215 protein-coding genes, 4 tRNA genes and 1 other RNA gene (2 of these 220 cut by a window edge) are annotated in these 224,149 nt (G+C 59.2%); 121 read left to right on the top strand and 99 right to left on the bottom strand.

Annotation, left to right across the window (positions count from 1 at the left end):
- Together ACXAGD_RS12010 and ACXAGD_RS12005 are read left to right on the top strand one after the other, a co-directional pair.
- Positions 1-866, top strand: partial view of a LysR family transcriptional regulator gene (locus ACXAGD_RS12010; protein WP_475212584.1) — the 3' portion only. 40 nt of this gene lie to the left of the window's left edge; only the last 866 of its 906 coding nucleotides appear in the window; its start codon lies off the left edge, out of view; the stop codon is at positions 864-866.
- Between the two features lie 96 nt (positions 867-962).
- The gene (locus ACXAGD_RS12005) at positions 963-1,748 is read left to right on the top strand and encodes an inositol monophosphatase family protein (protein ID WP_475210905.1); all 786 of its coding nucleotides are present in this window, start codon (positions 963-965) and stop codon (positions 1,746-1,748) included.
- A gap of 55 nt (positions 1,749-1,803) precedes the next feature.
- Here ACXAGD_RS12005 and bhcD read toward each other — a convergent pair whose 3' ends face one another.
- Genes bhcD through bhcA form a run of 4 tightly spaced genes read right to left on the bottom strand, consistent with a single transcriptional unit; the run spans position 1,804 to position 6,160 of the window.
- Complete coding sequence (gene bhcD, locus ACXAGD_RS12000; RefSeq protein ID WP_475210904.1) at positions 1,804-2,793, bottom strand: iminosuccinate reductase BhcD; 990 nt, start codon at positions 2,791-2,793, stop codon at positions 1,804-1,806.
- 15 nt (positions 2,794-2,808) lie between these two features.
- On the bottom strand, positions 2,809-3,972 hold the full coding sequence (gene bhcC / locus ACXAGD_RS11995) for a 3-hydroxy-D-aspartate aldolase BhcC (RefSeq protein WP_475210903.1): 1,164 nt from the start codon (positions 3,970-3,972) through the stop codon (positions 2,809-2,811).
- Positions 3,973-3,984: 12 nt separating this feature from the next.
- Positions 3,985-4,959 (bottom strand): beta-hydroxyaspartate dehydratase BhcB, encoded by a 975-nt coding sequence (gene bhcB / locus ACXAGD_RS11990; protein ID WP_475210902.1) that lies wholly within the window; start codon positions 4,957-4,959, stop codon positions 3,985-3,987.
- A 10-nt stretch (positions 4,960-4,969) separates the two neighbouring features.
- Complete coding sequence (gene bhcA / locus ACXAGD_RS11985; protein ID WP_475210901.1) at positions 4,970-6,160, bottom strand: L-aspartate--glyoxylate aminotransferase BhcA; 1,191 nt, start codon at positions 6,158-6,160, stop codon at positions 4,970-4,972.
- Between the two features lie 192 nt (positions 6,161-6,352).
- Here bhcA and ACXAGD_RS11980 point away from each other — a divergent pair, with 192 nt between their 5' ends.
- Positions 6,353-7,183, top strand: a complete 831-nt coding sequence (locus ACXAGD_RS11980) for an IclR family transcriptional regulator (protein WP_475210900.1) — start codon at positions 6,353-6,355, stop codon at positions 7,181-7,183.
- A gap of 3 nt (positions 7,184-7,186) precedes the next feature.
- On the opposite strand, the gene ACXAGD_RS11975 is transcribed toward ACXAGD_RS11980, so the two are convergent.
- Both ACXAGD_RS11975 and putA read right to left on the bottom strand, forming a co-directional pair.
- Positions 7,187-7,930, bottom strand: a complete 744-nt coding sequence (locus ACXAGD_RS11975; RefSeq protein WP_475210899.1) for a rhomboid family intramembrane serine protease — start codon at positions 7,928-7,930, stop codon at positions 7,187-7,189.
- A gap of 42 nt (positions 7,931-7,972) precedes the next feature.
- A complete protein-coding gene (gene putA / locus ACXAGD_RS11970) occupies positions 7,973-11,374 on the bottom strand; it encodes a bifunctional proline dehydrogenase/L-glutamate gamma-semialdehyde dehydrogenase PutA (protein ID WP_475210897.1) in 3,402 nt (1,133 codons plus the stop codon).
- Positions 11,375-11,476: 102 nt separating this feature from the next.
- On the opposite strand from putA, the gene ACXAGD_RS11965 reads away from it, so the two are divergent.
- On the top strand, positions 11,477-11,965 hold the full coding sequence (locus ACXAGD_RS11965) for an Lrp/AsnC family transcriptional regulator (protein WP_475210896.1): 489 nt from the start codon (positions 11,477-11,479) through the stop codon (positions 11,963-11,965).
- A 30-nt stretch (positions 11,966-11,995) separates the two neighbouring features.
- Positions 11,996-12,559, top strand: coding sequence for a tetratricopeptide repeat protein (locus tag ACXAGD_RS11960; protein ID WP_475210894.1), 564 nt, complete (start codon positions 11,996-11,998; stop codon positions 12,557-12,559).
- 46 nt (positions 12,560-12,605) lie between these two features.
- On the opposite strand, the gene ACXAGD_RS11955 is transcribed toward ACXAGD_RS11960, so the two are convergent.
- From ACXAGD_RS11955 to ACXAGD_RS11925, 7 genes are all read right to left on the bottom strand, one after another.
- Positions 12,606-14,495: a PhoX family protein gene (locus ACXAGD_RS11955; protein WP_475210892.1), complete on the bottom strand. Its 1,890-nt coding sequence runs from the start codon at positions 14,493-14,495 to the stop codon at positions 12,606-12,608.
- A 212-nt stretch (positions 14,496-14,707) separates the two neighbouring features.
- The gene (locus tag ACXAGD_RS11950) at positions 14,708-15,700 is read right to left on the bottom strand and encodes an ABC transporter ATP-binding protein (RefSeq protein WP_475210890.1); all 993 of its coding nucleotides are present in this window, start codon (positions 15,698-15,700) and stop codon (positions 14,708-14,710) included.
- A complete protein-coding gene (locus tag ACXAGD_RS11945) occupies positions 15,697-16,731 on the bottom strand; it encodes a Gfo/Idh/MocA family protein (protein ID WP_475210889.1) in 1,035 nt (344 codons plus the stop codon). Before ACXAGD_RS11945 ends, ACXAGD_RS11950 begins: the two co-directional genes overlap by 4 nt.
- Positions 16,728-17,567, bottom strand: a complete 840-nt coding sequence (locus ACXAGD_RS11940) for a carbohydrate ABC transporter permease (protein ID WP_475210887.1) — start codon at positions 17,565-17,567, stop codon at positions 16,728-16,730. Before ACXAGD_RS11940 ends, ACXAGD_RS11945 begins: the two co-directional genes overlap by 4 nt.
- A gap of 10 nt (positions 17,568-17,577) precedes the next feature.
- Entirely contained in the window at positions 17,578-18,492 is a 915-nt protein-coding gene (locus ACXAGD_RS11935; protein WP_475210885.1) for a carbohydrate ABC transporter permease, read from the bottom strand.
- A gap of 65 nt (positions 18,493-18,557) precedes the next feature.
- Positions 18,558-19,811, bottom strand: a complete 1,254-nt coding sequence (locus tag ACXAGD_RS11930; RefSeq protein ID WP_475210884.1) for an ABC transporter substrate-binding protein — start codon at positions 19,809-19,811, stop codon at positions 18,558-18,560.
- 26 nt (positions 19,812-19,837) lie between these two features.
- Positions 19,838-20,722, bottom strand: a complete 885-nt coding sequence (locus ACXAGD_RS11925; RefSeq protein WP_475210881.1) for an N-acetylmuramic acid 6-phosphate etherase — start codon at positions 20,720-20,722, stop codon at positions 19,838-19,840.
- A gap of 169 nt (positions 20,723-20,891) precedes the next feature.
- Here ACXAGD_RS11925 and ACXAGD_RS11920 point away from each other — a divergent pair, with 169 nt between their 5' ends.
- The 8 genes from ACXAGD_RS11920 to ACXAGD_RS11885 all read left to right on the top strand — a co-directional run bounded on the left by ACXAGD_RS11920 (position 20,892) and on the right by ACXAGD_RS11885 (position 29,797).
- Complete coding sequence (locus tag ACXAGD_RS11920; protein ID WP_475210879.1) at positions 20,892-21,767, top strand: glucosamine kinase nucleotide-binding domain-containing protein; 876 nt, start codon at positions 20,892-20,894, stop codon at positions 21,765-21,767.
- Positions 21,754-22,503: a GntR family transcriptional regulator gene (locus tag ACXAGD_RS11915; RefSeq protein ID WP_475210878.1), complete on the top strand. Its 750-nt coding sequence runs from the start codon at positions 21,754-21,756 to the stop codon at positions 22,501-22,503. Before ACXAGD_RS11920 ends, ACXAGD_RS11915 begins: the two co-directional genes overlap by 14 nt.
- Before the next feature lie 18 nt (positions 22,504-22,521).
- Positions 22,522-23,550: an SIS domain-containing protein gene (locus tag ACXAGD_RS11910; RefSeq protein ID WP_475210877.1), complete on the top strand. Its 1,029-nt coding sequence runs from the start codon at positions 22,522-22,524 to the stop codon at positions 23,548-23,550.
- Complete coding sequence (nagA, locus tag ACXAGD_RS11905; RefSeq protein WP_475210875.1) at positions 23,547-24,683, top strand: N-acetylglucosamine-6-phosphate deacetylase; 1,137 nt, start codon at positions 23,547-23,549, stop codon at positions 24,681-24,683. Before ACXAGD_RS11910 ends, nagA begins: the two co-directional genes overlap by 4 nt.
- 106 nt (positions 24,684-24,789) lie before the next feature.
- Positions 24,790-24,864 (top strand) — tRNA-Gly (locus tag ACXAGD_RS11900).
- Positions 24,865-24,992: 128 nt separating this feature from the next.
- Positions 24,993-26,813, top strand: a complete 1,821-nt coding sequence (locus ACXAGD_RS11895) for an ABC transporter transmembrane domain-containing protein (RefSeq protein WP_475210872.1) — start codon at positions 24,993-24,995, stop codon at positions 26,811-26,813.
- 157 nt (positions 26,814-26,970) lie between these two features.
- Positions 26,971-28,860, top strand: coding sequence for an acyl-CoA synthetase (locus ACXAGD_RS11890; protein WP_475210871.1), 1,890 nt, complete (start codon positions 26,971-26,973; stop codon positions 28,858-28,860).
- A gap of 13 nt (positions 28,861-28,873) precedes the next feature.
- Positions 28,874-29,797, top strand: a complete 924-nt coding sequence (locus ACXAGD_RS11885; RefSeq protein ID WP_475210869.1) for an alpha/beta hydrolase — start codon at positions 28,874-28,876, stop codon at positions 29,795-29,797.
- Positions 29,798-29,801: 4 nt separating this feature from the next.
- On the opposite strand, the gene ACXAGD_RS11880 is transcribed toward ACXAGD_RS11885, so the two are convergent.
- The 16 genes from ACXAGD_RS11880 to ACXAGD_RS11805 all read right to left on the bottom strand — a co-directional run bounded on the left by ACXAGD_RS11880 (position 29,802) and on the right by ACXAGD_RS11805 (position 47,172).
- Positions 29,802-30,638 (bottom strand): alkaline phosphatase family protein, encoded by an 837-nt coding sequence (locus ACXAGD_RS11880; RefSeq protein ID WP_475210866.1) that lies wholly within the window; start codon positions 30,636-30,638, stop codon positions 29,802-29,804.
- A gap of 142 nt (positions 30,639-30,780) precedes the next feature.
- Complete coding sequence (locus tag ACXAGD_RS11875; protein WP_475210863.1) at positions 30,781-32,418, bottom strand: ABC transporter ATP-binding protein; 1,638 nt, start codon at positions 32,416-32,418, stop codon at positions 30,781-30,783.
- Positions 32,415-33,230: an ABC transporter permease gene (locus tag ACXAGD_RS11870; protein ID WP_475210860.1), complete on the bottom strand. Its 816-nt coding sequence runs from the start codon at positions 33,228-33,230 to the stop codon at positions 32,415-32,417. The genes ACXAGD_RS11875 and ACXAGD_RS11870 overlap by 4 nt, the downstream gene beginning before the upstream one ends.
- Entirely contained in the window at positions 33,230-34,186 is a 957-nt protein-coding gene (locus ACXAGD_RS11865) for an ABC transporter permease (RefSeq protein WP_475210858.1), read from the bottom strand. The genes ACXAGD_RS11870 and ACXAGD_RS11865 overlap by 1 nt, the downstream gene beginning before the upstream one ends.
- Before the next feature lie 15 nt (positions 34,187-34,201).
- On the bottom strand, positions 34,202-35,788 hold the full coding sequence (locus ACXAGD_RS11860) for an ABC transporter substrate-binding protein (protein ID WP_475210855.1): 1,587 nt from the start codon (positions 35,786-35,788) through the stop codon (positions 34,202-34,204).
- A 121-nt stretch (positions 35,789-35,909) separates the two neighbouring features.
- On the bottom strand, positions 35,910-37,901 hold the full coding sequence (locus ACXAGD_RS11855; RefSeq protein WP_475210852.1) for a CocE/NonD family hydrolase: 1,992 nt from the start codon (positions 37,899-37,901) through the stop codon (positions 35,910-35,912).
- Positions 37,902-37,952: 51 nt separating this feature from the next.
- The gene (locus ACXAGD_RS11850) at positions 37,953-39,056 is read right to left on the bottom strand and encodes a glycerate kinase type-2 family protein (RefSeq protein WP_475210850.1); all 1,104 of its coding nucleotides are present in this window, start codon (positions 39,054-39,056) and stop codon (positions 37,953-37,955) included.
- The gene (dtd, locus tag ACXAGD_RS11845; protein ID WP_475210847.1) at positions 39,056-39,493 is read right to left on the bottom strand and encodes a D-aminoacyl-tRNA deacylase; all 438 of its coding nucleotides are present in this window, start codon (positions 39,491-39,493) and stop codon (positions 39,056-39,058) included. The genes ACXAGD_RS11850 and dtd overlap by 1 nt, the downstream gene beginning before the upstream one ends.
- A gap of 25 nt (positions 39,494-39,518) precedes the next feature.
- On the bottom strand, positions 39,519-40,187 hold the full coding sequence (locus ACXAGD_RS11840; protein ID WP_475210845.1) for a nitroreductase: 669 nt from the start codon (positions 40,185-40,187) through the stop codon (positions 39,519-39,521).
- Positions 40,188-40,278: 91 nt separating this feature from the next.
- Positions 40,279-41,370 (bottom strand): TFIIB-type zinc finger domain-containing protein, encoded by a 1,092-nt coding sequence (locus tag ACXAGD_RS11835; RefSeq protein WP_475210843.1) that lies wholly within the window; start codon positions 41,368-41,370, stop codon positions 40,279-40,281.
- The gene (locus ACXAGD_RS11830; protein WP_475210841.1) at positions 41,367-41,909 is read right to left on the bottom strand and encodes a hypothetical protein; all 543 of its coding nucleotides are present in this window, start codon (positions 41,907-41,909) and stop codon (positions 41,367-41,369) included. Before ACXAGD_RS11830 ends, ACXAGD_RS11835 begins: the two co-directional genes overlap by 4 nt.
- Before the next feature lie 3 nt (positions 41,910-41,912).
- On the bottom strand, positions 41,913-43,061 hold the full coding sequence (locus ACXAGD_RS11825) for an SPFH domain-containing protein (protein WP_475210839.1): 1,149 nt from the start codon (positions 43,059-43,061) through the stop codon (positions 41,913-41,915).
- 21 nt (positions 43,062-43,082) lie between these two features.
- Positions 43,083-44,078: a DUF2927 domain-containing protein gene (locus ACXAGD_RS11820; RefSeq protein WP_475212582.1), complete on the bottom strand. Its 996-nt coding sequence runs from the start codon at positions 44,076-44,078 to the stop codon at positions 43,083-43,085.
- Entirely contained in the window at positions 44,053-45,243 is a 1,191-nt protein-coding gene (locus ACXAGD_RS11815; RefSeq protein WP_475210836.1) for a toxic anion resistance protein, read from the bottom strand. The genes ACXAGD_RS11820 and ACXAGD_RS11815 overlap by 26 nt, the downstream gene beginning before the upstream one ends.
- A gap of 30 nt (positions 45,244-45,273) precedes the next feature.
- A complete protein-coding gene (locus ACXAGD_RS11810; RefSeq protein WP_475210833.1) occupies positions 45,274-46,188 on the bottom strand; it encodes a 5-bromo-4-chloroindolyl phosphate hydrolysis family protein in 915 nt (304 codons plus the stop codon).
- A 174-nt stretch (positions 46,189-46,362) separates the two neighbouring features.
- Positions 46,363-47,172 (bottom strand): pseudouridine synthase, encoded by an 810-nt coding sequence (locus tag ACXAGD_RS11805; protein WP_475210830.1) that lies wholly within the window; start codon positions 47,170-47,172, stop codon positions 46,363-46,365.
- Between the two features lie 62 nt (positions 47,173-47,234).
- On the opposite strand from ACXAGD_RS11805, the gene ACXAGD_RS11800 reads away from it, so the two are divergent.
- Entirely contained in the window at positions 47,235-47,693 is a 459-nt protein-coding gene (locus ACXAGD_RS11800; RefSeq protein WP_475210828.1) for a nucleoside deaminase, read from the top strand.
- On the opposite strand, the gene ACXAGD_RS11795 is transcribed toward ACXAGD_RS11800, so the two are convergent.
- Complete coding sequence (locus tag ACXAGD_RS11795; RefSeq protein WP_475210827.1) at positions 47,683-48,375, bottom strand: metal-dependent hydrolase; 693 nt, start codon at positions 48,373-48,375, stop codon at positions 47,683-47,685. The genes ACXAGD_RS11800 and ACXAGD_RS11795 overlap by 11 nt on opposite strands.
- 60 nt (positions 48,376-48,435) lie before the next feature.
- Between ACXAGD_RS11795 and ACXAGD_RS11790 the strand changes: the two genes are divergently transcribed.
- Positions 48,436-49,092 carry a ceramidase domain-containing protein gene (locus ACXAGD_RS11790; protein WP_475210824.1) on the top strand — a complete coding sequence of 219 codons (657 nt, stop codon included), beginning with the start codon at positions 48,436-48,438 and terminating at the stop codon, positions 49,090-49,092.
- A 3-nt stretch (positions 49,093-49,095) separates the two neighbouring features.
- Here the strand turns inward: ACXAGD_RS11790 and ACXAGD_RS11785 are convergent, their stop codons facing one another.
- Together ACXAGD_RS11785 and ACXAGD_RS11780 are read right to left on the bottom strand one after the other, a co-directional pair.
- Positions 49,096-49,659, bottom strand: a complete 564-nt coding sequence (locus ACXAGD_RS11785; RefSeq protein ID WP_475210821.1) for a DUF4202 domain-containing protein — start codon at positions 49,657-49,659, stop codon at positions 49,096-49,098.
- A 145-nt stretch (positions 49,660-49,804) separates the two neighbouring features.
- On the bottom strand, positions 49,805-49,963 hold the full coding sequence (locus ACXAGD_RS11780; RefSeq protein ID WP_170441001.1) for a hypothetical protein: 159 nt from the start codon (positions 49,961-49,963) through the stop codon (positions 49,805-49,807).
- A gap of 228 nt (positions 49,964-50,191) precedes the next feature.
- Between ACXAGD_RS11780 and gatC the strand changes: the two genes are divergently transcribed.
- The 5 genes from gatC (at position 50,192) to rnpB (ending at position 53,843) form a co-directional block, all read left to right on the top strand.
- Complete coding sequence (gene gatC / locus ACXAGD_RS11775) at positions 50,192-50,479, top strand: Asp-tRNA(Asn)/Glu-tRNA(Gln) amidotransferase subunit GatC (protein WP_475210819.1); 288 nt, start codon at positions 50,192-50,194, stop codon at positions 50,477-50,479.
- Between the two features lie 3 nt (positions 50,480-50,482).
- Positions 50,483-51,970: an Asp-tRNA(Asn)/Glu-tRNA(Gln) amidotransferase subunit GatA gene (gene gatA / locus ACXAGD_RS11770; RefSeq protein WP_475210817.1), complete on the top strand. Its 1,488-nt coding sequence runs from the start codon at positions 50,483-50,485 to the stop codon at positions 51,968-51,970.
- A gap of 40 nt (positions 51,971-52,010) precedes the next feature.
- Positions 52,011-52,724, top strand: a complete 714-nt coding sequence (locus ACXAGD_RS11765; protein ID WP_475210815.1) for a hypothetical protein — start codon at positions 52,011-52,013, stop codon at positions 52,722-52,724.
- Positions 52,717-53,433, top strand: coding sequence for an N-acetylmuramoyl-L-alanine amidase (locus tag ACXAGD_RS11760; RefSeq protein ID WP_475212580.1), 717 nt, complete (start codon positions 52,717-52,719; stop codon positions 53,431-53,433). The genes ACXAGD_RS11765 and ACXAGD_RS11760 overlap by 8 nt, the downstream gene beginning before the upstream one ends.
- A 12-nt stretch (positions 53,434-53,445) precedes the next feature.
- Positions 53,446-53,843, top strand: an RNA gene (gene rnpB, locus ACXAGD_RS11755) — RNase P RNA component class A.
- A gap of 8 nt (positions 53,844-53,851) precedes the next feature.
- On the opposite strand, the gene ACXAGD_RS11750 is transcribed toward rnpB, so the two are convergent.
- Positions 53,852-54,184 carry a GYD domain-containing protein gene (locus ACXAGD_RS11750; RefSeq protein ID WP_475210813.1) on the bottom strand — a complete coding sequence of 111 codons (333 nt, stop codon included), beginning with the start codon at positions 54,182-54,184 and terminating at the stop codon, positions 53,852-53,854.
- A gap of 507 nt (positions 54,185-54,691) precedes the next feature.
- Here ACXAGD_RS11750 and rpmG point away from each other — a divergent pair.
- Complete coding sequence (rpmG, locus tag ACXAGD_RS11745) at positions 54,692-54,859, top strand: 50S ribosomal protein L33 (protein WP_037309480.1); 168 nt, start codon at positions 54,692-54,694, stop codon at positions 54,857-54,859.
- 230 nt (positions 54,860-55,089) lie between these two features.
- Complete coding sequence (locus ACXAGD_RS11740) at positions 55,090-55,572, top strand: hypothetical protein (protein ID WP_475210811.1); 483 nt, start codon at positions 55,090-55,092, stop codon at positions 55,570-55,572.
- Between the two features lie 167 nt (positions 55,573-55,739).
- Here the strand turns inward: ACXAGD_RS11740 and ACXAGD_RS11735 are convergent, their stop codons facing one another.
- The gene (locus ACXAGD_RS11735) at positions 55,740-56,519 is read right to left on the bottom strand and encodes a Bax inhibitor-1/YccA family protein (protein ID WP_475210809.1); all 780 of its coding nucleotides are present in this window, start codon (positions 56,517-56,519) and stop codon (positions 55,740-55,742) included.
- Between the two features lie 182 nt (positions 56,520-56,701).
- On the bottom strand, positions 56,702-56,911 hold the full coding sequence (locus ACXAGD_RS11730; protein ID WP_475210807.1) for a DUF1127 domain-containing protein: 210 nt from the start codon (positions 56,909-56,911) through the stop codon (positions 56,702-56,704).
- Between the two features lie 127 nt (positions 56,912-57,038).
- On the opposite strand from ACXAGD_RS11730, the gene ACXAGD_RS11725 reads away from it, so the two are divergent.
- Positions 57,039-57,920, top strand: coding sequence for a LysR family transcriptional regulator (locus ACXAGD_RS11725; protein ID WP_475210804.1), 882 nt, complete (start codon positions 57,039-57,041; stop codon positions 57,918-57,920).
- Here the strand turns inward: ACXAGD_RS11725 and ACXAGD_RS11720 are convergent.
- Positions 57,917-58,873, bottom strand: a complete 957-nt coding sequence (locus tag ACXAGD_RS11720; RefSeq protein WP_475210802.1) for an NADPH:quinone oxidoreductase family protein — start codon at positions 58,871-58,873, stop codon at positions 57,917-57,919. The genes ACXAGD_RS11725 and ACXAGD_RS11720 overlap by 4 nt on opposite strands.
- Before the next feature lie 326 nt (positions 58,874-59,199).
- Between ACXAGD_RS11720 and ACXAGD_RS11715 the strand changes: the two genes are divergently transcribed.
- The 3 genes from ACXAGD_RS11715 (at position 59,200) to ACXAGD_RS11705 (ending at position 61,859) form a co-directional block, all read left to right on the top strand.
- Positions 59,200-59,571 (top strand): helix-turn-helix domain-containing protein, encoded by a 372-nt coding sequence (locus ACXAGD_RS11715; protein ID WP_058280151.1) that lies wholly within the window; start codon positions 59,200-59,202, stop codon positions 59,569-59,571.
- Between the two features lie 45 nt (positions 59,572-59,616).
- Complete coding sequence (gene hisN, locus ACXAGD_RS11710) at positions 59,617-60,408, top strand: histidinol-phosphatase (protein WP_475210801.1); 792 nt, start codon at positions 59,617-59,619, stop codon at positions 60,406-60,408.
- Between the two features lie 116 nt (positions 60,409-60,524).
- Positions 60,525-61,859 (top strand): 8-oxoguanine deaminase, encoded by a 1,335-nt coding sequence (locus tag ACXAGD_RS11705; RefSeq protein WP_475210799.1) that lies wholly within the window; start codon positions 60,525-60,527, stop codon positions 61,857-61,859.
- Here ACXAGD_RS11705 and guaD read toward each other — a convergent pair.
- Positions 61,856-63,145, bottom strand: coding sequence for a guanine deaminase (gene guaD / locus ACXAGD_RS11700; protein ID WP_475210796.1), 1,290 nt, complete (start codon positions 63,143-63,145; stop codon positions 61,856-61,858). The two genes, ACXAGD_RS11705 and guaD, sit on opposite strands and share 4 nt — an antisense overlap.
- 140 nt (positions 63,146-63,285) lie before the next feature.
- On the opposite strand from guaD, the gene mgtE reads away from it, so the two are divergent.
- On the top strand, positions 63,286-64,680 hold the full coding sequence (mgtE, locus tag ACXAGD_RS11695; protein WP_475210793.1) for a magnesium transporter: 1,395 nt from the start codon (positions 63,286-63,288) through the stop codon (positions 64,678-64,680).
- Positions 64,677-65,240, top strand: a complete 564-nt coding sequence (locus ACXAGD_RS11690; RefSeq protein ID WP_475210791.1) for a 5-formyltetrahydrofolate cyclo-ligase — start codon at positions 64,677-64,679, stop codon at positions 65,238-65,240. Before mgtE ends, ACXAGD_RS11690 begins: the two co-directional genes overlap by 4 nt.
- A 5-nt stretch (positions 65,241-65,245) precedes the next feature.
- Here the strand turns inward: ACXAGD_RS11690 and ACXAGD_RS11685 are convergent, their stop codons facing one another.
- Entirely contained in the window at positions 65,246-65,479 is a 234-nt protein-coding gene (locus tag ACXAGD_RS11685) for a putative hemolysin (protein WP_475210788.1), read from the bottom strand.
- A gap of 89 nt (positions 65,480-65,568) precedes the next feature.
- Between ACXAGD_RS11685 and ACXAGD_RS11680 the strand changes: the two genes are divergently transcribed.
- The 3 genes from ACXAGD_RS11680 (at position 65,569) to ACXAGD_RS11670 (ending at position 69,079) form a co-directional block, all read left to right on the top strand.
- A complete protein-coding gene (locus ACXAGD_RS11680) occupies positions 65,569-66,384 on the top strand; it encodes a TIGR00282 family metallophosphoesterase (protein WP_475210786.1) in 816 nt (271 codons plus the stop codon).
- An 80-nt stretch (positions 66,385-66,464) separates the two neighbouring features.
- The gene (locus tag ACXAGD_RS11675; RefSeq protein ID WP_475210784.1) at positions 66,465-68,243 is read left to right on the top strand and encodes an SLC13 family permease; all 1,779 of its coding nucleotides are present in this window, start codon (positions 66,465-66,467) and stop codon (positions 68,241-68,243) included.
- A gap of 95 nt (positions 68,244-68,338) precedes the next feature.
- Positions 68,339-69,079 carry a YbaY family lipoprotein gene (locus ACXAGD_RS11670; RefSeq protein WP_475210783.1) on the top strand — a complete coding sequence of 247 codons (741 nt, stop codon included), beginning with the start codon at positions 68,339-68,341 and terminating at the stop codon, positions 69,077-69,079.
- A 10-nt stretch (positions 69,080-69,089) separates the two neighbouring features.
- On the opposite strand, the gene ACXAGD_RS11665 is transcribed toward ACXAGD_RS11670, so the two are convergent.
- The 4 genes from ACXAGD_RS11665 to ACXAGD_RS11650 form a co-directional block, all read right to left on the bottom strand.
- On the bottom strand, positions 69,090-70,751 hold the full coding sequence (locus ACXAGD_RS11665) for an FAD-binding dehydrogenase (protein WP_475210781.1): 1,662 nt from the start codon (positions 70,749-70,751) through the stop codon (positions 69,090-69,092).
- An 11-nt stretch (positions 70,752-70,762) separates the two neighbouring features.
- Complete coding sequence (locus tag ACXAGD_RS11660) at positions 70,763-71,620, bottom strand: bile acid:sodium symporter family protein (RefSeq protein WP_475210780.1); 858 nt, start codon at positions 71,618-71,620, stop codon at positions 70,763-70,765.
- Between the two features lie 72 nt (positions 71,621-71,692).
- A complete protein-coding gene (locus tag ACXAGD_RS11655; RefSeq protein ID WP_475210778.1) occupies positions 71,693-72,427 on the bottom strand; it encodes a glutamine amidotransferase in 735 nt (244 codons plus the stop codon).
- 16 nt (positions 72,428-72,443) lie between these two features.
- Positions 72,444-74,216 carry an SLC13 family permease gene (locus ACXAGD_RS11650; RefSeq protein ID WP_475210777.1) on the bottom strand — a complete coding sequence of 591 codons (1,773 nt, stop codon included), beginning with the start codon at positions 74,214-74,216 and terminating at the stop codon, positions 72,444-72,446.
- Between the two features lie 110 nt (positions 74,217-74,326).
- On the opposite strand from ACXAGD_RS11650, the gene ACXAGD_RS11645 reads away from it, so the two are divergent.
- Positions 74,327-75,067, top strand: a complete 741-nt coding sequence (locus tag ACXAGD_RS11645; protein ID WP_170331702.1) for a YebC/PmpR family DNA-binding transcriptional regulator — start codon at positions 74,327-74,329, stop codon at positions 75,065-75,067.
- A gap of 127 nt (positions 75,068-75,194) precedes the next feature.
- Complete coding sequence (locus ACXAGD_RS11640) at positions 75,195-76,469, top strand: permease (RefSeq protein ID WP_475210774.1); 1,275 nt, start codon at positions 75,195-75,197, stop codon at positions 76,467-76,469.
- Between the two features lie 9 nt (positions 76,470-76,478).
- Here the strand turns inward: ACXAGD_RS11640 and ACXAGD_RS11635 are convergent, their stop codons facing one another.
- Positions 76,479-77,369 (bottom strand): LysR family transcriptional regulator ArgP, encoded by an 891-nt coding sequence (locus tag ACXAGD_RS11635; RefSeq protein WP_475210773.1) that lies wholly within the window; start codon positions 77,367-77,369, stop codon positions 76,479-76,481.
- 87 nt (positions 77,370-77,456) lie between these two features.
- Here ACXAGD_RS11635 and lysE point away from each other — a divergent pair, with 87 nt between their 5' ends.
- From lysE to ACXAGD_RS11605, 6 genes are all read left to right on the top strand, one after another.
- Entirely contained in the window at positions 77,457-78,056 is a 600-nt protein-coding gene (gene lysE / locus ACXAGD_RS11630; RefSeq protein ID WP_475210771.1) for an L-lysine exporter, read from the top strand.
- A gap of 40 nt (positions 78,057-78,096) precedes the next feature.
- Positions 78,097-79,005: a DMT family transporter gene (locus ACXAGD_RS11625; RefSeq protein ID WP_475210769.1), complete on the top strand. Its 909-nt coding sequence runs from the start codon at positions 78,097-78,099 to the stop codon at positions 79,003-79,005.
- A gap of 90 nt (positions 79,006-79,095) precedes the next feature.
- Positions 79,096-79,668: a choline-binding transcriptional repressor BetI gene (betI, locus tag ACXAGD_RS11620; protein WP_475210768.1), complete on the top strand. Its 573-nt coding sequence runs from the start codon at positions 79,096-79,098 to the stop codon at positions 79,666-79,668.
- A complete protein-coding gene (gene betC, locus ACXAGD_RS11615) occupies positions 79,665-81,173 on the top strand; it encodes a choline-sulfatase (RefSeq protein WP_475210764.1) in 1,509 nt (502 codons plus the stop codon). The genes betI and betC overlap by 4 nt, the downstream gene beginning before the upstream one ends.
- A gap of 74 nt (positions 81,174-81,247) precedes the next feature.
- A complete protein-coding gene (gene betA / locus ACXAGD_RS11610) occupies positions 81,248-82,906 on the top strand; it encodes a choline dehydrogenase (RefSeq protein ID WP_475210761.1) in 1,659 nt (552 codons plus the stop codon).
- A gap of 78 nt (positions 82,907-82,984) precedes the next feature.
- Positions 82,985-83,224 carry an HP1242/YdcH family protein gene (locus tag ACXAGD_RS11605; RefSeq protein ID WP_170325806.1) on the top strand — a complete coding sequence of 80 codons (240 nt, stop codon included), beginning with the start codon at positions 82,985-82,987 and terminating at the stop codon, positions 83,222-83,224.
- Between the two features lie 55 nt (positions 83,225-83,279).
- Here the strand turns inward: ACXAGD_RS11605 and ACXAGD_RS11600 are convergent, their stop codons facing one another.
- Complete coding sequence (locus tag ACXAGD_RS11600) at positions 83,280-84,677, bottom strand: helix-turn-helix domain-containing protein (RefSeq protein WP_475210758.1); 1,398 nt, start codon at positions 84,675-84,677, stop codon at positions 83,280-83,282.
- A 65-nt stretch (positions 84,678-84,742) separates the two neighbouring features.
- The gene (locus ACXAGD_RS11595) at positions 84,743-85,948 is read right to left on the bottom strand and encodes a multidrug effflux MFS transporter (protein WP_475210756.1); all 1,206 of its coding nucleotides are present in this window, start codon (positions 85,946-85,948) and stop codon (positions 84,743-84,745) included.
- A gap of 183 nt (positions 85,949-86,131) precedes the next feature.
- Here ACXAGD_RS11595 and ACXAGD_RS11590 point away from each other — a divergent pair, with 183 nt between their 5' ends.
- The 3 genes from ACXAGD_RS11590 to ACXAGD_RS11580 all read left to right on the top strand — a co-directional run bounded on the left by ACXAGD_RS11590 (position 86,132) and on the right by ACXAGD_RS11580 (position 88,735).
- Complete coding sequence (locus ACXAGD_RS11590; protein WP_170325803.1) at positions 86,132-87,664, top strand: acyl-CoA carboxylase subunit beta; 1,533 nt, start codon at positions 86,132-86,134, stop codon at positions 87,662-87,664.
- A 98-nt stretch (positions 87,665-87,762) separates the two neighbouring features.
- Entirely contained in the window at positions 87,763-88,248 is a 486-nt protein-coding gene (locus ACXAGD_RS11585) for a DUF6497 family protein (protein ID WP_475210754.1), read from the top strand.
- 133 nt (positions 88,249-88,381) lie between these two features.
- A complete protein-coding gene (locus ACXAGD_RS11580) occupies positions 88,382-88,735 on the top strand; it encodes a hypothetical protein (protein ID WP_475210751.1) in 354 nt (117 codons plus the stop codon).
- A gap of 87 nt (positions 88,736-88,822) precedes the next feature.
- Here ACXAGD_RS11580 and ACXAGD_RS11575 read toward each other — a convergent pair whose 3' ends face one another.
- The gene (locus tag ACXAGD_RS11575) at positions 88,823-89,974 is read right to left on the bottom strand and encodes a DcaP family trimeric outer membrane transporter (RefSeq protein ID WP_475210749.1); all 1,152 of its coding nucleotides are present in this window, start codon (positions 89,972-89,974) and stop codon (positions 88,823-88,825) included.
- A gap of 650 nt (positions 89,975-90,624) precedes the next feature.
- On the opposite strand from ACXAGD_RS11575, the gene ACXAGD_RS11570 reads away from it, so the two are divergent.
- A complete protein-coding gene (locus ACXAGD_RS11570; protein ID WP_475210747.1) occupies positions 90,625-90,828 on the top strand; it encodes a hypothetical protein in 204 nt (67 codons plus the stop codon).
- Positions 90,829-90,942: 114 nt separating this feature from the next.
- The gene (locus ACXAGD_RS11565; RefSeq protein WP_475210744.1) at positions 90,943-92,988 is read left to right on the top strand and encodes an acetyl-CoA carboxylase biotin carboxylase subunit; all 2,046 of its coding nucleotides are present in this window, start codon (positions 90,943-90,945) and stop codon (positions 92,986-92,988) included.
- 76 nt (positions 92,989-93,064) lie between these two features.
- Here the strand turns inward: ACXAGD_RS11565 and ACXAGD_RS11560 are convergent, their stop codons facing one another.
- Positions 93,065-93,511: a DUF4174 domain-containing protein gene (locus ACXAGD_RS11560; protein ID WP_475210742.1), complete on the bottom strand. Its 447-nt coding sequence runs from the start codon at positions 93,509-93,511 to the stop codon at positions 93,065-93,067.
- Positions 93,512-93,679: 168 nt separating this feature from the next.
- Between ACXAGD_RS11560 and scpA the strand changes: the two genes are divergently transcribed.
- The 6 genes from scpA to ACXAGD_RS11530 all read left to right on the top strand — a co-directional run bounded on the left by scpA (position 93,680) and on the right by ACXAGD_RS11530 (position 99,117).
- Positions 93,680-95,806, top strand: a complete 2,127-nt coding sequence (scpA, locus tag ACXAGD_RS11555; RefSeq protein ID WP_475210739.1) for a methylmalonyl-CoA mutase — start codon at positions 93,680-93,682, stop codon at positions 95,804-95,806.
- Positions 95,807-95,907: 101 nt separating this feature from the next.
- On the top strand, positions 95,908-96,510 hold the full coding sequence (locus tag ACXAGD_RS11550; RefSeq protein WP_475210737.1) for a VOC family protein: 603 nt from the start codon (positions 95,908-95,910) through the stop codon (positions 96,508-96,510).
- Positions 96,507-96,998, top strand: coding sequence for an N-acetyltransferase family protein (locus ACXAGD_RS11545; RefSeq protein ID WP_475210734.1), 492 nt, complete (start codon positions 96,507-96,509; stop codon positions 96,996-96,998). Before ACXAGD_RS11550 ends, ACXAGD_RS11545 begins: the two co-directional genes overlap by 4 nt.
- Positions 96,999-97,040: 42 nt before the next feature.
- The gene (locus ACXAGD_RS11540) at positions 97,041-97,721 is read left to right on the top strand and encodes a TerB family tellurite resistance protein (RefSeq protein ID WP_475210731.1); all 681 of its coding nucleotides are present in this window, start codon (positions 97,041-97,043) and stop codon (positions 97,719-97,721) included.
- A 5-nt stretch (positions 97,722-97,726) separates the two neighbouring features.
- Positions 97,727-98,704 (top strand): endonuclease/exonuclease/phosphatase family protein, encoded by a 978-nt coding sequence (locus ACXAGD_RS11535; RefSeq protein WP_475210729.1) that lies wholly within the window; start codon positions 97,727-97,729, stop codon positions 98,702-98,704.
- A gap of 38 nt (positions 98,705-98,742) precedes the next feature.
- Positions 98,743-99,117, top strand: coding sequence for a hypothetical protein (locus tag ACXAGD_RS11530; RefSeq protein WP_475210727.1), 375 nt, complete (start codon positions 98,743-98,745; stop codon positions 99,115-99,117).
- A 3-nt stretch (positions 99,118-99,120) separates the two neighbouring features.
- Here ACXAGD_RS11530 and ACXAGD_RS11525 read toward each other — a convergent pair whose 3' ends face one another.
- The 5 genes from ACXAGD_RS11525 to ACXAGD_RS11505 form a co-directional block, all read right to left on the bottom strand.
- On the bottom strand, positions 99,121-100,665 hold the full coding sequence (locus ACXAGD_RS11525; protein ID WP_475212578.1) for a Ppx/GppA family phosphatase: 1,545 nt from the start codon (positions 100,663-100,665) through the stop codon (positions 99,121-99,123).
- A gap of 49 nt (positions 100,666-100,714) precedes the next feature.
- Positions 100,715-101,404: an HdaA/DnaA family protein gene (locus tag ACXAGD_RS11520; RefSeq protein ID WP_475210725.1), complete on the bottom strand. Its 690-nt coding sequence runs from the start codon at positions 101,402-101,404 to the stop codon at positions 100,715-100,717.
- Positions 101,405-102,478, bottom strand: coding sequence for an AI-2E family transporter (locus tag ACXAGD_RS11515; protein WP_475210724.1), 1,074 nt, complete (start codon positions 102,476-102,478; stop codon positions 101,405-101,407).
- 90 nt (positions 102,479-102,568) lie between these two features.
- Positions 102,569-103,543, bottom strand: a complete 975-nt coding sequence (locus ACXAGD_RS11510) for an isopenicillin N synthase family dioxygenase (protein ID WP_475210721.1) — start codon at positions 103,541-103,543, stop codon at positions 102,569-102,571.
- Entirely contained in the window at positions 103,543-104,907 is a 1,365-nt protein-coding gene (locus tag ACXAGD_RS11505; RefSeq protein ID WP_475210719.1) for an FAD-dependent oxidoreductase, read from the bottom strand. The genes ACXAGD_RS11510 and ACXAGD_RS11505 overlap by 1 nt, the downstream gene beginning before the upstream one ends.
- A 167-nt stretch (positions 104,908-105,074) precedes the next feature.
- Here ACXAGD_RS11505 and proS point away from each other — a divergent pair, with 167 nt between their 5' ends.
- Together proS and ACXAGD_RS11495 are read left to right on the top strand one after the other, a co-directional pair.
- Positions 105,075-106,415 carry a proline--tRNA ligase gene (gene proS / locus ACXAGD_RS11500; RefSeq protein ID WP_475210717.1) on the top strand — a complete coding sequence of 447 codons (1,341 nt, stop codon included), beginning with the start codon at positions 105,075-105,077 and terminating at the stop codon, positions 106,413-106,415.
- On the top strand, positions 106,399-107,310 hold the full coding sequence (locus ACXAGD_RS11495; RefSeq protein WP_475210713.1) for a glycosyltransferase family 2 protein: 912 nt from the start codon (positions 106,399-106,401) through the stop codon (positions 107,308-107,310). Before proS ends, ACXAGD_RS11495 begins: the two co-directional genes overlap by 17 nt.
- Here the strand turns inward: ACXAGD_RS11495 and ACXAGD_RS11490 are convergent.
- Positions 107,307-107,666 (bottom strand): hypothetical protein, encoded by a 360-nt coding sequence (locus tag ACXAGD_RS11490; protein ID WP_475210712.1) that lies wholly within the window; start codon positions 107,664-107,666, stop codon positions 107,307-107,309. The genes ACXAGD_RS11495 and ACXAGD_RS11490 overlap by 4 nt on opposite strands.
- Positions 107,667-108,045: 379 nt before the next feature.
- Here ACXAGD_RS11490 and ACXAGD_RS11485 point away from each other — a divergent pair, with 379 nt between their 5' ends.
- Positions 108,046-109,341, top strand: coding sequence for a lipoprotein-releasing ABC transporter permease subunit (locus ACXAGD_RS11485; protein WP_475210710.1), 1,296 nt, complete (start codon positions 108,046-108,048; stop codon positions 109,339-109,341).
- On the top strand, positions 109,334-110,020 hold the full coding sequence (locus ACXAGD_RS11480) for an ABC transporter ATP-binding protein (protein ID WP_475210707.1): 687 nt from the start codon (positions 109,334-109,336) through the stop codon (positions 110,018-110,020). The genes ACXAGD_RS11485 and ACXAGD_RS11480 overlap by 8 nt, the downstream gene beginning before the upstream one ends.
- On the opposite strand, the gene ACXAGD_RS11475 is transcribed toward ACXAGD_RS11480, so the two are convergent.
- A complete protein-coding gene (locus ACXAGD_RS11475; RefSeq protein ID WP_475210704.1) occupies positions 110,004-110,441 on the bottom strand; it encodes a DMT family transporter in 438 nt (145 codons plus the stop codon). The genes ACXAGD_RS11480 and ACXAGD_RS11475 overlap by 17 nt on opposite strands.
- Positions 110,442-110,533: 92 nt before the next feature.
- On the opposite strand from ACXAGD_RS11475, the gene ACXAGD_RS11470 reads away from it, so the two are divergent.
- Positions 110,534-110,938: a c-type cytochrome gene (locus ACXAGD_RS11470; protein ID WP_475210701.1), complete on the top strand. Its 405-nt coding sequence runs from the start codon at positions 110,534-110,536 to the stop codon at positions 110,936-110,938.
- A 3-nt stretch (positions 110,939-110,941) separates the two neighbouring features.
- Here the strand turns inward: ACXAGD_RS11470 and ACXAGD_RS11465 are convergent, their stop codons facing one another.
- Entirely contained in the window at positions 110,942-111,628 is a 687-nt protein-coding gene (locus ACXAGD_RS11465; RefSeq protein ID WP_475210698.1) for a hypothetical protein, read from the bottom strand.
- Positions 111,629-111,669: 41 nt separating this feature from the next.
- Positions 111,670-112,332: a DNA-3-methyladenine glycosylase I gene (locus ACXAGD_RS11460; RefSeq protein WP_475210696.1), complete on the bottom strand. Its 663-nt coding sequence runs from the start codon at positions 112,330-112,332 to the stop codon at positions 111,670-111,672.
- A 149-nt stretch (positions 112,333-112,481) separates the two neighbouring features.
- On the opposite strand from ACXAGD_RS11460, the gene ACXAGD_RS11455 reads away from it, so the two are divergent.
- The 4 genes from ACXAGD_RS11455 (at position 112,482) to ACXAGD_RS11440 (ending at position 116,191) form a co-directional block, all read left to right on the top strand.
- Positions 112,482-113,147: an NnrU family protein gene (locus tag ACXAGD_RS11455; protein WP_475210695.1), complete on the top strand. Its 666-nt coding sequence runs from the start codon at positions 112,482-112,484 to the stop codon at positions 113,145-113,147.
- Positions 113,148-113,219: 72 nt separating this feature from the next.
- A complete protein-coding gene (locus ACXAGD_RS11450) occupies positions 113,220-113,741 on the top strand; it encodes a DUF2478 domain-containing protein (protein ID WP_475210693.1) in 522 nt (173 codons plus the stop codon).
- Between the two features lie 87 nt (positions 113,742-113,828).
- A complete protein-coding gene (locus ACXAGD_RS11445) occupies positions 113,829-115,076 on the top strand; it encodes a D-arabinono-1,4-lactone oxidase (RefSeq protein WP_475210692.1) in 1,248 nt (415 codons plus the stop codon).
- Complete coding sequence (locus ACXAGD_RS11440) at positions 115,073-116,191, top strand: alanine racemase (RefSeq protein WP_475210690.1); 1,119 nt, start codon at positions 115,073-115,075, stop codon at positions 116,189-116,191. Before ACXAGD_RS11445 ends, ACXAGD_RS11440 begins: the two co-directional genes overlap by 4 nt.
- A gap of 34 nt (positions 116,192-116,225) precedes the next feature.
- On the opposite strand, the gene ACXAGD_RS11435 is transcribed toward ACXAGD_RS11440, so the two are convergent.
- Positions 116,226-116,309: transfer RNA gene (locus ACXAGD_RS11435), tRNA-Tyr, on the bottom strand.
- A 116-nt stretch (positions 116,310-116,425) separates the two neighbouring features.
- Between ACXAGD_RS11435 and rlmB the strand changes: the two genes are divergently transcribed.
- The 4 genes from rlmB to ACXAGD_RS11415 all read left to right on the top strand — a co-directional run bounded on the left by rlmB (position 116,426) and on the right by ACXAGD_RS11415 (position 118,716).
- Positions 116,426-117,199, top strand: coding sequence for a 23S rRNA (guanosine(2251)-2'-O)-methyltransferase RlmB (gene rlmB / locus ACXAGD_RS11430; protein ID WP_475210688.1), 774 nt, complete (start codon positions 116,426-116,428; stop codon positions 117,197-117,199).
- Positions 117,180-117,488, top strand: a complete 309-nt coding sequence (locus tag ACXAGD_RS11425; RefSeq protein WP_475212576.1) for a hypothetical protein — start codon at positions 117,180-117,182, stop codon at positions 117,486-117,488. Before rlmB ends, ACXAGD_RS11425 begins: the two co-directional genes overlap by 20 nt.
- 106 nt (positions 117,489-117,594) lie before the next feature.
- The gene (locus ACXAGD_RS11420) at positions 117,595-118,047 is read left to right on the top strand and encodes a YHS domain-containing (seleno)protein (RefSeq protein WP_475210687.1); all 453 of its coding nucleotides are present in this window, start codon (positions 117,595-117,597) and stop codon (positions 118,045-118,047) included.
- 198 nt (positions 118,048-118,245) lie between these two features.
- Positions 118,246-118,716 carry a CoA-binding protein gene (locus ACXAGD_RS11415; RefSeq protein WP_475210685.1) on the top strand — a complete coding sequence of 157 codons (471 nt, stop codon included), beginning with the start codon at positions 118,246-118,248 and terminating at the stop codon, positions 118,714-118,716.
- On the opposite strand, the gene ACXAGD_RS11410 is transcribed toward ACXAGD_RS11415, so the two are convergent.
- From ACXAGD_RS11410 to ACXAGD_RS11395, 4 genes are all read right to left on the bottom strand, one after another.
- Complete coding sequence (locus tag ACXAGD_RS11410; RefSeq protein WP_475212574.1) at positions 118,713-119,279, bottom strand: hypothetical protein; 567 nt, start codon at positions 119,277-119,279, stop codon at positions 118,713-118,715. The two genes, ACXAGD_RS11415 and ACXAGD_RS11410, sit on opposite strands and share 4 nt — an antisense overlap.
- Positions 119,280-119,351: 72 nt before the next feature.
- Entirely contained in the window at positions 119,352-119,669 is a 318-nt protein-coding gene (locus tag ACXAGD_RS11405; RefSeq protein WP_475210683.1) for a phosphoribosyl-ATP diphosphatase, read from the bottom strand.
- Positions 119,666-120,427, bottom strand: coding sequence for an imidazole glycerol phosphate synthase subunit HisF (hisF, locus tag ACXAGD_RS11400; protein WP_117872606.1), 762 nt, complete (start codon positions 120,425-120,427; stop codon positions 119,666-119,668). Before hisF ends, ACXAGD_RS11405 begins: the two co-directional genes overlap by 4 nt.
- Positions 120,428-120,534: 107 nt before the next feature.
- Positions 120,535-122,748, bottom strand: coding sequence for a transporter (locus tag ACXAGD_RS11395; RefSeq protein ID WP_475210680.1), 2,214 nt, complete (start codon positions 122,746-122,748; stop codon positions 120,535-120,537).
- Between the two features lie 303 nt (positions 122,749-123,051).
- Between ACXAGD_RS11395 and ACXAGD_RS11390 the strand changes: the two genes are divergently transcribed.
- Positions 123,052-123,444 carry a DUF302 domain-containing protein gene (locus ACXAGD_RS11390; protein WP_170331973.1) on the top strand — a complete coding sequence of 131 codons (393 nt, stop codon included), beginning with the start codon at positions 123,052-123,054 and terminating at the stop codon, positions 123,442-123,444.
- A gap of 1 nt (position 123,445) precedes the next feature.
- Here ACXAGD_RS11390 and hisA read toward each other — a convergent pair whose 3' ends face one another.
- Positions 123,446-124,165 carry a 1-(5-phosphoribosyl)-5-[(5-phosphoribosylamino)methylideneamino]imidazole-4-carboxamide isomerase gene (gene hisA, locus ACXAGD_RS11385; protein WP_475210678.1) on the bottom strand — a complete coding sequence of 240 codons (720 nt, stop codon included), beginning with the start codon at positions 124,163-124,165 and terminating at the stop codon, positions 123,446-123,448.
- 134 nt (positions 124,166-124,299) lie between these two features.
- On the opposite strand from hisA, the gene ACXAGD_RS11380 reads away from it, so the two are divergent.
- Entirely contained in the window at positions 124,300-124,698 is a 399-nt protein-coding gene (locus tag ACXAGD_RS11380; RefSeq protein ID WP_475210675.1) for a DUF2147 domain-containing protein, read from the top strand.
- A gap of 3 nt (positions 124,699-124,701) precedes the next feature.
- Here ACXAGD_RS11380 and hisH read toward each other — a convergent pair whose 3' ends face one another.
- A complete protein-coding gene (gene hisH / locus ACXAGD_RS11375) occupies positions 124,702-125,340 on the bottom strand; it encodes an imidazole glycerol phosphate synthase subunit HisH (RefSeq protein ID WP_475210673.1) in 639 nt (212 codons plus the stop codon).
- Positions 125,341-125,928, bottom strand: coding sequence for an imidazoleglycerol-phosphate dehydratase HisB (gene hisB / locus ACXAGD_RS11370; RefSeq protein ID WP_475210670.1), 588 nt, complete (start codon positions 125,926-125,928; stop codon positions 125,341-125,343). It lies immediately after the preceding gene.
- 155 nt (positions 125,929-126,083) lie between these two features.
- On the opposite strand from hisB, the gene ACXAGD_RS11365 reads away from it, so the two are divergent.
- Positions 126,084-126,323, top strand: a complete 240-nt coding sequence (locus tag ACXAGD_RS11365; RefSeq protein ID WP_170331970.1) for an Lrp/AsnC family transcriptional regulator — start codon at positions 126,084-126,086, stop codon at positions 126,321-126,323.
- A 1-nt stretch (position 126,324) separates the two neighbouring features.
- Here the strand turns inward: ACXAGD_RS11365 and ACXAGD_RS11360 are convergent, their stop codons facing one another.
- The 4 genes from ACXAGD_RS11360 to ACXAGD_RS11345 form a co-directional block, all read right to left on the bottom strand.
- The gene (locus ACXAGD_RS11360) at positions 126,325-126,897 is read right to left on the bottom strand and encodes a hypothetical protein (protein ID WP_475210666.1); all 573 of its coding nucleotides are present in this window, start codon (positions 126,895-126,897) and stop codon (positions 126,325-126,327) included.
- Positions 126,898-126,986: 89 nt separating this feature from the next.
- Positions 126,987-127,853 carry a GNAT family N-acetyltransferase gene (locus ACXAGD_RS11355; RefSeq protein WP_475210663.1) on the bottom strand — a complete coding sequence of 289 codons (867 nt, stop codon included), beginning with the start codon at positions 127,851-127,853 and terminating at the stop codon, positions 126,987-126,989.
- Positions 127,854-127,938: 85 nt separating this feature from the next.
- Positions 127,939-128,013 (bottom strand) — tRNA-Gly (locus ACXAGD_RS11350).
- Between the two features lie 34 nt (positions 128,014-128,047).
- Positions 128,048-128,122, bottom strand: a tRNA-Gly gene (locus ACXAGD_RS11345).
- Between the two features lie 148 nt (positions 128,123-128,270).
- Here ACXAGD_RS11345 and ACXAGD_RS11340 point away from each other — a divergent pair.
- On the top strand, positions 128,271-128,423 hold the full coding sequence (locus ACXAGD_RS11340; RefSeq protein WP_475210661.1) for a hypothetical protein: 153 nt from the start codon (positions 128,271-128,273) through the stop codon (positions 128,421-128,423).
- Between the two features lie 15 nt (positions 128,424-128,438).
- Here ACXAGD_RS11340 and ACXAGD_RS11335 read toward each other — a convergent pair whose 3' ends face one another.
- The 4 genes from ACXAGD_RS11335 to ACXAGD_RS11320 form a co-directional block, all read right to left on the bottom strand.
- The gene (locus ACXAGD_RS11335; RefSeq protein WP_475210660.1) at positions 128,439-128,828 is read right to left on the bottom strand and encodes an MAPEG family protein; all 390 of its coding nucleotides are present in this window, start codon (positions 128,826-128,828) and stop codon (positions 128,439-128,441) included.
- 68 nt (positions 128,829-128,896) lie between these two features.
- Entirely contained in the window at positions 128,897-132,334 is a 3,438-nt protein-coding gene (locus ACXAGD_RS11330; RefSeq protein ID WP_475210657.1) for a pyruvate carboxylase, read from the bottom strand.
- Between the two features lie 125 nt (positions 132,335-132,459).
- The gene (locus ACXAGD_RS11325; RefSeq protein WP_475210654.1) at positions 132,460-133,617 is read right to left on the bottom strand and encodes an alpha-hydroxy acid oxidase; all 1,158 of its coding nucleotides are present in this window, start codon (positions 133,615-133,617) and stop codon (positions 132,460-132,462) included.
- Between the two features lie 39 nt (positions 133,618-133,656).
- Entirely contained in the window at positions 133,657-134,514 is an 858-nt protein-coding gene (locus ACXAGD_RS11320; RefSeq protein WP_475210653.1) for a GGDEF domain-containing protein, read from the bottom strand.
- Positions 134,515-134,694: 180 nt separating this feature from the next.
- Here ACXAGD_RS11320 and ACXAGD_RS11315 point away from each other — a divergent pair, with 180 nt between their 5' ends.
- The gene (locus ACXAGD_RS11315; RefSeq protein WP_475210652.1) at positions 134,695-137,088 is read left to right on the top strand and encodes an ATP-dependent helicase; all 2,394 of its coding nucleotides are present in this window, start codon (positions 134,695-134,697) and stop codon (positions 137,086-137,088) included.
- Between the two features lie 411 nt (positions 137,089-137,499).
- On the opposite strand, the gene ACXAGD_RS11310 is transcribed toward ACXAGD_RS11315, so the two are convergent.
- Entirely contained in the window at positions 137,500-137,724 is a 225-nt protein-coding gene (locus ACXAGD_RS11310) for a DUF1127 domain-containing protein (RefSeq protein WP_475210651.1), read from the bottom strand.
- A 912-nt stretch (positions 137,725-138,636) separates the two neighbouring features.
- Here ACXAGD_RS11310 and mraZ point away from each other — a divergent pair.
- From mraZ to ACXAGD_RS11265, 9 genes are all read left to right on the top strand, one after another.
- Positions 138,637-139,140 carry a division/cell wall cluster transcriptional repressor MraZ gene (gene mraZ / locus ACXAGD_RS11305; RefSeq protein ID WP_475210650.1) on the top strand — a complete coding sequence of 168 codons (504 nt, stop codon included), beginning with the start codon at positions 138,637-138,639 and terminating at the stop codon, positions 139,138-139,140.
- A gap of 4 nt (positions 139,141-139,144) precedes the next feature.
- Positions 139,145-140,137: a 16S rRNA (cytosine(1402)-N(4))-methyltransferase RsmH gene (gene rsmH, locus ACXAGD_RS11300; RefSeq protein WP_475212572.1), complete on the top strand. Its 993-nt coding sequence runs from the start codon at positions 139,145-139,147 to the stop codon at positions 140,135-140,137.
- Positions 140,134-140,502 (top strand): cell division protein FtsL, encoded by a 369-nt coding sequence (ftsL, locus tag ACXAGD_RS11295; protein ID WP_475210648.1) that lies wholly within the window; start codon positions 140,134-140,136, stop codon positions 140,500-140,502. Before rsmH ends, ftsL begins: the two co-directional genes overlap by 4 nt.
- Positions 140,499-142,286 (top strand): peptidoglycan D,D-transpeptidase FtsI family protein, encoded by a 1,788-nt coding sequence (locus tag ACXAGD_RS11290; RefSeq protein ID WP_475210646.1) that lies wholly within the window; start codon positions 140,499-140,501, stop codon positions 142,284-142,286. The genes ftsL and ACXAGD_RS11290 overlap by 4 nt, the downstream gene beginning before the upstream one ends.
- A 22-nt stretch (positions 142,287-142,308) precedes the next feature.
- The gene (locus ACXAGD_RS11285) at positions 142,309-143,790 is read left to right on the top strand and encodes a UDP-N-acetylmuramoyl-L-alanyl-D-glutamate--2,6-diaminopimelate ligase (protein WP_475210644.1); all 1,482 of its coding nucleotides are present in this window, start codon (positions 142,309-142,311) and stop codon (positions 143,788-143,790) included.
- Positions 143,787-145,181 (top strand): UDP-N-acetylmuramoyl-tripeptide--D-alanyl-D-alanine ligase, encoded by a 1,395-nt coding sequence (locus ACXAGD_RS11280; protein ID WP_475210642.1) that lies wholly within the window; start codon positions 143,787-143,789, stop codon positions 145,179-145,181. The genes ACXAGD_RS11285 and ACXAGD_RS11280 overlap by 4 nt, the downstream gene beginning before the upstream one ends.
- A 24-nt stretch (positions 145,182-145,205) precedes the next feature.
- The gene (gene mraY, locus ACXAGD_RS11275; RefSeq protein WP_475210640.1) at positions 145,206-146,288 is read left to right on the top strand and encodes a phospho-N-acetylmuramoyl-pentapeptide-transferase; all 1,083 of its coding nucleotides are present in this window, start codon (positions 145,206-145,208) and stop codon (positions 146,286-146,288) included.
- Between the two features lie 150 nt (positions 146,289-146,438).
- The gene (gene murD, locus ACXAGD_RS11270; protein WP_475210639.1) at positions 146,439-147,839 is read left to right on the top strand and encodes a UDP-N-acetylmuramoyl-L-alanine--D-glutamate ligase; all 1,401 of its coding nucleotides are present in this window, start codon (positions 146,439-146,441) and stop codon (positions 147,837-147,839) included.
- Between the two features lie 99 nt (positions 147,840-147,938).
- Positions 147,939-148,319, top strand: coding sequence for a glycine zipper family protein (locus ACXAGD_RS11265; RefSeq protein ID WP_475210637.1), 381 nt, complete (start codon positions 147,939-147,941; stop codon positions 148,317-148,319).
- Here ACXAGD_RS11265 and ACXAGD_RS11260 read toward each other — a convergent pair.
- Entirely contained in the window at positions 148,316-149,494 is a 1,179-nt protein-coding gene (locus tag ACXAGD_RS11260; RefSeq protein ID WP_475212570.1) for a BaiN/RdsA family NAD(P)/FAD-dependent oxidoreductase, read from the bottom strand. The two genes, ACXAGD_RS11265 and ACXAGD_RS11260, sit on opposite strands and share 4 nt — an antisense overlap.
- 126 nt (positions 149,495-149,620) lie before the next feature.
- Between ACXAGD_RS11260 and ACXAGD_RS11255 the strand changes: the two genes are divergently transcribed.
- From ACXAGD_RS11255 to ACXAGD_RS11175, 17 genes are all read left to right on the top strand, one after another.
- On the top strand, positions 149,621-149,914 hold the full coding sequence (locus tag ACXAGD_RS11255; RefSeq protein WP_475210636.1) for an antibiotic biosynthesis monooxygenase family protein: 294 nt from the start codon (positions 149,621-149,623) through the stop codon (positions 149,912-149,914).
- A 168-nt stretch (positions 149,915-150,082) separates the two neighbouring features.
- On the top strand, positions 150,083-151,246 hold the full coding sequence (ftsW, locus tag ACXAGD_RS11250) for a putative lipid II flippase FtsW (RefSeq protein ID WP_170325742.1): 1,164 nt from the start codon (positions 150,083-150,085) through the stop codon (positions 151,244-151,246).
- Positions 151,246-152,343: a UDP-N-acetylglucosamine--N-acetylmuramyl-(pentapeptide) pyrophosphoryl-undecaprenol N-acetylglucosamine transferase gene (locus tag ACXAGD_RS11245; protein ID WP_475210634.1), complete on the top strand. Its 1,098-nt coding sequence runs from the start codon at positions 151,246-151,248 to the stop codon at positions 152,341-152,343. The genes ftsW and ACXAGD_RS11245 overlap by 1 nt, the downstream gene beginning before the upstream one ends.
- Positions 152,340-153,749 (top strand): UDP-N-acetylmuramate--L-alanine ligase, encoded by a 1,410-nt coding sequence (gene murC / locus ACXAGD_RS11240; RefSeq protein ID WP_475210632.1) that lies wholly within the window; start codon positions 152,340-152,342, stop codon positions 153,747-153,749. The genes ACXAGD_RS11245 and murC overlap by 4 nt, the downstream gene beginning before the upstream one ends.
- A gap of 67 nt (positions 153,750-153,816) precedes the next feature.
- On the top strand, positions 153,817-154,062 hold the full coding sequence (locus ACXAGD_RS11235; protein WP_475210629.1) for a DUF2484 family protein: 246 nt from the start codon (positions 153,817-153,819) through the stop codon (positions 154,060-154,062).
- Entirely contained in the window at positions 154,059-154,325 is a 267-nt protein-coding gene (locus ACXAGD_RS11230) for a DUF2484 family protein (RefSeq protein ID WP_475210628.1), read from the top strand. The genes ACXAGD_RS11235 and ACXAGD_RS11230 overlap by 4 nt, the downstream gene beginning before the upstream one ends.
- A 24-nt stretch (positions 154,326-154,349) precedes the next feature.
- On the top strand, positions 154,350-154,643 hold the full coding sequence (locus ACXAGD_RS11225; protein ID WP_475210626.1) for a hypothetical protein: 294 nt from the start codon (positions 154,350-154,352) through the stop codon (positions 154,641-154,643).
- Positions 154,640-155,566 carry a UDP-N-acetylmuramate dehydrogenase gene (gene murB / locus ACXAGD_RS11220; protein ID WP_475210624.1) on the top strand — a complete coding sequence of 309 codons (927 nt, stop codon included), beginning with the start codon at positions 154,640-154,642 and terminating at the stop codon, positions 155,564-155,566. The genes ACXAGD_RS11225 and murB overlap by 4 nt, the downstream gene beginning before the upstream one ends.
- Positions 155,567-155,674: 108 nt before the next feature.
- Positions 155,675-156,592, top strand: coding sequence for a D-alanine--D-alanine ligase (locus ACXAGD_RS11215; protein WP_475210623.1), 918 nt, complete (start codon positions 155,675-155,677; stop codon positions 156,590-156,592).
- Positions 156,580-157,581, top strand: coding sequence for a cell division protein FtsQ/DivIB (locus ACXAGD_RS11210; protein ID WP_475210621.1), 1,002 nt, complete (start codon positions 156,580-156,582; stop codon positions 157,579-157,581). The genes ACXAGD_RS11215 and ACXAGD_RS11210 overlap by 13 nt, the downstream gene beginning before the upstream one ends.
- A gap of 8 nt (positions 157,582-157,589) precedes the next feature.
- The gene (gene ftsA, locus ACXAGD_RS11205) at positions 157,590-158,924 is read left to right on the top strand and encodes a cell division protein FtsA (RefSeq protein ID WP_170331558.1); all 1,335 of its coding nucleotides are present in this window, start codon (positions 157,590-157,592) and stop codon (positions 158,922-158,924) included.
- Positions 158,911-159,327, top strand: a complete 417-nt coding sequence (locus tag ACXAGD_RS11200) for a hypothetical protein (RefSeq protein WP_475210618.1) — start codon at positions 158,911-158,913, stop codon at positions 159,325-159,327. Before ftsA ends, ACXAGD_RS11200 begins: the two co-directional genes overlap by 14 nt.
- 350 nt (positions 159,328-159,677) lie before the next feature.
- Complete coding sequence (gene ftsZ, locus ACXAGD_RS11195) at positions 159,678-161,300, top strand: cell division protein FtsZ (protein WP_475210616.1); 1,623 nt, start codon at positions 159,678-159,680, stop codon at positions 161,298-161,300.
- A gap of 213 nt (positions 161,301-161,513) precedes the next feature.
- Positions 161,514-162,434 carry a UDP-3-O-acyl-N-acetylglucosamine deacetylase gene (gene lpxC / locus ACXAGD_RS11190; RefSeq protein ID WP_475210614.1) on the top strand — a complete coding sequence of 307 codons (921 nt, stop codon included), beginning with the start codon at positions 161,514-161,516 and terminating at the stop codon, positions 162,432-162,434.
- A gap of 127 nt (positions 162,435-162,561) precedes the next feature.
- Positions 162,562-163,404, top strand: a complete 843-nt coding sequence (locus tag ACXAGD_RS11185; RefSeq protein ID WP_475210612.1) for an outer membrane protein assembly factor BamD — start codon at positions 162,562-162,564, stop codon at positions 163,402-163,404.
- A gap of 35 nt (positions 163,405-163,439) precedes the next feature.
- Positions 163,440-165,089, top strand: a complete 1,650-nt coding sequence (gene recN / locus ACXAGD_RS11180; protein WP_475210611.1) for a DNA repair protein RecN — start codon at positions 163,440-163,442, stop codon at positions 165,087-165,089.
- Between the two features lie 89 nt (positions 165,090-165,178).
- On the top strand, positions 165,179-166,864 hold the full coding sequence (locus ACXAGD_RS11175) for a chloride channel protein (RefSeq protein ID WP_475210610.1): 1,686 nt from the start codon (positions 165,179-165,181) through the stop codon (positions 166,862-166,864).
- Here the strand turns inward: ACXAGD_RS11175 and ACXAGD_RS11170 are convergent.
- Positions 166,861-168,225: a DUF3179 domain-containing protein gene (locus ACXAGD_RS11170; RefSeq protein ID WP_475210608.1), complete on the bottom strand. Its 1,365-nt coding sequence runs from the start codon at positions 168,223-168,225 to the stop codon at positions 166,861-166,863. The two genes, ACXAGD_RS11175 and ACXAGD_RS11170, sit on opposite strands and share 4 nt — an antisense overlap.
- A 246-nt stretch (positions 168,226-168,471) precedes the next feature.
- Between ACXAGD_RS11170 and ACXAGD_RS11165 the strand changes: the two genes are divergently transcribed.
- Positions 168,472-170,097, top strand: a complete 1,626-nt coding sequence (locus ACXAGD_RS11165; RefSeq protein WP_475210607.1) for a PQQ-dependent sugar dehydrogenase — start codon at positions 168,472-168,474, stop codon at positions 170,095-170,097.
- Between the two features lie 103 nt (positions 170,098-170,200).
- On the opposite strand, the gene ACXAGD_RS11160 is transcribed toward ACXAGD_RS11165, so the two are convergent.
- The 7 genes from ACXAGD_RS11160 to ACXAGD_RS11130 form a co-directional block, all read right to left on the bottom strand.
- Positions 170,201-170,542, bottom strand: a complete 342-nt coding sequence (locus ACXAGD_RS11160) for a DUF427 domain-containing protein (RefSeq protein ID WP_475210605.1) — start codon at positions 170,540-170,542, stop codon at positions 170,201-170,203.
- A 59-nt stretch (positions 170,543-170,601) separates the two neighbouring features.
- A complete protein-coding gene (locus ACXAGD_RS11155; RefSeq protein ID WP_475210603.1) occupies positions 170,602-172,383 on the bottom strand; it encodes an aminopeptidase P family protein in 1,782 nt (593 codons plus the stop codon).
- A 73-nt stretch (positions 172,384-172,456) separates the two neighbouring features.
- Positions 172,457-174,334, bottom strand: a complete 1,878-nt coding sequence (cobT, locus tag ACXAGD_RS11150; RefSeq protein ID WP_475210602.1) for a cobaltochelatase subunit CobT — start codon at positions 174,332-174,334, stop codon at positions 172,457-172,459.
- 100 nt (positions 174,335-174,434) lie between these two features.
- A complete protein-coding gene (locus tag ACXAGD_RS11145) occupies positions 174,435-174,839 on the bottom strand; it encodes a hypothetical protein (RefSeq protein WP_475210600.1) in 405 nt (134 codons plus the stop codon).
- Positions 174,840-174,959: 120 nt separating this feature from the next.
- Positions 174,960-175,688 (bottom strand): sulfotransferase family 2 domain-containing protein, encoded by a 729-nt coding sequence (locus tag ACXAGD_RS11140; protein ID WP_475210598.1) that lies wholly within the window; start codon positions 175,686-175,688, stop codon positions 174,960-174,962.
- Between the two features lie 3 nt (positions 175,689-175,691).
- Positions 175,692-176,678: a cobaltochelatase subunit CobS gene (gene cobS, locus ACXAGD_RS11135; protein ID WP_475210595.1), complete on the bottom strand. Its 987-nt coding sequence runs from the start codon at positions 176,676-176,678 to the stop codon at positions 175,692-175,694.
- A 146-nt stretch (positions 176,679-176,824) separates the two neighbouring features.
- Complete coding sequence (locus ACXAGD_RS11130) at positions 176,825-177,430, bottom strand: methyltransferase family protein (protein WP_475210593.1); 606 nt, start codon at positions 177,428-177,430, stop codon at positions 176,825-176,827.
- Positions 177,431-177,661: 231 nt separating this feature from the next.
- Between ACXAGD_RS11130 and ACXAGD_RS11125 the strand changes: the two genes are divergently transcribed.
- The gene (locus ACXAGD_RS11125; RefSeq protein ID WP_475210590.1) at positions 177,662-178,759 is read left to right on the top strand and encodes a hypothetical protein; all 1,098 of its coding nucleotides are present in this window, start codon (positions 177,662-177,664) and stop codon (positions 178,757-178,759) included.
- A gap of 18 nt (positions 178,760-178,777) precedes the next feature.
- Here the strand turns inward: ACXAGD_RS11125 and ACXAGD_RS11120 are convergent, their stop codons facing one another.
- On the bottom strand, positions 178,778-179,404 hold the full coding sequence (locus tag ACXAGD_RS11120; RefSeq protein ID WP_475210588.1) for a J domain-containing protein: 627 nt from the start codon (positions 179,402-179,404) through the stop codon (positions 178,778-178,780).
- Between the two features lie 107 nt (positions 179,405-179,511).
- Between ACXAGD_RS11120 and ACXAGD_RS11115 the strand changes: the two genes are divergently transcribed.
- The gene (locus tag ACXAGD_RS11115; protein WP_475210586.1) at positions 179,512-179,766 is read left to right on the top strand and encodes a BolA family protein; all 255 of its coding nucleotides are present in this window, start codon (positions 179,512-179,514) and stop codon (positions 179,764-179,766) included.
- A gap of 6 nt (positions 179,767-179,772) precedes the next feature.
- Here the strand turns inward: ACXAGD_RS11115 and ACXAGD_RS11110 are convergent, their stop codons facing one another.
- From ACXAGD_RS11110 to pepN, 6 genes are all read right to left on the bottom strand, one after another.
- Positions 179,773-181,113: a hypothetical protein gene (locus ACXAGD_RS11110; RefSeq protein ID WP_475210584.1), complete on the bottom strand. Its 1,341-nt coding sequence runs from the start codon at positions 181,111-181,113 to the stop codon at positions 179,773-179,775.
- A 40-nt stretch (positions 181,114-181,153) separates the two neighbouring features.
- A complete protein-coding gene (locus ACXAGD_RS11105; protein WP_475210582.1) occupies positions 181,154-181,561 on the bottom strand; it encodes a DUF4177 domain-containing protein in 408 nt (135 codons plus the stop codon).
- 142 nt (positions 181,562-181,703) lie between these two features.
- Positions 181,704-183,215 (bottom strand): Asp-tRNA(Asn)/Glu-tRNA(Gln) amidotransferase subunit GatB, encoded by a 1,512-nt coding sequence (gene gatB / locus ACXAGD_RS11100; protein ID WP_475210580.1) that lies wholly within the window; start codon positions 183,213-183,215, stop codon positions 181,704-181,706.
- A gap of 70 nt (positions 183,216-183,285) precedes the next feature.
- Complete coding sequence (locus tag ACXAGD_RS11095; protein ID WP_475210577.1) at positions 183,286-184,545, bottom strand: hypothetical protein; 1,260 nt, start codon at positions 184,543-184,545, stop codon at positions 183,286-183,288.
- Between the two features lie 131 nt (positions 184,546-184,676).
- On the bottom strand, positions 184,677-185,105 hold the full coding sequence (locus ACXAGD_RS11090; RefSeq protein WP_475210575.1) for a hypothetical protein: 429 nt from the start codon (positions 185,103-185,105) through the stop codon (positions 184,677-184,679).
- Positions 185,102-187,654, bottom strand: coding sequence for an aminopeptidase N (pepN, locus tag ACXAGD_RS11085; RefSeq protein WP_475210573.1), 2,553 nt, complete (start codon positions 187,652-187,654; stop codon positions 185,102-185,104). The genes ACXAGD_RS11090 and pepN overlap by 4 nt, the downstream gene beginning before the upstream one ends.
- Positions 187,655-187,860: 206 nt before the next feature.
- Between pepN and ACXAGD_RS11080 the strand changes: the two genes are divergently transcribed.
- From ACXAGD_RS11080 to ACXAGD_RS11070, 3 genes are all read left to right on the top strand, one after another.
- Positions 187,861-189,993 carry a malate synthase G gene (locus tag ACXAGD_RS11080; RefSeq protein ID WP_475210572.1) on the top strand — a complete coding sequence of 711 codons (2,133 nt, stop codon included), beginning with the start codon at positions 187,861-187,863 and terminating at the stop codon, positions 189,991-189,993.
- A 24-nt stretch (positions 189,994-190,017) separates the two neighbouring features.
- A complete protein-coding gene (locus ACXAGD_RS11075; protein WP_475210570.1) occupies positions 190,018-190,443 on the top strand; it encodes a GlcG/HbpS family heme-binding protein in 426 nt (141 codons plus the stop codon).
- Between the two features lie 221 nt (positions 190,444-190,664).
- The gene (locus ACXAGD_RS11070) at positions 190,665-191,444 is read left to right on the top strand and encodes a gamma-glutamyl-gamma-aminobutyrate hydrolase family protein (protein ID WP_475210568.1); all 780 of its coding nucleotides are present in this window, start codon (positions 190,665-190,667) and stop codon (positions 191,442-191,444) included.
- A 46-nt stretch (positions 191,445-191,490) separates the two neighbouring features.
- Here ACXAGD_RS11070 and ACXAGD_RS11065 read toward each other — a convergent pair whose 3' ends face one another.
- Both ACXAGD_RS11065 and ACXAGD_RS11060 read right to left on the bottom strand, forming a co-directional pair.
- Positions 191,491-193,731, bottom strand: a complete 2,241-nt coding sequence (locus ACXAGD_RS11065) for a xanthine dehydrogenase family protein molybdopterin-binding subunit (RefSeq protein WP_475210565.1) — start codon at positions 193,729-193,731, stop codon at positions 191,491-191,493.
- A gap of 3 nt (positions 193,732-193,734) precedes the next feature.
- A complete protein-coding gene (locus ACXAGD_RS11060; protein WP_475210563.1) occupies positions 193,735-194,199 on the bottom strand; it encodes a (2Fe-2S)-binding protein in 465 nt (154 codons plus the stop codon).
- 99 nt (positions 194,200-194,298) lie between these two features.
- On the opposite strand from ACXAGD_RS11060, the gene ACXAGD_RS11055 reads away from it, so the two are divergent.
- Positions 194,299-194,877 carry a TetR/AcrR family transcriptional regulator gene (locus tag ACXAGD_RS11055; protein ID WP_475210561.1) on the top strand — a complete coding sequence of 193 codons (579 nt, stop codon included), beginning with the start codon at positions 194,299-194,301 and terminating at the stop codon, positions 194,875-194,877.
- Here the strand turns inward: ACXAGD_RS11055 and kynU are convergent.
- The gene (gene kynU, locus ACXAGD_RS11050; RefSeq protein ID WP_475210559.1) at positions 194,870-196,063 is read right to left on the bottom strand and encodes a kynureninase; all 1,194 of its coding nucleotides are present in this window, start codon (positions 196,061-196,063) and stop codon (positions 194,870-194,872) included. The genes ACXAGD_RS11055 and kynU overlap by 8 nt on opposite strands.
- A 172-nt stretch (positions 196,064-196,235) precedes the next feature.
- Here kynU and ACXAGD_RS11045 point away from each other — a divergent pair, with 172 nt between their 5' ends.
- The 7 genes from ACXAGD_RS11045 to ACXAGD_RS11015 all read left to right on the top strand — a co-directional run bounded on the left by ACXAGD_RS11045 (position 196,236) and on the right by ACXAGD_RS11015 (position 204,179).
- The gene (locus ACXAGD_RS11045) at positions 196,236-196,685 is read left to right on the top strand and encodes a methyltransferase family protein (protein WP_475210557.1); all 450 of its coding nucleotides are present in this window, start codon (positions 196,236-196,238) and stop codon (positions 196,683-196,685) included.
- 129 nt (positions 196,686-196,814) lie between these two features.
- Positions 196,815-198,386 carry a Re/Si-specific NAD(P)(+) transhydrogenase subunit alpha gene (locus ACXAGD_RS11040; RefSeq protein WP_475210555.1) on the top strand — a complete coding sequence of 524 codons (1,572 nt, stop codon included), beginning with the start codon at positions 196,815-196,817 and terminating at the stop codon, positions 198,384-198,386.
- A gap of 13 nt (positions 198,387-198,399) precedes the next feature.
- Complete coding sequence (locus ACXAGD_RS11035; protein WP_475210553.1) at positions 198,400-199,851, top strand: NAD(P)(+) transhydrogenase (Re/Si-specific) subunit beta; 1,452 nt, start codon at positions 198,400-198,402, stop codon at positions 199,849-199,851.
- Between the two features lie 153 nt (positions 199,852-200,004).
- A complete protein-coding gene (locus tag ACXAGD_RS11030; RefSeq protein ID WP_475210552.1) occupies positions 200,005-200,361 on the top strand; it encodes a VOC family protein in 357 nt (118 codons plus the stop codon).
- Between the two features lie 107 nt (positions 200,362-200,468).
- Positions 200,469-201,746: a DUF3422 family protein gene (locus ACXAGD_RS11025; RefSeq protein ID WP_475210550.1), complete on the top strand. Its 1,278-nt coding sequence runs from the start codon at positions 200,469-200,471 to the stop codon at positions 201,744-201,746.
- Positions 201,747-201,815: 69 nt separating this feature from the next.
- A complete protein-coding gene (locus ACXAGD_RS11020; protein WP_475210546.1) occupies positions 201,816-202,958 on the top strand; it encodes an MFS transporter in 1,143 nt (380 codons plus the stop codon).
- A gap of 57 nt (positions 202,959-203,015) precedes the next feature.
- Positions 203,016-204,179: a M20 aminoacylase family protein gene (locus tag ACXAGD_RS11015; RefSeq protein WP_475210543.1), complete on the top strand. Its 1,164-nt coding sequence runs from the start codon at positions 203,016-203,018 to the stop codon at positions 204,177-204,179.
- A 43-nt stretch (positions 204,180-204,222) separates the two neighbouring features.
- On the opposite strand, the gene ACXAGD_RS11010 is transcribed toward ACXAGD_RS11015, so the two are convergent.
- On the bottom strand, positions 204,223-205,545 hold the full coding sequence (locus ACXAGD_RS11010) for a 3-deoxy-D-manno-octulosonic acid transferase (RefSeq protein WP_475210541.1): 1,323 nt from the start codon (positions 205,543-205,545) through the stop codon (positions 204,223-204,225).
- A gap of 1 nt (position 205,546) precedes the next feature.
- Positions 205,547-206,554, bottom strand: a complete 1,008-nt coding sequence (gene moaA / locus ACXAGD_RS11005; protein ID WP_475210538.1) for a GTP 3',8-cyclase MoaA — start codon at positions 206,552-206,554, stop codon at positions 205,547-205,549.
- Positions 206,555-206,644: 90 nt separating this feature from the next.
- On the opposite strand from moaA, the gene ACXAGD_RS11000 reads away from it, so the two are divergent.
- Complete coding sequence (locus ACXAGD_RS11000; RefSeq protein ID WP_475210536.1) at positions 206,645-207,061, top strand: hypothetical protein; 417 nt, start codon at positions 206,645-206,647, stop codon at positions 207,059-207,061.
- Here the strand turns inward: ACXAGD_RS11000 and ACXAGD_RS10995 are convergent.
- From ACXAGD_RS10995 to glmU, 4 genes are read right to left on the bottom strand one after another with little or no spacing between them, the layout of a single operon-like run.
- The gene (locus ACXAGD_RS10995) at positions 207,049-207,735 is read right to left on the bottom strand and encodes a DNA alkylation repair protein (RefSeq protein WP_475210534.1); all 687 of its coding nucleotides are present in this window, start codon (positions 207,733-207,735) and stop codon (positions 207,049-207,051) included. The two genes, ACXAGD_RS11000 and ACXAGD_RS10995, sit on opposite strands and share 13 nt — an antisense overlap.
- A 4-nt stretch (positions 207,736-207,739) precedes the next feature.
- Positions 207,740-208,279 (bottom strand): pyridoxamine 5'-phosphate oxidase family protein, encoded by a 540-nt coding sequence (locus tag ACXAGD_RS10990; RefSeq protein ID WP_475210532.1) that lies wholly within the window; start codon positions 208,277-208,279, stop codon positions 207,740-207,742.
- A gap of 3 nt (positions 208,280-208,282) precedes the next feature.
- A complete protein-coding gene (gene glmS, locus ACXAGD_RS10985) occupies positions 208,283-210,103 on the bottom strand; it encodes a glutamine--fructose-6-phosphate transaminase (isomerizing) (RefSeq protein WP_475210531.1) in 1,821 nt (606 codons plus the stop codon).
- A gap of 3 nt (positions 210,104-210,106) precedes the next feature.
- On the bottom strand, positions 210,107-211,459 hold the full coding sequence (gene glmU / locus ACXAGD_RS10980; RefSeq protein ID WP_475210529.1) for a bifunctional UDP-N-acetylglucosamine diphosphorylase/glucosamine-1-phosphate N-acetyltransferase GlmU: 1,353 nt from the start codon (positions 211,457-211,459) through the stop codon (positions 210,107-210,109).
- Positions 211,460-211,593: 134 nt separating this feature from the next.
- Here glmU and ACXAGD_RS10975 point away from each other — a divergent pair, with 134 nt between their 5' ends.
- From ACXAGD_RS10975 to ACXAGD_RS10965, 3 genes are all read left to right on the top strand, one after another.
- Positions 211,594-212,265, top strand: coding sequence for an HAD-IA family hydrolase (locus ACXAGD_RS10975; protein WP_475210527.1), 672 nt, complete (start codon positions 211,594-211,596; stop codon positions 212,263-212,265).
- Between the two features lie 39 nt (positions 212,266-212,304).
- Complete coding sequence (locus tag ACXAGD_RS10970; protein ID WP_475210524.1) at positions 212,305-213,495, top strand: DegT/DnrJ/EryC1/StrS family aminotransferase; 1,191 nt, start codon at positions 212,305-212,307, stop codon at positions 213,493-213,495.
- A 149-nt stretch (positions 213,496-213,644) separates the two neighbouring features.
- Positions 213,645-214,808 (top strand): isovaleryl-CoA dehydrogenase, encoded by a 1,164-nt coding sequence (locus ACXAGD_RS10965; RefSeq protein ID WP_475210522.1) that lies wholly within the window; start codon positions 213,645-213,647, stop codon positions 214,806-214,808.
- A gap of 50 nt (positions 214,809-214,858) precedes the next feature.
- Here the strand turns inward: ACXAGD_RS10965 and ACXAGD_RS10960 are convergent, their stop codons facing one another.
- Positions 214,859-215,464: an OmpW/AlkL family protein gene (locus ACXAGD_RS10960; protein ID WP_475210521.1), complete on the bottom strand. Its 606-nt coding sequence runs from the start codon at positions 215,462-215,464 to the stop codon at positions 214,859-214,861.
- 136 nt (positions 215,465-215,600) lie between these two features.
- Between ACXAGD_RS10960 and ACXAGD_RS10955 the strand changes: the two genes are divergently transcribed.
- The 9 genes from ACXAGD_RS10955 to ACXAGD_RS10915 all read left to right on the top strand — a co-directional run.
- Positions 215,601-217,133, top strand: coding sequence for an AMP-binding protein (locus ACXAGD_RS10955; protein ID WP_475210519.1), 1,533 nt, complete (start codon positions 215,601-215,603; stop codon positions 217,131-217,133).
- 23 nt (positions 217,134-217,156) lie between these two features.
- Positions 217,157-217,588, top strand: a complete 432-nt coding sequence (locus ACXAGD_RS10950) for a hypothetical protein (protein ID WP_475210518.1) — start codon at positions 217,157-217,159, stop codon at positions 217,586-217,588.
- Complete coding sequence (locus ACXAGD_RS10945) at positions 217,585-219,189, top strand: carboxyl transferase domain-containing protein (protein ID WP_475210516.1); 1,605 nt, start codon at positions 217,585-217,587, stop codon at positions 219,187-219,189. Before ACXAGD_RS10950 ends, ACXAGD_RS10945 begins: the two co-directional genes overlap by 4 nt.
- Positions 219,189-219,614, top strand: a complete 426-nt coding sequence (locus ACXAGD_RS10940) for an ASCH domain-containing protein (protein ID WP_475210515.1) — start codon at positions 219,189-219,191, stop codon at positions 219,612-219,614. The genes ACXAGD_RS10945 and ACXAGD_RS10940 overlap by 1 nt, the downstream gene beginning before the upstream one ends.
- Before the next feature lies 1 nt (position 219,615).
- Positions 219,616-221,544 carry an acetyl/propionyl/methylcrotonyl-CoA carboxylase subunit alpha gene (locus tag ACXAGD_RS10935; RefSeq protein ID WP_475210513.1) on the top strand — a complete coding sequence of 643 codons (1,929 nt, stop codon included), beginning with the start codon at positions 219,616-219,618 and terminating at the stop codon, positions 221,542-221,544.
- Positions 221,545-221,616: 72 nt separating this feature from the next.
- Positions 221,617-222,471: a hydroxymethylglutaryl-CoA lyase gene (locus ACXAGD_RS10930; protein WP_475210510.1), complete on the top strand. Its 855-nt coding sequence runs from the start codon at positions 221,617-221,619 to the stop codon at positions 222,469-222,471.
- 6 nt (positions 222,472-222,477) lie between these two features.
- The gene (locus ACXAGD_RS10925; RefSeq protein WP_475210508.1) at positions 222,478-223,266 is read left to right on the top strand and encodes a crotonase/enoyl-CoA hydratase family protein; all 789 of its coding nucleotides are present in this window, start codon (positions 222,478-222,480) and stop codon (positions 223,264-223,266) included.
- A gap of 188 nt (positions 223,267-223,454) precedes the next feature.
- A complete protein-coding gene (locus ACXAGD_RS10920; protein ID WP_050602775.1) occupies positions 223,455-223,820 on the top strand; it encodes an NADH-quinone oxidoreductase subunit A in 366 nt (121 codons plus the stop codon).
- A protein-coding gene (locus ACXAGD_RS10915) for a NuoB/complex I 20 kDa subunit family protein (protein WP_010442777.1) crosses the window boundary here: on the top strand, positions 223,811-224,149 show its 5' portion. 195 nt of this gene lie beyond the right edge of the window; only the first 339 of its 534 coding nucleotides appear in the window; the start codon lies at positions 223,811-223,813; its stop codon lies beyond the right edge, outside the window. Before ACXAGD_RS10920 ends, ACXAGD_RS10915 begins: the two co-directional genes overlap by 10 nt.

Below are 224,149 nucleotides of genomic sequence, written 5' to 3'. Positions count from 1 at the left end.
TACACGAATGCGGTGGATTGGCCCGTGCGGCGGATCAGTTGAACATCACGCAATCGGCGTTGAGCCATCAAATCAAGGGGTTGGAGGACCAGGCTGGGGTCGAGCTGTTCCTGCGCCGATCCAAGCCAATGAAGCTGTCGGCTGCGGGGCTGCGCCTGTTGCGGCTGGCGGAACAGATCCTGCCGCAGGTTGAGGCGACGCAACAGGAGTTTTCATCCCTGCGCGACGGGCGCACCGGCCGGATGCATATCGCAATCGAATGCCACGCCTGTTTCGAATGGTTATTCCCGGTTCTGGAAGCCTTCCGTAAATCCTGGGGCGATGTGGATGTCGATATCCGTCCGGGTTTGGCGTTCGACGCCTTGCCCGCCCTGCAGAAGGAAGAGGTCGATCTGGTCGTCTCGTCCGACCCCGAAGATCTGCCGGGCGTCGAATTCATAAAACTATTCGACTATGACGCGGTCTTCGTTGCGGCCTCGTCCCATCCGTTGGCGCAGAAGGAATACATCGAGGCTGAAGATTTCCGGGGCCAGACCCTGATCACCTATCCCGTCGAACGGACCCGTCTGGATATATTCAGCCAGTTGCTCATCCCTGCACGTGTCGAACCCGCTGCGATCCGGCAGGTTGAACTGACCGCTGTGATCTTGTTGCTGGTCGCCTCGAACCGCGGTGTGTCGGTGCTGCCCGACTGGGTCGTGCGTGAGGTGAAGTACAATTCTGACTATGTTACCCGCCCGCTGACCAAGGACGGGATCACCCGCAGCCTGTATGCAGCCGTGCGGTCTGAGGACCTTGAAAAACCCTATGTTCAGGAGCTGATCGAACTGGCCGGAACCGAGGCGCGCAAGCTGCAGGCCCAGTAAGCGCGAAACGCTGGTCTGCTATGCGCATCATTCCTCTTGGCAAGGGCGCATTGCCCCAGTATACGCGCGGTTTGACCGGACAGGAGCCTTTGGACAATGGTTGGCAGTGCAAACCTCAACATCATGATCAAAGCCGCGCGCAAAGCGGGGCGTTCTTTGGTCAAGGATTTTCGTGAAGTCGAGAACCTTCAGGTGTCGATGAAAGGCGCGGGCGACTTTGTCTCCAAGGCGGATATCGCGGCCGAGGAAATCCTGAAAGAGGAACTGCTGGGCGCGCGTCCGACCTATGGCTGGCTGGCCGAAGAGGGCGGTTCCATACCCGGAGAAGATCCAACCCGCCGCTGGATCGTCGATCCGCTGGACGGCACCACCAACTTCCTGCACGGCCTGCCGCACTGGGCAATCTCGATCGCGCTGGAGCACAAGGGCAAGATCGTCGCTGGCGTAATCTACGACGCCGCCAAGGATGAGATGTTCTTTGCCGAAAAAGGCGAGGGCGCGTGGATGAACGATACCCGCATCCGTGTCTCGAGTCGTCACCGCATGATCGAGTCGATCTTCTCGACCGGACTGCCCTTTGGTGGTCGCTCCGATCTGCCTGCAACGCTGCAGGATCTGGCCCGTCTGATGCCTGCCTGCGCCGGCGTTCGCCGCTGGGGCGCGGCGGCGCTGGACATGGCTTATGTGGCTGCCGGTCGTTACGAAGGGTTCTGGGAACGTCGTCTGAACGCTTGGGATGTGGCCGCTGGAATCATCATCGTGAAAGAGGCCGGTGGCTTCGTACAGGCCCTGAACCCCGAAGGCAGCGTGTTGGACGATGGTGAAGTGATCTGTTCGAACGAGCCGATCTTTGATCAATTCGCCAAGGTGATCCGGGGCTAATCACCCGACATACCAGTTGAGCAAGCGCGCCCCGATTGAGGCGCGCTTTTTCGTTTCAAAGGACGGCGCGCTGGGCCAAACCAGCCTCCTCCGCCAAACATGCGGCGACCGATGCAACTGCGAGGTCTTGCAGGCCAACTCCTGTTCCATCGAATAGAGTGACTTCTTCGTCTGACTTGCGCCCCGGATGGCTGCCGTTGATGACGGCACCGATGGGGGTGATCTGATCCTCGGTCAGCGTTCCATCTGCAATTGCATGCTGCGCCTCGCCGAGCGTTATAGACTGCGCGACCTCGTCGGTGAAAACAGTCGCACTGGCCACCAGTGAGACATCGACCTCTTGCTTGCCTTTGGTATCGGTGCCCATACACGCCAGATGGGTGCCGGGTTTGATCCAGTCGTTCATCAGCAGCGGTTCGAAGGCCGAGGTTATGGTGATGATGACATCCGCCTGCGCGCCCAGTTCTTCTTGGCTGACTGACTCAAATTCCAGACCGATCTCACGCGCAACCGCTTCCAGGCGCGGCAACATGTCGGGGTGGGGGTTCCAAGCGACCACCTTCTCAAAGTCGCGCTGGTCGGCGGCGGCGCGCAGTTGGAAGGTGGATTGGTGGCCTGCACCGACCATTCCCAGAACCTTTGCATCCTTCCGAGCCAGATGGGCGATGGACACCGCCGAGGATGCAGCCGTGCGCACGGCGGTCAGGTAGTTGCCGCCGACTAGCGCTGACAGTCGCCCGGTATCGGGGTCAAACAGGAAGACGGTGGACTGGTGATTAGTCAGGCCCTTGTCCATATTGCCGGGCCAGTAGCCGCCGGATTTGACACCCAGCACCTGGCCTGCGCGGTCAAAGCCTGACTTGAATCCGTAAAGCGCGTCGGCATAGCCGATGGCTTCACGGATGACCGGAAAATTGTACGCATCACCGCGCGCCATAGCGGCAAAGACGTCCTGTACCGCGTCGAACGCCTCGGCGCGGCCAACGAGTTTCTGGCAGAGGTCCTCGCCAACGATTAGCAGGGGTTTATCCGTCATATCTTTCATGATCCTTCCCTCGCCTCAGAACGCCTTGCCACGTGCGGAGACAGGCCAGAGGGTTTCGACCTTGCCGTCACGCACACCCACATACCAGTCATGCACATTGGCGGTGGGGTCGCAGTGGCCGGGCACGAGATGCAGCTTGTCATTGACCTTCAGAACGCCTTCAGGGTCGGACACAACACCGTGCTCGTCCGAGCATTTGACGTATTCCACATCCGAACGCCCGAAGATCACCGGCAACCCACTGTCCACTGACTGCGCCTTAAGGCCCGCATCAACGATGGCCTTGTCCGCCTTGGCATGGCTCATGACGCTGGTGAGGATGAAGAAAGCGTTCTCCCATTCACCACGATCGATGCGGTTGCCGTTTTCGTCGAGGATGCGGCCATAGTCAGCATCCATGAAGGCATAGGAACCGCATTGTAGTTCGTTATAAACGCCTGAGGTGCTTTCAAAGTAGTAGGACCCAGTCCCACCACCTCCGACGATGTCGCATTCCAAACCTTCAGCCTTCAACCCGTCCACGGCGTCCTTCACCTGCGCCACGGCGATATCAATCTTGGCCTTGCGGTCTTCGTACAGATCCATGTGCTGCATCGCGCCCTGATAAGCCTGGATACCGGTGAACTTCAGCCCCGGAGCCGCATCAATGGCCTTGGCGATGGCGATGACTTCGGGCGTGGTAGTCACGCCGCAGCGACCCGCGCCGCAGTCGATCTCGACCAGACATTCGATCTGGGTGCCATGGCGCCGCGCAGCCTCGGACAGATCGGCCACATTGTCGATATCGTCGACGCAGCAGATCGTTCGCGCACCCAGTTTGGGCATCCGCGCCAGACGATCGATCTTGGCCGGGTCGCGCACCTGATTGGACACAAGCACATCCTTGATGCCACCACGAGCAAAGACCTCGGCCTCAGACACCTTTTGGCAGCAGATACCGCAGGCGCCCCCCAATTCGACCTGCAGCTTGGCCACGTCGACGGATTTGTGCATCTTGCCATGCACCCGGTGGCGCATGCCGTGGGCCTTGGCGTAATCGCCCATCTTCTGGATGTTGCGCTCCAGCGCGTCCAGATCCAGCACCAGTGCGGGCGTCTGAATTTCGGATGCGTCCATGCCGATGGCGGCGGGGATGTCGTATCCGACCTCAAGCTGCTCGATATTTGTAGGCATATTCATCTCTCTTCCTCCTCAGCCCTGAATCCAAGGCAGTTTGTCCAGATCCACATTGCCGCCGGTGATGATCACGCCGATGCGTTTGCCCATGAAGGTCTCAGGGTGCTTTAGGATGGTCGCCAGCGGCACGGCGCTGCTAGGTTCCATCACGATGCGCAGGTGCTTCCAGATGGTCTTCATGGCGACGACGATTTCGTCTTCGCTGGCAGTGTGGATGTCGCTCACGAAGTTCGACACGAAGTGCCACGTGTTTTCCTTCAACGGTACTTTCAGCCCGTCCGCGACGGTAACCGGTGCGTCATCGGCAATGATGTGACCGGCTCTAAAGCTGCGACAGGCGTCGTCGGCTTGCTCCGGTTCGGCGGCATAGATCTTAACCTCGGGCGCAAGGTTCGACAGAGTCAGGCAGGTGCCTGAGATCATGCCGCCGCCGCCTATGGGTGCGACCACCGCGTCTAGACCCTCGGTCTGTTCCAGTAGTTCCGCCGAACAGGTCGCTTGCCCCGCAATCACGCGCGGGTCGTTGTAGGGGTGTACGAACTCGCCACCCGTACGGGCCTGCACCTGGGCAAACACTGCCTCGCGCGAGGTGGTCGAGGGCTCGCATTCGGTTATGATCCCACCATAGCGGCGCACCGCATCCTTCTTGGCCTGCGGTGCCGTGCGCGGCATCACCACGTTGCAGGGAATGCCCCGGCGACCGGCTGCGTAAGACAGGCTTAGCGCATGATTGCCGCTGGAATGGGTGCAGACCCCGCGCTTCGCGGCCTCGTCATTCAGGCCGAACACCGCGTTGCAGGCCCCGCGCACCTTGAAGGCTCCAGCTTCCTGAAAGTTCTCGCATTTGAAGAACAACTGCGCGCCGGTCAGGTCATCAAGGTAATCAGACCGCAGCACCGGGGTGCGGTTGATATGGGGCTTGATCCGCTCATGCGCTTCGCGCATGTCGGTGAGCGTCAGGCAATCGGCTGTAGTCATGTTATCCAACATAAAGGGCTCCTTACGCGGCGGATTGCATGGGGTTGGCGTGGCCTGCGCGGAAATACTCTTGCGCTGCCGCCACGCCGCTGCCCAGTTCGATAGGATAGTTCAGATCTGCCATCGCCATCTCAATCGTGGCGAGGCCAGACAGAACCATGACATCCGTCAGACTGCCCAGATGACCGATGCGGAACGCCTTGCCGTTCATCTCGCCCAGACCGATGCCAAAGCTTACGCCATATGCGCTGAAGGCGTGGTCGGTCAGCGCATTGCTGTCGAATCCTTCAGGCACATAGATCGCGCTGACCGTATCCGAGTAGAGATCAGGCGACTGCGCCACCAGCTCCAGCCCCCAGGCGGCGGTAGCTTTGCGCACGCCTTCGGCCAAGCGGAAGTGGCGGGCGTAAACGTTGTCCAAGCCTTCCTCGAACAGCATCTTCAAGCTTTCGCGCATGCCGTAGATCAATTGCAGCGGCGGGGTAAAGGGAAAGCCGCCAGAGGCGTTGGCGCCCATCATGTCACGGAAATCAAAAAAGGTTCGCGGCAGTTTAGCCGTCTCCATCGCGGCCAGCGCCTTAGGGCTGACACACAGGATCGCCATGCCGGTCGCCAGCATGAAGCCCTTCTGCGAGCCCGACACCGCGATATCGACACCCCAGTCGTCGAACTCAAACGGCATCGAGGCCAGAGAACTGACGCAATCCACGAACAACATTGCCGGGTGGGCGCTGGCATTCATCGCCTTACGCACCGCCGAAATGTCCGAACGTACCCCGGTGGCTGTTTCATTATGGGTGACCAAAACCGCCTTGATCTCATGGGCTTTGTCCGCGGCCAGAGCTTCGGCGAACTTATCCGCTGGTGCACCACTGCCCCATGGGCATTCGATAATCCGTACGTCCAGACCGTGGCGCTGACACAGATCGATCCAGCGATGGCTGAACATGCCGTACCGCGCCACCAAAACCGCGTCACCTGGGCTGAGTGTATTCGTTACTGCAGCCTCCCATCCGCCCGTACCGCTGGCGGGGAAGGTGACGACCCGGCCTGCTGTTGTTCCGAACACTTTTTTACTGTCCTCAAGAACGGGCGAGAAAGTCTCAACAAAATCCGGCGCGCGGTGGTCTTGTGTCTGGACTTGCATCGCCAATCGCAGACGATCCGGGATGTTCGTCGGGCCGGGTATGAAAACGGGGTTCTGAGTGGACATCACTAAATTCCTCCAAGATGGGATTCAGTGTCGGGGAAACGGTCTTCACGTGCAATTTTCTTGAAAAATATTTTCATTATTGCGATTAAATAATTAAGGTGCTGAAAAAGATCATTTTTTCGTTTTTCATTTTCGAATACTGAAAATGATGATTTCGAAAAAATCGCAGTGAACCAAAGGGGAGAGCCAGAAATGGAGACTCAGAAGAGGCCACGCGGCAGGCCGAAATCGCTGTTCAAAGAAAGCTCGGCCGGGACCATGCAGTCACTAGATCGGGCGCTGGGCGTTCTGACCACGGTTGCGCGGATGGAGCGTGCCGCGCTCAGCGATTTGGCCCGTGAAGTTGACGTGCCCACGGCGACCACGCACCGCATTCTGGCCACTCTGCAAAAGCATGGGTTCGCTACCTTCGACGAGGAACGGCAGGAATGGATGATCGGGATCGAGGCTTATCGGACCGGAGCGTCGTTCCTGCGGCGCAACAGCGTGATTGAGATCGGTCGTCCGATCCTGCGGCGCCTGATGCAGGACAGCGGCGAGACCGCCAATCTGGCCGTGCCGGATGGGGCAGAAGTTGTTTTTGTCGGGCAGGTTGAGACACTGAATCCGATCCGGGCGTTCTTTCCCCCGGGTGCTCGGACACCGATGTATGCGTCCGGCACGGGCAAGGCGATACTGGCCGCGATGAATCCGGATACGGCGGGCAAAGCCCTCGGTTCTGTCGATCCAGAACGTTTTACGGAACACACGCTGATACCCGGTTCGGACCTGTCGGCGGATTTGGAAGAAACCCGTGCGCGGGGTTGGTCTTATGACCACGAGGAACGGTACGAGGGCATGTCCTGTATCGGGGCCGCCATCTACAATGATCGCGCAGAGCCCTGTGCGGGGGTTTCCGTCTCGGGTCCGTCTGTCCGTTTTCACGCGGACAGGGCGCCGGAACTTGGCGCCTTGGTCAAAGACGCCGCGCAGGAGATCACCCATCTCAGCGGTGGCCGGATGCCGGATCAGACAGAAAGCTGACGTTTACTTGCGCGGGATCCGTGGAATGCGGGACTGCGACAGCTTGTATTTGTGTTCGGGGTGGGGTGGGTGACCGTGGGTGCGGCTCCAGAACGCAGGTCCGCCGCGTTTCATCCATAACGGGATGCACAGGATCAGGCCGACAACAAATCCGCCCGTATGCGCCCAATAGGCGACGCCGCCTTCGTCTGGGTTGCTGGCAAGGCTGCCCACGAACTGAATACCCAGCCAGATACCCAGCATAATAAAGGCAGGAATCGTGAAGACCCGAAAATAGACAATCAGGATTAGCAAGACATCCACTCGGGCCTTGGGGAACAGCAGAAGATAGCCCCCCATAACTCCGGCGATTGCACCCGAAGCACCGATGGTCGGCACAACCGAGTCCGGTGCGGTCACGACGTGGATCAGGCCTGCTCCAACGCCAGCGACCAGATAGAATAGCAGGAAAGGCAGATGGCCCATCTCGTCTTCGAGGTTGTCGCCGAAGATCCATAGAAACAGCATGTTCCCGGCAAGGTGCATCCAGCCACCGTGCAGGAACATCGAAGTCAAAAGCGTTTCCAGCGCAAATCCGTCGGTGATCCGCACCGGGATGACCGCGTAGTCGAAATAGAACCGGTTCATGAACTGATCGTTACCCATGAACCCCACATAGCTGAGGAAAATCAATATATTGGCCGCCATCAGAAGATAGACGATATACGGTGTGCGCCCCGAGGGGTTATGGTCGCGGATCGGAAACATGTGGCGACGCTGGGCTTTTCCCGGCCCAGCGTCAAGGTACGGTTACGCCGCACCTCCCAGCAGGGCGGCGTTGCCGCCTGCAGCGGTGGTGTCAACGCAGACGTGGCGCTCTCCCAACACGCGTGCGCGGTCCGGATGACCGGGGATCAGCGGCACGATAGGGCCTTTGCGGCGGGCCAGATGACGTTCAATTTCACGCGCGGCGACGTCGTCTCCCCACCAGAGCACACCAGAGAAACCGGTGGCATTCTCAAGCCGGTGCAGGTCCATCATGCCGGTTGCCTGAATGGCCGTCCCACCCAGAGCTTTCACTGCCTCGGCCTGCGCCTTCGCGGTCTCGGTCCCCGGTCCCATGCACAGCAGCGGGGCACGAGGGGTCTCACTCAACCGGTTGGATTCACCGGTCGGGCCGGGCAGGGATTGAGTGCGAGTTGCAGCGGGCTGACCCTGGGGCGCGGGCAGGTCGCCCATTGTAGTTTCCCATTCGGTATCGCTGGTCTGACGATCCGGCGCGCAGAACCGCGCCATGTAGTTGGGGCCGCCCGCCTTGGGGCCGGTGCCCGACAGACCTTCACCACCGAAGGGCTGAGAGCCGACGATGGCCCCGATCTGGTTGCGGTTGACATAGATGTTGCCCGCGTGGATGGCCTCGGTCACATGTTGCACGCGGTCGTCGATGCGGGTGTGCAGGCCAAAGGTCAGCCCATAACCGGTTGCGTTGATATCTGCGATGACCTGATCAATCTCGGATGCCTTGAACCGCGCCACGTGCAACACTGGGCCAAAGATCTCGCGTTCCAGCGCCGCAATGCCCGGCAGTTCGATAAGGGTAGGAGCGATAAAGGTGCCCTCGGGCGGTGTGGCCAGTTCCTTTAGAACCCGCCCTTCGCCGCGGGCCTGCGCGACGTGATCCGCAATGCCTTGCCGTGCGTCCTGATCAATCACCGGGCCGCAATCGGTGGCCAGCCGCCACGGGTCCCCAACTTGCAACGCCTCCATCGCGCCTGTCAGCATGGTCAGCAGATCGTCGGCGATATCCTCTTGCACATAGAGGCAACGCAGGGCCGAGCATCTTTGTCCCGCAGACTGAAACGCGCTTTCAATGATGGATTGTACAGCCTGTTCGGGCAGAGCGGTACTGTCCACGATCATCGCATTCAACCCGCCGGTTTCCGCGATCAGAGGCGTTCCGGGCCGCAGGTTCTCTGCCATGGCCGCGCGGATTTTCAATGCCGTCGCAGTCGAGCCGGTGAACGCCACCCCAGATACACGTGGGTCCGACGTCAACGCCGCCCCAACGGATGGACCGCCAGGCAGCAATTGAAGCACGTCACGCGGTACGCCGGCCTCGTGCAGCAATTGCACGGCGCGGTGCGCGATCAGCGGTGTCTGTGGCGCAGGTTTGGCCAAAACAGCGTTGCCCGTGGCCAGTGCGGCGGAAATCTGGCCAGTGAAGATGGCAAGCGGGAAGTTCCACGGGCTGATGCAGGTGAACGTGCCTGCCGGTTCTTCCTGCGAGATGTTGGCGGCATAGTAGCGCAGGAAATCTACTGCCTCGCGCAGTTCGGCCACTGCGTCGGGAACGGATTTTCCTGCCTCTCGGGCCAGCAGTGCGAATAGCTCGCCGAAATGCGCCTCGTACAAGTCGGCTGCGGCGTTCAGGATGTTCGCGCGATCCGCAGCAGGGGCATGCCAAGAGCTTGCAGAAGCCAGAGCCAGTTCAACATCTCCTGCGCTGGCAGGGGCCACGGCACCGGGGCGGTCCTGCGGGTTTGCCGGGTTGGTCACGGGCTGGTCGTCTTCGGGCCGTGCGTCCACCGACAGCAACGGCTGTGCATACCAGTGATGCGCGCGGAACTCGTCCCGGGCCGCATCGACCCCGTCAAGCGTCGGTGTGTGGTGCAGGTCGAATCCCTTGGAGTTTGGCCGTTCTGGTTCAAACAACTCAGGGCCGGTTGGCAGTGGGGACTTCGGCTCCTGTATAGTGACGAACGGGTCAGCGGCCACTTCTTCCGGTGGTACTGTTTCATCCACGATCTGGTTAACGAAGGACGAGTTTGCGCCGTTTTCCAGCAAGCGTCGCACAAGATAGGCCAGAAGGTCCCGGTGCGCCCCTACCGGAGCATAGATCCTGCAGCGTGTTTTGTTTTGATCTTTGACAAGCTGGTGCAGGGTTTCGCCCATGCCGTGCAGGCGCTGGAATTCGAAGGGCTGATCGTCGGCCATATGCAGGATTGCGCTGACAGTATGGGCGTTATGGGTGGCGAATTGCGGGTAGATCCGGTCGGTCATGCCCAGCAGTTTGCGGGCATTGGCGACGTATGAGATATCGGTTGCCGCCTTGTAGGTGAAGACAGGGAAACCATCGACGCCCTCAACCTGCGCGCGCTTGATCTCGGTATCCCAGTAGGCGCCTTTGACCAGCCGCACCATCAGCTTGCGGTCATGACGTTCGGCCATGTCATAGAGTGTATCCAGAACGATCCCGGCGCGCGGGCCATAGGCCTGCACCACGATCCCAAAGCCGTCCCATCCGGCCAGAGCGGGTTCGGCCATTACCTCTTCGATCACCTGCAGAGACAGCGAAAGTCGGTCGGCTTCCTCGGCGTCGACGTTCAGGCCCATTCCCGCTGCCTTGGCAAGCAGGCACAAAGCGCGCAAGCGGGGCGTAAGCTCCTCCATCACGCGCTGTTCCTGTGCGATTTCATAACGCGGGTGCAGCGCCGAAAGCTTTACGGAAATCCCGGGATTGGCGCGGATATCGTCATGGGTGCAAGCATCGGCAATGGCGGCAATCGCGCGCGAATAAGAAAGGTGATAGCGCGCGGCGTCGGCCTCTGTGCGCGCGGCCTCGCCCAGCATGTCGTAGGAATAGGTGTAACCCTTGGCCTCCATCCCGCTGGCGCGATCCATGGCGGATTGGATGGTTTCGCCCAAAACGAACTGGCGTCCCATCTCTTTCATCGCACGGCCCACGGCGGTTCGGATCACCGGCTCTCCCAATCGCTTTATCGCGCCACGCAGCGCGCTGACTGGGGATGTCTTGCCTTCGTCCAGAACCTTGCCCGTCAGCATCAGCGCCCAAGTCGAAGCGTTTACCAGCGAAGACGAGGACTGACCCAGATGCTTGCCCCAATCGGATGGCGCGATCTTGTCTTCTATCAGCGCGTCGATCGTTTCGGCGTCTGGGACCCGCAGCAGCGCTTCGGCCAGACACATCAGCGCGACGCCTTCATCGGTAGACAGCCCGTATTCTGCGAGGAAAACTTCCATCATGCCCGGAGAGGTGCTGGAGCGGATGTCGCGCACCAATTGCGCCGCAGCCGCGCAGATCGCGGCGCGGTCGGGTTCGCTCAGCTTTGCCTGTGCGATCAGGGTGTCCAGAGTTTCGGATTGATCGGCATAGGTCTGGCCGTCGATGTGGGTGCGCAGGCTGTGTGTCATGTATCCTCCGGGCTTTTGTTAAATATAGGATCGATTTTGCGGGACGATTGCCTTAATTTTGGGTCATGCTAGGTGAATGGACTGAAATTAGGTAAAGATACGATGCAAATGAACCGCCCTGATCTGGATCGGTTTGACCGTTCAATCCTGACGATTCTGGCCGAGGACGGGCGTATCTCGGTTGCTGACCTTGCGCGACGCATCGGGCTGTCGAAATCACCAACTCAAGCACGTGTGAAAAGGCTTGAGGCCGAAGGGATCATCACCGGATACCGTGCCTTGCTGGACCCAATCCGCCTTGGATTGGACCATGTTGCATTTGTCGAAGTGCGCCTGACCGATACGCGTGAGAAGGCGTTGGCAGAGTTCAACGCAGCGGTGCGCAAGGTGGCTGAAATCGAACAAGCCCATATGATTGCGTCGAATTTCGACTATCTTCTGAAAATCCGCACGGGTTCTATGTCGGAATACCGTGCGGTTCTGGCTGAGAAGATCTCATCCCTGCCGCATGTAGCCAATACCTCTACTTTTGTCGCGATGGAGGCCGTGAAGGAAACGGGCGTGTCCGGAGCTGTCGAAGGGATGGGTTGACGAACGACCTGGTGGCGTCACCATAGGTACATGAGACAGATCGCTTTTGCTTCCGCTTTTCTTCTTGCCTCCACTGCAGTTCAGGCTGCGGACTGCCCGGTTGCACCTGATCACAGTGCCGATGTAAACGGCGTGATCGCGCAAATCCAGCAGGCCGAAAACGAACAGGCCGCTCGTGCTTTGTCCAACCAACTGTGGGAATACTGGACCGACGCTCCGGATGAAAGCGCGCAGGCAGTGTTGGACCGGGGCATGACACGTCGCAATGCCTGGGATTTGTTGGGCGCGATTGAGGATTTCGACAAGCTGATTGCCTACTGCCCGTTCTATGCTGAAGGATACAACCAACGGGCCTTTGCCCATTATTTGCGACAGGATTTTGCAGCTGCCTTGCCCGATCTGGACAGGGCCATTGAGCTTTCACCAAACCACGTAGCGGCGATCAGCGGGCGTGCGCTTACCTTGTTGGGGCTGCAAAGAATCGACGAAGCGCGAGAGACTTTGAACCAAGCGCTGGAACTGAACCCGTGGCTCTCGGAACGCCATCTTCTGGGACCGGGCGGGCCGCTTGAACCGCCGGGACAGGATATCTGACGAAAACGCCCCCGAAACCGAATGGTCGGAGGCGTTTCCCTATGATTCAACCAACCAGACCGTTATCGGCGCGCTTGATCGCGATCACCGATGACCGCGGCGTGCCGCCATCGGGCCAGTTGCTGCCTGGATGCTGGATGCCAACGAACATAGTGCGCAGGTCGGTGGACCACGCCAGCCCAGTAACCTCACAACCGTTGGGGCCGGTCATGAAGCGCGCGATTTCGCCGGTGACCGGATCACCAACCAGCATCTGGTTGTTGCCGTGGCCTGCGAAATCTTCCTCGTTGTCATCATTCCCGTCAGTTTGAATCCAGACCTGGCCGGTGGAGTCGATGGCCATGCCGTCAGGCGAGTTGAACAGGTTGCCCTCGTTCACATTCGCCGAGCCGGCGCGGTCATCGGAATGCACGGTCGGGTTACCGGCCATGACATAAAGATCCCAGTCGAAGGCTTCGGCGGCGTGGTCTTCTTTGGCCGGACGCCAGCGTACAATCTGTCCGTACTTGTTGGCCTCGCGCGGGTTGGGGCCGTTAACTGCGGTGTCATCACCACCAGCATTCGGCTCGACGCCGCGGTTCTTGTTGTTTGTCAGGCAGCAATAGGCCTCGACCGCGACCGGGCTGGAGGCAACCCATTCCGGGCGATCCATTGTGGTGCCACCCGCAGCGGACGCTGCCATACGGGTGAAGATCAGAATTTCGGCCGCATCCATGCCGGTTGTTTCCGGTGTCAGCGGCAGCCATTCACCCGTTGCGTCGTCATTGAACTTGGCGACATACAGCGTGCCGTCATTCAATAGGTTCTCGGTCTCTCCACCTGGCTGGTAGGTGCCGTTCGAGACGAACTTGTAAAGGTATTCTCCCCGCTCATCGTCGCCCATATAAACGACAACACGACCGTCGACGGCCAGCGTTACTTCAGCGTTTTCGTGTTTGAAGCGGCCCAGACCGGTGTGCTTGACAGGCTTGCTGTCCGGCTTGGTCGGGTCGATTTCAACGATCCAACCCGCGCGGTGCGGCTCGTTCGGGTTTTTCGAAGTGTCAAAGCGTGGATCGAACAGTTCATACCCGTTCCAGCTTGTGGCTTTGATGCCATAACGCGCCATGCCATCCGCGACCTTCTGGTCATAGGCCGCATTCTCGTCGGACGAACCGAAATAGCCGTTAAAGTTCTCTTCGCAGGTCAGATAAGTGCCCCACGGCGTCTTGCCCGAACCACAATTGTTCATGGTGCCCAGCGAGGTGGTCCCAGTCGGATCGGCCTCGGTCTTCAGTAGTTCATGACCGGCTGCAGGGCCGGTGATCTTCATGGGCGTATTGTGGTGGATGCGGCGGTTGAAGGGGCTGTCTTTGACAACCGACCAGCCATCCGAGCCTTCGGTGATTTCCATCACGGTAACGCCCTGCAGGTTCTGCAGCTTCAGGACGTCGTCAGCGCTAGCGGGAACGCCTTCGTTTGCGGCGGGCAGGTTGATCTTGCGGTTCGGAAACTCGTGGTTGATCGCGATCAGCTCGTGGCCCTGAAACGAGAACGTCTCCATCCCGTCGGTGTTCTCGCCGAAGATGCGGTCCGATTTTTCGACTGCGCCACCATCGGTAAGGTCGTAACCGTCTGCGTCGGAAAACAGCGGGTCGCCCCAGCGCATCAGCATTTTCCATTCGTACCCTTCTGGCACGTGCACAGTGCCGTCGGTCTGCGTGGCAATCGGAGTGAACGCAAAGCGCGAAGCGCCAGCAGCCTGGACCGCAGTTGACCCCATCAGGCCAGCGCCCATGGCTGCAGCACCCGAGCCAAAGGCCAGCACACCGCCCAGAAATCCGCGACGTGAAATGGCGCGTTCGACAACACGGTCAAAGTCGTTTTCTTCGGGGCGGGGGAAGTGCAACTCGTCCCAGTCGTCAGCAGACAAGTTGGTAGGGTCTACGTTGGTCATCGATGGCTCCTAGCTGTCGTATGGATTGCGATGAAATGGACTTAGGGTGTCTTTGTGACAGGTTGTTAACAGCAATCTTAAGGGCGGCATCCGAGGCAACAAAAAAACGGCTTTGACTGAGCGTATAAACGCGCCAAGTGCCAAAAAATGCACGTAAGCTTTCCCGCGGAATTGGGCAGCGGGCAATGATCACCTTTGCGTGAAGCGTATTCTCAACGCAGGCGTTGGCCCGCCGCATCAAAGCGATAGGCCTTGTCGGCAGAAAAGGCGAATCTCAGTTCCTCACCCTCTGCGATCGCGTGCTGACCGAACAGCCGTGCGGTCAATGCATGGTCCTGCACCCTGGCGATGACGTTGGTGTCGCCACCCAGTTTTTCCACGTGGCTGACCTGCGCGGCCAGCGGGCCGTCATCGGAGAGGAACAGATCTTCGGGGCGGATACCGATGGTGTTCTGGCCATCCCCCAGCAAACCCTCGGGCAGAAAGTTCATCGACGGAGATCCCAGGAAACCGGCGACAAACTGGTTGGCGGGGTTGTTATACAGTTCCATGGGGCTGCCGATCTGTTCCACCCGCCCGTCACGCAGCACAACGATCTTGTCGGCCAGCGTCATCGCCTCGGTCTGGTCATGGGTCACATAGATCATCGAAGCATCCAGCGCCCGGTGCAGGTTGGCGATCTCGATCCGCGTGTTCATCCGCAGTGCTGCATCGAGGTTCGAGAGCGGCTCATCAAACAAGAACAATTTCGGTTCGCGCACAATAGCGCGCCCGATGGCGACGCGCTGGCGTTGACCGCCGGACAGCTCAGACGGGTAGCGGTCCAGATAGTCCTCAAGATTCAGCATTTGGCTGGCCTTGGCGACGCGTTCTTCGATCACTGCTTTGGACTGCTTTTCTTGCTTTAGCGCCAGCGTCATGTTCCCGCGCACGTTTAGATGGGGGTAAAGTGCATAGCTTTGGAACACCATCGCGATCCCGCGCTTGGAAGGCGGCACCAGATTGACCTGTTGACCGCCGATATTGATCTCGCCCGAGGACGCGTCTTCGAGCCCTGCGATCACCCGCAAAAGGGTGGACTTGCCACAACCCGAAGGGCCGACGAAGACGACGAACTCACCTTCCTCGACCTCAAGCGTGATGTCTTTTAGGACATGCACATTGCCAAAGGACTTGTTCACATTGGTTAGGGTCAGAGCGGTCATGATGTGGGCTCCTTCAGCGAAACGGGTCGGCCTGTTCGAATGCTTTCATCGGCGGCCAGACAAATTGCAAGGGATTGGACGGCGTCAGCCATGTGGCGCGTCAGGTCGATGTTTTTCGCGATGGCGCGCAGCATATAGGCTTGTTCCGCATCGCAGAGTTCCTGGTGGCCAGGCTCATCGGGCATTTCGATGGTTCGGTCTCCGTTTGGCGTATGGACCAACAGACCACCGACCTTGGTGTGGCCGTCGATATCGGCAGATGCGCCTTTGTTGCCGTCGGTGATCGAAACCGAACCGTTGGGGGAGACGATGTCTTTCACAAAGAACGCCGTCTCGGACATCATCGGCCCCCATCCGGCCTCGTACCAGCCGACCGAGCCGTCGTCGAAGATCACCTGAAACTGGCCGTAGTTATACATGTCTTCAGCGATCTCATCGGACAGGCGCAGGCCCATGCCGTGCACGCGAACGGGCTGCGCATCGGTGATCTGGCACATCACATCCACATAGTGCACGCCGCAATCGACGATGGGTGAGGTTGTCTGCATCAGTTTCTTATGCGTCTCCCACTCCGCCCCCGAGGATTGTTGGTTCAAGTTCAGACGGAACACAAAAGGCCCGCCCAGATCGCGCGCCTCAGCGATCAGGCGTATCCATGACGGGTGGTGGCGCAAGATATATCCCACGACCAGTTTGCGGTTTAGTCTGGTGGCGGTTTCCACAACGCGCCGCGCGTCGGCGACATTGGTGGCCAACGGTTTTTCTACGAACACATGCGCACCAGCCTCCATCGCAGCACAGGCATAATCGGCATGGCTGTCGGAATAGGTGGCGATCACGACCAGATCAGGGCTTGTCTCGGTCAGGGCAGTCTGAAAATCGGCATAGGCCGGATAACCTGTCAACTCGGGGTGATTTACGCGGCCGGACCGGTTCACGAGGCCAACGATCTGCGCATCCGGGTGGTTGTGATGAGCCAGCGCATGGCTCAACCCCATATTGCCAAGGCCTGCAATCAGAACACGGGTCATTTGACAGCTCCTGAAGTGATGCCGCGGATCAGCTGGCGCGAGAAGATGACATAAAGCACCAGCACCGGCAGGATCGCCATCGACAGCGCCGACAACACCGCGTTCCAGTCGGTGACGAATTGGCCGATGAAGACCTGACTGCCCAGCGTGAGCGTTTTGGTTTCTTCCGCCGGGGCAAGGATCAGCGGGAACCACAGGTCATTCCAGATCGGGATCATGTTGAAAACGGCCACGGTCGCCATCGCTGGTCGCACCAAAGGCAGAACCAGCCGGAAGAAGATCGTATATTCCGAAAGCCCGTCGATACGGCCGGCATTTTTTAAGTCATCACTTACCTGCCGCATGAACTCTGACAGGATGAACACCGCCAACGGTAACCCTTGCGCTGTGTAAACAAGTATTAGGGCCCAAAGCGTGTTCACCAACCCGGTGGCCACCATCATCTCAAGGATCGCAACGGTGCCGATGCGGATGGGGATCATGATCCCTAGCGCCAGATAGAGCCCCATCAGCAGGTTGCCCTTAAACTGATATTCCGACAGCGCGTAGGCCGCCATGGCACCGAACAGCAGGACAAAGAACAATGACGCCACGGTGACGATCATCGAATTCTGGAAATAGAGGAAGAAGTCCCCCTGCTTCATGACCGTCTCATAGCCGATCATTGAAAAGCTATCGGCATTCGGCAGGGCCAGTGGTTCGCGAAAGATCGCGCGACGTGTCTTGAAGCTGTTGATCAGGATCACGAACACCGGGAACAGGGCGATCAGCGTATAGAGGATCAGCGCCCCATGCATTGCGGCAGTGTTCAACGGGTTTTGGCGTGCTTTGTTCATCGCGCGGCCCTCACAGCTGATACCGGCGCATCCGGGTTTGGATGCCGAACAGGTAGATGCAGACACCCACGAGAATGATCGCGAACATGGCGCCAGCGATGGCCGATCCCATATGCGGATCGCCCAGTTGCAGCTGGAAACCAAAGAAGGTGCGGTACATAAATGTGCCCAGAATATCGGTTGAGAAATCCGGTCCGGCCAACGCGCCTTGGGAAGCGTATATCAGGTCGAACGCGTTGAAATTGCCAACAAAGGTCAGGATTGAGATGATCCCGATCGACGGCAGGATCAGCGGCAGCTTGATCTTCCAAAAGGCCGAAGCCCCGGTGATGCCGTCAATCTCTCCGGCTTCCAGAATTTCCTCAGGGATGGTCAACAGGGCGGCATAGATCAGCATCATCGGTATGCCGACAAACTGCCAAACCGAGATCAGCGCAAGTGTAGTCAGGGCGTATTCCTCTTTGCCCAACCAGGGAGCGAACAGGGACTTGAGGCCGATAGCGTCCAGCATCGAGGGCGCAATGCCCCAGATCGGTGACAGGATCAGCTTCCATGCGAAGCCGACGATCACAAAGCTGAGGATCGTGGGGATGAAGATTGCCGACCGGTACAGCGCGGCAAACCGCAGTCGCGGATGGCTCAGCAGCGCCGCCAGCGCGATTCCGATGGGGTTCTGCACCAGCATGTGGATCAGGAAGAACCAGAAGTTGTTCCCTAATGCATTCCAGAATTGCTCGGACCAGACCGGATCAAAAAACAGCGTTTGAAAGTTCTGCAACCCTACGAATACACGGGTCTGGTCGACCTCGGTAAACAGAGCCAGCCGCAACGTGTTGAACAGCGGAAAGATCATCACCGCCGTATAGACCAGCACGGCGGGTGCCAGAAATACGACGATATGCCAGCGGATGCGGGGGCGGTTCATGGGTCAGCTTTCAATGAAGTGTCGGGTGTACCCGGGCGTGCATTTCCGCCCGGGTAGATGTCAGCTTACTGGTGCGGGGCGTACCAGCTGGACAGGCCTTCCTGCAGCTCGGCGCCCAGTTCTTCGGGCGACTTGGCGCCCTTGATGGCAGCGACCGAAGCGCCCCAGGTCTCATTTTCAAGGTTCGGCGTGCCGCGCGACAGGATCTGATAGGTCGAGCGGATGGTCGATTCACATTCCTCGCGCCAGCCGACGATTTCCTTGGCCAGCGGGTCCTGCAACTCCACCGGAGTGCTGGACAACGGGAAGAAACCGGGCAGCGCATTACCAAAGATTTCGGCAAACTCGGGGCTTGCGACCCAGGCCAGGAAGGTCTCAGCGGCCTCGGGGTGCTCGGTGGCGGCGTTCATGCCGATGCCGATATCGGTGTGGTCCGAGATATAGCAGGTGTCGCCTGCATTGCGGACTGGCGGCTTGAATGCGCCCATCTCAAAATCGGCCTGCGTATTGAAGCCCGAGATTTCCCACGATCCGGCGGGATAAATTGCGGCACGACCAAGGGTGAAGATGTTTTGGCTGTCGGGATAGGTCTGCGCCTCATACCCGTCGCCCATATATTCAGCCCAGCGGGCGAGGGTCGCGTAAGGGGCTGTCCATGCCTCGTCGGTCAGTTTCTGCTCGCCCGAGATCAGCGCCTGACGGCCTTCCTCGCCCTTCCAATAGTTCGGGCCGATGTTGTTGTAACCCATCGTGGCGGCTTCCCACTGGTCGTTGGTGCCCATGGCCAGTGGGATATAGGTGCCGTCTTCCCGGATCTTGTCGAGCGCGGCAAAGAACTCATCCTCGGTGGTGGGAACCTCGATGCCGAGTTCGTTGAACGCGTCCTTGTTGTAGATAAAGCCATGGATCACCGAGGCCATCGGAACGCAGAAGCCGACCGCACCGTCGTCCGTCTGCCACGCTGATTTCGCAACGTCCGAGAAGTTGCCCATCGCATCGACACCAGACAGGTCGGTCAGGTGGCCGGCTTCATACAGCGCCAGAGAGGCGTCGAATGGGCGGCAGGTGATCAGGTCACCAGCCGAGCCCGCGTCGAGTTTCGAGTTCAGGACGGCGTTATACTCTGCCGGGGCTGATGGGGTGAACTGAATCTTGATGCCGGGATGTGCAGCTTCAAAGGCCGGGATGATCTGATCCTGCCACAGGGTCAGGTCATCGTTGCGCCAGCTTTCGATGGTAAGCGTCACGTCCTCGGCGAGGGCGCTTGTGGCCATCAGGGTCGTACCCAGCAAGGCCAGCTTCAGGCTTTTATGTGTCATTGTTCTCTCCCATTTGTTGGTCGTTGTTAGTTTTGCGCCAGTGCGGCAGTCAGAATCCCGTTGTTTGCTTGTAGACGCGCCGAGGCATCTTTGGCCGACAGGCCCTGTGCGGCGATCAGGATGGCGGGTTTTACCTCACCGTTTGCCGCGTCTAGCGCTTGCTGCGCGGTTTCGGCATCCACGTCGGCGATCCGGGCAACGATCCCGGTTGCCCGCGCCCGTAGCTTGTGGTTGTCAGCATGCAGGTTGACCATCATCCCACCGTGTACATGGCCCAACTCAACCGCCATTAGCGACGACAGCATGTTCAACGCGATCTTCTGTGCCGTTCCTGCGCCCATGCGGGTCGAGCCGGAGATCAACTCTGGCGGTGTGGCCAAAAGGATTGGTATGTCTGCATCTTGCAGCAGCGGGCTGCCTGCATTGTTGGCAATGCCGATCACAGTTGCATTGCGGGCGAGGGCGATTTTCATGGCGGCTAGGGTGTAGGGCGTTGATCCACTGGCCGACACCGCGATCACCGTGTCTCGTGGTGTCAATGCGCTTAGTACGTCTTCGAGTCCGTCGGTCGCGTCTTCGGCTCCGCCCGGCATTTGGACGCCGGATGGCAGACCGCCAGCCATGTGGATACGCAGGCGGTCAGGGGGGATTGAGAATGTGCCCCCCAACTCCTGCGCGTCGGCTGCCGCCATCAGGCCAGATGATCCGGCTGCTGCGAAATGCAGCACACCATCGGCGCGGATGGTCTCTGCCATGGCAGCGGCGCCGCGGGCAACGTTGTCCAGCGCGCCGCGGACGGCGGTGGCCGCAGCGATCTGGCCCTCGGCCAGCGCGCGCGCCGCACTGACCAGGTTGCCTTGGGTCAGCTGTGCAGCGTCAGGGTGCAATTGTTCGGTCGGCGGCAGCGTCAAGAGAATCCCCCCGTAAGTTCGTTATACGATACCTATCTAATACCACTTGTCTATATTTTTCTTTTGTCGCGAACTTTTGTCCGTATTTTCAATATATAAGCGGTGATGCTCCAGGATTTTGTGGAAAATTGGCTTTCCTGAAGTAAAAAGGTATTATAATGGTATTGTCATGGTTGAGTCTCGAAATAGCGCCGTATTGGCGGTGGATGGTGGCGGAACGCGCTGCCGAGTAGCCTGTGAAATCAATGGGGTAACCCGTTGCGTTGAAACGGGCGCCGCCAATGTTTCGAGCGATTTTGACGGAGCGCTTGCGCAGATTCGGGCTGGGTTTGATGCTTTGTCCCGACAAGTCGGGGTTGATATCGCTGACTTGCGCGGCTGGCCTGCCTTTGTCGGCCTTGCAGGTGTTACCGATGATGTCATAGCCGAGCGGTTGCGCGACGCTCTGGGGCTGACCTGCTCGCGAGTCGAGGATGACCGCCCTGCTGCCGTTCGCGGTGCGTTGGGGGCGCAGGACGGACTGATCGCGCATTGCGGCACTGGTTCGTTCCTTGCGATTCAGTTGGATGGCAAGATGCGATTTGCTGGGGGCTGGGGTTCGGTTCTTGGGGATGAAGCCTCGGCCCAGTGGGTCGGGCGTCGGGCCTTGTCCGAAACGCTGTGCGCCCATGATGGTACGCAGATTCAGACCGGTTTGACGCAAAAGCTGCTGGCCGATTTGCGTGGTACGGCTGGAATCGTGTCTTTTGCCGGGTCTGCAACGCCGGCGCAGTTCGGCGTGCTTGCACCCGCTGTCACCGCCGCCGCACAGGCAGGGGATACTGTTGCCGTGGAAATCGTGCAGGCCGGAGCTGACTATATCACTGAAACAGCGAACCAGCTGGGTTGGCAAGCGGGCAGGGCGATCTGTCTGACCGGCGGGATCGCCGGGCACTATGCGCCTTACCTGCCGAACGAGATGCAGTCTGCCATTCGTCCTCCGAAAGGAGAGCCCCTAACCGGCGCGTTGGCCATGGCCAAGGAGGTCCGCCATGAGCATCACTGACTTCCTGCGCGCCGATCAATGGTTAAGCCCTGATAAGGGCCCGCGCTATGTCCAGTTACGGCGCAGGCTGCAAGAGGGGATCGATACCGGCGTGCTGGCTCCGAACGCCTCACTACCCTCGGAACGGGAACTGGTAGAGATCACCGATCTGTCGCGGGTTACTGTCCGCAAAGCGATACAGGAACTGGTTCAAGAGGGTGTGATCGAACAGCGGCAGGGGTCGGGTTCCTTTATTCGTGAACGCGTGCCGCGGGTCGAGCAATCGCTGACACATCTGACGTCTTTCACCGAGGACATGTCGAGTAGGGGTATGCGCACAACCTCGAAATGGCTTGAGCGTGGAGTCTTTGCGCCGACCTCGGAAGAGGTCGAAGCGCTGAGCTTGAAGGAAGGCGAACAGATTTCCCGTATCTACCGCCTGCGTGAAGCGGATGGCCGTCCGCTAGCTTTGGAACGCGCCGCGTTGCCGCTGGATATCCTGCCGAACCCGATCGAGGTGACGACCTCACTGTATGAGGTGTTGGAGGGTTTGGGGCGGCGGCCGGTACGCGCGGTGCAGAAAATCTCGGCCCTCAATCTGGCTGCGCGCGAAGCGGATCTGCTGGACGTGCCTGAAGGGGCCGCCGGTTTGAATATCGAACGGATTTCATTCCTCAAAAACGGTCGGGTCGCTGAGCTGACTAGATCACTTTATCGCGGTGACGCCTACGACTTTGTCGCCGAATTGCGTTTATAGCCGGAAAGGCCGGAAAACATGACTGAATACAGTTCGAAAATGCGTCAGGAGATACTGGAAATCCCTGACGCCGTTGATCGGCTGCTGAGCCAGGGCGTGCCGCACATTCAGGGCGCGGCTCAGTTGGTCAAAGATGCCGATCCCGGATTTCTGATAACTGTGGCACGGGGATCGTCGGACCATGCCTGTGTGTATCTGAAATATGCGGCGGAATTGCTGCTGAACCTGCCTGCGGCGTCGGTCGGACCGTCGGTCAGTTCGATTTATGGGGTTGAGTTGCGAGCTAGTGGCGCGCTGTGCCTGTCGGTGTCGCAGTCGGGCCAAAGCCCCGATATCGTTGGTATGACACGGTCGCTGAAAACTGGCGGCGGAGTGACTGTCGCCATCACCAATGACGAAGCCTCACGGCTGGCAGGGGTGACGGATGCGGTGCTGCCTTTGCACGCGGGGCCTGAGCTGAGCGTGGCTGCGACCAAGACATTCGTCACCTCGCTGGTGGCGGGACTTTGGTTGTTGGCCGAGATCAAGGGCGACAGTGAATTGACCGCCGCGATCCGGTCCCTGCCGGATCACTTGGCGGAGGCCGCGCATTGCGATTGGTCGGCGGCGGGTAAGGCAATCACAGGCCGGTCGCTGTTCACGCTAGGCCGCGGACCGTCCTATGCGATGTCCAATGAGGCCGCGCTGAAGATAAAGGAAACCTGTCAGATTCACGCCGAAAGCTATTCAGCGGCCGAAGTTCTGCATGGGCCAGTCTCAATCATCGAAGAGGGGTTCCCTACCATTGTGTTTGCCGCAGCGGACGCGGCGGAACAGGCAACAGCCGAGGCTGCGGATGCTTTTGCCGTCAAAGGGGCTGCGGTTTTCGCAGCCACTAACAAGGTAACCCGCGCAAAAAGCTTGCCGGTGGTACGAACCGATCACTGGCTGACCGACCCTATTGCCACCATCACTTCGTTTTACAGTATGGTCGAGGCCGTGGCCCGCGCTCGGGGAATCGACCCGGATGCGCCGCGCCATCTGAGAAAGGTGACAGAGACGGTATGACCTCAGTTTCAGTGACATTTCGCAACGGGGCTCTGTTCGATGGCGGGCGCCTGCATTTCGGTCAGGCGATTGTATTCCGTGACGGGGCGCTGGCCGCGCTTGTACCTGAAGAACAAGCGAAAAACGAAGGGCAAGTCATTGACCTGAACGGAGACATTCTGAGCCCCGGATATGTTGATCTGCAGGTCAATGGCGGCGACGGGGTAATGTTCAACGATGACCCCTCGGTCGAGACGATCCGACGAATTGCCGAGGCGCATCGCCGGTTAGGTGTGGCGTCATTGCTGCCGACCCTGATCACCGACACGCCCGAGAAAACGCAGGCGGCCATCAGGGCCGCGATACAGGCGGTGCGAACTGGTGTTCCGGGCGTGGCCGGGCTGCACCTTGAGGGGCCGCACCTGTCGGTCGCACGCAAAGGGGCGCATGACGGCGCACTGGTTCGCCCGATGGGGGACACGGATCTGGCGGCTCTGATCGCGGCTGCAGGGGAGCTGCCGTGCCTCAAGGTGACCCTCGCGCCCGAATCCGTGTCAGAGCAGCAAGTAAAGGCTTTGTTTGATGCGGGCGTTCTGGTGTCGCTGGGCCATACTGACGCGGATTTCGCGACCTGCCAGCGCTATGCCACGGCGGGCGCGCGCTGTGTGACGCATCTTTTCAACGCCATGAGTCAGTTGGGCAGCCGTGAACCTGGTCTGGTCGGGGCGGCCCTGGCCAATGGCGGCTTGTCGGCGGGGCTAATCGCCGATGGCATCCATGTTCACCCCGAGGTTATGCGCGCCGCATGGGCCGCCAAAACCGCGCCCGGTCAGGTGTTTCTGGTCAGCGATGCCATGGCGGTTGCAGGTACAGATCAGACAGAGTTCGAGCTTGAGGGCCGCCGGATCGCGCGGACCGACGGTCGCCTTACGCTTTCGGATGGAACACTTGCTGGGGCCGATCTTGATCTGACAAAAGCCATCCACAACCTTGTCACGCAGGTGGGTGTACCGCTGCAAGAGGCACTAGCGGCCGCGACCACCTATCCGGCGTCACTGATTGGGCAATCGACGGCGCAGCCGTTGCAATATACGTCGACGATCCGGATTTCGTCGGATCTTAGTGCATGTGATTGGCTTCCGATACAGGGCTAACACAGCGGCCAATTGCGGTTTGCTGAAGCTGTGCGCAGAAATTGGATTCCACCGTCGAACGGCGCTTGACGGCGTCAGGCGCATCCCTTAAACCGACCTGCGCTGAGCGGGCGTCGTATACTGGCTATTACCTCAGCCTTCCAAGCTGATGAAGCGGGTTCGATTCCCGCCGCCCGCTCCAAGTCAGCCCCTAAATTCTGCGTCAAATGGCCCTGCGAAGGGATCAATTCGCATTGCGCAGCTTGACCCGGCGGTGCACTGCCGCCAAGAAGCGGGCAAATGAATGCGAACTTGAGTTAAAGGCCAAGCATGGCAAGAAGAGCCTCAGCCAGTCCGGCACAGCAATCTGCACCCGGTGCCAGCGAAGAGCGTGCCGGGTCCAAGAAGATTGGCGTTCTGGCGTCACTCTGGCCGTTCATGCGGCCTTATCGGTTGCTGATGATCGGCGCGACGCTGGCATTGGTTCTTACCGCCAGCATGACTTTGACCTTGCCGCTGGCTGTGCGCCGTGTGGTCGACAACTTCCGTATCGAAGATGGCGAGTTGCTGGATTGGTATTTTCTGGCCGCGCTGGGCATTGCCGCCATTTTAGCCTTGGGTACAGGCTTGCGCTATGCGCTGGTGACGCGTCTGGGTGAACGTGTAGTGGCCGATATCCGCATGGCAGTGTTTGACCGCGTTATCGGCATGAGCCCCGAGTTCTACGAACGTATCATGACCGGTGAGGTCCTGAGCCGGATCACCACAGACACGACGCTGATCCAATCGGTGCTGGGATCGTCCGTCTCTATCGCCTTGCGCAATATGCTGTTGTTCCTTGGCGGTCTGGTGCTGATGTTGCTGACCTCGGCCAAATTGACCGGGATGGTGATGCTGTTGATCCCGATCGTGGTAGTACCGATCCTTCTGTTGGGTCGCCGTCTGCGCGTGATCAGCCGCGAAAATCAGGACTGGATCGCGGCGTCGTCCGGTAACGCGGGCGAGGCGCTGAGCGCGGTGCAAACGGTGCAGGCCTTTACCCACGAACATGCCAGCCGCAAGCAATTTGATGACATGACCGAGACCTCTTATGTCGTCTCGCTACGTCGGATTCAGACCCGCGCGGTTCTGACGGTCATCGTGATTTTCCTGGTATTCACCGGCATTGTCGGCGTGCTGTGGATGGGTGCCAATGACGTGCGCAACGGCGTTATGACCGAAGGGGTGCTGATCCAGTTCGTCATCTACTCGATCATCATGGCGGGGTCGGTCGCGGCCCTGTCCGAAATCTGGAGCGAGCTGCAACGCGCCGCTGGCGCGACCGAGCGACTGGTCGAGCTGCTGAACGCGCAGGACACCGTCAACGACCCGGCCAAACCGGCCGCGCTGCCGTCGCCGGTTCGGGGTGAGATTCGCTTTGACGACGTCACTTTCCGTTACCCCTCGCGCCCGGACGTCGTGGCGCTGGAACACCTGTCGCTGCAGGTCAATCCGGGTGAGACGGTGGCCTTTGTCGGCCCCTCGGGCGCAGGCAAGACAACCGTCATCCAGATGATCCAGCGGTTTTACGACCCAGCCTCGGGGCAGGTCATGCTGGACGGCGTCGATCTGCGTGACATCGACCGTGCCGATTTCCGCAAACACATGGCGCTGGTGCCGCAGGACCCGATCATCTTTGCCACCTCTGCCCGTGAGAACATCCGCTTTGGCCGTCTGGATGCCTCGGATGCCGAGGTTGAGACCGCCGCCCGCGCCGCTGCTGCACATGATTTCATCTCGGCACTGCCCGAGGGCTATGACAGCTTCGTCGGGGAGCGTGGCGTGATGCTGTCAGGTGGCCAGAAACAACGCATCGCCATTGCTCGCGCGATCCTGCGCGACGCGCCGGTGCTGCTGCTGGACGAGGCAACCTCGGCGCTGGATGCGGAAAGCGAACGTGCCGTGCAGGGGGCTGTCGACCAAATGCGCGCTGGCCGAACCACACTGATCGTTGCGCACCGGCTGGCGACGGTAAAAAAGGCAGATCGGATCGTTGTGATGGAGGCCGGGCGCATTGTGGCGCAGGGCACTCATGACGATCTGGTGGCGCAGGATGGCCTGTATGCCCGTCTGGCGCGTCTGCAGTTCACAGACGGTATAGCCGCCGAATAAAGTGACGCTGGGGCAATGCGGCTAAGTCCGCAGCGTCATTCTACCTCTTTGCGGCCTTCACAGCTAAGGCCTTCCTTGCACCTGTGCGGTTTTGCTTCCATCTTGGCGGTGGATGCGAAACCCGTGCCGGACACGGGAGAGAAAAGGGAGGAACCACATGGCCTTTGTGGGTTTGGAAGACAAGGCAAGGATGGAGCAGGAAATGTCGTGGGAGGACCGCGATGTTCCGGTCACCTTCCATCAGTTGCTGTCGCGTACAGCAGAGAAATTTCCCAACAGAAATGCGATCAGTTTTCAGATTTTTTCAGGCCCGACCGACAAGGCCGAGACGCTGAGTTGGTCCGACCTGCTTGGCAAGGTCAATCAGGCCGCCAACCTGTTCCGGTCGCTGGGCGTGGGCGAAAAGGACGTGGTTGCCTATGTGCTGCCCAACTGTAACGAGACGCTGATCACCATGATGGGCGGCGCGGTGGCCGGTATCGTCAACCCGATTAACCCGTTGCTGGAGCCCGAACAGATCGCCGCGATCCTGCGCGAAACGGGGGCCAAGGTGGTGGTGACGCTGAAATCCTTCCCCAAAACTGACGTTGCGCAAAAGGTCGAAGAGGCGGTGCGCCATGCGCCCAAGGTCAACACCATTCTGGAGATCGACCTCAACCGCTATCTGACGCCGCCGAAATCCTGGCTGGTGCCTTTGTTGCGCCCCAAAATGGGCGACAAGGAACATCTGGCCCATGCAGATTACAAGAACTTCCATCAGGAACTGGCCAAACAACCCACAACACTGACCTTCGAGGACAGCAAGGAAGACCGTGTTGCGTGTTATTTCCACACGGGCGGCACAACGGGCATGCCCAAGGTGGCGCAGCACAAATATTCGGGCCTGATTTATAATGGATGGTTGGGCGGGACGCTGTTGTTCTCGGAAGAGGATGTGGTGATGTGCCCGCTACCGATGTTTCACGTGTTTGCCGTGCATGTGATCGTGATGGCGGCAGTGTCTTCCGGTGCGCACGTCGTCTTCCCGACACCTCAGGGGTATCGTGGCGACGGGGTTTTTGACAACTTCTGGAAGCTCATAGAACGCTGGAAGGTGACGTTCATCATAACCGTGCCCACCGCAATCGCCGCCAAGATGCAACGCCCGGTGGATGCCGATATCTCAACAGTGAAAACAGCATTTTCCGGCTCGGCCCCTCTGCCGGTTGAACTGTTCCGCCGGTTCGAGGAAGCAACCGGCGTGACCATCGTCGAAGGCTACGGCCTGACCGAGGCGACCTGTCTGGTCTCGTGCAACCCGGTGGATGGTGAAAAGAAGATCGGCTCGATCGGGATTCCGTTCCCCTATACGGATGTCAAAATCCTTCAGGACGGGCCGGATGGACCCAAGGAATGCGGCGCGGATGAGATCGGAGAAATCTGTATCTCTAACCCCGGCGTCTACGCGGGCAACACCTATACCGAGACCGACAAGAACGTGGGTCTCTACCACTTTGACAAGTACCTGCGCACAGGCGACCTGGGGCGGTTTGACGAGGACGGTTATCTGTGGATCACAGGCCGCGCCAAAGACTTGATCATCCGCGGCGGTCACAACATCGACCCGGCCGAGATTGAAGAGGCTCTGCTTGGGCACGATGCCGTTGCCTTTGCTGGTGCCATCGGTCAACCCGACGCCTATTCGGGTGAGGTGCCCTGTGCCTTTGTCGAACTGGTCGATGGGGCCAGCGTGACCGAGAAAGAGCTGATGGAGTATTGCAGCGTGCACGTCCATGAGCGCGCGGCGCAGCCCAAGCACATGACCATTCTGGACGAGCTGCCGAAAACTGCAGTCGGCAAGGTGTTCAAGCCAGAGCTGCGCAAACAGGCGATCACCCGGATCTATAACGGCGCGCTTGAAAAGGCAGGGGTGGATGCGCGCGTTGTCTCGGTGATCGACGACAAGAAACGCGGGCTTGTCGCGCAGCTTGACGCCAACGGTTCCTCGGACGACGATGTCGGTAAGGTGCTGGGATCGTTCACCCGGCCATGGGAATGGGCAGCCTGACTGCGGAGGGACAATGGATTATGAACGTCTGATCGATGAAGAAACCTGGGCGTTCATAAGACGAACGGCAGAAAGCTATCCTGACGACGCGGTCGATCTGACGATTGAGGATCAACGCCGCGTCTACAACGAGATGTGTCAGGACTTTCGCCAACCCCGACCTCCGGGTCTGGAGGTGCAGGACAGGTCCGCCGATGGCGTGCCTGTCCGGGTTTACACCGCTGGAGATCCGACAAGAACCGTCATCTATAATCATGGCGGCGGTTTTGTTGTCGGCGGGCTGGACAGCCACGACGATGTCTGCGCCGAGATTTGCGCTCAGACCGGGTATCGGGTAGTTGCCATCGATTACCGCCTATGCCCCGAACATGTGCATCCCGCCCAGTTCGAAGACAGCTGGACTGCCACCAACTGGGCAGATACAGAATTCGGTGATCCCATAGTTCTGGCCGGGGACAGTGCCGGGGGGAATCTAGCGGCTGCGGTTGCACACTTTAGCCGCGGGCGCCTTGAGGGCGTGCTAGGACAGGTTCTGATCTATCCGGGTCTGGGCGGTGATACATCAACCGGGTCTTACATCGAACACGCACAAGCACCGCTTTTGACGCTGGATGAAATCAAGTTCTACGAGAAAGTCCGCTGTGGCGGCGTAGTTCCACAAAACGACCCGAGTTTTGCGCCCTTGCATGATACCGATTTCTCGGGCCTGCCGTCGACCGTGGTTGTGACGGCAGACTGCGATCCGCTGCGCGATGACGGTGCGATTTATTGCGAGCAGATCGCTGCCGCCGGTGGTCAAGCGCATTGTATCAACGAGCCCGGCCTCGTGCATGGTTATCTGCGGGCGCGAACCTCGGTAAAGCGCGCCGCAGACAGTTTCGAGCGGATATCGATCGCCATCGAGGCACTGGGCCAAGAGGTTTGGCCCTACGACTGATCTCTTATTTCAGGAATGGCTTGGCCTTCATCGTTTCGGCAATTGGTGCGCCCATGCGGTCCAGGATCGTGGGGGCCAGCTGTAGCTGGTCGATGACCGTGTCGACCTCGGGGCCTTCTGCGTCACCGAAGTAGTATAGTGCGGTTTCCTGTTGCAGCGGGCTGCGTCCACCATGGTGACCGCGCTCATCCTGACCGTGATCGGCGGTGACGATCACCTCGTACCCCAACTGCCGCCAGCGCGGGATGAACGGGGCCAGCATCTCATCCATCACGAAACAGGCATGGTCCATTTCCTCGCAATCGTGAAAGAAGCGGTGCCCCATACTGTCCAGCGTGCAGGTATGCAGAATGCCGTAATCCAGCCCGAAGCGGAGGCACAGGTTTGTCAGAGACGCGAACAGGTCTACATCGCAGGGCGTCATTTGATTGGCTTTGCCATAGCCGGTCATCGTGTGAAACCGGCCATGATTGATGGTCTTGCTGTCAGGTTCGTCATATTCGACATCGCGGACGTAATCGAACGGATGACGGTTGAAGAATTGCGACCAATAGCTGTGGGTCACGGCCCCGGTTACACCGCCCACCTCACGCACCTGACTGAACACGTCCTTATGGCTCAGGCGGAAGACATTGCCATTGCCGGTACAACCATGTTCCTGCGGTGTGACACCGGTATGGATCGAGGCATAGCAACTGGCTGAGGTCGATGGCAGCACCGCGCGCAGTTTCCACACGCGGGCCTCGCCACTGTCGACCCAGCCTTCGAGGTTGCCGAACAACCGACGGAAGTTGCGCCACGGGACGCCGTCCAGAATGATGAGGAGGAGTTTGCGGTCCATAGTCTGACCCTTTTCTTAAACACTTCAGGCGAACCTAGGGGATTCGCTGCGCTTGGGCTGCCAATTCGCGCCCCGAATAGCAAAATCCCGACACCTGTTTGTAACAGATGCCGGGATTTCGAAGCTTTTATGAGGGCGGGGATCAGTTCCCCGCGCTCTCCATCTTGCGGTGGGCGACAACCTCTTCCAGCCAACCCAGATGCATCTCGGGCACCGAGCTGAGCAGCAGGTCTGTATAGTCATCGAACGGCGGTGTTAGCACCTCACTCTTGGACCCATAGCGCGCCACACGGCCCTGATACATCACCGCGATGCTGTCGCTGATCGCGCGGACCGTCGCCAGATCGTGGGTAATGAACAGATAGGCCACATCCTCGATCTGCTGCAGATCCAGCAACAGCTTGAGGATACCGTCCGCCACCAGCGGGTCGAGGGCCGAAGTGACCTCATCACAGATGATCATCTTGGGTTTGGCCGCCAGCGATCGGGCGATACAGACACGCTGTTTCTGACCACCGGACAGCTCTGCCGGATAGCGGTCGATGAACTTTTCGCCCAGCTCGATCTCATCCAGCAGCTCGATGACCCGCTTACGCTTTTCTGCACCGCGCATGTTGAAGTAGAACTCCAACGGGCGGCCGATGATCGTGCCAACGGTCTGACGCGGGTTCATTGCCGTGTCAGCCATCTGATAGATCATCTGCAGCTCACGCAAGTCTTCCAGCGAACGGCCCTTCAAATCGGGGCTCAGCTTGCGCCCGTTAAAGGTGATCTCACCATCACGCGGAGGCAGCAGGCCGGTGATCACACGGGCCAGCGTCGACTTGCCCGAGCCGGACTCACCCACAACCGCCAGCGTCTGTCCCGGATGAAGCTCGACATTGACGTTGTGCAGCACGTCGAAATTCAGACCCTTGTAGCGCGCGGTGATACCGTCAACGCTCAGCACCGGTTCCGGTGTGGGCTTTTTCTCTTCGTGCTCAATCGACCGTACCGAGACCAGTGCCTTGGTATAGTCTTCCTGCGGGTTGTTGATGATCTGATCGGTGTTACCGTATTCGACCGTGTTCCCCATTCGCAGAACCATGATGTCGTCGCTTACCTGAGCCACAACCGCCAGATCGTGGGTGATGTAGAGTGCGGCAACGCCGGTATCTGCGATGGCTTCCTTGATGGCCATCAGAACGTCGATCTGCGTGGTCACGTCCAAAGCTGTCGTGGGTTCGTCGAACACCACCAGATCAGGCTCGGGGCACAGTGCAAGCGCTGTCATGCAGCGCTGCAGCTGACCGCCCGAAACCTGGTGCGGGTAGCGACTGCCAATATTGTCCGGATCGGGCAAACCCAGCTTGGCGAACAGTTCACGCGCGCGGCCTTCGGCCTCTTTGCGGGTGAATTTCTTCTGTTCGACTGCCGCTTCAACCACCTGATCCATGATCTTCTTGGCAGGGTTGAACGACGCAGCGGCGGATTGGGACACATAAGTGACCTCCCCCCCGCGCAGCTTGCGGATATCCCCATGAGACGTCTTGAGGATATCGCGTCCGTTTACCCAAACCTCGCCACCGGTGATTTTCACACCACCCCGGCCATAGGCCATCGAGGCCAGACCGATGGTGGATTTACCAGCACCGGACTCTCCGATCAGACCCAGCACCTTACCGCGCTCAAGGTCAAAACTGACCCCGTGCACGATTTCGATGTCGTGGGGCTTTTCTCCCGGTGGATAGACGGTCGCGCCGATCTTGAGGTCGCGGACCTTGAGAAGGATATCACTCATCCCCGGCCTCCTTTCAGCGATGTGGTACGGTTCAGAACCCAGTCGGCAACGAGGTTGACCGAGATGGCCAGCGTCGCGATGGCCACGGCGGGGTAAAGCGCCGCGCCGATGCCATAGACGATGCCGTCCTTGTTTTCCTTCACGATGCCGCCCCAGTCCGCCAGCGGCGGCTGAACGCCAAGACCCAGGAACGACAGGGTCGAGATGAACAGAACCATGAAGATGAACCGCAGCCCGAACTCAGCTACCAGAGGTGATAGAGCGTTGGGTAGGATCTCACGGAAGATGATCCAGCGCCGACCCTCACCGCGCAGCTTCGCGGCCTCGACATAGTCCATCACGTTGATGTCCACGGCGACAGACCGTGACAGGCGGTAAGGGCGTGTGGCGTCCAGAAGGCCCATCACAAGGATCAGGATTGGAACGGTCACCGGAACAATTGCCAGAATAACCAGCGCCAGGATCAGTGTCGGGATCGACATAATCAGGTCAACCGTACGGCTGAGAACCTGATCGGCCCAACCACCCAACACGGCCGCTAGCAGGCCCAGCGAGGTGCCGGTGAGAAAGCTGAGGATCGTGGCCGCTGCGGCGATGAAGATCGTTGTACGACCACCATAGATCATACGGGTCAACAGATCGCGCCCGATGTTGTCGGTTCCCAGAAGGTGTTCGGCGCTCGAAGGCTCCCAAACATCACCGACCACTTCGGCCATGCCATAGGGCGCAATCAGCGGCGCCGCGAAGGCGATGAAAAAGTACAGCCCAGTGAAAAACAGACCGATCATCGCCGAAATAGGAATATTCTTCATCATTTCGGATGCCTCAGTCTTGGGTTGGCAAGGATCGATACAATATCGGCCACCATGTTCAGCCCGATATAGACAGCGGCAAAGACAACGCCGCAGGCCAGAACCACCGGCACGTCACGTTTGGTAACCGAGTCCACCAGGTATTGCCCCATGCCGGGATAGACGAACACCACCTCAACAACGACGACACCAACGACCAGATAGGCCAGATTGAGCATTACGACGTTGACGATAGGAGAAATCGCGTTCGGAAACGCGTGGCGTGCAATGACCTGAAAGTTCGACAGGCCCTTCAGTTCGGCCGTCTCAATATAGGCTGATTGCATCAGGTTCAGGATCGCGGCGCGGGTCATCCGCATCATCTGTGCCAGAACCACCAACGTCAGCACGAAGGCGGGCAGTGCGATTGCGTTGAGTTTTTGCCCGAAGGACATCGAGTCGTTGATCATCGCGAGTGATGAAAACCAGCCCAGTTTTACTGAGATGAAGTAGATCACGACGTAACCAATCAGGAATTCCGGTATCGAAACTGTTGTCAGGGTGATCGCCGAGATCAGCTTGTCCGGCCAGCGATTGCGGAACCGGACGGCCAGCAGGCCCAGAAAGATGGCAAGCGGGACAGAGACGATGGCGGCGACACAAGCCAGGAAAAGGGTATTCCCCAGTCGCTTGCCGATGCTGTCCGCGATGTCGAGCTTATTGGTAAGAGACTGACCCAGATCGCCCTGTAAAATACCAGCCAGCCATTCGAAATAGCGGGTCAGGGCGGGTCGGTTGAGGCCCATTTCCTCGCGCAGGTTTTCCAGCGCCTCGGGGGTTGCAGATTGGCCAAGGACGGCTTGCGCCGCATCCCCTGGAAGGGCTTCGGTGAGGCCGAAAATCAGAGCCGATGCACCGAAGAGAAGCAAGATTCCCAGCGCAAGGCGCTGGGAAACCAGTTTGATGATAGGATGCATGATCCGTGGTTCCTATCAGGCGAACCACATCTTGCGGGACATGTTGCCGTTCATCATCTCTTGGGTCGGATCGCTTTCCCAACCTTCCAGCTGATTGCTGACACCTTCGACAAAGTCGTTGAACATCGGGCAGATCAGGCCGCCCTCGTCGCGGACCATCATGCCCATCTGGCTGTAGATGTCCTTGCGCTTGTCGTTGTCCAGTTCGGCACGCGCCTGGAACAGCATCTCGTCGAATGCCGGAACCTTGAAACGGGTGTCGTTCCAGTCTGCGCTCGACAGATAAGCGGTCGAGTACATCTGATCCTGCACCGGACGGCCGCCCCAGTAGGACGCGCAGAAGGGTTGAACGTTCCAGACCTCGGACCAGTAGCCATCGTTGGGCTCGCGCTTGATTTCCAGCGGGATACCAGCCTGAGCAGCGGTTTGCTGGAACAGGGCTGCGGCATCTACCGCACCGGGGAAGGCGCCATCGGCGACACGCAGGATGATCGGCGAACCATCATGGCCCGACTTCTTGTAGTGCTCGGCTGCTTTTTCGATGCTGAACTCGCGCTGCGGGATCGAGCCGTCGAACAGCGGATAGGCCGCGTTTACGGGCATGTCATTGCCCACGGTGCCATAGCCACGCAGAACCTTGTCGACCAGTTCCTGACGGTTGATTGCATATTTCAGCGCCAGACGCAGTTCGTTCTGGTCGAACGGCGCGGTGTCGCAATGCATGATGAACACGTAGTGGCCACGGCCAGCGGTCGAATGCACTGTCAGGTTGGGTGCGCGGCCCAGCAGGTCAGCCACCTTCGGCTCCACCCGGTTGATCGCATGAACCTGACCGGATTGCAGCGCAGCAGTACGGGCGGTTGCATCGTTGATGACAACTACTTCGACGCTGTCGAAGTTCCCGAAGTCCGGATTCCAATGGTTGGCAAACTTCTTGTACACGTGGCGGACGCCGGGTTCGTTGACTTCCACCTGATAAGGACCGGTGCCGATACCCGCGCCAGGATCTTCCATGCCGCCATCCGGCTGAATGATTAGGTGGTAGTCAGCCATCAGATAGGGCAGGTCGGCGTTCGGTTCGGACAGGGTGACCTGGAAGTTGTCTCCATCGGCTTTCATCGATTCGATGCCCTTCATGATGCCCAGGGCACCGGACTTCGAATCCTCGTTCGAGTGACGCTGCATGGTTTTCAGCACGTCTTCGCTTGTCATCGTCTTGCCGTTGTGGAATTCCACACCCTGGCGCAGCTTGAAAGTCCAGACCTTGGCATCCGCGCTGCCTTCGACACTTTCGGCCAGACGAGGTTCGATTGTACCGTCAGGCGCAACCTCGACCAGTTGGTCGCCAAACTGCTTGCCGTTCTGGAACGGGACCGAGCTGGCATAGGTTGCCGGGTCCAGTGAGTTCGTGGATTCGCCGCCCTGCAGGCCGAACTTCAGATCGCCGCCCTTTTTCGGGCCAGCCGCGCGTGCGGCATCTGCAAACATTGTGCTGGCCATTGCTGCAGAAACACCCAGAGCCGCTGCTTTCCCCATGAATTCACGACGGGTCAGCTTGCCGGCGGTGACCTGCTTGGCCATGTGAGTGATTTGTTCGTTCATTATGGTCTCCCAGTTGATTGGATTGTTGCCCTTTTGGGCTTTTTATTGACGCATGAGTCAAAGTAGGCGGAATTCGGGCAGGCGGGCAAGAACAAATGTCTGACAGTTGACCCCACGAATTTCACATTTGATCACGTGGTATGGCATCCTCCAGTTGTTTGGTTGATACCAATTGGTCGCCTTCATAGGCGCTCAAGTGGGCTTTGAGGTAAAAGAATTCCTCATCAGCCCACATCTCGCAAGAGGTTTCGGTGCGCAGGTCGATACCGTTCCGCCTATTTTCCTGTGTCCATCGACACACTCCGTGGGCAGAAAGCGGATCGTCTGGATGGATTGTCCAGCGTTCATAGGCTGTTCCGCCGTGGGTCAGACCATGGTCGTTGTTTGTGACCAGGCCAAAGTCGTCCTCGATGATTAGGTGGGTTTCGCCCGAGTTCATGTCGGTTTCCAACCGCCGCGAATTCTGTGGTGCGCGCAGGGATGTCTGACCCAGGGCAGGGGCCGAGTCGGGCGGTTGAAACGCATACTCGTCATCGGTCGCGGGGCGCTGAGGTATGGCAACGTCGCCCTGCGTCAGGTGTAGTTCGGTACGTTCTGGTGAGGGCCAGATCAGCGGCCAGTAGGCGCTTGAGATTGCAACCCGCAGCCTGTGCCCTTTGGGTACGCGATAGGCGATGTGGTCCAGGTCCAGAGTAACATCGTAAGCGGTGTCGGGTTTCAGCGGTGTTGGCTCCGCGTGGCTGTCGCGATGCGACAGGTTCAGCACGCCATAGGTTATGCGCGTCGAGGCCCCATCCGGATGCACATGGTTCAACCGCACCGCAATCTGAGCCTGCGGTTTGTCTGCGCTCAGGCGCAGGCGAACGCGCGGTGCACCCACAATATCCATGTCCTCCGCCAGCGGTGCGCCATCGAAACAGGCCGAGAGCGCGTCGTCCGCGCGCTGATCACCGGGCATGTCGGGACCTAGCCAGATCGCACAGTATTCTCCACCCTCCAATCCGCAGGTCTGTGGCGACCGTAGACGAGTGTCCAGCGGACCGTCCTGTCCAAGGCCCTCATCCGACAGGCTTAGCGTCAGGCCGCGCAGATGGGATGTGGCTCCATCGGTTTCGGCGATCCAGCGCCCGGGGCGTTCGCTGTACCAGCGTTGCGGCCGTACGCCATCCATCAGATAAGCCCGATAGTCTGGGTCGCTTTCAACGCCGGTGTCGAGGCCTTTCAGCCAGTGATCCCACCAACGCAGGGCTTCCTGCAAGAAACCGATTCGCGGTTCGGGCACCGCGAAATGAGGGTATTTATGCACCCAAGGTCCGACAATGCCTTTGACCGGGGCCTTAAGCTGCTCGACCAACAATGGCACGGTGTTCTTATAGGCATCCCCCCAACCGCCGATGGCCAGAGTCGCCGCCTGAATCGCGTTGAAGTCTTCGCAGACAGAGCCGTGCTGCCAATACGCGTCCCGCCGTTGGTGGCGCAGCCAGACAGAGGGAAGAAACGGCTCTTGTTCCAGCCGCTCCAACCACAATTCACGCCAGTTCGAGCGCAAATCGGGATCGGGTGGACGGGACGAGTACGACCACATTGTTGCTCCCCAGCCCAGGTTCTCATTCAGCAGGCAGCCACCTTTATAGTGGATGTCATCCGCGTAACGGTCGGCGGTGGAGCACAGGGTGATGATCGCCTTTAGCGGTTCGGGGTGCAGCGCAGCGACCTGTAGCGCATTGAACCCGCCCCAGCTGATCCCCATCATGCCAACCGAACCCGTGCACCAGGGTTGCTGCGCCAGCCAATGGATCGTCGCGACGGCATCATCCAACTCTTGCTGGGTGTATTCATCCTCCATCAACCCTTCGCTGTCGCCATTGCCGCGCATGTCGACGCGGATGCAGGCATAGCCTCGTTCGGCAAACCACGGGTGAGTGAGTGCATCACGCACAGTCGTTCCATCGCGTTTGCGATAGGGCAGGAATTCCAGAATGGCAGGGACGGGGCTTTCCGTCGCATCCGCCGGACGCCAGACGCGCGCAGACAAGCGACAGCCATCTGGCATCTCGATGCCAACGTCGGGAAGGTCTTCGATATCGCGTAGCGCGTTGGCAGGCGGCGTCATTCCCATACTGTCCGGGGGATTTGCAAAACAAGTTGGGTCAAAATCGTCAGATCAGCCGCGGATTGCGACAAGCAGATCCATTACATTCGTTCCTGTAGGACCTGTCACAAGCAATGCGCCCGCGCGATCCAGATAACTGCCGCTGTCCGCGTACAGCAGGGCTTGTTCCGCGCCTTCGCCCCATGTGGTTCCGTCGATGATCGCACCTGCGGCGTCTGTTGGGCCATCCGTTCCATCCGTGCCACCCACGACAACAGTAAGCCCTTCAGCCCCTGCAATCTCACGGGCCAGAGCGAGTGCCAATCCTTGATTGCGCCCGCCGCGCCCCGGGTTTTCGGGCAGGACAACCGTAGGCTCTCCGCCAAAGACCATGACGCCGCTGGGCATCTCGCGGATTCGCTTACCCAGCGCTTCGGCAACTTTCAGAAAGTCATCATGCAGGCATTCTTCGTTGGTGAGCACATTCAAACCTTCGTTCTGTGCCAAGTCCACAGCGGCTGCGCGGGCATGTGCATTCGAGGCCACGATCTGTGTGCTCGCTTGAAAGTCATAGCTGTCAGGCAGTGCTCCGATCCCCGATCCGATTACGTTCAGGTCGTCTCCGGGCACATCCGAGATCGCCAGTACCGTCGCCTTTTCCCCACGGAAATGAGACAGAAGTCCGCCACCTTTGATCCGGGACAACTTGCGGCGCTCGGCATTCATGGCCGTGATATCCAGCCCCTGGGCCAGCAGCTGTTTGTTCAGTTGCTCAAGATCGGACAGCGTCTTGCCCGGCAGCAAATCCTCGGCCAGCGAGGATGCCCCGCCAGACACCAACAACAGCAGATGCGAGCCTGGCTGCATGGCTTCGACAGCCTCGCGCAGGGCATGACCGCCCTGAAGGCTGCGGTTGTCCGGAACGGGATGAGACGCCTCGATCACCTTCACATGATCCGGCAGGTCGCGTCCGTGGTCGTCCTTGGTGACAACCAACGTCGGGCGCGGGCCAAAATGTTCCAACGCGGCGCGCGCCATGGCAGCCGCAGGTTTGCCAACGGCCAAAATCTGATCGGGTTCTGGGACATCGTGTAGCACTTTGTTGGTCGCAGCGTGGCCGCCCACGGCACCAACACCGGCCTGCCAAATGCGAATTGCCTGTTCTTTTCTGTCCATCAGCTTTCCACCCAAATCGTGACCGGCCCGTCATTGACCAGTTCTACTGTCATATCCGCCCCGAATTCACCGGTTTCGACGGGCACGCCATGTGCCGCAAGCCGCTGGGCGAATACCTCATAAAGATGCTTTCCAACATCCGGCACCGCGGCTTCGGAAAAGCCCGGTCGGTTACCGCGAGACGTATCAGCGGCCAGTGTAAACTGACTGACCACCAGCGCCGACCCTTCAATGTCCTTCACCGAGCGGTTCATTTTTCCTGCATCATCCTTAAAGATCCGCAGTTTCGAGACCTTGGCGGCCAGTTGGTCTGCCTTCGCCTCATCATCTTCTTGCATTGCGCAGACCAGGATCATCAACCCCGGTCCGGTTTGACCGATGACCTGACCGCTCACCGAAACGCTGGCGCGTGAGACGCGTTGTAGGACTGCGCGCAAGTTTACTCTCCGCTTGATGCGTGTGTTAGCCGACCCATTCGACGATCTCACTCAGATCGGCGCGGTCGGTGCGAAAGCTGTTGGCTGGGTGATCATTATCCGCATAGCCAAAGGAAATCGCGCATAAAATCACCCGATCTTCGGGGATTTCGAAATAGCGGCGTAGAAATGGGCTATATGTGGCGACGGCCGCTTGTGGGATCGTGGCGACGCCAAGCGCCTGTGCGGCCAATGAGAACGCTGTGACGAACCCGCCGCAATCCAACGCACCATAAGCGCCAAGCTCGGCCGGACTGGTGATGATCGCGCAATGCGGTGCGCCGAACAGTGAGAAGTTCTCCATCATCTGCCGGGCCGAGGCAGCGCGGTCGCCGCGCTCCACGCCCACCGCCTCATACAAGGCCCAGCCGCACGTCCGGCGGCGATCCTGGTAGACGCCAGTGTAAGAGGTCGGAAAAGGCAAGTCCGGTGCAGGGGCGCCAGTTATGGCCTCTTTTTGCAGCGCCATGCGAAAGCGGTCGGTTTCTTCTCCACTGGTAAGGATTACCTGCCAAGGCTGGGCATTGCACCAACTGGGAACACGCGTGGCGCTGGTGAGGATTTGTTTGATCTGATCTTTCGGTACCGGTTCAGGAAGAAAGGCCCGGCAGGAATGTCGCGCTGTCAGCAGTTGGGTAAGATCGGATAGTGTCACACAGGCCTCCCCGCTCGGCGTTGACGCGGCGCAGAATGGCGTCTGATCGAGCGGAGTTCAAGCGCTAACAGTTTTGGGTATCACTGCGATTTCAACCTTGTTGGCCGGTTGCCATCAGATACCCGACGCCAGCGGCCACGAGCAGACCCAGAATGACGGCGATTGTGATCTTGATGGCAGACCACGGACGCTCGCCCTGAACCCGGCCGGTACGTCCGTTCACGACAAAGCGATATGTCTGACCGCGATACTTGTAGGCCGCCATCCAAACCGGCAGCAGGATATGCTTGAACGTTACATTCCGCACATCCGTATCGATCGCGTGTATCCGCTGGCGGTCGCCACCGATGTCGAAACGCACATCCCGTTCGATAACCCTCGCCATATATCCGCGGGCCTCGGTATAGCCTTCCTGCAATTCAACCGTGTAGGCCTCGGCCCGAAACCCCGCGAGGTATTCCGGCTGATAAGGCTCCAGAGCCGGAAGGTCCCAAGGCTCCAGCGCGTCGGTGTAGCTTTTGGGCAAAGACTGCGAAGCCAGCACAAGCACATCGTCAAAGAACCGCTTCACCCGCCCGGATTTCGGAGACCACCTCACCTTGGGCACCTGCTGCTGCACACGCTTGCCATCGCGCATGACGGTTCGGGTCTCATAGTAGACGGTTCCGCGTTCACCGCGATAGCTGGACTGGGTGTCTGCATCAAATGTCCAGTAGGGCACATAGATACCCTGCATCTTGCGACCCTTGCGGGCATAATCTTTCAACCCGTTTGGTGCAAACCACAACCGACCCAGCCAATCCCCCATCGCCTTGTGCGCCGCACGTTCATCCAATGCAAAAGGCAGAACGCCCCTGGGTTTGATGTGCCGATTTACCCCGGTATCTGTGACCACAGGCGTGGCACAGAACGGGCATTCAGCGGCATGCGTGGCGGGGTCGAACTCGACCTGAGCCGCGCAGTTGGGGCAGGACAGAACACGTGTTTCTTCGATTTCGCTGTCCGGCAGACGGTCCGTGATGGCCGCATCAAAATCCAGCTCTTTCAGACTGGCACCGCCCCATGGGCCAGAACCGATAGCTTCGGAATGCCCGCAGTGATCGCAGGTCAGACTGCCATCGCCGGGGTTGAACCGGTAATCCGCGCCGCATTGCTCGCAGGGAAATCTGTGTTCTTCGGTCATTGCTGAACCTCGGCAGGCAGAACGGGCTTTCCGGGGCCGATGATTGCGCGGATCACGACAGCCACAAAGATGCAAGCGGCAATAAACAAGAGGGAGTTATGGGCCAGAACCTGCCATCCATAAGGCGTCAGTATGCCATCAACAGATCGCACGAAATCGCCACCCCCGATTTGAGAATCGAAATTATCGTTGTGCGATTGATGCCATCCTCTTAGCCGACCGATTGCAATACTCAGCAGAACAAGACCTGTGCTGATCGCTCCCCCCCAATAAGCTGCCCGGAAAAAAGTAACCTGCTTGCGCATCATCTTGCGCAGGGAGGGCGCGACGAAAATCCATGCAATCCGAAAAGCCGAGGGTACACCAAATAAGGTCAATAACTGAAATAGAGACCACAGAGTGGCGTCCCATCCGCTTTGGAAAAGATCAAAAAGCATCGGCGCGCCAATCACGCAAAACCACCCGAGAATTGCACTCAAATTGACGGCGCGCCTGATCTCTCTTTGCGAATAGGCAGATATGTCGGCGTTTGCCGTCACCGACTAGGCCCCCGGCGGAGGCGGTGGCAGAATGGTGAACAACTGCGCCAGTTCCTGCACGTCACCTGCCTTTTTCCAGCCGTCCTGACCTGCGGTCCAGACATGGGTGTCGCGGGTGATCTCTCCGTCCGTCGCCATACGGCCCATTTTGGCCTTCGAGAACGGCCCACTGGTCTGCCCATCAACTGCAATGTGCCACACATGCTCTACCGGCGGAGGAGGCGGCGGTGCCGCGTGCGCTGTCGGTTGCGGCGCAGCGGGGGCGGAACCGCCCCACGGGCCGCTCGGTTGACCCGCTGCCATGTTTGCCATCTGGTTGGCCATCGCCATGCCCATGCCCATACCAAGACCCGCGCCCATGCCGCCACCCTGACCGGGGTTGTTGGCGGCAGCCGTCATCGCCTCGGCTGCGGAATACTGGGTGAACTTGCCCAGATCACCTGCCAGCCCCATCGAGGTGCGTTTGTCCAGCGCTGCTTCGACGGCAGGCGGCAGCGAGATGTTCTCGATATAGAATTCGGGCATCTCAAGCCCGTAGCTGTCCAATACCGGAGACACTTCAGCCGCGATCAGTTTGCCCAGATCGGCAGTGTTGGCGGCCATATCCAGAACCGGAATGCCGGACCCGGCGATCACACGGCTGAATTCCTGAACGATGATGTTACGGATCTGAAAGCTGATCTCGTCCATGGTGAATTCACCATCGGTACCCACGATTTCAGTCATAAATTTGGCGGGGTCTTTGACTCGGGTCGTATACGTGCCAAAGGCCCGAATACGAGTCGGCCCGAATTCAGGATCGCGCAGCATGATCGGGTTCTTGGTGCCCCATTTCAGATCATTAAACCGCGTCGTGTTGACGAAATAGATCTCGGACTTGAATGGAGACTGAAAGCCGTGATCCCAGTGCTGTAGGGTCGTCAGGATCGGCATGTTGTTGGTCTCAAGCATATAGAGACCCGGCGTGAACACATCCGCCAGTTGCCCCTCATGCACGAACACGGCTGCCTGACCTTCGCGAACAGTAAGTTTGGCGCCGTATTTGATCGCGTGCCCTTCACGCTCGAACCGCCAGACCATGGTATCGCGGGTGTCATCGACCCAGTGAATGACGTCGATAAATTCTCCGGTCAGAAAATCGAAAATACCCATTGGGGTCTCCTTTCCTTGGGCTCAGAGTTGCTGGCCCATCAATTCGCGCGCAATGATCCGCACAACGGGGCGGGCTTCGTCTGCTGAAATTCCGGGCTTCATTCGTTCATCGTAAAGAATTGTCAGCAGTTTCTCGTCATGGCTGGTCAGTAGTGCAAACTCGTCGTCGTCGTTGAAAATCGAGGGGCGCGCAACCGGGCTGTCGTTTGGCAGGCCGATCCCCTGAGCGATCTCTTCATGGATGCAGCTCAGTCGCAGCAAATCAGGGTTCTCTGCGCGGATGTACGCCACTGCTTTTGTGATTGTATTGGGATCGCCGCTGTTGGCGAAGGTGAAGACAAAGCAATAGTAGGGAGTCTCCAGCGTATTTAGCAAATCCAACCTGTCCTGCGGAATGTTGGGTACAAGTGCCCTGAGGCGACTTTGCGCATATGACGTGTCATCAAGACCAGCGACAAAGACTATGAAGTTGCCGTCCCGATCCACTGAGCGAATGTTGTGTCCGGTCGTTCTCCGCAGGCGTTCAGAGTAGTTTTCGATTTTCTGACTGTCGGCAACACGGTTTTGCGGCGCGACACTCGGCCCGAATTCGGTCATGATGCGGATCGGGCTTTTCCAACGACTGAGTTTGATCTCGGAGGAGCCGCTCGTGAAAGCGGCGTTGCTGCCGGAATGTTCGTTCACAAAGGCGATAACGTCGAAGTTTTTAGCCAGATCGTCCGCGTCATAGGGCGTGTCTGGCCCACCGCCATCCGTTCTCAGCAACCCGCGCGTAACCAAATCGCGCTCGACCCGCTGATAAAACCGGGCCAGATCCTGACTTTCCGCGGACGGCGGTACATAGGCATTGGGTGCAGGTGCTGGGGTCTCCGGGCGCGGCTGTGGGACAACCGAAGACGTCAGAGTTTCATCGCAGTTGGCCAATGCCAAAAGCGCGACAAAACCCAACAGAGGTTTCAGATATCCCGATATCCGCACGCGCAGCCCGCCGTCAGCCCGGAACCGCCGTTCCGGCATTGTCACCGATGCCGTCCTGACGTGCCTTGGCCGATGCCAGCGTGTCGCGCAGTTCAGCCTCCATCTTCTGCAGTTCCTGTTCCGCAGCGGCGCGTTTGGCTTTGCCTTCGTCCGCGATGGCAAGGCTTTCATTGATGGTACCGATCAGGTCGGCATTGGCTTGTTTGACCGCTTCGATATCGAACACGCCGCGCTCCATTTCCTCGCGGATCATCTTGTTCGAATCGCGCAGGTTGGCGGCGTTCGAGGTCAGCAGTTCGTTGGTCAGATCGTTTGCGTCGCGCACGGCGGCAGCGGCCTCGGCGCTGCGTTGGATGGTGACGGCCTGCGCCAGCTGGGTTTCCCACAGCGGCACAGTGTTCACCAGCGTCGAGTTGATCTTGGTGACCAGCGATTTGTCATTTTCCTGAACCAGCCGGATCGACGGTAGCGATTGCATTGTGACCTGACGGGTCAGTTTCAGGTCATGGACCCGACGCTCCAGATCATCGCGCGCGGCACGCATGTCGCGCAGCTCCTGCGCTTTCATGACCTGCTGGTCTTCGGGGGCGGCCTGAACCTCGGCCTCTTTTTCTGGGATGTCGTGGCTGTCCAGCTCGGTCAGCTTTTCCTCACCCGCCGCGATGTAAAGCGCCAGTTCGTCGTAGAAACCCAGCGTCTTTTCATAGAGCAGGTCCAGCGATTTGATGTCTTTCAACAGCGTATGTTCATGGCTCAGCAGGTCATCCGTGATGCGGTCGATCTGGCCCTGAACCTCTTCGTATTGCGCGGTGAACTTGGCGAAGGGCGCGGCGCGGCCCAGCAGTTTTTCCCACCAGCTCCGCTCGCGGCGCACATCCAATTCGCTGACCGAAAAGCCGCGGATCGTGGTAACGATGTTGCGCAGGCTGTCCCCGGCGGGGCCTACGTCTTTGTTGCGCACATCGGCAAGCATGGCCTGGCTGATTTCCTGCAGCTCGGCCTGAGCGGACGACCCGAAGGACACGATCGAATTGGTGTTCTCCATGTCGATCTCATCCATCCGCTTGCGGATTTCGGCGCTGACCGGTTCGTCGGCCTCCTCCAGAGAGACAACTTCGGCCACAGGTTCGGGCAGGGCGACAGCAGTTACTTCCTGCACCAGTGTTTCGGCCTCAACCGCCTTGTTCTTGATCGCATCGGACATGGGGTAATCCTTTCTCAAATAACTGTCCGGTCAGTCCAACCGGACGCCTTCGCGTTGCAGGCGTTCGCGCAACACGTCAATTTCAACCGTCAGATCACTGCGGTCATCCAAAAGCATCTTGCGGGTGCGAGCCGCGAAATTCTGTTCCAGATCGTCCAGCAAGGCTGTGTAGTCGGCCAGCGCCTGCGCATCCCGGGTGCGGGCATAGACATCGGCGAACTTCACCGTCGCATCGCGCGCGCCCTGCAGATAGACGGTCAGGTACTTGCGGGCACCCGCCAGATCGCGCGGGTCTTCCTCGACCGTGCGGAACAGATCGCGGGCTGTGTCTTGAAAACGTTCGACGCGTGCCTCGACCCGGCGATCGCCAGCGCGTTTGATGGCGTCGGTCATCTCGGACAGATGGGTTTCTGCGTCTTCAACCACACGGGCGACGCGGTCCTGTTGAAAGGTATCGACCCCTTCCATGCCCTTGTCCTTCATCGGGTCGAGCCCGAAGGACACCGAATGCAACACCGTGGCAACCACGCCAAACAGGATCGGAGCCAGCAGGCTGGCCTGCGCGGCGGTCTCGGCGTCCAGATACTCGGAACGATACGCGGCCAGCGCGGTGCCCAGTCCGGTCAGAGCGCTTGCGAAAATCTTGCGGGGAAAGGCCGGGCGGCGGGCCGAGCGGCGTGCGTTAAAGGCGGCCTCGGCGCGCAGGCCCTCGCGCAGCAGAAAGGCGGCACCGGTCAGCAGGCCCGCAGCAACCAGCCCGATGGTCATCCCGATCGCACCGTCGTTCAGCGACAGAAACACCAGCGGAATGGCGGGCAGGAACAGAATATTCACCCGCGCGCCCGCCGGTTCGACCCGTGCGCCGTGGAATTGCCCGCGTGCGGGTTGGTCGTCGTCAGAGCCGCCGCCTTGAGGGCTGAATTTTCCGCCATACCGCTGTGACATGCGCTACAGCCCCCCCAGCACGCCGGTGCAGACGCCGAACAACAGCACCAGAAGGGCCGCGTAGGCCAGTTTTTGCACTCCGGTCCCTGACATGACGCCCCCCAAAAGCAACGCTCTGGGAAAATTTAGGCGATACGAGGGCTTGGCGCTAGGGGGAAGGTTGCCAAACCCGCGTCACTTGCGAGTTTTCTTGCCGATGGGTGCCCGTTTTCGTTGCGGTCGTGCGGGACGTTTCGGCTTGGTTTCAGGTTCCGCGTCCAGTCCCAGTTGATCCCGCATCACGCGGCGACGGATTTCCTCGACTTCGCCGGACTTCAGGCTGCCCAGTTGAAAAGGGCCGTAGGATACACGCAGCAGGCGGTTCACGGCATAGCCGATATCCTCCATCGCGCGGCGAATTTCGCGGTTCTTGCCTTCGCGCAGGCCGATGGTCAGCCAGGCGTTTGCGCCTTGCTGGCGATCCAACGAGACTTCCATCGGTAAGAAACGCTCGCCGTCGATCACCAGGCCCTTGCGCAGGGGGGCGAAGTCCTCGTCCTTGGGGCGCCCGTTCACCCGTACGCGGTATTTGCGCAGCCACCCGGTCGAGGGCAATTCGAGCTTGCGCTTGATGCCGCCATCATTGGTCAGCAGCAGCAACCCTTCCGAGTTCAGGTCGAGCCGACCTACGCTCATGACGCGGGGCATGCCCTCGGGCAGATTGTCAAAGATGGTCGCGCGGCCTTTTTCGTCGCGCGTCGTCGTCACCAGTCCGGGCGGCTTGTGGTACAGCCACAGGCGCGAGGGTTCGGGTTCAGACACCGGTTTGCCATCAACGGTGATCCTGTCTTTGCCGGTGACGTTCAACGCTGGGCTGTCGATGGTCTTGCCGTTCACAGTCACACGACCGGCTTCGATCATGCGCTCCGCTTCACGCCGCGAGGCAACGCCCGCGCGGGCAAGCACTTTGGCGATCCGGTCGCCGGGAGGAGGGGTTTTGGTCATCCGCAGCCCATAGCGCATCCCGCCCGCTTGCGAAAGACAGGTTTCTGATGCAGTCAGGGGCCATGGTGTTCAGATCGCATATGGACAAGGCGTTGGTTGAAGCGCGCGCTGCCGCAGAACGCGGAGAGGTGCCGGTGGGTGCCGTTATCGTGCATGGCGACCGGGTGGTGGCCGCGGCAGGCAACCGTACGCGCGAGTTGAACGATCCCACCGCCCATGCCGAGATCCTGGCCCTGCGAGCCGCCTGCGCCGAGGCTGGGTCCGAGCGACTGCCGGACCATGACCTCTATGTCACGCTGGAACCCTGCGCGATGTGCGCCGCGGCATTGGCCGCGGCGCGAATCCGGCGCATTTATTACGGGGCGGCCGATCCGAAATCCGGCGGGGTGGCCCATGGTGCACGGGTATTCACCCACAAACAGGCGCACCATGTCCCCGAGATCTACGACGGTATCGCGGGGCAGGAAGCCGCCGAACTGTTGAAAGACTTCTTCGCGGCGCGCCGCGATCCTAAAGAGTGATCGGCTGCATCAGTTCCGGTTCGATCACATCCACCCCCGGCAACCCATCTATCAGCGCCTGAGCAGATTGTTCCAGAATCGGGAAGGTCTTGTAATGGCAGGGAATCACCGTTTTGAAGTTAAAATACCGCTTTGCTGCATAGGCCGTTGCCTGCATGTCCATGGTGAAATGCCCACCTGCCGACAGGATGCCGATATCGGGTTTATAGTAATCCCCCATCCACTCCATATCCGCCATGATATCAGTGTCACCCGAGACGTAGAGCATATGGCCCTCTGACGCGATCATGAAGCCAACCTCACTGCCCCCGGTGCGCAACCCGTCGGGTGTTGAGAAGGTCGAGCTGTGAGAGGCCGGAACCATCGTCACCTTAACGCCGTTCAGGTTCACGGTGCCGCCTTTGTTGAAGCCGATGGTCTCAAGCCCTTCTGCCTCGCTCCAATAACCCATCAGGTCGTATTGGCCGACGACGGGTATATTAAGGTGCTTGGCCAGTGACACCACATCTGCCACGTGATCGAAATGCGTGTGTGTCAGAAGGATATGCGTAGCCCCGTCCAGAGCGTTGTCGTGATGATCTTCAGACAGGACCGGGTTGCCCGTTAGCCAGGGGTCGATCAGCAAAACTTGCCCATCGGTTTCGATGCGGAAACTGCCGTGGCCCAGCCAAATGATATTCATGAAAACGTCCTCCCAAAACAAGCTCTTGGCATCAGCCTAGCATCGGTTATGTAAAAGTTCATGGACTGGTTTCAGGAAATTGACGGATATTGCGAGCGCCTGTCGCCCGCCTATTGGGCCGAGCCGATCAACGCGGTGACAAACGCGGCGTTTTTGATTGCCGCGTTCATCATGTGGCGGCGCGTAAGGGGGCAGGGGTTGCAGTTGGCGATGGCGCTTGTGGTTATATTGGCCGCCATCGGAACCGGCAGCTATTTGTTCCACACCCACGCACAGGTTTGGGCGGCAATGGCGGATGTGGCGCCAATCTTGCTGTATATTCTGGTCTATATCTTCGCGATTAATCGCGATGTCTGGCACATGCAGCCGGTCTACGCTCTGATCATCACCGTCCTGTTCATCCCCTATGCTGCAGCTACGATCCCTCTGTTCCAGTTAATTCCCGGGCTTGGCGGGTCATCGGCATATGCGCCGGTACCGCTGCTGATTCTGATCTATGCCTTTCTGCTGCGCAATCGCGTACCCGACACAGCGCGCGGCCTTGCGATCGGTGCGGTAATCCTGATCGCCTCGATCACCTTTCGCGCGCTGGACGAGCCCCTTTGCGGCCAACTTCCGCTGGGCACGCATTTCATGTGGCACATCCTTAACGCCACCATGCTGGGATGGATGATCGAGGTCTATCGCAGGCACATGGTCCGTGTGTCTAAGGCCTGACATTCAGACCTGGAACGCCGCGGCCAGATGCTCGGGAAGGTTAAATTCAGAAAGAACCCGTGCGCGGCCCTCGGCCGACATCTTGCGGGCTGTCTTTTCGACGATGCTCTGGATTTTCTCGGCGGAGTGTTTACCGGCGAAGGGCGCGAAGTACCATTTGAGGAAAACGAAACAGATTACATCTTCCAGCGCCTGCACTTCGTCGTCCCGCTTGATACCCTGTTTGCGCAGCATCCGCCCGGCGGCTTCGACCTCATCCGCGCTATAACCGGCCTGTTCCATCATCTTCATGACAACTTCTGCGTGGTGGACGCCCTGCGCCTTGCGCCAGGCCAGATACCCAGCGCGGCCCTCGGGATATTCACTCCGTGCCAGTTTCCAGCGCTCAACATGCTGGCCCCGGGCGGCGATCTGCAGCACGTCCGAGGCGTCTGGGAAAAGCCGGTCTAACTCGGCGCTCATGCGCTGGCCGTACAGCAGCTCGACCGGCTGGCCGTCATCAAGGTTGGGGTCTTGGGTGTTGGCCGCATCAATTGCGTCCAGAACTGCTTGTTTGCGCGCGCTCATCTTCCGCTCCGTTGGCTTGCCGAACCCGATGTTTGGTCCGGCGGATCACTTTGATCACCCTAGCGATTGGACGCAGCAAGCGCAGCAGTCAATTGCAGTTTTTCCGGGCCGGACGTCGAATGCCCGACCCGGACAGGGGGTCATGTCATTTACCCAGTTTAGTCTGGTCCTGCGTGACGGGCTGCGAGACGGTTTCGGGGAATGTCAGATCGCGCGTCAGGGTGTTCATGGTGGGGCCAAAGGCCTGAGCCTGGGCGGCAAGAACTGTGGTGGCCAGTACAAATGCAGTCATGAACGTTTTCATTGTCTTTCTCCGGTTAGTGGCTGTGCCGTACAATTTGAAATGAACAGTTCGGTTCACTTTTTCAATGATGAAAATGAACTAATCGGTTTACTTTTGCGTATAGGGGATATGCAAAATTGAATGGCAGTTGACGTGCGCAGATCGAAACGGGGCGGATCGGCCCCTTGGCGGTCTTGCGACCCGGACCTCAGACGGGTAAACGCCCCCTAACGCATATGAGGTTTTCCGATGTCGATTGACCAAAGCACTGCCGCCAAGGTGGCCAAACTGGCCCGGATCAAGATCGAGGATGACGCGCTGCCTGCGCTGGCGTCTGAGTTCAACACCATCCTTGGTTTCATTGAGCAACTGAACGAAGTGGATGTCGAAGGCGTCGAGCCTATGGTCTCGGTCGAGCCTATGCGCTTGAAACGTCGTGAGGACGTGGTCACCGACGGAAACCAGCAGGACAAGGTTCTGGCCAATGCCCCCGACGCGCGCGAAGGCTTTTTCGCAGTCCCCAAAGTGGTGGAGTAAGACATGAGCGATCTGAACAAACTGGGCCTGGCCGAGGCCCGCGATGCGCTGCGTAAGGGTGAAGTAACTTCGGTTGAACTGACCGAATCCTGCCTGAAGGCAATTGATGAGGCCGACGCGCTGAACGCATTCGTGCACAAGACGCCCGAGATCGCGCTGGAGCGCGCCAAGGCAGCGGATGAGCGGATCAAGGGTGGCGACGCGCCGTCGATGTGTGGCCTGCCGATTGGTATCAAGGATCTGTTCTGCACCAAGGGCGTGCCCTCGCAGGCGGCCTCAAAAATTCTGGAAGGGTTCAAGCCTGAATACGAATCCACTGTTTCTCAGCAACTGGCTGATGCCGGTGCCGTGATGCTGGGTAAGTTGAACATGGACGAATTCGCGATGGGCTCGTCCAACGAGACATCCGTCTATGGCAACGCGGTCAGCCCGTGGCGTCGTGGCAATGATGACGCGCAACTGACACCGGGTGGTTCGTCTGGTGGTTCGGCTTCGGCTGTGGCTGCCGACCTGTGTCTGGCCGCGACCGGTACCGATACCGGTGGTTCGATCCGCCAGCCTGCCGCCTTCACTGGCATTACCGGCATCAAGCCGACCTATGGCCGTTGCTCGCGCTGGGGCATCGTGGCCTTTGCATCCTCGCTGGATCAGGCCGGTCCGATGACCAAGAACGTGCGCGACGCGGCGATCATGCTGGAAACCATGTGCGGCCACGACCCCAAGGATTCCACCAGTGCCGAACTGGCCGTCCCGAACTTCGAGGCGATGCTGACTGGCGACATCAAAGGCAAAAAGATTGGTATTCCAAAAGAATACCGCATGGACGGTATGCCCGCCGAGATCGAAAAGCTCTGGGCAGACGGTGCTGAGATGCTGAAAGCCGCGGGGGCTGAGATCGTCGATATCTCGCTTCCGCACACCAAATACGCGCTGCCCGCGTATTACGTAATTGCTCCGGCCGAGGCGTCTTCGAACCTCGCCCGTTACGACGGTGTCCGCTATGGTCGCCGCGCGACCTTGGCGCAGGGCGACGGCATCACCGAAATGTACGAAAAAACCCGCGCCGAGGGCTTTGGCCATGAAGTGCAGCGCCGCGTCATGGTTGGCACCTATGTGCTGTCCGCAGGTTTCTACGATGCCTATTACAACCGCGCGCGTCGCGTCCGGACCCTCATCAAGAAAGACTTCGAAGATGTCTTCGCAGCAGGCGTTGATGCGATCCTGACCCCGGCCACGCCATCGGCGTCGTTTGGCTTGGGCGAGATGACCGAAGCCGACCCGGTTCAGATGTACCTAAACGACGTCTTTACCGTGACGGTTAACCTGGCTGGCTTGCCCGGCGTATCGGTGCCTGCTGGTCTTGATAAGCAGGGTCTGCCGCTGGGTTTGCAACTGATCGGACGTCCGTGGGAAGAGGGTGACCTGCTGAACACAGCCTATGCGCTGGAAAGCGCCGCCGGGTTTGTGGCCAAGCCAGGCAAATGGTGGTAATCCTCAGATCAGGCAAGACAACGCAAGACGGAGCAGCTGTATGCGCTTTATGCTTCTGATCCCCGCAATCGGATTGGTGGCCGCCTGTAACACGGTGGCCCCTGTAGGTGGCACGGATTTCAACACGCCTTCATATCAGGCGCAGCGTGAGGCGCAATTGGCGGGGCAGGGCTACACCGGGAACCCGCTGCTTGGCCCGGTTGAGGTGTCGGAACAGCAGCTTGGCGCACCAGGGACTGGCGCTCCGCTGCCAACTGGCGAGAATGCTGACTTGGCCTCGGCAACAGCTGCAGCTTTGGCCAATACATCCGGCCAACCCACATATGTTCCGCCTGCGTCAACGGTTGAAGATCCGATCAACAACGGAATCTCTGATGAACAGGATTTTGACGCGGTTTCGGATCGCCGAACCATCGAATCCGACGCAGCGCGGATTGAACAGAACCGTCAGACCTACGAGGTCGTTGCACCGACCGCCGTTCCGGCGCGTGGGTCGGACGGCCAGCCCAATATCGTGCAATACGCACTGAACACCTCGAACCCGGTGGGAACCCAGCTCTACAGCCGCGCCGGGTTGAACCTGCAAGCCAAGGCGCAACGCAATTGCGCGCGCTTCCCGTCTCCGGATCAGGCCCAGATCGAGTTCCTCTCCAATGGCGGACCCCAGCGGGACCGCAAGGGGCTGGATCCGGATGGTGACGGCTACGCCTGCGGCTGGGACCCGAGCCCGTTCCGCAGTGCTGTCAATAACTGAGCCACCAACACTCATCTGGCACCCATCGCCTAACTTCGGTGAACGAAGGGATGGGCTGAAGCCATCTTTGGTGGTCATCCACTACACTGCGATGGACAGCGCGCAGGCGGCACTGGATCGCCTGTGCGATCCCGAGGCTGAAGTTTCTGCGCATTATCTTATCGGTCGTGACGGAACCGTGTGGCAGATGGTGCGGGACGAAGACCGTGCGTGGCACGCAGGGGCTGGAAGCTGGCGGGGCTGGAGTGATATCAATTCACGTTCGATCGGGATCGAACTTGATAACTCTGGTTCAGTTCCGTTTTCCGAGCCGCAGATGGCAGCTCTTGAAAGGCTTCTTTCAGGATTGCTTGAGCGTCACGGAATCAAACCTTGGCGCGTGATCGGACATTCAGACATGGCGCCTGATCGGAAACAGGATCCTGGCCCTAGATTCGATTGGGATCGCCTCGCGCGTCATAAGCTTGCGATGGGGCCAACGGTCCTGAAAGGAATTTGCCTTGATGAAATGCCGCCACATGACGGTCATTTTACGTTTGTTGCAAAAAGAGCCGGCTATCCGGACGCACCCATAGCTGACTTGCTTAGGGCATTCAGAATCCGATTTGCGCCGACCAGACACGGGCCATTGTCCAGAAAAGATATGGGCGATATCGAAAGGCTGGCCGGTTTGATGGAACGTCTTGACGGTATCCGAGCAGAAGTTTAACCGACATTCTGCGCGGAGGGCCGGATGGCCGCTGGGGTGCAAGCCCGAGAGGAAAGTCCGGACTCCACAAGACAACGGTGCCGGGTAACGCCCGGGCGGGGCAACCCGACGGAAAGCGCCACAGAAATCAGACCGCCCGCGACTTCGGTCCAGGGTAAGGGTGAAACGGTGGGGTAAGAGCCCACCGCGCCGCTGGCAACAGGGGCGGCACGGCAAGCCCCACCGGGAGCAATGCCAAATAGGGTCCCCGCGCGGGAAGGTCGGCGTCAGCCGATACCACCGCTAAGCGCGTCTTGGCCGAGAGGGACCGGGTTGGCAGCTTGAGCCGCGCAGCAATGCACGGCCTAGAGGAATGGTCATCGAAGGGGGTAACCCCGGAACAAGATCCGGCTTACAGGCCCTCCGCGCGTATTTCCCATCACTTGCCCGGTGGCGCATAGGCTCCGGTCAATTTTGCGGCTTTCTTGGTAACGGCGACAAAGTCTTTCGCCTTCCAAGCACGTACCGTTTCAACTTTCGACACCGCGCCCGATGCGGCGACTGCCATGCCAACCGCTACGGCGTCCGTACCGTCCGGGGCTTCGCTAATGACAACCACGTCGTTGCTGCCTGTCGTCATATAGAAACCCAAAAGCTTACCGCCGACCTTTTTTAGCAAAGCCCTGACAGGCGCTGTGCGGTCCGCAGGTTTCTTCAGCATTCCCTTTACTCCATCCTGCGAATAGGACGCGTAGGTAATGAAAATGGGCATGACTACCTCCTGTTGAAAGTTGATGCGGGACCTATAATCAGGCCGATCCCTTAGCCTTCTTGCGTGTATCGGCTCATTGCGAGGGACGTCACGCTGAGAGCCGGGCATAGCCCGTGGACAGGTGTTGGCTGCAATTCCAGCCCATCGAGTATGCGAAGAATGTTTGCAGTAACCCAGCGACCGCGGCGAAGGCGCGCCCGCCGCCAGATCATTGGCGTCTTTGACTGTGATGATCCCCCCCAAGTGATCAAAACCTCTGCTGGCAGAGCATCTCACCTGATTGTGGCGCCTCGGGGTCCGAGCCTGATGTTGGCTTCTTTTCTTGGGTATAATCGCGCGACCATATCACAGAACCGTGAGCCTACCAAATCAGCGCGGGGCTTACATGTAGGAATTGTGCGCTTTACGGGCGGAATCCGGTTGACTCAGCCGCGCGACCGGGTAAAAGCGCACGCTCATAGGAATTCAACCGAAAGGCCCCTGCCTTTTCGGACGCAGGAGATAACCATGGCGAAGCCGACGACAATCAAGATCCGTCTGAACTCGACCGCGGGCACGGGCCACTTCTACGTGACCAAAAAAAACGCGCGCACCATGACCGAGAAAATGACCATTCGTAAATACGATCCGGTCGTTCGGAAGCATGTCGAGTACAAGGAAGGCAAGATTAAGTAATCTGCCATCCAACTTGGACAGTTTCAATGGGTTCTGCCACGGCAGAACCCTTTTTTGTTGTGGGTGCTTCCGGGTGAGGAGCTTCAAGGCGTATCACGCCGTTGCAACGAAGCATCAGCGGGCAGGGCAATCGGGTCCGCAGTGGGTTGCTTTTTGCAGGGGGTTGCCCCTACGCTTCAACAAACCGTTCCAAAATGTTGGCCGTCATGAAAAAAATCTTGTTATCCACAATGACCGTCTTGGCCCTTGCAGCCTGCGAAGACCCCTATAACCGCGAAGGAGTCGGGTTCACGGGAATCGATGGTGAACCCCGTTCAATCTCGGACGTGCCGGGTGCAGCCGCTTTCCTGCCGCCGGCAACGAATGTACCGGCTGAACTGGCCGTCCTGCCTGCGGTGCCCGTGGTCCGCGATCAGACCGACCCTGAGAAAGTGGCGCGTGTTGCAATCGACAATGGCGGACGCAGCGACACTGACGCGGTGGTTCTGACCGGCTCCGACACCAACCTGTTCCTAAGCACGGTTCGAGTGAACGGCACGCTGTACGGTGTTCTGCGTACCGCGAACAACAGCACCCGCGTGGACAACGCAGTCGGCGCAACCTTTGGCCGCGATGCGGAGCAATTCACCGGCTGCTTGCCAGCGGGGGACGTGTACCGCAAAGGCTCTTCCGAGCGCAGTTCGGGGTTTGCAGTGGCACTGAACTGCAGCTGACCGAACCTGTCACAAAGTATAGCAAAGGCCCCGCCGATTGGACGGGGCCTTTTTCGTGCGGGCGTTGGGGCTGCAGTTCTAGGAGCGCCTCGGCCGGATAATGGGCAAAAAGAAAGGGGCGGACCATTGCAGGCCCGCCCCAATTGATTTCGTTAAAGCAGCAGGTGCTATTCTTGCTGCCCCATGAACATCAGCAGGAACTGGAACATGTTCAGGAACGAGATGTACAGGCTCAGCGCGCCGTCGATAGCCGCTTTGTCCAGCCACTCCTGATCACCGTGGGTTGCGTGGGCAACGTAGGTGTTCTTGATGTCCTGCGTGTAGAACGCCGTCAGGCCAGCAAAGATCAGCACGCCAATCGCCGAGATCGCGAACATCATCGCGGGCGATTGCAGGAACAGGTTGATGACCATCGCCACCAACAGGCCGATCACACCCATCATCAGGAACGTACCCATGCCGCTCAGGTTGCGCTTGGTGGTGTAGCCAAACAGGCTCAGGCCAGCAAAGGCGATCGAGGTCACGATGAACGTCTGCGCGATCGAGTAGGGGGTGTAGATCATGAACACCGAACTCATCGACACGCCCATCACGGCAGCGAAGACGAAAAAGCCCAGTTGCACGGTCGCAGCCGATCCCCGGCGCATCAGCGCGCCCCAGCCAAAGATCAGGAACGCCAGCGGCGAGAAGATCACAAGCCATTTCAGCGGCGACAGGAACAGAGTCTGCCCCAGGCCGGTCAGGTAACGATCAGCGCCAATCTGAATGCCTGTCGCGGTCGGATCCGCGGTCACAGCAAGACCGGCAATCGCCCAAGCGGCGAGCGCCGTAATCAGCATGCCCACGGACATTGTGCCGTAGACTTTGTTCATGTGGGCGCGCAGGCCCTCGTCAATCTGGGCAGCGCGCGCGCCGGTCGCCGTCCGGATCGTGTCAAATTGTGCCATTAAGGGTCTCCCTTCACATCATTCTTATCGTGGTCCGAAAAGCGGACCCCGTTCCTCGCAAATATCGGCAACTGCGGGTCACGTTTCAAGGGTTTAGCGCCGGAATCCGGCTAAAACACGAAACAAAAATGGCGACCAGCGTGTGCAGGTCGCCATTCATTGAGAAAAGATGAATGCCAGAGTCATTTTTGCCAGAATTCCGGCGCATCCCAGATTGGGCGGGCGGCCTCGGCTTCAGCTTGCTCGTGGGTGATTCCGATGTCTTCCAATGCCCGCGCGTCCAGTCTTGCCAAGCTACGGCGTTGACGGTGCAGTGAAAGCGCATCCCACAGAAGAGACAGGCCAAAACGGCGGCGGGGCGGACAAGGGCGATTAATGGCAATTTGGGTCATAATATATGTCCTTTCTTGGTTTTTCGATGAATTTTCACCGTCTCATCAAGTTCCTTGATTTATATGGCGTAATGAGGCACATTTTGAAAATGAATGTTTATGAAGTAACACATAAGGATTCGTGAACATGCGAAATCTGGACATTACAACACTGCGGTCGTTCGTGGCGGTGGCGGATCAGGGTGGGGTAACGCGCGCCGCCGGTTTCCTGCACCTGACGCAATCCGCCGTTTCAATGCAGTTGAAGCGGCTAGAAGAATTGCTGGGCCTCGAACTGCTGGATCGTAGCGGCCGAACCATCGCGCTGACTGCGTCGGGTGAGCAACTGCTGGCTTATGCCCGCCGCATGATCGCGTTGAATGATGAGGTGATCTCGAAACTCACCGATCAGGCGTTTGAGGGTGAGGTGGTGCTGGGCGTGCCGCATGACATTGTCTATCCAGCGATTCCCCGAGTGTTGCAGCGCTTCAATGCGGACTTCCCGCGGGTGAGGGTGCAGTTGGTGTCTTCCTACTCGATTCAACTGAAAGACATGCTTAAGCGCGGCGAGTGCGACTTGATTTTGACGACCGAAGCGAACAGAGGCGATGGCTCCGAAACCGTCGCGGAACTACCGCTGCGCTGGATCGGCGCACCCGGAGGATCGGCTTGGCGCAAACGGCCGATTCCCATTGCTGTGGGACGTCGTTGCATGTTCCGGCCACAGATGATCGCGGCGCTGGATGAAGCAGGCCTGCCATGGGAGCTGTCGGTTGAGACCGAAAACGATCGTACTATCGAGGCGACCGTCTCTGCCGATCTGGCGATTCACGCCATGCTGGATGGCACCGAGGCGGCGCATCTGGTGCAGATCGATGACGGCGGCGTGCTGCCCGATCTGCCTGCGCATATGATCAATCTGTACGGAGGGGAGCCCGGGCGCGGCCCAGTGGTCGAGGCACTGGCTGACCTCGTCCGGCAGAATTTCCGTATGCTCGGTAGTGCACCCCTGAAGGCGGTTGTCGGCTAGGGCGTGATCACGACCTTGCCGGTCGCTGCGCGGTCGCGCAGCAGCCGCAGGCCCTTTTCGGCCTCGGATAGAGGCAGAGTGTTGCTGATATGGGGCTTGATTTTCCCTTCGGCGTGCCAACGAAACAGGGTTTCAAAGCTGTTCTGCACAATCTGTGGGCGGAAGGTTAGGTAGCCTCCGATATAGAACCCGATCACCGTGAGGTTCTTGACCAGCAGGTGGTTGGCGGGAATCTGCGGAACCTCTCCGCCTGCAAAGCCGATGGGCAGCAGGCGCCCTTCGGGATTGGTGGCGCGGAAGGCGGCTTTGAACACATCGCCACCGATTGCGTCATACACCACGTCTGCGCCGCCAAGTTCTTTGACGCGCGTGCGCAGATCCTCGGACGCGTCTATCAGGTGATCCGCCCCGGCGGCCTGTGCTACCGCCAGCTTGTCTGCGCCTCGGGCCTGAGCGATCACGGTCGCACCCATCAGCTTGCCGATTTCGACCGCCGTCAGGCCGACACCACCCGCCGCGCCAGTGACCAGCAGGGTTTCGCCGGGCTGTAGGCGCGCGCGGTGGTCTAGCGCGATGTGACTGGTGCCATAGGCGATCTGGATGGCAGCGGCATCTTCGAAGCTCATCGAATCGGGCATAGGAATCGCACGGTCTGCGTCGAACACACCGAATTCAGCCAAACCACCCTGGCCGGAGTAGACCGCGATCCGGTCACCGGGTTTCAGATGCGATACACCGGGGCCTGTCGCATCGACCACACCGGCGATTTCCAATCCCTGCGTAAATGGGGCCGGCGGCGTGTCCTGGTACGTCCCCTTCTGCATCAGCAGATCGGCGAAGTTCAGGCCGCAGGCCTTAATTGCGACACGAACCTGTCCTTCCCGGGGTTTGGGGATGTCTATATCGCAAAGCTGTGCGGCCGCGCCTTGGGATGGAATTCTGTAGGCCAGCATGAGTGCGCTCCTGTAGTTTGGAGCATAGGTTCTTGCCGCTCGGGGTTTGTCAATCTCTTACCCCGCATGAGGTGTTGCGACCATGCCAAGCTTACCCTGCGGTAGGAACGTGTGCCGGGCTGATATGACACAACTTTAAATCTCTGCCCCGGGAAACAGATTCAACCTTCTTGAAAAAATGCCCAAAAAGGGCAATATTGTCTGAGGTGCTGATTTGGGGGCATGTTCCTGATTAGGAAGTAGTTAAGGGCGGCTCGCTAGTGTTGCGTAAAAAGGCTTGTCGCGCACTCAGATCGGTTGTGTGTGTAGTTTAGAGGAGAATACCAATGACCCATCACGTCGATGTCCATGTGGGCAAGCGCGTCCGGCATCGCCGCTGGCTGATTGGCATGACCCAGCAGCAGTTGGCGCAGCAAGTTGGTATTAAGTTTCAACAGATTCAGAAATATGAAACCGGTGCCAACCGTATCAGCGCTTCCCGTCTGTGGGACATCGCCGAGGCATTGGATGTGCCTGTCAGCTTTTTCTTTGAAGGTCTGGAAGAGGCTGAAAAGGAAGCAACCGGCAAAAAATCGGTTCCGGCTGATCTGATGGGGGACAAGGAAGCGCTGGATCTGGTGCGTTCCTACTATGCCATCCCCGAAAACCAGCGCCGCCGTTTGTTCGAACTGGCCCGCGTGCTCAGCGACGTCGCCTGAGCCAACGGGGTTGACTTTGGCATGCGCGGGCCGCACGGGTAGCGCATGCAAGAGACAACGTTAAGCGATCTGGATGTTGCCGAAGAAATGGCCGACGCTGCGCGCGAGGCCATTCTTCCGTTTTTCAGACAATCCAATCTTCAGACCGACAATAAACTGGCCGAGGGCTTCGATCCGGTAACGGTTGCTGACCGAAATGCCGAACAGGCCATGCGTGCGGTGCTGGCCAAACGCCGGCCCAATGACGGTATTTTTGGCGAAGAGTTCGGTCAGGATGAGGGCACCAGTGGCCGGACATGGGTGTTGGACCCGATCGACGGCACGCGCGGTTTCATCAGCGGCACGCCGACTTGGGGTGTATTGATCGCGCTGAGTACACAAGACGGCCCAATCATGGGTGTCATCGACCAGCCCTATATCGGTGAGCGTTTTGTGGGGGCCGCCGACATAGCGCATATGTCCGGGCCGACAGGCTCGGCGCAGCTGAGAACCCGCCCGACATCCAGCCTGGATCAGGCGATACTGTTCACGACTTTCCCTGAGGTTGGCACACCCAAGGACCGCGCGGGTTTCGAGTCCGTGGCGCAGCATGTGCGCCTGACGCGCTATGGCATGGATTGTTATGCCTATGCCCTGCTGGCTGCGGGGCAGGTTGATTTGGTGATCGAGGCTGGTCTGAACGCCTATGACATTCAGGCGCCGATTGCGGTGATCGAAGCGGCTGGCGGTGTTGTCACCGACTGGCAGGGCGGCCCGGCGCATGAAGGCGGGCGCGTGTTGGCGGCTGCGAACGCTGAACTACACGCAGCGGCGCTGGAGCTTTTGCGCCAACACTGAAAGTGATTGCCGGCTCTGAACCGGTCGGGTAGGGTATGGCCGGCTGGTTCTTGTGCCCGTTTTCCGCCAGCCAAAGCTCTTCTTGCACGAAACGGGTGTAAAGCAAGGGGGGCGGAATGACCGAAATCCTAATTAAAAATGCAGACACCATCCTGACGATGGACGACACGCGCCGTGAACTCTCTGGCGCGGATATCCTGATCCGTTGTGGGCAGATCGAACAGATCGGCCACGGCCTGCCGACTTCTGGCGAAATTCACGATGCGGCGGGCTGTGTCGTGACGCCGGGCCTGGTTAACACCCATCACCACCTGTACCAAACACTGACCCGCGCGGTACCCGGCGGGCAGGACGCGCTTTTGTTTGGCTGGCTGAAGACGCTCTATCCTATCTGGTCCCGGTTTGGGCCGGAAGAGATGTTCGTGTCGGCTCAGATCGGATTGGCCGAACTGGCCCTGTCCGGGTGCACGCTCAGTTCCGACCACCTGTATCTGTACCCGAACGGTGCACGGTTGGATGACACGATAGCAGCGGCCACCGAGATCGGCCTGCGCTTTCACCCCACGCGCGGTGCCATGAGTATTGGTGAAAGTGACGGAGGCCTGCCGCCGGATTCGCTGGTCGAAAAAGAAAAGGCCATCCTCGACGACATGATCCGCGTGGTTGATGCGTTCCACGACCCGTCAGAGGGGTCGATGGTCCGCGTTGGGTTGGCCCCGTGTTCGCCGTTTTCCGTTAGCCGCGATCTGATGCGGGATTCTGCGGTTCTGGCGCGCGACAAGGGCGTGATGCTGCACACCCATCTGGCGGAGAATGACGAAGATATCGCCTATTCACAGGCACAATTCGGCTGTCGTCCGGGGCAGTATGCCGAAGATCTGGGCTGGACCGGTTCGGATGTCTGGCACGCCCATTGCGTCAAGTTGGACGGGGCCGAGATAGACCTGTTCGCCAAGACTCAGACCGGTGTCGCACATTGCCCTTGTTCCAATTGTCGTTTGGGGTCAGGCATTGCGCCGGTGCGCGCCATGCGCGACCACGGCGTTCCGGTCGGTTTGGGCGCAGACGGGTCCGCAAGCAATGACAATGGCAATCTCATGCTCGAGGCGCGGCAGGCGATGTTGCTGCAACGGGTTGCGAACGGTGCGGATGCCATGTCCTCGCGCGAAGTGCTGGAGATCGCAACGCGCGGCGGTGCCGATGTTCTGAACCGCCCCGACTGCGGGCGGCTGGAACCCGGCAAGCGAGCAGACATTGCCATCTGGGACACGCGTGGCATCGAAAGCGCCGGCAGTTGGGACCCGGCGGCGTTGCTGCTGGCTGGGCCGATGAAGGCGAAGCATCTGTTTGTCGAGGGGCGTCAGATTGTGCGCGACGGGCATGTCACTACGTTAGACATGCCGCGTGTGATCGAGCGACAGAACCAGTTGGCCCGCGCCCTGCAGCCTTAGTGGCTGACGCGTTCACCAGCGATCCAAACCTCGGAGATCGCCCGGTCGTCGCCCATCATGATGGTAGGGAAGATGGCCTCCCACAGATCGTCTGCGCAGGCCTCGCGCTGGGCGATGGCAGGGGTCGAGGCGAGGTCAAGGACGATCAGATCGGCCTCCATCCCCGGCGCAACGTTGCCGACGCAATCGTCCATCCGCAGCGTGCGCGCCGATCCGACGGTACCCAACCAAAGCAGCTGAGCGGCATGCAAAGGCGCGCCCCGCAGCTGCCCGATTTCGTAGGCGGCGGCCATGGTGCGTAGCATCGAAAAGCTGGACCCGCCGCCGGTATCCGTTGCCAGACCAACCCGGTGGCCGTCCCGCATCAGTCCGGTCATGTCGAACAGACCCGACCCGATGAACGTGTTCGAAGTCGGGCAATGGATCAGCGCCGCGTCCACCTCGCGAAGCCGGTCGCGTTCACGGGCTTCCAGATGGATGACGTGGCCGTAGACACCATGCGCACCGAGCAGGCCGAATTTCTCATAGGTATCCAGATAGTCGCGCGCCTCGGGGAAAAGCTCGCGGACCCATGCGATCTCGTCGGTTTGCTCGCTCAGATGGGTTTGCATCAGGCAATGCGGATGTTCGGCCCAGAGCGCGCCCATCGCCTCAAGCTGCTCGGGCGTGGAGGTGGGGGAAAAGCGCGGAGTGATGGCGTAAGACAGCCGGTCGACACCGTGCCATTTCGCGAGCAATGCATCAGACTGGTCATAAGCCGTCTGCGCGGTGTCCCGCAGCCCCTTGGGTGCGTTGCGGTCCATGCAGGTTTTACCGGCGACGACACGCTGATTGCGCTGTTGCGCGACGGTGAAAAATGCATCTACGCTTTCAGGGTGGATGGTGCAGAAACTGCACATTGTCGTGGTGCCATGGGCAGTCGTTAGATCGAGATATCGGTTGGCGATCTCGGACGCATAGGCGGGATCGCTAAACTTCATCTCTTCGGGGAAGGTATAGGTGTTCAACCAGTCGATCAGGCGCTTGCCCCAACTGGCGATCATAGCGGTCTGGGGGTAGTGAACGTGGGCATCCACAAACCCGGCCATGATCACATGCTGGCCATGATCCACCACGGTGGCGTCCGGATGGGCAGAGCGCAGGCTGTCGGCATCCGCCACGGCGGCAACGCGGCCGTCTTCGACCAGTACCGCCTCGCTGATTTTGACGGCCTCGGTCGGCTCGCCCTTGAACGGGGAACCGGTGAAACTCAGAACACGCCCTTTCAGCAGCGTTTTTTGCGCCATTTTTCTTCATCTCCGCCTGTATGGGACCGTGAAACAGCATAGGCGGGCGAAACTTGTCGGTAAATCGCCGCATTGTCATTGTTTTCCGGTAGCAGCTTCTTCTAATTAGGGGCCAATGACCGAATGATACGGGGGCAGACATGACGACAGGCTTTGATGAACCCGTAAATGACGCGCACAGCGATGAAGATGTCTATGCGTTGGATCGCAAGACCGTAGCGGCCATTTTGTACGCGGTCGATGTAGACGACCGGGACAAGCTGGTTGAGCTGATGGAGCCGTTGCACCCGGCCGACATCGCCGACCTTTTGGAACAGATCAATCCCTATGACCGTGCACGTCTGATCCGTCTATATGACAAAGAGTTCGACGGCGACATCCTCTCGGAACTCGATGAGGCGGTGCGCGAAGAGGTCATCAACGTGCTGCGCCCGGATGTTCTGGCCGACGCTGTGCGCGACATGGAAAGCGACGATGTTGTCGACCTGCTGGAAGACCTTGAAGAGCCGCAACAGGAGGCGATCCTTGACGCGCTGGAGGATTCTGAGCGGATCGCGGCCGAACAGGCGCTATCCTACCCCGAGAACTCGGCCGGTCGTCTCATGCAGCGCGAGGTGGTCATGGCGCCCGAGCATTGGTCGGTGGGGCAGGCCATCGATTTCATGCGGGCCAACGACGATCTACCTGAACAGTTCTATCATGTGGTGCTGGTCGATCCTCGGCTGAAGCCCGTGGCGCAGGTCACGCTGGGCAAGTTGATGGCCACACGGCGCGAGGTGCCACTGCATGACATCGCCGAAGAGGAGTTCCACTCCATCCCCGTCGATCAAGACGAGGAAGACGTGGCCTATGCCTTCAACCAATACCACCTGATCTCGGCCCCTGTTGTGGACTCAGATGGACGGCTGGTTGGCGTAATCACCATCGACGACGCCATGGTCGTTTTGGATGAAGAACACGAAGAAGATATCCTGCGTCTTGCAGGCGTTAGCGACGAAAGCTCGATCTCGGACAGTGTGGCGGCGACCAGTCGGCGGCGTTTGCCGTGGCTGGCAGTTAACCTGTGCACAGCGATCTGTGCTTCGCTGGTGATTTCACAGTTTGAGGCTGCGATTGATCAACTGGTGGCGCTGGCGATTCTGATGCCGATCGTGGCGTCGATGGGCGGCAACGCGGGGACGCAGTCGCTGACGGTTGCGGTGCGGGCGCTGGCGACGCGCGACCTAACCAACGCCAACGTCATGCGCGTGATCCGGCGGGAACTGCTGGTGGGGATGCTGAACGGGCTGTGTTTTGCCATCGTACTGGGGACGGTCGGTATGATGTGGTTTGATTCTCCGATGCTGGGTGTCGTGATCGGGTCGGCCTTGGTCGTGAACATGATCATCGCAGGCTTTGCAGGTACGGTAGTACCGGTTGTGCTGGACCGCATGGGTGTTGACCCTGCGCTGGCATCGGGAACCTTTGTGACGACGACTACGGATGTCATGGGGTTCTTCATCTTTCTTGGGCTTGCCAGCGTGGTGCTACTGTGACCGATCTGACCGAAATCAAAGCTGCCGCGCGCAAAGCGGCTTTTGCGCGCCGCAAGGCTGCGTTTGACACGCGCTTGCCCGGAGCAGCAGGACGGCTGTCCGAGGTTCTGGCCGGGCACAGGGGCGTTCCGATTTCTGGCTATATGCCGATCCGCACTGAGATTGATCCGCTGGCCGCAATGGCCGAGGCCTCGGCCTATGGCCCGGTCGGTGTGCCGGTGATTCAGGCCGCCGGGCAACCGCTGAAGTTTTCGCGCTGGACGCCCGAAGGGGTGCTGATAGATGGCCCGTTCGGCGCCAAGGTGCCCGAGGTCGATGACTATTTCGACCCCGAGATCCTGATCGTACCGCTGGTCGCGTTTGACGCGCAAGGCGGACGGCTAGGCTATGGCGGTGGGTTCTATGATCGCACATTGGAAGGCCTGCGAGCTAAACGCCCGACGCTGGCCATCGGTTTCGCCTTTGACGCGCAAGAGGCCGAAGGGTTGCCTTTGGAGCCCACCGATCAGCCGCTGGATATGGTGATCACCGAAAGCCGGGTGCTGACGTTTTCGGCCTGATCGCTTCAGGTCGGGCTGTTTTCGCGGAAGTATTCCCAGGCATCGACTTCGCGTCCGTCCGGCAGAATGCAGACGCCCGATTGCCCGTTGTCACCGTCGCGAATTTCGTACTTCGCACCGCTTTCCACACAGAACGTAGCCGCGGGGTTAGCCAGTTCGGCTGAGGAGTCTGGTGGGGGCACGTCGTCGCAAGCGGCGAGTGCGATCAGGCCAACAGTGGCGGTAAGGGCGCGAGTCATAAAGATTCTCCTGTTTAAAGGGTTTCGGCACTTTATGCAGGCACCATAACCGCTTGTGCTTGGCCATTACCACACTTAGGACAGGTTGGATGAGGATACTTTTTCTGGGTGACGTCATGGGCCGTGCGGGACGCACGGCCATTCAGCTACACCTGCCACGTCTGCGCGACGAGTGGCGGCTGGATTTTGTTGTGGTCAATGGCGAAAACGCCTCGAACGGGATGGGTCTGACCGGCGATCACGCCAAGCTGCTGCTGGATGCGGGTGCAGATTGTGTGACGTTGGGCGATCATGCCTTCGACCAGAAAGACATGCTGCAGTTCATCGAGAAAGAGCCGCGCATCGTCCGGCCGGTGAATTTTGCCAAAGGCGCGCCTGGACGGGGGCATCGTTTGTTTAATGCACCCGGAGGCCGAAAGGTATTAGTCGTTCAGGTGCTAGGGCAGGTCTTTATGAAACGGCCCTTTGACGATCCGTTCTCGGCCATTGAACCGATCCTGAAATCCCACCCGCGCGGGGGGCAGGCGAACGCCATCCTCGTTGACATGCATTGCGAGGCTACGTCCGAGAAAATGGCAATGGGCCACTATTGCGATAAACGCGCCAGCCTTGTCGTGGGGACGCATACCCATGTGCCTACAGCAGACGCGCAAATCCTGCCGGGCGGCACGGCCTATCTGACCGATGCCGGGATGTGCGGGGACTATGACTCGGTGATCGGCATGGACAAGGTTGAACCGATGCGCCGGTTTATCACTGGAATGCCCAAGGCACGGTTCACTCCGGCCAATGGCGAGGCAACGCTGAGCGGCGTGTTTGTTGAAACCGATGACCGTGACGGGCAGGCAAAATCTGTGCAGATGGTTCGGGTTGGCGGGCGTCTGCAACAGGCCGGGCCTCAGTAAGGCTTGCTCTGCCGCACGCAATGCGGGAAACTGCCCGACGGGCGCGCAAGCCAGGCCAAGGTTCGGACACAAAACCAAGAATGCATTTCCTTCAACTGACAGAAACGGGCAGTGCGATCGTGGCGCTGATGGTCGTTGCGGGCATGTTCGTCATGTTCCTGCGCGAGGTTTACCCGACCGAGGTTGTCGCCATTGGTGGTGTGGCCGTGATGCTGGTGACGGGCATCTTGCCGTATCAGAGCGCGCTGGCTGTGCTCTCCAATCCGGCGCCATGGACCATTGCCGCGATGTTCATCATCATGGGCGCATTGGTGCGGACCGGGGCACTGGATGCATTTACCTCAACAGCGCAAAAGCAGGCACAGGTCAATCCGCGTTTTGCCATTGGTCTGTTGATGGCATTTGTTGTGCTGGCCTCGGCCGTGGTGTCGAACACGCCGGTCGTGGTGGTGATGATCCCGGTCTTTGTGCAGATCGCGCGCACGCTGAATGTACCGGCCTCAAAATTGCTGATCCCGTTGAGTTACGCGGCGATTCTTGGCGGCACACTGACTCTTATCGGAACCTCGACTAACCTGCTGGTGGACGGTGTGGCGCGGGCGCAGGGGATGAAGGCGTTCTCGATCCTTGAGGTCACTCCACTGGGCATCGCGCTGGTGATCTACGGCATGGTTTACCTGCGTTTCATCGCGCCGCGCCTGTTGCCGGATCGCGACAGCATGGCCTCGTTACTGTCCGACCGGTCCAAGATGAAGTTCTTCACCGAGGCTGTCATTCCGCCCGAAAGCAACCTGATTGGGCGTGAGGTAACCGGTGTTCAGCTGTTCAAACGCCCCGGTGTGCGTCTGATCGACGTGATCCGGGGTGATGAGTCTCTGCGGCGCAACCTAAAAGGGGTTGAGCTGAAACTCGGTGACCGCGTGGTTCTGCGGACAGAAATGACCGAATTGCTTAGTCTGCAAAGCAACAAAGAACTCAAGCGTGTCGATCAGGTTTCGGCGGTTGAGACCAAAACGGTCGAGGTTCTGATCACCCCCGGTTGCCGTATGGTCGGTCGGACGCTTGGCGCGCTGCGCCTGCGTCGTCGCTACGGTGTCTATGTGCTGGCGGTGCATCGGCGGAACCAGAATATCGGACGTCAGCTGGATGATCTGGTGGTCCGCGTTGGCGATACGCTGCTGCTGGAAGGTTCGCCTGCAGATATCCAGAAGCTTGCGTCTGACATGGATATGGTTGACGTCACCCAACCCTCTGCCCGTGCGTTCCGGCGAAGCCACGCGCCGATTGCCATTGGTTCTTTGGTGGGGATTGTTGTGCTGGCTGCGCTAGGCGTAGCGCCGATCCTGCTGCTGTCGGTTCTGGCTGTTGCGGTGGTGCTGATGACGCGCTGCATCGACGCGGATGAGGCGTTTTCCTTTGTCGAAGGCCGCTTGCTGGCACTGATCTTTTCCATGCTGGCCATCGGAGCAGCATTGGACAAATCCGGGGCCGTTTCGCTGATTGTCGAGGCGATAGCGCCGGGCCTCAGCGTGCTACCGCCCTTCCTGATCATCTGGGCCGTCTACCTGCTGACCTCGGTGCTGACCGAGCTGGTGTCGAACAACGCGGTAGCCGTGGTGGTGACGCCGATTGCCATCGGTCTGGCGCAGGCAGTCGGGATTGATCCGCGCCCGCTGGTGGTAGCGGTGATGGTGGCGGCCTCGGCCTCGTTCGCGACGCCGATCGGGTATCAGACCAACATGATGGTTTACGGACCCGGAGGCTATAGATTTACCGATTTCCTTAAGGTTGGTGTGCCGTTGAACCTGACGGTCGGCTTGCTGGCATCCTTACTGATCCCCTTTATCTGGCCGTTGTAAGCCCGGCGCGGTTTCGCCGATCCTCGACTAAAGGTCTTGTAAATGCCGATCCAGGCACGATCTTTTCATCAAAGCGGATGTGAAAGGATTGGACCATGCCATTTCCAAAACTCGGTAAAGCCATCGTCGTCGGTGCAATCGCACTGACTGTTTTGGGCAGCCAGAGCCATGCAGGGATGGTAACGGGAACAGCCACCTACCGCGAGCGCATCGCGGTGCCGCCGGATGCGACACTTTACGTCGAGCTTCAGGACGTCTCGCTGGCTGATTCGCCTGCGATTTCCCTTGCTGCGAAACGTTATGCAATGAGCGGTGTGCCTGCGCAATTTGAGTTGGCCTTTGACGATGCCCTGATCAAGGACGGCCACCGTTACGTGGTGCGAGCCTCAATCAATCAGGGGCAAGATCTGCTGTTTACCACCGATACAGCCTATCCGGTATTGACCGATGGGGCGGGGAATTCCACCGATCTGATACTGGTTCAGGTTCAGGGGGGCGCAATGCTGGACAACACACAGTGGACGGCCGCCGTTTTGAACGGTGCGGCGATTGAGGTTGAGCGTCGTCCTGAAATTGCCTTTGCACAGGACGGAGCTTTTTCGGGAAGCGGTGGATGTAACCGCTTCAACGGTCAGGTCGAGATTTCCGGAGCAAACATCTCGTTCCCGGACAACATGGCCGCGACCTTGATGGCTTGTCCTCCGGCGCTGGAAGAGGTTGAACGACAGTTTTTCAAAGCGCTGCAAGGCACCACCACCTATGCGATGGAAGGGGATGCCTTGGCCTTTCTGGATGCTGCAGGTCAACCGATAATCAAATTCGTGCGCAGCCAGTAAACCGGGGCCGTCAGGCCACGGCCCGCGACCGCCCCGCATTGCGGCCCGAAAAGATGCAGCCGCCCAAGAATGAGCCTTCCAGCGCGTTGTAGCCGTGATAGCCTCCGCCGCCGAACCCGGCGACCTCTCCGGCTGCGAACAGGCCGGGGACAACTTGGCCATCCGCGCCGATCATCTGGCTGTCGAGATTAGTCTGTAACCCACCCAATGTCTTGCGCGTCAGCACATGCAGCTTCACCGCAATTAGCGGACCATTGGCCGGATCAAGGAATTTGTGCGGCTTGGCTGTTCGGATCAGTTTATCCCCGCGGTAATTGCGCGCGGCCAGAATGGCTGCCATCTGCGCGTCTTTAGTAAACGGGTTGTCGACCTGACTGTCCCGCGCCTCGATCTGGGCGCGCAGATGTGCTTCGTCGATCAGACCGCCGCCCAGTTGGTTCATGCCGCTGACCAGTTCGGTCAGCGTATTGGCGACGATGAAATCCTCCCCGTGTTCCTTGAACGCCTCAACCGGCGCGGTGGCTTTTGATCCGGTCAGGACCCGCTGGAACAGTACCTCGCGCCAGCCGCCATCGGTCATGTCAGGGTTCTGCTCGGAACCCGACAGGGCGAATTCCTTCTTAATTACCTTCTGGGTGAGCACGAACCAACTGTATTCATGGCCGGTTTTCAGGATTTCCTTCAGCGTGCCCAGCGTGTCGAACCCCGGCAGGCAGGGCGGTTTCAACCGATTGCCCCGCGCGTCGAACCACATTGAGCTTGGACCGGGCAGGATACGAATGCCATGCGACGGCCAGATCGGGTTCCAGTTGCGAACGCCTTCGGTGTAGTGCCACATTCGATCGCCATTGATCACGTGGCCCCCAGCCTTTTCGCTGATCCCGATCATGCGTCCATCCACGTGAAAGGGCACACCCGCAACCATGTCCTTTGGCGGCTCGCCCAACCGGTCGCGCGGCCAGTTCTTTCGCACCATCTCAAAATTGCCACCGATCCCGCCCGAGGTGACGATGACCGAAGGCGCATAGACCTCGAACTCACCCACCTCATCGCGGTTTGTCTTGGCACCATGAGGGGCCGTGTCATCGGCCAGAACTTCGCCTGAAACGCCTTTGGTACCGCCGTTCTGCATGATGATGTGGCTGACCTGATGACGAAATTTCAGCTCGATCAGCCCGGCGCTCACATGGTCCTGTACGCGGCGGATGAAGTGTTTCAGAACGCCCGGGCCAGTGCCCCAAGTTATGTGAAACCGCGGTACCGAGTTGCCGTGACCATCCGCATATGACCCGCCACGCTCGGCCCATCCAACGATGGGGAACCAGCGCAGGCCCATTTCGTATAGCCAGGGGCGCATCTCTCCCGCGGCGAATTCAACATAGGCCTCAGCCCATTTGCGCGGCCAGGTGTCTTCGTCGCGGTCGAACTGCGCGCTGCCCATCCAATCGCGCAGGGCCAGTTCGTGGCTGTCCTTGATGCCCATGCGCCGTTGTTCCGGAGTATCGACCATGAACAGCCCGCCCAGGCTCCAGAACGCTTGCCCACCCAGAAAATGCCCGGGCTCCTGATCCAGCACGATCACCTTTTTACCGCGGTCCCCCAGCTCGGCCGCCGCGGCCAACCCCGCTAGTCCGGCACCTACGACGATGGCATCGGCAGTATTGTTGGTCATGTCTTGTCCTTTCAGCGGCTGCGGAGCCAGGCGATATAAGGCAGGGCCACGACATACATCATGATGCCGTAAACGGCGGAGGGCAGGGCCAGCGGGCTGAACCCAGTCTCGGTCCCCGTGATCAACGCTGCCAACGTAATCCCAAGTGTCGAGTTTTGGATACCGGTTTCGATTGAGACCGTCTTACTTTCATCCCACGACAGTTTCGCGGCTCGGGCGATCCCTAGCCCGATGGCCAGCAGTGCAATGTTCAAAGTGACCAGACCGGTCCCCATGATCCCAAGGTTTTCAATGAACAGCTGCCAGTTGCCGGCCAGTGCTGCGAGGACGATCAGGACAAATAGGGCAGTCGCAACTTTGGACAGAGGCGCGTCGATCCGTTCTGCAAAGCCGGGTGCGAAATGGCGAATACTGACACCAATGGTCACGGGCAGGGTGGTGATCAGAAACAAGGCAATTGCCAACCCGGTGATCGAGACTTCGGGTGCGTCCTCGCCCATGAAGTGAGCGATCGACCATGCAGCCAGAATAGGAACTGTCAGCATTGAAAGCAGGCTGATCACCGCAGTCAGGCTGACCGACAGCGCGACATCTCCTTTGGCCAGTTTTGACAAGATGTTGCTGGTCACGCCGCCAGGACAAAAGCTGAGCAGCATGAAGCCCACCGCGATTTCGGGCGGCAGGGCGAACAGCTTGACGGTGATAAAGGCGGCAATCGGCAGCAGCACCACCTGGCTCAAAGCGCCAATGGCGAAAGGGTAGCCCCGGGTTAAAACGCGTCGGAAATCAGCGACGTGCAGTCCGATGCCCAGAGACAGCATGATAATGGCCAGCGACAACGGCAAGCCGACATTGATAAGCAGATCCAAGAACAACTCCTCCCAAAGCCGTTCTGGGCAGCCTATGCGAGGGTTGAAGCCGCAGGCAACCGCGCCGTTGGGTCACAAATAGCGCTGGGCAAATCGGCGCAGGATTTCGCCGGGTTGGGTGACGTCGGCGGAGTGGCAGATATCGATCAGGCGTTGAGCATCTTCCGGCGGGAAATAGCCGTGGTGTTTGTAGATGTTTATACGCTCTTCGAAGTCGCGCGCGTTGGCTTCGGGGTGGAACTGCGTTGCATAGACGTTCCGGCCCCAGCGGATCATCTGAAACGGGCAGGGTTCCGAGGCTACAAGGTGCACGCACCCTTCCGGCAGGGTCTGCACGGCTTCTTTATGGCCGACGAAAGCGTCGAAGGTTTGTTCTAGCCCGGCTGTCAGAGGATCGCGTGCACCGTCAACGGTCAGGTGGCAGGTTGAAGGGCCGACGGGCTCTCCGAACTGGGCCTTGCTTACATCGCCGTCCAGATGCGCGGCCAGAATGCCAAGGCCATAGCAGCAGCCCATGAACGGATGGTCATAAGCAGTGATCTGCGGCATCAGGCCCATGATGGCGGCCTCAATCCGCGCATCCATTGGGGATTTCGTGGCCGGATCGTCACTGACGCAACCGGGACCGCCACCGACGATTACCCCAGCATAGTCAGTGACGTTCAGGCCTTCGGGTAAGTCCTCGCAATCCAGACGGATGCGGTGGGTCTGGTCCGACGACAGGCCGGTCTTGTCGAGGATCGAGGCGTATTCGGCGTCCGACGCCTCGGTCTCTGGGCGCAGTTGCAGGATCAGAAATCGTTTCATGCGCTGCCTTTACCCGTCAAAGCGGCCAGAAGACAAGAATAGCAGGAATGGAAACCGCTACGATGAGGATTTCCAGCGGTAGCCCCATACGCCAATAGTCGCCAAAGCGATACCCGCCGGGGCCAAGAACCAGCGTATTGTTCTTGTGGCCGATGGGGGTGAGAAACGCGGCCGAGGCCGCAACGGCGACCGTCATCAGGAACGGATCGGGCGAAACCTCAAGCGTGCGAGCCATCTGGATACCGACGGGGGCGGCTACGATGGCGGTGGCGGTGTTGTTCAGCACATCCGACAGAGTCATCGTGACGATCATCAGCACCGTCAGAATGGCCCATGCGGGCAGGCCGTCGGTCAGTTGGACAAGCGCGTTGGCGATCAGTTCGGTGCCGCCCGAGGTTTCCAGCGCGCTACCCAGCGGGATCATCGACCCCAGCAGCACGACCACGGGCCATTCGATGTGGTTGTAGAGATCGGCAATCGGCATGATCTTAGTCAGTACATAAGCGACCACGACCAGCCCCAGTGCAATCGGCAGATAGATCAGCCCGACACTGGCTGCCAATACGGCGGCGGCGAACAGGCCAATGGCCAGCCACGCCTTGTCGTTTGCGGTGACGTTCAGGCCTCGCTCGGCGAGTGGCAGACAGCGCAGCCATTCGGTCACGTCAGCGCTGCGGTCGCGGGGGCAAAGCAGCAACAGGATATCGCCCGCCTCGACCTCGGTCTTGCGGACTTGTTCGGTGATGCGGCGACCTTGGCGCGAGATTCCCATCAGCACGGTGCTTTGCCGCCAAGCCAGTCCCAACCCCTGCGCGGTACGTCCGGTGATGCGGGAACTTTCGGGGGCGACGACTTCGATTACCTCCAGCCCGTCGCCCTCGGCGGTCAGCAATTCCTGCCGCCGTGTGTCTGAGAAATCGAGGTTCAGCGCTGCGCGGAATTCATCCAGCGCCTCAGGTCGAGCCTCAAGCACCAGAGCGTCGCCTTCTTTCAGCGTGGCATGGGCAGAGCGGCCATAGCGGCGCTTGCCGTCCCGGATCAGGCCGATGATGGCAACATCGGATTTCTCGGCAGCCTCATAAAGCTCGCTAACCCGTTTGCCGATATGCGTGGATTCCGGCGGCACGGTCAGTTCAGCGATGTACTCAGCCAGCGCTTCGGAGGACTCCTCTTGCGGTCCACGGTTTGGAATAAGCCGCCATCCGATCAGCGAGACAAAGGCCAGACCGGCAATCGCCGCCACCCCGCCAACCGGAGCGAAATCGAACATCTTGAACGGCTCGCCCAGTGTTTCTTGCCGGATTGAGGCGATGATAATGTTGGGCGGTGTACCGATCAGCGTCGCCATGCCGCCCAGAATGGTGGCAAAGCTCAACGGCATCAGGGTCAGGCCCACCGAGCGACCTGCCTTACGCGCGGTCTGGATATCGACCGGCATTAGCAGCGCCAGCGCGGCGACATTGTTCATGAAAGCCGACAGAACAGCGCCGATCCCGCCCATCAGTGCAATATGCGCACCCAGCCCCCGTGAGGCGTCGACCAGAGTGCGCGTGATCAGGAACACAGCCCCCGAACGGACCAAACCGGCTGACACGACTAAAACCAAAGCCACGATGATCGTCGCAGGATGCCCGAACCCGGCAAATGCGTCATCCACTGGGACAACGCCAAGCACGACCCCAATTAACAGCGCGGAAAAGGCCACAAGATCGTAACGAAACCGCCCCCAAAGAAGCATTCCGAATACAGTGGCGAAAAGGGCAAAAAGAATAATCTGGTCTGTCGTCATGCCGTCACCATACCCGCAAGACGGCCTTGGACAAGCCGCTCTCTTGATCCCATGCCCTGCAAACGTCTATATGAGCGCCGAACACGCAATCACTATCACGAGGACGCACCATGGCAGGCCATTCCAAATGGGCCAACATCCAGCACCGCAAGGGACGTCAGGACGCCGCGCGGTCCAAACTGTTTTCCAAGCTGTCGAAAGAGATCACCGTCGCCGCCAAGATGGGCGACCCCGATCCCGACAAGAACCCGCGCCTGCGTCTGGCTGTAAAAGAGGCCAAGTCGAACTCGGTCCCCAAGGACGTGATCGACCGCGCAATCAAGAAATCGGTTGCAGGCGAAGGCGACGAATACGAAGAAATCCGGTACGAGGGCTATGGCCCGAACGGCGTCGCTGTGATCGTCGAGACGATGACCGACAACCGCAACCGGACCGCCTCGACCGTGCGCTCGACCTTCTCGAAGAACGGCGGCAATCTGGGCGAGACCGGCTCGGTCGGGTTCATGTTCGAACGCAAGGGTGAGGTTGTTTATTCTGCCTCTGTTGGCGATGCCGACACCGTGTTCGAAGCTGCCATCGAGGCAGGTGCCGAAGACGTCGAAAGCTCGGACGAGGGCCACATCATTTGGTGTGCGGATACCGATCTGAACGATGTGTCGAACGCGCTGGAAGCCGCGCTGGGCGAAACCGAGTCGACCAAGCTGGTCTGGAAACCCACCACCACGACCGAACTGGGTTTGGACGATATGCAAAAGCTGATGAAGCTGGTCGATGCGCTGGAAGATGACGATGACGTGCAGCGCGTCACCACCAATTTCGAGGCCACGGACGAGGTCATGGCGCAGCTCTGATCCGCGCCAAACAGCAGCCTTTGAAAACCCGGCCTTAGGTCGGGTTTTTCTTTTTCAGTTGACCGGAACCTTATAGGCTGGAGGCTAAGCAATTGTGTCCGTGGGGCATTTTACATCAATTGAGAGAATGACGGACAGTTCGGCGCCTACACCCAAACGGAATATTCCGGTTCTTGCCGGGCAGAGCATTCTGTCTCAGGTCGCGTGGACGCTTGGCAGCCCGTCCGTGGTGCTGCCATTTCTGGCCGTTTCGCTGGAACTTCCGATGTTCATCGCCGGGGCGCTTGTTTCGATCCGGATGGTGGGCAGTATGATTTCAGACGTGTTTCTTGCGCAGCCGATTGCGGCGCGGAATCGGAAGAAACGCGGGATTGCCCTGACCGAAATCGCCATCGGCGCCTGCCTTGTCATGGCGGTGGTCGTTGCGTCGACCGGAGTGGTTCCGGCCACCGGTGTAGCCTTCGTCGCGGCGTTTTTCCTGATTGGTCTGATCGAGGAAATTCAGTCATTGATGTATACCGACCTGATCGGCGACCACGTACAATCCAAGTCGCGAATGGTCTTGCATTACTTGCAGCTTGGAATCGGCGGGTTAGGAGCCATCGGTTTGGCGTTGCTGGTCCATGAGATCACCAAGGAAAATCCACCATTTTCGCGCCATTCCGCAGTTATTGCCGTTTCTGTCACGTTTTTTGTGCTGTCGGCTCTGTGCATTCTGGCCATGTCCGAAATCGGCAAAGAGGCTGAGCCCAAGACCGACGCGCAGCCTGCGCGGAAACGAAAGTTCTCGGAAAATTTCACCGACATCATTGCCATGTTCGATCAGGCCTGGTTCCGCCACTACATGATCATGCGGCTGCCTTTGGTCGTGGTGTCCCTTTCGGTGCCGTTCTTTGCCCTGATCGCGGCTGAGGCGCATCACGCGTCGGCCAAGGGCCTGACCGCCATGATCATCTCATCCGCGTCGGGATATCTGGTCTCGGCCCCGTTGTGGCAACTGGTGAACATGAAATCGCACCGCGCCGTGATGGTGGTCGGCAACCTTATGGTTGCCTTCACCGGTGGCGCGCTATTGGCAGTACACTTTTTAAGGATCGATCATGCGGTGCATCTACATGCGGTGGCCCTGTTCATTGTGACAGTCGCCGTGACGGGCATAGGCAGCGCCCGCAAGCTGTATTTCCTAGACGTGGCGCCCAAGGATCAGCGTGTCAAAGGGGCCGCTGCAATCAAAAGCATCTGCCGGATAACGGCGGTCATACTGTCAGCCGCTTTGGCAGCCGTCGCGCATATGCACGAGGTCGCTTGGGCGGTTTTCTTCATCTCTCTCGTCAGCCTGATTGCCGCCATCACCTGCTATCGGGTGGTTTTGCCAAACACGAAAATACCCGAAACGTCCTGACCCGGAGGGCTACGCTTTCGCAGGAAGAAGTGCCTGTGCCGCAATCCGTTTGACCGCGGCGGTCAGGGGCGCCAGCGCAGGGGACAAAACGCGGCCTACTTGCCATGTCAGTGGTACGTCCAAGGGCGCATCGGGCAGCAGAGGAACCAACCTTCCGTCATCCAATGCCCGCTGCGCAAGCCCCAATGGATTCATACCCCAACCCATCCCGGCAATTGCCGCGTCCACGAACCCTTGAGGGGAGGGGAGGAAATGCGAGGGCGGCGCGACTCTCTGACCAATCCTTTCGGTGATCCACGATTTCTGCAGGCCGTCCTTGCGATTGAAGGTCAGGCAGGGCGCTCGGGCCAGCGTGACTGTATTCACCCCGTTGGCAAACCACTGGCGCATATAGCTTGGACTTGCGGTTGCGATGTAACGCAGCGCGCCCAAATCTGAGGCATCACAGCCCGCCACCAGTTGATTGCCCACAGTGATGGCGGCGCTGACCTCTCCGCGTCGCAACCATTCCGCCGAGTGGTCCTGATCATCAACCAACAGATCGAACAGCAAGCCATCGACCTGTGCCATCGCGTCAATGAACCACGTCGCCAGAACGTCGGCGGGAACGGCCACCCGAACGCGTGCCGGGCCGCTGGCTTGATCCAGGGTCAGTTCCCGGGCCAGCTTCGCCTCAAGCAACCCGATATCCTCGGCATGTTGCGCAATCCGCAAGCCGGCAGGGGTACCCGTGCAGGGTGTGCCGCGTTGGATCAGGGCCGCGCCGACGCGATCCTCCAACGCTTTGATCCGCTGCGATATGGCCGAGGGCGTCACAGACAACTCGGCAGCGGCAGCCTCAAAGCTGCCATGGCGCAGAATGGAAGACAGCGCCGACAGGTGATTGGGATCAAGCAGCATTAGCCAAACTTAACTAAGGTCAACATCTTTAATTTGATAGAGGACCCCAATACCCGTAGTCAATGCCTCGGAACCACAGGAGGTCACATGTCTACATCCCTGATTGCAGGCTTCGCTTTGGGCTTCAGCCTTATCCTTGCCATCGGAGCGCAGAACGCTTTTGTGTTGCGTCAGGGCTTGCGGCGCGAGCATGTGCTGCCCTTGTGTCTGACTTGCGCAGTGTCTGATGCCATCCTGATTGCCGCGGGCGTTGCGGGCTTCGGTGCGCTGGCCTCGGCTGCGCCGTGGTTCGAAACGGTGATGCGCTACGGTGGGGCGATCTTCCTGACATGGTACGGCCTGCGAAGCCTACAATCGGCTTGGCGCGGCGGTGCGGTGATGGACGTGGCCGAGGGACAGCGCGCCAGCTTGAGGTCGGTGTTGCTGACCGTTCTGGCCTTCACTTGGCTGAACCCGCATGTCTATCTGGATACCGTTGTGCTGATCGGATCGATCTCTGCCCAATATGACGACCGTATGGCCTTTGCGCTGGGCGCGATGTCGTCCAGTTTCGTGTTCTTCTTTTCCTTGGGGTACGGTGCGCGAGTTTTGTCCCCCGTCTTTACCAGACCGCGGGCCTGGCAGGTTCTTGACGTGGTGATTGGGGTGGTAATGCTGGGGATCGCTTACAAGCTGGTGGCCATGTGACGGGTTGCCCCGGCCGGGGTTTCAGTGTTCAACCGTTAACATGACAACTCTTGCGCCCACATACCGCCCGCTGGTGGGCATGTTCTGGATGTTCGCCGCCGGGGTGTCCTTTGTTGTCATGACCGCGCTGGTAAAGTCGCTGGGCTCGACGATGGACCCGATTCAGGCAGCGTTTCTTCGGTTCGTCTTTGGACTGGTCTTTCTGTTGCCCGCCTTGAAGCTGGTCCTGACGACGCACCTGACACGTCGGCACCTGACCCTGTTCGGAGTACGTGGGATCGTGCACGCCGTGGCCGTGATGCTGTGGTTTTTCTCGATGACGCAGATCCCCTTGGCCGAGGTCACCGCGATGAACTACATGACACCCGTCTATGTCACCCTAGGTGCGGCGTTGTTTCTTGGAGAGAAGCTGGCCTTTCGCCGGATCGCCGCGATTTGCGTGGCGATAATCGGCGTCGTAATCATTCTGCGCCCCGGATTTCGCGAAATTTCAGCTGGCCACCTGACCATGCTGGGCACGTCTCTGGCGCTTGGGGCTTCTTATTTAATCGCAAAGGCGCTTGTACGAGATCTGCCGCCGTCGGTTGTCGTGGCACATATGTCGATATGGGTGACGATTGCCCTGATTCCTTTTGCGGTGGCCGTCTGGACACCGCCCAGCCTGCGCGATCTGGGCGTTCTGTTTCTGGTCGCTAGTTTTGCCACAGCGGGTCACTATTTCATGACGATTGCGCTGAAAGCCGCGCCCGTAGCGGTGACGCAACCGGTGACTTTCCTGCAGCTTATCTGGGCCACACTGGTAGGTGCGCTGGTCTTTCACGAAAGCGTCGATATCTGGGTAGTTGCTGGCGGCACGCTGATCCTGTCGGCGGTCAGCTTTATTGCCTGGCGCGAGGCCGTTCTGAACCGCAGTAGTCTGACAACCCCGAGCATCGCGCCCAAGATTTAGCCATATTCGGCACCCGAAAACGGTTATTAATTGACGAGTCAATAAAAACACCGTAGCGTTTTCTCCACTTAACGTTGGGAGAGGATAGCTATGCCGAAACTCGGAATGGAGCCAATCCGTCGCGACGCGATCGTGCGCGCGACGATTGCCGAGCTTGGGTCGAAAAAGTCCCTCGACGTAACTGTCAGTCAGATCGCCAAGCGGGCCGGAATGTCCAGTGCGTTGGCGCATCACTATTTCGGCGGCAAAGATCAGATTTTTCTGGCCGCAATGCGACGCATCCTGTCAGATTTTGGCACAGAGGCGCGCGAGGAACTGAAAACCGCTCCTCCGAAAGAGAGGGCGCAGGCCATCATCCGAGCCTGCTTTGCGCCATCCTGTTTTACGCCTGATGTCATCGCCGCTTGGATGACTTTCTACGTGCTGGCTCAGACAAACGAGGACGCATTGCGTTTGTGGCGGGTTTATCAGGCGCGCGTTCGGTCCAATCTGGTTGATGCCCTACGCCCGTTGATGAGCGATCCGGTCGAAGCGGCCGAAAACATGATTGCCCTGATCGACGGTCTGTATATTCGCGCTGCACTCAGCGCCCCGGAAGAACCCCAACTGGCCGTAGACCACGCGATGCGTGTTCTCAATACTCTGCTCGAGGCTGAAAAATGACAAAACCCAACATTCTGATCCTGATGGTGGATCAGCTCAACGGTACCCTCTTTCCCGACGGTCCCGCAGACTGGCTGCATGCTCCGAACCTGAAAAAGCTGGCGGAACGGTCGACGCGGTTTGCAAACGCCTACACGGCGTCACCGCTGTGCGCACCGGGGCGGGCCAGTTTCATGTCTGGCCAGTTGCCCTCGCGTACCGGGGTTTATGACAACGCGGCCGAGTTCAACAGCGATATCCCCACCTATGCGCACCATCTGCGCCGCGCAGGCTATTACACCTGTCTGTCGGGCAAGATGCACTTTGTCGGCCCAGATCAACTGCATGGGTTCGAAGACCGTTTGACCACCGACATCTACCCGGCCGATTTCGGTTGGACGCCCGATTACCGCAAGCCGGGTGAGCGGATTGACTGGTGGTATCACAACATGGGCTCGGTGACCGGCGCGGGTGTGGCCGAAATCTCGAACCAGATGGAGTACGACGACGAGGTTGCCTACAACGCCAAGGCCAAGCTCTATGATCTGGCCCGTGGCAATGATGACCGTCCGTGGTGCGTGACCGTTAGCTTTACCCACCCGCATGATCCTTACGTGGCACGTCGGAAATACTGGGACCTATACGAGGATTGCGAACACCTGCTGCCCGAGGTCTCGGACCTGGGCTACGAAAACCAGGACCCGCATTCCAAGCGTATCTTCGACGCGAACGACTGGCGCAGCTTTGACATCACCGAGGAAGATATCCGCAGGTCCCGCCGCGCTTATTTCGCCAATATCTCATATCTGGACGACAAGATTGGCGAGATTCTCGAAGTGCTGGAGACCACGCGGCAAGAGGCGATCATCCTCTTCGTCTCGGATCACGGTGACATGCTGGGCGAGCGTGGTTTGTGGTTCAAGATGACCTTCTTTGAAGGCTCGTCGCGCGTGCCGCTGATGATCTCGGCGCCGGACCTACCAGCGGGACGGATTGACACGCCGGTCTCGACGATCGACGTAACGCCCACGTTGGGCACGTTGGCAGGCGTCGACATGGCCGAGATCGCGCCTTGGACTGACGGCGAAGACCTAGTGCCTTTGGCGCAAGGTGTTGAGAGGACCGCGCCGGTGGCGATAGAATACGCGGCCGAAGCATCCTATGCCCCGCTGGTCTCGCTGCGCTATGGCAAGTGGAAATACAACCGCTGTGCACTGGACCCGGATCAGTTGTTCGACGTTGAGTCTGACCCACACGAACAAACCAACCTTGCCGAAGATCCCGCACATGCCGGAACGCTTGAGTCCTTGCGTGCGAAATCCGAGGCCCGCTGGGATCTGGATCAGTTCGACGCCGATGTGCGCGCCAGTCAGGCCCGTCGCTGGGTCGTCTATGAGGCGTTGCGGCAGGGGGGCTATTACCCGTGGGATTATCAGCCGCTGCAAAAGGCGTCCGAACGCTACATGCGGAACCACATGGATCTGAACACAGTTGAGGAAAGCCAGCGTTACCCGCGCGGCGAATAACCTCTTCACCTTTTGACAAAGACTCCTGCCGAACAATTCCAAAAGGGGTTCGGCGGGCTATGGAGACCTGAATAATGGAAGCAGATTTCGTCATCGTTGGCGCAGGGTCCGCAGGCTGCGCGATGGCATACCGCCTGAGCGAGGCCGGGGCCTCGGTTCTGGTGATCGAACATGGCGGCACCGATGCCGGGCCGTTCATCCAGATGCCGGCGGCGCTGAGCTATCCGATGAATATGGCGCGTTACGATTGGGGCTATCAGTCGGAACCCGAGAAGCATCTGAACAACCGCCGTCTGGCCTGTCCGCGCGGCAAGGTGATTGGCGGATCGTCCTCGATAAACGGGATGGTCTATGTGCGCGGCCACGCGCGCGATTTTGACACGTGGTCCGATATGGGCGCGGATGGCTGGTCTTATGCGGATGTGCTGCCCTACTACAAACGTATGGAAACGTGGCACGATGGCGGGCACGGCGGTGATCCCGAATGGCGGGGCAAAGATGGCCCGCTGCATGTTTCCCGCGGCCCGCGTGAAAACCCTCTTTTTCAGGCCTTTGTCGATGCCGGACAGCAGGCGGGGTACGAGGTTACCGGCGATTATAACGGTGAAAAGCAGGAAGGCTTCGGCCCGATGGAGCAGACCGTCTGGAAAGGACGGCGCTGGTCGGCGGCGAATGCCTATCTGAAGCCTGCGCTCAAGCGCGACAACTGCGATATCGTGCGCGGCTTGGCGTCGCGCGTGGTCCTGGAAAATGGCCGCGCGACCGGCGTGGAGCTGATCCGTGGCGGCAAGAAAGAAATCATCCGCGCCCGCCGCGAGGTGGTACTGGCGGCGTCCTCGATCAACTCACCCAAGCTGCTGATGCTATCGGGGATCGGTCCTGCGGCGCATCTGGCCGAGCACGGGATCGAGGTTGTTGCGGATCGTCCCGGCGTGGGCGCGAACCTGCAGGACCATCTGGAGCTGTATATTCAGCAGGCCTCGTTGCAGCCTATCACGCTGTATAAGCACTGGAACCTTGTCAGCAAAGGCTTGATCGGGGCGCAGTGGTTGTTCACGAAAACCGGCCTCGGGGCGTCGAACCAGTTCGAAAGCGCGGCCTTCATCCGCTCGAACCCCGGCGTCGAGTATCCGGATATCCAGTATCACTTCCTGCCCATTGCTGTCCGCTATGATGGTCAGGCCGCAGCGGAGGGGCATGGGTTCCAGGCGCATGTGGGGCCAATGCGCTCGCCGTCGCGTGGAGCGGTCACGCTGCGCTCGGACGGGCCCGAGGACGCACCGGTGATCCGGTTCAACTACATGAGCCACGAGCAGGATTGGGAAGATTTCCGCAAGTGTATCCGACTGACCCGTGAGATATTCGGGCAGGACGCATTCAAACCGTTTGCAGGTAAGGAGATCCAACCGGGTGCGGACGTGCAGACCGACGAAGAGCTGAATGGCTTCATCGCCGAACATGCCGAAAGCGCTTATCACCCCTGCGGTACCTGCCGTATGGGCCGGGCTGACGACAAGAACGCGGTCGTTGACCCCGAAGGGCGTGTGATCGGGGTGGACGGGCTGCGTGTCGCCGACAGCTCGATCTTCCCGCAGATCACCAACGGCAACCTCAACGCGCCGTCGATCATGGTGGGTGAGAAGATGTCGGATCATCTGCTGGGCAAAGAGGCCTTGCCAAAAGCCAATGATCGGCCGTGGATTCACCCGGCATGGGCGACCGCGCAGCGGTGATTTGATCCGCGTCAAAGCGGGGTGTGACAAAGGCGTTTAGACCTGACTCGTAACGACATATTTTAGGAGCGAACAGGAATGTCCCACACCCCGCATGAACTGGCCGAAGAGTTTCCGGACAAAGTCGAACTGATGAGCCAGCTCAAGCAATCGGATGCGCATTTCGCCCGGCTGGCGGATGAGTATCACGAGGTCAACCGCGTCGTTCACCGCGCGGAAACCAATATCGAACCAATGGAAGATCTGGCTGAAGGCGAGTTGCGCAAGAAGCGCGCTGCGCTGAAAGATGAGATCTGGTCGATCCTGTCAAAGGCTTAAGATCCAAGGGCGGGGGCTCTGCCCCCGTCGTGTCAGTCGGCGCTACCTCTGAAGTTCAGGTGACCTCATAGGGCAGGGTGCCGCGGGTGTGGGCGTCGATGGACAGGCGGCGTTCCAGAGGCGGGACCGAGCGTTGGTGGCAGTTTTGCCGCTCGCAGATGCGGCAGGAAATGCCGATGGGTTCGTAGGCGCTTGCGTTGTTGATATCGAGGTTGTCGGCATAGACCAGAGCCTCGGCGTGACGGACATCACACCCTAGGGCGATAGCATAGCGACGCACAGGCGCGCCGAATGAGCCGCCCGATTTAGACACATCTCTTGCCAGTGAGATATAGCGGACGCCATCCGGGGTTTCCGCCAGTTGTCGTAGGAAATGGCCCGGAGTTTCAAACGCGCGGTGGACGTTCCATAGGGGGCAGGCACCACCGAAACGGGCAAATTGCAGGCGTGTCGCTGAGTGACGTTTGGTGATCGTGCCTGCCTGATCGACGCGCACAAAGAAGAACGGGATTCCCTTGGCGCCTGGGCGTTGGAGTGTCGAGAGACGATGCGCCACTTGTTCAATGGATGCTCCGAACCGGTTGCTGAGCCGTTCAAGATCGTGGCGATATTCCTGCGCCGCAGCCAAAAACGCGTCATAGGGCATCAGCGACGCCCCGGCGAAATAGTTGGCCAAACCGATCTTGGCGATGGCGCGGGCTTCCTCGCTTTGAAATTTGGCAAAATCCAATGTTGCGTCGAGCAGCTTGTCCTGACTGATCAGCGCCACTTGTAGCAGCAGTTGAAACACTTGCGTCTGCGGTGCTGTGCGCGACCCGAGTTGCAGTGTCTTGCTGTCGGCGTCATATTTTCGCGTTTCGGGGATATCTACGAATTGCACCCGAATGCCGCGCTCGCCGAGGCTGTTGATGGCCGCGGCGCGGATGCCGCCGACTTCTTCGGCGCGTTGGGAAAATCGTTCAGCCGCGCGGTCAACCGCGTCGATGTAGTTGTCGCAATAGTGGAAGAAATCGCGTACTTCCTCCCATGGGCTGGCCTGAATCTGAGCGTCTTCACGGCCCAGGGCTTCGTCCAGCGAAGCCAGCCGCTCGTGCGTTTGCCGGTACGTTCGGTGCAGCGCGATAAACGCGCGGGCCAGTGCAGGGGCGTTCGAGGCTGTCAGTCGAAGGTCGGCCAGCGGTGGCATGTCGTCGAAGACCGGATCGGCCAGGGCCTCACGCATGTCCGAGACTAGGCGTTCGCTGTCACCGGTGCTCAGCTCGGTGACATCCATGCCGAATTCCTGCGCCAGCGCCAGAACAACCGTGGTCGAGATCGGCCGGTTGTTGTTCTCCATCTGGTTCAGGTAGGGCAGCGAAACCCCTAGTTTCGTGGCGAATTCCTTTTGCGTTAGAGTCAGGCGCGTGCGCATTTCGCGCAGTTTTGCACCGGCATAAAGCTTTTGGGTGGCCATGGCGTGCCTTTGCAACTTTTCTATTGCTGCAAGCTAACTTTGCAAACCAACCGGCGCAAGCCGTGTTACAAGCCCAGTCGCCGTTCGCGTCGGATAACCGAAGCGATGGCGCAGATTGCCAGAACGGAAGTCACAAGCATCAGCCACAGCAGGGGCATCGCGCCGGTTTCATGGGTCAGTAAGGCCCCGGCCAACGCGCTGAGACCAGCGCCGCCGCCCAGCATGATCGCACCGCTTAACCCTGAGGCGGTGGCGGCAAGGTGGGGGCGTACGGATAGGGCGCCTGAGGTGGCATTGGGGATCGTCATGCCGTTTCCAATCCCCACAAAGGTCATGAAGCCAAAGAAGCTGAGTGCAGTGCCAAAGCCTGCCAGAAACAGGATGGCCGACAGGGCAACGCCGAGAGCATTCAGCCAGCATCCCCAGAACACCATCCGGTTTACACCAAAGCGGACTGAATAGCGGCCGCTGACGAAGTTGCCGAAGAAATACCCAACCGCTGGTGCGCCGAAATAGATACCGACCTGAGCGGCACTGAGGCCAAAGAGTTCGGTGCCGATAAACGGCGCCCCGCCCAAGTAGGCGAAGAAGGCGCCCGATGACAAAGCCGAGGACAGCGAATAGCCCCAGAACCGGGGTGAGCGCAGCAGTTCAGGGTATTCACGAAACTGCTGTATAAGCGTTTTGCCACTTTTGGCTGAGGTTTCGCCAAAGTCTGCGTAGGTCAGCCCCAGCGTCATCACGCCCAGTGCGAAGGGCAACCAGAAGTTGGCCTTCCATCCAAAGTTCTCTTCCAAGATGCCCCCGATGGCGGGGCCGATCATGGGTACAACCGCCATACCCATAGTCACGTATCCGATCATTGAGGCGGCGTTATCCTGATCGTAAAGGTCGCGCACCGCCGCCCGGCTGAGCACCATACCAACGACCACGATGGCCTGACACATCCGGAAGGCCAGAAAAATCTCGATGTTCGGGGCGTAGATGCAGCCAAGTGTTGCGATGAGGAACAGAGACAGTCCCCATAGCATGACGGGGCGACGCCCGGCTTTGTCCGCGATCGGGCCGATCAGTATCTGCAATGCCGCATTGACCAGAAGGTACAGAGCAATCGACAGCTGCATGACTTTGTAGTCAGTCTGAAAATGCAGCGCCATGTTCGGCAGGCTGGGTAGGAACAGGTTCAGGCTGAGCGCGGACAGCCCCGAAAGTAAAACCAGCGTTGAAATCGTGGGTGGCGAACGGTGCGCCCGGGATGAACTGAACTGCATGGTTCACATGTATAGTGGCCGTTTCAGGGAATGCTATCCAAGACTGCGTTTCATTGTGATACTTAGCAAATTTACAGTTTTCCAGAAGTTTGTTGCGGGAAGTTTGCAAATTTGCCGAAAGATGCTTTGGACATGATGCGTATGCGTATAGTGTCGCCCGAAATCTCACAGGGAATGAGCGCCATGAAAGACATCCTTACCGAGCTTGAAGACCGCCGCAACGATGCCCGGATGGGCGGTGGGCAAAAGCGTATCGACGCGCAGCACGGGCGTGGCAAGCTGACCGCGCGCGAGCGGATCGAACTGCTGCTGGACGAAGGCAGCTTTGAAGAGTTTGACATGTTCGTCAGCCACCGCTGCACCGATTTCGGGATGGAAAATCAAAAGACTGCGGGCGATGGCGTGGTCACCGGTTGGGGCACGATCAACGGCCGGATGGTTTATGTGTTCAGCCAGGATTTCACCGTGTTTGGCGGCTCGCTGTCGGAAACCCATGCGCAGAAGATCTGCAAGATCATGGATATGGCGATCCAGAACGGTGCGCCGGTCATTGGAATCAACGACTCGGGCGGTGCGCGAATCCAGGAAGGCGTGGCCTCGCTGGCGGGGTATGCCGAGGTGTTCCAGCGCAACATCATGGCCTCGGGCGTGGTGCCGCAGATCAGCGTGATCATGGGCCCCTGTGCCGGTGGCGCTGTTTACAGCCCGGCGATGACCGACTTTATCTTCATGGTCAAAGACACGTCCTACATGTTCGTGACCGGCCCCGACGTTGTGAAAACCGTCACCAACGAGGTTGTGACCGCCGAGGAGCTGGGCGGTGCATCGACCCACACCAAGAAATCCTCGGTCGCCGATGGTGCGTTCGAAAACGATGTCGAGGCGCTGGCCGAAGTGCGCCGTCTGGTCGACTTCCTGCCACTGAACAACCGCGAGAAACCACCGGTGCGCCCGTTCTTTGACGAACCGGACCGGGTCGAGACCTCGCTGGATACACTGATCCCGGACAACCCGAACACGCCTTACGACATGAAGGAACTCATCACTAAAGTGGCGGATGAGGGTGATTTCTACGAAATTCAGGAGGATTTCGCCAAGAACATCATCACCGGTTTCATCCGTCTGGAAGGGCAGACCGTGGGCGTTGTGGCCAACCAGCCGATGGTTCTGGCTGGGTGTTTGGACATCGACAGCTCGCGCAAGGCCGCGCGGTTCGTGCGCTTCTGCGACTGTTTCGAGATCCCGATCCTGACGCTGGTGGACGTGCCGGGCTTCCTGCCGGGTACGTCTCAGGAATATGGCGGTGTGATCAAGCACGGCGCCAAGCTGCTGTTCGCCTATGGTGAAGCCACCGTTCCAAAGGTCACCGTGATCACCCGCAAGGCCTATGGTGGTGCGTATGACGTTATGGCCTCCAAGCACCTGCGCGGTGATTTCAACTATGCCTGGCCGACTGCCGAGATTGCGGTGATGGGCGCCAAGGGTGCGACCGAGATCATCCACCGTGCCGATCTGGGCGATGCGGAAAAGATCGCGCAGCACACGCAGGATTATGAGGACCGGTTTGCTAACCCCTTTGTAGCCGCCGAGCGCGGTTTCATCGACGAGGTAATCATGCCGCAGTCCACCCGCCGCCGCGTGTCCCGCGCGTTTGCCAGCCTGCGCAACAAGCAACTGAAAAACCCGTGGAAAAAGCACGACAATATACCGCTGTAAGGGACATGCCGAACGGTCCGCCGGACAGAGGCCAATCTGTCGGCGGAACTTGGCGCAACTGTCGCGCGGAAGTTTGACTTTGAGACTAAAGTTGATAGATGACCGACCGTATCAGACATAGAAAAGCGCGGGCCACAAGCCATGCGCGCGCGACCCCGGAGAGAGGAGCCCGCGTCAACCGGGGCTGGGGTCGCGCCTTTATTCTGATGCTTCTGGGATGGTCATCTGCAGCAGTTGCGCAAACCGACAATCTGTTGCCGGTCCCTTCAGGACAGCCGGTGCATCTGAGTGATGTGCTGCTGGACAACAACCCGGGTGAGCTGTGGGTCAGGTTTCGATTTGTAGCACCCAAGATCGGCTATACCGCCGGGCGAATTGGCTATGACGTCGCCTCGAACGACATGGAACACCTGTGCCAGACCCTGGCAGTTGCTTATGTGGAGCATCACCAACTTGATCCCGCGCGTGTTGTGATCTCTCTGTCTGATCGGCCAGTCGAATTCGGGCGATCCGCGCCCGATGCCACGCAGTTTTTTGAAGCCTACCGGCTGGAGCAATCCCAATGTATCTGGGAGGGGCTCTGACCATGAAACCCCGTTTTCACCACCTCAGAGCGTTTCTGAATACCATTGCGGCTTTGGAGGTGCGCGACATGATCCCGTCTGGTTTGAGGGGCGAACCTGTTTCCCTGATATCTTTGAACAGCGAGGTGCCGATATGCTGAAGCACCGCGGATTTCCCGGACGTTTTCCGGGGACAGATTTCCAATTCACCATTCGCCGTGCCAACCCCAAAGGGGTCACGCCGATTACGCGGCGCGAGCGATTTCGCGATCGCAAACCGGCCGATCGTCGCGCCGATGCCGCGTTCATGGAAGCGCTGTGGCAGAATTTCGGCGATCAGCCGTTCGAGCGGGGCAATCTGGACGCCGGCCGTTTGAGTTGGCTGTTCGAGCGTGAAGTGATTGCGGCCGAAGATCCGTTTGATCCGGCCAGCTATGACGCGTTGTTGGTAATCGACGTGGACGCGGCGCGGTTGTCGTTTCCTGATATCTTCGACGGGGTGCGCTGAGCCGTGCAGACCGCTGTCGCACATATCAGTTCGAAGGGATCTTCGACCAAAACCCTGCCCGGTTGCGGGCAGGGCGGTTCTGTGCGTTCAGAAGTTCAGCTGTGCAGCGACTTGCACACGGTTGCCGTCAAATGTTCGGCCCGTGGGTTCGTCGTTCCGCTCACCATAGATGTACTCGGCGCTCAGTGTCAGGTTTTCGGTGGCCTGATAGAAGGCGTTGACGTGGATCGTCTCCAACTCGGTAAAGGACAACGTGCCGGTCGACGTGGGCAGGTCGTAATCTTCCTTGCCGTAAGCGATGCCGACATTCCACTTTTCGCCCAAGTCCTGCCGGAGTTCGATGGTGTAGCCGTTCACATCGTTGGCCGCGCCGCCGACGACGGGGTCACCAAGACCGATAAGATAGGGACCCAGCGCCTCGCCAGTGACGTAGTTGACCTGAAACAGGCCGCCCGCCCACGGACGGATCGAGCCGGACAGGGTAAAACCGGTCTGGTCCACCTCGACCCCGCCGCCTTCGGCTTTGCCATAAAGGGCCGCTGCGCGGGCGACGTAGGTGCCGTCATTGTATTCGGCCGAAGCCGTCAGCACAGGGTCATCCGAATTCGATCCGCTGACGTTTTCTTCGACCGATACGGCGAAGGACGTATTGGTTCCGAAACCATTGGTGTAGCGGACCTGTGGCTGACGCGCGAAGGCGATACCAACGGGTCCGTTGAATTCGACCGAGGTCGGATAGGTGTCCAGCGGCTGGAAGTTGGTCCAGTACTGGCCGATCAGCCAATTGTCCCCGATTCGGATATTGGCATGGCGCAGTCGAAATTCGGCGGTGCCGTTGGACGCAAAGAGATCAACCTCAAGTTGACCGTCGATGTCACCAAGCGCGCTGGGTGTGGTGGTCAGCAAACCGATCCGCGACTGGCGCAACGTCGCGCCAAAGGTACCGTCGGTGGCGGCCGAAGGCTCACCAATAACGTTCACGAACGCGGTGTCGCCCTGATCGAACTCGAAATCGTAGAAGAAGTCGGCTTTGACGTAACCGTAGACGTCCAAAGTGGTGTTACCGATCCTAAATTCTCCGGGTGTGGAGCCTGGTCCGGTGGATTCCAGCGCTTCGATCCGGGCGCGCAACGCATCCAGTTCGGCCTGGGTTTCGGCATCTTGGGCAAAGGCCAGCGTACCGGACACGCTAAGAGCAGAGGCAGCAAGCAGGAATGCCTTTTTTCTCTTTATAATCATGTGGGTGTTCCCTTGTGTGCAGAAGTGCATGGGCAAGGTTTCACGCAAATGTCAGTGTGGGAAATCACGAGAACGGGACGGAAAGCGCCCGAATTCTCAAGCAAATTTGTGCAAGGCGCCAGCGATTTTCACGGCTGGGTGAACAGATCGGTTAACCATACGGTTGCGAACAGAATTCTACAGCTGCAAACTGTGACGGCCCGTGATGATGCATGCGCAGAAACAGGCCCCGATGCGGAGTTTTGTAACACCAATGTGACTGTTCAGGCGGGCGGAAACGCGGACTTGATGGCGCAAGGTTTCGGCGCAAATTTGCGCGGGAATTCACCGTATGGGCGAATTCCAGCCGGAATCATACATGGAAACAATACTTTGTTTGCGGCCTTGATTGTGCCGTGCAAAGTGATCGGGCCGTGCGGCTCTACTTTGCCTGCGCCGCACAAGCACCTACTATTCCGTACCCCTTCCTTCCGCGGGCAGGTTTGTGACATTCACAAAACCTTGCCCGCGTTTTTCTTTGAGCGTGTATCGCGCTTAAGGCGGCATAAATCTGCGCAAAATGCAGATTTGCGGGGGCTGTTATTGAATAACGTCCCCCGCTTACGCCATCTGCGCCCCAACGCATCAAGAAACCAAAAGGGGCAGAGCGTATGCGAATCTCAAAATTCTTCCTTGCCGTGGCAACCTGCGCAGGGCTTACAGCCTGTGGCGACTCGTTCGGCGAACAGGCCTTGCTTGGCGGCGGCGCTGGGGCGCTGGGGTCAGCGGTCCTGGGCGCCGACCCGTTCGTTGGCGCCGCGGTCGGTGCCGCAAGCAACGTGCTCTACTGCAAGACGCAGAAGAACTGTTACTAACGTAAATTTCGGGGCGCCCGTTGCCCCGACCGTCATCGCGCAACACGCCGTCGCGGGGTTCATGCCCTGCGGCGGCGTTTTGCGTTTCCAGAACACCAAGACAAAGGACGTTCCATGTTCAACAAGATCCTGATCGCCAACAGGGGTGAAATCGCCTGCCGGGTCATCAAGACCGCCCGAAAGATGGGTATTGGCACTGTCGCCATATACTCGGACGCGGACAGAAACGCGTTGCATGTGTCGATGGCGGACGAGGCCGTTCACATCGGTCCCCCGCCCGCGAACCAATCCTATATCGTGATCGACAAGGTGATGGATGCTATCCGCGAAAGCGGCGCTCAGGCGGTTCACCCCGGTTATGGTTTTCTGTCCGAAAACGCCAAATTCGCCGAGGCGCTTGAGGCCGAGGGCGTGGCTTTTGTCGGCCCCCCGGTTGGCGCGATTGAAAGTATGGGTGACAAGATCACCTCGAAAAAGATTGCTCAGGAAGCAGGCGTTTCGACCGTTCCAGGCTACATGGGCCTGATCGAAGACGCGGATGAGGCGGTGAAGATCAGCCAGGAAATCGGCTACCCCGTCATGATCAAAGCCAGCGCCGGTGGCGGCGGTAAGGGCATGCGCATCGCGTGGAACGACGAAGAGGCGCGCGAGGGTTTCCAGTCATCCAAGAACGAAGCCGCGAACTCGTTCGGCGATGACCGGATTTTCATCGAGAAATTCGTGACGCAGCCCCGCCACATCGAAATTCAGGTTCTGTGCGACAGTCACGGCAATGGCATTTTTCTGGGCGAGCGCGAATGCTCGATCCAGCGCCGGAACCAAAAGGTGGTGGAAGAGGCGCCGTCGCCGTTCCTGGACCCCGAAACCCGCAAGGCGATGGGCGAACAAGCGGTGGCTTTGGCCAAGGCCGTGGACTATGCCAGCGCCGGTACGGTGGAATTCATCGTCGATGGCAACAAGAACTTCTACTTCCTCGAAATGAACACCCGACTGCAGGTGGAACACCCGGTGACTGAACTGATCACCGGCGTCGATCTGGTGGAACAGATGATCCGCGTGGCAGCGGGTGAAAAGCTGACCATCACTCAGGATGACGTGACCTTGACCGGCTGGGCCATCGAAAACCGACTGTATGCCGAGGACCCGTATCGCAACTTCCTGCCCTCGATTGGCCGACTGACCCGTTATCGTCCGCCAATGGAAATCGCTGCAGGCCCGATGCTGGTGAACGGAAAATGGCAGGGTGACGCGCCCGAAGGCGACGCGGCCGTGCGTAACGATACCGGCGTCTATGAGGGCGGCGAGATCAGCATGTATTACGACCCGATGATCGCCAAGTTGTGTACTTGGGCCCTGACCCGCGAACAGGCGATCGAGGCGATGCGCGTGGCATTGGATAGCTTTGAGGTCGAGGGCATCGGTCACAACCTGCCGTTCCTGTCCGCAGTGATGGACCATCCTAAGTTCGTCAGCGGCGACATGACCACCGCATTCATCGCCGAGGAATACCCGGACGGGTTCGACGGTGTTGAGCTGTCTGCAGTTGATCTGCGCCGGATCGCGGCGTCTTGCGCGGCGATGTATCGCGTGGCCGAGATTCGTCGTACCCGTGTTTCGGGCCGTATGGACAACCACGAACGCAAGGTCGGCAAGCGCTGGAATGTGTCGCTGCAGGGGCAGGAGTTCGACGTCAAGGTCAAGGCCGACAAAGAGGGCGCTACCGTCAAGTTCGCCGATGGAGAGACCCTGCGCGTGGCCTCGGACTGGACGCCAGGTGATCAGCTCGCCGTTGTCGATGTAGACGGAAGCCCTCTGGTCATGAAGGTCGGTAAGATCTCGGGCGGGTTCCGCATTCGTAACCGGGGTGCGGACCTGAAAGTGCATGTGCGCCGTCCGCATCAGGCCGCACTGGCCAAGCTGATGCCCGAGAAACTGCCGCCGGATACCTCGAAAATGTTGCTATGCCCGATGCCCGGCCTGATAGTGAAGATCGACGTCGAAGTAGGGCAAGAGGTGCAGGAAGGTCAGGCGCTGTGCACCGTCGAGGCGATGAAGATGGAGAACATCCTGCGCGCCGAGAAGAAAGGCACCGTCGCAAAGATCAACGCAGCCCCAGGCGACAGCCTCGCCGTGGACGATGTGATCATCGAGTTCGAATGATCATGACCGCGCTTTTGCCATATCGCACTGGGTCCCCGGCATTTCGCGCCGGGGGCTTGGGGCGTGGCGAAGGCGCTCAGCCGCCCTCGCGCCGTTCGCGAATCTCGCGTTCGCGCAGGGGGGTTTTGTCGATGGACCGGCCGATTTCACGCACGCTCCAAGGGGAGGGTTTGCGCAGTTTGACGACACCGTCCTTGTCGACGAACACCATTTGGAACCCACGTGGCCTCAACTGCGACCGGATCGGAGATCGCGCCGAAGGGTCAGTGTCGGTCAGCACAACCACGTCGCGGTCGCGCATGGCGGCTTCGCCCTCGATCAGCATGTCGATCTGTTGCTGGAACCGCGGGTCAGCGGGCGTGTCGGCAAAGACGACGATGGGCCGATTGACCCACAAAAATTCGCTGAGTTCGCTGTCACCCACAGGGCGTACAAATTCGTCCTCAGCCGGTGCAGACCCGTCGGCGGCCATCGCGGCCAGCGGGATTAGTGCCGTTAAAACAAGGGCAAGCGTTCGTGTCATGGGGCCTCCTGTTGAATTGAATATAGCCCCTGTGCCCACGAATGCGACCGGTGAAATGCGCAGGGCGTTCAAATTCCTGCGTTTGAGCACGGCCGGATTGACCGCCCAGAACATCACATCGCGGAGGGGACACCCTGCTGCGACCCGAATTGAGAAAAGGATATCGCTATGACCGATACGAAAAACTGGCAGGCACTGGCTGAAAAAGAGCTGCGCGGCCGTCCGGTGGAAGACCTGACCAGGGAAACGCTGGAAGGCATCGACGTCAAGCCGCTCTACACGCAGGACGACACCGCTGAGCTGCCGCATATGGGGTCGCTGCCCGGGTTTGGTCCGTTCACGCGTGGTGTGAAGGCGACGATGTACGCCGGGCGCCCGTGGACCATCCGCCAGTATGCGGGTTTCTCGACCGCTGAAGAATCGAACGCTTTTTACCGCCGCAATCTGGCCGCTGGTCAGCAGGGTGTTTCGGTGGCATTCGACCTAGCGACGCACCGTGGCTATGACAGCGACCACCCGCGTGTGGTAGGCGATGTTGGTAAGGCCGGTGTGGCTATCGATAGCGTCGAGGACATGAAGATCCTGTTCGACGGCATCCCGCTGGACAAGGTCTCGGTCTCAATGACCATGAACGGCGCGGTGATCCCGATCCTGGCGAGTTTCATCGTAGCAGGTGAAGAACAGGGTCATGACAAATCCGTGCTGTCCGGCACCATTCAGAATGACATTCTGAAAGAGTTCATGGTGCGCAACACCTATATCTATCCGCCTGAACCCTCGATGAAGATCATCTCGGACATTATCGAGTTCACCTCGAACGAGATGCCGAAATTCAACTCGATCTCGATCTCGGGTTATCACATGCAAGAGGCCGGGGCGAACCTCGTGCAGGAGCTGGCTTATACGCTGGCCGACGGGCGTGAATACGTCCGGGCCGCGACCGAGGCCGGGATGGACGTGGACAAATTCGCAGGCCGTCTGTCGTTCTTCTTTGCCATCGGTATGAACTTCTTCATGGAGATCGCCAAGCTGCGTGCCGCGCGCACGCTATGGCACCGCGTGATGACGGAATTCGGTGCGAAATCCGAACGGTCCAAGATGCTGCGGACACACTGCCAGACCTCGGGCGTGTCGCTGCAGGAACAGGACCCCTATAACAACGTAATCCGCACCGCCTATGAAGCGATGAGCGCGGTTCTGGGCGGGACCCAGTCGCTGCACACCAACGCTCTGGACGAGGCGATCGCGCTGCCCACCGATTTTTCGGCCCGCATTGCACGAAACACGCAGCTGGTATTGCAGGAAGAAACCGGCGTGACTGATGTGGTCGATCCGCTGGCGGGTTCCTACTATGTCGAAAGCCTGACTAATGAGCTGATCGAAAAAGCCTGGGCTCTGATGGAAGAGGTCGAGGAGATGGGCGGCATGACCAAGGCCGTTGCCTCGGGCATGCCCAAGCTTCGGATCGAGGAAAGTGCAGCCCGCCGTCAGGCCATGATCGATCGTGGCGACGAGGTGATCGTCGGCGTCAACAAGTACCGCAAGGATCAAGAAGACCCGATTGACATTCTGGATGTCGACAACGTCGCCGTGCGCGAGGCGCAAGTTGCGCGCCTGGAACGCATCCGCGCCACCCGCGATGAGGCCGCGTGCCAACAAGCGCTGGACGCTTTGACCAAGACCGCCCAAGAGGGCGGAAACCTGCTGGCTGCCGCGGTCGAGGCCGCCCGTGCCCGCGCATCCGTAGGAGAGATCAGCATGGCAATGGAAAAGGAATTTGGACGTCACCGCGCCGAGGTTAAGACACTGGCCGGTGTTTATGGTGCTGCCTACGAAGGCGACGAAGGCTTTGCCGCGATCCAGAAATCCATCGAGGACTTCGCCGAGGCAGAGGGTCGCCGCCCGCGTCTGCTGGTCGTCAAGATGGGACAGGACGGGCATGACCGGGGCGCCAAAGTGATCGCTACGGCCTTTGCCGATATCGGGTTTGACGTGGACGTTGGCCCTCTGTTCCAGACACCCGCCGAAGCTGCGCAGGATGCGGTGGACAATGACGTACACGTGGTTGGTATTTCCTCGCAGGCAGCGGGGCACAAGACGCTGGCCCCGCAACTGGTTGAAGAGCTCAAAAAAGCTGGAGCCGAGGACATCATTGTCATTTGCGGTGGCGTGATCCCGCAGCAGGATTATCAGTTCCTTTATGATCATGGCGTGAAGGCGATCTTTGGTCCGGGCACCAACATCCCCGAGGCCGCGCAGGATATCCTGCGCCTGATTGGCGAAGCCAAGGGCTAAGCTGAAAGGGTTTTCGACAAAAAACCTTGTGAATCTGCCCATTTGGCGAAAACATGCGGCCAGATCCTGCGGGGTCTGGTCGCTGTGTTTGGAGGGCGCAAATGTTACTGGATCATCTGGCTGTCGCGGGCGAAACGCTTGAGGAAGCGTCGGCCCATATAGAACAGGCCTTGGGTGTGCCGCTGCAGGATGGCGGCAAGCACGAGGCATTCGGCACCCATAACCGATTGCTGGGCTTGCGGGATGGTCTGTATCTGGAAGCGATCGCCATCGACCCCCAGGCGCCGCAGCTCGAGCGCACGCGGTGGTTCGACCTTGACCGGTTTTCCGGGTCACCCCGCCTGACCAACTGGATTTGCCGGGTTGAGGATATCGAGGCGTCTCTGTCCGTTTTCCCCGATGGCGTGGGGCAACCGATAGATCTGGCCCGAGGCGCGCTGCGCTGGCAGATGGCCGTCCCTCTCAACGGACGGTTGCCCTTCGACAACCTGTTCCCTGCGCTGATCCAATGGCACGGCGATTTACACCCGGCGCGAATGCTGCAGAACAGTGGCTGTCGCCTGAAGCGTCTGATTGTCTTTCACCCCGATGCCTTGGACTTGGCGCGGTTGCTGGGAGTGTTGGAGGGGATCGAGTTCGACACCGGCCCCGCAGCGTTGCGGGCCGAGTTTGAAACACCACATGGTTCGCGCGTGTTGGAATGACCATAAGACCGGCGCAGGCTTCAGACGCCGCCTCAATCGCTGCAATCACCAACGCTATCATTCGCGACACGCTGGTGACCTTCACAATCAACGAGCGCAGTGTGGAAGCCATTGCTTCGGACATCAAAACGCGCGGCTCTGCTTATCTGGTGGCCGAGAAGGGCGGGCAAGTTCTGGGCTTTGCCACTTACGGCCTGTTTCGCAGCGGTCCGGGCTATGCGCAGTGCCGCGAGCATACGATCCAACTGGCCTCAGAGGCGCGTGGCAAAGGCGCTGGGCGGGCTCTGATGACCGCGCTTGAGAGCGCGGCTCGGGCTGAGGGCGTGCATGTGCTGATCGCCGGTATTTCCTCGGCCAATCCGGGTGCGGTCGCTTTTCACGCCGCGCTTGGATACATACAGGTCGGTCTGATGCGCGAGGTCGGGTTCAAATGGGGCAAGCGGCTGGATCTTGTTCTGATGCAGAAAATTCTTGCGTCTGACGAATAGGTTGCACCTGACAGTTGCGATTTGGGGCGCTAGGGTGCGCTCATGTCGATCTGGACCCGTATATCCGATGCGCTAAGTGCGCTTGCCCAAGGCGAAAGCCTGACTGCCGTTTTTGAGAAACTGCGTACCCCACCCGAACGTTCGGTCGCGTTTGCGATTGCCGTGATTGCGCTGGGCGCGAAGATGGCCAAGGCCGACGGGCAGGTGACGCGGGACGAGGTCACCGCCTTTCGCGATGTCTTCCAGATCGCGCGCCAAGACGAGGCTGGCGCGGCACGCGTGTTCGACATGGCTCGAACGGATGTTGCCGGTTATCAGGATTATGCCCGTAAAATCGCCCGCATGTTTGCCGATGACAGCACGACTCTTTGCGACCTGATGGAGGGGCTGTTTCACATCGCCATGGCGGACGGGTTCTATCACCCCAATGAAAACGAGTTTCTGGAAGAGGTCAGCCGCATTTTCGGCCAGTCCGAGGCTCAGTTCCTGGCCCTGCGCGCGCGGTTTGTGCCCGACGCGCCCACGGATCCTTACACTGTTCTGGGTGTGCCCCATGACATGCCGCTGCCTGATATCCGCAAGGTCTGGCGGCAATTGGTGCGCGAAACGCATCCCGATGCGATGATGGCCCGCGGCGTACCCGAGGAAGCCATTCGTCTGGCTGAAAAGAAGATGATCGACATTAACCGCGCCTGGGATGAGATCAACGGCGCGCGGGCTTAACCGCGATGCGGCTGGCGACCTATAACATCGAATGGTTCGCCAACCTGTTTGATCGCAACGATCACTTGATCGTCGATGACAGTTGGTCCGGCCGCCACAACGTCACCAAAGCGCAGCAGGTCGAGGCCATTGCCAAGGTTTTGACGGCGATTGATGCGGATGCGGTCCTTATTGTCGAGGCGCCGAACTCGGGCAAATCACAGGACACGATCCGCGCGTTGCAGAGTTTTGCCGAGGCCTTCGACCTGCGCACCACGCATGCGGTGATGGGGTTTGCCAACGATACTCATCAAGAACTTGCTCTGCTGTACGATCCCAATGTGCTGACCGTGCAGCACGATCCGGTTCCGGGCGACAGGGCAGCACCGCGCTTTGATGGGGTGTTTCATATCGACTTGGATATCGATGCGACCGAAGATCATGTGCGTTTCTCCAAGCCGCCAATGGAACTGGCGATGCAAACCGAAGCCGGGGTGCAGGTGCGTCTGATCGGAGCGCACCTGAAATCCAAAGCTCCACACGGGGCGGGGTCGCGGGACGAAGCAATCCGCATCTCGATTGCGAACCGCCGAAAACAGTTGGCACAGGCGGTGTGGCTGTCGCGCCGGGTTGGGGCGCATATTGAGAACGAAGAGCCCGTCATTCTGCTGGGCGACCTGAATGACGGGCCAGGTTTGGATGAGTTTGAGCATCTGTTTGGACGCTCTTCGGTCGAAATTCTGCTGCAGGCCGGGTTGTTCGACCCACATGCAAAAGGGGCCGACCCAGCACCGTCCACAGCCCGATTTGCCCGTCAGGGCGGGCACCACCTTGAGGCGCTGTTGGACTATATCATGGTCAGCGAAAACCTGCGCGCCCGGCGTCCGGCCTGGCGAATCTGGCATCCGTTGAAGGATGCCGATCTGCAGGCTCTGCCTGACTTGCAACAGGCATTGTTGACGGCGTCCGATCATTTCCCAGTTACGTTGGATATCGACCTCTGACCTTCCATCATGGGGCGTCAGGGCCTATATTTTGAGGTATGAAACATCTTTTTCCTATCTGTGCGGTAGTGGCATCTTTGGCCTTGCCCGCCCAAGCCGAGGAAGAAACCGGTAAATCCCTGATGGAGCAGGGGGCCGAGCTTTTCTTTGAAGGCCTGCGGCAGGAAATGGAGCCTGCGCTTGAGGACCTGCAAGGCCTGGTCACCCAGTTCGGCCCGGCGATGCAGTCGTTCTTCGAACAAATGGGTCCTGCCCTGGCAGAACTGGCGGGCGAGATTGAGGATTGGAGCGCTTATGAAGCGCCCGAGATTCTGCCCAACGGGGATATCATCATCCGTAAGAAACCACAGCGGGACCAACCGGACACTCCTGAGCAGACCGAAGAAGAATCGGACGAGGGAACGGAGATCTGACCTTCAGTCCCTGATGATGACGCGGGTGTCCGACTTCAGGGCGTTTGCCAGCGAATTCAGCCGCGCTTCGGCCACCTCGTTGAACAACGGGTCCGCCGATTTCGGCAACAACAGATCAAGCTGACGTTTCTTGGGATAAAAACGTAGAGTGCCCATAGGAGCGTCATTCTGCATCCAGAGCATGGCGCCAAATCGCATGGCCTTGCCCAGAATCTCAGCCTGACGCTGGTCTTTCTCGTCCAGCAGCTTGTAAAGCGGTTCGAACCTGTTGCCCTCGCGTTTGTTACGATACCGATGCTGCAAAGCGAGGCCGATGAAAATCCGTTCTGAGTGCTTCAATCCGCCTAGGTTGGCCCGGGTGACATAGTCAAAGCAGACCTCGGCCCGGTAATCGGGATGGGCCCGCCAACTGACGTCATGCAGCAGGCAGGCGGCCTTGATCAGGCGCACACGCGCCTCAGGAGCTGATTTGAACAGCGGCATTACAAAATCATACAGATGCTTTCCGAATCCCGGCAGTCGGGCGTCCTTGGCTTCGGAAAACCGGCTGGCTTCGATCAAAGGGTCGCAGTCGCGCAGGGCTTGGGGCATCTGCTCGTACAGCAATCCTTCGCGGATGCCGTAGCTTGAGATCGCAATGTCCTTGGGCTTGAACGTCCGGATCAGGCGCGCCAGCACATCCATCGCATATGGGATCAGCGCCATACGGGAACTGGACACGCCAGCCAAGCTGCGCAGTTCATCCGGGTCGCCCTTTTCGATGAACTTGATGGTCTCGTGAACCTGCTTGGTAGTCATGCGGTATTCATGCAGCACGTTCAGCGGGTACCCCCGGCGCAGCATGTCCAGCCGCGCAAAGGCGCGCCAACTGCCGCCGACAAGGAACAGACGGTCGCGTTGCTTGCCCATCTGGTCGCGCAGCTCTTCCATGGTTGCCTTGATGTGGGCCTTGCGCGCGCGCCGTCCGCCTTTGATGTCACGAAGTTTCAGCGGACCCAGAGCCGAGGTTACACGGCGGCCGACATCCCCGTCACCGATCTCGGCCAGCTCCATGGAGGAACCGCCAATGTCGCAGATCAGACCATAGGCACCGGGCCAGCCCAACAGCACGCCCTGAGCGGATAACCGGGCCTCTTCCCCACCATCAATGACCGAGACATGCAGCCCGGTTTCCGCTTTGACCTCATCGCAGAAATCCGGCCCATCCTTGGCCTCACGCACGGCGGCGGTGGCGACGACATGCAAACCGGGCAGGCCCAAATCATCGGCCAGACGCCGGAACCGGCGCAGCGCGGCCAGCGCACGGACCCGTCCGCGGGGGTTCAGACGACCGGTCTCGGACAGGCCTGCGCCCAATTCGCACATGACTTTTTCGTTGTAGAAGTAGGCCGGAGACCGCGCGGCCCCATCAAAAATCACCATCCGGACCGAGTTCGACCCGACATCGACAACGCCAACTCGCGAAAGGGCGCGGGCTTCGGGGTTGTCAAACAATGGCTTTCCGAAAGGCCCCCAGTCCGGAATGTCGGTTTCGACGGTCTGATCCATGTCTTTCCCAGATGTTCCGGCTACAGTTTGCGAAATCACCGGGGTTGGGTCAATTGTCTGGTTCGACATCGTTTCCGTCCGAATTCAATACTCTGACTGCCAAGGTGCGCGTTATTTCGCGCTTTTCCGAGAGTGCAATTTGATCCAGCCGCTCCACAACTTCGGCTGCTGTTTCAAAGCGACGGTCCATGTGTTTGACCAGATAGGCAATGACCTCCGGGCCGGGATTTAGTTGGCGGTCGATAAACAGTTTTGCCAGAACTGCCCCCAGCAGCGGGTCGTCAGGCGGGTCAAGTGCGACGTGATGGGCGCCTTCGATGCGGCTTTGCAGATCGGGCAGGGGCAATTGCCACAGCTTCGGGACCAGACGCCCAGTCATCAGCAGCGCGTGTCCCTCGGCCAGAACCAGATTGTGAAGGTGGAACAAGGTTTTTTGCTGGTCGGGGTCATCCGCAATCATCGGAACGTCTTCGACCGCTATTGCAGTTTGGGCTAGCGTGGGCACGTCGTCATAGCGCAGGTCGCGGGCCTGAATGATCCGGCCTCCGGTTTCGGCCGCCCAGACATGGGCCAGATGCGTTTTGCCCGCCCCGGCGGGGCCGCTCAGCACCAGCTTGTTCCCGGGCCACGAGGTTGCCGAAATCATCGCGACGGCCAGCGCGTTGGAGGGAGAGACAAAGAAATCCTCGCGGCCCAAGGCAGTTTTGGCCGGCAGATCAAAACTTAGTTGTCGGGGCATTTATTCGTCTTCCTGATTCAGCCCTTCGAGGCCGGTGTACAAGCGGCTTTCCAGATAAAGCGAGGTCAGGAACCGGGCCACGACACCCAGTGCTGCGGCAACAGGGACCGCGACCAACATGCCCACGAAGCCGAACAATGCACCGAACACTGACAAGGCCAACAGCAACCAGACGGGGTGCAGACCCACAGAACTGCCGACCAGTTTGGGGGTCAGGAAGTTGCCTTCGGTTACCTGACCCAGGGCAAAAATACCGGCGACCAAGCCGATATGAAACCAATCTCCCCAGAATTGGAACAGTGCGAGGCCGATGGCCAGCGTGCCGCCAATCAGAGCGCCCAGATATGGGATGAAAGTAACCAGCCCGGCAATGAACCCAACAATCAGGCCGAATTGCAGGCCAACGACCATCAATGCAACTGCGTAGTAAGTCCCAAGTATTAGACAGACCGTCCCCATGCCGCGCACGAAAGAGGCCAGAACGGCATCAATCTCACCCGCCAAATGTTTGATCGTAGGGGCGTGGTCGCGTGGCAGAAGCTCTCCGATCCGGGCGATCATGCGGTCCCAGTCCATCAGCAGGTAGACTGCAACAACGGGCGCTATCACCAGCAGAACGGCGACGTTGATGGCTGACCCCAGCGACGAGACGACCGACTGCAGCAAATCACCGGTTTTCGATTGCAGTGTTTCACCGATAGAGACCAACGCCTGATGCGAGCTGGATTCACGGTCTAGCAGAGAGGGGAAACGTTGTTCGATAAAACCGCGCAGCTCTTTGAACAGGCTGGGCAGGACTTCGACCAGATCGATCAGCTGAGTGATCAACGCTGGGACGACCATCAGGATCATCAGTACAAAGCCCAGAACGCCGACAATAGTAATGATCCCGGTCGCTGCCATTCGCGACAGACCCAGATTTTCCAGACGGTCCGCGATGGGATCAAGGAAATAAGCTATCGCTCCGCCGATGACGAAGGGCAGCAAAACGTCGCCAAGTGCCCACATCAGCAGCACAAAAACCGCGGCCGCAATACCCCAGTACCTGAGCTGATCCTTCACCGGCAAAGCCATGGCTGTCCTCTTGTCGTGGGCTCTTACAGGTGTTCTTCGCTTATGCAGCGTCGTGATGCAAGCGCTTCATGACCCGGGGATTCCGGCGATTCAGTCGCTGAGTGTGCCCAGTTCGGGGGTTGCGTCGTGTGCTTCTTCGTCGGGCCAGTTGGTGCGCCAGATCTCAGCCGACCAGTGGCCGCAATGCACGGGCGGGCGGTCAAAACCGGGCAGGGGGTCTAGCAACGGCGCGACAACCACATCGTGACGGGGCACGGCGAAATATGGAAAGGAATAGCGTTCCCGGCCCGAACGGTTGACCACCCGGTGCGGTGTGGATTTCAGACGACCACCTGACCACAGTTCCAGCATATCGCCGATGTTGACGATGAATCCGTCTGGCGGGCAGTCGGGGGTGATCCAGCCGCCATCGCGGGTTTGCACCTCAAGCCCGCCCACAGGATCGGGGGCAATGATGGTCAGCGCGTCTGTGTCCTTGTGCGGGTGGATGCCATAGCCGCCCTCATCCGGGGCCTGAGGAGGATAGTGCAACAACGTCATGTTGGTCATCGGCTGGTGGAACGCATCGCGCAACTGACGGTCAGGCAAACCCAAACCTGCCTCCAGTGCGCCAAGCAACAGGTCCGCCACACGATCCAGCTGTGCCCAATAGTCAAGGATAACCTCGCCCGCATCGGGCACCTCGCGCGGCCAGATATTCGGACCATAGAGCGCGCAGTCCTTGCGAATGGGGGCATCCGCAGCCGTCTCAAAATGCAGCTTGTAGCCCTCGTACTTGTCGGCCTTACCCGAGCCGTCATTGGGTGTAAAAAAACCCATCGGTATGAACCCGCGATAGTTCTCGCGAGTGATGGCCTGATCCCATTTGGAGCTTTCATCGATATCAAAGATGGCCTGCACGCAAGTGCGGACATCAGAGACCGTATCCTGGGCAATGCCCGTCCCCGTGATCGACAGAAATCCGATATTGGTGCAGGCGTCCATTACTTGCCGGACGGTGCGATCATAGTTGACATGATTCGGATCATGCAGCGGGGCGATGTCTATCGTGGGGATGTGGTCCATCAGTGAATCCTCACACCTTGGCGATCCAATTCGGCGTGGACCGGGGCAAGGTTCAACTCGTGCACATCCTGATTGCTTTTCAGCGACAGCGCAGCCGCGATTCCTGCGCCCTGACCCATGACGGCGCAGCACGCCATGTTGCGAGTGGCGGCATGCGCCACCTTGTCCGCCCCGTGTGAGCGTCCCGCAACCAGAAGCCCTTTGATCCCTTTAGGCAGCATTGAACGATAAGGTACCTGCATATACCGCCCGGTCGTGGGCAGGATCAGGATGCCGTAACCGTCGATGAATTCTGGATAGATGCCGATCGTATCTTCGAACCGGCCCTGATGGCGGGCGTCGTTCTCTGTCATGTTATACACTGCGTCGATCTTGCGGGTGTCACGGATACCGATGGTCATGCCAAAGTTCCGAAGGCGCGCGTTTTCACAGCCGGGCATGAACCGGCGCAACGCGTCGATGGCCAACATGGATTGACGACGGCCCTCGATCTCACCCTTTGTCAGGCTGTCGGGGTCGGTGCCGTCGACCTCAGCCAAATGGATGAGGTTCATATACGTCAACTCACCCGTGTCATGCATCGCACCCCACGTACCTGCGATGGTGTTCAGATGCGGCGGGATCAGACCTTCTTCGATGGCTTGCTGGAATGGTTTCTTGACGAATGGAGAGAACATGTCGTCCTCTTTGCCGCTGGTCTCGATGTTCCATTCACCGCCGCCGCCCCAATCCTTGTAGGTCTGCGGGTCAGCCTTCACGCCCTCCATGAAGGCGCGCTTATCAACGCCCGCCAGATGGAACATGACCGAGGCGGCCATCATGTCCTCACGCGCGGTTTTGTGGGTCGGGGCGCCAGCACGGTAGGCCACATCCGCGTCGCCGGTCGCGTCAATAACAACCTTGGCCAGGATCGCCTCACGCCCAGCTTTGGATTCGGTGATGATTCCGGTGACCCGGTCGCCCTCCATGATCGGTGCGACGAACTGACGGTGCAGCATCGGATGCACCCCCGCCTCATCGACCAGTTTGTCGGCGACCAGTTTGAACCCTTCGCTATCCAGCTCATAGCTGAGCGATTGGCTTTCCGGCACTGCCGCGCCCATGTCTTTTGCGCGGGTTTCGAACTCCATGCCGATACCGCCGGCCTCGACCGTCTGTTCGTGGCGGTACCAGGCGAATCCTTCAACGCCCACGGCAGTGATATTGCCGCCCATACAGCCGAAGCGATCGACCAGAGACACCTCAGCCCCTGCACGCGCAGCGGCCAGTGCCGCAGCCAACCCGGCCGGGCCAGAGCCAACAACCAGTACATCGGTTTTGTGAACGACAGGGATCTGTCGGGCGGGTTCCTGAATGGTCTGCATAGCGGCCCCTCGAATTTACATTCCCGCCACAATTGAAAACCCTGACTGGCGGGTCAATCAAAAAACCGACTGACGCGAGGTCGCAAAATATCCATTGGCCGATTGCCCCCGGCGGGGCTTTGGAATAATCACCTTCTAATGCTCTAATTCACCTTTAAAGGTTCAAAATGCGCCTCAGCCGTTACTTTCTGCCCGTTCTCAAGGAAAACCCCTCGGAGGCTCAGATCGTCAGCCACCGGCTGATGCTGCGTGCCGGGATGATCAAGCAGGCGTCTGCCGGGATTTATTCATGGCTGCCACTGGGCTTCAAAGTCTTGCGCAAGCTGGAAAACATCATCCACGAAGAACAGGCGCGTGCAGGTCACATCGCGATCCAGATGCCAATTATCCAATCCGCGGACCTGTGGCGTGAATCTGGGCGGTATGACGACTACGGTCAGGAAATGCTGCGGATGCAGGACAGGCATGAGCGGGATATGCTATTCACCCCCACCGCCGAGGAACTGGTAACCGATATCTTCCGCGGCCATGTCAGCAGCTACAAGGACCTGCCGCTGACGTTGTATCAAATCCAGTGGAAGTTCCGCGATGAAATCCGCCCGCGTTTCGGTGTGATGCGGGGCCGCGAGTTCTATATGAAAGACGGCTACAATTTCGACCTGACCAAAGAAGACGCGCTGCACGCTTACAACCGCCATCTGGTCAGCTATTTGCGCACCTATGAGCGGATGGGCCTGCAGGCCATCCCGATGCGCGCCGACTCCGGACCTATCGGTGGCGATGACACGCATGAATTCCTGGTTCTGGCCGATACTGGCGAGTCCGAGGTTTTCTATGACAGCGCTGTCACCGACCTGACCTTTGGTGACCGTCAGATCGATTATGACAGCCGTGAGCAGTGCCAGGCCATTCTGGAAGAGTTCACTTCGAAATACGCCCGCACGGACGAAACCCACGATGAGGCGCTGTTCAACGAAGTCCCCGAGGAACGCCGCCGTGTGGCGCGCGGTATCGAGGTCGGGCAAATCTTCTATTTCGGCACCAAGTATTCCGAAGCGATGGGTGCAACCGTGCAAGGCCCTGACGGCAAGCCGACACCTGTTCACATGGGCAGCCACGGCATTGGCGTCAGCCGCCTGATCGGCGCGATCATCGAAGCTAGCCATGACGACAAGGGCATCATCTGGCCCGAAGGCGTGACGCCGTTCCATTGCGGTATCGTTAACCTCAAGCAAGGTGACGATGAAGCTGACGCTGCGTGCGACAAGCTCTATGGCGCTTTGACTGCTTTGGGGCTGGAGCCGCTGTATGACGACCGGAACGAACGGGCAGGGGGCAAGTTTGCGACTATGGACCTGATCGGTCTGCCGTGGCGCATCACTGTCGGTCCGCGCGGTCTGAAAAACGGTGTCGTCGAGCTGACCTGCCGCCGTACTGGCGAAAGCGAAGAGCTGAGCCCTGAGGCCGCCGTCACAAAAGTCGCCGAAATCTATGAGCAAACCGTCTGAACAGACTGACAGGCCGCTGATCTCGGTCGTCACCGTTACGCGGAACCTGATCGAAGCCGGGCGCGAGGAGCAAGTCCTCGCCGCCCTCGACAGCGTTCAGGCCCAGCGTTTTCGGGACATCGAGCATGTAATCTGGGACGGGCAGTCTGACGACGGCACGCAGGAATTGTTGAAGGGGGCGATCCAGAAGATCGCAGCCTCCGACACCCGGATACCGATCCGGTATTTCTGCGAAGCCGATAAGAGCCTTTACGACGCAATGAACCAGGCGGTTGCGCGCTGTGAGGGAGAGTACATTCTCTTTCTCAACTCGGACGATCTGATTGCGGATGAGGACAGCTTGCTCAATGTTCAAAAGGCGATTGTTCCCAGCAGGCCGGACTTTGTATATGGCGAAACGGTCTTTTTCGACGATGAGGGCAATCAACGCCACGCCCGTCGTCTGACCCCGAAGTCTATTCTGCAGCGGTTGCCGTTCGGTCATAATGCAATGGTGTTGCGCAAGGAATTGTTCGACGCGTTGGGCGGCCATGACCTGCAGTTCCGCATCGTCGCAGATTACGACATGGTCCTGCGGATGGCCCTTGCCGGCCATACCGGCCAGCGATTGCAGATGCCGGTATCATTGTTCCGTGAAGGCGGCGTGTCAGCAGACAGGGATGCTACGGGTGCTGAGATGGCTGCGTGCTGGCTGAAAAACTACAGCCGCTTCTGCGATTTGTCAGGATATAGCGAAGACCAGCGCATCCAGTGGTACAAGCAAGGCCACCTGCCGGTTCGGGTTACAGGCACAATATTGTTGAAGTCCCTGTCGCAACCGGTCACCGCCCGTGCAGCGATGTACAGCCTGTCAAAAACGCTGCGCAGAAAGATCCAGTTCTGGCGGAGCTTCTAGCTACGTGGCGGTTCCGGCCGCTCGGCCAGAACGTCTCCGTCCGCGCTGTTGCCGCGTGGCACAACGATCGGACGACCTAAGCGCCTTACCAGATCCCTGAAATCAAAGCCCAGAAAGTTCAGACCGCAGACCTTTTCGTCGGTAGTGCTATCCGTGACGCACAAGCGCCCCTGACGAAACACCAGGCGATAGCCTTTGTTTTTCAGGATATCTGTCAGACTTGCCCAACTTGGTGCAGTATCGAAAAGTGGGCGCATCGTGGCGCGCAACAGCGCCGCTGTCTCGCAATCCAGTTCTGTAGATGCGTTTCGGACCAAAATAGGATCCAACAATTCCGTATTACTCTTTACAAACATGAGCGACCCCCGCTCTTTAAAATGGTATCCCCCTTAATCCTAGGGTGACAAAGTTTCTGAAAATAAGCAAAAGGCGAAATAATATTGCTTAACGAATGTTGCAAATTGAGTTCAGTACCTCACGCAACGACCGTATTGACTTCATAGCTGAAACAATCGGAGTTTGTCTGTGAACGGTATCACAACTAAGGGTGTAACCGCAGGTTCCGCCATCACCTTTTGCCAGAGCGCACAATCCGATTTCAAAAGTGATTCGCCCTGCAACGCGCCCCAAACTGGACGCCAGTCCGCTCAGCCCGGGGCGGGGCCCGCATAACCAGCTTGACCATCCGGTGAAATGCCGAAAGGGTCGCGCCGAACAAAAAAGCCCGGAGCAGACATGGCCAAGACGCCCCCGCCCTTTGCCCCATTCGAATGGAAAATCGCCTGGCGATACCTGCGCGCCCGCAAGGCCGAAGGCGGCGTGAGCGTGATGACGTGGATTTCGCTGATTGGGATTACACTGGCCGTTTTTGCTTTGATTGCCACGTTGGCCGTGCGGTCGGGGTTCCGGTCGGAATTCGTGGGCACCATTCTGGGGGCCAACGCGCATGTTACGATCTATTCGGCGGGCAGTCTCGATGCGCAGGGGAGGCTGGATCGCACGATCGAGGATTTTGACGGCGTGGCCGAACGCATCGCGCAGGTGCCCGGCGTGGTCCGTGCGGCGCCCTTGGTCAAAGGTCAGGTGCTGATCACCAATCGCGAGCGCAGCAGCGGAGTTGAGGTGTTCGGCATACAGCCCGACGATCTGTTGGACCTGCCGGGCATTGCTGAAAGTGAACAGGCGGCAGGCGATTTGTCCGAATTTCAGAATGACGAGTTCGTCATCGCTATCGGCTCGGGCGTGGCGCGCAGCATCGGTGCCACAGTCGGGGACACGGTCAAGCTGACCTCGCCCAACGGAGTGAAGACCGCTTTTGGCACCTCGCCGCGCGTCAGCGCATACAAGGTCGTCTATGTGTTCTCGGCCGGGCGCTATGACATTGACCGCACGCGGGTCTATATGCCGTTCGAGCAGGCGCAGGTCTTTTTCAACCGCGAAGGCGTGGCCGATGAGATCGAGGTGATGGTCGAACGTCCCGAGGAACTAAGCCCGACCCTGATCCCTATCCTTGAGGCCGCAGGCGAGCGTAGTCAGATCTGGACATGGCAGGACGCCTCGGGTGGGTTTTTGCGGGCGTTGGAAGTCGAAGACAACGTGATGTTCATCATCTTGTCGATCCTCGTACTTATCGCGGCGATGAACATCGTCTCGGGCCTGATTATGCTGGTGAAAAACAAGGGCCGCGATATCGGCATCCTGCGCACCATCGGTTTAAGCGAAGGCTCGGTCCTGCGGGTATTCTTCATCTGCGGCGCGTTCACCGGCATCATCGGCACGGTGATGGGCGTGATCCTGGGGTGCCTCTTCGCGATTTATATCGACCCGATTTTCAGCTTTGTGAACTTCGTCATGGGCGGAGGTGTCTGGGACCCGTCTATTCGCGGCATCTACGCTTTGCCCGCCGAATTGCACCTGTCGGATGTACTCAAGGCCATCGGGTTGTCGTTGGGCCTGTCCTTCTTTGTCACCTATTTCCCCGCCCGCCGCGCGGCGCGGCTGAACCCGGTTGAGGCGCTGCGCTATGAATGATGTGACGATGCGGCTGAACGGTCTGACCAAAACCTATCTGAAAGGCACACCCGGCGAGGTTCAGGTGCTGCGCGGCGCCGATCTTGACTTGCGCGCGGGTGAGGCGGTAGCGCTGGTTGCGCCCTCGGGCGCGGGCAAATCCACCCTGCTGCACATTGCTGGCCTGCTGGACACACCCGATGAGGGGTCGGTTGAAATTGCCGGGCAGAATGTGACGGGCAAGGGTGACAGGACCCGCACTGCTCGGCGTCGGCAGGACGTGGGGTTTGTCTATCAGTTCCACCATCTGCTTCCCGAATTCACCGCGTTGGAGAATATCACCCTGCCGCAACTGGCCAACGGTGTGTCCGAAAAGGCGGCGCAGGACAGGGCGATGGCTCTACTGGATCGCGTTGGCGTGGCTCCGCGTGCAGATCACCGGCCTGCGGCCCTGTCCGGGGGTGAGCAGCAGCGAGTGGCATTCTGCCGGGCGTTGGCCAACAAACCGCGGGTCCTACTGGCGGATGAGCCGACGGGTAATCTGGATCCCGAGACCTCGGATCAGGTGTTCGACGCGCTGATGGCACTGGTTCGGGACGAGGGGCTTTCGGCATTGATCGCCACGCACAACATGGATCTGGCGGCCCGGATGGATCGCAAACTGCGGTTGGACGGGGGCGCGCTTAAGCCAGTTGAGTGATGGCGACCCCTGCGGCCATCACGGCGATCCCGCCCGCGCGCACCCATGTCAGTGGAGTGACTTGTGCTCCGAACAGGCCGAAATGATCGATGGCGGCGGTGCTGATCAACTGCCCAAGCAGAACAAAGAACACCGCGTTGCCGACGCCGAAATGCGGGGCGACATGGGTGATTGACAACACGTAGAACGCGATCAGGACGCCGGCCAGCAGCAGATGTTTCGGTGCCTGCGCGACTTTGGACAGGGCCCCGAACCCCGGAAACAGGATCATCACCAGGGCTGACGCGCCGAAGGCTATGGCAAACAGCACGACAGCGGCGGTGGTTGGCGATCCGATCAAACGGCCCAAAGCTGCATTCAGCGCCGCAAGGATCGGCACGCCAATCCCGGCGGCCAGCATGATCGCTGCGTATTGTGTCATCGCCGGTATCCTCCTACTGCGTTGATCTGGATCATTGCGGCAAGCTGGCCCTCGGGCAAGCCTGTAAATGTTAATCAGGGCAGGAGGATGCGATGAACGGACCGATACGGAATGCAGTTTCAATTGGCTTGTTGGCGCTTGCTTCACAAGCTGGTGCTCAGGATGTCGAGACGGGAGCAGAACTGTATCAGCACTACTGCGCGACGTGCCACGGAATAGACGCAACCGGGCATGGCCCGATGGCTGGTGTGCTGGTCATTCAACCGGTTGACCTGACCAAACTGGCCGGAGAAGACGGCGTGTTCCCAACAGCACGCGTCGTGGCGCGGATTGATGGGCGCGACCCGCTGGTCAGCCACGGTAGTCCGATGCCGGTCTATGGGCCTTATTTCGATGGTCAGGACACCTCAATGAAAACACCCGAGGGGCAGCCGATTCTGACCAGCCAACCGATTGTGGATCTGGTCGCCTATCTGGAGACATTGCAAGGGCAGTAGAGCCTAGCGGCAAATCCCTTCGATTTCAGCCCCAGCCCACGGGATTACGATATCGCGTTCGCGCGGTTGATCCGGCAAGGCTGACAGATCGAAATGTACATCAAGCATGTCATGCAGGCGTTGGGTGCGGGGGGCTTTGGGATCCAGCGCCCGGCAGCATACATATTCTTCGACAATCGCGCCCTGTTGTTCAAACCCGTACGACAGGAAATCGGACGAGGTTTCGATGTCGAACAGATACGGGTCCTTGTTGCCCCCATGTTCGGCCGCTGCCCGCAGCGGGTGGTAACCGGTGGTTTCCCGGTTCTGCCATTGCCAAACATGGGTCAATTCATGCGCCAGCAGCATGGCCGCAATCAGGTTCATTTGCTCGGGGAAGTCGGACATATAGTCCTCAAGATACCAGTCGCGTGTGAAATAAACCTTGTTGAACAGGGCGACGGCGGCGGGTTTTGCAGTAACGACGCCCTCGGTTGGGGGCGGTAGGATACGTTCACGGCAGGCGAGGCGAGGACGTTCTTTGCGGTAGAAGGTGATCGGCGCGACCGGGGCGCCTTCGACCAGACGCACGCGGTCCAAATTCAGTGTTTCACCCTGAACCGCTCCTGCAAAGGCGCGCTCCTGATCCGTCAACGGACGACCGCAGGAGGCGAGCAGTAAAAGAAACGTCATCAAAATGCGCCAAGCCATGTTCAAAGCCTAGTCTGAAGCGCTTGCTCTGCAACCGATTTTCACAGGCTCATCGCCAATACGCGGCTAATTTCCGTCAGCGACCGTCCGGATTGGTCCATCCATCCGTTAAAGGCGTCCTGCACAGCTGCCATTGCCTTTTTCGAACTTGGGGCCTTGTCGACCACACCCTCTGCAATCAGCCGAGCGGTGACATCCTGCGACAGGATGAAACTGTCGCGACCGGCAAAGCGCATGGCGTATTGGGCCGAGGCCCCGCCCAGCCGCGACCCGCGTTTACTTAGCATTGCCAGAAGGCCAATGTAGTCGGTAGAAGGCCAGCCACCCAGAATCTGACCGACACCGCCCTCTTGTCGCAGTTCCAGCAGGAAGGCTGCATTATCCCGGACGGTGGCAATCTTGGTTCCATTACGCACGATGCGGGTGTCCTGCAGCAGGGCGTCAAACTTCTCATCATCCATAAAGGCGCAGCGGCCAACGTCGAAGCCTTCAAAGGCGGTCTCGAACCCGTCCCATTTACTTTCGATGACCTTCCAGTTGAACCCAGCCTGAAAGATGCACTTGGTAATGATCGATAGCCAACGATCATCCGGCATGGCGGCAAGTTCGGCCTCGCTTTTGGGTTTGCTCAGCTTTGACTCCAAGGCGGTTGCCCCACCGTGGCGGTCTGCGGCCATGTTGTAGATGTCATCGAAATGGTGCATCGGGATCCTCCGACAGCAGGGTCGCGTGTTCGCTGCCGGGTTGCAAGCACTGGTTCGGGGCGGAATAGCTTTGATCGTCCGACTTGATTTCGGACAAAGACCGCTTTGCCACCAGGGCTTAAACCGGGGCACCACTTACGGAGACTACCATGTTGGGTTGGGGCCTTTTCCTTGCTGCACTTGTCACATTTTTGCTGACGCACATGATTCCGGCGCGGCCTGCGATGCGCGGCCGATTGATCGAGGTGATGGGGCGCAGGGGCTATTTCGCTGCCTATTCCGTTTTGTCGCTGATTGTGCTCGGCTGGCTGATCGTCGCCGCTGCACAGGCGCCATATGTCGAGGTAATCCCACCGCTTGCCGTTCTGCGCTGGGTGCCGCTGCTGGTGATGCCGGTCGTATGCTGGCTGGCCCTGGCAGGGATGACGATCCAGAACCCGTTTTCATTCGGCGGGTTGGGGCATCGCCCGTTCGATCCCGAAAGCCCCGGTATCTTGCGCACGACCCGTCATCCTTTGCTGGCGGCACTCATGCTGTGGGCGCTGGCGCATCTGTTGGCCAATGGCAGCCTGTCACACGTCATCCTGTTCGGTCTGTTCGCGGGTTTTGCAGCGCTGGGCATGGCCCTGATCGATCGACGCAAGGCGCGCGATATGGGGATCGAATGGACACGACTGTCTCGCAATACCGCACGGTTTTCACTGCGGGCTCCGCGCCCCTGGCCCGGTCTTTGGATCGGGCTGGTTTCACTTGCCGCCTTTGCGGCTCTGCTTCACCTGCACGCACCTGTGATTGGCCTATCCCCTTTACCTTAACGCTGGGAGTGGCCGCGCAGGGTCTTGCGTGCTATCTGGAACGTCACACTTTTGGACTAAGAGGGTCTTTCAATGTATCTGGCCTATGTCACGACCACCGAACGCGGCGCAACCGACCTCCTGCTGAGCGCGGTTGCCGAGCGTTTACAAACCAACGGTGCCCGTCTGGCTGGTGTGGTTCAGACCAACACCGAATGCGCCGACAACAGCAAATGCGACATGGACGTGCGGGTTTTGCCAGACGGAGAGACCATTCGTATCTCGCAGTCCCTTGGCGAGCACGCGCGCGGTTGTCGCCTGGACCCGGCGGCGTTGGAGCAGGCGGTGGGGTACGTCACCAACTCGCTGGAAGACGCACCGCAGCTGCTGATTATCAACAAGTTCGGCAAGCACGAGGCTGACGGACGCGGGTTCCGCCCCGTGATTGCCGAGGCGCTGGCGCAGGATATCCCGGTATTGGTCGGCGTGAACGGCCTGAACACCGAAAAGTTTCAGGAATTTACCGGCGGTGCGGCTGAACAGATTGCCCCAAGCGTCGAGGCCGTGACCGAATGGTTTGACCGTGTCACGGCGCAGCGCGCAGCCGCTGCCTGACGCAAGTTTCGTTGGGTAACTCTCTGTAAACCTGACTTGTTTCAAAAAGTGTCTGCTGCAATCCTCTGACCCCGGAGGAGGCAGCATATGTGGATCAACTGGGCCGGCAACCAGCGTGCCGAAACGGCGATCACCCATCCCAACTCTATTGCCGAGTTGCAGCGGGTGATGGCAGAATCACCAAGTCTTCGCGTTGTGGGCGCTGGGCATTCGTTTACTCCCATCGTTGCAGGTGGGGACCGGATTCTGGGCCTTTCCAAACTGAACATGCCAACGCTGGGCGACAGGGACGGTGACCGGATTTGGGTCAATGCAAATGCGCGGCTGCGGGATCTGTCTCCGGCACTGGCCGAACAGGGGCTGGCCTTTCGCAATCTTGGCGACATCAACGCGCAATCGCTGGCCGGGGCGGCATCCACCGCGACGCACGGAACCGGGAGCACGCTACCCTGTCTCTCGGCCGAGATTACCGCCGCGAAGCTGATCACTGCGGCCGGGGATGTACTGTCCACCGACGACATCCCGCTTGAGATGGCACAGGTCACATTGGGGATGCTGGGCATTCTGACCGAGACGCAAATCTCGGTCGTGCCAAAATACAACCTGCGCCGTCGGGTGTGTCTGGCTGATCTACAGGACAGTCTGGCCAACATGCACCAAAACTGGGCCGAGAATCGGAATTTCGAATTTTTTTATATCCCCTTCACCGGTAAAGCCGTTGAAATTCGCCACGAGCTGTCTGACGCACCCGAGGGAACGGCACCGCGCGATCTGGATATGATCGCCGTCAAGGTGCTGAAACTCGCGCGCAATGCAGGCAAGCTCAGCGCTGGTTTGCGCAGCGCGCTGTTGAAGCTGTTGACCCTTGCGCAATCGGACGAGGATTATGTTGGTGAGAGCTGGCGGGTATTGTGCAGCGACCGTCACATTCGTTTCAAAGAGATGGAATACCACCTGCCGCCCGGCGTAGCCGGAGATGTGTTGCAAGAGGTCATCACCCGATTGCACCGCGATCATAAGGATATCTATTTCCCGATCGAGGTGCGCCAGACGGCTGGCGACACGGCTTGTCTGTCTCCGTTTCAAGGTGGGTCACGCATTTCGATAGCCGTGCATACAGACGCGGCCGAAGACCACAGCCGGTATTTCGAAGCGTTGGAGCCTTTGTTTGTCGAGGCGGGAGGGCGTCCGCACTGGGGTAAGATGCACAGTCTGACTTATAAGGAACTGTCGGGCATATACCCGGACTTCGATCGCTTCTGTGCGCTGCGGGAGCAGTTTGATCCCGGCGGCAAGTTCCTGACCCCCGCTTTGGCCAAATTGTTTCGACCATGACTGAATACTTGCAAACCCTGTCCGAAACGCTGCGGACCTATGGTGTGGATAAACCTGTCATCGTGGTCGATCTTGATCGTCTGGAGGCGAACTGTGCCCTTGCCATCAGTGGGGCCGATGTCGGGTTGGATCTACGTCTTGTCGCCAAATCTCTGCCCTGTCTGCCGCTGTTGGATCACATCCGGGCGCGGATTTCGACCTCGGGTCTGATGACCTTTTCCGAGCCGATGTTGCTGGCACTTTTGCAGGCCGAGCCTAAGACTGATCACTTGATCGGTAAGCCGCTGCCTGTCCGTTCGGCCGCTCGGGTTCTGGCTGGGTGCCCGGATGCTGCGGCGCGCGTTCAGTGGCTGATCGACACGCCGGAACGGTTGCGGGACTATCTGGCGCTTGCGGCAGATAGGCAGTCCGCCCTTCGTTTGTCGCTTGAAGTTGATATCGGTCTGCATCGCGGTGGATTTCAGCCGGAACAGGTCGCAGATATCGCGCGGGAGATTGCCGGCAACCCCAACGCGCGCCTGTCGGGCACCATGGGGTACGAAGCCCATCTGGCCAAGCTGCCGGGTTTCTTGAAAAAGCGCGCTACCCAGATAAGCGCGGACGCCTATCGGCTAGCGATTTCCGGTTTGCCCAATGGTGGGGAAGGGCTGTGCCTGAATACCGGCGGCAGCCTGACCTTTCAGTCCTATGGGGCGGGGAGTGGTGCGACTGAGATCGCCTTCGGATCCGTTCTGGTCAAGCCGAGTGATTTCGACCACGACTCGGCGCAGGGGTTCCAGCCTGCAGCTTTCATCGCCACACCGATTCTCAAGGTAATGCCCGCTAATCCTCTGCCCGGGTTGGAGTTTTTGCCGCGAAACAAGACAGACCTCGCAGTGTTTGGTGGGCATTTTCTGGCGGGGCCGGTTTTCCCGAAGGGATTTGGATATTCGTCGATCTTTGGCCGGTCCAGCAATCAAGAGGTCTGGACGGGGCCGCGTTCAGCCACAGTCGTACCCGGCGACATCGCCCTGCTGCGTCCAACCCAAAGCGAGGCGGTGCTGAACCAGTTCGGAAACATGCTGGCCGTGCGGGGCAATCAGGTGGTTGAAGAATGGGAATGCCTGCCGATTTAACGGCCTGTTGCACTTTGTCACCATCTGAGGAAGATGGTGGGCGACCCTGGAATCGAACCAGGCGTGCGTCTCCGCGAGGGAGTTACAGTCCCCTGCCACACCTTGCGGCCTGTCGCCCACAGTCAGACGTTGCACCTGACGTGGAGGCGTGATTACTAGCGCTCTAAAGGAGCGTCAACAGGAAAATACCGCTTTGACGCAGGAAACCGAATTCCCGGCCCGGAGGCCCAAGAAATGAAGAAACCCAAGTGGGTCGTTGAAAAGGAACAGGCGCGCAAAGCAGCTGCTGCCGAAACCGTCTGGCTGTTTGGTCTGCACGCCGTGCGCGATGCGTTGATGAACCCCAAACGGCAGAAATTGCGCCTTATCGTAACACGAAACGCGCAAGACAAACTGTCCGAAGCGATTGATTTTTCAGGGGTTGAGGCAGAGATGGTCGATCCGCGCAAATTCACCGCGCCGATTGATCCGGGTTCTGTCCATCAGGGTGCAGCGCTTGAAGTTAAACCGTTGGATTGGGGCGGGTTGGCCGAGAATTGCATCGGGCGCGAACATCCCCGCGTGATTCTTCTGGATCGCGTGACCGACCCTCACAACGTCGGGGCGATTCTGCGATCGGCCGAGGTTCTGGGGGCGAGCGCGGTGATTGGCACGCGGCATCACTCGGCCCCGGAAACGGGTGCGCTGGCAAAGACGGCAAGCGGTGCATTGGAGCGTCAGCCTTATCTGCGGGTCCGCAATCTGGCGGACGCGATCGCGGAATTGCAGAACATGGGCTTTCTGGTGCTGGGTTTGGATGGTGAGGCCGAAGACACCATCGAAACGACTTTGGGTGGAAAACTGGATCAGCCTGTCGCGCTGGTGCTGGGTGCCGAGGGGCCGGGGTTGCGACAAAAAACCAAGGAAACTGTTGATCGGTTGGTGAAAATCGACGCATCCGGCGGCTTTGGCTCGCTCAACGTCTCAAATGCTGCCGCAATTGCCCTATATGCCTCAAGGCATAGATAGACAGGAGAGCCCCATTCCCAGCCCGTCGAAAATCGCCACCTGCTGTTATTGCGGGACCCGTGCTGCCCTGGTTCTGAAGGGGCAGCAACGCCACGAACTCAGTTGCTCAAGCTGCGGTGCACCGTTGCATGACCTAAAGATGGTGCCGAAACGCAAACTGACCGAAGGCAAGGCAAGACGGAACGCTGCAAACGTCGTCGGTAAGAAAAAGAAACAGAAAAAGAAGAAGAGCATGTTCTCACGCGTGTTCGATGAAGCATGGGACGTCATAGAAGATATCTTCGACTGACGTGACGTTCGGGCGACACAGGTGATCACAACCCCGTTAAATGGGGTTCCACTGGACCGCAAAAATTGCATCTTGAGACCCTGATGTTTGCAACCCGAAAACCGCTATGCTGACCCGACGTTTCCTTTTTGGCACTGTAGCCGCAGCACTACTTTCCCCTGCTGTGCTGGCACAGGAGATGCCGTTGTACTATGAGGCCAACGGTGCAGCTATGGCCGGGTATGATCCGGTGTCCTATTTCGCGGGCGGTACCCCGGTGCGAGGTCAGCCGGAATACGCGGTGGTGTGGAAAGGGGCCGAATGGCACTTTGCCACAGATGAAAACCGTGAGGCTTTCGAGCGTGATCCACGCGCCTTTGCGCCCCAGTTCGGCGGGTATTGCGCTTATGCCATGGCAAAGGGCGCTCTGGTCGGTACTGACCCGATGGCGTGGCAAGTCGTGGATGGCCGCTTGTACCTGACCCACTCGCAGGCAATCGAAGAGATGTGGCGCGAGGCGACGGCGGAATACATCCGCATGGCCGAGGCGCACTGGCCCGTCGTTCTGTACGAGCAATAGGCGGAGTTCCGCTTTTTGTGACATGTCATCACAAAAATGCGCATGACCTCTTTTTTTCTCTCAACTTATGCCTAAATGTCACAGTGACCGCGGAACGGAACTGCCGCGGGTCATTTCACTGTCCCTCGTTCCAACAACTGGCGCTCAGGTTCGACCTGGGCGCTTTTTTCTTTGTGGCACCCGGATTAGGGTGCCTGCATGAGCGACTATTCTGACGATTTTCTGAAAGACATCCTGCAGCGCACCAAAGTGATCGCTGTGGTTGGCGTATCGATGAATCCGGTGCGGCCCAGTTATTACGTTGCGCGGTATCTATCATTGAAAGGGTACACGGTCATTCCGGTCAATCCGGGCCATGCAGGGACCGAGCTTTTTGGTCAGACCGTCCGAGCCTCACTGTCCGAGATTTCCGAGCCGGTGGACATGGTCGATATCTTTCGCCGCTCTGAAGCGGTGCCGCCGATTGTCGATGAGGCATTGGACGCGTTCCCGAAGCTGCGCACGGTCTGGATGCAAATCGGTGTAGAGCACCCGGATGCCGCCGCCAAAGCACAGGCGCGCGGCGTGGACGTGATTATGAATCGCTGTCCCAAGATCGAATATCAACGTCTGTTTGGAGAGCTGCGTATGGGCGGGTTCGCCACCGGCGTTATCTCGTCCAAAATCTAGCCGCCAGCATAGGGCAAGAGCTCGCCGTATTGTTCTGCCTGACGCTTTTGCAGCACGACCTCGCGCGGCACCCATTCGTATTTCGTGTCTTCAACCAAGGGTGACCAGAACAACACTCCACCATAGCGCCACGGGTCCAGCACCACGCCGTCATACATCGTCTCGCCCTTGCGGCTGATGATGGCGGTGCTGTGGTCGATTCTGAACGGATTGTCCGCGTTCGCGATGGCGCGGTGGAGGTCCAGCGTCTGGAAATTCTCTTGCTTCAGCCGTCGTTCGATATCCTCGGCCCAATGCCAGCACAGCCCACGCGGACGCAGGCCCTTGTTGACCTTGGCGTTATGGATCAGCGGAGGATCGGTGATCTCATATTCCTGCACCAATTGCGCGGTATAGGAATAGGCGATGCGGGCGGCGCGGTCGGCCTCCTCCGGGTCGATATCGGGACCAAGGCTGCGGATTTCGGTTGCCAGTCGTTGCACCTCATCCCCGGTGGAGGGCGGAGGCGCTGAACACGCGCCTAGCGTCACAAGAGCCAGAACAATGGCCAAAGCTCGGATCATCATTTGCCCTTCGATCTGTGCACCGTGAAGACCGATCATAGTGGGTCGGGCAAGGGGACGGAACCCCGTGGTTTAACCCTTGGGGCGCGCGGCTTTTTCAGCGATTCCACTGATACCTTGACGGCGTGCCAGTTCGGCCAGAACATCATCCAGTGCCACGTCCCGTGCAGCCAACATGACCAGCAGGTGATAAAGCACATCCGCGGCCTCAGCCGTCAGCCCGGCCTTGTCGTTCTTGACGGCTTCGATGATGGCTTCCACGGCCTCTTCCCCGAATTTCTCAGCACATTTCTCGGGGCCTTTGGCCAAAAGTTTGGCGGTCCAACTGGACTCGGGGTCAGTGCCTTTACGGACCTCGATGGTGGCGGCCAGATCGTGAAGAATGCTCATGTCAGCCTCATAGGAATGCCGGCGGCGGCCATGTGTTCCTTGGCCTCGCGGATCGTGTATTCGCCGAAATGGAAGATCGAGGCGGCAAGCACGGCGCTGGCCCCGCCTTCGGTCACGCCTTCGACCAGATGGTCTAGGTTGCCAACGCCGCCCGAGGCGATCACCGGCACGTCCACCGCATCCGAAATCGCGCGGGTCAGGGGCAGATTGAACCCCGCCTTCGTGCCGTCGCGATCCATCGAGGTCAGCAGAATCTCACCCGCGCCCTTGGCTACTACGGTTTTGGCGAACTCCACCGCGTCGATGCCAGTCGGTTTGCGGCCGCCATGAGTGAAAATCTCCCACTTACCGGGGCTGACGGTTTTGGCGTCGATGGCACAGACGATGCACTGGCTGCCGAACTGATCCGCCGATTCCGCGATCACATCCGGGTTGGCCACGGCGGCCGAGTTGAAACTGACCTTGTCCGCGCCCGCCAGAAGAAGGGCGCGCACGTCGTCCTTGGTGCGCACGCCGCCACCGACGGTTAAAGGTACAAAACACTGTTCTGCCGTGCGCTGAACCACGTCGAACATGGTACCGCGGTTTTCATGGGTGGCGTGGATGTCCAGAAAGCAGATCTCATCCGCGCCGGCGGCGTCATAGGCCTTGGCCGATTCCACCGGGTCGCCCGCATCGCGCAGGCCAACGAAGTTCACGCCCTTGACCACGCGGCCATCGGCAACATCAAGACAGGGAATGATGCGGGTTTTCAGCATGTCGGCATCCTTTGTTGCCGCACCTCTAGCGGCAATGGCCCGCTGATGCCAGAGCTGAGAGATTTCAATTCGCCCAACCGTAGCGAATGTGGCTTAGCGCTTGGTTTCTATTGCGCAAACATCCTGAGCGCGGAAAGCAGGTTAGCCTTGTCGTCGGTCCAGGCGTTTTGGTCATCGGCGGTCATGGGCCTCCACGCACCTGTATCGACGAATGCACCAATGCGACTTTCGTCACGGCTCAGGATTGCGACAAGTGAGTTTGCAGCGCCCTGACGCTGGGCTTCTTCGTCGACTGTGCCCCACTTAATCGCGGCGTGCAGACCAAGCGTTTCCGCAGCTCGGGCCAGTTGCGGGGCCAGATCATAGTATTTGTTAGAGATGTGGAAGACCAAGATACCATGCTTGTTCAATTGGCTCATGTAAGTCTGGATCGCTTCCAGAGTGATTAGGTGAAGTGGAATGGCATCCGAGCTATAGGCGTCCAACACCATAATATCGAAAGCGAACTTTTCATGCGCCAATACGATCCGCGCATCGCCCAAATGGGTGACCGACTCGGGGGTGCATTCTGACATGTAAGTGAACAGAGCCGGGTCGCGGGCGATCCGGTCGACGGTCTCATCAATCTCGAAGAATTCCCAGGTTTGGTGAGGTTGCCGATAGCAAGCCAACGCTCCGGTCCCCAAACCGACGATGCCGATCTTGTCAGCGTTCTGCCCGTACTCCGAGGTCAGAACCTCGGCCATCGGACCCTCCGGATGATAGTAAGATGACCCAACGGGGCGAACACCGGGCGCGGTCAGCCGTTGCCCGCCATGGATCGTGGTGCCGTTCTTGTAGACACGAAAACCGTCGCGATCATAAACTGCGTGTGTTCCAAAAAAACTGCGATCGCGGAAGTGCACATCGGTCGTTGGAATCAAGGTTGGCACCAACAACACCAGAAGGGCCGCTGCCATCCGTGTCGGTCTGCTTCTGAAGCATAGCAGCACAGCGGCGACCAGAATGGTGGATGCGATCGTCGGCAGCGTATTTGTATCCGTCGCGGTTCCTTCGTTCAGTTTGCTAAGCGCGAAAGCGAGCGGAGTGGCCACAGCAACGCCCAGAAGAGCCTGGCGAAGTTTGAAAGTGCCAGACTGGATCAGGAACAGCCCGCCAGCCGCCAGCAGCGTCAGGGCGAACTCAATCTCTCGGTCAAACACGGCAGGCGCGATGATCGAGTTGAACAATCCGCCGCAGGCCCCGCCGACCGAGAGGGCAAGATAGAAGGTCGTCAGATGCTCGGCAGGGGGGCGCATCTCATAGAGCAGCCGGTGCGCAAACATGGCGACCAGATAAAGCAGCGGGATATAGACCAGCATCGCCGCCAATGGCAGTTGTGCGGTCCCAAGTCTGAACAGCAGAGCCACACCAATTGCCATGGCGAACAAAACCGGGATTTTCAGGCTTTCCAGAGTGTTCGGTTGCCGTTTCGCGAAGGCCAGAATGAAGGTCAGGATATAAGTGGCCAGCGGTACAACCCAGATCAGGGGGATGGACCCGAGATCGATGCTGAGTTTGGTTGTCGTTGCCAGCATCAGCGACGAGGGCACAAAAGCAATGAACACCCAGGTGGCAATTGTTTTGGTGCTCAGGGGGCGGCTGGTCGCACTGTGTTCTTGCGAAAGGGCGGCGCCTGACGGTCCGCGCAACGCAATCACGCCGCTAATGGCCAGCAATACACCGAAGATGACAAATCCGATGGACCAGAACAGGCTGATTTCCCGTGCGCCGTAGAAAGGATCGGCTATCAGCGGAAACGCCAGCAGCGCCAGCAGTGAACCGACATTGCTGGCCGCATACAAAAAATAGGGATCATTGGCCGAAGGCCCGCCGGATCGGGAATACCAGGCCTGCAGCAGCGGCGCATTTGCGGACAGGACCGCGAAAGGAACACCTACGCCCGCTGCAAACAACAACAGCGTTTGGAGTGCGATGGATTGCGAGGAATCAAACCTCCAACCTTCCTGCGTGGCCAGAGGTAGAAATCCGAGCGCCAGCAGCCATAAGGCCAGATGCGTTACAAGTTGCCAGCGTAAAGTGAACCAGCGGGTCAGCATATGGGCATACAGATACCCGAGGATCAGCATCAGCTGGAAAAACAGCATCGCGGTGGTCCAAACCGCAGGCGTCCCGCCGATTTTAGGCAGAACGAGCTTGGCAAAAAGCGGCTGAACAAAGAACAGCAGACTTGCGCTGACGAAAATGGATGCACAAAAACTGATGACCGGAGCGTAAAGGCGCCAAGCTGCTGTTGGCTGCGATGCGTTCGAATAGGACACGGTGGAACTCCGGCATAGGATTGCGGTTTAGCCGTATTGGTGAATCTTGACCTTTTTGCGGCTGATAGGTGCAAACTCATCGTGATTGTGCGGAATTGTTTACGATCTGAGATCGATTGTCGGGTGCTCGGACAGGCGTTGGGCCTGCGTGCGGCAGAACAGGCAAAGCCCCGCCGATGCCGGACTTGTGATTGCCACATCTCTCAAACCTGTGAAAACTGTCCCCAAATTCATCAGGAGATCAATGAGATGCACAAACTCTTTTTGACAACGGCTTTTGTAATTGGAGGAGCTGTCACAGCAATGGCAGACGATATCATCAAGGTAAACACCGACAAATCGGTGTCCGAGGCGTTGGATGCACTTGAGGCGGCAGTTGGCAACGCGGGCGCGACCGTATTCGCGCGTATCGATCACGCTGCGGGTGCTGAAAAGGTCGGGCTGACCATTCCGGCCAATCAGGTTCTGATTTTCGGCAACCCGGCGCTGGGTACACCGGCCATGCAGATTGACCCGCGCGCCGGTCTGTTCTTGCCGCTGAAAGTGCAGGCCTACGAGGATGAAAATGGCCAAGTCTGGCTGGCCTATGAAGATCCGAAAGAAACTATGGATGAGCTGGATGACGTCGAGAAATCCCCCGTCATCGAAAAGATGCGCGGCGCGTTGGCCAAGCTGACCTCAGTCGCCGCTCAGTAACTTAGCTCAGGGCGCGAATGGCTTCGTTCAGGTCAATCGCGCCATCATAGAGCGCCCGGCCGGAAATCGCGCCATTCAGTTCCACACCGCAATCGCGAAGTGCGATCAGATCCTTCAGTGAGCTGACGCCGCCTGATGCAATCACCGGGATCGATACGGCGCGTGCCAGGTCGGCTGTGGCTTCAATATTCGGGCCCTGCATCGCACCATCGCGGTTGATGTCGGTATAGATGATGGCGGCCACGCCCGCATCCTCGAAGCTGCGGGCCAAGTCGGTGACCTGAACATCAGTTTCCTCGGCCCAGCCCTTGGTGGCGACCATGCCGTTGCGGGCGTCGATGCCTACGGCGACCTTGCCCGGGAACGCCCGCGCGGCTTCTCGCACCAAATCGGGATTTTCTACCGCAACAGTACCCAGAATCACGCGGGCCAGTCCTTTGTCGATCCAGGTTTCGATTGTGGCCATATCGCGGATACCGCCGCCCAACTGCGCGGGCACGTCACAGGCTTTCAGAATGGCCTCGACTGGGGCTGCGTTGACCGGTTCACCTGCGAAGGCTCCGTTCAGGTCTACAAGGTGCAACCATTCGCAGCCAGCATCGACAAAGGCGCGGGCTTGTGCCGCCGGGTCTTCGTTGAACACGGTGGCCTTGTCCATCTCTCCGCGCAGCAGGCGCACGGCCTGGCCGTCTTTGAGGTCGATGGCGGGGTAAAGGATCATGATCGGCGGCCCTATATCAGTGTTACACGCGCGGGATATCGCACAAGCGGGGCAGGGTATGCAACGCGACGCTAAGTCATTCTTGCCCGCAGCGGTTCCGCCCGTCAGACTGACGGCAAAACAGGGAGGATATCATGAAGAAAATTACCCTTGCGGCAGGCTTTGCAGTTCTGGCAACCGCGTCTTTGGCCGATCCCGCCGATGGTCTGTGGAAAACGCAGCCGGGCGACGAAGGTGGTTACTTGCACGTCACGATCGCTCCGTGCGGAAGCGCCATTTGCGGCACGATTGACAGCGCCTTTGACAAGTCGGGCAATCAGCAGCTGGCGTATGAAAACCTTGGCAAACAGATCATCTGGGACATGGAGCCCGAGGGCGACGGCACCTATGCCAACGGCAAGATCTGGGCGCCGGATCGGGACAAGACCTATAACTCGAAAATGACTCTCGACAGCCAAAACCAGCTGACCGTCAAAGGTTGCGTTGCGGGTGGTCTGGTCTGCCGCGGACAAACCTGGACGCGGATTCAATAAGCTCTACGGAGCCCAGGTCAGGAAGTTCCCGATCATACGCAGGCCGACATCCTGGCTTTTTTCGGGGTGGAACTGCATCCCAACCATCGTATCACGGCCGATCACGGCCGTGACTTCTTGCCCATAGTCCACATAGGCCAGCCGCTGTGCCGGTTCACTGACGCGGAAATGGTAGGAGTGGACGAAATAGGCGTGGTCGCCCGAATTCACCCCATCAAATACGGGGTGTTCGCACTCCAGAACCAGATCGTTCCAGCCCATATGCGGGACTTTTAGCGCCCGGTCCGAAGGTTCGATCCGCACGACGTCGCCCGCGACCCAGCCTAGACCATCCGTGTCGGTGTATTCGTGACCCTTTGCGGCCATCAGCTGCATCCCGACGCAGATGCCCAGAAACGGGCGGCCTTTCTGTTCGACCGCCTCAACCATCGCGTCATATATGCCCTTGTGGCCGCGCAGCTCAGCCGCGCAGGCGGGAAAAGCTCCGTCACCGGGCAGTACCAATCGATCAGCCCGCGAGACTACATCCGCGTCCGAGGTCACGACGACTTCGCCAGCATCCATCTCGCGCGCCATGCGTTGAAACGCCTTTTCGGCCGAGTGCAGGTTGCCGCTCTCGTAATCAATAATGGCGGTCAGCATTTACAGCGCGCCTTTAGTGGACGGAATCGCATCCGCTTTGCGCGGGTCGGTCTCAACCGCATCCCGCAGGGCGCGGGCGACGGCCTTGAAAGCAGCCTCGGCGATGTGGTGGCTGTTGAACCCGTGCAACTGGTCGAGATGCAACGTGATACCGCCATGGGTGCTCAGCGCCTGAAAGAACTCGCGTACCAGCTCGGTGTCGAATGTGCCGATCTTCTGGGTTGGCAGCTCCACATTCCAGATTAGGAACGGGCGTGCCGACAGATCCAGCGCACAACGCACCTGCGCGTCGTCCATGGGCAGGTGGCACTCGCCGTAGCGACGGATGCCCTTTTTGTCACCCAAAGCCTGCGTCAAAGCCTGACCCAGCGCGATGCCGGTGTCCTCGACTGTGTGGTGGTCGTCGATGTGGTAATCGCCCTGGGCGCGGATCGTCATGTCGATCAATGAATGGCGCGCAAGCTGGTCCAGCATATGGTCAAAGAAGCCAACGCCGGTCTGGTTGTCATACTGGCCGGTGCCGTCCAGATTGACCTCGACCGAGATCTCGGTTTCGGCAGTCTTACGGCTGATCTTTGCGCTGCGCATGGGCGAATTCCTTTTGCTACAGGCGCGCTTATAGACGGGGAAGGGCGGGCTTTTCCAGACCACCTGTCGCATTCCATGCAAACTGTTGCAGGGGATTGCGCCTGCCAGCCCGCCATGCCAGCCTGCAGGCAACACGAACCAACAAGGCCCGGCCCATGTCCACCTGCGTTTTCATCCAAATCCGCTGCAAACCCGGTACCACCTACAAGGTGGCCGAAGAAATCGCCCTTCGCGAAATCCATTCCGAATTGTATTCGACCAGCGGAGAATTTGACCTGCTGCTGAAACTCTACATCCCCGAAACCGAGGATGTGGGGCATTTCATCAACGAAAACCTGCTGGTGATTCCGAACATCGAGCGATCCTTGACCACGATGACCTTTAAGGCGTTCTGAATCACATCACTGTATCCGAAGTTGGGGATTGCGGCGCGACAACCAAGACCGTGCCGCTGTTGGATTGCCTGTCCATCGCACCCGCGCGAAGCAGTTGCAGCAAGCCGAACAACACCATCAGCGGAACCGCAAGCGTCAACAGGTGATTTCCTCCTGCAAGCAGTGACCATGCAAAGCCGGCTGCGCTGACGGTTAGCAAAACCGCAGAGTGCTTTCGCATCTGTGGCACAGTTTCGGGTTCGTAGCTCAGAAACCCGCGAGGAGAAAACAAGGTCAGGTATAGGCCAGTCGCAAACACGCTGCCCAGAACAAGAGAATCGATGTTGCCGATCATTGTGTCAGCGATATTGCCGTGGCCAACCAGAAACAGCCCTTCAATCAACGGCGTGATCGCAACCATGAACAGATTGATGCCAAGCAAGATCGGATGAGGGCGCATCAGCTTTCTCAGATAGGCAAGGCACACAAGCGCTGCCAAAAGGGTTCCGATCCATCCCGTCATTCGCAAGTCATCAGTTGCGCGGGACAGCACAAGAAAGCTCAAACCCGGCAGGTTTTCAAGAATATCGAGCAAAAGCTGCTTCTGTTGAGTTCCTATCATTCGAAAAACGCCCTGAACTTTGAAATGGGTTGTATGCGTATCCTGAGCTTGAAATCGATATTCTACCCAAGTTCAAACGTCGTGACGCCAAAAATTCGGTTCAGGTCGATATCGGGTTCGTGATCGGAATACATCCGCGCCGTTTCAAACACCTTGTCCAGCCCAAGCGCATCGGCCAGCGCAAAGGCTGCGGCGTTGGGCTGGGGCATGTCCACGAAAATCTCATGTTCGTTGTGGTCATCGGGGATCGCGGTCAAAAGCGACGCCAGCAGGGCCTGTGCGATGTCGGAGTTATCCGCGAACAAGGGGCCAACTTTATATCCGGTCAGGCAGGGGCGCAGCGTGGCGTATCCTCTGATCCTGCCGTTTTCGGTATAGAGCTTTGAGACATGGCTGTAGGCGCTGAGCCAGCTTTCCAGAAACAAGTCGCGCGGCGCGGGAAACAGGTGGCGATCATAGGCTTTCAGCTCGTCTGACGCGCGGGTCACATCGGTGATGCGATCGCTGGGTTCAGTATCCAGCTTCGCCAGCATTCGGGTTTTCGTGCCCGCAAAGCGATAGTTGTTGTAGGCAAAGGTGAAGCCGGACTTGCGGTAATTGTCCTGCTGCTCGACCACACCATCCAGCCCCATGTTGCGGCCAGTGCAATGGGCCAGCGCGTGGTGAGAGATTTCAAGACCGTGACCGTGGTGCCGAAACTCGGGCTTCACGATGTAGAAGCCAAGGAACGAGAACGCGTCGTCGTAGTTCACCGCCGAGACGGAGGCGATCATCTCGCCGTCTAGAAACCCGCCCAGAAATCCGTCGGGGTCTGTTGGGCGAAAACACGCGGCATCATGCACGCCCGGATTCCACCCCTCGCGGCCCGCCCAATCCACGGCGTGCTCTACTTCGTCAGAGGTAAGGGGGCGAATGACATAGTCCGACATGGGCCAATTCCGTGCATGATTGAAATCACGGCCAGAATGGCGCAATGCCTGCCAAAGAACCAGAGTGTTGAGGGAGCTTTGTATCTGGAGCGGGCGAGGCGATTCGAACGCCCGACCCTAACCTTGGCAAGGTTATGCTCTACCCCTGAGCTACGCCCGCATCAGATACATATGTTGGTCCAAAGACCTCTCAATGGAGCGGGCGAGGCGATTCGAACGCCCGACCCTAACCTTGGCAAGGTTATGCTCTACCCCTGAGCTACGCCCGCGCCGTTGAGTGAGGAGGGATGTATAAATTCCCACGCGAGGCTGCAAGCGGAAAAACACAAAAAGATGGAAAAATCTTTCGACGGAATCCTGCGCGTCCCCCGTTCAAGACTAAGAGCATTAAAAAACAAGAGGGATCGAAGAGAGGAAATGACACGGATTGCAGATATGAAGATGGCCCTGTTGGCGGCACTAATCGTGCTGACATCATTGCTTTGTGCACCGGATGAAGACAGGTTGGGTGAGGTTGATCCCGTCCTCAGAGACGCGCCGCAGGTCGAAACGCGGGTGTTGGCGGGGTAAGCCCCGCCGATCAGATCACAGCGCCAGAACGATATTCGCGATGGCTGCTACCAGAATCGCGGCGAATGTCATCAGCATCCCGATCTGGCGCAGAATGACGATCTGCGGACTGCGCCCGAATCCATAGGCGTGCAACAACCGCCCGCCCAACAATGTCAGGCCCAGAAGGTTCAGCAACAGCCCACTTGCCCCCTGCAATTCGACCATCGTGATCAACAGCACGGCAAAAGGGGTGTATTCGACAAAGTTGGAATGCGTCCGCATCACCTTGAGCATCGTCGTGTTACCGCCGTCGCCGTAGGAAATCTTGTCGCTGCGCCGCTGGCTGATGACCCGGACGCTGAGCGCGACAAACAGGATTGCCAACAGGGCGGCATAGACAGGTGTGATGGACAGCATGGGCATTTATCCTCCTAAGAAAAAAGGCCGCCCGGTCACCCGAGCGGCCCTGTTAGCCCAGAAAGCTAAACCGGTTATTCCAGTTCGACCAGCAGGTCCTTTGCGTCAATCTGTCCACCAGGTTGAATGTGAACAGCTTTGACCGTGGCGTCGCGTTCCGCGTGGATGCCGGTTTCCATCTTCATTGCTTCGATGGTCAGCAGCAGATCGCCCTCTTTGACCTCTTGGCCCGCCGCGACGGCGACTGTGGCCACAACGCCGGGCATGGGTGCGCCGACGTGGTTGGGGTTGCCTGCCTCGGCCTTGGGGCGGGCTTGCGTGGACGACGTCACCAAGCGGTTCGGTACCCGGATCACGCGGGGTTGACCGTTGAGTTCAAAGAACACTTTGACCTCGCCGTTCTCATCCGTCTCACCGATGGCCTGACAACGGATTTCCAACGTCTTGCCCGGGTCGATCTCGGCGGCGATTTCTTCGCCTGGTTCCATGCCGTAGAAGAAGGTGCGCGTGGGAAGAGTACGAACCGGACCATAGGTGCGATGACGGCCCATGTAGTCCAGGAACACCTTCGGATACATAAGGTAGCCGTTCAGATCCTCGTCATCGACTTCTTTGCCTTCCAATTGCTTGGACAGCTCGGCGCGAGTGGCTTCCAGGTCGACTGCAGGAACATCCTTGCCGGGGCGTTCGGTGTTCGGCGCCTCGTCCTTCAACACTTTCTTGATGATCGTGTCCGGGAACCCGCCCGGAGGCTGACCCAAATTGCCGCGCATCATATCGACCACCGAGTCGGGGAAGGCCACATCGGTCGAGGGGCTTTCCACGTCGTCACGGGTCAGGCCCTGGCTGACCATCATCAACGCCATGTCACCGACCACCTTGGACGACGGTGTCACCTTCACGATGTCACCGAACATCTGGTTCACGTCGGCATACATCTGAGCAACCTCATGCCAACGTTCCTCCAGACCCAAGGAGCGCGCCTGCGCCTTGAGGTTGGTGAACTGACCGCCGGGCATCTCGTGCAGATAGACTTCGGACGCCGGGGCCTGCAGGCTGGATTCGAAGGCCGCGTACTGGCCGCGAACCGCTTCGAAGTAGTCACTGATCTCGCGGATCGCCTTGATGTCCAGACCCGTGTCACGCTCGGTATGGCGAAGGGCTTCAACCACGGTGCCCAGAGTGGCCTGCGATGTGTTGCCCGAGAAGCTGTCCATCGCGCAATCCACCGCGTCCACGCCCGCCTCGGACGCGGCCAGAATGGTGGCGCTGGCGATGCCTGCGGTGTCGTGGGTGTGGAAGTGGATCGGCAAGCCGACCTCTTCTTTCAGAGCGCGGATCAAGATCTTGGCCGAGGCCGGTTTCAGCAGACCCGCCATGTCCTTAAGACCCAGAACATGGGCGCCTGCATCGCGCAGCTCTTTGGCCATGCCGACGTAATACTTCAGGTCATATTTCGAGCGATCCGGGTCCAGAATGTCACCGGTATAACAAACGGTGCCTTCACAGATTTTGCCGTTCTCGATTACCGCGTCCATGGCCACGCGCATGTTCTCGACCCAGTTCAGCGAGTCGAAGACACGGAACACGTCGATGCCTTTGGAAGCCTGTCGAACAAACTCCTGCACCACGTTGTCGGGGTAGTTGGTGTAACCCACACCGTTTGCACCACGCAGCAGCATCTGGGTCATCAGGTTCGGCATCGCTTCGCGCAAGTCACGCAAACGTTGCCACGGGCATTCCTGCAGGAAGCGGTATGCGACGTCGAAAGTCGCGCCGCCCCAGCATTCAACCGAGAACAGCTGCGGCAAGTTCGAAGCGTAAGTTGGGGCTACCTTGATCATGTCGATCGAGCGCATCCGCGTTGCCAAAAGCGACTGGTGGCCATCACGCATGGTGGTGTCGGTGATCAGCAGCTGGCGCTGGGCCTTCATCCAATCCGCGACAGCCTGCGGACCTTTCTGCTCCAGCAGGTTGCGGGTGCCCATTTTGGGCTCGCCCTTCAACGCAGGGGGCTTGGCTTCTTTCAGGTCGGCGCGCGGTTCTGGGCGGTCCTTGGTTTCAGGGTGACCGTTCACAGAGATATCCGCGATATAGGTCAGAACCTTGGTTCCGCGGTCACGACGCCGCTTGAAGGCAAACAGGTCCGGCGTCGTGTCGATGAATTTGGTAGTGTATTCATTCGACAGGAAGGTCGGGTGCTTCAGCAGGTTGATGACAAAGTCGATATTGGTGCTGACACCGCGAATACGGAATTCGCGCAGGGCACGGTCCATGCGGGCAATCGCAGCCTCGGGCGTCGGCGCCTTGGCGGTGACCTTGGTCAGCAACGAGTCATAATACCGCGTGATCACCCCGCCGGCATAAGCGGTGCCGCCATCCAGACGGATGCCCATACCAGTGGCTGACCGATACGCGGTTATGCGGCCATAGTCGGGGATGAAGTTGTTCTGCGGATCCTCAGTGGTGATCCGGGTTTGCAGCGCGTGGCCGTTCAGGTGCACATCGGCCTGGCTGGCAGCGCCGGTGGCCTCGGCCAGGGTCTTGCCCTCGGCGATCAGGATCTGAGCCTGAACGATGTCGATGCCGGTGACCTCTTCGGTGACGGTGTGCTCGACCTGCACGCGCGGGTTCACTTCGATGAAGTAGAACTTGCCGGTTTCCATATCCATCAGGAACTCGACAGTACCTGCGCATTCATAGTTCACATGGGCACAGATTTTGCGGCCCAGCTCACAAATCTCGGCGCGCTGTTCCTCGCTCAGATACGGGGCAGGGGCACGCTCGACGACCTTCTGGTTCCGGCGCTGGACCGAGCAGTCGCGCTCATAGAGGTGATAGATCTCGCCGTGCTTGTCGCCCAGGATCTGAACCTCGACATGGCGCGCCCGGATGATCATCTTTTCCAGATAACCCTCGCCGTTGCCGAATGCGGCCTCGGCCTCGCGGCGGCCTTCCAGAACCTTTTCTTCCAACTCGTTCTCGGAATGGATCGGGCGCATACCGCGCCCGCCGCCGCCCCAGCTGGCTTTCAGCATCAGCGGATAGCCGATTTCTTTGGCCTCGGCCCGGATCGCGTCCATGTCGTCGCCCAGAACTTCGGTCGCCGGAATGACCGGCACATCAGCGGCAATAGCAACGCGTCGCGCGCTGGCCTTGTCACCCAGGGCACGCATAGTTTCGGCCTTGGGGCCGATGAAGGTAATGCCATTCTGTACACAAGCATCGACGAAATCCGGGTTCTCGGACAGCAGACCATAACCGGGGTGGATCGCGTCGGCGCCGCATTCCTTGGCTACGCGGATGATCTCGTCGATGCTCAGATAAGCAGCAACCGGTCCCATGCCTTCGCCGATGCGGTACGCTTCGTCCGCTTTGAAACGATGCAAGCCCAGCTTATCTTCTTCGGCGAAGACTGCGACGGTGCGTTTGCCCATCTCGTTCGCTGCGCGCATCACGCGAATGGCAATCTCGCCGCGATTGGCGATCAGGATCTTTTTGAAGTCGGTCATATTCGGTCCCGGTCTTTATGGTTTGGCCGTGTTCATAGGCGGACAATACGCGCTCGTATATCAGTCCTTCTGGGTAGAACCGGCATGTTATCGCTCGCAAACGCCGCCTTTTTGACGTGATTGTCTTACACACGCTGCATTGCAGCATCAATGTTTACGATTGCCGAGGAAACTTCTTGCAGGTTTGAAAGGCCCATTTGACCCATATTGGCGGTCATGTCCTGACGCAGGATATCAATGACATGCGCAGGGCCTTGAGCCCCCAAGGCACTGAGACCATAGAGGAAACCGCGCCCGAGCATGACAAAATCCGCGCCTAATGCCAGAGCGCGCAGAACGTCGAGGCCGCCTTCGATGCCACTGTCGAAGATTAAGGGCAGGTCTGTCGCCTCGCGGATCAATGGTAGCATATTGATACTTGCAGGTGCCCCATCAAACTGCCGTCCGCCGTGATTCGAGACCCAAATGGCATCAATTCCCGCCTGTTGCAGCCGATCGGCATCTTCGGGGCGCATCACGCCCTTTATGATGAACGGCCCGTCCCAAGCGTCCCGCAACCATTTGACATAGTCCATGTCGGGTGAGGTACGCAGTAAATAGCCAACATGGGCGGTCGGCGGCAGGGCACTGTCCCCGTCTATATACTTATCCAATGTACGCATCCGGGGCATCCCGTTTTGCGCCATACCCAAAGCCCAGGCCGGGCGTTGCGCGATCTGGGCCAGCAGGCGTGGGGTCAATCTGGGCGGGTTGGTCAAACCCGACCGCGTTTGCCGTTCACGGCGCGATGCGACCGGGACGTCAACAGTCAGCACAAGGGTTGAGAACCCCGCCGATCTGGCGCGATTCAGCATATCGGTACGAATACCCGGATCCTTCGGCGGGTACAGCTGAAACCAGGCGTTCTGTCCCAAATGAGGGGCCAGATCCTCGGGGCTTTGGCTGGCAACCGTAGACAGGGTGTAGGGCAGGCCCGCCTCGGCGGCCGCGCGCGCCAGTAATCTTTCCGCGTCCGGCCACACCAGACCGGACATCCCGATTGGGGCGATGCCAAACGGGAGGGGAAAGTCCTGTCCCAGAAAGCGCGTGCCAGTGTCGCATTCGATGGGGCCGTGCAAGATCGAAGGCAGAAATTGCACCTGATCCAGCGCGGCCCGGTTGCGTTGTAGAGTGGTCTCGATGCCTGTGCCGCTTGCCAGATATTCCCAGACAAAGAACGGAATCCTGCGCTTTGCGCGGCGTTTCAGGTCGGCCATGCCGGGGAATGAGCTGTGCAGGTCCATATGAATTGATCCAACCTGCCGGGCGATTCTGCAAGGTTTTCAGGCGGCTGAGGCCGGTGGCGTGGGTTTGGGCGGCCGTTCGTGCCTGGTATCTGTCACCGTCAACGTGACCGAGGCTGCGCCTGTGGCCACCTGCACCTGATTCCGGCCCTTGTCTTTGACCATGTACAGTGCGTCATCCGCCGCGCGCATCAGGTCCTGTGGCATGGTGCCATGTGACGGATAGTGGGCAACGCCAACAGAGATCGTAGTGCGCGGCAGGGATTTCTCTCCATACCGGACCGAGACAGCTTCGACCGTTTGCCGCAACTGCTCGGCCCTCGTCATGGCGTCGTCCGGCGTGTTGTCCGAATAAAACTCGATCGCGCCGACGAAACGCCCTTCGCGGATATCTGGAGTGTAGATTTCGGCCACGTGGCGGGTCTTCGGTCCGCTGACCCCCAGCAGGTTGCGGTCGAAGTCGTCGACCTCGGTCAGGGGATTATCTTCATGTTTGTGAACGATGTTGCCCAGGCCCAGCACGTTGCTGAAATAGGTGTCGGTGTTGACTGAACCCACGTTCGTGGCGCGGGTTGACCAGATTACAGGCCCCGCATCTTTAAACAGTTTGAATCGGTAGATATCCGAGGTCGCGGGCAGCAGTTCCAGAAACTCTTCATCGTGGGTGTCCAGCGTGCCGGTCCGAAAGGTGGCGTCAACGTCCTCAAGATGCGAGACCACCTTCCGGTTCATCTGTGTCGCGGCGTGGCGCAAGTCGGATTCGAGTATCCGGTCAACCACCGGGGCGGGAATCGTATAGACGCCCCAGCCTGACAGGGCAGTGAGGGCTCCCACGGTCAGAACGATGCCGGCAAGTTTCAGGCGGGACATCATGCCCGCTCCGCCAAGTTTTTTCATGATCCGCGCTCCCACGACTTTAGCCTCAGCATCGAATGCAAGCTTTGACAGTGGGTTAACGCGGGCGCGGCCCGGCGATGCATTATGGTTAGAATTGGCGGTAAACATGCTGAAAAAACTGTGCGAACAAGGGGTGAACAAACCCTTTCCCTCGGCGCGCATCCCGCGTAGTTTGGGAAAATGAGCAGTTACGACGAAATGGACGCCTTTGAGGGCGCATCGCTGTCCGCACGAGCCATGGCCGCGCGGCCCACGCCCTATTTGGACGAACTGAACCCGGCGCAACGCGAGGCGGTGGAACGGTTGGACGGTCCGGTTCTGATGCTGGCCGGGGCGGGGACGGGCAAGACCAAAGCTCTAACCGCTCGCATCGCGCATCTGCTCAGCACCGGGCGCGCGCGCCCGAATGAGATTCTGTCAGTAACATTTACCAACAAGGCCGCGCGCGAGATGAAACAGCGTGTGGGTCGTCTGCTTGGGCAACCGGCTGAGGGGATGCCTTGGCTGGGAACGTTCCATTCGATCTGTGTCAAGCTGCTGCGCCGCCACGCGGAACTGGTCGATCTGAAATCGAACTTCACCATTCTGGATACGGACGATCAGTTACGCCTGCTCAAGCAGTTGATCCAGGCCGCCAATATCGACGACAAACGCTGGCCCGCGCGGATGTTGTCCGGGATTATCGATGATTGGAAGAACCGCGCGCTGACGCCCGACAAAGTGCCTGCGGCGGATGCCGGGGCCTACAACAACAAGGGTATTGAGCTTTATGCCCAGTACCAAACCCGTCTGCGCGAACTGAACGCGGTGGATTTCGGTGACCTGCTGCTGCACATGGTCACGATTTTCCAGACCCATCAGGACGTGTTGGAGCAATATCAGCGCTGGTTCCGCTATATTCTGGTGGACGAGTATCAGGACACCAACGTGGCCCAGTACCTCTGGCTGCGATTGCTGGCCGGGGCGCATAAGAACATCTGCTGCGTGGGCGATGACGACCAATCGATCTACGGCTGGCGCGGGGCCGAAGTGGGCAACATCCTGCGGTTCGAAAAGGACTTTCCCGGCGCCTATGTGGTGCGGTTGGAGCAGAACTACCGCTCGACCCCGCATATTCTGGCTGCCGCGTCGAATGTGATCCGTGGTAATGAAAACCGTCTGGGTAAAGAACTGTGGACTGACGCGGAAGAGGGCGAAAAGGTCCGTCTGATAGGCCATTGGGATGGCGAGGAAGAGGCCCGCTGGATCGGTGAGGAAATCGACGCGATGCAGGGCGGCACGCGCGGTGTGCGGCCGATTGGTTTGGACGAGATCGCGATTCTGGTCCGCGCCTCGCATCAGATGCGCGCGTTCGAGGATCGGTTTCTGACCATTGGTCTGCCTTACAAGGTGATCGGCGGCCCTCGGTTCTATGAGCGGATGGAAATCCGCGATGCCATGGCCTATTTCCGGCTGGTGGTCAGTCCCGGCGACGATCTGGCGTTTGAGCGGATCGTAAACACGCCGAAACGCGGTTTGGGCGACAAGGCGCAGCAGACGATTCAGATGACCGCGCGAGAGAATGGCGTGTCGCTGATCGATGGCGCGCGGATCGCAGTTGATAGCGGGCTGATCAAGGGTAAAGGCGGCAAGGCCCTGCGCGAGTTGATCGATGGGCTGGCCCGGTGGAACGCGATGACGCGCGGACCTCGTATTGAGGTCGAGGATGACTCGGTGATCGATGATGGCGCGCCGATGCGGTTCGGAGAGCCCGAAGTTTCGCATATCGAGTTGGCGCAGATCATTCTGGATGAATCCGGCTATACCGCCCACTGGCAGAACGAAAAGACGCCCGAGGCGCCGGGGCGGTTGGAGAACCTTAAGGAACTGGTCAACCAACTGGATAACTTTGAAAACCTGCAAGGGTTTTTGGAGCATGTCAGCCTGGTCATGGACAATGAGCAGGACGGCGATGGGGCCAAAGTCTCGATCATGACCCTGCACGCGGCCAAGGGGCTGGAGTTTCCCGCTGTTTTCCTGCCCGGCTGGGAGGACGGTCTGTTCCCCTCGCAAAGATCAATGGACGAGTCGGGGCTCAAAGGCCTCGAGGAAGAGCGGCGGTTGGCTTATGTCGGCATCACTCGCGCTGAAGAAGTCTGTACGATTTCGTTTGCCGCCAACCGGCGGGTGTTCGGGCAGTGGCAGAACGCGATGCCGTCGCGGTTCATCGACGAATTGCCCGAGGATCATGTGGAGGTACTGACGCCACCGGGGCTCTATGGCGGCGGGCAACCTGCGGCGGGCATTGAAACCCGCGCGGCGGAGGCGAACGTCTATAACTCACCCGGATGGAAACGGTTGCAGGCGCGGCAGGGGCAGTACGGCACGTCGCAACCGCGCGAAAGCCGCAATACGGTGATCGATGCCACAGCACTGGCCAGTTTCACGTTAGGTGAGCGCGTATTTCATCAAAAATTCGGTTACGGCGCGGTGATCGGCATCGAGGGCGACAAGGTCGAGGTCGATTTCGACAAGGCTGGCACGAAAAAGGTGGTCTCGCGGTTTTTGTCGGCCAAGGACGACGTGCCGTTTTAACTAAATGGAATAAGCCTGACGGCACATGCTTTATTCTTCTAATAGGCGCCCGGTTCACACTGCGGCGCCTTTTTCGATGTCTGAGAAATTAAAAACGGCGGTTCCCAGGGAGGAGGAGAGGGAACCGCCGTTCTTTTCAACATCAGAGCAGGGAGGAGGAGAGCCCTGATGTATCCGAACCCGGGTATGATCCCGGTATGAGGAAGACGCGGCGACGTCAGGGAGGAGGAGAGACGTCGCCGCGCGCTTTCAACACCGAGAAAGGGAGGAGGAGTTCCCGGTGTGTCAGGTTCCGGCGTTCAGGGCCGGTATAAGGTGCGGCGACATCAGGGAGGAGGAGAGATGTCGCCGCTGATTTACAGGTCCTAAAGGGAGGAGGAAGGACCTGATCTCGGTTATGTCGTTGCGCGCTTAATGCGCGACGTATTCTTCGGCCGCTTGCATCGCCAGACGCCGGATCATCGAGCGGTGTAGGCCCAGATCGGCCAGTTCGCGATTTGTCAGGCTGGACAATTCGTTAACTGTCTGACGGTAGACACGGTGGCGAACGAAACGGGTCCGTACGGCCTCAATCATTGAGGTAAGGCCAGTCGCAGGTGCGCTTTTAAGCGCATTTTGTTGTGTTGCTACAGCCATGTAAGTAACCTGATCGTTATTGTTTTTGCCAGTAGTGCCCAGCGTTTGCTTGAGGATTAAAATAGGTAAATGCTGCAATTGCACAATAGCTCGCGTCGTCAATGCCGCTATGCAGCAAATGCATAGATATCAATGCATTGGGGATCGGGCGGCCTAAAGGCCTTTAAAACAAGGATTTTACTATTGTGTTTGCAGTTTCGGTGCTTAGCCGCGCGTCACATGAGGTGTGGGGCCGCTTCTTCTTTGTGCGCATTCTCTTGAAAATTGTGCAATTTGAAATCGACGGTCGCTGATCGTCGACGGGCCTTAGTGCCGGTGCCGCCAAATCCATGGGAATTCATGGGTTATGGTTCTCCTGGCGCGGAGAGGCGGTTTATCGGTGGGCCAATCCAGGTGATTCGAAGGTGGTTTTCGACGCGGATCGGTGGAGAAGCGCTAGAATCTCCCTCAGATACAAAAAAATTGGGAATACATGGGACGGCGTGGGCATCGCAATAGTATGCTATATATAGTGGTGAGTTTTTGGCAAAGCAGAATTTGTGGTGCCTAGGGAGTGGTTTTCTTTTGTTGATAGCTTGTTTATATTCGGATTTTTTGGGTGAAGTGGAAAAATTTCCTGTTGATTTCCATGAATTCCCATGTCATCCCTTGTACATCCGATGAGGACGAGGCACATGGGGCGCCAAACGACCCCGAAACAATAAAAACAGGTTTCATACAGGCATCTCGCTTTCATCAATCAAGAGATCCGGCGCGCGGGCGAGCAGACATCCCCCCAGGTGGCGCGCGCAGCTGGACATCCCGCAAAGCGGGTCAATGCGGCGGGTTGATCAGTGGCAGCAGATCAACCCGCCGTTTTTCATCCGGGGGGCGTGAGATTTAGGTGGGGCGCAAGCGAAAGGGACAGTCGTCTTGGCGCGCAGGTTTAGAGGTGAAAGCCACCACAAGGTGGATACGAAGGGCAGGGTGTCAATCCCGGCCTCGTTTCGCCGTGTGCTTGAAGCCTCTGACCCCAACTGGCAACCCGGTGACACGCCTGAACTGGTAATTGTCTACGGTGACCACCGTCGCAAATTCCTTGAATGCTATACCATGCAGGCGATCGACGAGGTCGACGACAAGATTGATGCGCTGCCGCGCGGTTCAATGCAGCGGAAGATGTTGCAGCGCATGTTCCATGGTCAGTCTTTCCCGACCACTGTGGATGAGACTGGTCGCCTGGTGTTGCCGGCCAAATTGCGCACAAAGATCGGACTTGAGGGCGAGGCGTTCTTCATCGCCGCGGGTGATACGTTCCAGATCTGGAAGCCGGAGACTTACGAATCCGAAGAACTGGCCGCAGCCGAAGAGTGGCTGGACGAACAGCCCGAGGACTTTGATCCTTTGGAGTTCCTTGATGGCGTCGGGGACGCGTAACGGCATGGCCGGCGCTGAGACCCCTTCCGAGAAACCTCATATCCCTGTTCTGCTGCGCCCGTTGCTGGCCGCCGTTGCGCCGGTCTCTGGTGTCTGGCTGGACGGCACATTTGGGGCGGGCGGCTATACGCGCGGCTTGTTGGACGCTGGGGCGGACAGAGTCATCGGCGTGGATCGCGACCCGCTGGCCTTTGAAATGGCCGCTGACTGGGCGAGTGACTATGGCGATCGGCTAGTGATGCAGCCGGGTGTATTCTCGCGCATGGATGAATACGCGCAGGATCTGGACGGCGTGGTGCTGGACCTGGGTGTATCTTCGATGCAGTTGGATCAGGCCGAGCGTGGGTTTTCCTTTATGAAAGATGGCCCACTGGACATGCGGATGAGCCAGGAGGGCGAGAGCGCCGCCGATCTGGTCAATACGGCGACCGAGGCGCAATTAGCGGACATCCTGTTCCACTTCGGTGAGGAACGCGCCAGCCGCCGTATCGCTAAAGCTATTGTAAAGGCACGGGCAGAAGAGCCGATCACCAAGACCCTGCGTCTGGTTGAGATCATCGAATCCTGCCTGCCGCGCCCGAAACCGGGGCAATCGCACCCTGCGACTCGCAGCTTTCAGGGACTGCGGATTGCAGTGAATGCGGAATATGAAGAGCTGTTTCAAGGCCTGATGGCTGCTGAACGGGCGTTGAAGCCGGGCGGGCAACTTGCTGTCGTGACCTTTCATTCCATCGAAGACCGCATGGTCAAACGGTTTTTTCAGTCCCGTGCGGGCAAGACCGGGCGCGCCAACCGCTATGCGCCCGAGGTGGAGCGGGAACTGCCGCAATTCACGCTCAAGACCCGCAAAGCCGTGGGACCGGATGACCAGGAATTGCAGGAAAACCCGCGCTCGCGCTCGGCCAAGCTGCGCGTAGCGGTGCGAACTGAGGCTCCGGCGGGGGAAATTGAGGCCCGCGCCATTGGAATGCCGCAACTTGGGGGAAGGGCGAAATGAAGAGTGTTTTGTATGTGTTGACCGCTCTGTCCGTTTTCGGACTGGCGCTTTGGGCGTACCAAGAGAATTACCGCACCCAACAGGTTGTGAAGGAAACACAGAAGCTGCAACGCGAGATCGGCATGGCGCAGGTGCGGTTGGCCGTTCTGAACGCGGAGTGGGCCTATCTGAACCGGCCAGACCGGCTGCGCGAACTGGCCGACCTGAACTTTGAACGTTTGGGTCTGCTGCCGCTGCGGGCCGAACAATTCGGTCGCGCCGACCAGATTTCCTATGCCGAGGACCCGGACCTGCCTATCGTTGACCCGATTGAGCTGCAGGCCATCACCAACATTCAGGCACTGGGCGAGGTGCAGATCCCATGACCCGCACGCCCCTGCGCCCTCTGGCCCGTATCCTCGACGCCCGCGCCCGGGGCGAGAACCCCAAGGCGATTGAGCGCGAGAATATCCGCCAGCGTCACGAAGACATGAAGGACCGCGCCCGCGCCCGCGCCGAAGGGCGCCTTTTGGTGTTGGGGCTGTTCTTTTTCTGCGCCTTTTCGGTGGTGGGTTTCCGTATGGGTATGTTGGCCACATCCGAGGCGCAAGAGCCGCTGGCCAGTGCCCCCGGCGCTGCAATTGCCATGCAGCGGGCCAATATCGTCGACCGGGAAGGGCGCATTTTGGCGACCAATTTGGATACATATTCGGTCTACGCTCAGCCGCCTTTGATGATTGACCCCGTCGCCGCCGCCGATCAACTGGTTGCGATTTTCCCCGATCTGGAAAAAGAACGTCTGGTCAAGGACTTCACCGGCAACCGCAAGTTCCTGTGGATCAAGAAACGTATCTCGCCCGAACAAAAGCAGGCGGTGCATGATATCGGCGATCCGGGCATCCTGTTTGGCCCGCGTGAGATGCGCCTGTACCCGAACGGCCGTTTGGCCGCGCATATCCTGGGTGGCTCCGGCTTTGGTCGTGAGGGCGTCAGCGCCGCCGAGGTGATCGGTGTAGCGGGTGTTGAAAAGCAGTTCGATGACTACCTGCGTGACCCGGCCAACGGCAACAAACCGCTGCAACTGTCGCTGGACCTGACCGTTCAGGCGGCGGTCGAGCAAGTGCTTTACGGCGGTATGAAGATCATGAATGCCAAGGGCGCCTCGGCGGTTCTGATGAACGCACATACGGGTGAGGTCGTCTCGGCCGCGTCGCTTCCGTCGTTTGACCCCAACGATCGCCCTCGCCCACCGACCTCGGGCTTTGATCCCTCAGACAGCCCTCTGTTCAATCGTTATGTACAGGGTGTGTATGAGCTGGGCTCGGTATTCAAAATCTTTACCGCCGCGCAGGCCGTTCAACTGGGGTTGGTGAACTCTGAAACCATCATCGACACCTCCGGCCCGATGCGGATCGGACGGTTTCCGATTGGCGAGTTTAACGGCAAGAACTACGGCAAGATCAGCGTGGCGGACGTGATCGTCCACAGCTCGAACCGAGGTACCGGGCGGCTGGCTCTGCAGATCGGTGCGAAACGGCAGCAGAACTTTCTGAAATCGCTGGGCATGTTCGATCCTACTCCGTTCGAAATTGTCGAAGCCGCAGGCGGTGAACCGCTCAAACCCAAGAAATGGGGTGAGTTGAGCACGGTGACAATTTCTTACGGCCACGGGCTGTCGACCAGCCCGATGCATTTGGCCGCGGGTTATGCGGCTATTGCCAATGGCGGGCATTATGTCAGCCCAACCATTCTGCGTAAGAACGGCCCCCAGTATGGCCCGCGGGTGTTGTCGGAAAACGCGGCCAAGCAGGCACAGAAAATGTTGCGCAAGGTTGTGACGGATGGCACGGCCAGCTTTGGTGATGTGGCCGGTTATGACGTGGCGGGTAAAACTGGTACAGCGGACAAGCCCAAACCACGCGGTGGCTATTATGATGACAAGGTGATCGCGACCTTTGCGACGTTCTTCCCGGCCTATGATCCTAAATATGTGCTGATCGTCACGCTGGATGAACCCTCCATCGTCGCCTATGGCGAAAAGCGCCGCACGGCGGGGTGGACTGCGGTTCCTGTAGCTTCGGAGCTGATCGGTCGCATTGCGCCTTTGCTGGGCCTGCGTCCCCGGCTTGAGCCTGAGGCGCGCGCTGCTATAACCCTGACCTCAAATTAGGCTGTACAACAAAAGGTGGGTCATGGGCACAAGGAAGAAAACACTCAGCCAACTGGCCCTGACCGCGCGGGGCGGCGCTAACCCAGAGATTACCGGCCTGGCCGTTGACAGCCGCGAAGTCAAAGACGGTTACTTGTTTGCGGCCCTTCCTGGTACCCGCGTTCATGGCGGAGAGTTCATCCAGTTCGCCCTGCGCATGGGCGCTGCGGCGATTCTGACCGATGCCGAGGGGGCCGAGATCGCGGCCGAAGAACTGGCGGCATCCAATGCCGCGCTGATCGTGGTCGAAGACCCACGTCAGGCACTGGCCGGATGCGCCGCGTTGTGGTTCGGCGCGCAGCCGCAGACGATTGTGGCGGTAACTGGGACGAACGGAAAGACCTCAGTCTCGACTTTTGTGCGCCAAATATGGATGGAGCTTGGTCACGCGGCGGTCAACCTCGGCACCACGGGTGTTGAGGGCGCATGGACCGCACCGCTGGCGCATACCACGCCCGAGCCGATCACCTTGCATCGTTGTCTGGCTGAGGCCGCCGAAAACGGCGTGACCCATGCCGCGATGGAGGCATCCTCGCACGGGTTGGAACAGCGCCGTCTTGATGGTGTGCACTTGGCTGCCGCCGGGTTTTCGAACTTCACGCAGGATCATCTGGACTATCACGAAACCTTCGAAGCCTATTTCGCCGCTAAAGCGGGTCTGTTCGACCGAGTTCTACCGCAGGACGGAACCGTGGTCATCAACATGGACGACCCCAAAGGTGCCGAGGTCCGCAAAATCGCCGAAGCGCGCGGTCAGTCGGTTTTGACTGTCGGATCGGGCGACGTCGATCTGTGCCTGATGAACCAGCGTTTCGACTCGACCGGGCAGGACCTGCGTTTTTCTTGGCAGGGTAAGGTGTTTCAAACCCGGCTGAATTTGATCGGAGGGTTTCAGGCCGAGAACATCCTGTTGGCCTGTGGTTTGGTCATTGCCGCCGGGGAAGACCCTGAACGCGTTTTCGAGACCCTGCCTCATCTGACAACCGTGCGAGGGCGTATGCAATTGGCAGCCACTCGCGAAAACGGTGCCGCGGTATTTGTCGATTACGCCCATACGCCGGATGCTGTCGCTACTGCGCTTAAGGCAATGCGCCCGCATGTGATGGGGCGTCTGGTTGCCATTGTCGGTGCGGGTGGGGATCGCGACGCGACCAAGCGCCCGTTGATGGGTCAGGCTGCTGCCGAAAACGCTGACGTTGTTTTCGTTACAGATGACAACCCGCGCAGCGAAGACCCGGCAACTATCCGCGCGGCTGTTTTGCTGGGCGCGCCCGAGGCCACCGAGGTCGGTGACCGGGCCGAGGCTATCTTGCGCGGCATTGATGCCTTGCAGCCCGGCGACGCCTTGTTGATCGCTGGGAAAGGGCACGAAACCGGCCAGATCGTTGGAGATCAGGTTCTGCCCTTCGATGATGTAGAACAGGCCAGCATCAGCGTAGCCGCGCTGGACGGGAGGGTGGCATGACGCTATGGACTGCGGCTGAGGCCGCCGAGGCCACCGGTGGGCGCGCCACCACAGATTGGGTGGTGAACGGCGTGTCGATCGACACTAGAACCCTTCAGCCCGGAGACTTGTTTGTGGCGCTCAAGGCCGCGCGGGATGGACATGATTTCGTGGCGCAGGCGTTGGAAAAAGGCGCAGGAGCGGCGTTGGTATCCCATATCCCCGAGGGCGTGTCTAAAGACGCGCCTTTGCTGATCGTAGACGACGTGCAGGCCGGGCTTGAGGCGTTGGGGCAGGCGGGCCGTGCCCGAACTAACGCGCGCGTTATCGGTGTGACGGGCAGTGTCGGCAAAACCTCGACCAAGGAAATGCTGGCCACCATTCTGGAAACGCAGGGAAAAACTCATGCCAGCGTGGCCAGTTACAACAACCATTGGGGTGTACCCCTGACGCTAGCGCGGATGCCACGCGATACCGAGTTCGCGGTGATTGAGATCGGTATGAACCACCCGGGCGAGATTGCTCCGCTGGCGCGGCAGACGCGCCCGCATGTGGCCCTGGTGACGACTGTAGCTGCGGTGCATCTTGAGGCGTTCGAGTCGGTTGAGGGCATCGCCCATGAAAAGGCCGCAATCTTTGAAGGGCTCGAGGCTGGTGGCGCGGCCATCGTGAATGCCGATATCGATCACGCAGACATCTTGCGCCAGACCGCAAAGGAATATGGGGCCGGGATCGTGGATTTTGGCCGCAAGGCTGTGGACTATAATCTGACGGAAGTGGCGCAAAGCATCGACACGGTTCATGCGGGGGCTGCCGTTGGCGACACGGCCATCACGTATGACGTGCAGTCCGCTGGTACGCATTTCGCGATGAATGCACTGGGCGCGCTGGCGGCCTGCGTTGAGATGGGCATTGATCTGGATGATGCAATCGCCGGGTTGCGCCAGTGGTCTCCGGTCAAAGGACGGGGCGTGCGGGAAACGCTGCCTTTGGCGACGGGTGGTCAGATCGAACTGCTGGATGACAGTTATAACGCCAACCCCACCTCAATGGAGGCCGCGCTGGATGTGCTGGCGGCATCGCAAGGCGCGCGTCGGATCGCATTCCTGGGCGATATGAAAGAGTTGGGCGATCAGGAAATTGCGATGCATGCCGAAATGGGCGGCATCGCAGCGATGGCGCGCGTTGAACAGGTTCACTGCATCGGCCCGCTGATGAATGCACTGCATCAGGCTTTGCCCGAAGAAAAACGCGGGCTCTGGTTCGAGACTAGCGCTGAGATGGCTGAACGCCTGCCGGATTTGATCCGCGCGGGGGATACGGTGCTGGCCAAGGGCTCTCTCAGCATGGCGCTGGCCCAGATTGTTGACGGTTTGCGGAAAATGGGGCAAGGGAGCGCGCTTGAACCATGATTGCCGCCTAGGAAAGGTATTGGAATGCTATATTGGTTGACCGCCCTGTCGGATGGAGGGGACTTCTTTAACCTCTTCCGCTATATCACGTTCCGTGCGGGCGGAGCCTTTCTGACGGCGCTGATCTTCGGGTTCATCTTCGGCAAGCCGCTGATCAACGTGCTGCGTCGCAAGCAGGGTAAGGGGCAGCCGATCCGGGATGACGGTCCCGAGGGGCATTTTTCCAAGGCTGGAACGCCGACTATGGGCGGTTTGCTGATCGTGGGCGCGCTGGTGACGTCGACGCTGGTTTGGGCGCGGTGGGATAACCCCTATGTCTGGATGGTGCTGTTTGTGACGTTGGCCTATGCAGCGATTGGCTTCGCGGACGATTATGCCAAGGTGTCGAAACAGAATACCAAGGGCGTTTCCGGAAGGATGCGGCTGGCGTTGGGTGTGATTATTGCGGTTCTCGCCTCAGCCTGGGCGACGTTGCATCACCCGGAAGCGTTGCAAAACCAACTGGCTGTGCCGATCTTCAAGGATACGCTGGTAAATCTGGGAATTTTCTACATTCCGTTCTCGATTGTCGTGATCGTTGGGGCCGCCAACGCAGTTAACCTGACAGATGGTTTGGACGGGCTGGCGATCATGCCCGCCATGATTGCGGCGACGACACTTGGGATCATTGCTTATGCTGTAGGTCGGGTCGACTTTACCGAGTATCTGGACGTGCATTACGTGCCGGGTACCGGTGAAATCCTCATCTTTACGGCGGCGCTGTTCGGCGGCGGGTTGGGTTTCCTTTGGTACAACGCCCCGCCTGCGGCTGTGTTCATGGGCGACACCGGGTCGCTGGCTTTGGGCGGCGCGCTAGGGGCGATTGCGGTGGCCACCAAGCACGAGCTGGTGCTGGCTGTTGTAGGTGGGCTGTTCGTGGTTGAGGCGCTGAGCGTGATCATTCAGGTGCTTTACTTCAAACGCACCGGGCGCCGGGTGTTCCTGATGGCGCCGATCCATCACCATTATGAGAAAAAGGGCTGGGCCGAGCCGACCATCGTGATCCGGTTCTGGATCATCTCGCTGATCCTGGCGATGATCGGTCTGGCGACTTTGAAGGTCCGGTAACGCTCCCGTCAGGTTCGGCGGACCTGCGGTTCACCTGGCACCTGTTGAGCCCGGCTTGCGCTGACGCGCGAGCCTTTTGCTGCTCTTGCCATCGGTGATTTCTTCTGTGCAGTGTTGCGGCCAATTGGACGTCAGAAGAAGGTGGGCGGCATGATCCCGGTCAAAGGGTTTTCAGGGCAAAAGGTTGCAGTTCTGGGGCTTGGTCGCTCGGGTCTGGCTACGGCCCGCGCATTGCGGGCGGGCAAGGCTGAACCGGTCTGCTGGGATGACAACCCGGCCGCGCGTGAAAAGGCCGAGGTCGAAGGGTTCATCTGCCTTGATCTGCACCGTCATGGGGCGTTTGACGATATCTCTTCGTTGATCGTTTCACCGGGTATCCCACATCTTTATCCCGAACCGAACCCTGTGGTGGTTGCCGCGCTGGAAGCGGGTGTGCCCGTGGACAACGACATTGGGCTGTTCTTCCGTTCTTTTGCGGGGCCAGAGTGGAACAACTATGACACCCCGCCGCGTGTGATCGCTGTCACGGGTTCGAATGGCAAGTCGACCACTGCTGCATTGATCCACCACATCCTGACGAAAGCCGGGCGCGAGGCGCAATTGGCGGGGAATATAGGGCGAGGCGTGTTGGATATTGACCCGGGCGGCGATGGCTCGGTCGTGGTGCTGGAACTGAGCAGCTATCAGACCGAACTGGCTCGGTCGTTGACGCCCGATGTGGCGGTGTTCACCAACCTGTCGCCGGATCATCTGGACCGCCATGGCGGGATGGGTGGCTATTTCGCCGCCAAACGCCGCCTATTTGCCGAAGGCGGCCCGGATCGAGCGGTGATCGGGATTGACGAAAACGAAGGCGCTTTTCTGGCGGGACAACTGGCCGAAGGTCCAGCGGATGACCGGGTGATCCGCGTATCGGTGGCGCGCAAGCTGACCGGGCCGGGCTGGCAGGTTTTTGCGCGCAAGGGGTTCTTGTCGGAATACCGTAAGGGCCGGCAGGCCGGGTCGATCGACCTGCGGCAGATCAAGGGTTTGCCCGGCGCACATAACCATCAGAATGCCTGTGCTGCCTATGCCGCCTGCCGTGCGTTGGGACTGGCACCGCGTGTCATCGAAGACGCGCTGCACAGTTATCCCGGGCTTCCGCATCGTAGCCAGATCATCGCTGAATCTGATGGTGTGACCTTTGTGAACGATTCCAAGGCCACTAACGTGGACAGCGCGCTGAAGGCCCTGACGGCGTTCAAGAAGATCCGTTGGATTTGCGGCGGGCTTGAGAAAGAGGGCGGTCTGGCCGCGCTGAACGGCGCGGCGGGTCAGGTTCTCAAGGCCTATGTGATCGGGCGCGAGGCGGCCGGTTTCGCCATGCAGCTAGAAGCCGAAGCGCAGGTCTGCACCACTATGGAAGAGGCCGTCAAGCAAGCCATGGCGGACGCTCAGCCGGGTGAGACCGTGCTGCTGGCCCCGGCGGCGGCCAGTTTCGATCAATACGACAACTTTGAACAACGTGGCGACGACTTTGCAGAGCAGGTTCTGAAGCGGCTGTCGGTCTAGTCATTTGCAATAGACCGCCGGTTGGGCCAAGCTGCGGTGCTATCAGCTTGACGCGCCATGACAATTAAGTTTGGCTCCGGGCAAATTCAACACGAGGTCATGACTATGCAATTTCGTAAGTTTTCTCTGATCCTGCCTGCTTTTCTGGTTGCGGGCGCTTGCACCAATACCGGCGCCAATTATCAGCCCATTGTAGATGGCCCGATTGGTCCGAACTACAACGTAGACCTGCAGCAATGTCAGCAGCTAGCCGCATCTCAGGCCAGCGTTGATGGATCCACCGCAGGGAATGCGGCAATTGGCGCTGCGGGTGCTGCGGCAGTTACCGGGATTGTTCAGGACAGCAGCGACAACCTGGGTCGCGCTGCCGTTGCTGGTGCGTTGGTTGGCGCCGGAGCGGACGTCATCAACAAGAACCAGAACAAAGAAGTCATCGTTCGCAACTGCATGCGCGGTCGCGGCTATAACGTCGTAGGCTAACGCCCCGCGATTGTAATTCCGGCGGCGTGGCCTGAGGACCACGCCCACTGGAAATTGTAGCCGCCCAGCCAGCCGGTGACGTCTACCGCTTCACCAATCGCATAGAGGCCGGGGACATCCCTGGCCTCCATCGTTTTTGACGACAGATAGTCCGTGTCGATCCCGCCCAGCGTCACCTCGGCGGTGCGATAGCCTTCGGTGCCCGAAGGGGTTAGTTGCCAGTTGGAGAGCTTAGTCACCAGCTCGGTCAAGGCGGAATCGGATTGGTCGGCCAAGTTACCTGACATGGGAAAGTGTTGGCTCAGGTACTCCACCAGTCGTGCGGGCAGATGGCGGGCCAGTTCGGTTGTCAGGGCTTTGCGTCCACTGCTTTGCCTCTGACCGCGCAGCAGATGGAACAGCGGCAGATCAGGGAGCAGGTTGATCCGGATCGCCTCACCTTCATTCCAGTAAGACGAAAGCTGCAGCACCGATGGCCCGCTGAGGCCGCGATGGGTGAACAGCAGCGCTTCGTCAAAGCTGGTGCGGTTGTTTGACAGGCGCGCGGGCAGAGAGACCCCCGAGAGGTCTTTGAACTTTCCATCCGAAAAGGTAAACGGCACCAGCGCCGCGCGCGTCTCAGTGATCTGCAGCCCGAATTGGCGGGCGATATCATAGGCCAGCCCGGTCGCGCCCATCTTGGGGATCGACTTGCCCCCTGTGGCCAGCACCAGATTGAGGCAGGTCAGGCTAAGGCGCTGGCCTTCGCGGTCAACCTTCAGCGCGAACCCGGCCTCGGTCTTTCGTAGATCCTTCACCTCGGTCCGCACCCAAAGGTCGGCCCCGGCGCGGTCCATCTCATCCAGCAGCATCTGGATGATCTGTTTCGAAGATCCGTCGCAGAACAACTGCCCCAGCGTTTTCTCATGCCACGCGATACCGTGACGTCCGACCAGATCGACGAAATCCCATTGCGTATAGCGCGCCAACGCGGATTTGCAGAAATGCGGGTTCTGCGACAGGAAGTTGCCCGGCCCGGCATACATGTTGGTAAAGTTGCAGCGCCCACCGCCCGAGATGCGGATTTTCTCCCCCGGAGCCTTGGCGTGATCAATCACCAAAACGCGCCCGCCGCAATGGGCGGCGCACATCATTCCGGCTGCACCGGCCCCAAGGATGATCGTGTCATAGGTCATACGCAGCGCATGGCGTGAAATGCGGGGGATGGCAAGTGGAAGCCGGCTCAATGGCAGCATAGGTATTGTGGTAAACTCCTACAGCAATGGAAGTGAATACAGTTTAGTGCAGAGGAGGGTGTCCCGATGATCATGCGAATTTTCCAAGTCACAGTTCGATCAGGCAAAGAGGCTGAATTTGCGAAGTTTTTCCACGAAACTGCGATCCCCATGATGCAAAACACTGACGGCATCGTTCAGGTTTTGCCGGGGGCCGCGCGGCCCGACTCTCCGCGCGACTTTAGCTTTGTTATGATTTGGAGCAGCTTGGACGCGCTGAAAGCTTTTGTCGGTGACGACTATCAAAGCCCGCACATTGATCCGGCCGAGGCGGAATTGGTCGAATCCAGAACGATCAAACACTATGATCTTGTTGCCTAGGCGGTCCGAAAGCTCTTGAGTGGAGCGTTGGATTCAGGCCGTTGCTTACAGGGCGCTAATTTCCGCAACCGGCCCTTCATTCTGCTAGCCCAAACGCCAAAATGCCTGTAGAGTCTCAATCAGACCCCGAAAACGGGGCGTTAACGAGGCAGAGAGTGGCGGTATCTCATGACTGAGATGGTGTATGGCGCGGTCCAGGACCAGCGCGGCGAACCGATTCTTCCAAAGTGGTGGCGAACAATTGATCGCTGGACGATGTCCTGCGTTCTGATCCTGTTTGTCATCGGGTTGTTGCTGGGGCTGGCTTCATCGCCTCCTCTGGCTGGTCGCAATGGGTTCGACCCGTTCCACTATGTCGAGCGTCAGGCACTGTTCGGTGGACTGGCGCTGATTGCGATGCTGCTGACCTCGATGATGTCGCCGACACTGGTACGGCGTCTTGCAGTACTGGGCTTTCTGGGCGCGTTCGTGGCGCTGGCCTTTCTGCCCGTATTCGGCACCGATTTCGGCAAGGGTGCGGTGCGGTGGTACTCGCTGGGCTTTGCTTCGCTGCAGCCTTCCGAGTTTCTGAAGCCCGGTTTTGTTGTTGTGGCCGCATGGTTGCTGGCCGCGTCACAGGAGATTAATGGCCCTCCGGGGCGGTTGTGGTCTTTTGCGCTATGTATGGCCATTGTCGGAATGCTGGTGCTGCAACCCGATTTCGGTCAGGCCTGTTTGATCCTGTTTGGTTGGGGCGTTATGTATTTTGTGGCCGGCGCGCCAATGCTTCTGCTGGTGGGTATGGCTGGTGCGGTGGTGCTGGGCGGTATGTTTGCCTATTCAAATTCGGAACACTTCGCCCGCCGGATCGATGGGTTCTTGAATCAAGAGGTCGATCCGACCACTCAGATCGGTTACGCCACCAACGCTATCCGCGAGGGTGGCCTGTTCGGTGTGGGCGTGGGTGAGGGGCAGGTGAAGTGGTCTCTGCCCGATGCGCATACAGATTTCATCATCGCCGTCGCAGCCGAGGAATTCGGCCTGATCCTCGTGCTGATCATCATCGCGCTGTATTCTATCATCGTTGTGCGCTCGTTGCTGCGGCTGATGAAGGAACGCGACATGTTTATCCGTCTGGCAGGCACCGGCCTGGCCTGCATGTTCGGCGTGCAGGCGATGATCAACATGGGTGTCGCGGTGCGCCTGTTGCCCGCCAAGGGCATGACGCTGCCGTTTGTCAGCTATGGTGGGTCGTCGCTGATTGCGGGCGGCATTGCGGTTGGCATGCTGCTGGCGTTCACACGGACCCGCCCACAGGGCGAGCTTGGCGATATTCTGCGCGGACGAGGTTGATGACCAAACCCTATCTACTGATTGCGGCGGGCGGCACCGGGGGCCACATGTTCCCGGCGCAGGCTCTGACCGAGGCGATGCTGCAAAAGGGCTGGCGCGTGCGCCTGTCCACTGACGCGCGCGGCGCGCGCTATACCAGCGGCTTTCCTCATTCGACCGAGATTGTCGAGGCCTCGTCGGCTACATTCGCCCGTGGTGGTCTGGCGGCGAAAGCTCTGGTGGGGCCGAAGATTGCCGCTGGTGTGACTGGCATGGCGTTTCAGATGATGCGCGACCGGCCGGACGTTGTGGTGGGCTTTGGCGGCTATCCGTCGATACCGGCGCTGGGCGCGGCGACGATGCTGAAAATCCCGCGCATGATCCATGAACAAAACGGCATTCTGGGCCGTGTGAACCAGCTGTTTGCAACCCGCGTGTCACAGGTGGCCTGCGGTATCTGGCCCACCGATCTGCCCGAGGGCGCCAAGGGCGTGCATACTGGCAATCCCGTTCGCGCTGCGGTGTTGGAGCGGGCAGCGGCTGGCTATATCCCGCCCGGTGACTATCCGATGTCGATCCTTGTGATGGGCGGCTCGCAGGGCGCGCGAATCCTCAGTGATGTGGTGCCGGGCGCGATTGCTGCCTTGCCCGAAGTGCTGCGCGATCATATCCGCGTCGCCCATCAGGCCCGCGATGAGGACGGAGAGCGGGTCAAAGCCTTCTACGCCGACCACGGCATCCGGGCAGAGGTCAAACCGTTCTTCCAAGACGTTCCCAGCCGCATGTCCGATGCGCAGCTGGTCATTTCGCGTTCCGGCGCGTCCAGCGTGGCCGATATCTCGGTGATTGGGCGGCCTTCGATCCTGATCCCGTTTGCCGCTGCCGCTGGAGACCATCAAACCGCCAACGCGCGTGGCCTGGTGCAGGCGGGCGGTGCGATCATGATCCCGGAAAACCTGCTTGACGTTTCCGCGCTGACCGAGCAAATCACCGCAGTTCTGACAAACCCCGAAGCCGCACAAAAGATGGCCCATGCTGCCCTCTCGACCGGCGCGCCGGATGCGACCGAGCGTCTGGTGCATCTCGTCGAAGAGCTGGCGCAGAAGGAGACCGTATGAATCCCGCAACCAAACTGCCGCAAGACGTAGGGCCGATCCATTTCGTAGGAATCGGTGGGATCGGGATGTCTGGGATTGCCGAGGTGCTGCTGAACCTTGGTTACCGGGTGCAAGGGTCAGACCTGAAGGCCTCTAAGATCACCGACCGTCTGGCTGGTTTGGGCGCCGAGATTTTTGTCGGCCAACGCGCCGAAAACCTGGAAAATGCTGCCGTTGTTGTAGTTTCGACCGCGATTAAACCGGGCAACCCGGAACTGGACGGCGCCCGCGCGCAAGGCCTTCCGGTGGTGCGCCGAGCCGACATGCTGGCCGAGCTGATGCGGCTGAAATCCAACATCGCCATCGCCGGAACGCATGGTAAAACCACGACGACAACGATGATGGCCGAACTGATGGTGGCGGGCGATTTCGACCCGACTGTGATCAACGGCGGGATCATCCACGCCTATGGTTCGAACGCGCGGATGGGGCAGGGCGAATGGATGGTGGTCGAGGCCGACGAATCCGACGGCTCGTTCAACCGTTTGCCCGCGACCATCGCCATCGTCACCAACATCGACCCCGAGCATATGGAGCATTGGGGCGATTTCGACAAACTGCGCGACGGGTTTTATGAATTCGTCTCGAATCTGCCCTTCTACGGTCTGGCTGTGTGCTGCACTGATCATGCCGAAGTGCAGACGCTGGTAGGCCGCATCACCGACCGTCGTGTGTGTACCTATGGCTTCAACGCGCAGGCCGATGTGCGGGCGGTGAACCTGACCTACAAGGGTGGCGTGGCAAATTTCGACATTCATCTGCAATACGAAGACACGGTGATCGAGGGCTGTACCCTGCCGATGCCGGGCGATCACAATGTCTCAAACGCGCTGTCCGCAGCTGCAGTTGCGCGCCATCTGGGTATGAAAGCTTCGGAAATTCGCGATGCGCTGGCCAATTTCGGCGGCGTCAATCGCCGCTTCACCAAGGTGGGCGAGGTTGATGGCGTTACCATCATCGACGATTACGGCCACCACCCGGTTGAAATCAACGCCGTGCTGAAAGCCGCGCGTCAGGCGACTGAGGGTCGGGTGATCGCCGTTCATCAGCCGCACCGCTATTCTCGGCTGTCCAACCTGTTTGATGACTTCTGCACTTGTTTCAATGATGCTGATGTGGTGGCCATCGCCGATATCTTCGCTGCCGGAGAAGACCCGATCGAGGGTGCATCCCGCGACGATCTGGTGCAGGGCCTGATCCGCCACGGTCACCGCCATGCACGTGCGCTGCTGGATGAAAACGATCTTGAACGTCTGGTCCGCGAACAAGCACGCCCCGGTGACATGGTCGTATGTCTGGGTGCGGGTACGATCAGCGCCTGGGCCAATGGTTTGCCCGCGCGGTTGCAACAAAAACAGGCCGTGTGACGTAGTGGACTTTCGGGCGACGCAACTTTAAGATGTAGCGTCGCAACGTCCTTGGAAGGGGCAGCAGGTGTATTCAGTTGTGTTCGCATCCCTATGGGTCGTGGCTGCGACAGCCGTGGCCATGCTGCCGATGCGGCTGCAGTTCCCTCCGGGCATTGTGTTGCTGATCTCTGCTCCTGTTTTGATCGTCTGGCTGGGCTATGACTTCGGCTGGTTCCTTTCGGTGCTGGCATTTGCGGGTTTTGCGTCGATGTTCCGCAAACCGATTCAATACTACTGGCGTCTCTGGACGGGCAGGGAGGTCAAGGAATGAACTGGTCTATCGCCCTAGCCGCGCTGTGGGGGATTGCCGCAAACGTGCTGGCGATGCTGCCCAGTAAAGACAATCACTGGACGCGCGCCTATATCCTGATCGCGATTGGCATCCCAATCTTGGGCTATGTCACGTTGCAAAACGGTCCGTGGATCGGGCTGTTGGTTTTGGCGATGGGCATGTCGGTGCTGCGCTGGCCGGTAATTTACCTGACCCGTTGGACAAAGGTTAAAATGCAGGGCATGAAGGCGACCAACAAGTAACGGCCGCATTCAGGAGTCTCTGCCATGGTCGACGTCGCCACCTTCGCGTATTTGCCACTTATCACACTGATCCTCGGGGCTCTGGCAGGCTTTGTTGCAGGGCGCTGGATTGGCGTCAAAGGTCTGTTGTGGCTGATTGGTCTGACCGCCGCCGTCTCGCTGGTGCTTATTGTTGTTCTTGCAGGTGTTGGTACCGGCGAGGAGGAAAAGGCATTTGGCCCCTTCATCTGGCTGACCGGGGCGGTCCTGCCCTTCCTATTGGCGGTTATCGTTGGCGGTGTCGGTGGACGTAGCCTGGCTGCAAGGGCAGACACATGATCGATCTGCCCGATGTCCGCGGTCGCCTGACTGAGGCCCGGCCGCTAAACGACCTGACCTGGCTGCGCGTTGGCGGCCCGGCGGATTACCTGTTTCAACCGGCAGATACCGAAGACCTGCAGCAGTTTTTACGAGACCTGCCCGCAGATGTACCGGTTTTCCCAATGGGTGTCGGATCGAACCTGATCATTCGGGATGGCGGCTTGCGCGCCGTCGTGATCCGACTGGGGCGGGGGTTCAATGGCATTTCGGTTGAGGGCAACACCGTCACCGCAGGCGCCGCCGCGCTGGACGCCCATGTGGCGCGCAAGGCGGCGGATGCGGGGGTTGACCTGACCTTCCTGCGCACAATCCCCGGCTCGATTGGCGGTGCGGTGCGGATGAATGCGGGTTGCTACGGAAGTTATACCGCTGACGTATTGCGCAAGGCCACCATCGTCACCCGGCAGGGAGAGGTTATCGATCTGACCCCTGCAGACCTCAATTTCCGCTATCGTCAATCCGATCTGCCTGAAGGTGCAGTGCTGATATCAGCCACGCTCGAAGGCCCCTCGGGTGATCCGCAGGACCTGCACGACCGCATGACGGCGCAACTGCAGAAGCGCGACGAGACCCAACCCACCAAGGATCGCAGCGCTGGGTCGACATTCCGCAACCCGGCTGGGTTCTCCTCGACTGGGCGGGCGGATGACGTGCATGACCTCAAGGCGTGGAAGGTGATCGACGATGCCGGGATGCGTGGCGCGACGCTGGGCGGCGCACAGATGAGCCCGAAGCACTCGAACTTCCTGATCAATACTGGTGCAGCCACTGCCGCTGACCTCGAAGGGCTGGGCGAAGAGGTGCGAAAAAAGGTTTACGAAACAAGCGGCATCACGCTAGAGTGGGAAATCATGCGGGTCGGTGATCCGCTGAAAGAATAAAGCCCCAACCGTCAGACCATAACAGGCAAATTCAGGCGACGGATCAAAGGCATAAGCACTATACGGACCACTACATAAGGTCCGGGGACATTGAGGCGCACGTTGGGTATGTCGAGCAGGACAAACCCCAAAGTGGCGGTATTGATGGGTGGCCCCTCGGCGGAACGCGAGGTGTCTCTCAGCTCTGGGCGCGAATGCGCAGCCGCCCTAAGGGGAGAAGGCTTTGAAGTGGTTGAGCTGGACGCAGGTCCCGACCTCTACGCGCGCCTATTGGAGATCAAGCCGGACGTGGTTTTCAACGCCCTGCATGGCCGCTGGGGTGAGGATGGCTGCGTACAGGGTCTGCTGGAGTGGATGCGCATTCCTTATACGCATTCCGGTGTACTGGCATCCGCGTTGGCGATGGACAAGCAGCGTAGCAAAGAGGTGTTTCAGGTCGAAGGCCTGCCGGTTGTTCCAAGCGTGATTGTGCCCAAGGTCGAGGTGATTGAAGTCCACGTGATGAAGCCGCCTTACGTGGCCAAACCGAACAACGAAGGGTCCAGCGTCGGCATCTATATCGTCCACGAAGGCTCGAACGGTCCGCCGCAGCTGTCGGATGAGATGCCCGAGCATGTTATGGTCGAGAAATACATTGCCGGGCGCGAGTTGACCGTGACGGTGATGGGTGACCGCGCCCTGACCGTGACCGAGATCATGACCGATGGCGGCTGGTACGACTATGACGCCAAGTACAAGCCCGGCGGCTCGTGGCATGTTCTGCCAGCCGATGTGCCGCAGGACGTCTTTGATCGCTGCATGGATTATGCCCTACGCGCCCATGGCGCGCTTGGGTGCAAGGGCGTTTCCCGCACCGATTTCCGCTGGGATGACAGCATGGGTGTCGACGGGTTGTTCCTGCTGGAAACCAACACACAGCCCGGCATGACGCCGACCTCGCTTGTGCCGGAACAGGCCGAGCATCGTGGTATGACGTTCGGCCAGCTCTGCGCCTGGATGGTGGAGGACGCCTCATGCAACCGCTGAGAGCCACCCGCGCGCCGGTGATCCACCGCTCGAAACCATTGGCCGGACCGGATGCCGATTTTGCGTCGGGCGATCATCACGAGGTTGAACCGAAACTGCGCCTGCGGGGCGCAAAACTGTTTGGGCGCAAGTCACAGAGGTTCGACCCGGCGCCGTCCCGGATGAGCTATCGCCTGCAACGTTGGATGCTGACGCCCGGTGTTCGGCGTGGGCTGAAAGTCGGGCTGCCGATTGCGGTGGTCTGTGCTGCCGTTGGGCTGTACTTCGGTGCGGAAGACCGGCGCGAGGCCGTGGTGGCCTATGTCAACGACATCAAGACCTCGATCCAGCAGCGCCCCGAATTCATGGTCAATCTGATGGCCATCGACGGGGCGGGCACCAATCTGTCCGAGGATATCCGCGAGGTTGTGCCGTTGGATTTCCCGATGAGCTCCTGGGATTTGGATGTAGAACAAATCCGCGACACGATCACCGGGCTGGATCCGGTGAAGTCCGCCTCGGTCCGCGTCCGCCCCGGCGGCATCCTGCAGGTCGATGTAGTCGAACGAAAGCCGGTCATTGTGTGGCGCACGCGCAGCGGGATTGAATTGTTGGATGAAACCGGCGCGCATGTTAAGCGGATTACGTCGCGCAAAGATCACTCTCACCTGCCGCTGATTGCGGGTAAGGGGGCGGATGCGCATGTGGGTGAAGCACTGCAACTGATGACAACCGCGCGCAGTCTAGGAACCCGGGTGCGTGGCTTGGTTCGGATTGGTGAGCGCCGCTGGGATCTGGTCCTGGATCGCGGTCAACGCATTATGTTGCCGACCGAACGCCCCGTGCGTGCGTTGGAACGCGTGTTGGCGGTGAACGAGGTACAGGACCTTTTGGAACGCGACGTGGCGGTGGTGGATATGCGCTTGGGCCAGCGTCCAACAATCAGAATGACTAAAGCTGCCAGCGAAGACTGGTGGAATACAAAAGTGACAGTGGGTAACGGGCAGTAACGACCATGATGACCGATCTTTATCAGTCCCAACGGGCCATGCGGCAGATGCGCAGACAGGCGATGCAACGCGGTGTTGTCGCCATTCTGGATGTGGGCAGTTCTAAGATTGCCTGCCTTGTGCTGCGGTTCGATGGCACGGGTCGGCTGAGCGAGGACAACAGCATCGGGTCACTGGCTGGCCAGACCGGGTTCCGGGTGATTGGTGCGGCGACCACGCGGTCGCGCGGCGTCCAGTTTGGTGAAGTCACCGCCATGCAAGAAACTGAGCGCGCGATCCGGACAGCTCTGCAGGCCGCGCAGAAGATGGCCGATATTAGGGTGGATCACGTGATCGCCAGCTTCTCAGGCGCGAATCCGCGTTCCTATGGTCTCGACGCGCAGGTCGATCTGGAAGGGCAGGTAGTCAGTGAGGCCGAAGTTGGCCGTGTACTGAACGCCTGCGACGTGCCGGATTACGGGGCAGGGCGCGAAGTGCTGCATGCCCAGCCTGTGAACTTTGCGCTGGATAACCGCTCGGGTCTGATCGACCCGCGGGGCCAGATGGGACAATCGCTGGCTGTCGATATGCACATGCTGACCGTCGATGCGGTCGCGATTCAAAACATCGTGCGCTGCATCAAGCGCTGCGATCTGGAGCTGGCTGGGATTGCGAACTCGGCCTACGTGTCGGGGATTTCTGCGCTGGTCGAGGATGAGCAAGAGCTGGGCGCGGCCTGTATTGATATGGGAGGCGGCACGACCAGCGTGTCGATCTTCATGAAGAAACACATGATCTACGCCGATTGCGTCCGCATGGGCGGCGACCACGTGACCGCCGATATCTCGATGGGGCTGGGTGTTCCGGCGGCGGTTGCTGAGCGGATCAAGACCTTCAACGGCGGTGTGCACGCAACCGGAGCCGATGACCGCGACCTGATCGACATTGGTGGCGACACCGGCGATTGGGAGCATGACCGCCGCACCGTCAGCCGGGCCGAGCTGATCGGCATCATGCGTCCCCGCGTCGAAGAAATCCTCGAAGAGGTTCGCGTGCGTCTGGATGCTGCCGGGTTCGAGCATATGCCAAGCCAGCAGATCGTGCTGACCGGTGGCGGCAGTCAGATCATGGGGCTTGATGGCCTTGCGACCCGTATTTTGGGGCAGCGCGTGCGTCTTGGGCGCCCGCTGCGCGTTCATGGTTTACCGCAATCGGCGACCGGGCCGGGGTTCTCATCGGCCGTGGGGCTCAGCCTGTTTGCCGCGCATCCGCAGGACGAATGGTGGGATTTCGAAATCCCGGTTGATACCTATGCTGCGCGCCCCTTCAAACGCGCGATGCGCTGGTTCCGTGACAATTGGTAAACGGGCAGGGGTCGCGGCGCTGATCGCCCTGGCCCCGTTCGCCACGCAGGCCCAGACCCGCATCACACCCGAGGCCTTTCTGGCCGCGGTCCAAGGCAAGACGGTCACGTTCCATGACTACCCCAGCGGTTTTTTGGTGGGCACCGAAGAGTTCCTCAGCCCCACTCTGTCTGTCTGGCGGATGGAGGGGCGGGGTTGCGTCTATGGGCAAATCACCACGCCGAACGGTCAGATCTGCTTTTTGTACGATGACGATCCGGATGACGTGCCGGTCTGCTGGTGGCCCTTCTTGCACGAAGACCGTTTGATGGTGCGATTGGCCAGCTTTAGTCGTCGCGAAATACAAGAGGTGCGCAGTATCACCGAAGACGGTTTGAATTGTCCAAGTACCCCAATTAGCTAAAGAAATGGGTTGCGGCCCGCCGTTTTATCCCGCAAGATATCCACAAGGCCCGTCAGAGGCCCCGCGGCAGGACCTGAGCAGTTTTCCGCATCTGAAAAATCGGTAAAAAACCCCAAGTGGCGTGCATGTTGGCTGCGGCGCATGAGTCGCTTGATTTGTGGTGGATTGAGTTCTTTCCGCAACATCTGGCAATCAATGCGAAATACTGCTCATGCTTGCCTTATTTCCTCCATATTTTGTGGAATTTGGCGATTTTTGGCGTGACGTTTGCGGTTTGGATCGATAGGATTGTAAGCGGATAGGTAAGAAAAACACCGCTTTGGCGGGTCAAAAAAACAGGCGGACAGAGCATGACATTGAATCTTTCGATGCCCGGGCACGACGAACTGAAGCCTCGGATTACAGTATTTGGCGTTGGTGGTGCAGGCGGCAACGCTGTCAACAACATGATTGAAAAACAGCTGGACGGCGTCGATTTCGTTGTCGCCAACACCGACGCGCAGGCGCTGCAACAAAGCCAGTCGTCAGCACGGGTGCAGTTGGGTGTGAAGGTCACCGAAGGTCTGGGCGCCGGTGCGCGGCCCGCCGTGGGTGCCGCAGCCGCCGAAGAAAGCATCGAGCAGATCGTCGATCATCTGGCTGGCGCACATATGTGCTTTATCACTGCCGGTATGGGCGGTGGCACCGGTACTGGTGCGGCTCCGATCATCGCACAAGCCGCGCGGGAACTCGGCGTGCTGACTGTGGGCGTTGTCACCAAGCCGTTCCAGTTCGAGGGCGCCAAGCGGATGCGTCAGGCCGAAGATGGCGTTGAATCGCTGCAAAAGGTCGTCGACACGCTGATTATCATTCCGAACCAGAACCTGTTCCGTCTGGCCAATGAGAAAACTACCTTTACCGAGGCGTTTTCGATGGCAGATGACGTCCTGTATCAGGGCGTTAAAGGTGTGACCGACCTGATGGTCCGTCCGGGTCTGATCAACCTCGACTTTGCTGATGTTCGCGCCGTTATGGACGAAATGGGCAAGGCGATGATGGGTACCGGTGAGGCCACTGGTGAGGATCGCGCGGTTCAGGCGGCCGAGAAGGCTATTGCCAACCCGCTGCTGGACGAAATCAGCCTCAAGGGTGCTAAGGGCGTGCTGATCAACATCACCGGTTCGCATGACCTGACCCTGTTCGAACTGGATGAAGCCGCCAATCGTATCCGCGAAGAAGTGGACCCCGAGGCCAACATCATCGTCGGTTCGACATTGGATACCGCGATGGAAGGTGGCATGCGCGTTTCGGTTGTGGCCACTGGCATCGACGCCAGCGAGAAAACCGAGGACGTACCGGTTGCACGCCGCAGCATGTCGGCTCCGCTGACCCGCACCGTTTCGGCAGAAGAGCCGCTGCAGGAAGAGACCCCCGCTGCAGTCGCGGAAGTGGCCGAGCCAGCGCCGCAGCCCGAAGCACCCCGTGAACCTTCGCTGTTCGAAACCGCCGAGGAACCAGCACAGCCGCAGTTCCAACCTCGCGCAGAGCAGGAAGATGACGGTTTGCCGCCCCCGGCTTATCAGCCGCGCGTCGCCGAATTCGAGCCGACCCCGGAACCGGTAGAGCCGGCACCGGAAAGCTTTGTCGCTCCGCAGCCTCAGGCCGCGGCGGGCACGCCATCGCCCGAGGCGCTGCAGCGTCTGCAGGCCGCTGTTCAGAATGTACCGCCGGCAGAGCGCGGCCATCCCGCGCCCCGTCCACAGGCTCATCAACCGGCCCCGACACCGCACGGAGATGCGCAGGATCGTCCCCGTTTCGGCTTTAACCGTCTGATCGACCGGATGACCGGCCACGCCGCCGATACCCCGGCCCAGCCGGTGCGCCAGCAGCCTCCGATGCGCCAAGCTGACGCTACGGCACCTGCGCATGACGAAGCCGATCCCGAGCAGGACCGGATCGAAATTCCGGCCTTCCTGCGCCGTCAGGCCAACTGAAGCCGGTAACAAAATAGTTAAAAAGGGCTGCCATCTGGCGGCCCTTTTCTTTTTAAATACAAAGGTTTGACCGTTTGTAAGCAGGCTTTTGCCGATCTGTTACATTCATGTTTCATTCAGTTACAAAGAGTGAGTTGAGCCTTGACCCGACCTTCCTTAGTTGAATTCCCAACACGGACCGAAAAGGCCGGAAACCACTCACCGAGGTTCACCTTGCAACATACGCTCAAATCTCCGATCACGTTTACAGGCGTCGGGCTGCACAGCGGCAAGCCTGCGACGATGGTCCTGAAACCGGCAGCCGCCGGTCACGGCATCTGGTTCAAACGGACGGATATCGAGCTGGGTAATGCGTTGATCCCTGCGATCTACGACGTGGTTGAGCGCACGCCGCTTTGCACCCGTCTGGTGAACGAAGCAAACGCCTCGGTGTCGACTGTCGAGCATATCATGGCCGCGCTGGCCGGATGTGGCGTGCACAACGCGCTGATCGAGATCGATGGCCCCGAAGTTCCGATCATGGACGGTTCGTCGATTGATTTCGTGCGTGGCATCATGGCCAAAGGCGTGCGCCGTCAGGCTAGCCCGGTTCTGGCCTTTGAGGTTCTCAAGCCGGTAACCGCGTCGCGCGAAGGCGCTAGCGCATCGATTGCTCCGGCGGACGGTTTGATTATCGATTTCCACATTGATTTCGAAGACGGCGCGATTGGCAGCCAAACCAAGCGGCTGGACATGCGCAACGGCTCGTTTGCGCGTGAACTCAGCGATTGCCGCACCTTCTGCCGCCGTACCGACGTCGAAGCGATGCGTGAAAACGGCCTGGCCTTGGGCGGCACACTGGAAAACGCTGTTGTCGTACAGGGTGACGAAGTCCTGACCCCAGGTGGTTTCCGCCACGCAGATGAGGCGGTGCGCCACAAGATGCTCGATGCTTTGGGTGATCTGTATCTGGCAGGTGGTCCGATTCTTGGCCACTTCACCGGTGACAAATCCGGCCATGCCATGACCAACACGCTGCTGCGCAAGCTGTTTGAAACACCTGGCGCGGTGCGTCCGGTTTTGTGCAGCCCCGAACAGGCCGCGCGCCTGCCCGGGCAAGGGCTTGTCTGGGACGAAATCCCTGAAGTTGCCTGATTAGATCAACTCGAACGACAATTCCGCCAGCTGGCGTACTAAGGCGTTTTGCCCCGGAACTATATGTGCTAAACCCAAGCCCAATCCGGGGATTACCCCAACAAGCAATACGACAAGGATAGGCGGAATGGTTGGCACCAAAGCGGCAGTCAGAATCGCGGGCGCGATAATTCTGACAGCAGTTTTGACGGCGTGCAGCGACAAAGGCGCAGACCGCAATCAGAACCTGGAAGGCTTTACGCCGGAACAGATTTTCACACGTGGTGAGTTTGAGCTGTCGCAGAATCGCTCGGATGATGCGGCGTGGTATTTCTCGGAAGTGGAACGTCTGTATCCTTATTCCGATTGGGCAAAACGCGCGCTGATCATGCAGGCGTTTTCGTTCCACACGGATAAGAACTACGAAGAAAGCCGGGCGGCTGCGCAGCGCTACATCGACTTCTATCCGACGGACGAAGATGCGGCTTATGCGCAGTACCTTCTGGCGCTCAGCTACTATGACCAGATCGATGAGGTTGGGCGCGACCAAGGCCTAACCTTTCAGGCGCTGCAATCACTGCGGACGGTGATTGAGGTCTATCCTGACAGTGAATATGCTACTTCGGCCGTTCTGAAATTCGATCTGGCCTTTGACCATCTGGCAGGCAAAGAGATGGAGATCGGGCGCTATTACCTGCGTCAGGATCACTATACCGCTGCCATCAACCGATTCCGCGTGGTGGTTGAAGACTTCCAGACAACGACCCATACGGCTGAGGCGCTTTATCGTCTGATTGAGGCGTATCTGTCGCTGGGTCTGGTGGATGAGGCGCAGTCGGCCGGTGCGATTCTGGGTTATAACTACCAGTCGTCGGAATGGTACGACGCAGGCTACAAGCTGCTGACCTCGCGCGGGTTGGAGCTCAAGAGCCGCGGCAACAACTGGCTGAGCCAGATTTACCGCCAGACGATCAAAGGTGAGTGGTTGTAATCGCCATGGCTACAGGCGTGGGACGCTAAGACCCGATGCTGCGCGCCCTTGATATCCGCGACATGCTGATCATTGACCGGCTGGAACTGACGTTTCAGCCGGGTTTGAACGCGTTGACCGGGGAAACCGGCGCGGGCAAGTCGATCCTGCTGGATTCGTTGGGCTTTGTGCTGGGCTGGCGTGGACGGGCAGAACTGGTCCGTCAGGGCGCAGCACAGGGTGAGGTTGTGGCCGAGTTTGAACTTGCCCCCGATCACGCCGCCCATGCGATTCTGGCCGAGGCCGGTTTGCCCGGTGGCGAAGAACTGATCCTGCGCCGGGTTAACACTGCCGAGGGTCGTAAGACCGCTTGGGTCAATGACCGGCGTTGTTCCGGCGAGGTGCTGAGGTCGCTGTCTGAAACTTTGATCGAACTGCACGGCCAGCACGATGATCGCGGGCTGCTGAACCCGCGCGGGCATCGGACTATGCTGGATGACTATGCCGGTGTAGCGAAGCATCTGATGGCGGTTCGTGCTGCGTGGACCGAGATGTCGCGCGTGCGTAAAGCTCTGGCCGAAACCGAGGCGACGCTTGCCGTCATGCGTGCCGAAGAGGAGTTCCTGCGCCACGCTGTTGCTGAACTGGATAAGTTGGACCCGCAACCGGGCGAGGATGCCGATCTGGATGCGCGCCGCCGGATGATGCAGGGAGCCGAACGTATTCGCGACGACGTGGCCCGCGCCTTTGATCTGCTGGGCGGGGACGGCGCCGAAGGGGCCATGTCCGACGCCGTCCGCTGGCTGGAGGGCGTGTCTGACAACGCAGGCGGGCAGCTTGAGGAGCCGATCGCGGCACTTGGTCGTGCCCTGATCGAATTGGGTGAGGCGCAAGACGGCGTGAATGCTTGCCTTCAGGCGCTGGATTTCAACCCGGCAGAACTTGAAGCCGCTGAGGAGCGCCTGTTTGCCATCCGCGCGCTTGCACGCAAACATGACGTAGCCCCGGATGATCTGGGAGCGTTTGCCGAGACTCTGCGCGACCGCCTAAACCGATTGGACGCGGGCGATGCGGATTTGGCTGATCAGCGGGCCGCGGTTGAGACCGCTCAGGTCGCTTACGATAGTGCGGCCGCCGCGCTCAGCGCTGCTCGTCAGCAGGCTGCCGGGCGATTGGATGCTGCGGTGATGGCCGAGCTCGCGCCGCTGAAAATGGAACGCGCGGTATTTCAGACCGAAATCACCACAGCAGACCCCGGTCCTGAAGGCATCGATGCGGTGGCCTTTACCGTCGCCACCAACCCAGGTGCGCCGTCGGGGCCGCTAAACAAGATCGCTTCGGGCGGTGAACTCAGCCGGTTTCTGCTGGCGCTCAAGGTCTGTCTGACCGGTGATGACAGCGTGCGGACGATGATCTTTGACGAAATCGACCGTGGAGTTGGTGGTGCCACTGCTGATGCGGTGGGTCGGCGTCTGGCTTCGCTGGCGCAGGGCGGGCAAGTGCTGGTGGTGACGCACTCGCCACAGGTCGCGGCCCGCGCAGCACATCACTGGCGGGTGCAAAAGCAGGTCGCGGATGGGCAGACTTTGTCCACCGTTATTCCATTGGCCGACCCTGACCGCGTGGACGAAATCGCCCGCATGGTGGCTGGGGACACCATCACCGATGAGGCCCGCGCCGCCGCCCGCGCTTTGCTGGACGCCTGACGCTTTCCGGTCTTCAAACCGTCGCGATCCTACTTTTATCAGGGCGCTCCGTGGCTTACTAAAGGTAAAGACTTGATCCCCGAGGGCAAATGACCCAATCGACCCGCACTGTTCTGCGCAACCAGCTCAATCAGGCTTTGGCCGCGATGAAGGATGCTTGGCGGGTGATGCGGCGGCGCGGCCCCAGCCAGATCCAATTCTGGTTCATCGCACTGGCCATTGGGGTTGCTGCCGGGTTCATGGCGTTGGGGTTTCGCAAGGCAATTCGGTCGTTGCAGGCCTATGTCTATGATACCGAAGACATCCTGCTGCTGCACAGCCACGCCGAGAAACTGCCCTGGTTTCTGATTCTGATCATTCCGATCATCGGCGGCCTGATCGTGGGTCTCATCCTGCACAATTTCACCGATGACGGGCGGGTGCGTTCGGTCGCGGACGTGATCGAGGGTGCTGCGCTGACCAATGGTCGTGTCGAGGGCAAAGCGGGGATCGCGTCGTTCTTTGCCTCGCTGATTACGCTCAGCACCGGTGGGTCGTCTGGCCGAGAGGGACCGGTGGTGCATATGGCCGGGGTGATTTCCACTTGGGTCAGTGACCGAATCCACGCAGATGGCATCACTGGGCGCGATCTGCTGGGCTGTGCTGTGGCGGCAGCGGTCTCGGCCAGCTTCAACTCACCAATCGCCGGAGCATTGTTCGCGCTTGAGGTCGTGTTGCGCCATTTTGCCGTGCACGCTTTTGCGCCTATCGTGATCGCCTCGGTCGCTGGAACGGTGATCAACCGGCTGGAATATGGCGACGTCACCGAGTTCATTCTGGAAACCCCCGGATCGCTGCAATTCTATGTCGAACTACCCGCGTTCCTGATCCTTGGCCTGATTTGCGGCCTGGTGTCGCTGTTGCTGATGCGTTCAATCTTCTTTGCCGAGGATATTGGCACTCATATCCAAAACCGCCTTTCCCTACCGCGTTGGTTGCGCCCGGCGGTGTCTGGTGCGATGCTGGGCCTGTTGGCGATCTGGTTCCCGCATATCATCGGCGTCGGGTACGAGACGACGATTCGAGCCCTGACTGGTGATCTGACACTGACGGTGGCAATCCTGTTTGCAGTGATCAAAACAGTTGCGCTGGCGATCACCATGGGCGGGCGTATGGGGGGCGGGGTGTTCTCGCCCTCGTTGATGATCGGAGCCCTCACCGGGCTGGCCTTTGGCCTGATCGCCACCGGGCTGCTGCCGGATGTGTCCGGCACCCATACGCTTTATGCCTTTGCCGGGATGGGTGCTGTGGCCGCCGCTGTGCTGGGCGCGCCGATTTCCACCACCATGATCGTTTTCGAACTGACCGGAGACTGGCAGATCGGTCTTGCCGTGATGGTCTCGGTTTCGATGTCCACTGCGCTGGCGTCGCGCCTTGTGGACCGGTCCTTCTTCCTGACACAGCTGGAACGCCGTGACGTTCATTTGGCCGCCGGGCCGCAGGCCTATCTGCTGGCCATGCTGCGCGCCGGGGCGGTAATGCGGCCCATTGGCGATGCGAAGTCGATCACCAAAGACGAGGCGCTTGAGCTGATCGAACAGGGCCTATGTGTGCAGGCCAGCGCCACGTTGGAAGCGGCTATGCCCTATTTCGACCACGATGACATCCCCTGTATTCCAGTCGTGACCGTGGACGAAGATGGCAGCGAAAACCCGGTGGGCGCGCTCTATCATATCGATGCGCTCAAGGCCTATAACCGCGCGTTGGCGGCCACCGCGGCCGAAGAGCATTCCTAGCCGCGATACACCGTTGCCGCGTCGCCCAGATAATTGTCCCACGCGAACCAGTACGAGATATGCCCCGCGACCCGTGGCAGCCGGGTGCCGTCCGTTCCGATCAAGGCCTCTTCGGTCAGCGTCCATTTCTGACCCTTCTGGTCCACCAGCCCGCCATCCGAAGCTTTGAATTGGTGCGATTTCCTCTCATACGCGCGAACGGCGCGCTTGTCAGAATTGCCTATCAAAACCAGCGGTCGATTGGCAATCGCGTCATTAATAACGCGGGTATTGCTGAACGCCTGCAAAGGCCACGCCCGTGCCGCTCCGAACTGGCGGATGGTAAAAACAAAATCTTTTTGCCGATGCTGAGATTGATCGACCAGCGCCGGGAACATCAATTCGGGCGAGGCGAAATACTCGTTATACACGACCCCCGAGCCGTAGTTGCGCCGGTGTCCAGTGTTCAGTGACAGGACACGGGTGCCGGGGTGTGAGGCCTTCCAGCTTTCCCATGTTGTGATTACCACGGGGCGCTGTTTCAGCTCGATCCCGCTGTTGACCAACGGGCCTACGACGGGTTTGCCAGTATATTGGTTCCACAAAGAATGCGTTTCACGGTCAAACATGAGCTTATTTGATCGGTACAGGAACCCCGATGAGCCGAAGATCAATGGCTTTCGCCGCCCCGAGACCTGCGTTTCGAAAAGAATACCCGAGCCACAAAGAGTACAATAGGCCAGCGCCACCGGTACACCGCCAATCACCTCGTTGAACATTTCGTGCCAGCCCATGATGCGCAGCGGATAGGCGCGTTCATCTCCGTTGATCGAGACGCCAAAGACCAAATCGTCGTCTTTAAGATAATCTGCCCGCGCGGCCGATATCAGCTTCGGGTTGTCCAGAGACGGGATGCCGTCCTTATGCACACCACCCCAGGCGATCTCCTCCAGCCGAATTTTCATTTTGTCTCTCTGCAGGTATTCCGGGCGCAGGAAATCGTCGAAGTTCTGGTCGATACCAAGAAGTACTTCTCGCTTGAACGGGATCAACGAGGGGTGGGGGACAAGCTGCGGGTTTCGTTCCTGCCACAACATCCAGTCGAACCAATCGGTGCCGAGGTTTTCGCCGGTCAGGGCTTGCAGGACCTCTGCGATCTCGTCACTGCGTCGCCGACCATAGCGCATTCCGGTCAGCAGGGCGGGAACAACGTCGGGGCTGCCGCGCTGCACCAGAAAGGCCATGCCCTGTTCAAATTCCGCGTTACTGCCGTAGAGCGTGGATCTGACAGCCTCCAACACAGTATCCTGTTGCGCCCAAAGCGTGTTGGGCAACGCGGCGGCACCCAACAGTCCAACGAAACAGCGGCGTGTGATCGACATGGTATCCTCCGATGGTAGACGCGCACATTCTGCAGGGTCTGCCGTTCACATGCACTCAACAGCCGCGTGAGGTGGCGTGGCCATTCGCGAGCTTTATCCGTTGCCAAAAGGACCCTTGAAGCACATTCGCGGATCTCGGCAGTTGGAAACGGGCGGCCGGGTTGATACTGCCGGGAAATCCAGTTTCTATGTGCACGAGCAGCATCCTCACGCGCGTCGGCCAGCAAAACAACAAGAGGTCAGGGAATGAAATTTGTGAAACGGTTTTTGACGAGCCCGTTTGTCGTCGTGGCCTTAATAGCAGCGGTTGTCCTGCTGGTCCTTGAGGTCGAAGAGCTGCGCAAAAGACATGGGGGTGTGGCCCATACCGCGCCGGTCTTGTCTGACGATCAGACCACGCAGGTCGAAACCATATTCACCGCTCTGAACATGCGTGCACTGGATGTCCCGGTGGAACGCGCCGGCAGCGGTGGTGCGCTGGCCAGCCTGGGCAAAGATCTGCTGTTGATGACGCATGAAGGCGGGTTCTTTGAGGTCAGCGGGGACGAGGCCAACAAACTGGACATCGCCCCTCCGCCGAACGGATGGAAGGCCATGCTGGATTTTGAGGCTGCGAATCCAAACTTCAATTTCGCCCACTTCTTCTTTCGCTATAACGATGTGGATGTTGCAGACGGCGTACTGCTGGTCTCGTTTACTGAATGGGTCGAAGGTCAGAACTGCTACCGCACCTCGATTGCACGGGCGGACTTGAACGCAGGTTCTGCGGCGGACGTGTCGATCGGCGCGGATGACTGGAGCCTCGTGTTTTCAACAGAGCCCTGCCTTGCACCCAACGCGAACGGTCGCGCAATTCAGGGGCACATGGCCGGCGGGAGGTTTCGCGTAGACGCAGACGGAACGCTTTTTCTTGCGGCCGGTGACTATGCGCAAGACGGGATCTATGCGCCGGTGCCGCTGTCTCAGGACCCCGAGAAGATGTATGGCAAGGTGATCGCAATCGATCTTGAAACCGGCGAGAACCGCGTTGTCAGCCAAGGTCATTCGAACATGCAGGGCATCGCCTTTGACGCCGACGGTAAGCTGTGGACGGTTGAACATGGCCGGCGCGGTGGGGATGAGTTGAACCTTATTCGCGAAGGCAATGATTATGGCTGGCCGCAAGTGTCGCTGGGAACGCGATACAACCGGTTGCCGCTGCCCGACACGCTGGATTACGGGCGTCACCCTGAATTCGAACTGCCTGCCTATTCCTGGCTGCCGTCCGTCGCCATCAGTTCTTTAGCGCCCATCGAGGATTTTCATCCCGCTTGGGACGGCGATCTCATCGCCGGTTCACTGGCGGGCAACAGCCTTTTCCGCATCCGCACAAAGGGCGACAGCATCCTGTTTAATGAAACGATCCCGCTGGGATTCCGTATTCGGTATGTCCATCAACACGGTGACTCGATTGTCCTGTGGACGGATCAGAGAAAAGTGCTGCAGTTGACCGTTGGAGAGTTTGATCCCAGCTATCAGTTTGCTGTTTCGAAAATCGCGAGCCTCGACCTGTCCAAACAAAAAGCCGAAGCGGTTGAAACCGCGCTGGAAGGCTGCGCTGAATGCCACGGTTTCGGTGTGCTGCCCAGTGCTGGCGCCCCGTCCTTGGGTGAGGTTTTTGGACGCCAGGTCGCAGGATTGGCAGATTTCGACTATTCAGAGTCTCTGTCTGCTGTGGGCGGCGAGTGGGACCGAGACCAGCTTGTTGCCTTCCTCAGCAATCCGCAATCCGTAGCCGAGGAAACGTCTATGCCAGACCCCGCCCTCGATGACCCCGAGGTTATCGAGGCGCTTGTGGACATCCTGATCTCGCTGCGTCGTCAAGCCGAGTAAAATAAGAAGGGATCTACGCCCGGAAACAAAAAAGCACAGGCTCCGGGGCCTGTGCTTTTTTTATTCTAGACAGGCTGCCTGAGCCCCCGATAGGCTAGGTGGCCTAGATTTGCTCAACCTTCACCGACTCGATCGGATAAAAGGCCACATGGTCCTTGATCTCGGCCATGGCAGGGATCGGATCCTCATAGCTCCAGGCCGCGTTTTCGGTCACCGATGATTTGTTGACGATAGAGAAATGCGCCGCGTCCCCCTTATGCGGGCAATGCGTGACCTTGTCGGTCATGTCCAGAAATGCCATCGCAATGTCCGAGCGGGGGAAATAGATAACCGGGTTCAGATCCCCCTCCGACAATTCCAGGGCGCTGGTGCTTTCACCCAATATGGCGCCACCCGAACGGACACTCCATTTGCCCGGCAGCTTTCGGATCGTGATCTCAACCATTTCGCTCTCCTCGTCTATCCTGGGCCACTCCTCTGCCCTTTATATGTAACAGTCCGGTGTCAGACCGGCGCGGTTGCGGCATCCAACCACAGTTGAGCGTCATCGCCCAGTCTTGGCCGGATCTTTTCCGCAACGTCGCGGTGATATGCGTTCAGCCAGTCGCGCTCTGCCGTTGTCAGCATGTCGACGACAATCAAGCGCCGGTCGATGGGCACATACGTCAACGTGCGCCAGTTCAGCATGGCGCGTTCATCGTCGCCGCCGGGCAGGGTTGGGGCCTCTTGTACAACAACAAGGTTTTCGATGCGGATGCCGAATGCGCCCTCGCGGTAATAGCCCGGCTCGTTCGAAAGGATCATGCCGGGCTGCAGCGGTACATGGCTGACCTTGGACAGACGCTGTGGGCCCTCGTGAACGCTGAGATATGCACCGACCCCATGCCCAACGCCGTGATTGAAATCCTGTCCCGCCGCCCAGAGGGGTGCACGCGCGATGCCTTCGATGTCGCGCCCCGCCAGCCCAACGGGCCAGCGCAGCATTGACAGGTTAATCATGCCCTTCAACACGCGGGTGAAGCAGGACTTTTCTTCGTCATCCACCTCACCAATGGCGATGGTGCGGGTGATATCCGTGGTACCGTCCAGATATTGCCCGCCGCTATCGAGGACCAGAATCTGGCCATCCTCAAGGCGGCTGTCGGTCTCTTCGGTCACGCGGTAATGCATGATCGCACCATTGGGGCCAGTGCCTGCGATGGTATCGAATGAGATATCCTGAAGCGCATTGTCCTTGCGGCGGTTTTCCTCAAGCCGGGTGACCACCTGCGTTTCGGTCAGCGTTCTGGGGGCCTGTGCGTCCAGCCAGCACAGGGTTTCGATCACGGCCACCGCGTCGCGCAAATGTGCCTCGGCACTGCCAGCGATCTCCGAAGCGTTCTTGCAAGCTTTGGGCAAGGCGCAGGGATCGCCGCCATCAACCATTCGGTCCTGCAACACATCTGCAACCGCCTGAGGCAATGTGCCCAGATCGACTTGAACCTTGCCTTCTAGCTTTTCGACAAAGGTCAGAAACGTGTCGGGTGCATGGATCCGGACCTGATCCCCCAATGGCACCGTCAGCTTTTCCTTGGCCATGAACAGGTCCACTGTCTCGTCGGCGTTCAAAATGGCAAAGCCGTGCGCAACCGGGTTATAGCCGATATCCGAGCCGCGAATATTCAGCAGCCACATGATCGAATCCGGCAGCGTGATTGCAGCCGCAATACAGTCGGCCCCGCGCAGAGCCTCGGCCAACCGGGTAATCTTGCTATCAGCCGCTTCCCCGGCAAACTCGATCGGGTGCGCCTTGACCGGATTCATTGGTGGGGCGGGCTGGTTTTCCCACACCCGATCCACCAGGTTGTTACAGCGCTGCAGTTCAATCCCGGTGCCTGCCAGCTCTTTTTGCACGCTGGTGATTTGGCCAGCCGCATGAAGCCAGGGGTCAAATCCCACCTTGCCGCCGTCAGGCAACTGCTCTTTCAGCCAAGTGCTCAGGTCTATTTCGGGCCATGGTACAGGCGTAAACTCTGCTGCGACTTGCGCCTTCACCTGTGTCCGATAACGGCCATCGACGAACACTCCTGCTATTTCCGCCAAAGCGGCGCAAAACCCTGCAGAGCCGGTGAAACCCGTCAACCAGGCTAACCGCTCGTCCCGTGGGGCTACATATTCGCCCTGATAGGCATCCGCGCGCGGGATGAGGAACCCGTCCAGCCCCTCGCGCGCTATCTCTTTCCGCAACGCCGCCAACCGTGGCGGTCCTTGTTCCGGACGCGCGGTGACTTCAAAGGACTGAATCATTTCCTAACTCTCCCAACCCGGGCTTACCCCTTCATCTTTTTGGAAAAAACTCCCGCCGGAGGCAAGGCCAGCGCTAGCTGGCCTTTTTCATTCCCATCACCCGGGCCCGCGCCCGAGGATCGCTGTCGAACAGCGCGGCCAGTTGCTCGGTCATCGCACCCGCCAACTGTTCCACGTCTGTGATCGTTACCGCGCGGTCATAATAGCGGGTCACGTCGTGGCCGATCCCAATCGCCAGCAGCTCCACCATCTTGCGCTTTTCGACCATGGCGATCACATCGCGCAGGTGTTTCTCAAGATAATTCGCAGGATTGACGCTGAGTGTTGAATCGTCAACCGGCGCGCCATCGGAAATCACCATAAGGATCTTGCGCTGCTCGCGCCGGGCCAGCATCCGGCGATGCGCCCATTCCAGCGCCTCACCGTCAATGTTTTCCTTCAGCAGGCCCTCTTTCATCATCAGGCCCAGATTGGGTCGGGCGCGGCGCCAAGGCGCATCGGCGCCCTTGTAGATGATATGGCGCAGATCGTTCAGGCGTCCGGGTTGCTGCGGACGACCATCGTTCAGCCACGCCTCACGGGCCTGTCCACCTTTCCACGCGCGGGTGGTAAAGCCCAGAATCTCGACCTTCACGTTGCAGCGTTCCAGCGTCCGCGCCAGAACGTCGGCACAGATTGCGGCAATCGAGATCGGACGACCCCGCATAGATCCCGAGTTGTCCAGCAGCAGCGTCACTACGGTATCGCGGAACTCGGTGTCCTTCTCGACCTTGAAGCTTAGCGGAGTGGTCGGGTTGGCGACCACGCGCGCCAGACGGCCAGCGTCCAGAATGCCTTCTTCACGGTCGAACTCCCAGCTGCGGTTCTGTTGTGCCTGCAAGCGACGCTGCAGCTTGTTGGCCAACCGGCTGACCGCGCCCTTCAGCGGTTCCAGCTGCTGATCCAGATAAGCGCGCAGCCGCTCCAGTTCGGCTGGTTCGGCCAGATCCTCGGCGGCAATCTCTTCGTCATAGGTGTTCAGATACACCTTGTACTCGGGATCGGCCTCGGATGCTGGCGGCGGGGCAGGTGGTTCCAGCGGAGCTTCACCTTCGGGCATCTCGGCCTCTTCGCCCATTTCCTCATCGGCCATCTCATCCATCGAGACCTGAGCCTGAGACTGGTCCTGCTGTTCTTCCTGCGTCTGTTCAGGAGTCGCGTCGGCGTCCTGTTCGTCTTGATCGTCCTGACCGGTGCTGTCGGGATCAGGCTGTTCTTCGGCGTCGTCCTCGGCCTGATCTTCCTGCTCGTCGTCCAGTTCATCCGGATCGTCGCCCAGCTGGTCGCCATAGCCCAGATCCTTGATCATCTGGCGCGCGAACTTGGCAAACTCGGCTTGGTCCGAGAGGATGTTGTCCAGGTTTTCCAGCGTCCCGCCGGCCTGTTCCTCGATAAACCCGCGCCACAGGTTCATGATGTTTTCAGCCGCTGGCGGTAGGTCACGTCCGGTGGCCAGATGGCGGATCAGATAACCTGCGGCGACCGCCAAGGGCGCATCGGCAGGCTGTTTACACTGATCATAACCGCGGCGGATCGCTTCGTGCCCGATCTTGACGTCGATATTGGACGCAGTACCGGGCATATCCCGCGCGCCCATCGCCTCGCACCGGGCAACCTCCATCGCCTCATACAAATCCCGTGCCATGTCCCCCGGAGGGGCATAGCGCGCGTGGGTCGCATCGTCGTGATACCGGCGCTGCAATGCCAAGGCATCTGCGGTTCCGCGTGCCAACAGAACCTCTTCGCGCGTCATCCGACGGCTCACCTGCGGCAGGCGCATCGATTCACCCGACAGGCCCGATGGATCGACCGTGTAAGAGACGTTCAGTTCCGGGTCGTCAGCCATGACCTTGGTGGCCTCGGCCAGGGCCTTCTTGAACGGATCAGCGGGGTTGTCGTTGGGTTTGCTCATCGGCGGCAGGTCCGGTCTAGTTCTGTCCGGGCAACCTAGAGCCATTCCGGGGGCTTGACCATAGGGCCAACCCCGTTTTCCCATGAAACCAGCACGGGGTTTAAAGCAGAACCTCGCGGCATTCGGATATCCGGTGCGCAAGCTGCCGCTTCGCCCCTGCGGCGGTCCGCTCATCAAAGCTGTAGTCCATGTCGGCCAGCAGATAGGCTATCTCGACCCAGCCCCGCACACGCCAGCGTCCGGGTTCATGGGCCTCGACCCCTTCAGAAAGGGCCCAGGGCAGAATGGCGTCCAGCAATAGATCGAATTCCCGCTGCAAATCGGCAACCGAGGCGGCTTGTTCATCCATATGCCCACGTTGACGCGTGGCTAGCGCCTCGAGCCGTCCAGAGCAGATCGCAAACAGCTCGGCACGATCAGATGTTCCGGTGGGAAGCGCTTGCAGCGGCGTTGAAAAAGTCAGGGTCGCGACAGCGACTGCTTTAAGCACGTTATAAAATGACATGCATTGACGATAACATGAATATTGCTTGTATATACATAATTTATACAAGCAATATCATTCGCTGTGATGCAATCGTCACACTTGGAAACGCTGCACTCAGGTCGTCAGACAGGTGCAGGGCTAGGACTGCCCCTTGAACCACCTTGAAAGCGAAGCAAAAAACCCTTTTTCAGCGTCTTGCTGAAAGAACTTCTGATCCTTGCCATGATGAGAGTTCATGACGATTTCCTTGATCCGATCCATCTGTGTGGCATTTAGAGCCAGCGGATCGGTGACCGAGCTTGAGTTCACCTTTTTGACAGGCATATCGGTCAGATTAAATCCATTGTCCTGCCCGAATTTTTCAAGCCCGCCCCGCAGATCGGCAAAGTCCAACAGCGAAACCCGCGCGCCGGATTTGTGCCGGGCGGTTTGGTTTACTCTCAATCCGTCCGTAATGTTTTGGGCATCCAGCAGGTCGGAAATGGATTTGTTCGAGGAAACAAGCTCTGCAAACTCTTTGAGATCAACGGGCTCATTTCGGGCGTCGAGGTCAAAACCGCCGCCTTCCTGTTCGCGCATCCAACGATGCGGTGAATAATACAGCGAGATCATCCGCTCGACCGGGGGGCGGGCAAATGCATAAGCCGTATAGTCGGCAAAGTCGGGGCCAATCAGACTACTGTATTCTGCCAGCGTTTGGTGCTTGGTCTTGGTTGCGTCGCCGCTTAGTTCAAATCGATCCGAGCCGTCCTGATGGCCGCTGGTGACGATTGTATCGCCGGAAAACCGCAGGAAACATCGTGTGAAGAAGTTTCCCCCGGTTTTCGGGACGTGAATGAAAACGCATTTTTGCGCAGCAAAATGCACGTCTTAACCCAGGCTTGCGCTTGCCGCACTTTCGGGCAGCTCCTCGTCGAAGCAACGCTGATAGAACTCGGCCACGGTCTGACGCTCCAGTTCGTCACATTTGTTCAGGAAGGACAGGCGGAACGCATAGCCCACGTCGCGGAAAATCTCGGCGTTTTGCGCCCAGTTGATCACGGTACGGGGGCTCATCACTGTGGACAGGTCGCCGTTCATGAAGGCGGTCCGGGTCAGGTCGGCGACGGTGACCATTTGGCTGACGGTCTTGCGGCCTTTTTCGGTGTTGTAGTGCGGGGCTTTCGACAGCACGATCATCGTCTCGGCATCATGGCTGAGGTAGTTCAGAGTCGAGACCAGCGACCAACGGTCCATCTGCGCCTGGTTGATCTGTTGTGTGCCGTGATAGAGCCCGGTCGTATCGCCCAGACCAACGGTGTTGGCGGTGGCGAACAGGCGGAAGTTCGGGTTCGGCGTGATGATCTCGTTTTGGTCCAGCAGAGTCAGCTTCCCGTCATGTTCCAGCACACGCTGGATCACAAACATCACGTCGGCGCGGCCAGCGTCATATTCGTCGAACACGATGGCAACCGGGTTGCGCAGTGCCCAAGGCAGAATACCTTCGTGGAACTCGGTGACTTGCTTGCCGTCGCGCAGCTTGATGGCGTCTTTACCGATCAGGTCGATCCGGCTGATATGGCTGTCCAGGTTAACGCGAACGGCGGGCCAGTTCAGGCGGGCGGCAACCTGTTCGATGTGGGTCGATTTACCGGTGCCGTGATAGCCTTGAATCATCACCCGACGGTTGTGCGCAAAGCCCGCCAGAATCGCCAGCGTGGTTTCCGGGTCGAACTTGTAGGTGTGGTCGATGGCGGGGACGCGATCACTTGTCTCGGCAAAGCCTTTGACCGCCATGTCGGTATCAATGCCGAACACGTCCCGAACCGAGATATCTTCGGTGGGTTTTGCGTTGATGTCGATCGATCCGTCAGCCATTCGTCTTGTCCTTATCCTTTGGCCCGTATTGCCGGGTTTGAACCCGTGTGTGGTGCAACATATTGCGGGCAAGGGCAAGGGAAAGCCGCGCGTGCCACGGCTTCGGCAAATCTTTCTTTCAAACTGGCCTTATCCGTGTGCTTTGATCAGTCGAGAATTGCGTCTCGCACTCGGATCAGGCTGCGTTCGTCGAAAAAGCGCGGTGTCGATTGCATGTAGTCCCGGAACGCCTGCCCATAGCCCTGCAGCAGCCAGCGTTCCTCGTTCAGGACAAACAGGAAGTAGATCACGAACAGCGTTAGCGCCAGGCCCAGCGTCACCCATGATCCGCTGGCGATACCCAGCCCTACGGTGGCCAGAACCGACGTCACATATTGCGGGTTGCGCGAATAGGCATACATGCCGCCCGTGACCAAGCCGTCGCTTTCGCAATAAGTGTTGTCGAGGCCCAAAAAACGATAGCCCCACAGCGTGATCCCGAAAGACAGCAGCATGACTGGCACGCCGATTGCATAGCGCACCCAATGACCCCAGCCATTCATCCAGACCTCGGACAGGGCAAAAACAACGGTGGCACCGCAAAACAGGCGGAACAGCCCAAAGGCCATGTGATGCCGCCAACCGCTAGCGCTGGGCCACAGACCCAGATGAGGCAGGCGCAGGTTCAGGGCGAGATACCCACTCAGCAATAGGGCCGAGGTGAGGGCAACCAGAAGAGAAACCGCATGTACGACGGAAATGAGATGTTCCATATCGCGCTCCATTAGGGATAGGTCACAAGTCGGATGTGGGCAGAAGGGTCTGCCCGTGGAACATGGCGTAACGGGGATTTGTAACAGGTTGAGGACGGATTCTGGTGTCAGACAAGACCCTGCAAAATTGTCTGAGAATTGCCGCACAGCCGCTCAAAATGCGCTCGAAGATAATATCTTCCGACGCTAAGCTGACCGGAGATCTGATTAGTCTTTGAGAGAATTTGAATTTTGAAACAACCGTCTACCGATCAGGAAAAGCTTGAAAATCTGCGAAGCCTGTCCGTTCTTGTTCAGACCCGCTCTGCCTCGGACCGGGAGTTCCGGCGGGCCATTGGGAATCTCGACAACGATCTATCGTATCTGGCGAACTCTCTTGTGGCAGAGCCGCAGTCGTGGCGTCAGAACAGAGCCTTCCACATCGTTCATGTGCCCAGTTTTGTAGCGATCATGTTGATGCTGCAAGAAGTCGACCAGATGGAGTCGGTCTCTGACGAAGAAAGGGATCAGATTCTTATCTCAATCCACAGGTCCGCGCAGTTGGCGAAAGAGGCGCGCGACCGTATCGAACGTACCAAGCTGACCGCAGCAAAAGTTGAATTGGAGGTGCTTTCGGAATATGCGCAGCCACCCGCTCAGCCTTACGAAAGGCCGTCTCGTTTTCTGCGGGCCTTCGACAGTATCGCTGCGACATCTGAAAGTGTGTGGTCTGGCGCCAAGTCGCGGGCAAACGCGATACCCGATGTCGTTGGCGATCTCCAAAGCGGTGTGTCCGGCACGCTGACCCGCGCAGCCTCGGCGCCCGCGCTGATCGGGAACCTGCGCAAAACCATCGCAGGCACGCTGTCGGATAACATATCTACGCCGATTTCCATGCGTCTGAATGCCAGCGGGCAGGCGTTGAAACACGGGGTAGGTGCGGGGGTCGGTCTTGGTGTGGTCGTTGGCGTTTTGTGCCCGCCCCTATTGCCGCTTACAGCCGGCGGGGCGGTTTTGGCTGCTATGCGTGCATGGCGCAAGGAAATGGATGCCGCTTACGCTTTGAACGAAGCCGAGCGCGACGCCCGTATTGCACAGTTGCAGACGGAAAGAGCTGCGGCGCTACGGCAACTAACCCAGGGTGCTTCGGCGTTGCAGATGGAAACCGAAGAACTGAGCATGACACTGGACGTAGAAACCGGCGACGCTGATGCAGTTATCCTGAAGGGTGAGTATTCCGGGCGTACATGGTCCAGCCTCTCTACGGCGGAAAAGGCCGAAACAGGTTTTGCGGTGTTGGAAGGCACCGCAAGTCTGCTCAGAATTATTGAGATCGCATTTGAGGACTAAGCCACCTTTCGGTCTGGCCTATTTAAAATTCCGGCTGTCCTTGATCTGATCCCAGGCCCAGACAACCTCTTGCAACTGCTCTTCCTGAGACCGGTCGCCGCCGTTCATGTCCGGGTGCAATACCTTGATCAGTTTCTTGTAGGCCTTACGCACCTCGGCCTTGGTCCAGCTGTCCTTGGCTTCGAGAATCTCAATGGCACGGCGTTCGGTGGGGGGCAGGCGTCGGCCGCCTCCGCCCGAAGTGCGCCCCTTGTTCTGCGTGCTGTTGGCGCCCAGAACCTGATGCGGGTCCTCAATGCCTAGCCGCGCCCAGGCGCGGGCTTCAGGATCGCCCATGGGTTTTGTCTCACGCTCCCACACCTTGTCCTTGGACCGTTGCGCGTTCAGTTCGGCTTCGGTGGTGCCGTCGAAGAAGTTCCACTTCTGGTTATACTCGCGCACGTGCTGCTGGCAGAACCAGTAGAAATCATCCAGGACATCCGGTGCTTTGGGGGCGCGAAACTTACCTGGTTCTTCACACCCGGGATGATCGCAGATTCGCACCGAAGTTTCGGACGCGCCCGACATACCCCGACGCCCGCGCGGGTTCTTTTTCTTAGCGCTGGAGACGGACATATCGAATCCAAAGGGGTCTGATTTCGTCATGCTGTGATCCTTAAGAACGCATCTTCTCGACTCGGAGGCAGCAGTTTAATCTAAGCAGCCGAAAGTAGAAGAGGGGGGCGGTAAAATTTTTACCGCTGAGCGAAAAAATGAGCGTGACTGACGAAATCCGAACCCGCCTGCAGGCGGCCTTTGATCCGCGCGAGCTGGAAGTCATTGACGATAGCGAAAGCCACCGTGGTCACGCGGGGTATCAGGATGGCGGCGAGAGCCATTTCAACGTCCGCATCCGCGCCAGGGCGTTCAAGGGCCAATCCCGCGTTGCTTGCCACCGCGCGGTGCACAAAGCGCTGGGCGATATCGTGCCGCGCATTCACGCACTGGCGCTGGATATCGGGGCCTGAGCAGTGCTACTTGCAGACGAGCGCTGGGTCGAATTCTGGGTCGGGATCAGAGGCGGTCAGCAGTGTTTTGGTTCTGAAGGTGAGCATCTTTGCCGCAAACCGGGAAAGGTACGCGGCATCTGCGTTTTTTGCGCGCAGTCGGGTCCGTATCGCCATGTGATCATTGATCCAGCGGAGCGATGTAATACGACACCCTTCCGCATTCCCACAGCCCTCATTCCAATCGTCTGACAGAAAATTCTGAATTGTGTTGGATTTTTTGAACGGCGGGCACGGGAAGGAATTGGTGATCCTGCAATCACCGTTCCCGGAATTTTGCTGTTCGAATGCCGGCTGAGGCTGAAAATAGAACGCCAGTTCATTCACACCTTCTGCGAATTGCGCGTCAGTGGTGCTATCCCAATCCGTCCCCGGTGACTTTGACCACGAGCGTATGACGGTGACCGAAATACTGTCCTTGTCGCGTTGCAGTAGATCCACCTTCTCACCGAACAGGCGAAAGCTTCGCGCCGCGATGCCAAGGTTTTCGGAAGCCCAGACCTCAGCTTTTTGCTCAGTTACCGCAACGGCACTTGCATAAGCCGCTGAAGCGTTTTGCATCGCAATACCAGGCCCGAGGTGCGTTTCTTCGAGACTCTTCAATATGTAATCTATGTGCCGCAGGTTCCCGATCCGGGTCCGTAAATCGGTAAGAAACTGCGACCGGGCCAGGTCATGCCTGCTCTCTGGGATTTCTGGCGAGGCCGGCGTCCAGGCAAGGTCGGCGGTCAATCCCCACCTGTTTTGCAAGGGAAGAGCATTGACCAACAGGTCGCTTATTGAAAGTGCTTCTTCTGAGGGAGCCTCTGCAAAGGCAGAGTTTTTAGTTCTACGTGCAACGCCCGCAGCCTCAAGCTCCACGAGTGTTTCTTCAAATTTCTGCGCGACATCTTCAATCGCTGTTTGAAGAGCGCCTGTTACGTGTGGGTTAGAAATCCTGTCTATCTTACCCAGAACTGCCAGCCCGTCGCGGGCGGCATTGCGTTGTTCTTCGTCGGGCAGTCGAAAGCTCAGCGTCGTGGTCAGGTCGGATTGACCATTGAGGCAGGTCCAAGAGTATTCGGGCTGTGTAAGCCAGTCCGGTTTTTTGCTGACAAAGTCTTTGTCGCTGCAGTCAACCTGATCGGGCCTGTTGATAAGGCTGTGCATCCACTGCCAGACCATCGCGCGGTTTTCCTGCAGTTCGGCGATACTTTCAGACCACTCAGCTTCTAGACACTGCAGGTCTTTGACGGGATCAGCAACGACTGCACTTGCCAAAAGGAAGATAGCCACTGCGGGTGTTAAAAAGAAAAAGGTTGGTTTCAATTGTTCTGATAAATTCTTGTAAAATAAACTTTGAGGGATGCTAGGGCGCGTTTTCGTCCTTGGGCGGCTCGGACGCTTTTTCAGCCCCTTTCAACGAAAGTGGAGGCTCTTTTACCTCTTCCGAGATGGGCGCCGGAGCCTGAACAGGCTCAGGGCCGGGAATAGGCTTTGCCTGTGCCGTGCTTTCATCGGTTGGTGTCGTAACAACGTCAGTCGCAATCTCGCGCCGGAAGACCAGAACATTGCGCCAGTTGACGGTCGAGCTGGTTAGACCTGCGCGTTCCTCGCTGGGCAGAAGCTCGGCGCGCTGATACTCCCAGCCGTCCTGACCCATCTGGTTCAGCACTTGTTCAACCGAAGCGGCAAACCGGCCCTCTGCCGTTTTCTCGCCCTTGGCCTTAATGCCTTTTTGAGGGGCGGGGACAACTTTGTATTCGTAGCGCTGCATCGGATCTTCCTGGTTGTCGGTTCCCGGCAATCTAACATGCTGGAGATTTTGGGAAAGTCATCATCGCGCGGAAAGCGGTGGAAAAGAAAAACGGCGGGGTTTTGCGCAAACCCCGCCGTTTGTTATTCAAATCCTGATCGGATTACGAACCCAGCTTTTGGCTGACCAGTTCGTTGACCGCCTTCGGGTTGGCTTTGCCGCCGGTGGCTTTCATCACCTGACCGACGAACCAGCCTGCCAGTTTCGGGTTTACCTTGGCTTTTTCGACCTGCGCCGGGTTCGCGGCGATGATTTCGTCCAGGGCGGCCTCAATGGCACCGGTGTCAGTCACCTGCTTCATGCCACGCTCTTCGACGATCTGAGCCGGATCACCGCCTTCAGTGTAGACGATCTCGAACAGGTCCTTGGCGATCTTGCCCGAGATAGCGTCCGATGCAATCAGATCGATGATCGCACCCAGCTGCGCGGGCGAAACCGGCGAGTCGGTGATGTCGTGATCTTCTTTCTTCAGGCGACCGAACAGCTCGTTGATGACCCAGTTGGCGGCCAGTTTGCCGTTACGGCCTTTGGCGACCTCTTCGAAATAGGCGGCCGATTCAACCTCGGCCGTCAGAACCGAAGCGTCATAGTCGGTCAGGCCAAACCCGCTGATAAAGCGTGCCTTCTTGTCGTCGGGCAATTCTGGCAGCTTGGCAGCGATGTCGTCTACCCATGCCTGCTCGATCTCAAGTGGCAGCAGGTCGGGGTCGGGGAAGTAGCGGTAGTCGTGCGCTTCTTCCTTGGACCGCATCGAGCGGGTCTCGCCCTTATCCGGATCATATAGGCGGGTTTCCTGATCGACCTTGCCGCCACCTTCGACGATGGCGATTTGACGGCGCGCTTCGACCTCGATCGCCTGCTGGATAAAGCGCATCGAGTTCATGTTCTTGATTTCGCAGCGGGTGCCCAGATGCGAGAAGTCCTGTGTTTCCTGATACTTTTCATAAGCACCCGGCAAACAAATCGAGACGTTCACGTCCGCGCGCAGGTTGCCGTTCTGCATGTTACCGTCGCAGGTGCCCAGATAGCGCATGATCTGGCGCAGCTTGGCAATGTAGGCGGCCGCCTCTTCGGGGCCACGGATGTCAGGGCGGCTGACGATCTCCATCAGGCAGACACCGGTCCGGTTCAAGTCGACGAAGGACATATGCGGGTCCATATCGTGGATCGACTTGCCCGCGTCCTGCTCCATATGGATGCGTTCGATGCGGACCATACGTGCGGTACCGTCACCCATTTCAACCAGCACTTCACCTTCGCCCACGATGGGGTGGTAGAGCTGGGAAATCTGATAGCCCTGCGGCAGGTCGGGGTAGAAATAGTTCTTGCGGTCGAACGCCGATTTTAGGTTGATATCCGCCTTCAGGCCCAGCCCGGTGCGCACCGCTTGTTCCACGCAGTATTCGTTGATCACCGGCAGCATCCCCGGCATCGCCGCATCCACGAAAGCCACGTTCGAGTTCGGCTCGGCCCCGAATTGGGTCGACGCGCCCGAAAACAGCTTGGAATTGGATGAGACCTGAGCGTGCACCTCCATCCCAATCACCAGTTCCCAATCGTGTTTGGCCCCGGCAATGGTTTTGGGTTTGGGCATTTCGTATGTCAGGTCGAGCATGGCGCGCCTCATTTCCGCAGAAGTCTAAGCCTGCGTATTAGGCCCGGCAGGGGCTAGGGGCAAGGGGGAATCAGTGCTCGGACAGGCGCAGGCCCGACGGTGTGAATGTCACGTCCATGCCGCTGCGCAGTTCTTCGCGGAACAGATCGCCAATAGCACGCAGGGCCTGACGTTGACCACGGGCTGCAAACCGCTCGGCCGAGTTGATGCGGACCGAGTTGTTGAACCCGCTTGCGGCATGCGCCCAGATCAGCGGATGCAGCTCTGTCATGTGATCGCGGATCAGCCAGTTTGCGGCTTCGTGAATTTGCGAGCGCGCCAGATCGGCCTGTTCGTTCAGGCCCAACCCGTTCTGAATCGTGATGGCGCAATAGGCTGACAGCATATTGACGGTCTGCTGATCCGGGCGGCGGTGCAGAATGTCGTTCAGGCCTTCCAGAAAATACTCGACGTCCAGCCGCGCGCAGGCCTCGTCATCCAGAGCGATGGCATCGAATTGCACCCATGTGTACCCACCGGCGCCCCAGACGTCTTGGGTGCGGGCCGCGTTGCGCAACGCCTGAACCTCAAGCTCTTCATAGCTGCCGAACCAGCGTGGCAGGAGATGAGTGCCCATCGACCGCATATGGCGTTGGTTATGCGGGTCCAGCGTGATCAGCCGCTCGTATTCATCCCCCACGCGCAGGTCGGTCTTCCGCTGGCCAGCGAGCAGGGCGCAACGGGCTGCAGCAACCAACGGGCTGTCCGGCGCAGCCGCAAGGCACTTCGGCAATAGGGCTGCGGCCCGGTCGAAATGCGCGGCACAGCGGGACCGGTGCAGCGGCGGCAGTGTGGCATCGGTCGCCGTTCCGCGCCACGCCCAAGCCAGGTCGATATGCGTCAGCGCGACTACCAGCGCGATCATCGGATCGTCGGGATGCGCCCGCATTTCGTCTTCCAGCTCGGAGATACCACCCAGCAGGTCATACTCGGACAAGGCGGTTCCATCAGACAGCGCATGTTCCACCGCCAAAACAACGTCGGACCGGGCTCCAAAGGCAAGCAAATCCGCGATCGGCGTCCCGTCGGGTGCGGTGGCGCGAGCTTCGTCTGCGACGCGCATCTGACGGGACAGATCAGCCCAGCGGTCCTGTCTGGCCAGCATGCGCCCATGTTGAATGGTGTCGCGTCCAATCAGATCCCCGGCACAGGTCCGGGCCAGCGGAATATTCAGTTGCCCCCTGTCCGGCAGACCGGCCGTTACGGCGCAATCGGCTGCGCGCAGGTTCTGCGTGAATTGACGGGAAGACAGAGAAGATCGGGCCTGACGTGCCCTGAAAAACCGAAACATGGTAAAACTCGAAACCGAAACAAAAAGGTAGGCTAGCTTGCAGTTTTGACTGAAATTTACCTCAAATTCAAGCTTTTTGCCGGGTGTGAGGGAGTGCGCCGGTGGAATGGTTCTCTTTGGGACACATTGTTTCAGAAAACGTTGAAATGATGCCGTTCAACTCGGAATCCGGCCTGTTGCAGCGTATTTTCGAACTCTTTGTGGGGCGGTGTGGCCTCGTCAGGCAGCCGAATCCGCTTGCCCGATGCCAGAACCAGAGAGACTCGGACCGAGAAGTCCCAGCGGGTGTCGAACCGGACGTAGTCTATATCCGCCAGCGGGACCTCAGCCTCGCGCTTGCCCGAAAACCACCGTATCCGGTCGGGATCCAGCGTCATCCCAGCGCGGGTGCCGTGCGCGACGTCCCACAGGGCGGGCAGGGTGGACAGGGTCAGTAACCCGACCAGCCACCATGCGGCATCGAACAGGATCAGCAAGGCCGCCAGCGCCGCGTAGACAAAGATCAGGATCAGGATCGTACGTGGCGTCCGATTGTGGCGCGTGAAGGTGAACGGGGTCATGCGCCGAGGATTCGGGTTACCATTTCGGTGGTATCGCGCGACAGGTCCGGCGTTTCGGCGATGCGGGTCAGTTGGGCTCGGATCAGATCCTGTCGGTCGGCATCATAGCGCTTCCATGTCTGGAACGCCGTACACATCCGCGCCGTTGTCTGCGGGTTCACCGGGTCTAGCCGGATCAGCCAATCCGCCAGCAGCGCATATCCGGCCCCGTCGGCGTTATGGAATCCAGCATGATTCATTGCCAGCGCCCCCATAACAGCGCGGAAGCGGTTGGGGTTCTTCCAATTGAAGTCAGCGTGCTCGGTCAGAGCGCGCGCAATTCCCGCTGTGGCCTCGGGGCCGGCGGTGGTGACCTGTAGGCCAAACCACTTGTCCATGACCAGCCGATCATGCTGCCACTGGCCATAGAACGCAGACAGTTCCTGCTGGCCAGCCCCAGCACGCAGCAGACACGAGAGGGCAGTCAACTGGTGGGTCATATTGTCGGCGGCTGCATATTCCTCGGCGGCTTTGGCACCACCATCCAGCCGAGATGTCAGGTACAGCGCCGCACCACTTAGCGAACGTTTGCCGGCCTGATCGGCATCGGGGCTGAACGGCGCGTCGATCAGGGTTTCGCTGTGCAGCCGGGGCAACAGGTCCTGCACATGTTGCGCTGTTGCCTGCCGCAGGGTTTCCACGGCGCGCCAGATCACCATCGGGTCGGGGGTCTCTCCAGCATCGAACAGCGCGGCGGCCAGTTCGGATTGCGTCGGCAGGCCCAGCATCAGCGCGCGATAAGCCGGGTCCAGATCACCGTCACGCAGCACCGCCAGAATGCCGTCCAGATAGTCGGTGCCTGGGGCGCGGTCTTCGCGGATCATGCGCAGCAACGTGTCTTCGGCCAGCGACCGCCCGGCCTGCCAGCGGTTGAACGGGTCGGTGTCATGGGCCAGCAGAAAGGCGCGTTCTGCATCCGTGTGGTCATGCTCCAGAATGATCGGCGCCGAGAAGTCGCGCAGGATCGAGGCCACCGGTTTGGCGGCAAGCCCGGAGAATTCAAAGCGCTGCTCGGCCTCGGTCAATTCCAAAATCTTGGTCGCGAGGACTTCATCTCCGTTAGCGCCCAACAGGCCTACGGCGACTGGGATCACCTGCGGCAGTTTTTCGGACTGACCGGGTGTCAGCTCGGTACGCTGCGATAGGGTCAGAGTATAGGTTCCGTCTGCATACTCCTCGGTCACGGACACACGCGGCGTGCCGGACTGGCTGTACCAGCGTTTGAATTGGGTCAGATCGCGGCCCGTCGTGTCCTCGAACACCTTGATCCAGTCTTCGATGGTGCAGGCCTGCCCGTCATGGCGGTCGAAATACAGTTCGAGTGCCTTGGCATAAGCTTCGTCACCAACCAGGCGTTTCAGCATGCCGATCACCTCGGCGCCTTTTTCATAGACGGTGGCGGTGTAGAAGTTGTTGATCTCCTGAAAGCTTTCCGGCCGGACAGGATGCGAGAGCGGCCCGTTGTCCTCGGGGAACTGCCGTGCGCGCAGATCGATGGCGTCCTGGATGCGTTTCACCGAGGCCGAGCGCATGTCAGAAGTGAACTGCGCGTCGCGAAAGACGGTCAGACCCTCTTTCAGACACAGCTGAAACCAGTCGCGGCAGGTGATGCGGTTGCCGGTCCAATTGTGGAAATACTCATGCGCGATGATCGCTTCGATCCGTTCGAAATTGGCGTCGGTCGAGGTTTCGGGGCTGGCCAGTACAGCCGATGAGTTGAAGATATTCAGCCCCTTGTTTTCCATCGCGCCCATGTTGAAATCGTCCACGGCAACGATGTTGAACACGTCCAAATCGTATTCGCGGCCATAAACGTCCTCGTCCCATTTCATCGATTTCTTCAGCGCTTCCATGCCAAAGGCACATTTGCCCTCGTCCCCCGGACGGACCCAGAGGTTCAGTTCTACCTCACGGCCGGACATGGTGGTGAACTGGCCGGGATGGGCGATCAGGTCGCCAGCGACTAGAGCAAACAGATAGGCAGGTTTGGGCCAGGGGTCGGTCCATTCAGCCCAGCCTTCGCCTTTGCCCGTAGGGTTGCCGTTGGACAGCAGCACCGGAAGATCCCCGTTGATGCGCACCGTAAAGGTGGACATCACATCGGGCCGGTCAGGGTAATATGTGATCTTGCGAAAGCCCTCGGCCTCGCACTGGGTGCAGTACATGCCGTTCGACATATACAGCCCTTCGAGTGCCGTGTTGTTGGCGGGGTCAATCTCGACCACTGCCTCCCAGACAAAGGGCGCGTCGGGGGCGCTGGTCGTCAGGCCCTTGTCGGTAACCTCGGGGGTGATCTCGACCCCGTCGATTGCTGCACGGATCAGGGTCAGGTCTTCGCCATGCAGGAAAAAGGTGCGATCCGTGGCTTCAGGGTTCGGTCGGAAGGCGATGCGAGAGGTGACACGTGTTGCGTGATCAGCCAGATCGAATGTCAGGTGTACGCTGTCCACCAGATAGCCGAACGGCGTGTAGTCTTTCAGGTAGATCGTCGTGGGGGCAGCGTCGCGCATCGGGGGGGCCTCGCATAAGTTGGTTCGGGCGCGACGTTAGGGGCTTCGCCGAGGGGCTGCAACCGCGGCTTCATTGCCTTGCCGTTTTTGAAGCAGCTTCGCGCAATGCCGAAGGGTTCGAACGTGGCGTCGAAAGTTGCCTATCGGAAACAATCAGCCTAAATGCTTTCGGCATACAGTGGCGCACAATGGCGGAGAGACACCAAATGAGCAGCAGACAGGCACGCAGCGGACTTCAGGTCGATACGGTTCTGGCCGAGTTTATCGAAAGCAAGGCCCTGCCGGGAACGGGCGTCACGGCCGATGCGTTTTGGAACGGCCTGTCGCGGATGGTTGCTGAAATGGGGCCGAAGAACCGTGCTTTGCTGGTCAAGCGAGAAAAGATTCAGGGGCAGGTCGATACATGGCATCTGGAGCGTAAGGGGCAGGCGTATGACGCCGCCGCTTATCAAGCTTTCCTGCGCGAGATTGGATATCTGGTCGATGACGGCGCAGATTTCCAGATCGAAACCGCCAACGTTGACCCTGAGATCGCGCTGACACCCGGCCCGCAATTGGTTGTGCCGATCACCAATGCACGCTTTGCGTTGAATGCCGCCAATGCGCGTTGGGGCAGCCTGTACGATGCGCTCTACGGTACCGATGCAATGGGTGATCTGCCGGTTGGCAAAGGCTATGACACGGCGCGTGGAGCCCGCGTGATCGCATGGGCTAAAGGTTGTCTGGACGATGCTGTGCCTCTGGTCAGCGGGTCTTGGGCAGATGTGTCTGAAGTGCGGGTCGAAAATGGCACCCTTGTGCCTGCGCTGTCGGACGCCGCGCGATTTGTAGGCTTTGGCGGGGCTGCAGAGCGACCAGAGTTCGTATTGCTGAAGAACAACGGCTTGCACGTCAAAATCGTGATTGACCCTTCTAGCGAAATCGGTGTCTCCGACCCGGCGGGGATCGCAGATGTTTATCTGGAATCGGCCCTATCTACCATCATGGACTGTGAAGACTCGGTCGCCTGCGTTGATGCCGAAGACAAGGTGGTGGCTTACGGCAACTGGCTGGGCCTGATGAAAGGCGACCTGACCGAAGAGGTCACCAAAGCCGGCAGCACCTTCACCCGCAAACTGGCGGGCGACGTGAACTACACCACTGCCGCTGGTGGGCAGGGCACGCTGAAAGGTCGCTCGCTTATGCTGGTGCGGAATGTAGGTCACCTCATGACCAACCCAGCCGTTCTGGACGCTGAGGGCAATGAGATCGGTGAGGGCCTAATGGATGCGCTCTGCACCACTCTGATCGCCATGCACGATCTGCAGCGCGACGGTGGCAATTCGGTCACCGGATCGGTCTATGTGGTGAAACCTAAGATGCACGGCCCGGAAGAAGTGGCGTTCTCGGTCGAAATATTCGACATGGTAGAAGACATCCTTGGCCTGCCGCGCAATACCGTGAAGCTAGGCATCATGGATGAGGAACGCCGCACTTCGGCCAACCTCAAGGAATGTATCCGTGCCGCGAAATCACGCGTGGCCTTCATCAATACCGGCTTCCTTGATCGGACTGGCGATGAGATTCATACGTCGATGGAGGCTGGTCCGATGCTGCCTAAGGGCGACATCAAGAACACGCCATGGATTGCATCTTATGAGGATCGCAACGTTGATATCGGTCTGGCCTGCGGTCTGAAAGGCAAAGCGCAGATCGGCAAGGGGATGTGGGCGATGCCTGACCGGATGGGCGACATGTTGGAGCAGAAGATCGGCCACCCAAAATCCGGTGCTACTTGCGCCTGGGTGCCGTCGCCGACGGCCGCGACCCTGCACGCGACGCATTATCACAAGGTCGACGTTCTGGCTCGTCAGGACGAGCTGGCCGCCGGTGGTGCCCGTGGCACGCTGGACGACCTGCTGACCATCCCGCTGCTGGGGGGGCGCAATATTGGCGATGATGAGATTACGCGTGAGATCGAGAATAATGCGCAAGGCATTCTGGGCTATGTCGTACGCTGGGTCGATCAGGGCGTGGGCTGTTCGAAAGTGCCCGATATCAACGATATCGGCCTGATGGAAGACCGCGCGACCTGCCGGATCTCCAGCCAGGCACTGGCCAACTGGCTGCACCATGACATTGTCTCAGAAGAACAGGTCATGGCCGCGATGCGCAAAATGGCCGCTGTGGTGGATCGCCAGAACGAAGGCGACACGGACTATAGACCAATGGCACCGGGTTTCGACGGTATCGCCTTTCAGGCCGCCTGTGATCTGGTATTCAAAGGGCGGATTCAGCCCTCGGGCTACACCGAGCCGGTTCTGCACGCCCGCCGTCTGGAACTGAAAGCCAGCCTTTAACCTCAAAGAACGAGAGGACACATCATGGCAGTTACTCTGCGCAAAGCCCGCACGATCATTCGTAAAACACTGGAAAAAGGCCGCGAGATGGAGCTGAAGCCTCTGTCCGTCGTCGTTTTGGACGCAGGCGGCCACGTCATCGCGTTCGAGCGTGAGGACGGAGCAGCCCCCGGTCGTTTCGCAATTGCGCATGGCAAGGCCTATGGTTCAGTCATGTTGGGCATGGCAGGTACCGCACAAATGCAGCGGGCCGAGGCACAGGCCTATTTCATGGCCGCCGTGAACGGTGTCTATGGCGGTCAGGTCGTGCCGGTTCCGGGCGGTATTCTTCTGCGGGACCGCAAAGGAGAGATTGTTGGTGCGATTGGCGTGACTGGCGATACCTCGGACAATGATGCGACTGCTGGAATGACTGGAATTGAGGCAGCAGGTCTGACCGGAGAAATCTGATTTTCATCAGTCTATGCTAGTGAGTAATGCCGGCTTTTGGGGAAGGTATCCCAAAATCTCCGCCGTTGCTAAAACATCGTCCCGGATTTGTTTCGAGAATTAGAACGGTGTGTGCGTGATTGAACACGTCCTTGCGCTGTCATGCAGGGCGTGTTCTGTTGCACGTTTCCATTGCTGGGGATAGCTTTCCTGTTAACCAAATAATCAGCAAGGAATACGGAATGTCTCGGCCTGTCGTCGGTATCATCGGCAACTCTTACCTCATGAACGATGAATACCCGACGCACGCGGGCGGCACGATGAATTCCGAAGCCGTGGCTAACGTTTCTAACTGTTTGCCGCTGTTGATCCCCTCCGACCCGCGCTACGTCACAGTCGAGGAATTGCTTGAGGTCTGCGACGGCTTCCTGCTGACCGGTGGACGCCCGAATGTGCACCCCGAGGAATATGGCGAGGACGCCACCGAAGCACATGGTGAGTTTGATCGGGCGCGGGATGCGATCACACTCCCGTTGGTGCGAGCCTGCGTGGAGCGCGGCCAGCCGTTCATGGGTATCTGCCGCGGGTTCCAAGAGGTCAACGTGGCGATGGGCGGGACGCTCTATCCCGAAATCCGCGACCTGCCGGGGCGGATGAACCACCGCATGCCGCCAGACGGAACGCTTGAGGAGAAGTTCGCCTTGCGCCACGTGGTGTCGTTGGACGAAGGCGGTGTATTTCACAGACTGTTCGGCGCGCCCGAAGTGATGACCAACACGTTGCATGGTCAGGGGATCAAATCGGTGGGGCAACGTGTTGTGATCGATGGGCATGCGCCTGACGGCACCCCTGAGGCGATCTATATCAAGGATGCGCCCGGATTTACCCTGTCGGTGCAATGGCACCCTGAATGGGACGCGATTAACGATCCGGTCTCTCGCCCCTTGTTCGAGGCGTTTGGCGCAGCCGTAAACGCCTGGGCGACGGGATCGGACGCGGACCTGATTTCACAAACAGCGTGAATTTCGCGCCGGCCCGCAAGAGAGGGTCCGGGCCGGCGCAGCGCGATCAAACCAGCAGGTTGAACTGGTTGATCAGCGGTAGACTGCGGGCGCGTTCTCCGGTCAGGTCGAACAACGCGTTGCCGAGGGCGGGCATGGACGGCGGCGTGCCGGGCTCCCCTGCGCCACCCATATGGCGGTTCGTTTCCAGCACACGCACTTCGACCTGCGGCGCGGTATGCATACGCAGCGCGTCATAGTCGGGGAAGTTGAATTGCTCGACCTCGCCTTCGTCAAAAGTAATCTCGCCATAGCAGGCGGCCGATAGACCGTAGATCATGCCACCGAACATCTGCGCTTTGACGTTTTCAGGATCCAGAGCCAGCCCCATGTCACAGGCAATCCATGCCTTGTTGATGCGGATGGTGCCGTCTTCGTCGACAACTTCGATCACCTGAGCAACCGGGGTGCCGAAGCTGTAGGTAAAGGCCACGCCTCGGCCAACGCCATCCGGCGTCTGACCGGTCCAGCCTGACATTTCTTTCACAGCTTCCAGGCAACCGGCCGAAGGCGCGTGCTCGGATTTCATCAGCTCAAGCCGGAATTCCAGCGGGTCCTGACTGGCGGCGTGAGCCATTTCATCCATGAAAGTTTCATGGAAGAATCCGTTATGGCTGTTACCGACCGAGCGCCAGAACCCGACGGGGACGTCAAGTTTGGCGATGTGGCCGCTCATCCGATAGTTCGGCACCGCGTAGGGTTGATTGAAGAAGCCTTCGACCAGCACCTTATCGGGGCCTGCACCGGGCATTCCGGTGTAACGCGTTACCGCCTGCTGGGTGCAGGATTGCGCCGCCACTTTGCCGTCGATCAGCACTGCCTTGCCGTTTTGTACCGCACCGCGCATCCGGGCGATGGCGCCGGGGCGGAAATAGTCGTGGCGCATGTCCTCTTCACGGCTCCAAGTGGTCTGAACCGGAGTGCCGGGCATTGCCATGGCGACCTTGGTGGCGATTTCGCCAAAGTCCAACTCACCCCGGCGACCAAAGCCGCCGCCCAAATAGGTGGTGTGGATTTGAACCGCCTCAGTGTCCAAACCGGCGGTGTTTGCAACGCGGAAGCGGATCAGGGTGGGGGCTTGGTTGCCGCACCACAGTTCCAGCGCGTCGCCGGTATAAAGCGCGGTAGCATTCATGGGCTCCATCGTGGCGTGGGCCAGGTAGGGCAGGCGGTACTCTGCCGTGATTTCAGTTGCGCCCTCTGGCGTCACGCCGACATCACCGTCATCCCGCATGGTCGAGTTCGGGGCGTCGTCGAACGCTTCGGCAATCTTGGCAAAGATACCATCCGTGTCGGGTGGGTAGGGGGCGTCACCCCAGTCCACGTCTATGGCCTCAACCGCCTGATTGGCCAGCCATGTGTTGTTGGCGATCACCGCGACGCCGGTGCCCAGATCGACGATTTGCTCGACCCCGGGCATGGTTTTTGCCGTACTGTCATCATAGCCGTTCATTGCACCGCCCAGCTTTGGGTTCATACGGAGGGCGGCGAATTTCATACCCGGCAAACGGACGTCGACGCCAAACTCAGCCGTCCCGGTTGCCTTTTCGACCATATCCAGACGCGGCTGGGTTTGACCAAGATAGCGCCATTCGGACGGGTCACGCAGACGTGCCTCAATCGGCTCAAGCTTGGCAACTTCAGTGGCCAGCTCGGTATAGGGGATCTGGTCTCCGTTCGGGGCAATGACATGACCCGACGCCGTTTTCAGTTCACTGCGGTCAACGCCAAGCCGTTCCGCCGCGGCTTGTTTCAGTGTCTCACGGGCCGAGGCTCCGGCCTGACGCATCCGCTCGAACCCGTCTTTCATTGAGGTCGATCCGCCGGTGACCTGCAGGCTCAGCGCTTTGCCGAGTATACCCAACGCTTCGCCCAGATTGTGCTGGAAGTCCGAGATATCATAGCCCTTATTGGGCAGGCTTTCCCCCATCAGGGCCGAGTTGTAGTAGGCCGCAGCTGCCGGGCCGTGCAGAACAGTGATCTGATCCAGATCCACGTCCAATTCTTCGGCGATCAGAGCAGCCCATGTGGTTTTGACCCCTTGGCCCATCTCAGCCCGAGGGGCAAAGAGTGTCACACCGTTCTGGTCGATCAGCACAAACGGGCTGAGCGCCGCCTGGCCCTCACCGGGTTTCAGCGGGTTCGCGGCAGGGCGGCTGACGTAATAAGCGCCGAACGCCACGCCGCCGACAATTGCGGCGGACCCGATCAGGAAAGTGCGACGCAGGATTTTTCCAACAGAAGCCATCAGTTACGCCTCCTTCAACTTGCTGGCCGCGTCGTGGATTGCGGCGCGAATGCGGGGGTAGGTGCCACACCGGCACAGGTTGCCTTGCATGGCGTCGTCGATTTCTTCGTCCGAAGGAGCAGGGTTTTCCGCGAGTAATGCAGCAGCTTGCATGATCTGGCCTGACTGGCAGTAGCCGCACTGAGCCACCTGGTGATCGACCCAAGCCTGTTGGAGCGTCGTCATCGCGTCGGGCGATCCCATCCCTTCGATCGTAGTCACATCACCCCAGACGTCCGACAGCGCAACCTGACAGGACCGCACGGCCTCACCATCGATATGCACGGTACAAGCCCCGCAGGCGGCGACACCGCAGCCGAATTTGGTTCCGGTCAGGCCGACCTCATCCCGCAATACCCAAAGCAGGGGGACGTCATCGGGCAGGTCAACCTGATGTTGCTTTCCGTTGATCTTAAGGGCGGTTGCCATGGCGCACCTCTTTTGGCTGTGGCTGGTTTCTGACATAATTGCCTCAAAGTGTCAGTGTGTCAATTGACAAAATGAACAAAAACTGTCACGAGTTCATATATGACGGAAACAGTTGACGATTCACGGCAAAAGGCGATCCTGAATTCTGCGTTTCAGGCCTTTGCGACTTATGGGTTTCGAAAAACCTCGATGGATGACATAGCGCGCGGGGCGGGAATGTCCCGGCCAGCGGTCTATCTGCACTTTAAGAACAAAGAGGCGATCGTCAGCAAGCTGACCGAGGTTTACTATACCGAGAAAAGCACGGCGGTCGCTGAGGTGCTGGCATCTTCAGGATCAGTGCCCGACGTTCTGACCCGCGCGATACAGGCCCAGACCGAGGGGATGACGGTTATCCTGGCCTCGCCCCACGGGCTTGAGATGTTGGACAATACCAAGTCTATGGCCGCCGATGTCATCTCGGAAGGCGAAGCCAAACTGGCGGGACTTTACGCCGATTGGTTGACGCAACAAGCTCAGGCCGGGCGAGTGCGTCTGCTGACCGAAGCGGCCGAGACCGGTCGAACGATCACAGCCACGCTCAAAGGGCTCAAACTGATCGGCGCAGGCGCCGAGGTCTATGAGCAGCAGGTGGCGCAGATCGCCGCGTTAATCGGCGCGGGACTTGAGGTCAGGTAACCCGCTGTCGCACCTTGTATTCCGGGGCGTCCCACAAACGGTTCTGCATGATGTCGGTCAGGATCTCGACCGCGCCTTCCACGTCCTGTTCATCGATGTAAAGCGGCGTGAACCCGAACCGCATGATATCGGGTGCACGGAAATCTCCGATCACACCACGGGCGATCAGGGCCTGCATGGCGGCGTACCCCTCTGCAAACCGGAACGAAACCTGACTGCCACGCAATTTGGGATCGCGCGGGCTGGCCAGTTGCAGTTCGGGGCAGGCGGCCTCGACGCGAGCAATGAACAGCTCGGTCAGTTCGATGGATTTGGCGCGCACATCCGCCATGTCTGCCATGTCCCAGATATCCATCGCTGCCGACAAAGCGGTCATCTGGATGATCGGCGGAGTACCGACCCGCATCCTCTCGATCCCGCTGCCGGGACGGTAGTCCAGATCGAAGGCAAAGGGTGCCTCGTGCCCCAGCCAGCCGGACAGAGCGGGGCGTACGCGGTCCGCCAAACGCGGGGCTATGTAGATGAACGCAGGTGCACCCGGGCCGCCGTTCAGGTACTTATACGTGCAGCCCACGGCAAAATCGGCATTGCAACCGGACAGGTCCACCGGGATTGCGCCTGCGGAATGGGCCAGATCCCAGACGGTCACCGACCCATTGGCGTGGGCCAGTTCGGTCAGCGCTTTCATGTCGTGCATCCGGCCACTGCGGTAATCGACCTCGGTCAGCATCAGAACGGCGACATCTTCGGTGATATGGGCGGCGACATCCTCGGGAGCGACGACCCGCAATTCGTAATCGGGTCCAAGCGAGCGCAACAAGCCATCCACCATGTAAAGGTCCGAGGGGAAGTTGCCGTTGTCCGACAGTACAACCTTGCGGTCCGGGCACAGTTCAAGGGCCGAGGCCACGGCCTGATAGACTTTGATCGACAGGGTGTCGCCGGTGATTACCGTGCCGGGCTTCGCGCCGATCAGGCGGCCAATGCGGTCGCCCAGCCCGGTTGGCAGCGCCATCCACCCGGCCTTGTTCCAACCGGTGATCAGCATCTGACCCCATTCGTCGACCAGCATGTCATTTACCCGGTCGCTGGCCGCGCGCGGCAGCGGCCCCAATGAGTTGCCGTCAAGGTAAATGATGCCCTCGGGCAGATAAAACATGGCTTTGGTCGCGGCAAAATCGGTCATCTTGTGCTCACCCGTTTGTGTCACGGTTAGTTGGTTGTCTTCGGCCTATCCGATCGGCAATTGCCTGTCCATTCATGCGACAACCTGAGCTTTTGCCAATCTGTTCCGAAAGCGATAGGAAAGCTCCCAGAAGCGACATGGCTTTACGCTTCGTCAACTGCGGGGAATGAACATGCGCCGGATCGACATACCGCCTGTCTGGCTTATCGGGTTTGCTGTGATGGCTTGGCTTCAGGCACGCTACTTTTCGTTGGGGCTGTCCCTGGACAGTGGCCTGACTGACCTGCTGAGCGGAATTCTGATCGGTGGTGGTATCCTGTTCGCGGTTCTGGCTGTAGTTGAGTTCCGCCGCCACAAGACAACGGTCATCCCGCATGAAACGCCGTCTTCGTTGGTGCAATCAGGCATTTATACCCGCAGCCGAAACCCGATCTATGTCGGCGATGTTTTGATCCTGGCCGGTCTGGTTCTGCGGTTCGATGCAGTGTTGTCTCTGCTTTTGATTCCTGTATTCGTATGGGTTCTGGAACGCCGCTTCATACTGCCCGAAGAAGACCGCCTGCGCCGTACGTTTCGCGCAGATTTCGCCCGGTATGAACGTAAGACTCGCCGGTGGATTTAAGGTGACCAGCGTCATGACACTACGTAATAAATGCTGCGCTTGCGAAATAATGTTGCGCAGGATACATGTTTGCTTAACAAACATAACCGACCACGCGCTCGGATTGAGTGAAAATCAGGGGGACTGCCAGTGAAGATAGGCACACCAAAAGAAATACTGGACGGTGAAAACCGGGTCGCGATGACCCCGGATTCTGCCGTGCAGTTGCAGAAACTGGGCTATGAATGCGCCATCGAAAAAGGGGCGGGTGCTGCCGCTGGCTTTTCGGATGCGGCCTACGAGGCAGCGGGCGTTGAGATCGTAAAAACCGCCGCGTCGCTGTGGAAAAACTCTGATATCATTGCAAAAGTCCGGATTCCCACCGAGACAGAGCTGAAGCGTTTGACAAAGGGCAAGACCCTGATTTCCTTCTTCAACCCTGCGGGCAACGAAGAAGGCATGGAGTTGGCCAAGTCCAAGGGTGCTAACGTCATCGCGATGGAGATGGTGCCGCGTATCAGCCGCGCTCAGAAGATGGACGCGCTGTCCTCAATGGCCAACATCGCTGGTTATCGCGCGGTGATTGAGGCAGGCAACAACTTCGGTCGCTTCTTCACTGGTCAGGTGACAGCTGCCGGTAAGGTGCCGCCTGCCAAAGTGCTGATCGTGGGGGCCGGTGTGGCTGGTCTGGCGGCGATTGGTACTTCGACCTCGCTGGGTGCGATCACCTACGCCTTCGATGTACGCCCAGAGGTGGCCGAGCAGGTCGAATCCATGGGGGCGGAGTTCGTCTATCTGGACTTTGAAGAAGACCAGCAGGATGGTGCGGCCACCGGCGGTTATGCTTCGGTCCAGTCGGAAGAGTTTCGCAACGCGCAGCTGGCCAAATTCCGCGAGCTTGCTCCGGAGATGGACATCGTCATTACCACTGCCCTGATCCCGAACCGCGAAGCGCCCGAGCTTTGGACCAAGGACATGGTCGAAAGCATGAAGCCGGGCTCGGTCATCGTGGACCTTGCGGCGGAAAAGGGCGGCAACTGCAAGCTGACCGTGCCGGACGAAAAGATTGTCACGGACAATGGTGTGACGATCATCGGCTATACCGACTTCCCCAGCCGGATGGCGGCGCAATCTTCGTCTTTGTATGCGACCAACATCCGTCATATGATGACTGACCTGACGCCCGAAAAGGACGGTCAGATCAATCACGACATGGAAGATGACGTGATCCGTGGCGCGACCGTGACTCATGAAGGTGAGATCACCTTCCCGCCGCCACCTCCCAAGGTTCAGGCGATTGCGGCGCAGAAGAAACCAGAAGTCAAAGAGCTGACCCCGGAAGAGAAGAGGGCGCAAGAGATCGCAGCCTTCAAGGCGCAGACCAAGCAGCAGTTCACCCTGCTGGGTGTTGGCGGGGTGCTGATGCTGCTGGTGGGCCTGATCGCTCCGGCCAGCTTCATGCAGCACTTCATCGTCTTTGTGCTGGCGATCTTTGTGGGCTTCCAGGTGATCTGGAATGTTTCGCATTCGCTGCACACTCCGCTGATGGCGATCACCAACGCGATCTCGTCGATCATTATCGTTGGTGCGTTGATGCAGATCGGGTCGGGGTCATTTCTTGTGATCCTGTTGGCGGCGCTGTCTGTATTCATGGCCGGAATCAACATCTTCGGCGGCTTTCTTGTCACCCGGCGCATGCTCGCCATGTTCCAGAAATCTTAAGGAGGCCGGGTAGATGGAAGGCTTTACCACTGCCGCTTACGTTGTTGCGGCTGTTCTGTTCATTCTCTCGCTCGGCGGTCTGTCGAACCAGGAAAGCGCCAAACGCGCCGTCTGGTACGGTATCGTCGGTATGGCGCTGGCGGTCTTCGCCACGCTGGTTGGCCCGGGTTCCGGGCTGTGGCTGCTGTCGCTGCTGCTGATCGCAGGTGGTGGCTTTATCGGCCAGTATGTGGCGCAGCGCGTCCAGATGACCGAGATGCCGCAGCTGGTGGCCGCGATGCACTCGTTGGTTGGTCTGGCGGCTGTATTTGTGGGCTTCAACGCGCATTTTGAGATCCAGAATGTTGCCGAGGTCTTTGCCATCGCGGATGCCGCGAAAGAGGTCGAACTGTCAGGCTTGGGTGATTTCGCCCAGCTGATCGCCAAGAAAACCCCGGCAGAGCTGGGCATTCTGCACGTCGAACTGTTCCTGGGCATCTTTATCGGTGCGATCACCTTTACCGGATCGGTCGTGGCCTACGGCAAGCTGGCGGGCAAGGTGACCTCGGCGGCGACCAAACTGCCCGGCGGCCATGCGCTGAACGCGGCGGCTGCGGGTCTCTCGCTGATCTGTCTGATCTGGTACACTGCTTCGGGCGGCTTCTTCCCACTGTTCCTTATGACTCTGGCGGCGCTGTTCATCGGCTATCACCTGATCATGGGCATCGGCGGTGCCGATATGCCGGTGGTTGTGTCGATGCTGAACAGCTATTCGGGTTGGGCGGCTGCCGCTATCGGCTTCTCGCTGGGCAACGACCTGCTGATCGTGGTTGGTGCGCTGGTGGGTTCGTCCGGTGCGATCCTGTCCTACATCATGTGTAAGGCGATGAACCGTCACTTTGTCAGCGTGATCCTGGGCGGCTTTGGCGGCCCGCAGGGTGAGCAGATGGCCGTTGAAGGTGAGCAGGTTGCCATCGACGCCGATGGTGTTGCGGCTGCCCTGAACGACGCCGACAGCGTGATCATCATTCCGGGCTACGGTATGGCGGTTGCACAGGCACAACAGTCTGTCAGCGAACTGGTTCGCAAACTGCGTGCCAAGGGCAAAGAGGTTCGCTTTGCAATCCACCCCGTTGCGGGTCGTCTGCCGGGGCACATGAACGTGCTGCTGGCAGAGGCGAAAGTTCCGTATGACATCGTTCTGGAAATGGACGAGATCAACGACGACTTCCCGGATACGGATGTGGCCATCGTCATCGGCTCGAACGACATTGTGAACCCTGCGGCGCAGGAAGATCCGAACAGCCCCATCGCCGGCATGCCGGTTCTGGAATGCTGGAAGGCCAAGCAGGTGTTTGTATCGAAACGTGGTCAGGGCACCGGGTACTCGGGAATCGAAAACCCGCTGTTCTTCAAAGAGAACACCCGCATGTTCTATGGCGACGCCAAACAGTCGCTGGACAAGCTGCTGCCGATGATCGACTGATCAACAGGTTTAGCCAAATTGCAAAGGGCGCCTGCGGGCGCCCTTTTCTTTTTCTCAGGCTGGGAGGCTTCGCCCCCCAACCCCCCAAGATCTTTTTGGCCAGATGAAGCGGGCGGAGTATTGTTGCAATAACGAAACCGGGGGAGGCTGGTGATGCAGAAAGTGAATGGTATAGGCGGCGTGTTCTTTCGCGCGCGCGATCCTGAGGCCCTGAGTGCCTGGTACGAAAAACACCTTGGGGTCAATCACTATGACCCGGTGCCTTGGAGGCAGCGTGAAGGGTATACGGTCTTTGCCCCGTTCGCGCTGGACACCGAGTATTTCGGGCGGACGGAGCAGCAATGGATGATCAATTTCCGAGTGGATGATCTGGCCGCGATGATTGTGCAATTACAGGCCGCCGGGATCGCAGTTGAAACCCGCGAAGAATGGGACAGTGAGGTTGGAAAGTTTGCCCGTATTCACGACCCTGAGGGTAATCCGATTGAGCTGTGGCAGCCAAATCAATGAGATAGCGGGAAGTGTATACTGTTGTATCCATGTAAGTATATGAAATAAAAAGAGAATTGATGTATTTTCGATGTTCCGTATAGTGCCTGGATAAATCGGAGCCCTGTATGACGCCCATCGACGATCACCCACTGCGCTATTCTTTGGCCAATGAGCTGCACGCGCGCCCTTTTCCGGTCGCGGGGACACCGTGCACCGTTGCCTTTCTTGCGATCAAGAAACCAGAATCTGCGGCAGCGCGGGATCGGGATGAGGATCTGGCTCATCTGATTTCCCTGCTGGATCGGCATGGTGCACAGCACCCGCAACCTCAGGCTACCCACTATGCAGGGCAGATCGGCCGTCACTGGCTTAAATGGGAGCAGCATACCGAGTTCGTCACCTACACAGCGATCACGCAAAACGTCAGTGATCGGGCCTTCAACCCGGCTGACTTTGAGGTCTTTCCGCCTGACTGGTTGATGGCCAGCCCCGGCCAGCGGGTCACGTCGGCCATGATCCGGGTGGTCGAACGGCAGGAGGATGGCGCGGTACAGGCGTCACTGGCTGATTGGTTCGAGCCCGAAAGCCTGGCCGTTGCAAGGGTGCTGGACGATGCCGCCATCTGCGCCTGTGATTTCCGCATCGACCCGGCCGGTCACATGCGGTTTGCGTTGTTCGTAACCAAAGGCACCGGGCGGCGCAGGACTGGTCGTGTCATCCAGCGTCTGTGTGAAATCGAAACTTACAAGGCGATGTCGATGCTGGGGTTCGCCCGGGTCAAACAACTGACGCCCCGCATCGGCGCGTTGGACAGTAGGCTTACCGGATTGATGGGGCAGATGACCGACAATTCGGCCCATCCAGATGAGCTATTGCCCGATCTGCTTTCGACTTCGACCGAGCTTGAAACCCTCTCGGCCCAATGCTCGTTCCGGTTTGGGGCGACGGGCGCTTATGAGGCGATCGTGAACCAGCGGATCGAGGTGCTGCGGGAAGAGCGGTTCGAGGGCCGTCAGAGCTTTGCTGATTTCATGATGCGCCGGTATGATCCTGCCATGCGCACCGTAAAGGCCACGGAACGTCGCCTTCAGGCGCTGTCTGACCGGGCCATTCGGGCGGGTGAATTGCTGCGAACGCGTGTGGACGTGGAGCGCAGCGCGCAGAACCAGGCGCTGCTGGAAAGCATGGATCGCCGCGCCGATCTGGCCCTGCGTCTGCAACACACGGTCGAAGGGCTCTCGGTTGTGGCTATAAGCTACTATGCCGTCTCGCTTGTCAGCTATGTGTTATACCCTCTGACCAAAGCAGGGATGAGCAAGGGGATGCTGACAGCTGCAGTGACGATCCCGGTGGTGCTGGCAGTCTGGTTCTTTATCCGTCAGGTTCGCAAGCGGCTGGAATGAACTGCATTTGCCAATCTGGCCACAGACTGTAGAACTGGGGCGATTGACGCCGTCTGCAAAGGAAACCCGGTGATCGGACTTGTGGCCGCGTGGCGGGCCGTGGCTGCCATGTTCATCCTCAACGGTGCGCTGTTCGGCATCTGGGCGTCTCGTATCCCCGCTGTGCGTGACCGACTGGACCTGACGCATGAGGCGTTGGGCTATGGCCTCTTGTTCATGGCGGCAGGGGCAGTGTGTTCGTTTCCGGTGACCGGGCGGCTGACTGATCGGTTTGGCGCAGTGGTTCTGACGCGTGTCATCGCGGTTCTCTACACGCTGTCGCTGATCCTGCTGGCCATGGCCGATGGGTTCTGGACACTGGCGGCATTCCTATTCGTGTTCGGGGCTTTTCACGGATCAATGGACGTGGCGATGAACGCATGGGCTGCTGAGGTCGAGCAGGCCTATCGCAAGCCGGTCATGTCTTCGTTCCACGCGATGTGGAGCCTAGGGGCCGGGCTGGGCGCGCTCAGCGGGTATGGCGCGGTGCAGATGGGGCTGACGGTGATGCAGCACTTTTTGCTGGCCGGCGGAGTTGTTGTTGCTTTGGCGCTGGCTCTGTCCTGGGTGCGCTGGTCGTCCCGCAAGGCTGCGTCGCATGGGGGCGCGGTTTTCGCCTTGCCTTCTGGTGCGCTGATCCTTGTGGGTTTTACCGCCCTATGCGGGGCGCTGGGCGAAGGCGCCGTGGCGGATTGGAGTGCTATTTTCTTACGCGATGTGACCGGAGCAACCGAGAGCATCGCGGCCCTTGGGTACGCCGTTTTTTCGGTGACTATGGTGGCTTTCCGGCTGGCCGGCGGCTTTGTCATTGCGCGCTTTGGCCCTGTTGCCACCGCCCGGTTCGGCGGTGTTTGCGCGGCTTTGGGTGTGTTTGGCGTTGTGTCGGCGGCCGGTCCTGGACTGGCGCTGGCAGGCTTTGCGCTGATGGGGGTCGGTTACGCTGTCATCATGCCGCTGGCCTTCAGCCGGGCGGCCAATGACCCAAACGTGCCACCGGGACAGGCCATTGCCAGCGTTGCGACGCTTGGCTACGGAGGGCTGCTGATCGGCCCGCCGCTTATTGGGTTTCTGGCAGAGATGCTTACATTACGACTGGCGTTCACGGCCTTGCTGCCTTTGGCCGTACTGATTGTCCTGTTGTCCGGCGCGCTGCGGCCTGCGCCTTTGGATTGACGCCTCGAATGCACGCCGGGAAGTACTCCGGCCACAAGAACAAGATGGGAGATGACCATGCCGATCAAGAACCGCTTCGCCGAGTTGCAGGGAGAAATCACCGAATGGCGCCGAGACATTCATGAAAACCCAGAAATTCTGTTCGAAACACACCGCACCAGCGCGATGGTCGCGGACAAACTGAGAGAGTTCGGCTGTGACGAAGTGGTGACCGGCATTGGCCGCACGGGCGTTGTCGGTGTGATTAAGGGCAAGGTTGATACCAGTGGCAAAGTGATCGGGCTGCGGGCCGACATGGACGCGCTGCCGATCCTAGAGGCGACGGGGCTGGACTATGCCTCAAAGACCGAGGGGGCGATGCACGCTTGTGGCCATGACGGGCATACGGCGATGTTGCTAGGGGCGGCGAAGTACCTCTCGGAAACGCGGAATTTCGACGGCACCGTTGTGGTGATCTTTCAGCCGGCTGAAGAGGGCGGCGGCGGCGGTCGTGAGATGTGCGAAGACGGCATGATGGATCGCTGGGGCATTCAGGAAGTTTATGGAATGCACAATTGGCCCGGTCGGCCCGTAGGCAGTTTCGCCATTCGCCCCGGAGCGTTTTTTGCTGCCACCGACCAGTTCGACATCACATTCGAAGGCAAAGGCGGTCACGCAGCCAAGCCGCATGAGACTGTGGATACGACGGTGATGGCCGCACAGGCGGTGCTGGCGTTGCAGACGATTGCGGCGCGCAACGCAGACCCGGTCGATCAGGTTGTGGTCTCGGTGACGTCATTTGAAACGTCGTCCACGGCCTTCAACGTGATCCCGCAGACTGTGCAGTTGAAAGGAACCGTCCGTACGATGAGTTCGGAGATGCGCGATCTTGCCGAGAAACGCATCAAGGAAATCTGCAATGGGGTTGCCGCGACTTTTGGCGGGGCCGTCGAGGTGACCTACTACCGGGGATACCCGGTGATGGTGAACAGTGACGCGCAGACCGATTTCGCCGCTGATGTCGCGCGATCCGTATCGGGCAGTTGCGACGAGGCGCCGCTGATCATGGGAGGCGAGGATTTTGCCTTTATGCTCGAGGAGCGGCCCGGCGCGTATATTCTGGTCGGCAATGGTGACACGGCTGCGGTGCACCATCCCGAGTACAACTTCAACGATGAGGCGATACCGGCCGGTTGTAGCTGGTGGGCTGAGATTGTCGAACAGCGGATGCCTGCGGCTTAACGGGCCGAGCGGGGGCTCTGACCCCCGCACCCCCGGGAAATTTCTAGCCAGATGAAGAAGGACCCCCTTCAGACAAGCTGAGTTGGGTGCAGAGCGTTTCGACGATTGCATCAAGTGCGGATTTTTGGGTGTTCACACAAGATTTTGCAGCGTTGCGAGCCGTATCCAGAGCATTTTGGTCCGATAGCAAGTTTGCTACGGCTGCGGCTAGATCGTTGGCGGATTGGACTTGCAGTGCTCCGCCTGTTTCGATCAGCGGGGCAAAGGTTTCGGCAAAGTTGAAATAACCCGGGCCGGTGATTACGGCTGCTCCGGCCTGAGCGGGTTCGAACGGGTTGTGGCCGCCGATCTCTATTAGGGAACCGCCCAGAAAAACGATGGGGCAGAGGGCGTACCATGTGCCAGTCTCGCCCAGAGTGTCCGCAACGTAGATTTGCGTTTCCTTGGTGATCTTTTCTCCGGCTGAACGGAGCGCCGCGTTTTGTCCAGCTTGCTCAATCAGCGCGGCGACGTCGTTGCGGCGTTCAGGATGGCGGGGGATCAGCAACAAAAGCAAATCGGGCCAGCGTTTCAGCAACTCCGCATGAGCCGCCAGAACCGTTTCCTCTTCGCCCGCATGGGTCGAACTGGCGATCCAGACAGGGCGTTCTCCGATCTGAGCGCTGATGTCTGACAGCGTAGCTTCATCCACCGGCAGAGGATCGGACATTGCCTTGAGGTTTGTGCCGGGCTGAACGCGTTCGGCGCGTGCGCCCATGTCGATCAGGTTTGTGGCCGTCTTGTTGTTCTGGGTTAGGAACAGCCGGAAGTGGTCAAGAATGAAGCGTGCCGTGTCGGGGCGTTTCTTCCAGCCCTCAACGGATTTGTCCGACAGTCGCGCGTTCAGGAGCGCCAGAGGGATGCCACGCGTCGCACTTTTGACAATCAGGCGTGGCCAGATTTCGCTTTCGACAAAGATACCGGCGTCCGGGCGCCAGTGATTCAGAAAGCGCTGGACGGGGCCGGGCATGTCGATCGGAGGGTATTGGTGGCGCGCGCGTGGCGGCATACGCTTTTCGATCAGTGCAGCCGAAGTGGGTGTGCCCGAGGTAATCAGAAACTCGGCATCGGGCAATCGTTCGCCCAGCCGTTTGATAAGGCTGATCACCGATAGTGTTTCACCGACACTCGCCGCGTGGAACCAGATCAGACGCCCGTCGGGGCGGGGCAGGCTGGCATGGCCCAGACGTTCGTGCTGTCGGATTACGGGAACATCGGCGGCCTGTAGCTTTTTTCGCACCGTGCGCCAGACGAGAGGACCAGCAACAGCGGTCAGGCCACAATACAGTTTGTACAGCAGCGTTGGTCGGCCCGGTTGATCCGGCATGTCAGCCGCCTGTGTGGCTCATGTGACGGCTCATCTGGCCGTCAACCGCCTGACGGGAATAGTCGAAATCATGCCCTTTGGGTTTGAGATTGATCGCCGCGCGGATCGCATCCTCAAGCGGTTGCTCGGTGTCAGGATGGTCGCGCAGGGCACCGCGAAGGTCGGCCATATCCTCTTGGCCGAGGCACATAAACAGCTCACCGGTGCAGGTCAGGCGCACGCGGTTGCAGCTTTCGCAGAAGTTATGCGACAGCGGCGTGATGAAGCCGATCTTTTGACCGGTTTCCTCCAGCCGTACATAGCGCGCGGGACCGCCGGTACGTTCTGCCAGATCGGTTACAGAATAGTGGTTTTCGTATTCCTTACGCACATCTTTCAGTGACCAGTATTGGTCTAGACGGTCCTCGTTTCCGATGTCGCCCATGGGCATGACCTCGATCCACGTCAGGTCCATGTCACGCTCGGCGCACCATTTCGTGATGGTGGGCAGTTCTTCTTCGTTGAAGCCCTTCAGAGCCACCGCGTTGATCTTGATCCGTAGCCCGGCCTTTTGCGCCGCGTCGATGCCGTTCAATACCTGTTTCAGGCGACCCCAACGCGTGATCTGCGCGAACTTGTCCTCGTCCAGCGTATCCAGCGAGATGTTCACCCGCCGCACGCCTGCCGCGTAGAGATCATCGGCAAAGCGATGCAGCTGTGACCCGTTGGTGGTTAGGGTCAGCTCTTTCAACGCGCCGCTCTCCAGATGGCGGGTCATGCTGTTGAAAAAGGTCATGATATTGCGGCGCACAAGGGGCTCACCGCCAGTGATCCGCAGCTTTTCAACGCCCATCTTCACAAAGGTGGAGCACATACGGTCCAGCTCTTCCAGCGTCAGCAGGTCTTTCTTCGGCAGGAACTTCATGTCCTCGGACATGCAGTATACGCAACGGAAATCGCAGCGGTCCGTAACGGAGACGCGGAGATAAGTAATCGCACGAGCGAATGGGTCGATAAGCGGAGCAGTCATGGGACATAGGTAAAGCTGGGGCATGTCTGCGACAAGGGTGAAATTGTCTTTGCGCTGGTACAGATGCGCACAGGGCGGTAGGTTGCTGGTATGAGATTCATGCTTTTGACTTTGGCTTTCCTTGTCGCGGGTTGTGAAACCGTTCGGTCGACGACGGACCGTGTCTTGGGGTCGGACGACACCACCACTGAGGTGGAAGAGGTTGCAACAGAGGAAACGGTCGAGCCGGAGCTGGTTGCGACCGCGCCTGCCAGCTGGGTCGGGCCAAAGACCACCATTGCCGGTTTGGGGGATCCAACAACGCCGGGCCGTTGGCTGCAGACGCCGCTGGTCGATACCGAGATCACCGGCCGTGTTGTTGTGCCAAAAACGGGGTCGCAGGCTTATATCACCTTGGTTCCGGCACCGGGGCCGGAGAGTGGCGGCAGCCGATTGTCTCTGGACGCGATGCGGGCCTTACTGCTGCCTTTCGACGAACTGGTCGAGCTCGAGATTTATTCCAACTGATCTCTCAAGTTTTTCCCGGCTTCACGGCGGGCAAAGGGCTTCATTGCGTCGCCATGTGCGCTCAGGAACGCGATCACGCGGTCCGCGTCGTGTTTGGATAGCTCGCGTAGCCACCATGCGATGGCTTTCTGGATGAACCAATCCCGGTCAGGCACATAGCCAGCGGCCCAGCCGAGGATACGGTCGCGTCGGGCCAGATCATCGGGTTTGGGGTGGTTTTGTTTAGTCCAAGGCAGCGTCGCCACCAGTGCGGCGCGCCGGGTCCACATATGGCCGGACGTCGTCCAAAGTTCGACCTGATCCAGCCGGGATGGATCGGCTGACAGACGTTTCTGCATCGCCATGCAGGCGTGATCAGCCACAGCCCAGGCATCGAAATCCGGCAGCCAGCCTTGCAAGAGATCCCAAACAGCTTCATCCGGCCGAATGCGGGCCTGTGTCAGCAGCTTGGCGGCGGCCAGACGGCCTTCGTGGATGTTGGTCTGCCAGAGCGCATCTGCCAGTTCTAAACGCGCGGCAACATCCAACTGCTGACGCCACGCTTTGGTGAGGTCATTCAGTACCGGGTTTCCGACGCCCAGGTAAGGACGATCGACCTTGTGATAGGCCGCCATTTGCTCGGCGCGTTCGGCATCCGCATGAACTTTGATCTGATCCAGATAGGTGTCCAGCATCGAATTAGGTGATACGCGTCGGTTTGCCGTCGATGGTCTGCTGGTTCTTTTCCACCCAGTAGGCGCGGATATCATCGTCCGACTTGCCGTCCACCCATTTCTGCATGGTTTCCCGGTCGGATTGGTACTCCATGAACGGCACGGCATAGCCGCAGGAAGTCTGAACCAGGTCGATCTGCAAATCGTAAATCTGCCGCGCGCTGCGGTGGTCGGGGAACAGATCAGCCAGTTCCTCCCAGCCAGCGTCGCCCACATGCAAAGTGTGGGCCGTTCCATAGGTGCGCAGGATAAGCGGACGCGTGGTGAAAGAACACCACATCAGCGTCATGCGATTGGTTTCCAGCAAATGCCCCGCGGTTTCATTGCCACTGCCGGTCAGATTCATCCAAACAACCCGGTTCGGCCCCAGAACGCGCAGCGAATCCATTCCCTTGGGTGAGATATTCACCCGTCCGTCAGGCGCTGCCGTACCGACGAAAAAGATGTGCTGATCTTGGATGAACTTCTGCTGGGCGTCGTCCAGTTCCGGGAATTGCTTGGCCATGTTTCACTCCACTGTGACGGATTTCGCCAGATTGCGCGGTTGGTCCACATCCGTCCCTTTAGCCACGGCCGTGTGATAGGCCAGCAGCTGCGCCGGGACCGAATACAGGATTGGGGCGAGGCTGGTGTGGACATGCGGCATACGGATGGTGCTCCAGACGCCATCCTCTGCCTCGGCAATGCCGTCATCGTCTGAGACCAGAATGACTTTGCCTTTGCGCGCCATGACTTCCTGCATGTTCGAAACGGTCTTGTCGAAGACCGCATCACGCGGGGCCATGACAACCACCGGCATATGTTTGTCGATCAGGGCGATGGGGCCGTGTTTCAGCTCACCTGACGCATAACCTTCGGCGTGGATATAGCTGATTTCCTTGAGTTTCAGTGCGCCCTCCATGGCCAGCGGATACATCAGGCCGCGGCCCAGAAACAGCACGTCGCGCGCCTCGGACAGGCGCTGGGCGGATTTCTTGATGGCCTGGTTTTGATCCAGTGCGGTGTTGAGCGCGGTTGGCAACCCGCGCAGCGCGGCGGCGTGATCGGCCAGCTCTTCGTCGCTCAGTGTTCCCCGATCCGCAGCCGCCTTCAGCGCCAGCATCAGCAACACGCTCAACTGGCAGGTAAACGCCTTGGTCGAGGCCACGCCGATTTCTACCCCGGCATGGATGGGCAGGGCGATGTCGCTTTCCCGCGCGATTGAGCTTTCGGGGACATTGACCACCGACACGATTTTGTCGGCCTTGCCTTCGCAGTAACGCAGTGCGGCCAGTGTGTCGGCGGTTTCTCCCGACTGGCTGACGAACAGCGCCGCCGTCCGGCCCGGAATCGGCGGTTCGCGATAGCGGAACTCGCTGGCGATATCGACCTCTACGGGCATCTTGGCCAGTTGTTCGAACCAGTATTTGGCCGTTAGACAGGCGTAAAAGGCGGTGCCACAGGCCACCATGGTCAGGCGGTCAAGCTTGGTGAAGTCCAGATCACCGGGCAGGATGACTTCATCCCCGCCGGTGGGCAGGTACGACCGGATCGCTTCGGCCACCACCACGGGCTGCTCGGCAATCTCCTTGGCCATGAAGTGCTTGTGACCGGCCTTGTCGGCCCGGGTCTGGTCCAACTTGATCTGGCGGGTCTCGCGGTTTGCCAGTTCTCCGACCTCGTTGCGGATTTCAAGCGAGGTGCGGGTCAGCACCGCGCGGTCGCCTTCCTCAAGATAGGTAATGCGGTCGGTCAGTGGTGCCAACGCAATCGCGTCCGAGCCCACGAACATCTCGCCCACGCCATGCCCGATGGCCAGGGGGGAGCCCTTGCGGGCCGCAACGATCAGATCGTCTTGGCCGTCGAACAGGAAGGCCAGCGCAAAAGCACCCTTGAGACGGTTGATGGTTTTGAAGGCGGCCTCAACAGGGGACAGGCCGGTGTTCAGGTAATGCTCGGCCATCAGTGCGACGGTTTCGGTGTCGGTTTCAGTTACGAAATCCACGCCATGTTCGGCCAGTTCCGCCCGCAACTCACGGTAATTTTCGACGATACCGTTATGTACCACGGCGACCGGACCGGCCTTGTGGGGGTGCGCGTTGGTGACTGAGGGTGCGCCATGGGTGGCCCAGCGGGTATGTCCGATGCCAGACTTTCCGGGCAACGGATCATGCACCAGCAGATCGCTGAGGTTGACCAGCTTGCCCACCGCCCGGCGGCGCCCAAGCGCGCCATTATTGACCGTGGCGATGCCCGCACTGTCATAGCCGCGATATTCCAGCCGCTTCAGCGCTTCGACCAGGATAGGGGCGGCTTCGTGTTCGCCCAGAACACCTACGATTCCACACATGGATCAGGCTCCTTTGTCGCGGCGAGCCTTCTTCGCCTTCAACATGTCAAACAATTTACGCGCATAGCCCGGCTTGTTGTCCTGCTTGGCGCGGGCAACGGCCAGTGCGTCGGGTTCTACGTCGCGTGTCACAACGGTTCCGGTCGCCGTCATTGCTCCATCACCCAACGTGACTGGGGCCACCAGCATGGTGTTCGAGCCGATGAAGACATTCTCACCAATGGTGGTGCGATGCTTCATCACACCGTCATAGTTGCAGGTGATCGTGCCTGCACCGATATTCGTGGCCGCGCCCACAGAGGCATCGCCGATATAGCTGAGGTGATTGACCTTGGCGCCTTCGGCGATTTCAGCGTTCTTGATTTCGACAAAATTGCCGATGCGGGTGTTTTCCGCCAACTCTGCGCCAGGGCGCAGGCGGGCATACGGGCCGACAACAGCCCCTCGACTTACATGGCAGCCCTCCAGATGAGAAAACGTCCGGATCGTCGCGCCGCTTTCGACCGTGACGCCGGGGCCGAATACCACGTTGGGTTCGATCACCGTATCGCGGCCGATCACGGTGTCAGCGGCCAGATAGACGGTTTCCGGGGCCATCAGAGTGACGCCTAGCTCAAGCAAAGCGGCGCGTGCATTGGCTTGAAATACGGCATCTGCCGCCGCCAGATCAGCGCGCGAGTTAACGCCTAGCGTCTGCACCTCATCACAGGCGACGGCCGTGACTTTCAGGTTGCGACTGCGGGCGATTTCAACAACGTCGGGCAGATAGTATTCACCTGCCGCGTTGTCATTACCTACTGCGTCGATCAGGGAAAACAGTGTCTGTGCATCACAGGCTAAAAGTCCTGAATTGCAGAGAGTTATCGCGCGCTCCTGATCCGAGGCGTCTTTAAATTCAACGATCCGTTCCAGACTGTTACCATTCATGACCAGGCGGCCATAACGCGCGGGATCGGCGGCCTCGAAACCCAGAATGACCATATCGTTTTCCGCCCGGGCCGCGATCATGCGTTCCAGCGTGTCAGGCTGCAAGAACGGCGTGTCGCCGTACAGAACTACTACATCGCCTTCGAACCCCTTCAGCGCGTCACGGGCCTGTGCAACGGCATGGGCAGTGCCCAGTTGTTCTACTTGCACTGCGATCTGAGTGGTGTCGTCCTCTTCCGTGGCTACCTTTGCCACGGCCTCGGCCCCATGACCGGTGACGATCACAGTGCGCTCGGGCCACAGCACGGCACCGGCGCGCATGGCGTGGACCAGCATCGGGACCTGGGCAATGGGGTGCAGAACTTTGGGGATATCCGAATGCATCCTGGTGCCTTTTCCGGCGGCAAGGATGACAAGGGCAGTGCTCATGAACTCGATTTCTCTTTGTGTTTTGTTGCCGTCCGTTTTATCCGCTGAGGTCAAAGGCGCAAGCGGTTCAGCCATCAAACAAGATTGCCGTTTGCAACACGACACGGCAAAAAACCGCCGAAGCAGGAGGCGCAATGCGAACGGTAATCTTCGATTTGGACGGAACATTGGCCGATACGTCGGGTGATCTGCTGGCTGCGGCGAACCACTGTTTTCGACAGATGGGGCACGGTGATGTACTGGTGCACGAGCAGGACGCGGCGGTTGCGTTGCGGGGCGGGCGGATGATGCTGACGCATGGGCTCAAGCGGGTAGGCGCTTATGACGAAGAGACTGTTCACGCCTATTATCCGACCTTGCTCGAGGCATATTCGCAGGCCATCGACACGCACACGCAGTTCTATCCCGGCGCCCTGGACGCGGTCGAGGTTTTGCGATCCGCAGGCTATGGTGTCGGCATCTGCACCAACAAGCCCGAGGCGCTGGCGCATCAGTTGCTGACACAGATGGGAGTGCGGGATGCGTTCGCCTCTCTGGTCGGTGCTGACACGTTGCCGGTGCGCAAACCGGACCCGGAGCCCTTGCGTGAGGCTGCGCGCCGTGCGGGTGGGCATCCGGATTTGTGTGTACTAATAGGGGATTCAGATACCGACCGCAACACGGCCCGCGCGGCGGGTGTGCCCTCGGTTCTGGTGACATTCGGCCCGTCCGGTGATGACATGGCCGCGCTGGAGCCCGAAGCCTTGCTGCATCACTTCGATGATCTACACTCGGTAGTCGAAGGGTTGATCGGTGCGGCGGCGTGATCTCTTGACCCACAACCCGCGCAGTATCAGAACAAGTCTATGACCGAGACATTCACTGGCAGCTTCACCCAGCAGGAACCCATCCCCGAAGAGGCGATCGAGGCGGCGATGGCTGTCCTTCGCCATGGACGCCTGCATCGTTACAACGTTACGCCCGGAGAGTTGGGCGAAACAGCTTTGCTTGAGCAGGAATTCGCGGCGCAGATGGGGGCGCAATACTGTCTGGCCGTGTCGTCTGGCGGTTATGCGCTGGCGACGGCGCTACGGGCGGTCGGGGTGCAACCGGGCGATCCGGTTTTGACGAATGCCTTTACGCTGGCACCGGTGCCAGGTGCGATTGCCTCGGTTGGCGGGCGACCGGTCTTTGTTGGCGTGACCGAAAGCCTGACCATCGATCTGGAGGATCTGGAGGCTAAGCTGGATCAGGCGAAAGTGCTGATGCTCAGCCATATGCGCGGGCATCTGTGCGATATGGATCGGCTGATACAGATGTGCGATGCCGCAGGTGTAATCGTGATCGAGGATTGCGCCCATACGATGGGCGCCGCATGGCGCGGGCAGCTTTCTGGCCGGCAGGGGGCGATCGGTTGCTATTCCTGCCAGACCTACAAACACGTCAATTCAGGTGAGGGCGGGCTGCTCATCACCGATGACGAAGAATTGGCAGCCAAGGCGACGATGCTGTCGGGCTCGTATATGCTCTATGAACGCCATCTGGCTGCGCCGGGGCCGGAGGTGTTTGAGAAGATCAAATACACCATTCCGAATGTGTCCGGACGCATGGACAACCTGCGCGCAGCTATTCTGCGCCCGCAACTGCGCGATCTGGATCGGCAGGTCCAGCGTTGGAATGAACGCTACGATGAGATTGCGGCGGGTTTACGCGGAACGCCAGGACTGACCATCGTCGAGCGTCCCGATGGGGAAACCTATGTCGGGTCTTCGATCCAGTTTTTGCTGCTCGACTGGTCACCAGAGCGCATTGCTGAAGTGATCCGGCGTTGCGCAGCGCGCGGAGTGGAACTTAAGTGGTTCGGCGGGGCTGAACCAACCGGATTTACGTCCCGCTATGACAGCTGGCGCTATGCAGAAAGCACGCCTTTGCCCTCCAGTGATCGCATTCTGGCCGGCATCATGGACATGCGCGTGCCACTGACCTTTTCACTGGAGGATTGCCGCCTGATTGCGCGCATCATCCGGTCCGAAGTCGGCGCGATTTATCAATCCTGATCCAAATGAGTGCACCTGAGGTGCACACTCTATCCTTCTACAGCCGCCCTTTTCGGGCGGCTGTCTTTGTTGGGTCGTTGACCGGGGGCGATAAGGCTGATATCAGTTTATTGAACATGTGTTCATTTATGCGAAGGAGGAGATCGCGTATGTTCACGACCACAATGCAATTTGATCTGGGCGAAGACGTAAATGCCCTGCGCGAAATGGTGCATCGCTGGGCGCAGGACCGGGTCAAGCCGATGGCGGCCGAGGTCGATAAGTCCAACGCTTTTCCCAATGAATTGTGGAAAGAGATGGGCGATCTCGGGATGCTTGGGATCACTGTATCAGAAGAATACGGCGGGGCAGGGATGTCATATCTGGCCCATACCGTCGCGGTCGAGGAGGTCGCGCGGGCGTCTGCTTCGGTTTCACTGTCTTACGGGGCGCATTCGAATCTGTGCGTCAACCAGATCAAGCTGAATGGGACCGATGAGCAGAAAGCGAGGTATCTGCCGCGCCTGATCTCAGGCGATCATGTGGGCGCCTTGGCGATGTCCGAGGCATCGGCGGGATCCGACGTGGTGTCGATGAAGCTGCGCGCGGAAAAGCGTAACGACCACTATCGGTTGAACGGCAACAAGTATTGGATCACCAACGGGCCGGACGCGGATACTCTGGTCGTCTACGCCAAGACGGAACCGGAGGCGGGGTCCAAAGGGATTACAGCCTTTCTGATCGAGAAAGAGATGAAAGGTTTTTCGACCTCGCCTCATTTCGACAAGCTGGGGATGCGCGGATCGAATACGGCCGAGTTGATTTTCGAAGATGTCGAAGTGCCGTTTGAAAACGTTCTGGGTGAAGAGGGCAAGGGCGTCGCGGTTCTGATGTCCGGTCTGGATTATGAGCGCGTGGTTCTGGCCGGAATCGGGACAGGCATCATGGCGGCCTGTCTGGACGAGATCATGCCCTATCTGGCCGAGCGCAAGCAGTTCGGAAAACCCATTGGCAGCTTTCAACTGATGCAGGGCAAGATCGCGGACATGTACACCGCGATGAACTCGGCGCGAGCTTATGTCTATGAGGTTGCCAAGGCCTGTGACCGGGGGGATGTGACCCGACAGGACGCAGCGGCGTGCTGCCTGTATGCCTCGGAGCAGGCGATGACGCAGGCGCATCAGGCGGTACAGGCAATGGGTGGGGCCGGGTTCCTTGCGGATTCGGCGGTCAGCCGAATTTTCCGTGACGCCAAGCTAATGGAGATCGGCGCGGGAACCAGCGAAATCCGTCGGATGCTGATCGGGCGCGAATTGATGAGCGAAGTGCTGTGATGGAAAAACGCCTCGCAGACGAGGGAGCTGCGAGGCGTTCTTTCAAAGGATCAGAAGCGATGGACGTAGGATACGCCGACCAGCCAAGGATCGATATCGGCGGTGCCGATGTCGGTGCCGTTCAGTTTGACATCCGACTCGATGTCGAACCAACGGACGTTCAGACGTACGGCACCGTTTTCAGTGACCATGTAGTCCAGACCGGCCTGCAGCGCGACGCCGACCGAGTTGTCCAGTTCCAGATCGCCCAGAGCCGATTTCTCGTCGAAGAAGATGGTGTAGTTGATACCGGCGCCGACATAGGGCTTCCACGCGCTGTTGGTCGGGAAGTGGTAGTTCAGCGACAAGGTGGGCGGCAGGTGCTTGAGCGAACCCGCATCGACGCTGCCACCAAGGGTGACTGTGTGGCTGAACGGGGTCGCGGCCAGCAGTTCGATACCCAGGTTGTCCTGGATGAAGTATTCAGCGGTGAAAATCGGGCGCGTGTCCGCATCCACCTCGGCATCCAGACCAGCCAGAGTGCCATTGTCGGATTTGGGGTCAAGGTAGCCAACACCGACACCAACGGTCCAGTCACCTTGGTTCTGGGCCATACCGGGGGCGGCAAGCGCGACAAGCGCGGTAGAGAGTGTCAAAGCGGCGAGTGTTTTGGTCATTTTGCGGCCTTTAATTTTGTGTACGGAGCGGTTTTGCCGAACCAGGGCGCGGTAAACTCTGATCTGCATCAAGTTTCTGTGAGATCGGGCGCGCGTGCACGGTCGGAAGCTGTCATGAAAACAAGGGGTTCTGATCATGAGTCCCATTAGGCGCATACCGGGTATGCGGGAAACGGGGAGCTGGGACATTCCTGACCGGCTGAATATGGCGCGGCAGTGCCTGACCCATCCCAGCGACAGTATCGCCATACTTGATCTGACAGCCGGAGGGCGCAACACGGTTTCTTATGGCCAACTTGGCCGCATGACCGATGGGATTGCGCAGGCGTTGTTGACCGGAATACAGCCCGGTGATCGCGTGGGCGTGCTGCTCAGTCAATCGCCTTGGTGTGCGGCAGCGCATTTGGCGATCTGGAAGCTCGGGGCGATTTCGGTGCCGCTGTTCAAGCTTTTCAAGCATGACGCGCTGGCCTCTCGGGTTGGCGACGCAGGGGTTCAGGTTGTACTGACGGATGAGGAGGGCGTGGCATTGCTAAGCGATCTGGCGCAGCCAATCCGGGTTGATCAGATCGCGCCGTCCGACGATCCGCTGCCCTATGCCGATACCGGCCCCGAAGACCCGGCTGTGTTGATCTATACCTCGGGCACCACTGGCAGCCCGAAGGGAGCTTTGCACGGGCACCGGGTTCTGACTGGTCATCTGCCGGGTGTTTCGATCAGCCACAACCATTTGCGGGACGGTGATTGCCTGTGGACGCCCGCCGATTGGGCGTGGATCGGCGGATTGTTCGACGTGCTGATGCCCGGCTTGGCGCTGGGCATTCCCGTGGTTGCCGCGCGGCTTGAGAAATTCACCCCCGAAGCCTGCGCCGATGTGATCGCGCGCGGCGGAGTGCGGAACGTGTTCTTTCCACCCACAGCCCTGCGGATGCTGAAGGCGGCGGATCAGAGCGTCCCCGGCCTGCGTTCTGTCGCATCTGGTGGTGAGTCTCTGGGAGCTGAAATGCTCGCTTGGGGGCAAAAGGCGTTTGGCCTGACGATCAACGAATTCTACGGCCAGACCGAGTGCAACATGGTCGTGTCCTCCTGCGCCGAGGATTTCCCAGTGCGCCCTGGCTGTATCGGCAAGCCGGTGCCCGGACACGAGGTGGCGGTGATCGACGAAAGCGGCAACCCGACTAGCGAGGAGGGCGACGTGGCCATCCGGCGCGGCTCGGCCTCGATGCTGCTGGAGTACTGGAACCGGCCACTGGAGACGGCCGAGAAGTTCCGAAGCGACTGGCTAATCACCGGAGACCGCGGTGTTTGGGACGGCAACTATCTGCGCTTTGTCGGTCGCGACGACGACGTGATCACCTCGGCCGGATATCGTATTGGCCCGGCCGAAATCGAAGATTGCCTGCTGACCCATCCGGCGGTGGCAACCGTCGGCGTGGTCGGAAAGCCTGACCCGCTACGGACCGAGATCGTGAAGGCCTATGTCGTGTTGAAGCCGGGGGCCGAGGCCTCGAGGCAAGAGTTGCAGGACTGGGTCAAGGACCGACTGGCGCAGTATTCCTATCCGCGCGAGGTGACTTTTCTTGAGGAACTGCCGATGACGGTGACGGGAAAGGTGATCCGCATGGAATTGAAGGCACGCGCGATACAGGAAGTGGGGGCTCAAAGTTGAACCGACTATTGTTCGTTTTCTTGATGGCGATCTCTGCGCTCGTGTCCAAAGCACACGCTGATGATCCTGATCCAAGTGGTTGGGCAGAAAGGTGTTTTGATAGCTCTGAGGGTCAACTGAATTGGTTGAGCAAAAGGGAAGAATGTCTGGCTGTGATATTAACTTATTGCGAGTCTGCCCAAGACCAGCGTGCGTGTTTTCTCAACCTTGAAACCAGATACAGAGTCCTTGGTAGCAATCTACTAGCTGGGCTTCCCAATACGATAGATGCCGAGAGTCCGCAGGCTGACTTCTATACCTCCCGACTTGAAACGCTTCGCGATATTAACGCGAGTGTTGAGTGCAAAGATTACACAAGCAACGATTACTGCGCTGCTGGTGTGGCAATTCAGAAGTACTTGGCCGCTTCATCGCTAACGAACTGGTTGGCCGAACTAGAAGGCGAACAACAATGAAACTCACATCCAAAGCCATGTCCGCCTCTGAGGGCTTCAAGACAAACCGCGCGGCCCATCTCGATGCTCTGGCCCAGATAACCGCCGCTGCCGAAGCGGCCCGCATGGGCGGTGGTGAGAAATCCCGCGCGCGGCATGAATCGCGCGGCAAGATGCTGCCGCGGCGTCGTGTGGCGAACCTTTTGGACCCGGGTTCTCCGTTTCTGGAAATCGGTGCGACCGCAGCGCATGGGATGTATGGCGATGTCGCACCCTGTGCCGGGGTGATCGCAGGGATTGGCCGGGTGCAGGGGCGTGAGGTCATGGTGGTGTGCAACGACGCCACCGTGAAGGGCGGCACTTATTATCCGATGACCGTCAAGAAACACCTCCGCGCGCAGGAGATCGCTGAGGAAAACCATCTGCCCTGCATCTATCTGGTCGACAGTGGCGGCGCGAACCTGCCCAATCAGGATGAGGTTTTTCCCGACCGCGATCACTTTGGCCGCATCTTCTTTAACCAAGCGCGAATGAGCGCGAAGGGGATCGCTCAGATCGCCGTGGTGATGGGGTCGTGCACGGCGGGCGGAGCCTATGTGCCTGCAATGTCCGATGTGACCATCATTGTGAAAGAGCAGGGCACCATCTTTCTGGCCGGACCGCCTCTGGTCAAGGCGGCAACGGGTGAGGTTGTCAGCGCCGAGGACTTGGGTGGCGGCGACGTCCACACCCGCCTGTCCGGCGTGGCCGATTACCTGGCCGAGGATGATGCACATGCGCTAGCCTTGGCGCGTCGGGCAGTCGGCTCGCTGAACCTACGCAAGCCGCAGACGGTGGACTGGGCCAGCCCTGAAGACCCGGCCTATGACCCCGAAGAAATCCTCGGTGTCGTTCCGGCCGATCTGCGCACACCTTATGACATCCGTGAGGTGATCGCTCGGCTGGTCGATGGGTCGCGGTTTGATGAGTTCAAGCCTCGGTTCGGTGAGACGCTGGTGACCGGATTTGCCCATGTCAAAGGTTGCCCGGTTGGGATCATCGCCAACAACGGCGTGCTGTTCTCAGAGGCGGCACAAAAGGGCGCGCATTTTGTCGAGCTGTGTTCTCAGCGCCATATCCCGCTGGTTTTCCTGCAGAACATCACTGGTTTTATGGTTGGTCGGAAATACGAAAACGAAGGCATCGCGCGGCATGGCGCCAAGATGGTGACTGCCGTGGCCACGACAAACGTGCCGAAGGTTACAATGCTGGTCGGCGGATCCTTCGGAGCTGGAAACTATGGTATGGCCGGTCGCGCCTATCAGCCGCGTTTCCTGTGGACTTGGCCGAACTCGCGCATTTCGGTGATGGGTGGTGAGCAGGCCGCTGGCGTTCTGGCCACCGTTAAACGTGACGGGATCGAACGGCAGGGCGGCACTTGGTCTGCTGAGGAAGAGGCCGAGTTCAAACGCCCGACGATTGAGATGTTCGAGGAACAATCGCACCCGCTCTATGCCTCGGCGCGGTTGTGGGATGATGGCATCATCGACCCGCGCAAAAGCCGTGATGTGCTGGCCCTGTCGCTGAGTGCTGCGCTGAATGCCCCGATTGAGGAGACACGTTTCGGCGTGTTCAGGATGTGATGAGCATGGTTTTGAAAGAAGTGTTAACCCGTTATCCAGGAGCCCAAACCTTCAAATTTGGTGACAGTGCGAAGATGAGCGCAGACCTGCTGGCGCTGGTTCGTGCGGGTAAGAAAACGGCAACCTGCGGTGCGCTGCGGGACTATCCTGAAGGTAGCCCCGATACGCCGGTGATCGGACGGCGCGACATCGCCCTGGACTGGGATGACAGTCCGGCTGCGGTGATTGAAACACTTGATGTCACGATCTGCCGTTTCTGCGATATGACTGAGGATTTTGCTCTGGCAGAGGGCGAAAATGAAACGCTTGAAGGATGGCGGGAAGATCACCGCAGGTATTTCGAACGCAACGGCGGGTTTGATCCTGAGATGGAACTGCTTTGCGAGCGGTTCCGCCTTGTCGAAGATTTAGCAGGCGAGGGGTAATATGTTCCACAAGATCCTGATTGCCAACCGAGGCGAGATCGCCTGTCGCGTGATGGAAACCGCCCAAAAGATGGGTGTGGCCTGCGTTGCGGTTTATTCTGACGCGGATGCCTCGGCCAAGCATGTGCAGATGGCCGATGAGGCTGTGCATATTGGTGCCGCTGCACCGGCTGAGAGTTACCTGAAAGGGGATGTGATCATTCAAGCCGCGTTGGATACAGGCGCGCAGGCGATCCATCCGGGGTATGGCTTTCTGTCCGAAAACCCCGAATTCGTAGATGCGGTTGAGACTGCAGGGCTGACCTTTATCGGCCCCTCGGCAGATGCGATCCGTCAAATGGGTCTCAAAGACGCGGCCAAAGTGGTAATGGAGCGGGCGGGCGTGCCCGTCGTGCCCGGCTATCACGGTGAAAATCAAGACCCCGAGCATCTGGCAGGGGCCGCAGACACCATCGGTTATCCCGTGCTGATCAAGGCCGTGGCCGGTGGCGGTGGCAAAGGGATGCGGCTGGTTGAACGCCCCGAGGACTTCGCCACAGCCTTAGATAGTGCGCGCAGCGAGGCCCGCACGGCCTTTGGCAATGACGCCGTGTTGGTTGAGAAATTCGTCGCCAAACCTCGGCATATCGAAGTGCAGGTCTTTGGCGACGGTACACACGCCGTGCATCTGTTTGAACGCGACTGCTCGCTGCAACGGCGGCACCAGAAAGTGATCGAAGAGGCTCCGGCCCCTGGAATGACGTTCGAAATGCGTGAGGCGATGGGGCAGGCGGGTGTGCGTGCGGCGGAGGCGATTGGGTACAAAGGGGCAGGGACGGTTGAGTTCATCGTCGATGCCTCGGACGGGCTGCGGCCGGATCGGTTCTGGTTCATGGAGATGAACACCCGCCTTCAGGTCGAACATCCGGTCACCGAGGCAATCACCGGCGTTGACTTGGTGGAATGGCAATTGCGGGTCGCCTCGGGTGACACGCTGCCGAAAGCGCAGCACGACCTGTCAATCAATGGCCATGCCTTCGAGGCGCGGCTTTACGCAGAAGACGTGCCCAAAGGGTTCTTGCCTGCAACTGGCACCCTGACGCACTTGCAGTTCCCTGGCGCCTGCCGCGCTGACAGCGGCGTGCGTGCGGGGGACACGATCAGCCCGTGGTACGATCCGATGATTGCTAAGGTCATCGTCCACGGTGCCACTCGCGCAATCGCTTTAGAGCAGCTTCACCGCGTCCTTCAAAAGACCGAAGTAGCGGGCACTGTGACTAATCTGGCTTTTCTGGGCGCGTTGACCCGGCATCAGGGGTTCGCTGCAGGCGATGTGGACACGGGTTTAATCGGCCGGGACTTGGACGGGTTGAATCGGGATGCCCCAACCTCTGCTGCGACATCCGTGGTGGTGGGCATGACTGCGCTGCGGCTGGTCGAGACAACCGACGAGACCGGGTTTTCTCTGTGGGCGCCTTTGCATCGTGCCGTTCAGTTGATGGCTGACGACCTTATTGAACTGGACGTGCAGGTCGAAGGCCCAAACCGGCAGATATGGCAGGTTGGTGCAGAGACCGTCATTGCGGAACGCAGCGGTGACGGCTGGTCGGTCGGTGGGGCGCCAATGCCGCGTGTTGCGGTGGCCGGGTCAAGGATCACCGTGTTCGAACATTACGGCCGTGCGTTTGATGTTGTCGACCCGCTGAACCGCGACACCAGCGCCGCTGGCGATACCAATGTGATTGAGGCCCCGATGCCCGGTTTGGTGAAAGCCGTGTTCGCTTCGGTTGGACAGGTGGTTAAAGAAGGGGATCGGCTGGCCATCCTGGAGGCGATGAAGATGGAGCACTCGCTTCTAGCCGCCCGTGACGGCATCGTAGCCGAGGTGTTGGCCGAAGACGGCGCGCAGGTCGAGGCCGGAGCAGCCCTTGTTCGGTTGGAAGAGGAGTAGCCTGTTCCTGCACCGCTTCGCGTGGCACAGTCGGGTCAACATGTTGGAAACAAAACCGGGAGGAGCGCTGTAATGGACGAACGGGTCGAGATATTCGAAGCGGGGCCACGCGATGGTCTGCAAAACGAACAGCGCGAAATTCCTGTGGCAGAGAAAGTGGCCCTCATCGACTGCCTCAGCCGCGCCGGGTTCAATCGGATTGAGGCGGCCAGTTTCGTCTCACCCAAATGGGTTCCGCAGATGGCAGGCAGTGCCGAGGTTCTGGCAGGGATCAAACGGGCTAACGGGGTGCGCTATGCTGCACTGACGCCAAACATGCGCGGGTATGAGGACGCGCTGGCCGCCAAAGCAGATGAGATTGCGGTCTTTGCCTCGGCCTCCGAGGGATTTTCCAAGGCCAATATCAACGCCACGATTGAGGAATCGATTGAACGGTTTGTTCCGATCCTCGAGGCCGCGCGCCATATTGACCTGCCGGTGCGGGGCTATGTCTCTTGCGTGACCGACTGCCCTTATGACGGCCCGACCCCACCCGAGAAGGTGGCCGAGGTTGCGGATCGGCTGTTTGCGCTGGGCTGCTATGAGATTTCGCTGGGTGACACGATCGGGCAGGGAACGCCGGATACCATCGCGCATATGCTGCTGGCCGTGCGCGAACGTGTGCCAGTCACCCGGTTGGCGGGCCATCTTCACGATACAAACGGGCGGGCCATCGACAATATCGACGCCGCGCTTGCGCTGGGCGTCCGGACCTTCGACTCGGCAGTTGGTGGGTTGGGCGGGTGTCCCTACGCGCCGGGTGCTTCGGGCAACGTTGCAACCGAGACTGTCGTCGCGCATCTGGAGCGGCTTGGATATCAGACCGGGATTGACCTGGCGGTTGTTGAAGAGGCCGCCCAGTTGGCCCGAGCCATGCGAGCGGAGTGAAATGTAATGTTCGAAACGATCTCGGTGGCGAGTGACGCGCGCGGTGTGGCGACACTGACGCTCGACCGTCCGGAAAAGCACAACGCGATGTCGGCGCAGATGATTTCCGAGTTGACGGATGCGGCAGCGCAGCTGGGGGCAGAGGACGCGATACGGGTCGTTGTCCTGACCGGAGCGGGCATGAGTTTTTGCGCGGGGGCTGACCTGGGCTGGATGCAGGATCAGATAGCTGCCGACCCAGAAACCCGGTTCGCCGAGGCGCGCAAGCTGGCCGAGATGTTGCTGGCACTGAATTCAATGCCGAAACCTTTGATCGGGGCGCTTCAGGGCAATGCTTTCGGCGGCGGCATCGGTCTGACTGCTGTTTGTGATGTGGCCATTGGTGTGGATGGGGTGAAGATGGCGCTGACCGAAACCCGACTGGGCCTGATCCCGGCGACTATCGGCCCCTACGTCATCGCCCGAATGGGTGAGGCGAGGGCGCGGCGTGTGTTTATGTCCGCTCGGGTGTTTGACGCTGCCGAAGCTGTGGACCTCGGGCTGCTGGCCAAAGCTGTTCCAGCCATCGATCTGGGCGACGCCGTTGAAGCCGAAGTCCAGCCCTATCTGTCCTGTGCGCCCGGGGCCGTGGCCTCGGCCAAGGACCTCGTGCAAGGGCTGGGCCCGCGCATTGACGATGCTGTGATTGATCAGACGATCCGGGCGCTGGTCGAACGGTGGGAAACCGATGAGGCACGTGAAGGCATCAGCGCCTTTTTCGACAAGCGAAAACCTGTATGGAATACTCAGATTTAGCCGCATTTCAGGACGAAGACAGATTCGTTAATTTGCCATTTTTTTCAATTGTGGAGACAAGTGGAATATTAGCCCCCTGCGCGTTTCTGTTCGGTTGACCCTCTGACCCCACAGGGATAGAGAATGTCCAGTCAACACGCCAATTGACGGCGCGTCCCCGGGGGGTATGCGCAGGAAAGGAGCTATTCGTGGAAGACCTGCTGCGGGAGTACCTCCCGATTCTGGTGTTTCTGGCCGTTGCTGTGGGCCTTGGAATCGTGCTGATTCTGGCTGCTGTGGTACTGGCCGTCCGCAATCCCGACCCTGAAAAGGTCAGCGCATATGAGTGCGGATTCAACGCCTTCGACGATGCGCGGATGAAATTCGATGTCCGATTCTATCTGGTTTCGATTCTCTTCATCATCTTCGATCTGGAAATCGCCTTCCTGTTCCCTTGGGCCGTGGGTTTCAAGGACATCAGCGATGTGGGTTTCTGGTCCATGATGGTGTTCCTGGGTGTTCTGACCATCGGCTTTGCCTATGAATGGAAGAAGGGGGCTCTGGAATGGGAGTGATGACGGGTGCAAACACCGCTGGCGTTGATAAAGAAGTCGCCACCCAGGCCCTGAACGCCGAGTTGCAGGATAAAGGTTTCCTGCTGACCTCGACTGAGGACATCATCAACTGGGCTCGTACCGGTTCGCTGCACTGGATGACCTTTGGTCTGGCCTGTTGCGCGGTTGAGATGATGCACACCTCGATGCCGCGTTACGACGCGGAACGGTTTGGTATCGCTCCGCGTGCGTCCCCGCGTCAGTCGGACGTGATGATCGTGGCGGGCACGCTGACCAACAAGATGGCCCCGGCGCTGCGCAAGGTTTACGACCAGATGCCCGAGCCGCGC

Source organism: Ruegeria sp. ABF4_144 (assembly GCF_056160045.1).
This window is presented reverse-complemented; position numbering and strand designations above follow the sequence as displayed.

What these genes read in the sequence shown, in the direction of transcription:
- putA (WP_475210897.1), bottom strand. Translation starts at nt 11,374, where the DNA reads ATGACACACAGCCTGCGCACCCACATCGACGGCCAGACCTATGCCGAT.
- ACXAGD_RS10965 (WP_475210522.1), top strand. Translation starts at nt 213,645, where the DNA reads ATGTTCACGACCACAATGCAATTTGATCTGGGCGAAGACGTAAATGCC.
- ACXAGD_RS11790 (WP_475210824.1), top strand. Translation starts at nt 48,436, where the DNA reads ATGGACTGGTTTCAGGAAATTGACGGATATTGCGAGCGCCTGTCGCCC.
- ACXAGD_RS10960 (WP_475210521.1), bottom strand. Translation starts at nt 215,464, where the DNA reads ATGACCAAAACACTCGCCGCTTTGACACTCTCTACCGCGCTTGTCGCG.
- mgtE (WP_475210793.1), top strand. Translation starts at nt 63,286, where the DNA reads ATGACGACAGGCTTTGATGAACCCGTAAATGACGCGCACAGCGATGAA.
- nagA (WP_475210875.1), top strand. Translation starts at nt 23,547, where the DNA reads ATGACCTCAGTTTCAGTGACATTTCGCAACGGGGCTCTGTTCGATGGC.
- ACXAGD_RS11290 (WP_475210646.1), top strand. Translation starts at nt 140,499, where the DNA reads ATGACCCGCACGCCCCTGCGCCCTCTGGCCCGTATCCTCGACGCCCGC.
- ACXAGD_RS11935 (WP_475210885.1), bottom strand. Translation starts at nt 18,492, where the DNA reads ATGAACCGCCCCCGCATCCGCTGGCATATCGTCGTATTTCTGGCACCC.
- ACXAGD_RS11765 (WP_475210815.1), top strand. Translation starts at nt 52,011, where the DNA reads ATGCGCTTTATGCTTCTGATCCCCGCAATCGGATTGGTGGCCGCCTGT.
- ACXAGD_RS11280 (WP_475210642.1), top strand. Translation starts at nt 143,787, where the DNA reads ATGACGCTATGGACTGCGGCTGAGGCCGCCGAGGCCACCGGTGGGCGC.
- proS (WP_475210717.1), top strand. Translation starts at nt 105,075, where the DNA reads ATGCGCCTCAGCCGTTACTTTCTGCCCGTTCTCAAGGAAAACCCCTCG.
- mraY (WP_475210640.1), top strand. Translation starts at nt 145,206, where the DNA reads ATGCTATATTGGTTGACCGCCCTGTCGGATGGAGGGGACTTCTTTAAC.
- ACXAGD_RS11895 (WP_475210872.1), top strand. Translation starts at nt 24,993, where the DNA reads ATGGCAAGAAGAGCCTCAGCCAGTCCGGCACAGCAATCTGCACCCGGT.
- ACXAGD_RS11980 (WP_475210900.1), top strand. Translation starts at nt 6,353, where the DNA reads ATGGAGACTCAGAAGAGGCCACGCGGCAGGCCGAAATCGCTGTTCAAA.
- ACXAGD_RS11045 (WP_475210557.1), top strand. Translation starts at nt 196,236, where the DNA reads ATGCGCCGGATCGACATACCGCCTGTCTGGCTTATCGGGTTTGCTGTG.
- ACXAGD_RS11315 (WP_475210652.1), top strand. Translation starts at nt 134,695, where the DNA reads ATGAGCAGTTACGACGAAATGGACGCCTTTGAGGGCGCATCGCTGTCC.
- ACXAGD_RS11325 (WP_475210654.1), bottom strand. Translation starts at nt 133,617, where the DNA reads ATGGACCTGCACAGCTCATTCCCCGGCATGGCCGACCTGAAACGCCGC.
- hisH (WP_475210673.1), bottom strand. Translation starts at nt 125,340, where the DNA reads ATGCTGACCGCCATTATTGATTACGAGAGCGGCAACCTGCACTCGGCC.
- ACXAGD_RS11155 (WP_475210603.1), bottom strand. Translation starts at nt 172,383, where the DNA reads ATGATTCAGTCCTTTGAAGTCACCGCGCGTCCGGAACAAGGACCGCCA.
- ACXAGD_RS11880 (WP_475210866.1), bottom strand. Translation starts at nt 30,638, where the DNA reads ATGGACCGCAAACTCCTCCTCATCATTCTGGACGGCGTCCCGTGGCGC.
- ACXAGD_RS11480 (WP_475210707.1), top strand. Translation starts at nt 109,334, where the DNA reads ATGAATGATGTGACGATGCGGCTGAACGGTCTGACCAAAACCTATCTG.
- ACXAGD_RS11210 (WP_475210621.1), top strand. Translation starts at nt 156,580, where the DNA reads ATGCAACCGCTGAGAGCCACCCGCGCGCCGGTGATCCACCGCTCGAAA.
- ACXAGD_RS11785 (WP_475210821.1), bottom strand. Translation starts at nt 49,659, where the DNA reads ATGAGCGCGCGCAAACAAGCAGTTCTGGACGCAATTGATGCGGCCAAC.
- ACXAGD_RS11130 (WP_475210593.1), bottom strand. Translation starts at nt 177,430, where the DNA reads ATGGAACATCTCATTTCCGTCGTACATGCGGTTTCTCTTCTGGTTGCC.
- ACXAGD_RS11225 (WP_475210626.1), top strand. Translation starts at nt 154,350, where the DNA reads ATGGTCGACGTCGCCACCTTCGCGTATTTGCCACTTATCACACTGATC.
- ACXAGD_RS11520 (WP_475210725.1), bottom strand. Translation starts at nt 101,404, where the DNA reads ATGCCCCGACAACTAAGTTTTGATCTGCCGGCCAAAACTGCCTTGGGC.
- ACXAGD_RS11680 (WP_475210786.1), top strand. Translation starts at nt 65,569, where the DNA reads ATGAGGATACTTTTTCTGGGTGACGTCATGGGCCGTGCGGGACGCACG.
- ACXAGD_RS11890 (WP_475210871.1), top strand. Translation starts at nt 26,971, where the DNA reads ATGGCCTTTGTGGGTTTGGAAGACAAGGCAAGGATGGAGCAGGAAATG.
- ACXAGD_RS11390 (WP_170331973.1), top strand. Translation starts at nt 123,052, where the DNA reads ATGGCAGACGATATCATCAAGGTAAACACCGACAAATCGGTGTCCGAG.
- ACXAGD_RS11405 (WP_475210683.1), bottom strand. Translation starts at nt 119,669, where the DNA reads ATGAGCATTCTTCACGATCTGGCCGCCACCATCGAGGTCCGTAAAGGC.
- ACXAGD_RS11915 (WP_475210878.1), top strand. Translation starts at nt 21,754, where the DNA reads ATGAGCATCACTGACTTCCTGCGCGCCGATCAATGGTTAAGCCCTGAT.
- ACXAGD_RS11065 (WP_475210565.1), bottom strand. Translation starts at nt 193,731, where the DNA reads ATGGCTTCTGTTGGAAAAATCCTGCGTCGCACTTTCCTGATCGGGTCC.
- ACXAGD_RS11335 (WP_475210660.1), bottom strand. Translation starts at nt 128,828, where the DNA reads ATGCCCATGCTGTCCATCACACCTGTCTATGCCGCCCTGTTGGCAATC.
- lysE (WP_475210771.1), top strand. Translation starts at nt 77,457, where the DNA reads ATGTCTACATCCCTGATTGCAGGCTTCGCTTTGGGCTTCAGCCTTATC.
- hisN (WP_475210801.1), top strand. Translation starts at nt 59,617, where the DNA reads ATGCAAGAGACAACGTTAAGCGATCTGGATGTTGCCGAAGAAATGGCC.
- glmU (WP_475210529.1), bottom strand. Translation starts at nt 211,459, where the DNA reads ATGAGCACTGCCCTTGTCATCCTTGCCGCCGGAAAAGGCACCAGGATG.
- bhcB (WP_475210902.1), bottom strand. Translation starts at nt 4,959, where the DNA reads ATGTTGGATAACATGACTACAGCCGATTGCCTGACGCTCACCGACATG.
- ACXAGD_RS10945 (WP_475210516.1), top strand. Translation starts at nt 217,585, where the DNA reads ATGAAACTCACATCCAAAGCCATGTCCGCCTCTGAGGGCTTCAAGACA.
- ACXAGD_RS11285 (WP_475210644.1), top strand. Translation starts at nt 142,309, where the DNA reads ATGGGCACAAGGAAGAAAACACTCAGCCAACTGGCCCTGACCGCGCGG.
- ACXAGD_RS11670 (WP_475210783.1), top strand. Translation starts at nt 68,339, where the DNA reads ATGCCATTTCCAAAACTCGGTAAAGCCATCGTCGTCGGTGCAATCGCA.
- ftsW (WP_170325742.1), top strand. Translation starts at nt 150,083, where the DNA reads ATGACTGAGATGGTGTATGGCGCGGTCCAGGACCAGCGCGGCGAACCG.
- ACXAGD_RS11650 (WP_475210777.1), bottom strand. Translation starts at nt 74,216, where the DNA reads ATGACGACAGACCAGATTATTCTTTTTGCCCTTTTCGCCACTGTATTC.
- ACXAGD_RS11740 (WP_475210811.1), top strand. Translation starts at nt 55,090, where the DNA reads ATGACCGTCTTGGCCCTTGCAGCCTGCGAAGACCCCTATAACCGCGAA.
- ACXAGD_RS11810 (WP_475210833.1), bottom strand. Translation starts at nt 46,188, where the DNA reads ATGTCACAGCGGTATGGCGGAAAATTCAGCCCTCAAGGCGGCGGCTCT.
- ACXAGD_RS11260 (WP_475212570.1), bottom strand. Translation starts at nt 149,494, where the DNA reads ATGACCTATGACACGATCATCCTTGGGGCCGGTGCAGCCGGAATGATG.
- ACXAGD_RS11530 (WP_475210727.1), top strand. Translation starts at nt 98,743, where the DNA reads ATGAAACATCTTTTTCCTATCTGTGCGGTAGTGGCATCTTTGGCCTTG.
- ACXAGD_RS11685 (WP_475210788.1), bottom strand. Translation starts at nt 65,479, where the DNA reads ATGACTCGCGCCCTTACCGCCACTGTTGGCCTGATCGCACTCGCCGCT.
- ACXAGD_RS11525 (WP_475212578.1), bottom strand. Translation starts at nt 100,665, where the DNA reads ATGGATCAGACCGTCGAAACCGACATTCCGGACTGGGGGCCTTTCGGA.
- ACXAGD_RS11705 (WP_475210799.1), top strand. Translation starts at nt 60,525, where the DNA reads ATGACCGAAATCCTAATTAAAAATGCAGACACCATCCTGACGATGGAC.
- ACXAGD_RS11560 (WP_475210742.1), bottom strand. Translation starts at nt 93,511, where the DNA reads ATGACACGAACGCTTGCCCTTGTTTTAACGGCACTAATCCCGCTGGCC.
- ACXAGD_RS11565 (WP_475210744.1), top strand. Translation starts at nt 90,943, where the DNA reads ATGTTCAACAAGATCCTGATCGCCAACAGGGGTGAAATCGCCTGCCGG.
- ACXAGD_RS10950 (WP_475210518.1), top strand. Translation starts at nt 217,157, where the DNA reads ATGGCGATCTCTGCGCTCGTGTCCAAAGCACACGCTGATGATCCTGAT.
- ACXAGD_RS11505 (WP_475210719.1), bottom strand. Translation starts at nt 104,907, where the DNA reads ATGCAGACCATTCAGGAACCCGCCCGACAGATCCCTGTCGTTCACAAA.
- ACXAGD_RS11590 (WP_170325803.1), top strand. Translation starts at nt 86,132, where the DNA reads ATGAAAGACATCCTTACCGAGCTTGAAGACCGCCGCAACGATGCCCGG.
- ACXAGD_RS11655 (WP_475210778.1), bottom strand. Translation starts at nt 72,427, where the DNA reads ATGAAACGATTTCTGATCCTGCAACTGCGCCCAGAGACCGAGGCGTCG.
- murD (WP_475210639.1), top strand. Translation starts at nt 146,439, where the DNA reads ATGATCCCGGTCAAAGGGTTTTCAGGGCAAAAGGTTGCAGTTCTGGGG.
- ACXAGD_RS11835 (WP_475210843.1), bottom strand. Translation starts at nt 41,370, where the DNA reads ATGACCGAAGAACACAGATTTCCCTGCGAGCAATGCGGCGCGGATTAC.
- ACXAGD_RS11605 (WP_170325806.1), top strand. Translation starts at nt 82,985, where the DNA reads ATGTCCCACACCCCGCATGAACTGGCCGAAGAGTTTCCGGACAAAGTC.
- ACXAGD_RS11160 (WP_475210605.1), bottom strand. Translation starts at nt 170,542, where the DNA reads ATGGTTGAGATCACGATCCGAAAGCTGCCGGGCAAATGGAGTGTCCGT.
- ACXAGD_RS11800 (WP_475210828.1), top strand. Translation starts at nt 47,235, where the DNA reads ATGGTGTTCAGATCGCATATGGACAAGGCGTTGGTTGAAGCGCGCGCT.
- ACXAGD_RS11215 (WP_475210623.1), top strand. Translation starts at nt 155,675, where the DNA reads ATGTCGAGCAGGACAAACCCCAAAGTGGCGGTATTGATGGGTGGCCCC.
- ACXAGD_RS11120 (WP_475210588.1), bottom strand. Translation starts at nt 179,404, where the DNA reads ATGACGAAATCAGACCCCTTTGGATTCGATATGTCCGTCTCCAGCGCT.
- ACXAGD_RS11080 (WP_475210572.1), top strand. Translation starts at nt 187,861, where the DNA reads ATGAGCAGCAGACAGGCACGCAGCGGACTTCAGGTCGATACGGTTCTG.
- ACXAGD_RS11025 (WP_475210550.1), top strand. Translation starts at nt 200,469, where the DNA reads ATGACGCCCATCGACGATCACCCACTGCGCTATTCTTTGGCCAATGAG.
- gatB (WP_475210580.1), bottom strand. Translation starts at nt 183,215, where the DNA reads ATGCTCGACCTGACATACGAAATGCCCAAACCCAAAACCATTGCCGGG.
- ACXAGD_RS11595 (WP_475210756.1), bottom strand. Translation starts at nt 85,948, where the DNA reads ATGCAGTTCAGTTCATCCCGGGCGCACCGTTCGCCACCCACGATTTCA.
- ACXAGD_RS11255 (WP_475210636.1), top strand. Translation starts at nt 149,621, where the DNA reads ATGATCATGCGAATTTTCCAAGTCACAGTTCGATCAGGCAAAGAGGCT.
- ACXAGD_RS10935 (WP_475210513.1), top strand. Translation starts at nt 219,616, where the DNA reads ATGTTCCACAAGATCCTGATTGCCAACCGAGGCGAGATCGCCTGTCGC.
- ACXAGD_RS11940 (WP_475210887.1), bottom strand. Translation starts at nt 17,567, where the DNA reads ATGAACAAAGCACGCCAAAACCCGTTGAACACTGCCGCAATGCATGGG.
- ACXAGD_RS11865 (WP_475210858.1), bottom strand. Translation starts at nt 34,186, where the DNA reads ATGCATCCTATCATCAAACTGGTTTCCCAGCGCCTTGCGCTGGGAATC.
- ACXAGD_RS10930 (WP_475210510.1), top strand. Translation starts at nt 221,617, where the DNA reads ATGGACGAACGGGTCGAGATATTCGAAGCGGGGCCACGCGATGGTCTG.
- cobS (WP_475210595.1), bottom strand. Translation starts at nt 176,678, where the DNA reads ATGGCTGACGGATCGATCGACATCAACGCAAAACCCACCGAAGATATC.
- ACXAGD_RS11070 (WP_475210568.1), top strand. Translation starts at nt 190,665, where the DNA reads ATGTCTCGGCCTGTCGTCGGTATCATCGGCAACTCTTACCTCATGAAC.
- ACXAGD_RS10975 (WP_475210527.1), top strand. Translation starts at nt 211,594, where the DNA reads ATGCGAACGGTAATCTTCGATTTGGACGGAACATTGGCCGATACGTCG.
- ACXAGD_RS11145 (WP_475210600.1), bottom strand. Translation starts at nt 174,839, where the DNA reads ATGTCATTTTATAACGTGCTTAAAGCAGTCGCTGTCGCGACCCTGACT.
- ftsZ (WP_475210616.1), top strand. Translation starts at nt 159,678, where the DNA reads ATGACATTGAATCTTTCGATGCCCGGGCACGACGAACTGAAGCCTCGG.
- bhcA (WP_475210901.1), bottom strand. Translation starts at nt 6,160, where the DNA reads ATGTCCACTCAGAACCCCGTTTTCATACCCGGCCCGACGAACATCCCG.
- ACXAGD_RS11455 (WP_475210695.1), top strand. Translation starts at nt 112,482, where the DNA reads ATGTTGGGTTGGGGCCTTTTCCTTGCTGCACTTGTCACATTTTTGCTG.
- ACXAGD_RS11735 (WP_475210809.1), bottom strand. Translation starts at nt 56,519, where the DNA reads ATGGCACAATTTGACACGATCCGGACGGCGACCGGCGCGCGCGCTGCC.
- ftsL (WP_475210648.1), top strand. Translation starts at nt 140,134, where the DNA reads ATGAAGAGTGTTTTGTATGTGTTGACCGCTCTGTCCGTTTTCGGACTG.
- glmS (WP_475210531.1), bottom strand. Translation starts at nt 210,103, where the DNA reads ATGTGTGGAATCGTAGGTGTTCTGGGCGAACACGAAGCCGCCCCTATC.
- ACXAGD_RS11850 (WP_475210850.1), bottom strand. Translation starts at nt 39,056, where the DNA reads ATGGACAGAAAAGAACAGGCAATTCGCATTTGGCAGGCCGGTGTTGGT.
- ACXAGD_RS11625 (WP_475210769.1), top strand. Translation starts at nt 78,097, where the DNA reads ATGACAACTCTTGCGCCCACATACCGCCCGCTGGTGGGCATGTTCTGG.
- ACXAGD_RS12005 (WP_475210905.1), top strand. Translation starts at nt 963, where the DNA reads ATGGTTGGCAGTGCAAACCTCAACATCATGATCAAAGCCGCGCGCAAA.
- ACXAGD_RS11805 (WP_475210830.1), bottom strand. Translation starts at nt 47,172, where the DNA reads ATGACCAAAACCCCTCCTCCCGGCGACCGGATCGCCAAAGTGCTTGCC.
- ACXAGD_RS11960 (WP_475210894.1), top strand. Translation starts at nt 11,996, where the DNA reads ATGAGACAGATCGCTTTTGCTTCCGCTTTTCTTCTTGCCTCCACTGCA.
- ACXAGD_RS11055 (WP_475210561.1), top strand. Translation starts at nt 194,299, where the DNA reads ATGACGGAAACAGTTGACGATTCACGGCAAAAGGCGATCCTGAATTCT.
- ACXAGD_RS11570 (WP_475210747.1), top strand. Translation starts at nt 90,625, where the DNA reads ATGCGAATCTCAAAATTCTTCCTTGCCGTGGCAACCTGCGCAGGGCTT.
- scpA (WP_475210739.1), top strand. Translation starts at nt 93,680, where the DNA reads ATGACCGATACGAAAAACTGGCAGGCACTGGCTGAAAAAGAGCTGCGC.
- ACXAGD_RS11640 (WP_475210774.1), top strand. Translation starts at nt 75,195, where the DNA reads ATGACGGACAGTTCGGCGCCTACACCCAAACGGAATATTCCGGTTCTT.
- ACXAGD_RS11920 (WP_475210879.1), top strand. Translation starts at nt 20,892, where the DNA reads ATGGTTGAGTCTCGAAATAGCGCCGTATTGGCGGTGGATGGTGGCGGA.
- ACXAGD_RS11090 (WP_475210575.1), bottom strand. Translation starts at nt 185,105, where the DNA reads ATGACCCCGTTCACCTTCACGCGCCACAATCGGACGCCACGTACGATC.
- hisB (WP_475210670.1), bottom strand. Translation starts at nt 125,928, where the DNA reads ATGCGCAGCGCAAAGATCAGCCGTAAGACTGCCGAAACCGAGATCTCG.
- ACXAGD_RS11965 (WP_475210896.1), top strand. Translation starts at nt 11,477, where the DNA reads ATGCAAATGAACCGCCCTGATCTGGATCGGTTTGACCGTTCAATCCTG.
- murB (WP_475210624.1), top strand. Translation starts at nt 154,640, where the DNA reads ATGATCGATCTGCCCGATGTCCGCGGTCGCCTGACTGAGGCCCGGCCG.
- ftsA (WP_170331558.1), top strand. Translation starts at nt 157,590, where the DNA reads ATGACCGATCTTTATCAGTCCCAACGGGCCATGCGGCAGATGCGCAGA.
- ACXAGD_RS11930 (WP_475210884.1), bottom strand. Translation starts at nt 19,811, where the DNA reads ATGACACATAAAAGCCTGAAGCTGGCCTTGCTGGGTACGACCCTGATG.
- ACXAGD_RS10940 (WP_475210515.1), top strand. Translation starts at nt 219,189, where the DNA reads ATGAGCATGGTTTTGAAAGAAGTGTTAACCCGTTATCCAGGAGCCCAA.
- hisF (WP_117872606.1), bottom strand. Translation starts at nt 120,427, where the DNA reads ATGCTGAAAACCCGCATCATTCCCTGTCTTGATGTTGCCGATGGCCGC.
- ACXAGD_RS11365 (WP_170331970.1), top strand. Translation starts at nt 126,084, where the DNA reads ATGTCCACCTGCGTTTTCATCCAAATCCGCTGCAAACCCGGTACCACC.
- ACXAGD_RS11535 (WP_475210729.1), top strand. Translation starts at nt 97,727, where the DNA reads ATGCGGCTGGCGACCTATAACATCGAATGGTTCGCCAACCTGTTTGAT.
- ACXAGD_RS11310 (WP_475210651.1), bottom strand. Translation starts at nt 137,724, where the DNA reads ATGGCTGTAGCAACACAACAAAATGCGCTTAAAAGCGCACCTGCGACT.
- ACXAGD_RS11095 (WP_475210577.1), bottom strand. Translation starts at nt 184,545, where the DNA reads ATGTTTCGGTTTTTCAGGGCACGTCAGGCCCGATCTTCTCTGTCTTCC.
- ACXAGD_RS11545 (WP_475210734.1), top strand. Translation starts at nt 96,507, where the DNA reads ATGACCATAAGACCGGCGCAGGCTTCAGACGCCGCCTCAATCGCTGCA.
- murC (WP_475210632.1), top strand. Translation starts at nt 152,340, where the DNA reads ATGAATCCCGCAACCAAACTGCCGCAAGACGTAGGGCCGATCCATTTC.
- ACXAGD_RS11440 (WP_475210690.1), top strand. Translation starts at nt 115,073, where the DNA reads ATGACTGAATACTTGCAAACCCTGTCCGAAACGCTGCGGACCTATGGT.
- ACXAGD_RS11600 (WP_475210758.1), bottom strand. Translation starts at nt 84,677, where the DNA reads ATGGCCACCCAAAAGCTTTATGCCGGTGCAAAACTGCGCGAAATGCGC.
- ACXAGD_RS11075 (WP_475210570.1), top strand. Translation starts at nt 190,018, where the DNA reads ATGGCAGTTACTCTGCGCAAAGCCCGCACGATCATTCGTAAAACACTG.
- ACXAGD_RS10995 (WP_475210534.1), bottom strand. Translation starts at nt 207,735, where the DNA reads ATGCTGGACACCTATCTGGATCAGATCAAAGTTCATGCGGATGCCGAA.
- ACXAGD_RS11170 (WP_475210608.1), bottom strand. Translation starts at nt 168,225, where the DNA reads ATGTCGATCACACGCCGCTGTTTCGTTGGACTGTTGGGTGCCGCCGCG.
- ACXAGD_RS11540 (WP_475210731.1), top strand. Translation starts at nt 97,041, where the DNA reads ATGTCGATCTGGACCCGTATATCCGATGCGCTAAGTGCGCTTGCCCAA.
- ACXAGD_RS11725 (WP_475210804.1), top strand. Translation starts at nt 57,039, where the DNA reads ATGCGAAATCTGGACATTACAACACTGCGGTCGTTCGTGGCGGTGGCG.
- ACXAGD_RS11815 (WP_475210836.1), bottom strand. Translation starts at nt 45,243, where the DNA reads ATGTCCGATGCGATCAAGAACAAGGCGGTTGAGGCCGAAACACTGGTG.
- bhcC (WP_475210903.1), bottom strand. Translation starts at nt 3,972, where the DNA reads ATGAATATGCCTACAAATATCGAGCAGCTTGAGGTCGGATACGACATC.
- ACXAGD_RS11165 (WP_475210607.1), top strand. Translation starts at nt 168,472, where the DNA reads ATGAAATTTGTGAAACGGTTTTTGACGAGCCCGTTTGTCGTCGTGGCC.
- ACXAGD_RS11585 (WP_475210754.1), top strand. Translation starts at nt 87,763, where the DNA reads ATGACCGACCGTATCAGACATAGAAAAGCGCGGGCCACAAGCCATGCG.
- ACXAGD_RS11795 (WP_475210827.1), bottom strand. Translation starts at nt 48,375, where the DNA reads ATGAATATCATTTGGCTGGGCCACGGCAGTTTCCGCATCGAAACCGAT.
- ACXAGD_RS11265 (WP_475210637.1), top strand. Translation starts at nt 147,939, where the DNA reads ATGACTATGCAATTTCGTAAGTTTTCTCTGATCCTGCCTGCTTTTCTG.
- ACXAGD_RS11425 (WP_475212576.1), top strand. Translation starts at nt 117,180, where the DNA reads ATGCCTCAAGGCATAGATAGACAGGAGAGCCCCATTCCCAGCCCGTCG.
- ACXAGD_RS11450 (WP_475210693.1), top strand. Translation starts at nt 113,220, where the DNA reads ATGTATCTGGCCTATGTCACGACCACCGAACGCGGCGCAACCGACCTC.
- ACXAGD_RS11445 (WP_475210692.1), top strand. Translation starts at nt 113,829, where the DNA reads ATGTGGATCAACTGGGCCGGCAACCAGCGTGCCGAAACGGCGATCACC.
- recN (WP_475210611.1), top strand. Translation starts at nt 163,440, where the DNA reads ATGCTGCGCGCCCTTGATATCCGCGACATGCTGATCATTGACCGGCTG.
- ACXAGD_RS11885 (WP_475210869.1), top strand. Translation starts at nt 28,874, where the DNA reads ATGGATTATGAACGTCTGATCGATGAAGAAACCTGGGCGTTCATAAGA.
- ACXAGD_RS11665 (WP_475210781.1), bottom strand. Translation starts at nt 70,751, where the DNA reads ATGACCAACAATACTGCCGATGCCATCGTCGTAGGTGCCGGACTAGCG.
- rpmG (WP_037309480.1), top strand. Translation starts at nt 54,692, where the DNA reads ATGGCGAAGCCGACGACAATCAAGATCCGTCTGAACTCGACCGCGGGC.
- ACXAGD_RS11115 (WP_475210586.1), top strand. Translation starts at nt 179,512, where the DNA reads ATGAGCGTGACTGACGAAATCCGAACCCGCCTGCAGGCGGCCTTTGAT.
- pepN (WP_475210573.1), bottom strand. Translation starts at nt 187,654, where the DNA reads ATGCGCGACGCTGCCCCCACGACGATCTACCTGAAAGACTACACGCCG.
- ACXAGD_RS11465 (WP_475210698.1), bottom strand. Translation starts at nt 111,628, where the DNA reads ATGGCTTGGCGCATTTTGATGACGTTTCTTTTACTGCTCGCCTCCTGC.
- ACXAGD_RS11380 (WP_475210675.1), top strand. Translation starts at nt 124,300, where the DNA reads ATGAAGAAAATTACCCTTGCGGCAGGCTTTGCAGTTCTGGCAACCGCG.
- bhcD (WP_475210904.1), bottom strand. Translation starts at nt 2,793, where the DNA reads ATGAAAGATATGACGGATAAACCCCTGCTAATCGTTGGCGAGGACCTC.
- ACXAGD_RS11860 (WP_475210855.1), bottom strand. Translation starts at nt 35,788, where the DNA reads ATGAACGAACAAATCACTCACATGGCCAAGCAGGTCACCGCCGGCAAG.
- betA (WP_475210761.1), top strand. Translation starts at nt 81,248, where the DNA reads ATGGAAGCAGATTTCGTCATCGTTGGCGCAGGGTCCGCAGGCTGCGCG.
- ACXAGD_RS11420 (WP_475210687.1), top strand. Translation starts at nt 117,595, where the DNA reads ATGCTGACCCGACGTTTCCTTTTTGGCACTGTAGCCGCAGCACTACTT.
- ACXAGD_RS11185 (WP_475210612.1), top strand. Translation starts at nt 162,562, where the DNA reads ATGGTTGGCACCAAAGCGGCAGTCAGAATCGCGGGCGCGATAATTCTG.
- ACXAGD_RS11975 (WP_475210899.1), bottom strand. Translation starts at nt 7,930, where the DNA reads ATGTTTCCGATCCGCGACCATAACCCCTCGGGGCGCACACCGTATATC.
- ACXAGD_RS11955 (WP_475210892.1), bottom strand. Translation starts at nt 14,495, where the DNA reads ATGACCAACGTAGACCCTACCAACTTGTCTGCTGACGACTGGGACGAG.
- ACXAGD_RS11910 (WP_475210877.1), top strand. Translation starts at nt 22,522, where the DNA reads ATGACTGAATACAGTTCGAAAATGCGTCAGGAGATACTGGAAATCCCT.
- ACXAGD_RS11410 (WP_475212574.1), bottom strand. Translation starts at nt 119,279, where the DNA reads ATGATCCGAGCTTTGGCCATTGTTCTGGCTCTTGTGACGCTAGGCGCG.
- guaD (WP_475210796.1), bottom strand. Translation starts at nt 63,145, where the DNA reads ATGGCGCAAAAAACGCTGCTGAAAGGGCGTGTTCTGAGTTTCACCGGT.
- ACXAGD_RS11950 (WP_475210890.1), bottom strand. Translation starts at nt 15,700, where the DNA reads ATGACCGCTCTGACCCTAACCAATGTGAACAAGTCCTTTGGCAATGTG.
- ACXAGD_RS11550 (WP_475210737.1), top strand. Translation starts at nt 95,908, where the DNA reads ATGTTACTGGATCATCTGGCTGTCGCGGGCGAAACGCTTGAGGAAGCG.
- ACXAGD_RS11580 (WP_475210751.1), top strand. Translation starts at nt 88,382, where the DNA reads ATGCTGAAGCACCGCGGATTTCCCGGACGTTTTCCGGGGACAGATTTC.
- ACXAGD_RS11490 (WP_475210712.1), bottom strand. Translation starts at nt 107,666, where the DNA reads ATGTTTGTAAAGAGTAATACGGAATTGTTGGATCCTATTTTGGTCCGA.
- ACXAGD_RS11415 (WP_475210685.1), top strand. Translation starts at nt 118,246, where the DNA reads ATGAGCGACTATTCTGACGATTTTCTGAAAGACATCCTGCAGCGCACC.
- ACXAGD_RS11515 (WP_475210724.1), bottom strand. Translation starts at nt 102,478, where the DNA reads ATGGCTTTGCCGGTGAAGGATCAGCTCAGGTACTGGGGTATTGCGGCC.
- ACXAGD_RS10990 (WP_475210532.1), bottom strand. Translation starts at nt 208,279, where the DNA reads ATGGCCAAGCAATTCCCGGAACTGGACGACGCCCAGCAGAAGTTCATC.
- ACXAGD_RS11730 (WP_475210807.1), bottom strand. Translation starts at nt 56,911, where the DNA reads ATGACCCAAATTGCCATTAATCGCCCTTGTCCGCCCCGCCGCCGTTTT.
- gatA (WP_475210817.1), top strand. Translation starts at nt 50,483, where the DNA reads ATGAGCGATCTGAACAAACTGGGCCTGGCCGAGGCCCGCGATGCGCTG.
- moaA (WP_475210538.1), bottom strand. Translation starts at nt 206,554, where the DNA reads ATGACTGCTCCGCTTATCGACCCATTCGCTCGTGCGATTACTTATCTC.
- ACXAGD_RS11645 (WP_170331702.1), top strand. Translation starts at nt 74,327, where the DNA reads ATGGCAGGCCATTCCAAATGGGCCAACATCCAGCACCGCAAGGGACGT.
- ACXAGD_RS11495 (WP_475210713.1), top strand. Translation starts at nt 106,399, where the DNA reads ATGAGCAAACCGTCTGAACAGACTGACAGGCCGCTGATCTCGGTCGTC.
- ACXAGD_RS11825 (WP_475210839.1), bottom strand. Translation starts at nt 43,061, where the DNA reads ATGGGTATTTTCGATTTTCTGACCGGAGAATTTATCGACGTCATTCAC.
- gatC (WP_475210819.1), top strand. Translation starts at nt 50,192, where the DNA reads ATGTCGATTGACCAAAGCACTGCCGCCAAGGTGGCCAAACTGGCCCGG.
- cobT (WP_475210602.1), bottom strand. Translation starts at nt 174,334, where the DNA reads ATGAGCAAACCCAACGACAACCCCGCTGATCCGTTCAAGAAGGCCCTG.
- ACXAGD_RS11245 (WP_475210634.1), top strand. Translation starts at nt 151,246, where the DNA reads ATGACCAAACCCTATCTACTGATTGCGGCGGGCGGCACCGGGGGCCAC.
- ACXAGD_RS11635 (WP_475210773.1), bottom strand. Translation starts at nt 77,369, where the DNA reads ATGCTGCTTGATCCCAATCACCTGTCGGCGCTGTCTTCCATTCTGCGC.
- ACXAGD_RS11340 (WP_475210661.1), top strand. Translation starts at nt 128,271, where the DNA reads ATGACACGGATTGCAGATATGAAGATGGCCCTGTTGGCGGCACTAATC.
- betC (WP_475210764.1), top strand. Translation starts at nt 79,665, where the DNA reads ATGACAAAACCCAACATTCTGATCCTGATGGTGGATCAGCTCAACGGT.
- ACXAGD_RS11875 (WP_475210863.1), bottom strand. Translation starts at nt 32,418, where the DNA reads ATGAGTGATATCCTTCTCAAGGTCCGCGACCTCAAGATCGGCGCGACC.
- ACXAGD_RS11105 (WP_475210582.1), bottom strand. Translation starts at nt 181,561, where the DNA reads ATGCAGCGCTACGAATACAAAGTTGTCCCCGCCCCTCAAAAAGGCATT.
- ACXAGD_RS10955 (WP_475210519.1), top strand. Translation starts at nt 215,601, where the DNA reads ATGAGTCCCATTAGGCGCATACCGGGTATGCGGGAAACGGGGAGCTGG.
- ACXAGD_RS11030 (WP_475210552.1), top strand. Translation starts at nt 200,005, where the DNA reads ATGCAGAAAGTGAATGGTATAGGCGGCGTGTTCTTTCGCGCGCGCGAT.
- ACXAGD_RS11750 (WP_475210813.1), bottom strand. Translation starts at nt 54,184, where the DNA reads ATGCCCATTTTCATTACCTACGCGTCCTATTCGCAGGATGGAGTAAAG.
- ACXAGD_RS11000 (WP_475210536.1), top strand. Translation starts at nt 206,645, where the DNA reads ATGAGATTCATGCTTTTGACTTTGGCTTTCCTTGTCGCGGGTTGTGAA.
- ACXAGD_RS11015 (WP_475210543.1), top strand. Translation starts at nt 203,016, where the DNA reads ATGCCGATCAAGAACCGCTTCGCCGAGTTGCAGGGAGAAATCACCGAA.
- rlmB (WP_475210688.1), top strand. Translation starts at nt 116,426, where the DNA reads ATGAAGAAACCCAAGTGGGTCGTTGAAAAGGAACAGGCGCGCAAAGCA.
- ACXAGD_RS11715 (WP_058280151.1), top strand. Translation starts at nt 59,200, where the DNA reads ATGACCCATCACGTCGATGTCCATGTGGGCAAGCGCGTCCGGCATCGC.
- hisA (WP_475210678.1), bottom strand. Translation starts at nt 124,165, where the DNA reads ATGATCCTTTACCCCGCCATCGACCTCAAAGACGGCCAGGCCGTGCGC.
- ACXAGD_RS11945 (WP_475210889.1), bottom strand. Translation starts at nt 16,731, where the DNA reads ATGACCCGTGTTCTGATTGCAGGCCTTGGCAATATGGGGTTGAGCCAT.
- ACXAGD_RS11460 (WP_475210696.1), bottom strand. Translation starts at nt 112,332, where the DNA reads ATGCACCATTTCGATGACATCTACAACATGGCCGCAGACCGCCACGGT.
- ACXAGD_RS11675 (WP_475210784.1), top strand. Translation starts at nt 66,465, where the DNA reads ATGCATTTCCTTCAACTGACAGAAACGGGCAGTGCGATCGTGGCGCTG.
- ACXAGD_RS11060 (WP_475210563.1), bottom strand. Translation starts at nt 194,199, where the DNA reads ATGGCAACCGCCCTTAAGATCAACGGAAAGCAACATCAGGTTGACCTG.
- ACXAGD_RS10970 (WP_475210524.1), top strand. Translation starts at nt 212,305, where the DNA reads ATGACCGAGACATTCACTGGCAGCTTCACCCAGCAGGAACCCATCCCC.
- ACXAGD_RS11510 (WP_475210721.1), bottom strand. Translation starts at nt 103,543, where the DNA reads ATGGACCACATCCCCACGATAGACATCGCCCCGCTGCATGATCCGAAT.
- ACXAGD_RS11475 (WP_475210704.1), bottom strand. Translation starts at nt 110,441, where the DNA reads ATGACACAATACGCAGCGATCATGCTGGCCGCCGGGATTGGCGTGCCG.
- rsmH (WP_475212572.1), top strand. Translation starts at nt 139,145, where the DNA reads ATGGCCGGCGCTGAGACCCCTTCCGAGAAACCTCATATCCCTGTTCTG.
- ACXAGD_RS11575 (WP_475210749.1), bottom strand. Translation starts at nt 89,974, where the DNA reads ATGATTATAAAGAGAAAAAAGGCATTCCTGCTTGCTGCCTCTGCTCTT.
- ACXAGD_RS11485 (WP_475210710.1), top strand. Translation starts at nt 108,046, where the DNA reads ATGGCCAAGACGCCCCCGCCCTTTGCCCCATTCGAATGGAAAATCGCC.
- kynU (WP_475210559.1), bottom strand. Translation starts at nt 196,063, where the DNA reads ATGACCGATTTTGCCGCGACCAAAGCCATGTTTTATCTGCCCGAGGGC.
- ACXAGD_RS10925 (WP_475210508.1), top strand. Translation starts at nt 222,478, where the DNA reads ATGTTCGAAACGATCTCGGTGGCGAGTGACGCGCGCGGTGTGGCGACA.
- ACXAGD_RS11175 (WP_475210610.1), top strand. Translation starts at nt 165,179, where the DNA reads ATGACCCAATCGACCCGCACTGTTCTGCGCAACCAGCTCAATCAGGCT.
- ACXAGD_RS11470 (WP_475210701.1), top strand. Translation starts at nt 110,534, where the DNA reads ATGAACGGACCGATACGGAATGCAGTTTCAATTGGCTTGTTGGCGCTT.
- betI (WP_475210768.1), top strand. Translation starts at nt 79,096, where the DNA reads ATGCCGAAACTCGGAATGGAGCCAATCCGTCGCGACGCGATCGTGCGC.
- ACXAGD_RS11320 (WP_475210653.1), bottom strand. Translation starts at nt 134,514, where the DNA reads ATGAAAAAACTTGGCGGAGCGGGCATGATGTCCCGCCTGAAACTTGCC.
- ACXAGD_RS11355 (WP_475210663.1), bottom strand. Translation starts at nt 127,853, where the DNA reads ATGTCGGACTATGTCATTCGCCCCCTTACCTCTGACGAAGTAGAGCAC.
- ACXAGD_RS11010 (WP_475210541.1), bottom strand. Translation starts at nt 205,545, where the DNA reads ATGCCGGATCAACCGGGCCGACCAACGCTGCTGTACAAACTGTATTGT.
- ACXAGD_RS11855 (WP_475210852.1), bottom strand. Translation starts at nt 37,901, where the DNA reads ATGACGCCGCCTGCCAACGCGCTACGCGATATCGAAGACCTTCCCGAC.
- ACXAGD_RS11820 (WP_475212582.1), bottom strand. Translation starts at nt 44,078, where the DNA reads ATGCCGGAACGGCGGTTCCGGGCTGACGGCGGGCTGCGCGTGCGGATA.
- ACXAGD_RS11720 (WP_475210802.1), bottom strand. Translation starts at nt 58,873, where the DNA reads ATGCTGGCCTACAGAATTCCATCCCAAGGCGCGGCCGCACAGCTTTGC.
- ACXAGD_RS11330 (WP_475210657.1), bottom strand. Translation starts at nt 132,334, where the DNA reads ATGACCGACTTCAAAAAGATCCTGATCGCCAATCGCGGCGAGATTGCC.
- ACXAGD_RS11870 (WP_475210860.1), bottom strand. Translation starts at nt 33,230, where the DNA reads ATGAAGAATATTCCTATTTCGGCGATGATCGGTCTGTTTTTCACTGGG.
- ACXAGD_RS11230 (WP_475210628.1), top strand. Translation starts at nt 154,059, where the DNA reads ATGAACTGGTCTATCGCCCTAGCCGCGCTGTGGGGGATTGCCGCAAAC.
- ACXAGD_RS11035 (WP_475210553.1), top strand. Translation starts at nt 198,400, where the DNA reads ATGGAAGGCTTTACCACTGCCGCTTACGTTGTTGCGGCTGTTCTGTTC.
- ACXAGD_RS11780 (WP_170441001.1), bottom strand. Translation starts at nt 49,963, where the DNA reads ATGAAAACGTTCATGACTGCATTTGTACTGGCCACCACAGTTCTTGCC.